Genomic DNA, 190207 nt, shown 5'->3' with positions numbered 1-190207 from the left:
AACAAGCTGAAAAACAGCCGCCGGCTGGCAAACCGCTACGACAAAACTGCAGACAGTTTCCTCGGCTTCGTAGACGTCGCCTGCATCAGGCTATGGCTCCGCCATTCGTCAACATGACCTAATTGTGTGTCTCACACATTCAGTGAGAATTAACAATTACTATAGCAACTTAAAAATCTAGACTGGCCCTCGCTCACCGGCGCACCAAAAAATGATAATAGTCCAACATACTTGTGAAAACGCCTTCAATAAATACCATATATCACCTAAGAAATAGCATTCCCATGACGGCGTCCCCATTCTTCATGGTCTTTTTGCAACTTCGAAATCTTCTTAATTGCCTGCTCGAGATAGGACTTTAGCTTTCTATCCTCTTCGGGATACATCTGACGCGCAATCGCATTGGCGTCCTTCAAATATTCCATAAAGTCGGGCAAAGACATTCGCTCTTCCAGTTCAAAATCAGTATCAAAATCAAGCCAGAATGAGACATAACCATACGCCTCAACCGGCGTTTCAAAGTCATCATAAAGATATGGAAGATCCGCTCCTAAAGAAAAATGCGGACTGTTACTTCCGGTACCCTGCCCATCTGCTACTGCATCCCAGAAATTCTTCCAATTACTATCATGGCAAAAATATTCGAAAATATTTGCAGCCAATGAAGAGTATTTCTGGACGGCATAGAGACGCGCATCACCGCTGTTGCGGAACAACATAATAAAAACTCCTGATAGTGTATTGGCTATTTCCATGTCCTGTGATATGAAAATCTACTCTTATGCCAGTTTTTGTGTGCCCAGTAACGCTATTGCTAGATGCATTGGGCTTGAAAGACGGTCGCATCATGGCGTTCTTAAGTGCCTCACGCATATCCCGCAACACCTCTCTGGCTGGCCGTTGCGAAAGATCAACGATAGTCTTGGTTTCGCGCTTTGCATACTGTCCTCCGGCTGCTCGCGGCGGCTGACCTGGCATACTCCCTGATTGCCTTCTAGGTTGATAGCTTTGTTCGATAATCCCTTTTCCATATTTCCCATCTGGATGGGCTCTTGAACTCAAGTAACGGCCGCCGCTAACCTGAAGGTCTCGCATGAAGGTCTGGGACGTATGCCCGCCGTTGAACTGCCCGTTCGTCCTGACCCCGTCACCGTCGAAAAAGTGCCTGATGGAATGGCGCAGATTGAACTTCGCCCCGTTGAATGTATGCGCCTTTCCAGACTTCGACGGTCTCCGGCTGGCCGCTTGTGTGTGTGCAACATATCCATTTCGGCTTGCCGCTGATGCCCGCTTGTTACTTCCGTTCCCGCGTTTCGGAAAGCGCCCCGTTCCAGTGCCGCGCATGGAGGTGCCGCGACCCCGCCCGCCGCCGCCACGTTGCTCGGCGTGGGCGGGCGACGCAATCAGGCTGCCCGCATACGACCACAGACCTTCAAAGGTCTCGGCAGCGCGATTCAGAAAGTCATCGACATCAGCATCGATCTGGGCATTCGAGATGGTTCCCTCGAAAAGCTCCAACATCATTGCGACAGCTTTCCACATGCGAAATATCTGCCAATCGCCTGCGGAGGTTTCACTATGTGAGCTTACGTAATCATCGCGGTAAGAAACACCGTCCGGACCTACAAAAATAGAACCCGCAATCGCACCCATTCCAGTTGAAAACACCTCTTCAACGGGTTCGAAAATCTGCCGGGCGCCAGATGCTTTGTGAGCGTTCGGCGGCACACCCTGCATCGCCATCAATAGATAGCCCTCGGCGGCGTTGCGGGCCGTCAGGGACAAGTCACCATATATGCCAAGCCCCGAACGATACGCTGTGTCGACCTCTGCCATCATATCTAGAATGGCCTCATAGGGGACACCTGCTTTTGCCGAATTGGTCACCTCCAACCAATAGTTATAGCTAGCGGCACTGACCGACCGGACATCCCCAGATACCTGCAATGGACCATCGTAGGTCAGCGGTGTATCGACAAGATAAAGCTGTTCATCGTAGGGCTCGAACTCTCCGAACCGTTCGTCGGTTAAATTCAGTGATACAGTCGTCTTGGCTCCATAGGCAACGTCCACCACGTCAGCGCCAAGTCTCAGGTTCAGGCGTGCGGGCGTCGTTCGTCCGGCGCCGTCGGTAAAGGGCCCTGAAGCTGGAGAAGGCGAGGCGATCGCACTGCCGTCGGTTGCTTCCGTGAGGACGAAATATGGCTCTCCGGTAATCGGTCTGCCGTCGAAATCCTCTAATATCAACTCTATCCAGTCATCGGGGCAGACCTCGCATTCATCCTTCTCGCGCTCTTCGAGGATCTGGATATACCAATCGGGCAGGTTTCCGAGATATTCGGACAAATCATCAATCAAAAGTGGCGAAGCCATCGTTACGATCTCATGTCTAATAGGTAATCAAAATGGCGGCGATAGCGGCCGTATTGAGAGCCTCCGCCGGTCATCAGCTCCGTTCGATCTACTGCCGCGAGATTGTGAAGGGATCGCCCGCTCACATAAAGGATTCCCAGGGCCAAGCCGGTGGCCGGTGCGGTTTTCAGATCGAATGCGCGGAACTCGGAAATATGGGCGCGCGCCAGAGCAAGCAGTTTATCCCTCGAAACGCTGATCGAGGGCTGAGCATATGAAAGAAGATGACCAACGGATCTGTGAAGAAAGGAAACGGTATATCTGCCGTCCACCACATCGACCGCTTCATCAGTGACGTGATCTGCCGTCCGTGACCGGACCACAGCCCGGCCAGCTTCTGCGTCAATCGCAATCAACGTATCCAGGATAGTGCCTCTGAACATGCTGCTTGCTGGGTCCGAGCCGCTGTCCGGAATATTCAACCCGGAGCCCCTGCGTCCCAGAAGCGGTTGTAAAACCATTTTCCCTGCCGGTTCTGGGTTCGAGTGAACTTTCTGAAATGCCGCCAGACCTCATCCAGACCATGGCGTGACCGCAGAAAGATGCCCGGCTCCACGCTCCACAGGTGCCATGACGCCTTGGACTGCGTGAACAGACTGCGAGTGAAATGGCTTTCCTCTTCCAGACGCACGATCCACGGAGCGACGTTTTTGAGCGTTTCGTAAGCATCGCCTTTGAACAGGCAGCGATGCTCCAAACCGCTATCTTCCAGAAGCTCCGGCAGGTTGGCCACCTTCGCGGCATCAAGAACGGCGTAGGTTTGCAAAGGTGGTGCGGTCTGGGTTTCGCTATCCCGTCTGGAGGAATCGCCAGCAACCATCATGTCCTGTTGACCAAACAGAACCTCTCTCAGGGCCTCTGGGATCGTCCGCTTGGGAAAAACGCCGATTTGCGTGCCCAAAGGTTCAACGCCATCAATGACGTGGATCTTCGCCGTCGATGAACAGGCCGAGCGACTGACATCAGGCATCATCTCAGGCTCATGTGAGACCTGCCATGGATCAAATAAATTCGAAGTCATTAAAATGTCGTTCCGGTCTAAATGGCGCGATACTGCCCACGATCTGTCATCATCACAACCCATCTTTGTATCGCTGACAGCACTCAGGCGAATTCGCGCGCTTCCTCATCCTGGGACCAAAAGGACTTGAGTGATGCTGAATCGGTTTGGGCGGATTGCGCCATAACCTTTATCGGCAAGCACAAGCTCTCACGGAGATCAGCCCCTGCCATTGTGTCCACAAGACCGGCGCACGACCAGTTCTGGCCGTAGCCGTCGCGCCTCCAACGGCACATCTTTCATCGCGACCCGGCGACGGATCATATCGGCTGCCGTTCGACCGATTGCCGAGCAAGGCTGGCGCACCACGGTCAGGCGTGGCTCGAAACTTTCGGCCCATTCGAAATCGTCGATCCCGGCAAGCGCGATGTCGCCGGGCACTTTCAGTCCCCGCCGCGAGATTTCGTGCATCGCGCCCAAGGTGCAAAGGTTGTTGCCTGCCAGCACGACATCAGGAGCGCCACCGGAAGCATCCAGAAGCCACGACATGTTGGCGGCGGCCTCTTCCATGCGGTTGGCTGGGGATGTGATCAGGCGTTCGTCCAGCATACCGTAGGCGTGCAAGGCCTCGCGGAATGCGTCGATGCGCTCCATCGTCGTGGTGTAGGTGCCGTGACCGGGGATCATCGCGATGCGTCGGTGGCCAAGCCCGATCAGATGGTCGGTCAACAGCCGGACCGCCTCGCGGTTGTCCAACCCGACCTGATCGAAACGCGGGTCCGCCAGACGGTCAACCAGAACCGCCGGAACCGCCTGTTCATGCAGGTAGTCAAGCGCCGCGCTGTCCGGTCCGGCCGAGGGGGCCAGAATGATCCCGTCCACACGCCGTTGATGCAGGTCGCGGACGATGCGGTATTCCTTGGCCGGGTCGTCATTGCTGTCGAACAACAGAACCGACAGGCCGACGCGGCGGCACTCTTTCTCGATCGCCGAAATGATGTCGAGGAAGAAGGCGTTGACCGTCAGCGAAAAGACCAGCCCGATGGTCGAGGTGGAATTGCGCGCCAGATCGCGGGCGATGGTGTTCGGCACATAACCGATCTCTTCCACCGCGCGCTGAACCAGCGCGGTCGTTTCCGCGCTGACATAGCGGGTACCGTTCAGGACATGGCTGACGGTGGCAAGCGATACACCCGCCCGCTGCGCCACCGTCTGCATGGTTTTTCTGCCGCTATTTTCCATCGCACGCCATATGGCCGGATTGTCGTCGCCCGAAGCGGTTCACAGGCTCAGGCCGCTTCGATCCGCTGGCCGTCATCGGTGCTGAACAGATGCGCCGCGTTCATGTCGAACTCGAACTGACGCACCTGCCCCGGCTCTGCCTGAGCTAGCGCGTCGGCCCGGACGATCGCCCGGAACGGACCCGACACCACATCCAGCAATGTCTCGTTCCCAAGCCGCTGAACGACATCGACGGTCATGCTGACGACGTTGCGGCTCTCGGCCCCCGGCAGTTTGTCGAGCAGGCGGATATGTTCAGGACGCAGCCCGACCGTGACCTTGCCGCGTGCCGTCCCCATGCGGTCCAGCCGCACCCGGCCGTGATCGTCGCCCAAGCCGTCCGGGGTCGCGACGAGATCAAAGAAGTTCATCGCGGGCGAGCCGATGAAGCCTGCGACGAAACGGGTTTTCGGGTGGTTGTAAACGGTCAGCGGCGGGTCGGCCTGTTCGATCCGTCCGTCCTTCATCACCACGATGCGCGCACCCATGGTCATTGCTTCGGACTGATCATGCGTCACATAAATCGTCGTAATGCCCAGATCGCGATGCATCCGCGCCAGCAGGCTGCGCGCCTCGATCCGCAGCTTGGCGTCAAGGTTCGACAATGGCTCGTCCATCAGGAATACGCCCGGATGCCTGACCAGCGAACGTGCCAGCGCCACCCGCTGCCGCTGCCCGCCGGACAGCGCCTTGGGCAACCGGTCCAGATAGCCGTCGATCTGCAGCATCGCCGCGATTTCGCGCACGGTCTGGGCGATCTTGCCTTTCGGCTCGCCTCGCAGCTTCGGGCCGAAGGCGATGTTCTGTTCCACCGTCATATGCGGAAACAGCGCGTAGGATTGAAACACCATCGAGATGTCGCGATCCTTGGGCGGTGCATAGGTGACGTCGCGCCCGCCGATCAGGATCCGCCCCGACGTGACCGTATCCAGCCCCGCGACCAGTTGCAGCGTGGTCGATTTGCCGCAACCGGACGGGCCGACCAGCACCACGAATTCGCCATCCTCGATGGTCAGGTTCAGGTTCGGGAGGACGGTATGCCCGCCATAGGTCTTTTCGATATTTTCAAGGATGACGTCTGCCATTTCTCTCTCCTTCCGCCTATGGCTCAGCCCTTGACCGCACCCGCGAACTGCCCCGAGGACAGCTTGCGATAGGTCAGGATGAACACGATCACGATCGGGATCTGCGAGATCACCAGCCCGGCGGCGGGCATGTTGAAGACCGACATGTAGCGGTCAGAGTTGAGTTTCAGCATCCCCACGGTCAGCGGGAAATTGGATTCCGAGTTCAGGAAGACGAGGCCAAAGATGAACTCTTTCCAGATGGCGATGAAGTTCAGCGTATAGCCGACGATGATGCCGGGCAGCGCCAGCGGCAGGATCACCTTGCTGAAGATCTGGAAATCCGACGCGCCTTCCAGATAGGCGGCCTTGTCCAGCTCTTTCGGGATGCCGGTCATGAAACCGCGCAGGATCAGGACTTGCGAGGGCATGCCGTAAGCTGCGTGGACGATGATCAGCCCCAGCTTGGTGTCCAGCAGGCTAAGCTGCCGCAGGGTGTCGTAAAGCGGGATCAGAACCGTCTGCTGCGGGATCATCAGCCCGGTCAGCAAAAGCGCGAAGATGATCTTCTGGCCGGGGATGTTTTTCCGCGCCAAAGCATAGGCCGGGACCAGCGCCAGGATCACCGCCAAGGCCGATCCAAGCGTGGCATAGATCACGCTGTTGATCATCAGGGTCGAAAAGCCAAGCGCTTCCCACACCGTCTTGTAGGGCGCGAAGGTCAGCGCCGATGGCAGCGAGAAGGGACCGGCCAGAAAGTCGGCATTCGACTTGACCGAGGTGATCAGCACCAGAAGGATCGGCGCCATCCAGAGGATCAGGAACAGGCCCAGACAAAACAGGCCGGGCGCGCGCATGACCCATTTCAATGCGCCGGTCGTCGGACGGGACACGTTGGTCCGGGTCACGGGATTTGCAGCGTCAGCCATCGAACGCCCCTTTCATCAACCGGCTCAGCACCAGCGCGGCAAGCCCCGCCGACAGCACGAGGATCAGCGTCGAAATCGCCGCGCCATAGCCCACGCGAGAGTTCCAGAAACTTTCCAGATAGACCTGATAGCCAAGCACCGTGGTCGAACCGAAGGGCGCGCCCTTGGTCATCACCGCCACAAGATCGAACGCACGCATGGATTCGAAGATGGTCAGCATCACGACAACTGCCGTCACTGGCCGCAATTGCGGCAGCGCGATGCGCGTGGCGATGCGGAAATGCCCTGCGCCTTCTAGCCGGGCGGCGTCCAGCGTCTCTTTCGGCACATCGCCCAAACCGGCGAAATAGAAGATCATCGGCATGCCGGTGAAGGCCCAGCCCGAGACGAAGGCCAGCGTGTAGATTGCAATGCGGTGATCGCCGAACCATTCGCGAATCAGGAAACCAAGCCCAAGGCTTTCCAACGCCACGTTCAGCGCGCCGAACATCGGGTTCAGGATCAGCAGGAACATCAGCCCGACCGCGATCAGCGACATGGTGACCGGGAAGAAGATGACCGTGCGGACCAGCGCCGGGAACGGCACCAGTCTGGCGCGCAGCACATAGGCGATGGAATAGCCCGCGACGACCGGAAAGATCAGCGTCACGACCAGCCAGCGGAAGTTGTTCTTCAGCGCCGTCCACACATAGCTGTCGTTCCACATATCCGTGTAGTTCTGCAGCCCGATGAAGGTCTTGGCACCATCCGCGCCGTTCCATGAAAAGAACGACAGATAGACCGTGTAGAGGATCGGATAACCGACGAAGAGCAGAAAGATGATCGTGGGCACGGCCATGCCGAAGACAGCCACGAAGGCGTTCTGCCGCAGCCAGTCAAGGCCGAGCATGTTCGAGATTTGCATTGGGTTGTTCCCGACTTCGATCTGCGGGACCGCGCGAGTGCCCGCGCGGTCCCTGATGAAGCTCAGTTCTGGGCCTGTGCCAGAACCTCACCGCGAACGCGGATCGCAGCTTCCTCGGTCATCTTCATCGCATCCTCGGGCGAGATCGCCCCGGCCAGCGCACCCTGCACCGCGTCAAGGAAACGGTCCGAGATCGCAGGCGAGACCGCGTGGTCCACATGCATGAAGGTAAAGGCACCCGCACCGGCGATGGCCTTGCCCAGATCCTGCTCCATCTGCGACAGGCTGGTCAGGTCGGCATCGATCCGCGACGGGAAGGGTTTGTCGATGGCCAGCTTCTCGGTCATCGCCTGCTGGCTGACGATCCAGTCGAGGAACTCTGCCGCTTCATCCTTGTGCGGGCTTTTCGCGTGGATCATCAGCGTATCTTCGGCGAAGACCGACATCACCGGATCATGATCCGGGAAGGCGGGCATCGGGAAGAAGCTCATCGGCGCGGTGCAGCACTTCTCGGATTCACCGCGGAATGCGCCAAGGTTGAACGAACCCTGATACCACATCGCTACCTTGCCCTGATCCCACGGAACGAAGGCGGGGGCGAGATCGACCGAGTTGAAGCTGTCCTCGAACATATCGTTCTGGGCCAGATCGACCATCATCTGCGTCACATCAACGGCGCGCGGATCGGTCCACGGAATGGTGTTGTTGACCAGCCCGTCATAGGTTTCCAGCCCGTATTTATTGACCAGAATGGCCGACCACATGAACTGCGCGGGCCATTTCTTCTGGTTGGCAAGGTTGAACGGGGTGATCCCGGCTTCCTTGATCTTCTCGGCATTGGCCATCAACTCGTCCCAGGTGGTGGGCACGGACAGACCAAGCTGTTCGTAGATATCGGTGCGATACCAGACGACCGAGGCGCCGATTTCAGTCGGCAGGAAATATTGCTTGTCGTCGAAAGTCGCCAGCGACACCGAAGCGGGCACCAGCGCGTCCTTCCACCCATATTGTTCGTAATAGGGGGTCAGATCGGCGGCAAAGCCGTTGGCGATCACCTCTGCCGCGCGGCCACCTTCCCATGAATAGAAGATGTCGGGCGGGCTGGACGAGGCAAGCTCGATCGCCTGCTTGGTCTTGTAGGTCTCGCCATCGACGCTGGCGCCGGTGACGTGGATGCGGTCGCCGTTCTTGGCGTTCCACTGATCGATCAGCCAGTTCGCATAGACCTCTGACGACGGCCATGGCGCGCGGTAGAAGTAGCGCAGTTCAACCGGATCAGCCTGAGCGCTGCCGGCAACCGCCGACATGCAAAGCGCCGAAGCGGCCATAAGGCGGAACACCGTCCGGCGTCCGATGCCATTCGAGATATTGAACACAGTGACATCCTCCCAAATGTCGTACCCATGAAAGAAGGCAGGCCGGTATCCTCCGCCCCGAAGCGGTCCTCGCCGGATCTATCGTTGGAACCCTGACCTCTCTCCGCGTCACATCCTGTTCCGCGGCCTCCCTCCATAGGGATAGCAACAAGAAAAGCGCTTACGCAAGCGCTTTCTTATCAAAATGCCATGTCTGTCAGATTGCTGCGGAATTTGGGTGGATGTTGGGGCGAAGCTGAAAATACCAAGCAGGTCAGTTGGCATCCACCGCTGCCCTCGCAAGCAGTTTTCACGAATCGTTGGTTCAGCAGGTACGGATCAAGGCTGGCCTTGACTGCGCAGTCTGCACCAGCAGACTTTCTTCCGACGGCACCCAGAACCGGCGAACCGCATACCCTTGAAGCTACGCAGCCACTACCTTTGCCTGTGGGGGAAACGATGACCCAGACCAAGTTTGACGAATCCGGGATGGCTGCGACCCTCGACCGACAGCGTGCCGCGCATCTGGATGCAGGACCGCCCGATCTGGCACAGCGCAAGGACCGGCTGGCACGGCTGCGCGCAGTCACTCTGGCCCATCGCGACGAACTGGTCCATGCGATCAGCCAGGACTTCGGTCACCGCTCGCGGCACGAGACCGACCTGCTGGAGCTGATGGTCGTCATTCAGGCGATAGACTACTATCGCCATAAACTGCACCGCTTCATGCGGCCCGAGCGGCGGCATGTCGAACCGCTTTATCAAGGTGGCAAGGCGTGGGTCGCGTATCAGCCGAAGGGCGTGATCGGCATCATGGGCCCGTGGAATTATCCGATCTCGCTGCTGCTGATCCCGCTGGCGACCGCGATTGCTGCGGGAAACAGGGCGATGCTCAAGCCTTCGGAGTTGACGCCCCGGACCAGCGCAGTTCTGCAAAAGATGCTTGCCAAGGTCTTTGGCGAAGATGAGATCGCGGTGATCCTTGGCGGGCCAGAGGTCGGCGCGGCGTTCAGCCGCCTGCCCTTCGATCACCTGTTCTTCACCGGCAGCACATCTGTCGGGCGCAAGGTGATGGCAGCGGCCAGCGCCAATCTGGTGCCGCTGACGCTGGAGCTTGGCGGCAAAAGCCCGGCAGTGGTGGCCCGGGGTCAGGTGAACGCGCGGACCTTGAACGCACTGGTCTTTGGCAAGCTGTCGAATGCTGGCCAGACCTGTGTTGCCCCGGATTATGCGCTGGTACACGAGGACGATCTTGACCACTTCGTCGCGGATTATGCGGCGACCGTTCAGCGCTCCTACCCCTCCGGCCCGAACAGCAACGATTACACCGCGATCATTAGCGATCATCATTTTGCCCGCCTGAACGGCTTGCTGGAAGATGCCCGTGTTGGCGGCGTAAAGGTGATTCAGGTCGGCGTCGATCCCGGCAGCGCTATGGCTCGCCCCCGCACGCTGGCCCCGGCGCTTGTTATCCAGCCAGCAGACGACAGCGCAGTCATGCGGGACGAGATTTTCGGGCCGATCCTGCCGATCCGCACCTACACGACGATGGACGAGGTCATTGGTTACCTGAACGCGCGCCCTCAGCCTCTGGCGCTTTACTATTTCGGCGAGAGGGATGCCGACTGCGAGAAGCTGTTGCAGCACACCAGTTCGGGCAATGTCGGTATCAACAACACGCTTTTACATGTGGCCCAGGACGATCTGCCCTTTGGAGGCATCGGTCAAAGCGGCATGGGTGCTTATCACGGGATTGAGGGTTTTCGCGCGATGAGCCATGCGAAGGGGATTTTCGCGCAAAGTCGCTGGAACCTTGCGGGCATGGCGCGAGCCCCTTTTGGCAAGCTGGCCGATCTGGCGATCTGGTTCAATCTGCTGCGAAAGCGGTGAGGCTCACCATATCAATCAAATTATCCCTTTTTGCTGCGAAATGTGGGAACCTGTCCGTCAGGACGGCATCCAACCAGCCAGAAAAAGGGAGAGTAGCGTGATGTTGTCTCTTGATACCGCCACTGGCCAGATGCCTGCCGAAGCCGATCTGATCCAACGCGCCGCCGCCCGCGACAAAGCAGCGATCCGGCTGATCATCCAGATCCACAACCAACGGCTCTATCGGCTGGTCCGCGCCATCACGCTGAACGACGCCGATGCCGAGGATGTGCTGCAAGAGGCCTATCTGCGCGCCTTTCGCAATCTTGACAGCTTCCACGGCGATTCATCGCTGGCAACATGGCTGTCACGGATCGCCATCAACACTGCATTGATGCGGCGTCGGGCCGAACGGCGGCAGAAGCGTCGCGCCCCCGATGCCGCGGCGGTGCAGGCCGATATCATCCCCTTCCCCTCGCCCCCCACACCCGCCGATCCGGAGCGCGTCATGGCACAGCGTCAGATTCTCAATTTCGTCGAACGTGCGGCTGACGCCCTGCCTGATCCGTTCCGCCTGGTCTTCATGGCCCGCGTGATTGAGGGGCTGAATCAGGCGGAAACGGCAGACATGTTGGGTCTGCCCGAGGCCACGGTGAAAACACGTCTGCACCGCGCCCGGAGGATGATCCGCGACCGCGTCGAACAGCAGATCGGACCGGTCATGCTGGAGGCGTTTCCTTTCGCCGGTGCGCGCTGCGCGCGGCTGACCGATGCGGTGATTGCGCGTCTTGATCTTGGCGAATGATCCTGCCGGGTCGGGAACCCCGCCGCTACGACGGCATCCAATCCTGTGCTGACGATATCAGGACGATACCGTCCGAACGCATGGGAGATTGCGATGAAGATGCTTTTTGCCGCCCTTGGCGCTGCCTGCCTGTCCCTTTCTGCCGGTCTGGCGCTGGCCGATGACCGCCCGACCGATCCGCAGATCGCGCATATCGCCTATACGGCGGGGGTGATCGACATTGCCGCCGCCGAACTGGCCCTGTCGAAGACCGCCGATGATGATGTCCGCGCCTTCGCGCAATCGATGCTGGACGACCACAAGGCCGTCAACGATCAGGCGCTGGAACTGGTCGGCAAGCTAGGCGTCACGCCCGAGGATAACCCGACCAGTCAGGCACTGGTGGCCGCAGCGGATGCGAAGCGGGCAGAGCTTGCTGCGCTGGACGGTACCGCCTTCGACGCCGCCTATATCAACAATGAAGTGGATTATCACGCTCAGGTGCTGGCCGCGTTGGACGGATTGCTGATCCCATCAGCCCAGAATGCTGAGCTGAAAAGCCTGCTTGAAACCGGCTACAAGCTGTTTCAGGGCCACCAGCAGCATGCGGAGCATGTGGTGGAGGCATTGAAATGACCTTGCGCCATATGAACCGGCGTGAGGTGATCGCGGCGGGTGTGCTGCTTGTCGCAAGTGCAGACGCGGTGAGGGCGCATAACGGCACCATCCATGTGAAGATCAAGGATCTGGCCTTCTCACCGCAAGAGATCGAGGCAAGGCCGGGCGAGATCATCGAATGGAGCAATGAGGATCGCATGGCCCATACCGCAACGGTGCGCGGCGGGTGGGAGGTGATGATCCCGGTCGGCGCCAAAGCCACGCATGTGGTTCAGGCAGGCGATAATGTGGACTATTATTGCCGTCTGCATCCGAACATGACCGGGCGGATCAAGGTGATCGGTTAGACGCCGTCTGGGCATATAAGGAGTTATCACCCCGCCGCTTTGCGCGGCGGGGTGCTGAGTTCCCCGCGTGCACCCGGCGACAGTTGATTGTGGTGACTTGCAGGGGCCAATCTGGCGGAAATCCAGACCTTTTTATTTGGGAGCGATGCCTGCCCACCGTCCTTCCCCAACCCCCTCCTGCGTCCTTGGACCGATCGGGATTGCGGCATTCAGATCAGGGCTCGCAACGTCATAGCCACGCTGCAAATCCTCGACATACTGCGCCCTCAACCGTTCTTCACATATCCTCGCACCATATCGGTGATGATCCCGCGCATCCTGTCGAAATCCGAGCCCGGTGCCATCAGCGGCAGCATGGTGGCGATGTTCAGCACCGCGACCAGCACCAGACTGGCATTTTCCACATCCAGCGCAGCATCGGCGCGGCCATCCGCCTGCGCCTCGCGCAATATCTGGATGATCAGAAAGCGGATCGATTCCGTGTCCTTGACCAGTATCTTCTGGACGGCCTCGTTCCGGCCCGCCTCGGCCAGAAGTTCGAACAGAAAGCGGCTGTCGGTCAGATCGTCCCAATCCTTTTTAGCCCATAGCTCCGACAACAAAGTGGTCGCCAGATCGGTGCCTTGCGGAGCCTTGGCGATGTGGCTGTGCAGATCGGCCAGATAGCCCTCGCCCATCTGTTCGATGATCTCATCCTTGCTGCGGAAATAGTAATAAAGATGGCCCGGACTGATCTTCGCCTCTTTGCAGATCAGCGCGATAGAGGTGCCCCGCATCCCGTTGCGCAGAAAGCAGCGACGGGCCGCTGTCAGGATTTCCTGTTTCCGGTCATCGCGGCGTTCCGGGTCGATCTTGCCTGCCATCGCAGCATTCTCCATTCCTAGATCAATCGCTCTAAACTTCTTGACGAATCGTCAGATAAAGATTAGAGTGATTGCTCTAAGATATGGTTCAGTGCATCGATTGTCCAGCCCTGCTTGGTGGATTGGCGCGCTGTTCGGACAGTTGCTGTGTGCGCTTTGCGGCACGCTTGCCTGCTTCAAATATCAGGACGAACCGCCCCGCCTTAGCCAAGGCGCGGGAGAATTTACGTTGGATAAACGAAAGATGGATAATCATGGCTGGAATGATTGAGACCGGCAATTCGGCCGGTGGCTACGCTGATGCGGGCAAAGCTCAGGGATCGTGGCGCGATCTGCTGGCGGCGCCGCATCTGGCGGTGGTGACGGTGCTTTCCGGGGGAGTGCTGCTTTATGCGATGAACCTCTATTTCACCGCGGCACTGATGCCGACCATCGTGTCGGATATCGGGGGGCAGGAATATTACGCTTGGGTGACGACAGCCTTTGTCGTCGCGGCGATTGCGGCATCGCTTTTCGTCAGCCGGATGTTGCAACGGCTTGGCACGGCCAAGACCTATATTCTGGCCTCGGTGATCTTCGCCATTGGCGCGCTGGCCAGCGCCTTCAGCACCAAGATGGAGTTTCTGGTGCTGGTGCGGATCGTTCAGGGGATTGGCGGCGGGCTTCTGGCCGGGCTGGCCTATGCGGTCATTCGCAGCATGCTGCCCAGCCCTCTCTGGGCGCTGGCGACGGGAACGGTTTCGGCGATGTGGGGAATCGGCACGCTGCTTGGGCCGGTTCTGGGCGGTCTTTTTGCCGAGTTCCAGTTGTGGCGCGCGGCCTATGCCAGCCTTGCGGTGGCCTCGGTCGTGCTGGCGGTAATCGCCTATCGCGCGCTGAAGGATGATGCCGGGACGGTCGCTGACAGCCCCCTGCCCTTTGGTTCGCTGATCATCGTTTTTGCGGCGATTCTGGCGATCAGTCTGGGCTCGGTGCTGCCGATGGGCTGGCCGATCATTGCGACGTTGCTGGTGGGGCTTGGCCTGTTCTGGGTCTTCATCGCCATCGAGCGCAAAAGCGACAACACCATTCTGCCGGGGATCACCTATCAGAAAGGCAACAAGCTGAAATGGATCTACCTTACCATCGCCGCGCTGAGCGCCGGGGTCATGGTTGAAAACTTCATCCCGTTGTTCGGTCAGAAATTGGCCGGGTTGTCGCCGCTTTGGGCTGGTCTTTTGGGCACGGTTTTGTCCTTCGCCTGGGTGGTGGCGCAGTTCTTCACGCTGTCGATCCAGTCCGAGGCGAAACGGGCGCGGGTCATCCGCACGGGTCCGGTGATCCTGACCGCAGGGCTGATCGCCTACGGGCTGACCCAGCATGCGGATGCCGGGCCGATTGTCATCGCCATCTGGGTCGCAGCGCTGGCGCTGGCCGGAGCGGGGATCGGCATGGCATGGCCGCTGCTGGGCGTCGCGGTGATGAACAGCACCGATGATCCGAAGGAAGGTGGCCGGGCGGCTGCGGCGATCTCTACCATCCAGTTGCTGGCGTTTTCCTTCGCCTCGGCGATCAGCGGCACCCTGATGGCGACCGGAGGATCGTCGCTGGAACGGTCGGCGGCCTATGTCATTCTGGGGACCGCAGCGATGACAGCAATCGGGCTGTTCTCGGCCGTCTCTGCCACCCGGAAAAGCTGAGATCATTCAGCGCTGCCGGTAGCCGATGCTTATCGGCTACCGGCATTTTCATAGCTTCTGCCAGCTTCCCCCACTCGCAGATCGAAAACCTGATCGCTTGGGAAAACCTATCCGCGACATTACCCAAGAAAAACGCCCCGCAGATCATCTGCGGGGCGTTGAAACAGTTTCTTTGTTAGCGCTAAAATCAGGCGCGTTCGCTGTATTCGAACACTTCAGTGTTGACGATGATGTCCTCGCCTTCGCCAACGAAGGGCGGGATCATGATGCGAACGCCGTTGTCGAGAATCGCCGGTTTATAGCTGTTCGCAGCGGTCTGACCCTTCACCACCGGCTCGGTCTCGGCGACCTTGCAGGTGACTTTCTGCGGGATCGACACCGACAGAGCCTCTTCACCGTAATATTCGATGGTCGCGGTCATGCCGTCCTGCAGGAACGGGCGGCGATCACCCAGCAGATCGGCGTCAAGCTCGGTCTGCTCAAAGGTTTCGCTGTCCATGAAGACCAGCTTGCCATCGGTTTCATACAGGAATTGCTGGTCTTTCTGGTCCAGACGGACGCGCTCGACCTTGTCTTCGCTGCGGAAACGCTCGTTCAGCTTGCGACCGTCGCGGAGGTTCTTCAGCTCGACCTGAGCGAAGGCGCCGCCCTTGCCGGGCTTGACGTGGTTGACCTTTACGGCTGCCCACAGGCCTCCGTCATGCTCCAGCACGTTGCCGGGGCGGATTTCATTGCCATTGATCTTCGGCATTCAGGGACTCTTTGCGAGAAATGTGGAATTTCTGCCGTTCGGGCGTTGAACGGCTTTGTCGCGCCCCTATATCGACACCGGCGATGGTAGGCAACCAAATCGCTTTTCGCGTGTTGTCAAGCGGCAGGGGTGGCAAAAAGCCGCCGAAACCAGTCAGGTGATACGCATTTTTCATGCTTTTTGCATGCTATGCAGAATAAGCATGGCAGACATGCGAGTGAAGGAATATCGAATCGCCGATGTTATCGTCTATCAGACGGTCACCGTCGGAGAAACGGACGTAAAAACAAGGGAAGCCGCTCAAGGTCTTCCCAAGGCAGCGGCGTCGTTCGCGGCCAACAAGAATGGACGAAAGATATGCGCGATTTTGTTGACGGTTCGGCTTTCAATTTTGAACAGGGTCAGCGGGCACGTAAACTTTTCGCGGCCGTGGTGCTGGCTGCGCTGGATGATGCCATCGCAGATGACAAGAAATACGGTAACGGCCCCGAACAGATCGCCCGCTGGGCGCGTTCGCGCGATGGCCGCGACGTGCTGTCCTGCGCCGGGATCGACCCGAACGAGCGTGTCGTGAAGGGTCTGATGGAATTCGTGTCGAAGGGTGTACGCACCTCGGTCGCGCTGTCGCGCGAGGAAAGCGAACGCCGCATGGCCGCAGAGGCCGACGAAGCCGAAGCCGCCTGAAAAGGCTGAACCACCGAATGATCAAGGCCGTCCCTCGGGGCGGCCTCTTTTATTTTGGAACGCGGCACAAGCCCTGCCAGGGCAATACAAGGTCACGAATTCTTCGCCTGAGAATGCGATAGCGTAGAGTCTGCGCTGACCGCTAATCCGCACTCGTCAAAAGTGCATCACGCAGGCGACGAACCTCTTTATTAAGGGTGATCATCTCTTCCACGGTCATGCCGGCTTTCGCGAAAAGCGCCTCTCCCAGACATCGGCTTTGCGAGCTCAGCGCTTTGCCCTGATCGGTCAGGCTGACCCAGACCCTGCGTTCATCCTCGGCGCTGCGACTGCGACCGACAAGCGAAGCGGCCTCTAATCTTTTGATCAGCGGCGTGATGGTGCTTGGCTCAAGGTCCAGTCGCGCGGCGATTTCACCGATACTTAACCCGTCTTTCTCCCAAAGAACGCTGAGCACAAGATATTGCGGATAGGTAATTCCAAGCCCGTCAAGCAGCGGCTTGTAAAGGCGGTTGATCGTTATGGAGGTCGCGTAGAGCGAGAAGCAAAGCTGATCTTCAAGCGGGATGAGTTGGGTCATGCGGTTACATATCACAAAACTGTTTATCGCGATATATGAAATCTGGACAAGATCGACAAGGCAAGCTATCAACTATATATCGCGATAATCAATGTTGCGATATGCATTAAGCAAACGCAACCGATCGCGCACCAAGGCACATGCCCTGCGACGAACAGGAAAGGATTTGATATGTTCGGCATCACTCCGCTTGGCTGGCTGCACACCCTTGGCAGCCTTCCCGCTATTCCCGCCGCCATTTACATGCTTGCCCGTCATGGCCGCATTGTGCCCCGGTCTCCTGCCGGACAGCTTTACTTCATCTGTATGGTAATCGGCGCGCTCACCGTATTTCTGGTGGCAAAGGCCCCGGTCAGCCCTATCGTCGCCGCCGTGACGCTGATTGTGCTTTTTGCCGGTTACGGCGTTGGCAGAATCCCGTTTCTGGGGCGCGCCGCGGTCTATCTCGAAACATTTCTGCTGACCCTGACCGTCTTCCTGCTGATGGTACCCACGGTGTCCGAGACTTTGCGCCGCGTGCCCGACGGAAATCCGATTGCTTCCGATCCGAATTCGCCCATCCTGAAAGCCGCGCTTGCGTCACTTGCGGCGATGCTGGTTTTGGGTCTTGCGGCGCAGTTCATCCATCTGATCAGAACAGGCGGTGAAAAAGAGCGGGCGGATACCGTCAACTAAAGCCGTGTCACCACCCGCGCCTTGTAAAATGCCTCGACCTGCTCTGCCCGGCACAACTCGGTCGCGGGCGTCATCACCGCTGCCGAAGCCGCCGCCGCACCCAGGGCCAGCGCATCCTCGACCGGCCAGTCGCGGGCGATGGCCAGCACGAAACCGGCAAGGAAGCTGTCGCCCGCACCGACCGAACTGACCACGTTCACGCGCGCTGCCTCGGCATGCCATGCGCCGTCGGGACCAGCGATGACCGAGCCGTCATCGCCCCGCGCCACGATGACCGCTTTCGCCGCGCCGTCCTTGACCAGTCCCGCCGCGAAGGCCGCACTGTCGCTGCGCAGCGGCAACGGGCGGCCCGCCAACGCTTCTGCCTCAAGGCTGTCCATCCGCATCACATCAACCGGCGTCGATGAGCCTGCCAAAGCCGTCAGCACCTCGCCCGAGGCATCGACCAGCAGCTTCGCCCGGCTGTCGCGCAGGCGCACGACCAGCATCTGTTCAAACCCCGCCGCAACCCCCGGCGGGTTCGAGCCGGTCACCACCACCCATCCTCCGGCACGGGCGGCCTCTGCAATCGCTGACATCATGTCGGCGATATGGGCGCGGTGCCATTCCGGCCCCGGCATGACGAAGCGATAGGGTGCGCCGGTGCGCCGGTCCATCACCGCCAGCGATTGCCGCGTCTCGCCCGGCGCGGTCAGCTTGACCACCGACAGACCGTCGGATTTCAGCATCTCGGCGATCCGCATCCCGGTCGCGCCGCCAAGCGCCACCATTGCCGTCGATTGCCCGCCCAATATCTTGATCGCCCGGCTGACATTGATACCGCCACCGCCCGGCACCGCCACCGGCTTGTCACAGCGCAGCCGCAATTCGGGCCGGATCTCGTCCGTCGCCGTTGACAGATCCAGCGCCGGGTTCAGCGTGACCGTCAGGATCGGCGACTGATCGATCATTCCCACCACCGATCGATCCGGGCGATATCCTCGTCCGACCAGCCGAAATGATGCGCCAGTTCATGCACCACCACATGCGCGACCAAATCGCCCAGCGTCACATTCCCGCGCGTCGCCCATTCATCAAGGATCGGGCGACGGAACAGCCAGACGATATCGGGCTGACCGGGCTGATCGGCAAAGGATTTCTCGGTCACCGGGATGCCGTCATAAAGCCCGGTCAGTTCGAACGGATCATCGATCTGCAATTCGTCCAGCATATCCTCGGCCGCGAAATCGGCGACGCGGATCGCCACATCGGCGGCGCGGGACGCGAATTCCTCGGGCAAAAGCGCCAAAGCCGAGCGGGCCATCGCTTCGATCTCGGCCTCGTCCGGGGCCGTCATCTCGTTCCAGTCCGTCATCCGCACCTCCTGCATGTCGCCCCTGATATGGACAAAAAACGCCGTCTGTGAAAGAGCAGGCGGAACAGGAGACGCCCATGACCATCACCCGCTTCGCCCCTTCGCCCACCGGCCATATCCATGTCGGCAACCTGCGCACCGCGCTGATGAACTATCTGATCGCACGCAAGGCGGGCGGCAGCTTCATCCTGCGGCTGGACGATACCGATCAGGAACGCTCGAAGCAGGAATATGTCGATGGGATCAAGCGCGATCTGGAATGGCTGGGCCTGACCTGGGACCGCGAGGAACGCCAGTCGCTGCGCCTTGACCGATATGCCGAAGCCGCGGACCAACTGCGCGCCGCGGGCCGGCTTTACGAGGTGTTCGAGACCCCGACCGAGCTGGATCTGAAGCGCAAGAAGCAACTGAACATGGGCAAGCCGCCGGTTTATGACCGCAGCGGGCTGAACCTGTCGGATGCCGACAAGGACAAGCTGCGGGCCGAGGGGCGCGAGGGCTATTGGCGCTTCCGGCTGGATCACGAACGGATCGAATGGGCCGATGGCATCCTTGGCGATATCTCGATCGATGCCGCCTCTGTCAGCGACCCGGTGCTGATCCGCGCCGATGGGCAGGTGCTTTACACCTTCGCCTCGTCTGTCGATGACCGCGACATGGAAGTGACCAATATCGTGCGCGGCGCCGACCACGTGACCAATACCGCCACCCAGATCCAGATCATCAAGGCCATTGGCGGCACGCCCCCGGCCTTTGCCCATCACAGCCTGCTGACCGGCGCGCAGGGCGAGGAGCTGTCCAAGCGCATCGGCGCGCTGTCGATCCGCGATCTGCGCGAATCCGGCGTCGCCCCCGAGGCGCTGCTGTCGATGATGGCGCGTCTTGGCTCCAGCCAGCCGGTCGAGTTGCGGATGTCGCTGGACGAGATCGCCGAGGGGTTCGATCTGTCGCAATTCGGTGCCTCGCCCACGAAATTCGACCCCGAGGATCTGTGGCCGCTGACCCGCGAACGCAATCACGCGCTGCCCTATGAGGCGGTGAAGGATCGTATCACGGCGCTTGGCGTGCCTGCGGAACTGGGCGAGCGTTTCTGGCGCGTGGCGTCGCAGAACATCACCCGTCTGGACGATCTGGGCGCGTGGTGGGCGATCTTCCACGACGGCGCCGAGCCGCAGATCGATGCCGAGGATGCCGATTTCGTGGCAGAGGCGATGACGATGCTGCCGCCGCCGCCCTATACCGACGCCACCTGGGGCGAATGGACGGCGCAGGTGAAAGAGGCGACGGGCCGCAAGGGCAAGGGCCTGTTCATGCCGCTGCGCAAGGCGCTGACCGGGCAGGCCCATGGGCCGGACATGTCCGACGTGATGCCGCTGTTGCAGGTGGTGCGGGCGCGCGGCTAAGGCCTTTATCCGGGGTCGATGCCGGGACGGCGAGGTGTCGCGGAAAAGCTGCCGAAAATCTTCGGATTACGCTTGACGCCCCCCGCGCCCTCCCTTACATCGCCCCCACCCGTGGCGGAGTAGCTCAGTTGGTTAGAGCAGAGGAATCATAATCCTTGTGTCGGGGGTTCAAATCCCTCCTCCGCTACCATTTTCCCTGAAATATCCGGTGCATCCGGCACCGTCGCCCAAGGCGACCGGGGATTTCGGCGGGACGATCTCTATCTTGCGATGAGAGGCCGGAAATGACTGCACATCACCCAACCGCAGCAGAGCTGACCCGCGCCCTGCCCCATATCCTCGCCGCGCCCAAGGACCATGCGCGGGTCGAGCAATTGTGCTTTCGCCCCGGTTATGGTCAGCGCGAGTTTCCCGAGCGGCTGGAACTGACGCGGGCGCATGGGATACCGGGCGAGCGCTGGTTGACCGCGCCGTGGCTGAAGCTGGCCGATGGATCGCCCGATCCGCGCATTCAGGTGTCGATCCTGCCGCTGAGGGTCCGCGATCTGGTCTGGCGCGACCCGGATGCAGCACCACATCCCGGCGATCCGATCATCTGCGATCTGGACACCAGCGAGGCCAATCTGCCAACCGGCAGCCTGCTGCGCGTGGGGACGGCGGTGCTGCGGGTATCGGATGTGTTCAACGATGCCTGCGTGAAGTGGAAGGTTCGCTATGGTCAGGCCGCGAAGGATTGGGTTGTGGCGGAAGGCCATCCGCCGCTGCGCCTGCGCGGCATCCTCTGCTCGATTGAAGAGGATGGCGAGGTGCGGCTGGGCGATGTCGTGCAGAAGATCGCGGTGTAGAGGGCGTCGTGCTTCCCTGGATTTTCGCGCAGGCAGAGGTCCGAAAGGGAAATGTCCAGTGGACATTTTCTCGGACCGATTTCCCGAAGGCGCAAGCCGTAGGGAAAGGGGTGTGCCACCAGTCCGAACAGCAGCAATCCGGGCGCGGCTGACTGGGCTGGCGCGGTAACGCGCCTGCCAAAGGGCAGGCAGGCGCGGCCGGATTTGTCGCGGGACAAATCCAGCGAAGCGTTTCCATCAATCGAACAGGTCCAGTTGCCCGTCGTCATAGGGCTCGTCATGGTCAAAGCCTGACAGCGTGACCCCCAACAACCGCGCGCCACGTGGATCGGGCAGCACCGTCTCGGTCAGTTCGCAGGCGATGGCCAGCAATTCCGCCTCGGATTGCACGGCGCGGCCAAGGGTGCGGGCGCGGGTGACCTGTTGGAAATCAGCGTATTTCACCTTCAGCGTCACCGTGCGGCCCTGCAATTCGTTGCGGATGACATGGCGCCAGACCTTCTCGGCCAGGGGGGCTAGCTCTTGCTGCGCCTCGTCCAGCGTCATCAGGTCGGTGAAATAGGTGTTCTCGGCCCCCACCGATTTGCGGATACGATCCGGGCTGACGCGCCGGTGATCGATCCCGCGCGAGATGTTCCAATAATATTGCCCCGACTTGCCAAAGCGGCGCTTGAGGAAATCAAGCTCCTGCGCCCGCAGATCGGCGCCGGTCTGAATGCCCATCGCGTTCAGCTTGCGCGCCGTGGCCGGGCCGATGCCGTGGAATTTGCCGACCGGCAGGGTCAGCACGAATTCCGGCCCGCGTTCGGGGGTAATGACGCACAAACCGTCCGGCTTGTTCTGATCCGAGGCCAGCTTCGCCAGAAATTTGTTGTAGCTGACCCCGGCGCTGGCCGTCAGCCCGGTCGTCTGGCGGATCATGGCGCGGATCTCGCGCGCCACCTGCGTCGCCGTCTGGCCAGATGCAAGATAATCGGTCACGTCCAGATAGGCCTCGTCCAGCGACAGCGGCTCGATCAGCGGGGTGTAATCGGCGAAGATGTCACGGATCTGGGCGCTGACGGCGCGATAGACATCGAAGCGGTGCTTCACGAAGATCAGATCGGGACAGAGCCGCTTCGCCGTGACCGAGGGCATGGCCGAGCGGACACCAAAAACCCGCGCCTCATAGCTGGCCGCCGCCACCACGCCGCGCAGGCTGGAGCCGCCGACCGCGACCGGCTTGCCGCGCAATTCGGGATGGTCGCGCTGTTCGACCGAGGCGTAGAAGGCATCCATGTCGATATGGATGATCTTGCGCAGAGGCGCGTCAGCGGGGGGCGTATCCGCCCCGGCGCTCATTCGGCGGTGATGCGGGCCTCACCCGCCTGCATCCCCTCGCCCAGCCGGTCGAAGCGGACATAGGCAATGGCGCGGTTGCCCGAGCGGGTGAAGACCGTCCCGACCTCGCGCCCGTCGCGGGTGATCGGCGTGCCGGGAGCGGCCTCGCCGTCGATACCGACGCGGGCCAGACCCTTGCGAAGCTCGGTCTTGTGCTTCATCCGGGCGGTGACCTCTTGCCCGACATAGCAGCCCTTGCGGAAATCGACGCCGTGCAGCCGCTCGAAACCGGCTTCCAGAATATAGGTGTCGTTCGGGATCAGCTCGATCAGCGTTTCGGGGATCTGATGCTCCACCCGGATCGCGTCCCAGTCGCTGCCGTCATCGCCCGCCTTGCCATAAAGCCGCCAGCCAAGCGCCTCGTGCCGGGGATCGGCGATCGCCCCTTCCGGCGCAGGCCCGGTGCCGCGCGCGACCTCCATCGTCAGAGGCTCAAGCATTACCTTCGAGCGCAGCTTGTACATGGTCAGCCGCCGCGCAAGATCATCGGCCAGACGCGCATCGACATCGATCAGCAGGCTGTCACCATCCGGCACGATCAGAAAATCGGCCAGATATTTCCCCTGCGGCGTCAGGATCGCCGCCCAGCAGGGCGCGCGTTTCACGTCATTGGTGACCAGCCCTTGCAGGAATGCCACCCGATCCTCGCCCGAGACACGGATGATCTGACGGGTCATGATTTCTCTCCGAACTGCATCGCGACAAGACGGGCATAGGTGCCGCCTTTTTCCATCAACTGGTCATGATCACCCTCTTCCACAACCCTGCCGCCCTCGATCACCACGATCTTGTCGGCATTGCGGATGGTGGACAGCCGATGAGCGATGACCAGCGTGGTGCGCCCCTGCGAAAGATTGTCCAGCGCCTCCTGCACCAGCCGTTCGCTGGCCGTGTCCAGCGCGCTGGTCGCCTCGTCCAACAGCAGAACCGGGGCGTCGCGCAGCACGGCGCGGGCAATGGCGATCCGCTGACGCTGCCCGCCGGACAGCGATGAACCACGCGGCCCGGCGGCACTGTCGAGGCTGCGGGTGGTGGCGTCGATGAAATTGGTGACATTCGCCACCTCCATCGCGCGCTGCAACGCCTGCTCATCCGCCGAAGGGCGGCCCATCAGGATATTGTCGCGCAGGCTTTCATCGAAAAGCGCCGATTCCTGCGCCACGGTCGAGAACTGATCGCGCAGAACGCCCAGATCGTAATCCGCGACCGGCACACCGCCCAGCAGCACCTGCCCCCGGTCGGGATCGACCATGCGGGTCAGCAGGTTGAAGATCGTCGATTTGCCCGCACCCGAAGGCCCGACCAAAGCCGTCGTCTGTCCGGCCTCGGCAGTAAAGCTCAGCCCGTTCAGCACCAGTTGATCATCATAGGACAGCCAGACATCGTCCAGCCGGATCGCGGTATCGACCGGCGGCTCTGTCCGGTTGCCCGACAGGATCGTCGGCTTGGTATCGATCACCTGATAAATCCGCTCAAGACTGGCGGCGGCGGTCTGCCAGCTTCCGGCCAGCGTGCCAAGGCGGCGCATCGGCTGGAAGGCCAGCGCAAGGGCGGTGAAGAAGGACATGAAGTCGCCAACGCTGCGTTCGCCCTCCATCACCTGCCTGCCGCCAAGTGCAAGGACGGCGATAAAGCCGATGCCGGTGACGATATCGGTCAGCGCCGGAATGACGCTGGAGGTGGCGGCGACCTTCACCTCGGCCTGCCGAATTTTCGCGACGATCTTGGCGAAACGGTGGGTCTGGTCGGCCTCGGCTCGGTTCAGGCGGATCGAGGTGATGCCATGCATCACCTCATCCAGCCTTGTGGCCCGGGCGCTGGCATTTGCCCGGTTCTGGCGCACCTTGCGGCGGATATAGCGCTGCACCATCGAGGCGGGCAGGATCAGGATCGGCGCCCCGATCAGCGCGGCGGCGGTCCAGATCGGATCGACCATCACCGCGACGGCGAACAGCATCACCAGCGAGATCGCATCGCGCGTGGCCCCGGTGATCAGCGTGGCCCAGACCCCCTGCACGGCGATGGTGTCGCCTTGTATCCGCTCGATCATCGCGCCGGGCGGGTTGTCGCGGAAGAACTTGCCGTCCAGCGTCATGATATGCGCCAGCAGATCGGTCTGCATCGCGGTCGAGACGCCCAGCGAAATCCGGCTGAGCAGCGAGCGGCTGGCGATCAACGTGACGGCGCGCAGCAGGAAGACCCCGAAAATCGCGCCCCCGACCCACCAGATCGCGCCTTCCTGCTTGCCGATGAAAACCTGATCGAACAGCGGCTTCAGCATCCAGGAAATCAACGCCAGCGTCGATCCCTCCAGCGTCATCAGGACGAACGCGCCCAGCATGCTGCCCCGGTGCATCCGAAGGTAGTCGTTCCAGAAACGGCGGAACAGCGGGGCGGGCGGGATGGTCTGGCTCACGCTCGGGGTGATCCTTCGTGGCGGCAATCTTGAAAGACAGCCTTAGCGCGGACCGGCACGGGGCGGCAAGGCATGGCGGCGCAGGTTTTCCGCGCCTCGGCAATCGCTTGGCGGGAATGGGCTGGCCGTCGCTGTCGGCAGTTCAGCTTAAAGCAGAGGGTTTTGCGTCGGCGGTTGGGCACGCAGAGGCCTTGCCCAAGAGCGACGCGATTCCGGGCGGACGCGCTGCCATAGGCGGGGCGAGGGAATTGCGGCAACTTTATTTCCTTAGGCGTCCTTACGCACTTGATCTGTCTCGCTCTTTCGAAAGAATATCAAACCGTCCGTGCGTCGAGCCCGATTGGTGCCACTGACCCAAGGGCATCCACATATTTGACGGCTGCGTGGTTTCCGGCACTCGACACCCGCGTTTCGGGCTATAAACTGCGCCACATACGGATCGGGGCGATCGTTCAGGGCGAGGGCCCAGCCCGGTCTGAGGGAGGAATATATATGAACGAATCCAAAAAACTGGGACGGCGGGACTTTCTAAGCCGCGCGTCGGTCGGCGGTGTTGCCGCAGCAGCCGGGGCGACGCTTGCCGCGCCGGCCATCGCGCAAGAGGCGCCGACGATCAACTGGCGGCTTGCCTCGTCCTTCCCGAAATCGCTGGACACGATCTATGGCGGGGCCGACGAGCTTTCGCGTCGTCTGCGCGAGGCAACTGACGGCAAGTTCAACATTCAGGTCTTTGCCGCGGGCGAGATCGTTCCGGGCCTTGATGCGATCAACGCCGCCACTGACGGCACCGTCGAATCGGCGCATTCGGTCGGCTATTACAACTGGGGCAAGGACCCGGCTTTCGCCTGCGGTGCCGACCTGCCCTTCACCTTCTCGGCACGCGCCAAGGCCGCCTATAACTATTACGGCGGCGGGATCGAGAACTATAACGAGTTCCTCGACAAATACACGCTGGTCAGCTTCCCCGGCGGCAATACCGGCGTGCAGATGGGCGGCTGGTATCGGCGCGAGATCAACACCGCAGCCGATCTTCAGGGCCTGAAGATGCGTATTTCGGGTCTGGCCGGGCGCATCCTGCAAAAGCTGGGCGTGGTGCCGCAGCAGCTTGCCGGTGGCGACATCTATCCCTCGCTGGAACGCGGCACGATCGATGCGGCGGAATGGGTCGGCCCCTATGACGACAACAAGCTGGGCTTCCAGAAGGTCGCGCCCTATTACTACTATCCCGGTTTCTGGGAAGGTGGTCCAACGGTCAGCTTCTTCTTCAACAAGCCGAAATTCGAGGGTCTGCCCGAGAATTACAAATCCCTGCTGCGCACCTGCTGTCAGGCGGTGGATCAAAGCATGCTGGCCAATTACGACACCAAGAACCCGACCGCGCTGAAAGAGCTGGTCGGTTCCGGCGCGCAATTGCGGTCGTTCAGCGAAGACATTCTGAACGCCTCCTTTGCCGCCTCGAACGAGGTCTATGCCGAGCTGATGACCGAAAACGAGTCGTTCAAGAAGCAATACGAGGCGATGCTGCAATACCGTGACGACTGGTATCTCTATGCGCAGACCGCCGAATATACCTTCGACACCTTCATGATGATCCAGCAGCGCAACGGCAAGCTGCGTCCGGGCGGCGCTCAGTAACACCTCCCAGACCAAGATCAGAAACCGCCGCGATCCGTCGCGGCGGTTTTTTCATGTCTGGCCGGGTTGTGGGGTGAAAGCCTGAACCAAAGAAAAAGGCCGGGCGTTTTGCCCGGCCTTTTGACGCTGTGATATTGGGCGTCAGTTGCTGCCGCCAAGACCCGGCGGCGGGCTGCTGCCCAGCCCAAGACCGCCACCATTCGCCTCTGGCTCGGGGGTGGCTTCCGGGGTTGCCGGTTGCGGGGCGGGCTGTTCGCCGGGCGTGCCGAAATTCGGCGGTCCGCCAAGATCGCCGAAACCACCTGACGTGCCCTCGGTCGCAGGGGTCTCGGTCCCGCCTGCGGGTGCTTGCCCGAAGGGTGAACCGCCCAAGCCGCCCAGCGTGCCGAAGCCGCTGCCCGAACCCGATCCGCCAAGCCCGGATTCGGGGATCTGGATCTGCACGTTCGACGTGTCCACCGGCGCCCCTTTGTAGTGCATGACCAGGTTCGGGAAGGCGATGACGACACCGACCATTACGATCTGGATCAACACATAAGGCACCGCGCCCCAGTAGATCTGGGATGAGCGGACAGGCTCCATCGTCTTGCCGGTCACCTTGTCGCGATAGGGCAGCTTTGGCGCGACCGATCGCAGGTAGAACAAGGCGAAACCGAAGGGTGGATGCATGAAGCTGGTCTGCATATTGACCCCAAGGATCACCCCGAACCAGATCAGATCGATGCCAAGGCTTTCGGCGGCAGGCGCCAGCAGCGGCACGATAATGAAGGCCAGTTCGAAGAAATCGAGGAAGAAGGCCAGCAGGAAGACCAGCACCGACACCGCAATCAGGAAGCCATATTCGCCGCCCGGAAGCGAGGTCAGCAGATGCTCGACCCAGACATGCCCGTTCACCCCGTAGAAGGTCAGCGAAAAGACCCGCGCCCCGATCAGGATGAACATGACGAAGGCCGACAACCGGGTGGTCGCAGCCAGCGCCTGGGAGATCACCTCATAGTTCAGGCGCTTCTTGAACCCGGCAAGGATCAGCGATCCGACCGCGCCCATCGCGCCGCCCTCGGTCGGGGTGGCGATGCCAAGGAAGATGGTGCCCAGAACCAGAAAGATCAGCGCCAGCGGCGGGATCAGCACGATGATGACCTGCTGCGCAAGGCGGCTGGTCAGCCCAAGGCTATGTTCCGGCTGGTAGGTGAAATCGATCACCGTTGCCACGACCTTGAAGATCAGCGCAAAGGCGATGATCCCGACAATGGCCGAGCAGATCAGACTGAAGATCAGCGCGCCCATGCCTTCGACCGACAGGATCGCCGTCGCGATATGTCCAAAGACATGCGAGACGAAGACCCCGTAGAAGATGGCGCAGGCAAGTCCGGCAATCGCCAGTTTGACCAGAAAGCGCCAGCCTTCCTTGTCCAGCAGTGCGATGAAATAGGCGACCAGAACGCCCACCGTCCCCGCATAGATATCGGCGTTCACGCCCATCTTCGGATGCAGGTAATGGAAGGTCAGATAGCCCGCCAGACCGGCGATCAGCAGCACCGCCAGCAGCGACTTGACCCCGGAGCCCAGTTTCCGCGCCTCGGGCGGAAGGGCGGGAACCTTGTGCGGCTGAAAGATCGAGGTGACGAAGATATAGACCATGTAAAGCCCGGTCAGGACCAGACCGGGGATCAGCGCGCCTTTATACATGTCGCCGACCGACCGACCCAACTGGTCGGCCAGAACGATCAGCACCAGACTGGGCGGGATGATCTGCGCCAGCGTCCCCGAGGCCGCGATGGTCCCCGAGGCCAGCTTCCGGTCATAACCATAGCGCAGCATGATCGGCAGCGAGATCAGGCCCATCGCAATCACCGAGGCCGCGACAACGCCGGTCGTGGCCGCCAGAAGCGCGCCGACGATGATCACCGCATAGGCAAGGCCACCACGAACGGGGCCGAAAAGCTGGCCGATCGTGTCCAGCAAATCCTCGGCCATGCCGGATTTCTCCAGCACGATGCCCATGAAGGTGAAGAATGGCACCGCAAGCAGCACCTCGTTGGCGACGACCCCTCCGAAGAATCGGTCGGGGATGGCCCGCAGCAATTCCCAACTAAGGTTGATATTGCCGTTTGACAGCGGTGCAAGCTCGACACCGACGATGAAGAACAAAAGCCCGTTTGCCGCCAGTGCGAAAGCCACCGGATAGCCGAACAGCAAAAACAGGATCAGCGAAACGAACATGATCGGCGCCATGTTCTGCGCGATAAGTTCCAAAATCATGCGCGGTCATCCTTGCCCGGCTCGGCCTTGGGCCGTGCATCTTCAAAACCGGCCTGCTTCAGCAAATCCTCGTCCAGTTCCAGCGGCGCGTGCTGGCTGAAGGCGGGTTGCGGATCATCGATGATGCCGCGCATGACGGCGATCTTCTTGATGATCTCGGATATGCCCTGAAAGAACAGCAGCAGGAAGCCAAGGAACAGCATCGCCCGCGCCGGCCACAGCAACAGCCCACCCGAGTTCATCGAGCGCATGTTGACCTGATAGCTTTGCACCAGCCACGGCCAGACCAGCCACAGCGTCAGAATGACCAGCGGCATCAGGAAAAACACATGGCCGATCAGGTCGATCCAGTGCTGCGTCTTGCGCGACCATGCCCCATAGACGATGTCGATGCGGATATGTTCGTTCTCAAGCAGCGTATAGGCCGCCGCCAGCAGGAACGCGGCACCATAAAGATACCACTGCAGTTCCAGCCAGGCATTCGACGACGTGTTGAAGACTTTGCGGATGACTGCATTGGTCGCACTGACAAAGATCGCCAGCAGGATCAGCCATGACACGTTTTTACCGATAAAAGTATTGGCGCGGTCGATGCCGCGCGAAAGGGCCAGAAGACCGCCCATTATGATATCCTCCCTCGAAGCGTGATCGCGAAGTGTTCGGCGATCAGGTCAGCTTGTATTACCGACTTTCACTCTGTTCCGGGTATGCGCGAAGGCTGACAGCCGGTCAAGTTTTTCACGAAGCTGTCACCTCGCGGAATAGCGCAAAGACGACCAGAACCGCCGTTTCTGCGACCAGCGACATGGTGCCCAGAACATCCCCGGTTTGACCTCCAAGCCATTGTTTTGCCTTGAAGATAACCCACGCACCCACGATGGCTGCAACGCCTGCGGCGGCGAATGCGGGCAGGCCGGCGGGTAGCAAAAACAGCGCAGCAATCAGCGCCGAAACCGCCAATCCGCCAAGGCCCGGACGGCCCGCAGCCCGCCCCAGACCATCGCTGCGCGCAGGTGGTAGCGCGACCATCGCAAAAACGATCGCCGCCCGCCCGGTCGATGCCGCCGCAATCAACGCCAGCGGCCCCAAAACACCAAGCGCCGCGATCCGCAACAGGGTCGAGACGATCAGCGCCATCACCCCGTAGCTGCCGATCCGGGAATCGCGCATGATCCGCAGCCGGTCCTCGGGCGTGTTGCCGCCAGCGGCATCGGCGAAATCGGCCAGCGCATCCTCGTGCAGCGCGCCGGTCAGCCAGACGGCCAGTGCGACGGAGAGCGTGGCCGTCAGCAACGGCGGGCCGGGCAGCAGCAGTGGCAGCGAGGCGATTGCGCCGATGATCGCGCCCACGAGCGGAAAGGCCCATGCGCTTTCGGCAAGCGGCAGCACGCGCGGCGGCAGCAACCGGCCCAGCGGCAGGCGGGTCAGAAAGACCAGCGCCAACAGGAATTGCTGTGCCCTAACGCGGATCGACATGCCATGCGCCGTCTTGACAGTTAAGATAAAGCGCCCGCCCGGAAGCAAGGCGCGGAACGCGCCGCTGGGCAGTGCACAGCCGCCCCCCGGCTGGGCACTTTGGTGATGTCCCGCGCAACCGATAAGGCGGGGGAGACGGCACCATAAAGCGTCCAGCACAATCGTAGCTGTGCCCAACCGCGGCTGTGCCCGGCCCTCTGCACATGACCCTAGCCAATGACGGCCTCGGCAAATGTCGCCATGCCGTCATGGCAGGCCAGCGCGCTGCGCAGCACCATCAGCGCCACAGCCGCGCCTGATCCCTCGCCCAGCCGCATCTCCAGCGACAGGATCGGCGGGATCGGCAGGGCCAATGCCTCGATCAGTCGGCGATGCCCCGGTTCGGCGCTTTCATGGCCGATCAGGCAATGAGCCAGTGCAGCAGGATCATCGCGGGTCAGCACCGCAGCGGCGGCAGTGCAGATGAAGCCGTCGAGCAGCACCGGAATACCCAAATCCCGCGCCCGCATCACGGCACCACAAATCGCCGCCTGCTCTCGCCCGCCAAAGGCCGCCAGTGTCCCGCGCGTGTCAGAGGGCGCATGCAAGGCCAGCCCGCGCGAAACGGCATCCGCCTTACGCGCCATGATCTCGGCAGAGGCGCCGGTGCCAGGACCAATCCAGTCGCCCGCCTGTCCGCCAAAGGTCGCCGCCGCTAAGGCCGCAGCTACCGTCGAATTGCCGATCCCCATTTCGCCCAGCAGCAGCACATCCGCATCGGGATCGACCGCATCGGCACCGCTTTGCATCGCGGAAACCACCTCTTCGGCACTCATTGCCGGGCCTGTGGTGAAATCCGCAGTCGGGCGGTCCAGATCCAGCGGCACCACCCGCAGGTCCGCATCGGCGACACGGCAAAGCTGGTTGATCGCGGCGCCTCCGGCGGCAAAATTCTGCGCCATCAGCGCGGTCACCTCGGCCGGGAACGGGTTCACGCCCTGCGCCACCACGCCATGATTTCCCGCAAAGACCAGCGCCTGCGCGCGATCGATCCGGGGTCGTTCGCGGCCCTGCCAGCCCGCCATGAAAACCGCCAGATCCTCTAGCCTGCCCAGCGATCCGGCGGGCTTGGTCAGTACCGCCTGCCGCGCCCGCGCGGCCTGAGCCGCAGCCTCGTCAAACCGGCTCATCAAGGCTCACCAATGCAGGTTTCAGACGCAGGGGCTGGCCCGATACCGCCATCCAGACCTCATCGGCGACCGCTGCGACGGCCTGATTCATCCAGCCATGCTGATCTCGGAACCGCCGCGCCAGCGTATTGCCCGGCACGATCCCCTGCCCCAGTTCATTCGTCACCAACACGACCGGAGATCGTTGCTGACGCAACGTTATTTCCAATGCCCCTATATCCGCCGATCCCTCGCAGTTCGACAGCCACAGCGTCAGGCAATCGACCAGCCGCGCGCCCCGCCCGTCGGTCCGCATCAAAGCACCAGCAAGATCAACGGGTTCTTCGACCGTGATCCAGCCGCTTCCGCGACGTCTTTGATGTTCCGAGATTCTTTCGGACATTTCGCCGTCGCGCGGCTCGGCGGTCGCGATATAGACCGGCTGCGGCCCGTGGCGCAGCACCAAACGTTCGGCCAAAGCCGACTTCCCGGAACGCGCCCCTCCGGTGACAAGCGTAATTCGGCCAGTCGCCTTCATAACGCCTCTGTTCCACAGGATGAAACGCATGAAAAGCCCGAATGCCACTTTACCTTAACGTGCGTTGGCGTAGTTTCGGCGCATTACGGTGCACATAAGTCACCGACAACCAACACAGGAGGAGTCGCCATGACGAAGCTTTTCGCGACCACGGCGCTTGTCGCCACACTTGCCCTTCCCGCCTATGCCGCCCAGCCCGCAGAGGGCGAGACCCTTTCGGATAATCAGTCGCTTAGCTTCTGGATCCTCGACGCTTTCAAATCCCTTGATCCGCAATTGACCTCGTCCAGAACAGACTCGGACATGATCCGGCAATTGTTCGAGGGCCTGATGAACGAGGATGCAACCGGGGCAATGATCCCCGGTGTCGCCGAAAGCTACGAGATGAGCGATGACGGCATGACCTACACGTTCAAATTGCGTGACTCCAACTGGTCGAATGGCGATCCGGTCACCGCGAATGACTTTGTCTATGCATGGCGCCGCGCCGTCGATCCGGCGACCGCGTCGGAATATGCGTGGTTCATGGAGCTGATGAACATCGTCAGCGCCTCGGAAATCGTGAAGGGCGAGGCTGCCCCCGATACGCTGGGCGTGACCGCAGTTGACGATCACACGCTGGAAGTGAAGCTGACCAAGCCGACCCCCTATTTCCTGAAGACGCTGTCGCATGCCACCACCTATCCCACCCCGCAAAAGGTGATCGAGGCCGAGGGTGACGCATGGACCCAACCCGGCAAGATGGTCAGCAATGGCGCCTATAAGCTGGAAAGCCACGATCTGGGCGTCGAGGGCGTCGCTGTCCGCAACGAGAATTACTGGAACAATGACGAGACGATCATCGACACCGTCCGCTTTGTCACCGTCAACGACCAGAATATCGGCCTGACCCGCTATTTGGCGGGCGAGATCGACTGGATGAACACCCTGCCCGCCGGTCGCTTCCCGCAATTGCTGGAAGAATACCCGGATGAGGCGGTTTCGGCGCCGTGGTCCTGTTCCTACGCCTATCTCTTCAACCTCTCGGACAAGGGCCCCGAGGCGCTGAAGGATCTGCGCGTCCGGCAGGCCTTGGCCTATGGTATCGACCGCGACATCATCGTGGACCGCGTGCTGCAAGGCGGCCAACGTCCGGCCTATTACTGGACCCATTGGGCGACCGAAGGCTATGAGGCCCCCGAGATCGAGATGTCGGAATGGACCCAGGCCGAGCGGATCGAGAAGGCCAAGGCACTGCTGGAAGAGGCGGGCTATGGCCCCGACAATCCGCTGAGCCTGTCGATCCAGTACAATACGTCGGAAGATCACCGGAAGCTGGCGATTGCCGTGCAGCAGTTCTGGAAGGCAATCGGCGTCAACGCGACGCTGAACAACTATGAATGGAAGGTCCATATCGACCGCCTGAACAATCAGGATTTCGAGGTGGCCCGCTATGCGTGGTGCGCCGATTATAACGAAGCGTCGAGCTTCCTCGATTACTTCCGCACCGGCGGCTATAACCAAGGCAAGTGGTCGAACGCGGAATATGACCAGCTTCTGGCGGATGCCGCCACCGCTGAAAACCCGAACGATCTTTACAAACAGGCCGAGGCGATCCTGATTCAGGATATGGCTCTGGCGCCGACCTATCACTACGCCATGGCGCAGATGATCAAGCCCGATATCCGTGGGGTCCCGCTCGAGAACGTGATGAGCAGCTGGTACGCCAAGGACATGTATCGGGTCGCCGAGTAATTCCGACAAAACCGTGCTATACCGGAAGGGGAACACCCCCTTCCGGTTCAAACGCATAGACGCTGACGACCCCTTGCAGGGAGGCTGCACCGATGTTCGCATATGTGATGCGACGGCTGGCGGTGGCGATACCTACGCTACTTCTGCTGATCGTCTTTTCCTTTCTACTGATGCACCTTGCACCGGGGGGACCGTTCTCGCAGGAACGGGAACTGCCTGCGCAGGTGCTGGCAAATCTTAACGAGAAATACGGGCTGGATCAGCCGCTATGGCGGCAGATCATTAGCTATGTCTGGGGCATCATCGCCCATTTCGATTTCGGTCCCAGCTTCGTCTATCCCGACCGGACCGTGAACCAGTTGATCGCCGCCGGTTTCCCGGTGACGCTGACCTATGGCACGCTGGCTTTCGTGGCCGCCGTCGTCACCGGCGTCGCCTTGGGCGTGGTCGCGGCCATCTGGCACAATAGCTGGGTGGATTATCTGGCCGTCGGCATCTCGATCGGCGCGCAGGTGCTGCCGAATTTCGTCATGGCGCCGATCCTCGTTCTGGTGTTCACCCTCTGGTATCGGATGCTGCCCGGCGGTGGCTGGAGCTTCAACGACCCCAGCTTCTGGGTCATGCCGGTCATCGCGCTTTCGACCAGCTACATGGCCTCGATCGCGCGGATCACCCGGTCGTCGATGCTGGAGGTGCTGGGCTCGAACCATATCCGCACCGCCCGCGCCAAGGGCATGCCGGAACATCGGGTGATCATCCGCCATGCGCTGAAACCGGCGATGCTGCCGGTGATCAGCTATCTTGGCCCGGTTTTCGTGTCGATGATCACCGGATCGGTGGTGATCGATATCTACTTCTCGACCGGCGGGATCGGGAAGGCGTTCGTCGATAGCGCGCTGAACCGCGATTATGCCGTGATGATGGGCGTGACCATTCTGGTCGGCGCGCTGACCATCCTCTTCAACCTTGTCGTCGATATCCTCTATGCGTGGATCGACCCGAAGATCAGGTATTGAGCCATGATCATCGAGCAAAGCAAGATGCAATCCCTCGCCGCCCGCATGTCCAAGGACGAGGTCAAGGGCCGCAGCCCATGGGCCGATGCGCGCAAGCGTTTCTTCCGCAACAAGGCCGCAATGGCCGGGCTGATCATCCTGATCCTTGTCGGGCTGTTCGCGATCTTCGGCAATTCCTTCGCCGTCTGGTCGAACGAAGAGCTTGATTTCAACGTCATGGGTCAGGTCACCACGATGGGCATGCCCTCGCTGGAGAACGGGCATTACTTCGGCACCGACGATCTGGGGCGCGACCTTTATTCGCGCACCGTTCAGGGCACGCAGATCTCGCTGATGGTGGGCATCGTCGGCGCGGCCATCGCGGTGATCGTCGGCACGCTATACGGCGCAACGGCGGGCTATTTCGGCGGGCGCACCGATCAGTTGATGATGCGCGCCGTCGATATCCTGATGTCGATCCCCTATATGTTCGTGCTGATCCTGCTGTTGGTGATGTTCGGGCGGTCGATGTCGATGCTGTTTCTTGGCATCGGCCTGATCTCGTGGCTGGATATGAGCCGGATCGTCCGCGGCCAGACCCTGAGCCTGAAGAACCGAGAGTTCATCGAGGCGGCCCGTGCCACCGGCGTTCCCGGCTGGAAGATCATCATTCGCCATATCGTCCCGAACCTTCTGGGCGTGGTGGCGGTCTATGCGACGCTTCTGGTGCCGCTGATGATCCTGACCGAAAGCTTCATCAGCTTCCTTGGCCTTGGCGTTCAGGAACCGCTGACCTCATGGGGCGCGCTGATCTCGGAAGGGGCTGGCACGATCAACTACGGCACTCTGTGGCAACTGGCCTTCCCGCTGTTCTTCTTCTGCATCACCCTCTTCGGCTTCTTCTTCGTCGGAGACGGGCTTCGTGATGCACTTGACCCGAAGGAGCGCTGACATGGCTTTGCTTGAACTCAGGGATCTGTCGGTCCGCTTCCGCACCAATGATGGCGAGGTTCATGCCGTCAATCAGGTCAATCTGGACGTGGATGCCGGTGAGACCGTCGGCATCGTCGGCGAATCCGGCAGCGGCAAATCGCAACTCTCCTTTGCCATCATGGGGCTTCTGGCGCGAAACGGCACGGCCTCTGGCATGGTCACTTTCGACGGGCAGCAGATCCTGAACACGCCGCCGAAGGTGATCAACAAGATCCGCGCCGAAAAGATTGCCATGATCTTTCAGGACCCGATGACCTCGCTGAACCCCTATATGCGGGTCGCCGATCAGATGGCCGAGGTGCTGACCCTGCACAAGGGCATGTCGAAAAAGGCCGCCGTGGCGGAATCCGCCCGGATGCTGGACGCGGTGCGTATCCCCGATGCACGAGCGCGGGTGAACCTTTATCCGCACGAATTTTCGGGCGGGATGCGGCAGCGGGTGATGATCGCGATGGCGCTGCTCTGCCGTCCGAAACTGTTGATCGCGGATGAGCCGACAACGGCGCTGGACGTGACGGTGCAGGCGCAGATCATGGCGCTTCTGGCGGAATTGCAGACCGAATTCGGCATGGCGATGATCCTGATCACCCATGATCTTGGCGTCGTCGCGGGGTCATGCGAGCGGGTGGCGGTCATGTATGGCGGCCGCATCCGCGAGACCGGCCCGGTCGGCCCGCTTTTCACCGATCCGGCCCATCCCTATACGCAGGGGCTGCTGGCGGCGATCCCCCGCATCGATCACGGCGATGAGGAATTGGCAGCCATCCCCGGCTCGCCCCCGAATATGAGCCGCCCGCCCGAGGGCTGCGCCTTTGAGCCACGCTGTTCCTACCGTCGCGAGGAATGCGCCCATCTGGCCCCGCCGCTGGAAGACTTTGCCAAGGGCCGCGCCCGCGCCTGTTTCGCGCCGCTGAACGATGTGCGCGGCGGTCGCGCCACGGTGCATCTTTCCGAGGTCGAGCCGCCGGCGGGCGATATCGACGATGACGACATTACCCCCGCGCCAATTGCCGATGCGATCATCGGCGGCGCGGGCGTTGCCGGAACCTCAAGCAAGGTGGATCAGCCATGACCAGACCCCTGCTAGACGTGCGCGACCTGCGGGTCACCTTCCAGATCCAGTCCTCGGGCGCGATGCCGTGGCACAAGCCAAAGCAGTTGCGCGCCGTTGGTGGCGTGGATTTCACCCTGAATCCCGGCGAGACGCTGGGCATCGTCGGCGAATCCGGTTGCGGAAAATCGACCCTGGCCCGCGCCCTGATCGGTCTGGTCCCGGCGACGGGAAAGGCCGAATGGATCGACGGCAAGGATCTGATCTCACTCTCTCCCCGGCAGATGATGAAATATCGCAGCGATATCCAGATGGTGTTTCAGGATCCGCTGGCCTCGCTGAACCCGCGGATGACCGTGGGCCAGATCATCGCCGAGCCGCTGACCACCCACCACCCGAACCTGAAACGCGCCGAGGTGAAAGAGCGGGTGAAGGCGATGATGGAAAAGGTCGGGCTGCTGCCGAACCAGATCAACCGCTACCCGCACGAGTTCAGCGGTGGGCAATGCCAGCGCATCGGCATCGCCCGCGCGCTGATCGTCGAGCCGAAGCTGATTATCTGTGACGAACCCGTCTCGGCGCTGGACGTGTCGATTCAGGCGCAGGTGATCAACCTGCTGATCCGGCTGCAAAAGGAACTGGGCCTGTCGCTGGTCTTCATCGCCCACGATCTTTCGGTGGTGAAACATATCAGCGACCGGGTGATGGTCCTCTATCTGGGCAAGGTGATGGAGATCGCCTCTTCCGACGATCTCTACGCCCACCCGCAGCACCCCTATACGCAGGCACTGCTATCGGCGGTGCCGGTCCCCGACCCGGATTACGATCCGGTGGCCAGCGTGGTGCCGCTGAAAGGCGACCTGCCCTCGCCCTTGAACCCGCCTTCGGGCTGCGTCTTCCGCACCCGCTGCCCGCGGGCCGAGGCCCGCTGCGCGACCGAGGCCCCTGCCCTCAGCCTTGGCGATCATCAGGTCGCCTGCCACTTCCCCGGCCCGCTGACCGAAACCGAAATCGCCCGCGCCCGCCGCACCGAGGCTGCCTGACCAAAAACGGCCCGACGCGAAAACGCCGGGCCGCTTCTTCGTTGTCCAAATACCGTAGCGACCGCGATCTTAGCGCAGGACCAGCCGCCCCGCGCCTTCCGCCACCTGCCCGATCACCGCGACCTCATCAAAGCCGTGATCGTGGAAAATCGCCAACACCTCAGCCGCGCTCGCCTCATCACAGGCGACCAGCAAACCGCCGCTGGTCTGCGGATCGCTGAGAAGCGCGCGGTCGATTTCGGCAAACCCCTCGGGCAGAACCACATCGGCGCCGTAGCTAGCCCAGTTGCGCCCCGACGCGCCGGTGACATAACCCGCCTGCGCCAGATCCCGCGCGCCTTGAAGCAGAGGCACGGCAGCCCAGTCCAGCCGCAATTCGCAACCCGATCCGCGCGCCATTTCCAGCGCATGACCGGCCAGCCCGAAGCCGGTCACATCGGTCATCGCATGAACCCCCGGCAGCTTCGCAAGATCCGGCCCGGCCTTGTTCAACCGCGTCGTCGCCGCGATCATCCGGGCATAACCATCCGCGCCCAGCTTTTCCTTCTTCAGCGCCGCCGACATGATGCCGACGCCAATCGGCTTACCCAGAACCAGAACATCGCCGGGCCTTGCGCCGGAATTGCGCTTCACCTCGGCCGGATCGACGATCCCCATGGCGACCAGCCCATAAATCGCCTCGACCGAGTCGATGGTATGGCCGCCGCCGATCGGTATCCCCGCATCGCGACAAGCCATCGCCCCACCCTCAAGGATTTTCGAGATCGTCTCGCCCGACAGCGTGTTGATCGGCATGCCGACCAGCGACAAGGCCATGATCGGCGTCGCGCCCATCGCATAGACATCGCTGATCGCATTGGTCGCCGCAATCCGTCCGAAATCCAGCGGATCATCGACAATCGGCATAAAGAAATCCGTCGTCGCCACCAGCGCCTGCCGGTCGTTCAGCCGGTAAACCGCCGCATCGTCCGAGGTCTCGATCCCGACCATCAGCGCCTCGGGCACCGGCAGCATCGCGGTCCCGCGCAACAGCCCGGTCAGCACGCCCGGCGCGATCTTGCAGCCGCAGCCGCCGCCATGCGACAGCGAGGTCAGCCGGGGTTCGGTCGCGTGAAGATCTTCCATGATACCAGCCTTTCGTGTCGAAACACCCTTCCGCCCCATTCTTGACCTGCAGCACGCGGACGCAAGGCGTTTTTGTCGATTCCGGCCATCGGCTTGGAATCGCCTGCTGTCTTCTATCAAATTGACATGAGGCGCCGCGACCGGCCCAATCGGAACCTAACGGAGAAGGAGGCAATCATGGCGCGGATCGAAGGGAATGCTGCGGCGAATTCTCTCAACGGCACATATTTTTCCGACAGCATCTACGGATATGGCGGCAACGACACGCTGCGGGGTCGTTTCGATACCGACTGGCTTTATGGCGGCATCGGCAATGACATTCTGTATGGCGGCCATCAGGGCGACTACCTCTACGGCGAGGGCGGAAACGATACGCTTTATGGCGAAGATGGCGACGATTATCTGAACGGTGGCGCAGGCGCCGACCTGCTGCTGGGCGGCGCCGGAAACGACATTTTCGACGCCACCGCCCTGAGCGAGGTGCCCGGCGACACGATCCGTGGCGGGCACGGCATCGATCTGTTGCGTCTGGATTTCGACCTGCTGTCCGGCCCGATCAATTTCGGCATCAAAGATCCGACGATCACCGTCAATATCCGCTTTGGCGACAGCCGGGCCTTTTCCTTCCGCGAGATTGAGGCCTTCGACATCGTCGGCACCCGCTATGCCGACCGTCTGATCGGCTGGATCAATGATGACACGCTTGAAGGCGGCAATGGCAACGACACGCTGCGCGGCGGGATGGGCCGGGACGAGTTGTCGGGCGACGCCGGCAATGACGTGCTGGAGGGCGGCGGCGACGGCGACTACCTTTATGGCGATGACGGCAATGACCGGCTTTTCGGTGAAACCGGGAACGACCGGCTGGAAGGCGGCACCGGCAATGACCTGTTGAACGGCGATTCCGGGAATGACACGCTGGAAGGCGGCTCGGGCAGCGATACGCTGAACGGAGGTCTGGGCAACGACACCCTTTACAGCCACCTTTCCTATTCAGACAGCGATTCCGCCCGCGATCATCTGTTCGGCCATGCTGGCAATGACACCATCTCGATGGGCATGAACGACCGCGCCGATGGCGGCATCGGTATCGACAAGGTGTTCGTCGATTTCAGCGAAACCAGCGTCGAGATCCGCTGGAACTTTTCGCCTGCCGCGAAGGAATTCGCCAACGGCACCCGGATCGCGAATATGGAGGTGCTGGACTATGATGGCGGCAGCGGCCGCGACATCATCACCGGCTGGAACCGCGCCGACCGGCTAGAGGGCAATGACGGCCATGACCAGCTTAAAGGCGGCGGCGGCAACGACACGCTTGATGGCGGGCGCGGCAATGACCGGCTGGAGGGCGGCACCGGCAACGACTATCTCTATCACGATTCGGGCAATGACACGCTGTTGGGCAATCAGGGCAATGACACCTTCCAGATCGGCTTTGACGGCAATGCGAACACCCCCTATCGCGCGCTGATCGACGGGGGTTTGGGCAAGGATACGGTGCAATTCAACAGCTCCGATATCGGTGCCATCGTCGATCTGGCCAGTCAGTCGCTGAACGACGGGCTGGCCCTGAACAAGACCCTTCGCCATGTCGAAGTGCTGAGGGGCACCAGAGAGGATGACCGCTTCTCGGGCACCAATGGTCGGGACATATTCCACGGAGAAAGTGGCAGCGATCACCTGAACGGACGTGGCGGCAACGATTTTCTGGTCGGCGGCGGCGGCGCGGATGTGCTGACCGGCGGTGCCGGAAGCGACATTTTCGATTTCATCGATTTTTCGGGCTATGACTGGGAAGGCGATGTCATCACCGATTTCCGCAGGGGTGAGGACAAGATCCGCCTCGATCGGTCGGATTTCGGCGACAACCTGCGGCTGGTCAATGCCGACGATCCGCGTGCCCCGAACGGCGCGGCATCGCTGATCTTCGAAAAGGACGCGAAACGGCTGTGGTATGATGCCGACGGCAACGGCACCGAGGACAGCCCGATCCTGATCGCGACGTTGAACGGCGTCGGGCAAATGGCACTGACGGATTTCATCTTCGTCTGACAACGGGGACCGGCGCGCCACTGTCGCCGCCGGTCATCCCGCGCGAGGGACCGCGCGCATATCGGATGTCATTGATCGGAGAGCCTTGGTACCCGAGGTCGGACTCGAACCGACATGCCTTGCGGCGGCGGATTTTGAATCCGCTGCGTCTACCATTCCGCCACTCGGGCTCTGTCCTCCGCCTAAGGCGATGGCGGGGAATTTGCAAGGGTGTCCATGCGCCCGAAACGCGCTTTTATGCGCGTCCCAGTTTCTCCATCCGCGCCGCCCGAAGTCGCGCGAAATCATCGCCTGCGTGATAGGACGACCGGGTCAGCGGCGTCGCCGACACCATCAGGAAACCCTTGCCGAAAGCGGCCTTTTCGTAGCCCGCGAATTCCTCGGGGGTGACAAAGCGGTCGACGCGGTGATGTTTGGGCGTCGGTTGCAGATATTGGCCGATAGTCATGAAGTCGATATCGGCGGCGCGCATGTCGTCCATGACCTGCAACACGCCCTGACGATCCTCGCCCAAACCGACCATGATCCCCGATTTGGTGAACATCGACGGGTCCAGTTCCTTCACCCGCTGCAACAGCCGCAGGCTGTGGAAATAACGCGCGCCGGGGCGCACCGACGGATAGAGGCCCGGCACGGTTTCAAGATTGTGGTTGAACACATCCGGCCGCGCCTCGACCACGGCTTCCAGCGAACCGGGCTTCGATTTCAGGAAATCCGGCGTCAGCACTTCGATGGTCGAATTGGGCGAGCGGTGGCGGATCGCGCGGATCGTCTGGGCGAAATGTTCTGCCCCGCCATCGTCCAGATCGTCGCGATCGACCGAGGTGATCACCACGTGGTTCAGATCCAGCTTCTGCACGGCATGGGCGACGCGGCCCGGTTCGAACACGTCCAGCGCGTTCGGGCGGCCGGTTGAAATATTGCAGAAGGAACAGCCACGGGTGCAGATCTCGCCCATGATCATCATCGTCGCATGGCCCTGCGACCAGCATTCGCCGACATTCGGACAACCCGCCTCTTCGCAGACCGTCGTCAGGCGGTTTTCCTTCATGATGTCGCGCGTGCGCTTGTACCCTTCCGAGACCGGCGCCTTCACCCGGATCCAGTCAGGCTTCTTGGGCTGGACCTGATCGGGGCGGTGGGCCTTCTCGGGGTGGCGAAGACGCGGTGGCTGCGGCGCTGTGGCTTCGGTCATGGCGAACCCTTTGATGGATTTCCCCATACCTAACGTCAAACCGGGGGTTGAACAAGCATGCTGACCATGTTGCAAGGGTGCCATGCAATGCTGCATTGCGGCATCGCTGCGGGGAGGGGAAGAACCGCTAAGGCAAGGAATTTACGGATGAAAATCGGCGACAAGCTTCCTCAGGTGACTTTCAAGACCCGTGTTCGCGACGAATCGATTGGCGGCCCCAATCCGTTCCGTTGGCAGGACGTGACCACGGCGGATTATTTTGCCGGCAAGCGTGTGGTTCTGTTCTCGCTGCCGGGGGCCTTCACGCCCACCTGCTCGACCTATCAGCTTCCGGGTTTCGAGAAGGGTTTCGACCAGATGCAGGATCTGGGGATCGACGCGACCTACTGCATGTCGGTGAATGACAGCTTCGTCATGAACAAATGGGCGCAGGCGCAGGAATTGCAGAACGTGACGGTGATCCCCGACGGTTCGGGCGAGTTCACCGAGAAAGCCGGGATGCTGGTCCGCAAGGACAATCTGGGCTTCGGCGCACGCTCGTGGCGCTACGCGGCCATCGTCAATGACGGCGTGATTGAGGCATGGTTCGAAGAGCCGGGCCGCGAGGATAACTGCGAAGACGACCCTTACGGCGCCACCTCGCCCGAGAGCGTTCTGGAATGGCTGCGCACGGCGCATGTCGTGGCAGAGCCCGCGTAAACAGATCGACTTCGAAGATGCAGAAGGCCGTCCCGCCGGGGCGGCCTTTTTCTATGCGATAGGACGGCCGTAAACAGCCTGCCTGAAACCGCGCATACGGCAACCTTCATTGCTGTGATCAATCCGAGTCACCGCGGATTGACGCGCGCGTCATATTTCCAAGCAACAGCAATAAGTTAGGATTGATGGCGGAGACGAAGGGATTCGAACCCTCGAGGCGGTTTCCCGCCTGCACCCTTAGCAGGGGTGTGCCTTCGACCACTCGGCCACGTCTCCGCCGAGCGGTATATGGGGCAACGCCAAGGGAAACAAGGGCTTTTTCGCGATGAGAATGCGCGGAGCATAAATCTCTGTTTTACCGCGTTTTCGTGGAACTTATCGGGAACTGCACGTGATCCGCCTGCAAAATCCGTGCAGGCGGTTCCGCAATTGTTCGGCGTCCACGCAATCATGCGGAGGGCGTTATCATGAACTGTCCCTCCCTCGTCTGGCGGAACCACGACGACCAGATGCACATTTCTGGCCGCTACAAAATCCACGGCTCTGAGGGTCGGCACCCCACGTCCGCCATGGTCTATGTGGACGGCGAGCAGGTGAAGGAGTTCGGCAGCGTCAAGGCAGCGAAACGCTGGTGCGAGCGCCAGGATAACCCGCGCCGTCGCTGGTGGCCTCTCGCCGTCCTCATCGCCATCGCGGTGATTGCGTGGGGGTGGGCCAATGGCTGATAGGAAACAATGGACCAATAATCTATGGCCGGGTACTCGCTGCGGCACGGATGGTCGTCAATTCTCTTCCAACTATTGCCATATCCACAACTGCTGCAGCATTGCTAGGTTTCCTGCCGCTGCTTTGTTGTGCTGTGACATACCTTGCACAAGCATTGCAGGTTGTTCACGTTCCAGAAGCGCGCCTCGTCGCCCCTGTGCGGGATGATGTGGTCGACCTCTGCTGCTCGTGGGTTCTTGCGTCCTGTTGTGGTTCGGCATCCGCACATCTGACAGACCGCGCTGTCTCGGGCGATGATCCTGATACGGAGTCGCTGCCATCTCTTGGTCTTATGCCATGCATCAGATGGCTTACCGCTTGGAAAGCGCGGCATCCAGCACTCCCACATTTTCGTTGACGAAACCGCCCGCCCCGATAGCGTGGTCTGTACCGCACCGAGGGAGATGAGCATGAAGCCGTATCTTGTTGCCGCCGTTCTGATTGCATCAGCATGCACGACGATGGATCAGTATTTCGACGGCAAGGTCGTTACCGTTGATGGTGCGGAATACCTCGTCCGAGAAACAAGGCCGGGAACGTATCAGGCGATGCCCAATGATCCGAAGATCACATGGAACCTAGATGCATCGGTATGGCCGAAGAACGTCAGAGCTATTGAGATTGCTACAGGGTGTAAGGTTAACCCTGCAGCGGTGAAGAACGGCGATCAGAACACAATCGCTACTGTGGATTGTTGATGAGAAACACGCCGACGAAAGGAACGCGATGCCAAGAACATTAACTGATGCTCAGACCGGAAAACGCTTCAGCATCCCATTATCGGCAGCGCACATTAAGAGGGAGGCTAACATTGAACTGGGCGGATCGACAGTATGCCTAGATTACTTAGAGGATGGCCTTCGAATGCTGTTCGTCAAAGAAGACATTGACGAAGTTGACGACATACTTGGTCCACCAGTCGTTGAAGCTGATTAAGAGAGGGTTCGCGCCGCTCTCCTATTCCCCGCCTGTTCACATTCCGGCCTATGAGCATGTGATGGGCGCAGCCGGTTGACTTGCGCATGATGGTTCTGACGACCGACGGGGGGGCCGTGGAAGGAAGCGCCCGATTTTATTAGCTGCGACGTATAAACGCCTCGAAGTTCTGCCCGCCAATTCGAGGTGTCCACACGGGGAACCTCTTATCGTGGATGAGTTGACATGCGGACCAGCCGTCGGTTCCAGCGTCCTGAGACAAGGAAGATACGCCGTTGAAGCAGACGCCAAGGTCCGCATAGGCTCCATGGGTTTTCTCGATGAATGACGGCAGAGTGATGCTCATGATACGTCCCTCGGCAGCGCCCGTTTAGTTAATGCTATAGATACCAGCCACGCCGCCGCAGTTCTTCGTCAGCCAAAGTCAGACCTTGCGCCATTAGAGGCAGGTTTGACGGCTCGGTGTTCGAAAACCAGCAAGCGCGCACACCATCGAAGGTGGTGCCGTGGATCGGCACCTCTTCCACCGGGACGCTATCAATCAGCGATATAACCTCCCGCTGCGGTTGTTCTCGCGAAAAAAGGAAAATATGATCGACAAACAGCATCAGAATAGAAAGCTATTCCACCGCAGAATGGGCTCGGACGGGGCCGATGAGAGATTTCAGGCCTTGCGCGCAGCACAAGACCGCCAGACGCGACATTCGACGACGAAGGACGACAGCATGCACCTCATACTCCATCTTGGACCTTCCAAAACAGGGTCTTCGGCGATCCAGGCCGCATTGCAGAAGAATGAAGAGCAACTGAGGCGGAACGGAGTTCATCAGACGGAAACCAACGGCCACGATCTTTGCTTCAGATACCGCTATGACAAGAGACTACCGCCGAATATGGAGCGCAGGTTCGGGTCTTTGGAAAACATGCAGGCGAAAGCCGAGGAGAGTTGGGAGAAATTCGAAACCGAAATCCGGACGAATGATTATCAGACCGTGATCGTCTCTAGCGAAGATATTCCGGCCGCCCGATTGCGCGATGAGATGATGGAGCGGTTCAAGAAGAGTTTCGACAAGATCACCGGGATATTCTACTTCCGTGATCCGGTTGATCTATATGTCTCTGATCTCAATCAGCGAATCCGGCACGGTTTGCGGTTGCGCCATTCGCCGACGCCGCTTGATTATGACTATCGGCATCTTGAATTTGCGGACTGGTTTTCTGCGCATGTTGGAACGGATTCGCTTATCAGTCGGAATTTCGACCGCAGCAATCTGGTCGATGGCAATGCGGTGGCTGATTTCTTCGACATTATCACCCGGCTTTGCGGGCTGAATGAACAGTTCGACCTACCTTCGGCTCCTGTTAACCAAAGCCTCCCGGGCGTGGCGACGGTTTGGCTTTATACCTTCAATGAAATTCTCGACCGCAGGATCAGAAACATAAGTGCCAATATCCTTGAGCGGCGTTCGGAAATCGTCCGTCAGCTTCGGCAATCGCAGATCGTGAATGAGCATGAAAATCTGTCGCTGAAAGACCCGCAACTGCAATCTCTCATCCGGCAGCGGGCGGCGGAAGATCTGAAGACGATCAATGAGAAATATCTGGTCGGGCAGGTTCCTCTGGCAACGGATGACAACCCGCCCGTCACCATGACCAATGAGCAGGCGCGCGAGCGGATGCGGGAATGGTTTCTGGGCTATATGCAGCCCGACGCCGTCTCGGCGATCTCCAGAGAGTTGCTGGGCTAGCGCGAACGGATCAGCGTCCCGGCGCTGATCCGCCCGAACCAGACCGCTTTTCGCCTCAGCGGTGGATATGCTCCATCCAGTCCTCGGGGACAGCACCTGCTGGGCCGGGGACGGGTTGGTCGTCGGGATGCCAGCGTGGCGCGGCAAGTTCGGGGCCGGGAAAGGCGCGGCCGGTTTTGTAGTCGAAGAACCACTCTTCCCCCGGCTCGAAACTGGCGATGATGTGGTGGCCGGTCTCTTCGAAATGCCGCGTGGCGTGCTGCGAGGGTGAGGTGTCGCAGCAGCCGATATGACCGCATTCGGCGCAGCGGCGCAGATGCACCCACCAGCCGCCGTTAGCCAGACATTCCTTGCAGCCGGTGCCGCTGGGCGGCACCTCTGGATTGAGCCCCTCACGCATTCTCGGTTCCTCCCCTTTCTGAATATTGACCGATGATGACATCGCTGGCCCGCTCGCTGATCATATAGACCGCGCTGGCGATGAAGATGCCCGGTATTCGCGGAAACACGCTGGCATCGACCACGCGTAGCCCGTCGATGCCGCGCAGCCGGAAATCGCCGTCCAGCACGGCCATCGGATCGTCCTCGGCTCCGATTGCACAGGTGCAAGACGCGTGATGCCCCCAGGCCTCGTCGCGGACGAACTGGCGAAGCGCCTCGGGGTCGTCTGCCTTCGGGCCGGGGATGATTTCTTCGGCAATCATTCCGTCCAGCCGGGCGGCGATGCGCCGGGCGATGCCGATCCCCTCGACGACCGCTTGCAGATCGTCGTCGCCACCCTCGCTGCCTTCATCGAAATAGGCAAAGCGGATTTGCGGCGGATCGCGCGGATCGGTTGAGTTCAGCGTCACCGTTCCCGCCCGGTTCCGGGTATGCGCCTTCAGGACAACAAAGGTCAGTTGGTCATGCTTCAGCGCGCTTTCGGCGGAATAGCCGGGGAAATAGCCGTGGAAATCGACCGGCAACGCAAAGACGATCAGGTCCGGCTCTGCCCCCGCAACCGAGGATCGCGCGATGAACGAGGCCAGCGAGCCATTGGTGCTGTAGGGACCGCCGCGATCGGCGGCCCATTCGGAATAAAGCGGATCGCCGATCCCGTCGCGGCCGGGCACATCCAGAACCGCGCCCTCGAAAACAGGGTAGTCGTGGACGGTGCGATGGACCACGCCGATCTCGTAGCGGTCCTGCAGGTTCGCGCCGACGCCGGGACGATCCAGCAAAACCGGGATGCCAAGGTTCTCCAACTCTTGCCGTGGCCCGATGCCCGACAGTTTCAGAAGCTGCGGCGTGTTATAGGCGCCGCCTGCAAGGATCACCTCGCGCCGGCAGCGGAATTCCAGCGGCGCACCGGGGCCGTGGGCGTGGTTCGCGCCCGGATCGGCGCCGTAAAGATGGGCGCCATCCAGACAGGCGACGCCGACCGCCCTGCCCTTTTCGATGATCACGCGGCTGACCAGCGCGTCATAGCGGATGCGCAGCCGGTCGGGATGGGCGCGCTGTGCCGCAAGGATGCGTTCGCGCGCGCCGTTCCTGCGCCCGTCATCGACCGAGACCGGAATGAAGGCCATGCCCTCTCGCCGTTCACTGACGAAGCGCCAGTCGTTTGGATCATTAGGCAAGACCACCTCGTCGGGGGTGCCGTAGGTCGCGCGGCTTTCGGCCTCGATGGCGTTGATCACGTCCAGAAACCACGGCTCGCGCGAGGCAAGCGCGGGATTGGCCCGCGTCACCTTGAGCCAGCCGTCAAAGCCGTGACGCGAAGCATCGCCGGGACGGGCCGGATGGTCGGGATCGGGGTCACGACCGCGCCACGCCTCGACCCGCTGGAAACGGGCGCGCATCGCGTCGGCCGACCAGTCGGGATTGCCGGTCAGGGCAGCAAGATCATCCCAGTCGGAATTATGCGGATAGATCGTCACCAAGGCGCTGATCGCGGTCGAGCCGCCCAGCGTCGCTCCACGCGGATACAGCACGCCATCCCGATCCGGCACGAATTTGCTGTCACGCCTCTGCCGGGCATCGTCGGCATAATGGCGCACGAAGAAATCCCACCGCATGTCGGGATCTTCGCTGGCCCGCGCCTGCATGATCGGAACATCGTAATAGGGGCAGCGGTGGTCCGAGCCTGCCTCGATCAGAAGGACGCTGAACCCCGCCTCGGCCAGATTGGCTGCCAGAGGGCCGCCACCCGCGCCCGATCCAACCACGATGAAATCAGGAAGATCGTCGGAATCTGTCATGGTCGGCAACCTTCACCTTCGGAACACAACCTGCCAGCCCCGCACCAGAAGGCGCGTAAGACATTTGCAGAGAATGCACTCTAAAGACGAATTGCGCAAATGGCGCAGGAACCGGCTTGCCGGTCAGACCGTCACAGCACCGTTCCGACGATGGGGGTCACGCCCTGAGGCGCGACCTTGGGTCAGGAGCTGAACAGGAAATGCAGAACGTCGCCGTCCTTGACCTCATAGGTCTTGCCCTCGACGCGCAGTTTGCCCGCCTCGCGCGCGCCCGCCTCGCCATTGCCCGAGATGTAATCGGTATAGCCGATGGTCTCGGCGCGGATGAAGCCCTTCTCGAAATCGCCGTGGATTTCGCCCGCAGCTTGCGGGGCCAGCGTGCCCTTGCGAATGGTCCAGGCGCGCGCCTCTTTCGGGCCGATGGTGAAATAGGTCTGCAATCCCAACAGGTCGTAACCCGCGCGGATCAGCCGGTCGAGACCCGCCTCATCCAGCCCCATTTCGGCCAGAAACATTTGCTGTTCCTCGGCATCAAGCTGGCTGATCTCTTCCTCGATCCGGGCCGAGATCACCACATGACCCGCGCCCTGCGCCTCGGCCATTTCGGCGACCTTCGCCGACCAGTCATTGCCGGTCGCGGCTTCATCCTCGGCGACGTTGCAGACGAAGAGAACCGGCTTCGAGGTCAACAATTGCAGCATGTTCCATGCCTTCACCTCGTCCTCGGCGATCTGAACGGTGCGCGCCGGTTGACCGGCCTCAAGCACCGCCAGCGCCTTTTTCAACAAGGCATCCTGCAAGACCGCCTCTTTGTCGCCGCCTTTCAGCTTGCGCTGAAGGTTCGCCAGACGACGTTCAATCGATTCCATGTCGGCGATCATCAATTCGGTCTCGATCACCTCGGCATCGGCAATCGGATCGACGCGGCCTTCGACATGGGTGACATCGCCATCCTCGAAACAGCGCAGGACATGGGCAATGGCGTCCACCTCGCGGATATTGGCCAGAAACTGGTTGCCCAGCCCCTCGCCTTTCGAGGCACCCTTCACCAGACCGGCGATATCGACAAAGGTGATCCGGGTCGGGATGATCTGCTTGGACTGCGCGATTGCGGCCAGCTTTTCCAGCCGGGGATCGGGCACGGCGACCTCGCCCACATTCGGCTCGATAGTGCAGAAGGGGAAATTCGCGGCCTGCGCAGCGGCGGTTTTGGTCAGCGCGTTGAACAGCGTGGACTTGCCCACATTCGGCAGCCCGACGATTCCCATGCGAAAGCCCATGACGCATCCCTTTCGAAAATTCATCCGCCTTCTAGGCAAGCCGCGCCCGCTTCGCAAGGCCGCGCGGGCGAGCATGGACGGGCCGAACTTATATGCGGAAATCCCCTTATTCCGGAATGGCGATTGCCGTGATCCGCAGCACGCGGGGCGAAGCGATCGGGCGGCAAGACCGGCGCCTATTTCATCGCCTGCGGTGGCTCTGTCGCTGCTGGTTGCATTGGCAGGATTGCGCATCGCCGCGAAGCGGAACGGGAATCGGACGAAAGTTTGACCCGGCTTGATTGACAGACTGCCTTTCGCGCTGCACTTAGTCATCGCCAGAGGAGTAGATGATGACCCGTATCGACGACACTTTCGCGCGCCTTCGGGCGCAGGGCCGCAAGGCCTTCGTGACCTATATCATGGCGTCCGATCCGGACGAGGCCACCACGCTAGAGATCATGCGCGGTCTGCCTGCAGCCGGTGTCGATATCATCGAACTGGGCATGCCCTTCACCGATCCTATGGCCGACGGGCCGACGATTCAGGCCGCCGGACAACGCGCGCTTGCCGCAGGCGGCAGCGTGACCCAAACGCTGAATATCCTCCGCGAATTCCGCAAAACCGATGACAGCACCCCGGTTGTGCTGATGGGCTATTACAACCCGATCTATGCGCGTCAGGGTGGCGTGGATCAGTTTCTGACCGATGCGAAAGAGGCGGGCGTGGACGGGCTGATCGTCGTCGATCTGCCGCCCGAGGAAGATGCCGAACTGTGCCTGCCCGCGCAGGCCGCCGGGCTGAACTTCATCCGTCTGGCGACGCCCACCACCGATGACCGCCGCCTGCCCGCCGTCGTCAAGAATACCAGCGGCTTCGTCTATTACGTCAGCGTCACCGGCATCACCGGCGGTCCCGCCGCCAATGCAGCCGAGGTCGCCCCGGAAGTTGCGCGGATCGCGAAAGCCTCGAACCTGCCGGTCGTGGTGGGCTTTGGCATCTCGACCCCCGAGGCCGCCGAACAGGTCGCCCGCGTCGCCGATGGCGCGGTTGTTGGCAGCGCCATCGTCAAGCTGATCGGCGAAGGGCGTCCGGTCCCCGAGATCCTCTCTTTCGTCGCCGATCTCGCCGCAGGGGCGCATCGGGGCTGATATGGGCACAGGGGCGTTCGATCACGTCGTCATCGCGGCGCGCAGTCTGGAAGAAGGCGCGGAATGGCTGCGTGACCGGCTGGACCTGATCCCCGAACCCGGCGGCAGGCACCCGTTGATGGGCACGCATAACATGCTGCTGTCGCTGGGCCCGCATGAATATCTGGAACTGATCGCCATCGACCCCGACGCCCCCGCGCCGCGCCATCCGCGTTGGTATGGGCTGGACGATTTCGATGACGAGCCGCGCATCGCAGGCTGGGTCGTTCGCCAGAACCCGCTGGTCGCGCCACTAGGCACGACCATCCGCGAGGCGAGCCGGGGCGATCTGCGCTGGCGGATCGCCATTCCCGACAGCGGCCAGACGCCCCAAGACGGTGCCGAACCACTGTTCATCGACTGGGGCGACGGCGCCCATCCCGCGTTTCAACTGCCCGATCACGGGCTGCGGATGATCGCGCTGTCGCTGCCGCTGCAAGAGGCGCCGATCCCCGACCCGCGTCTGCGGCTGGGCCATGGTTTCAGCGTCACCCTGTCCATTCTCGACCGAAAGATCGCCCTGTGACTTCGCCTTTGGTCTTGCGCCCGGCCACGCCTGCGGATGCCGCCGCCGTCGCTGCGATATGGAACCCGATCATCCGCGACAGCGCCGTGACCTTCTGGCCGACCGAACGGACCGAGGATGAAATCGCCGCGGTCATCACCGACCGACTGGCGCAGCACACCTTCATCCTTGCCAGTATCGACGACCGGATCATCGGCTTCGCCACCTACAAGCAGTTTCGCGACGGCGGCGGCTATGCCCGCAGCATGGAGCATACCGTCTATATCGCCCCCGAGGCGAAGGGCATGGGTGCGGGGCGCAGCTTGCTCAGCGCGGTCGAAGATCATGCCCGCAGCGCCGGGCACCGGCTGATGATCGGCGCGATCACCGGCTCGAACCAGGATTCGATCCGCTTCCACGCCCGCATGGGCTATGCCGATTGCGGCAGGATTCCCAATGCTGGCTGGAAATTCGGCATCTATCACGATCTCGTGCTGATGAGCAAAGATCTGACAGAATAGTCATCTTTCTGACCTCACGTTTCCCTATCGTTTACCGTCTTTCGCGTTTAACCTAGACGCATGAACATGTGCGCGCCCCATCCGACCTGTCCGGACCTGCCGAAGCCCCGCAGCTTCTGGCAGCGGATCGCGGACAGGCTGAAGGCCTTTGTCGGTTGCACACGCGCGGCCACGCCGCCCGAACGCTCGGTTGCATTCACCATTGCGGTGATCGCCCTGGGCGCGAAACTGGCCAAGGCCGATGGCGCCGTCGCCCGGTCCGAGGTCTCGGCCTTCCGCCGCGTCTTCATCATTCCAAGATCCGAAGAAAAGAACGCCGCGCGGGTCTTCGATCTGGCCCGGCAGGATGTCGCGGGCTTCGATTCATGGGCACGTCGCATCGCCGCCATGTTCCCGCCCGCCGATCCGGTTCTTGCCGACGTGGTCGAGGGGCTGGTGATCATCGCGCTGTCCGATGGCGACATGCATCAGGCCGAGATCGACTTTATCGACGAGGTTGGCCGCATCTTTGGCCTGACGCCCGCCAAGATCGCCGCCATCCGCATGCGCCATGATCGCAAGACCGATTGTGCGCCCTGCGATATTCTGGGGATCCCGTTGGAAACCCCGCTGCCCGATGCCCGCAAACGCTGGCGCTCGTTGGTGCTTGAATCGCATCCCGACCGCGCCATCGCCCGTGGCCTGCCGCCCGAGGCGATCCGCCTTGCCGAAGCCCGCACCCGCCGTCTGAACGAGGCATGGGACAGGTTCCGGGCGATGCATGCCACTCCGGCAATGTAATTCATCAAATCCTTATTCGGATATTCAGATGAGAAGTGCCGACTGATTCTTGCTGTCGGCACTTTTTCTAAAATCGGACCGGGTCATAAAACCACCCGTGATTGACTGAAAAAACGAATATTCAATTTATCATCGCAATCACTTTCATTCACGGATGCGTTATCAATCTGGAATTGCAGACGCTCCGCCGCATTCAATCAATTTCCACTAACATCATCGTATTAATAAATTTTAATTGGCTTATCATTCCTCCGTCGGCCTTGCGGGGCCGGGATCATGATCACGAGTTCGGAGGGTTCTATGAGAAACTTTTTCATGTCGGCGGTCGCTGCCTGCGTCATGGCAGCCGCGCCGTTCACGGCGGCGAATGCGGCAACGATCGACGTCGATGTTGAACTGCAATTGCTGGTCGATGTTTCGGGCAGCGTCGATAGCAGTGAATTCGCGCTGCAGCGCGACGGTTATGTCGATGCGTTCCGCAGCTCGACCATTCAGAATGCCATCCTCAGCACCGCTGACGGGCGACTGGGCAAGATCGCGGTAGAGTTCATCTACTGGTCAGGTCAGGCGCAGCAGCAGGTCAGCGTCGGCTGGGCCCTGCTGGACAGCGTGCCGGCAATCAACGCCTTCGCCGATGCAATCGAGGCGGCTGCACGTCCGTTCAGCGGCCAGACCGCCGTCGGCAGCGCCATCAACTTCGGCTATCAGCGCTTTGCCACCAACGACTATAACGGCACCACCAACGTGATCGACGTGTCGGGCGATGGCGCCGACAATCAGGGCACCAATGCCGCCTCCGCGCGCGATGCCGCGCTGGCAGCCGGGATCGACCGTATCAACGGCCTGCCCATCGGCGGCAGCTCGTCGGTCGAATCCTTCTACGCAAATAACGTGATCGGTGGCAGCGGCTCGTTCCTGCTTGCCGCATCGGATTTCAACGACTTCTCAAGCGCTGTCGCGAAGAAGCTGGAATACGAGATCACCGGCGAAAATCCCAATGTCATCCCGCTGCCCGCCGCCGGTTGGCTGCTGATCGCGGGTCTGGGCGGTCTGGGCCTGATGCGCCGTCGCACCACCGTCTGATTGCCTCAGGATGAAACGGGAAAGGCGCCGGGCGATCCGGCGCCTTTCGCATTTGCCGCTTTCTGGTCTCAGCGGCTTGCCCGCCGCCCTGCTCCGCACTAGGTTCGGTGAAGCAATCAGACGGACGCCTTGATGACCTCCAGCGACGATCCCATCCAGACCGGAACCGGCCCCGCCTATCAGGTTCTGGCCCGGAAATACCGGCCCGAAACCTTCGCCGATCTGGTCGGGCAGGATGCGATGGTGCGCACGCTGAAAAACGCCTTCGCCGCAGACCGGATCGCGCAGGCCTTCATCATGACCGGCATTCGCGGCACCGGCAAAACCACCACCGCCCGGATCATCGCCAAGGGCATGAACTGCATCGGCCCCGATGGCACCGGCGGCCCCACGACCGAGCCTTGCGGGGTTTGCGAACATTGCGTGGCGATCAGCGAAGGCCGCCATGTCGATGTGCTGGAAATGGACGCAGCCTCGCGCACCGGCGTCGGCGACATCCGCGAAATCATTGAATCGGTTCACTATCGCGCGGCGTCCGCCCGCTACAAGATCTACATTATCGACGAAGTCCACATGCTCTCGACCAGCGCCTTCAACGCGCTGCTGAAGACGCTTGAGGAACCGCCCCCACATGTGAAATTCATCTTCGCCACCACGGAAATCCGCAAGGTGCCGGTCACCGTCCTGTCGCGCTGCCAGCGTTTCGATCTGCGCCGGATCGAGCCAGAGGTGATGATCGCCCTGCTGCGCAAGATCGCCGCTTCCGAGACCGCCCAGATCACCGATGACGCGCTGGCGCTGATTACGCGGGCGGCGGAAGGCTCGGCCCGCGATGCGACCAGCCTGCTCGATCAGGCGATCAGCCACGGCGCGGGCGAGACCAGTGCAGATCAGGTCCGCGCCATGTTGGGCCTCGCCGACCGTGGCCGGGTGATCGACCTGTTCGAGATGATCCTGCGCGGCGATGCCGCCAGCGCCCTGACAGAGCTTCAGGCGCAATATGCCGACGGAGCCGACCCGATCGCGGTCCTGCGCGATCTGGCCGAGATTACCCACTGGATCTCGGTGGTCAAAATCACCCCGACCGCCAGCGAGGATCCGACCATCGCCCCCGATGAACGGGTGCGCGGTGCCGAGCTTGCGGGCAAGCTGGCGATGCGGGTGCTGACCCGGCTGTGGCAGATGCTGCTGAAGGCGCTGGAAGAGGTCTCGGTCGCGCCGAATGCGATGATGGCCGCCGAAATGGCGATCATCCGGCTGACCCATGTGGCCGACCTGCCCGACCCCGAGGCGCTGATCCGCAAGGTGCAGCAATCGCAGGCCGCTGGCGATTTCGCCCGTCAAAGCGCCCCGAACGGCACCGCTTCGCAGGCCCCGCGTGCGGCGCGGGCGGCCCCGGTCGTCGCGGTGCAACGCTCTGGCGCGGCGGTGGCGCTGGCGGTCAGCCCGGATGCTTTCGCGGCCTATCCCGACTTCGCCTCGGTGATCGAGCTGATCCGCCGCATGGGCGATATGCTGTTGCTGGTGCAGGTGGAAAAACACGTCGCACTGGTCCGCTATAGCCCCGGCCGGATCGAGTTCGAACCGCGCGGCAATGCCCCCGCCGATCTGGCGCAGAAACTGGCCGAACGGCTGCGCGGCTGGTCGGGCGGGCAGCGTTGGGCGGTCTCGGTCACCAATACCGGCGGCCAGCCGACCATCGCAGAAACCCGCGAGGCCGAAGATCGCGCCGCCCGCGCCCGCGCGCTGGAACTGCCAATCGTTCAGCAGGTGATGGCGTCCTTTCCGGGCGCGCAGTTGAAATCCGTGACCCGCGCGGCCCCGCAGCCGGATGAGATCGACGAGATCGCCGCCGAGGGCGCGGCGAACCCGCATGACACACAAGGGCCCGTTGCCGAAGTCGAGGAATGGGATCCGTTCGAGGATGAGGATTAAGCGATGATCAAGGGATTGGGCGGTCTTGGCGATATGGCCAAAATGATGAAGGCGGCCAAGGACATGCAAGGCAAGATGCAGAAAATGCAGGAGGATCTGGAGCGGGTCACCGTCACCGGCGAATCCGGCGCGGGTCTGGTCAAGGCCACCTGCACCGCCAAGGGCGAGTTGACGGCGCTGGACATCGATCCGTCGATCTTCCAGCCCACCGAAAAGGAAGTGGTCGAGGATCTGATCCTTGCCGCGATCAAGGACGCCCAGCGGCGCGCGCAGGACAAGATGCAATCGGAAATGTCGCGGGTCACCTCGGAACTGGGGTTGCCTGCCGATATGAAGCTGCCGTTCTAGGCCGGGCCGAATGCGCATCCGTCGCCCATCAAAGCAGAGGGCAGCGCCCGTCCGCCGGATGGGCACAGCGACAGGCGAATTTGACACTTTATCGCGCCGCCCCGCCGTCCATCTCTGTTGCGCGGAACCTCACCAAAGTGCCCGTCCGGTGGGGCGGACGGACACTGCCCGGCGGTGCGTTTCACGCACCTTTGTTCCGGGCGGGCACTCCAACTTCATCACACCGACAAGCGTGTCCCCATGACCGAAGGTAGCGACGACATTCAGGCCCTTGTCGCCCTGATGGCCCGCCTTCCGGGGCTTGGCCCCCGCTCGGCCCGACGGATCGTCCTGCACCTGATCCGCAAACGGACCGGGCAAATGTCAGAGCTTGCCAAACTGCTCGACTCGGTCGCGGTCAATTCCCGCGAATGCCTGACCTGCGGCAATGTCACCGACCGTGACGAATGCCTGATCTGTACCGATCCCGCCCGCGCCAATGGCGAGATTTGCGTGGTCGAGGATGTGGCCGATCTTTGGGCGCTGGAACGCGGCCGCGCCTTCGCCGGACGCTACCACGTCCTCGGCGGCACCCTGTCGGCGCTGGACGAGATCGGCCCCGACGACCTCGGAATCCCCGCACTGATCGACCGCGTCTCGCGTAAAGGCATCCGCGAAGTGATCCTTGCGCTGAACGCCACCGTCGATGGCCAGACCACCGCCCATTACATCGCCGAAGCACTGGAAGGCACCGACATCACAGTCACCGGCCTTGCCCAAGGCGTCCCCATTGGCGGCGAACTGGACTATCTCGACGACGGCACCATCAGCGCGGCGCTCAGGGCGCGGCGGCGGATCTGAAGAAAGCGCGAATGCAATCTGATGATGCATATTCCGACAGGCAGCGCGTGTGGGCTGTCAATCTGTCGGCACTGCTCGGATGGGCGATCATCTCAACCCCTGTCGTCATTGGTCTGGGCATTGGCATCCTACCTTTTGCTGCCATTATCGGCCTGCCTGTTGCCTTCACAGTTTGCTGGACCGCAGTCGCTCCGCTGCTTTGGTATGTCACCCGGAAGAACGTGACATGGCGCCGTGCACTTGGCTGGGGCATTGTGACGGCGACCATGCTGACGCTGGCCTTTATCGCATTGACCCGGTTCATGGGCTGGCTCGAATACATGGATCCCAGCAGATCCTCGCAGATCGGAGGCGGAGATCAGGTCGTTTCGGTTGACGGTATACTTACGCCTTACGGATGGCTTCAGCTGGCAAAAAACTCGACCATCTTCATTCTGGTGGCGACCTGCGCCGCACTCATCATCAGGTGGATCATCGGACCGGGCAAACACTTGCCCTGCGAAGACATGACGTCCGATCAGCAAAGTCGCTGAAACAGCGTCGTCCGTCCCTGTCAGATTTCAGCCGTCATCGGTGCGGCGCGATCCCATTCCCATTCCCATGCCACCGCCCATTCCACCACCCATGCCTCCACCAGCGCCGCCGCCCCCTGACCGGCCGCCCCCGCCCCCTTCCGAACCGCGACCCTTGCCCGATCCGCCCTGCACCCGGCTTGGCCCCTGATTAGGGATCACGACACCCTTTGGCACCGGCGCAAGATCAAGCGCGGATCGGATGAAATCGCGCAGCGAGATCGCCAGTTCGGCCGTCTGGATCGGTCGCCCCTCCGCCATATCCGTCGCGGCCTTTGCCGCGAGTCTGACCTGATCTTCGGTGCCCAGAAGAATGATATCGGACAAAGCCGCCTCGACAGCATCGCGCACCCGACGGCGGCGGTCCGATCCAGAGGCCGGATCGCTGCTTTCCCCCTCGACCACCTGCCCGGGGTCGCGGCGCAGATCGCGCAGATGCGCGGGATCGACGTTCAGATCGCCGGTGAAAGAGCCGCCCAGCACCTTGTAAGCGGCAATCAGCGTCCGCAGACGTTCATTGATCTGCCGGTTCACCCGTTGCTGACGCTGCTGAATGGTCAGCATCATCAGCACCCGAACCCCGACACCGACCAGCATGAACAGGGCCAGGCCGATCAGACTGGTCAAAACCGCCTGCCACGAGCTGAAATCCAGAAACCGCATCTGCGCCGCCCTTTCCTAACCCAACCCCGTCTCGCGCAGATAATACCGCACCGCATCCGCCACATGACGAAACCTGTCGCCGCCCAGATGCTTGCCGCCATACCACCGCGTCACCACCACCACATGATCGCCTACCCCGGCCCGCTCCAGCATCTGCAGGATCAGCGCCCCCGCCCCGCTTTCGCCATCATCGTCCTTCACCGGCTCACCCGCCAGAACAGCCGCCCAGGTATTATGCGTCGCCTTCGCGAAGCGCTTGTTCCGCTTCAACTCGGCCAGCAGCGCCGCCACCTCGTCCCGGCTCGCCGCCGCCCCGCCCGAGACGGCATAACGCGACCCGCGATCCGAGATGATCTTGTCGAAAACCTGCATCCTGCATTGGTCCTGAAATATCCCGGGGTGAGCCCCGCAGGGGCGAGGGGCAGCGCCCCTATTTCTCCTTCACCCGCCGCACATAAAGCTCCAGCCGGTGATGGACGATCTCATAGCCCAGTTCCTGCGCAATCTCGGCCTGCAAACGCTCGATCCGCTGATTGGTGAATTCGATCACCTCGCCGGTCTCGACATCGATGATATGGTCGTGATGCGATTGATCCGCCGCTTCCCAACGGGCCGGTTCGCCGCGAAATTCCAGCTTGTCGATCACGCCCTGCGCCTGAAGCGTGGTCAGCGTCCGATAGACGGTGGCCAGCGACACCCCGGCCCCCGCCGCCTCGGCCCGCGCATGCAGTTCCGCCGCGTCGGGGTGATCGTCGCTTGATGCGATCACCCGCAGCAACGCCGCCCGCTGCCGCGTCACCCGAACCCCGGCATTGCGCAGGGCATCCTCTAGCTGTCTGGCTCTTTCCTCGGTCATGATATTCTGATGCCCGATCCCGCAGCCAGTTGCAACTGTGTCGCAGCCCCTGCCGGTTGCGCGCCACAGCGTCAGCCTGTATCTGCAAGCGGCAATCAGCAGCGGAAGGCCGGCATGATCATCATCGCAGCAGTCATCATCGGCGCGCTTCTGGGCTGGTTCAGGGCGGGCCGACATGGCGGCAACAAGCGCGACCGCCTGCAATATGCGGTCGCTTTCGCCATCGCCTTTGCTATCATTGCCCTGTTCGCCACCGTCATCATAGACCGGATGATCTGATGTTCCTGCCCTTCCTCGACAGCCTGCGCCGGCAAGGAGTGCCGGTGTCGCTGCGGGAATGGCTGGACCTGATGGGCGCGATGCAGGCCGGGATCGCGGGCTGGCAGGTGGATGATTTCTACCACCTCGCCCGGCTGGTCCTGATCAAGGACGAACGACACATCGACCGCTTCGACCGCGCCTTCGCCGAGACCTTTTCGGGCCTTGAAACCATCCCGATCAAGGCGCTGGTCACGGAACAGACCATCCCCCGCGAATGGCTGCAAAAACTGGCCGAGAAACTGCTGACCGATGAAGAAAAAGCCGCCATCGATGGCAGCGGCAGCTTTGAAGAGCTGATGCGCAAGCTAAGGGAACGGCTTCAGGAACAGCAGGGCCGCCATCAGGGCGGCAATAAATGGGTCGGCACGGCGGGCACGTCACCTTTTGGCGCTTACGGCTATAACCCCGAAGGCGTCCGTATCGGGCAGGACGAAAGCCGCCACCGCCGCGCGGTGAAGGTCTGGGACAAGCGCGAATTTCGCGATTTCGACGACGGGGTCGAGCTTGGCACCCGCAATATCAAGGTGGCGCTGAAACGCCTGCGGCAATGGGCGCGGCATGGCGCGGCTGATGAACTTGACCTGCCCGCGACCATCCGCGCCACCGCCGATCACGGCTATATCGATGTCCAGACCCGACCCGAACGTCGCAATGCGGTCAAGGTGCTGCTGTTTCTGGATGTCGGCGGCAGCATGGACGACCATACCCGACTGGTGGATGAACTGTTCTCGGCCGCGCGTGCCGAATTCAAGCACATGGAGCATTTCTATTTCCACAACTGCCTTTACGAGGCGGTGTGGAAGGACAATCGCCGCCGCTGGAACGAACAGACGCCGACCTGGGACATTCTGCACCGCTATGGCCGCGATTATAAATGCATCTTCGTCGGCGATGCCTCGATGTCGCCCTATGAGGTGCTGGCGCCCGGCGGGGCGAATGAACACTGGAACCCGGAACCCGGCGCGCTGTGGCTGCAACGCGCCTGCGAGACATGGCCGGATCATATCTGGCTGAACCCGGTGCCCGAAGCGCATTGGCGCTATACCCAGTCGATCGACCTGATCGGCAAGATATTCGAGAACCGGATGAAGCCGCTGACCCTTCAGGGGCTGACCGAGGCGATGCGGGTTCTTGGATGAGCCATGACCTGCTGGCGCTACTGCCGCAATGGGGGCCGTGGTTGCTGGCGGTCTCGGCGTTTCTGTCCTGCATGATGGTGCCGGTGCCGACCTCGGCGCTGCTTCTGACGGCGGGCGCGCTCAGCGGGACCGGGCATCTGCATCTGCCGTGGCTGATTCTTGCGGCGGTCGCGGGGGCATCTTTGGGCGATCTGACGGCATTCTCGGTGGCGCGCAGGCTGGGGCCGTGGCTGAACCGGGCGGGGACCAAGCGCGCGGTTTTGATGGCGCGGGCGCATGACTTCATCCGCAAACGCGGGCTGATGGCGGTGTTCCTGTCGCGCTGGCTGATCACGCCCCTTGGGCCTGCGATCAACTATGTCTCGGGCGCGGCGGGAATGGCCCTGCCCCGCTTTGCACTGGCCTCGGTCAGCGGCGAGGTTTTGTGGGCGGTGATCCACCTGACATTGGGCCATCTGGTCGCCCGCAACTTCCGCCATGACGAAGCGGCGGCGATGAAGGCACTGGCCGTCGGGCTGGTGCTGGCCGCGATCCTTTATGCCGCGCGAAAATTCTGGCGCGGGCGGCGCGGGGACACCATATAGGCACCATGCTGAAGCTGACGCCCCTTCTTCTGATCATCGCCTATATGGCCGCCATGTGGTTCTTTTCCCTGTGGCGGCTGAAGCGCGAGCTGAACCAGAAATCGACGCCCCTGACGCATCCCCGGCTGGTGCCGATGCTGGAACGGCTGGGCCACGCGATGGAGCTGCCCCCGGTCAAGGCGCATGTCTATGAGATCGAGCCGGTAAACGGCCTCGCCGCCCCCGATGGCCGCATTTTCCTGACCCGAGGTTTCCTGCGCAAACTGGACTCTGACGAGGTCACGCCCGAAGAACTGGCCAGCGTCATCGCGCATGAACTGGGCCATGTCGCCCACGGCCATACCCGCCGCCGGATGATCGATTTCGCCGGGCAAAACGCCATCCGCCTGACGCTGGGCGGCATTCTGGGGCGGTTCTTGCCGGGGATTGGCATGTGGATTGCCAGTATGATCGCCAATGCCATCGCCGCCCGCCTGTCGCGTCAGGACGAATTCGAGGCGGATGAATTTGCCAGCGCCCTGATGGTCAAGGCAGGCATGGGCACCGCGCCGCAGATTTCGCTGTTCAGGAAGCTGGAGCGTCTGACCGGCAGCGGCGGCAGCCAGCCCCCCGCATGGTTCCTGTCGCATCCGCCCGCCGCGAAACGCATTGCCGCGATCGAGGCCAATGCGAAGCGTTGGAACGACAGCTAACGCAGTGGCTCAGATGCCGGGATGCAATTCGGTCGCGGTAAGCAGAACCGGGCTCCGGTCGCCCGCCGCGTAACGCCGAAGAACCGCTGGATAAAGCCTGTGTTCCTGCACCAGAACCCGCGCGGCCAAGGCCTCGGACGTATCGCCGGGCAGGACCGGCACCCGCACCTGCCCCAGCATCGGTCCGGAATCCAGATCGGGCGTGACCTCGTGAACCGTGGCCCCGGCCTCGGCATCGCCCGCTTCGATGGCGCGGGCATGGGTGTGCAGGCCCGGATATTTCGGCAGCAGCGAAGGGTGGATATTAATCATCCGGCCCGCGAAACGCTGCACAAAGCCGGGCGTCAGAATCCGCATGAACCCGGCAAGGCAGATGATATCAGGCCGGGCATCAAGCAGCGGTTGCAGCAACGCCGCCTCGAACCCCTCACGGTCGCCCTTGAAGGCGCGATGATCGACCGAAGCCGTCGGCACGCCCATCGCCGCAGCTTTACCAAGACCGGCAGCGGCGGGATCGTTCGAGGCGACCAGCACCGCACGCCCCGGATGATCGCCCTGCATATCCTCGACCAGACGGATCATGTTCGACCCGCCGCCCGAGATCAGAATGGCAACGCGTTTCACGCAAGCGTCCCGCTGTAGCGGACGCCCTGCCCTTCGGTGACGGTGCCGATGCGGAACACGGTCTCGCCTTCGGCTTCCAGCAGAGCCGCCAGCATATCGGCACGGTCGGCCGCGACCGACAGGATCAGCCCGATGCCGCTGTTGAAGGTCTTCAGCATCTCGGCCTGCGAGACGCCACCCGCCTCGGCCAGCCAGCGGAAGACCGGCGGCAGCGACCATGCGCCCAGATCGATATCGGCCCCAAGCTCTTTCGGCAGGACGCGCGGCAGGTTCTCGGTCACGCCGCCGCCGGTGATATGGGCCAGCGCATGCACGCCCCCTGCACGGATCGCCGTCAGCGCCGGTTTCACGTAAAGCCGCGTCGGCACCAGCAGCGCCTCGCCCAGCGAACTGTCCGCAAAGGGTGCCGCGTCGTCCCAGCCAAGACCGGCATGTTCCGCCACCTTGCGGACCAGCGAATAGCCATTCGAATGCACCCCGTCCGAGGCAAGGCCCAGCAGCACATCACCCGCCACCACGCCCGCAGGCAGCGCCGTTCCGCGCTGCATCGCGCCGACCGCAAACCCCGCCAGATCGAAATCGCCGTCGTGATACATGCCCGGCATCTCGGCCGTCTCGCCGCCAATCAGCGCACAACCGGCCGCCTTGCAGCCGCGCGCGATCCCTTCGACAACGCGGGCGCCTTCGTCAACCGAAAGCTTGCCGGTCGCGAAATAATCAAGGAAGAACAGCGGCTCGGCCCCTTGGCAGACCAGATCATTGACGCACATGGCGACCAGATCCTGCCCGATGCCGTCCAGATGGCCGGTATCAATGGCGATCCGCAGCTTGGTGCCGACACCATCGGTCGCAGCAACCAGCACCGGATCGTCATAGCCCGCAGCCTTCGGATCAAACAGCGCGCCGAAACCGCCAAGCGCATCCATCACGCCGGGCCGCGTGGTCGAGGCGGCGGCGGGCTTGATCCGTTCGACCAGAGCATTCCCGGCATCGATATCCACGCCCGCATCGGCATAGGACAGGCTGTTCTTACGCTCGGTCATGGGGGAATCCTTCGCTGGCCGGAATGATGCGCCCCCGATAGCGCAACCCCCGCGGGCTGGCAATGTCGGCAAGCGGTTTCAGTCGCGCGAGGCTTTCCTTTTCGCGGTCTTTTCCTGCAGCTTCTGCCCCTGCTTCGCGCCCGCGGCGAAAGTGAACCGGCAACCGAGCAGCAGAAGCAGCCACAGGAACGCCGTCACGCCGAGGATGATTGGCGGGCTTCCCGGTTCTGCCAGAAGCGCATCAATCTCTGGACGGAGGCCAAGCAGGTACATCACCGCGATCAGGACGAATGACAGAACCACGCTGGTCGTCGCAAAGCTGAGGGCAGCCTTCCACGAAAAGGACGGCGTCGGACGTTGTCCGGTCCGGTTGAAATAGATCGTGCCAATCTGCATCGCGACGATGATCGGGATGATCAGGCCCATCACGTTATTTTCCATGGTGAAGCCCAGAAACACTTCAAGCGCGACCAGAAGCGCGATGAGCACCGCGGTGAAAAGAATGAACAGCCCGGCGAAATGAAGGGTCAGGCTTTTCAGGGAAGCGTCAGCTTTGGTCATGATATGTCTCATGTCAATGAATTCGCGCAGACAATCCCATGCGGGAAGCCCTTGCGCAAGCCTGCCGGGCAAAGCGAATGCTTGACCACCTCCTGCGGTCTGACTAGTCAGTGTCAGACCTTGACGGGGGCGCGTAGCTCAATGGTCAGAGCAGGGCGCTCATAACGCCTTGGTTGGGGGTTCAAGTCCCTCCGCGCCTACCAACATGCCATTTAACTATGCCGTATGCGACGAGACACAGCACAGCGCGGCGCTGTTGCAACCTTTTCGCCAGCATCAGACACGAAAATGCCCGCCGGGATTACCGACGGGCATGGTCAATTCCGAAGGCTCAGCTTCAGGAGTCGAGTTTCTCGACCTTGGGGGCGGCCTTTGCGATCTCGATCTGGCGGGGCTTCAGAGCCTCGGGGATCTCGCGGACCAGATCGATATGTAGCATGCCGTCGGCATGGCTGGCGCCATCGACGCGGACGTGATCGGCAAGGGTGAACTTGCGCTCGAACGCGCGGGTCGCGATGCCGCGGTGCAGATAGCTGCGCTTGCTGTCATCATCCTCGGATTTCCGGGCGGCCACGATGACGGCACCATCGCGCACCTCGACATTCAACTGCTCAGCCGAGAAACCGGCTACGGCAATCGAGATGCGATAGGAATTTTCGCCAGTCTTTTCGATGTTATACGGAGGATAGCTGGAAGCGGTCACATCCGCGGACAGGGCGCGGTCAACGACATCAGCCAGACGGTCAAAGCCGACCGAGGCACGATAAAGCGGGGTCAGGTCAAAATTTCGCATAGGGTACATCCTTCCTGAAGCGATGCAGATCAATGCCCCCCGATAATCGGGCAGGCCATAACCGCCGCCATCTGGCCGACGGTGATCTTCATTTAGGAACCCGCCGCGCGGCTTCAAGACCTCTGCCATCCACAGGCTGCGAGGGTCTTTGCAACTTGCGCGATCCATGCGACATCTTCTGCATGAACCTTCAGCTTTATCTGCCAGAAACCATACACTTCCTTGACCTGACAGCGGTCATCCTGCTGTTCGTCGGCTGGTTCACCATCGGGCGCCTGACCGAGCGGCCGCCGAAGGGACGACCCTCGGTCTCGATCCTGATGAAACAGTATCGCCGCGAATGGATGACCGAGATGATCACGCGCGAGCCGCGGATCTTCGACAGCAACATCCTTGCCAGCCTGCGCGAGGGCACGTCCTTCTTCGCCTCGGCCTGCATGATTGCGACGGGCGGAATTCTGGCGCTGATCAGCAATGCCGACCGGCTGCGCGGAATTGCGCAGGGCTTTGAACTGGCCAAGGTCGATGATGTGCAGATGGAGCTGAAGCTGCTGGTGACGATGTTCTTCGTCGTCAACGCCTTCCTCAAGTTCGTCTGGTCGCACCGGCTTTTCGGCTATTGCGCAATCATGATGGGTGCGGTCCCGAACAAGCCCGACGATCCGATGACCTATACCCGCGCGATGCAGGCCGCCGATCTGAACATCACCGCCGCCCGCAGCTTCAATGCCGGGCTGCGCAGCGTCTATTTCGCGCTCGGCTCACTCGGCTGGCTGGTCGGCAGTTGGGGCCTGCTGCTGGCAACTTCGGTCGTGCTGTTCGTCACCTGGCGGCGTGAATTTCACTCGACCTCGCGGCGGGTCATCCAGCGTTCTCTGCGACCGGACGGGTCTTTGGCTCATTCATCAGCGCAAGGGTCAGAACCACCGCCCCCGCTGCCGTAAGCGCGATCCCGACAATGCCGTTCGAGGCGTAGCCATAGCCCGCGCTCAGCGCCAGACCGGCAAGGAACGGCCCGATTGCATTGGCAAAGTTGAACGAAGCGTGGTTCATCGCCGCCGCCATGTTTTGCGCGCTGCCCGCCACATCCATCAGCCGGGTCTGCAATGGAATCACCAGCCCGGAACCCGCCGCCAGCAGGAACGAGGACAGAATCATCATCGGCCAGTTTCCGACGGCGAAGGCGGCAAAGGCTTGCGTCACCGCCATCGCGGCCAGCGCCAGATAGGCGGCACGGATCTGTCCGACCTTCTCGGTCACGCGCCCGGCGCCCCAGGTGCCCAGCGTGCCGCCGATGCCGAACACGGCCAGCGCCGCCGGAACCGCCCATGATGGTGCATCGGTCGTGGCGATGATCGCAGCGGTCAGATAGGCATAAACGGCGAAAAGTCCGCCAAAGCCGATCGCGCCAACCGCAAGAATCCACAAGACGCGCGGATTGCGCAACGCCTCCAACTCATCCAGCGGACGGGCATCGGGATTGCCGCCGACGCGCGGCGCAAAGCGCAGAATCGACCAGGCCGAGATCAGTGCGATCACGCCCGGCAAGGCAAAGCCCCACCGCCAGCCGATCGATTGACCCAGCCAACCGGCCAGCGGCACGCCGACGATATTGGCGACGGTCAGGCCCAGCAGAACCTGCGCTGCGCCCCGTGCCCGCTGCTCGCGCGGCAGGGCATCGGCAGCGTAAAGCATGCCCACACCCAGAAATCCGCCATGCGGCAGTCCGGCCAGAAAACGCATCGCGGTCAGCGAACTCAGCCCCGGCAGTACCGCCGCCAGCAGGTTCATCACCGCGTAAAAGGCCATCAGCGCCGCCAGATAGCGCCTGCGCGGCAGCTTTGCCCCCAGAATCGAGGTCAGCGGCGCGCCGATCACCACGCCAAGCGCATAGGCGCTGATGACGTGACCGGCCTGCGGCTCGGTGATACCCAGATCGGCGGAGAAGAAGGGCAAAAGCCCCATTGCCGCGAATTCCGAAGTGCCGATGGCAAATGCGCCAAGGGCAAGGGCAAGGATGGCGCGACGAAAATCACGGGTCTGGGTCATGGCGATGTCCTGGAAAGGTTGCGCTACCAATGACGAAAGCGCGCAGCATTGGCAAGCGAATCCGGCTGATATCAGCCTTGCATTACGTGCAATGCGATAATGGAATTACACAAATCCGCGTTTGACCAGAATCCAGACCACGACCGCCGTCAGAACCAGCGCTCCGAACGCGATCGAGGCGGCGAAACTGATCGCGCGACCCTGCCAGCGACTGATCTCGCCCAAAGGCTGAAGATAGTGAATCAGCGCGGAATGGGCCTTTTCCAGCGTCGCCATATCCTGCTGGCGGGCGATTTTCGGCTGCGGCGCGTGCCGATCCGCAGTGGCCAGTTGCACCGCCTGTCGCCGCAGCTTGCGCGGCAAGGCGCCGCCACGACGCCGCAACATCACCTGAAGCGGCGGACGCTCACCCCGTTTTGCCCCGCCGAAACGCGCGGCGATCAGGCGCGACACCTCGTCCGCCATGGTCCCGATATCGTCGAATGTCTTTGCCTCGCGTGCCATGGCGCGACCTTAAACGGGATGGAAGCCCTGCGCCAGTCGCACTAGGATCATCGGCATGAAGCTGAATCACACCATTACCGGCGATGCGCCGGGCGTGCCCATCCTGTTGATCCACGGGCTGTTCGGGCAGGGTCGCAATCTTGGTGCGCTGGCCCGCAGGCTGGCGCAGACACGGCGCGTCGTCACCGTCGATCTTCGCAATCACGGCGAAAGCCCGTGGGACGAGGATCACCGCTACCCGGCGCTCGCCGCGGATATCGCCGCGCTGATCGAGGATCTGGGCGCGCCAGCCGACATCACCGGGCATTCCATGGGCGGCAAGACCGCAATGGCCGTGGCGCTGACCCGACCGGAACTGGTCCGCAAGCTGGCGGTGATGGACATCGCGCCGGTCGACTATACCCATACGCAAATGAAATATATCGACGCGATGGAGGCGCTGGATCTCTCGGCCATCGACCGTCGCAGCGCCGCCGACCGCGCCCTTGCCGAACATATCGATGAGCCGGGCATCCGCGCCTTCCTGCTGCAATCGCTGGATCTGAAGGCCAATCCCCCCGCTTGGCGCCTGAACCTGCCCGTTCTGCGGGCGAGGATGGGTGATCTTGTCGGCTGGCCCGATGGTCTACCGGAAGCCACATTCGACGGCCCAGCGGTCGAGTTGATGGGCGATCAGTCGAAATACGTGACCAGCGATGGCGAGGCCGCCCTGCGTCGCTACTTCCCGCAGATCCGCATCGTCAGGGTGAAGAATGCGGGCCATTGGCTGCATGCCGACGCACCCGAGATTGTGGCCGAGGCACTGGCAAGTTTCTTCGGCGACGGCTGAGATCCCAACAGATATCTGCCAACGCCACGTTAGATTGAAAGCCGTGATACAAACTGTGATCAAACAGACTTGAGCGCCTCATACAGCGCCTTGAGATATTGTCGCCCTCGGCTGAACCGGCGATGAGGCAAGGTTCTTCCCATTCGTCCTGAAAAGTGAAAGAGCAGCCACCGAACCGATATTCAGCGCAGGTGGTATGCTGGCGCTTATCCGGCACGCCATAGCTCTTGCGAATTGAGGCAGCGACCGATGACATATCCGCCAGATCAAATTCCAGTGAATAGTGCCCATTTGACAGAGAGATTAATGTGACCGCCATCCGGCATAGATGCTGCGGCACGGGTGGGAGATCAATCCCAACATTAATGGCGCGGCAGGTTGAGTTGAACGCTGCTCGCCATTGAGGCCAGAGCCGATGGTGCCTCTCTGGCTATGGCCAGCCGCTTGAGTGAAAGGCCCGTGATGGGGGGTGGCTCTGTTCTGTAGAATGCGCGTTGTCAAACGATAGGATCGAAATCTAACAACCCAGATCGAATCGCGCCACGCCGGTATCGCCGGGAAGTCTGGTGGTCATACTGTCCACGATCACCCGGCACCCCGAGGCCTGTTCCGCCGCAATCGCCATCAGTCGCGGCACGCCCTGCCGCTCGTGTCGTCGAAGATAGCCCATGCGGATCACCTCAGCCTCGTTGAGATCGTGGAACACGACGAAGTTTATGCCCTCAACCTCGACCTCCTTTCGCAATGTGCCCATCATATCGGGCGATGAGGTGGCGCAGCCCGCAAGCAGCAGGCAGGGAAGGATCAGCAGGGTGAAAAGAATCTGGCGCATGAGCCGAAACTGACAGCGACAGATTAACAGCCGATTAACCGCAGCCAACAAAATCCTGAGAATTTGAACGATGCCCTCTTCCGACCTGATCATCCGCCCCGCCACATCGGCAGATGCCGCCCTGTTGCCGCAGGTCGAGCGGCGCGCGGGCGAAAACTTCCGGCAATGGCCGGGTCTGGAATGGATCGCCGAGGACGAGGTGACCTCTGAAACCCGTCATCTGGAGATGATCGCAGGCGGGCTGGTTCTGCTCAGCACGCAATCTGACGGGCAGATCAGCGGCTTTGCCAGCACCGAAATGCTGGGAAATGCGATGCATCTGTGGCAGATCGCGGTCGAGCCGGACCATCAGGGTCAGGGGATCGGCAGCGCCCTGATCGCCCGTTGCCGGACCGAGGCCATGGCGCGATCGGCAAAGGCCCTCACATTGACGACCTTTCGCGATGTGCCATGGAACGGGCCGTGGTATCGCCGTCTGGGCTTTGCAATTCTGGCCACGAGTGACCTGACGCCCGAACTTCGCAAGATCCTTGAGCAAGAGGCAGAGGCCGGTTTGACCGACCGCTGCGCAATGTCGCTGCGGCTTTAAGGCTCAGCTGTTCTGCTCTTCCAGACGCTCGGCCAGCGATTCGGCGCGCGCGGCCAGTTCCGCCATCGCCTCTTTCAGATCCGAGGGAATCACCGGCACTTCGACCCGCTGCGGATTGGTCTGCAGCCGGTTCGCCAGCCGCTCGGCCTTTTCGGCACGCTCTTCCATGGTGGCAAAGCGATCCGCCAGCATCAGCCCCGCCAGAAGCAGCAAGCGCGGCTCGGGGACGCGGCCCGCCTGTTCAAGGATTTGCTGCGCCTCTGCATCCAGAACCTGCGCTGCCCGCTGCAACAGACGCTCTTCGCCGTCCTGCGCGCTCAGACGATATTCTTTGTGTCCGATGGTGAATACGACCTCGGCCATCTACCTGTCCTCGCTCTGCAAATCGTCGTTATCGGCGGCTTCCGACAGATCCGGGACGCCACCGGAATCTGCTGCAGCCTCGGCCGTAGCATCGCCCGCCGCCTGCCCTTCGCCTTCGCCGGCCAACAGTCGCTCCAGCTCGACCATGATATCTCCAAGCTGAGCAATCTCTGCAGCACGGGCGGCACGAAGCGCCTCGATTTCGGCTTCCAGCGCGACACTGACCGCCTCGGCCAGATCGCCCTGCCCCGATGCCGCCTCGATCAGCACGCGGTTCGCCGCCGCCAGATCGTCATTCGCCGCCGCCAGCCGCGCTGCCTGTTCACTGGCGCTGGCCAGTCGGTCGCCACCCTCATCGGAAACCGTATCCCGCGCCGCCAGTTCGTCCTGCAAGCGCCTGTTTTCGGCCAGCGCAGCGTCCAGACGGGTCTGCAGCCCGATATCGGCTGACGGGGCCGCGCGATCCGTTCGGGCTGCGGGACCGGCCTCGAGAAACTGATCGATGCGGTCAAGCGCGGCGCTGAGGCGGCGTTCGCTGACGGAAATGTCTGTCATCAGGTCGGTCCTATACTGGCGTCAGCACCCGTTTTTGCACCCCAGAGGCAATAAAACAAGAACGGGCAGGAAATCCTGCCCGTTCTGACGGATAAGTTTACTGTCTCAGGCAAGTTCTCGCCTCTCCTGCAGCAATCCGACGACCAGCGCCCAGCACGCGCCCAGAAGCACCAGCGTGAAGGGGAACCCGGTCGAAACCGCCATCGCCTGCAACGCCATCAGACCGCCGCCCAGCAGCAGCGCAATGGCGACCAGCCCCTCCAGACAGCACCAGAACAGCCGCTGCGGCACCGGCGAGTCGGTCTTGCCACCCGCCGCGATCGTGTCGATCACCAGCGATCCCGAATCCGACGAGGTGACGAAGAACACGATCACCAGAATGATGCCGATAAAGCTGGTGATCTGCGCCAGCGGCAATTGCCCCAGCATCTGAAACAGTTGCAGTTCCAGCGCCGCCTCGCGGATGCCGTTATAGCCGCCCAACGTCAGGCTGATGGCGGTGCCACCCAGCGAGGTCATCCACAGGACCGAGATCAAAGATGGCACGATCAGCACCGCGATCAGGAATTCGCGCACCGTCCGCCCCCGCGACACCCGCGCGATGAACATGCCGACGAAGGGCGACCAACTGATCCACCAAGCCCAGTAGAAGGCCGTCCAGCCTTGGCGGAAATTGTCATCCTCGCGACCGAAGGGATTGGAAAGCGACAGGATTTCCCCTGCATAGGCCTTTAGATTGCCGAAGAAGCCGGTGAAGATTTGCCATGTCGGGCCCATCGCGATCACGAAGACCAGCAGCACGATGGCAAGGATCATGTTGAATTCGGACAGCTTCTTCACTCCCTTCTCGACCCCCAGCATGACCGAGGTGGTCGCGACCATGGTGATAACGATGATCAGAACGATCTTCGACATGTCCGATTCCGGCAGGCCAAACAGCATGGTGATCCCGGCGGATGCCTGATCCGCGCCGATGCCCAGCGATGTCGCCAGCCCGAACAGGGTCGCCAGCACCGCCAGAATGTCGATGACATGCCCCGGCCAGCCCCAGACCCTTTCGCCGAAGATCGGATAGAAGACCGAGCGCAGCGTCAGCGGCAGCCCCTTGTTGAACGCAAACAACGCCAAAGCCAGCGCGACCACCGCATAAATCGCCCAAGGGTGCAGCCCCCAGTGAAAGATGGTCGAGGCCATGGCAAGCCGCCGCGCCGCCATCTCATCCCCCTCGGCCCCGCCAAGGGGGGCCCAGTCGGTCCGCGCGCCACCATCGGCAGCGACGCCGCCAAGCGCCGCATCGAAATGGCCAAGCGGCTCGCTGACGCCGTAATACATCAGCCCGATGCCCATACCGGCGGCAAACAGCATCGCGAACCAGCCCAGCAGGCTGAAATCAGGCCGCGCCTCTGGTCCGCCAAGCCGGACCTTGCCCAGAGGCGACAGGATCAGACCGATGCAGAGGATCAGGAAGACATTCCCCGACAGGATGAAAAACCACGCCAGATTCTGCGTCAGCATCTCGCGCATGCCGATGAACAGCGGCTCCATCTGGACCGGGAAGATCATGGTGATGGCGGTGAAAAGGACGATCCCTACAGCAGAGATCATGAAGACCGGGTTATGGATTTCATAGGCGAAGGGCATGTTGCCTTCGATATTGTGCTGACCAAGCTCGTAATTGGTGTCGATCACCGCAGTCGCCCCCTGCGGCGCACGCATCCCCGCCGTCGGGTCCGAGCCTGTGGGTGGCGGCTGGGCAATCTCGTAATCCCCGCTCAGCACCCTGCGTTCTTCCTGCTCATCGCCCGGATGACCCTTTGGATCGGTTCTAGGTGTCTTTCCCATACTCCCCCCTTTTGATTTTCGTCCGTCATGGTGATGGTTTCAGGGTTCCGCCGAAGCCCGAAATCCATGTTTCCCCCTGCGACCTCTCGGGTTCGTTAACGACATATTGCGCAAATTCGGTCGTTTTCCTCACCCTCGGCTTGCCAATCGGCAGGACGGCTGGCCCAAAAGCCGCAACACCGGCGCAGAGGACGGCGCCTTGTCAGCTTCCGCTTGGCGGGGCGCTATGCGGGCCGTATAAGGCGCGGGCGATGAAAGGAAATGCGATGCGCGAAGCTACCATCACCCGCAAAACCGCCGAAACGCAGATCGAGGTGACGCTGAACCTCGACGGTACCGGCACCTATGACAATCAGACGGGCGTGGGCTTCTTCGATCACATGCTGGACCAGTTGTCCCGCCATTCGCTGATCGACCTGACCATCCGCGCCACCGGCGACCTGCACGTCGATGACCACCACACGGTCGAGGATACCGGCATCGCCATCGGTCAGGCTTTGGTTGCGGCGCTTGGCGACAAGAAGGGCATCCGCCGTTATGGCAGCTTCCATCTGGCGATGGATGACGCGCAGATCCGCGCGGCACTGGATCTGTCGGCGCGGCCCTATCTGGTCTGGAACGTCGATTTCCCGACCGCCAAGATCGGCACTTTCGACACCGAACTGGTCCGCGAATTCTTCCAGGCGCTGTCCACCCATGGCGGCATCACCCTGCATGTGGACCGCCTGCACGGGATCAATTCCCACCACATCGCCGAGGCCGCCTTCAAGGCCGTCGCCCGCGCGCTGCGCGAAGCGGTCGAGCCTGATCCGCGTATGTCGGGCGTCCTTCCCTCGACCAAGGGGGCGCTTTGATGCGGGTGGCGCTGATCGATTACGACAGCGGCAACCTGCATTCGGCGGAAAAGGCGTTTCAGAAAATGGGCCGCGAGATCGGGGCCGAGGTGATCGTCACCTCTGACCCCGACACCGCCGCGAAAGCCGACCGGATCGTGCTGCCGGGCGACGGCGCCTTCCCCGCCTGCCGCGCAGCATTGGGTGAAGTAAACGGCATGGCCGAAGCGATCACCGAAGCGGTCCTCAGCCGCGGCGTGCCGTTCATGGGCATCTGCGTCGGCATGCAGATGCTGGCGACGGTGGGGCATGAATATCGCGAAACCCTCGGTCTCGACTGGATCGGCGGCGAGGTGGTGGCCATCGACGCCCCCGGCCTCAAGGTGCCGCATATGGGCTGGAACGATCTGATCATCGACCAGCCGCACCCGATTCTTGACGGCATCACGACCGGCGATCACGCCTATTTCGTCCACGGCTGGCACCTGCGCGTCACCGACCCGGCCCACCGCCTTGCCCATGTCGATTACGGCCATGACGTGACCGCCATCGTCGGACGCGACAATATCGTCGGCACCCAGTTCCACCCGGAAAAATCCCAGGCCATCGGCCTGCGCCTGATCGGCAATTTCCTGCGCTGGACCCCCTGAAGCCTCTTCTTCACTCAAATATCCTCGGGGGTGAGTCCGCCTGCGGCCGAGGGGGCAGAAAGCCCCCTACCCCCGCGCCTCTTCCAACGCAGCGGCAATCGCCCGCGTGAAGATGCCGCCATCCGTGGACAGCGACCCGAAATCAAAGCCCTGCGCCTGCACCGCGCGCACCCGCGCGCCATTGCCGCAATGGATCCCCGCCAGAAGCCCCGCCTGCCGCGCCGAGGCGAGCACCTGCGCAATCGCCTCCAGCACCGCAGGTTCTTCCGGCAGCAGCGTCGGCTGATACCCCATCGACAGCCCCAGATCCGCAGGGCCGACATAGACCCCGCTTAACCCCTCGACCGCCATGATCTCATCACGCTGCGCCAACGCTTCCGCCGTCTCGATCATCGCAAAGACCTGCACCAGATCGCCCGAGCGCGCCACGTAATCCTGATGCAGCATCGCCGCCCTGACCGGCCCGTAACTGCGCGTCCCGACCGGCGCATAACGCGCCGCCGCGACCAGCGCGCGGGCATCGGCAGCGGAATTGACCATCGGACAGATCACCCCGTCCGCGCCCGCATCCAGCACCTTCATGATGATCCCCGGCTCGTTCCACGGCACCCGGACCAGCTTCGGCGCGTCGCTTGCCTGCATCGCCTGCAACATCGACAGGACAGACTGATAATCGACCAGCCCGTGCTGCATATCGATCGTCAGCATGTCGAAACCCGCACGCGCCACGATCTCTGCCGTCACCGTCGAGGGGATGCCGCACCATGCATTCACCGCCTGCCCCCCGGACCGGAAATGATCCCCGAAATTTTCCGCTGTCAGTTTCATCACCGCCCCCTCATCCCATTGCCGCAAAGCCAAGCACGCCACGTTCCGGCAGGCAAGACCGCCCGCCCCTCTGGACGCCCGCCTGCGCATCGGCTTCTGTGGGTCAAAGCAAAGGGGAACGACATGGCCGGACTGGAACAGCGGATTGCACAGGCGAGGGGCGATGAGCCCGCCGATCTGGTCCTGCGCGGTGGCCGTGTCTTCGACCTGATCACCGGCAGCATGATGACGGGCGATGTCGCCATCTGCGGCGACCGCATTGTCGGCATCGCTGCCAGCTATGACGCAAGCCGGATCATCGACGTGACCGGCCTGACGCTGGTGCCCGGTTTCATCGACACCCATCTGCATGTCGAAAGCAGCCTGCTGACTCCGTTCGAATTCGACCGCTGCGTCACCCCGCGCGGCATCACCACCGCCATCTGCGACCCGCATGAGATCGCCAATGTCATCGGCCTTGACGGCATCCGCTATTTCCAGCGCGCCTCGGAACACCTGCTGATGGATCTGCGGGTGCAACTGTCGTCCTGCGTGCCTGCGACCGAGATGGAAACCTCGGGCGCACGAATCGAGGCTGCCGATCTGCAAGAGGTCATGGGCCACCGATCAAACATAGGGCTGGCCGAATTCATGAACTATCCGGGCGTGATCCACCGCGACCCCGCTGCCATGGCCAAGCTGCACCTCTTTGAGGGCGGTCATATCGACGGCCATTGCCCGCAGCTTTCGGGCCGCGACCTGAACGCCTATATCGCCGCCGGTATCCGCACAGAACACGAAGCGACGACCGCCGAGGAAGCGCTGGAAAAGTTACGCAAGGGCATGCGGGTGCTGATCCGCGAAGGCTCGGTCAGCAAGGATCTTGAGGCATTGCAGCCGGTCCTCACCGACATCACCGCGCCCTATCTGTGCCTTTGCACCGATGACCGGAACCCGCTGGACATCGCCGATCACGGCCATCTGGACTACATGATCCGCACCCTGATCGCCAAGGGCTGTCCGCCGCTGGCGGTCTATCGCGCCGCGTCCCTGTCCGCTGCCGAGGCCTTCGGTCTGAAAGATCGCGGATTGATAGCACCGGGCCTGCGCGCCGATATCGTGGCGCTGGACAGTCTCGAAGGCTGCCACGCGCAACTGGTCCTCAGCGCCGGTCGCGTGGTGGACGATGCGGCTTTCGCGACGCGCGGCCATGTGGAACCTGTCGGACGCAAATCGGTGAAAGCGCCTCGGGTGGTGGCCCAGAACTTTCGCTGCTCCGGCAACCGGACCACGACCGACGTGATCGGCATCATCCCCGGCAAGATCATCACCGAACATCTGCACGAGGATATTGAGCCGGAAGATGGCGACAAACGCCCCGATCCTGCCCGCGACCTGATGCGGATCGCGGTGATCGAGCGGCACGGCAAGAACGGCAACATCGCCACCGGCTTCGTGCGCGGCTTTGGTATCAAACGCGGCGCCATCGCCTCGACAGTCTGCCACGACCACCACAATATCGCCGTGGTCGGCGCGGATTACGATGACATGGCGCTGGCCGCCAACCGTCTGTCCGAGATCGAGGGCGGTTTCGTGGTGGCCGAGGGTGGGCGCATCCTTGCGGAATTGCCGCTGCCGGTCGCCGGGCTGATGAGCCTTGAGCGTTATGAGGTGATCCGCGACAAGCTGGCAGCGATGCGCGATGCGGCCTACAGCCTTGGGGTGGCGCTTGAAGAGCCGTTCCTGCAACTGACCTTCACCGCCCTGCCGGTGATCCCGGCGCTGAAGATCACCGACCGGGGGATGGTCGATGTGGTGAAGTTCGAGATCATCCCCGGCTGAGGATGAAGCGCCCGCCCGGAATCAAGTCGCCCTTGGGCGACGCCGGGTAGTGCCCGACCGCCCGGACGGGCGGGCACTGCCCTACGCTTAATTGGCGGGCCGCTGCTTCAGTCGTGCTTAATCACCATGGTCCGGGTCGCCGCAAATTCATAAAGCGCATCGAAACCCTTCTCGCGGCCATGACCGGATTTCTTCATCCCGCCAAAGGGCAGCTCGATCCCACCGCCCGCGCCATAGGCGTTGACGAAGACTTGGCCCACCTTGATCTGCCGGGCCACCCGGATCGCGCGGCTGCCATTCTGCGACCAGACCCCCGCGACGAGGCCGTAATCGGTGGCATTGGCAAGGGCGATCGCGTCGGCCTCGTCCGTGAAGGTCATCAGCGACAGGACCGGGCCGAACACCTCTTGCTGCGCCAGCGCATGATCGCGCGGGACCGGGCCATAGGCGCGGGGCGCGACGAAATGACCGTCGGGTGAGGCTGCGGGGTCGATCCGGCCTTCGGCGATCAGCGGGATGCCGTCGGCATCGGCGATTTCGCAGAAGCGTTGAACCCGGCCCTGCTGCTTCAGACTGATCAGCGGACCAAGATCGCGGTCGGCATCCTGCGCCCCCGCCGTCAGCTTCGGGAAATCCTGTTGCAAGCGGCGGGTGACCTCTGCCGCGATGCTGTCCTGCACCAGAAGCCGCGCGCCAGCCGAGCAGGTCTGACCCGCATTCTGCGTGATCGCCTTCATCACGATCGGCATCGCCAGATCCAGATCGGCGTCGTCGAACAGGATTTGCGGTGACTTGCCGCCCAGCTCCAGCGTGCAGCCGATATGATGCTGCGCCGCCGCCGTCTGGATGGCCGCGCCCACCTCGGGACTGCCGGTGAAGCTGAGGAAATCGACGCCGCGATGCGCGGCAAGCGCCGCACCCGCCTCACCGCCGCGACCGGGGACGCAGTTCAGCGCACCCGCAGGCAGACCGGCATCGCGCAGGATCTCGGTCAGGCGAAGGGGGGTCAGGCAGGCATCCTCGGCCGGTTTCAGCACGCAGGCATTGCCCATCGCCAAGGCGGCGGCAATCGTGCGACCGAACATCTGCGCGGGATAGTTCCACGGGATGATATGGCCGGTGACGCCATGCGGGACATGCTCGGTCAGGGCGAAATGGCCCGGCAGAAACGGGATCGTATCGCCATGCACCTTGTCGGCAGCGCCGCCATAGAATTCCAGATAGCGCGCCGTGGCAGTGATATCCGCCCGCGCCTGCGAGATCGGCTTGCCGGTATCGCGCGCCTCCAGCGCCGCCAGTTCGTCAGCCGCCTCCTGCACCAGGGCCGAGGCGCGGCTGAGAATCCGTCCCCGCTCGGTCGCGGTCAGACGGCCCCATTCACCGTCCAGCGCCCGACGCGCCGCGGCAACGGCGGCATCGATATCCTGCGCATTGCCCGCGGCGATCCGCGCAAAGACCTGTCCGGTCGCCGGATCGATGACGTCCAGCCGGTCACCGCTGGCGGGCGAGCGCCATTCATTGTCGATAAAAACCCCGTCTGGCGGGAAAACGGGCTGGTGGTCGCTGCGGCTTGGGGCATTCATCGGACATCCTCCTAGACCACAGCTTTGCCGATTGCGCCGGTCAGGACAAGGCGCCCGACCGCACCCTTTCCACCTCGGCCACGGCCACCGCGATGGCCTGATCGATGTCGAGCGTGCTGGTATCGATCAACACCGCATCATCAGCCGGTTTCAGCGGCGCGGTCGCACGCTCGCTGTCGCGGCGGTCGCGTTCCTGCAACTGGGCCAGCATCTCGACCGGATCGGCGCCCAGCTCTGCCGCGCGCCGTTCGGCCCGCACCTGATCCGAGGCCACGACATACAGTTTCACCGGCGCATCCGGGCAGATCACCGTGCCGATATCGCGCCCGTCCAGCACCGCACCCGGTTCCTGCGCGGCAAATCGCCGCTGAAAATCGAGCAGAGCCTGCCGCACCTCGGGGATAGCCGCAATCTGGCTGGCGGCCTGTCCGGCCTCGGCGCTGCGCAGATCGGGACGGGCCAGATCGCCAATTTCCAGCGTCGCGGCGGCGCTGATCGGATCGCCGCCCTTGGCGCCGGTTGCGCGATATAACAACCCGGTATCAAGGTGATGAAACCCGAAGCGGGCAGCAAGAGCGCGGGCGATGGTGCCCTTGCCCGAGGCGGCGGGTCCATCGATGGCGATAACGAATGGCATAGAGAAGCCCTGCAGAGAAAATTGTCTGCGGCCAGCCATCGCATGGTCGATACCCGGAGATCCAGCCGAAACCTGCCCAAAGTTGGGTATTGGCAAATCACTGCGTTCGGATACTTATCGCCCGGTATGTGCTATTTGTTTGTGCTGTATCCCTGTGATGTTGACCCATTTCATTGAGCGATTGATCGACGCCTCCTCGGTGGGCGATATCCGCCACCATTTCTGCGAAGCCATGTCGCATTTCGGCTTCGATAACACGCTCTATGCAGCGCGTTTTCTGTCGCTGCCGGAAACGGTCCTGCATGAAGAAATCGAGATTTTCAGTAATTATCCCAAAGAGTTCACCGATGCGCTGTCAACCCGGCGTCTGCTGACCGACTCGCAGCTTTCGGCGTGGACGGTGCGCAATGCGGGCAGCATCGCCCTGCAGGATCTGGTCGAAAGAAGCCCCGACGACCCGGTCGCGGTTCTGATCAGGGGCCACCGGATGCAGGCCGGGCGGGTGATCAGCCTGAAGGACAAGGTTCTGCGCAGCCATGGCGCGATCATGCTGAACCCTTTTGCGGATGCCACGTCTGAGGAGGCGGAATTCCGCTGGTTGAGGTCGCATCACGAGATCGGCGTGCTCAGTTGGGTCATGCATATGCGCATGGCCACGATCCTGCGGCGGCGGTCGAATAATCTTTTGACCAACCGTCAGCGCGAGGTGCTGGAATGGAGCTCGGCTGGCAAGACCGTGGCTGAAATCGCCACGATTCTTGGTGTGACACCCGCCACCATCGAAAAGCATCTGCGGCTTGCCCGTGACGCGCTGGATGCGGGCAATACCGCGCAGGCGATCCTGAAAGCCCACCTGACCCACCAATTGTTTCCCGAGCCGCGCACGGAAAATGACCTAGGGTAAGGATTACCTGACTTTCATTCGGCACGAGTAATTAGTTTTATCATTCTGTTCCGTGAGTGGTGACACAGAGACGTGTCAGGAACATGCGTCACTGTTCAAGTTGCCTGAACAGACGCGGCCCGGTCCGATCCGGGCAGGCTTGCCGGTGGCGTCAGACGCTGCCGGCAAGTCTTACCCTACCAGTTCGTCTCTGTATTTTAATGGTTTCAAAGAACGAACGCCGGCCCTGATGGGCCGGCGTTGCAAAATCTTAGCGATGGAATGGACTCAGTTACCGGCGAGGGTCTTGGCGACCTCTGCGGCGAAATCCTCTTCCTTCTTGTCAACGCCTTCGCCAACGGCGACGCGGGCGAAGCCGGTCACTTCAACGCCTGCATCTTTTGCGGCCTCAGCCACGGTGATGTCGGGGTTGATGACGAATTTCTGACCCAGCAGGGTCACTTCTTCGAAGAATTTCGCCATGCGGCCAACGATCATCTTCTCGATCACGGCGTCCGGCTTGCCGGATTCGCGGGCTTGCTCGGTCAGGACCGATTTTTCACGCTCGACCAGTGCCGGATCAAGATCAGCTTCCGACAGCGAGGCCGGGTTGGTCGCGGCGATGTGCATCGCGATCTGCTTGCCGATTTCCTGAGCCTTGCCCTCGGGGCCGTTCAGCGCGACCAGCACACCGATTTTGCCCATGCCTTCCGCCGCAGCGTTGTGGACATAGGACACGATGGTATCGCCTTCCAGAACGTGCAGGCGGCGCAGCGTCATGTTCTCGCCGATGCGCGCGATGGCGTCGGTCAGGACATCAGCGACCGGGCGGCCGTTCAGATGCGTCTGGCGCAGAACTTCGACATCGTTTTCGACGGTCAGGGCAACGTCAGCGATTTCGCGGACCAGTTGCTGGAAGTCGGCGTTCTTGGCAACGAAGTCGGTTTCCGAGTTCAGCTCGATCGCGACGCCTTTGCCGTCATGGACGGAGACGCCCACCAGACCCTCGGCAGCGATGCGGCCCGATTTCTTCGCGGCTTTCGCCAGACCCTTGGTGCGCAGCCAGTCAACGGCGGCTTCCATGTCGCCGTCGGTTTCGGTCAGCGCCTTCTTGGCGTCCATCATTCCTGCGCCGGTGGTCTCGCGCAGCTCTTTCACCATCTGGGCGGTGATAGCCATGACTCGTCTCCTTTGTTCAACGCGTCAGGCGGGGCATATCCCCGCCTGACGACAATTCCGTGAAACCGTAAAGAACCTTCGCCGATCAGGCGTCGGCAGTTGCTTGTTCGTCGGCAGCCGCTTCGGCTTCGCCTTCGTCCAGCAGTTCTTCCGGGGCATCCGACAGCGCGCCGACATCCACACCGGCAGCGCCCATTTGCGCCGACATCCCGTCAAGCGCGGCGCGGCTGGCCAGATCGCAATACAGCGCGATGGCACGGGCGGCGTCGTCGTTGCCCGGAATGATGTAATCCACGCCATCGGGCGAGCAGTTGGTATCGACCACGGCCACAACCGGGATACCCAGTTTCTTGGCTTCCAGGATCGCCAGGTCTTCCTTGTTCACGTCAACGACGAACAGCAGGTCCGGCAGGCCGCCCATATCGCGGATACCGCCCAGCGAGGCTTGCAGTTTCGACTGCTCGCGCTCAAGGCCCAGACGCTCTTTCTTGGTCATGCCTTCGGCACCACCGGCCATCGTCTCGTCAATCGCCTTCAGGCGGTTGATCGACTGCGACACGGTTTTCCAGTTGGTCAGCGTGCCGCCCAGCCAGCGGTGGTTCATGTAGAACTGTGCCGAACGCTCTGCCGCATCCGCGATCGGCTTTTGGGCCTGACGCTTGGTGCCGACGAACAGGACGCGACCGCCCTTGGCAACGGTATCGCGCACGACTTGCAGAGCCGCGTCCAGCAGTTGGACGGTCTGGGTCAGGTCGATGATGTGGATGCCGTTGCGATCGCCGTAGATATATTCGGCCATACGCGGGTTCCAGCGCTGAGTCTGGTGACCATAGTGAACGCCAGCTTCAAGAAGCTGACGCAGAGAAAAATCAGGAAGCGCCATTCCATGTCCTTTCCGGTTTGCGCCTGGGCAGGGGTTTTGAAGGCAGATGCCTCAACCGGTGGACCTTTTGCGGATTTCTCCCGCAAGGGCCCTCCCCTACCTGTGAAGTGAGGCGCAGATAGACGTTCGGTCCCGGATTTGCAAGGGGGTAAGGCAGATGCCGCCGCAGAATGCCCAACGGGGTTCCACCACGCTTTCGTGTGCCATTCGCGCGCCCACCTGACGATTCGTTCAATTGTGTCCGGGGCCGGTTTGGCGCATCCTGTAGGCAAGCAATCCCCACACCCGAACGCATATCCAAGACGACATGGACCCGCAATTCCGCTTTGGCCGCAGCTATGATTTCAACGAGATCCTCGCAGATGGTATCGTCCACGGGATCGGCGTCGCGCTGGCTCTGATCGGGGCCACTGCGCTGATCTTCTATGCGACGATGTGGGCGGGGCGACCCGAACAAGTGGCGGCGTGGATCTATTGCATCGGGCTGGTCACCGCTCTGGCGATTTCCTTCACCTATAATATGCTGCCGGTATCGCGATTCAAATGGCACATGCGGCGGCTGGATCATTCCGCGATCTTCATCCTGATCGCGGCCACCTACACGCCCTTCCTGCAACGCGGCTCCGACGATCCGGTCATCTTCGCGCTGCTGATCGGCATCTGGGTCATGGCCGCCATGGGCATCACCATCAAATGCCTGTTTCCGGGGCGATATGACCGGCTGGCGATCCTGCTTTACCTGATGATGGGGTGGAGCGGCCTGCTTGCCTTCCGCTCGATCGCGACGGTGCTGCCATTCGCCTCGATGATGCTTCTGCTGATCGGCGGAGTGATCTATTCGGTCGGCGTCATCTTTCACGTCTGGGAAAAGCTGCGCTTTCAGAACGCGATCTGGCACGGCTTCGTGGTGACCGCAGCGGCAATGCATTACTCGGCGGTGCTGATGTCCTTTCACATGGACGGATCATAGCCCCAAAAAGACAGGGCCGCCCGAAGGCGACCCATTCCTGCCACGCAGCGCCTGCAACGCAGACAGCGTTACTCTGCCGAAACCAGCTCTCCGGCCAGCGCTTTCTCGATCAGCGCCCGGGTCTCGTCGATGCCGTAAAGCGCGATGAACCCGCCGAAGCGCGGCCCCTGATCGGCACCCAGCAACACCTGATACAGTGCGCTGAACCAGTCCCGCAGCGGCTCGAACCCGTGATCCTTGCCGATGGCGAAGACCATGGATTGCAGCGCCTCGGGGTCGGCAGGCTGGTCCCATGCGGCCAGACGCCCGGCCAGATCCTCCATCGCCCGCCGCTCGATCTCGGTCGGTTCGCGGAAACGCCGGTTCGGAGCCTCGAAATCGTTGAAATAGCGCACGGCAAAGCCCGCCGCCTGATCCACACCGGGATGCGTTTCGGGGCTGGCCTCGGGCGCATAGCGCTGAATGAAGCCCCAAAGCCCGTCCTTGTCCTTGGCCCCCGCGACCGAGGCAAGGTTCAGCAGCATCTGGAACGGCACCACCATGTCCGAGGCAGGGACGTTGTCGCCATGGATATGACGCACCGGATTTGCCAGCTTCTGATCGACCGTCTGATCGGCATAGGCCCGCAACTGCTGATGATATTCATCCACCGCCTTCGGGATGACATCGAAATACATCCGCTTCGCCGTCTTCGGCTTCTGATACATGAAATAGGACAGGCTCTCGGTCGAGGCATAGGTCAGCCATTCGTCGATGGAAAGCCCGTTACCCTTTGATTTACTGATTTTTTGACCATTCTGATCAAGGAACAGCTCATAGGTGAAATGTTCGGGCTTCTTGCCGCCAAGGATCTCGCAGATGCCGTCATAGATCGGCGTATTGGTGCTGTGATCCTTGCCATACATCTCGAAATCGACATCCAGCGCCGCCCAGCGGGCGCCGAAATCCGGCTTCCATTGCAGCTTCACCTGACCGCCGGTGACCGGCATCACGGTTTCCACCCCGTCCTCATCGTCAAAGGTGATGGTGCCGTTCTTCGCATCGACATGCTTGATCGGCACATACAGCACCCGCCCGGTCTTCTGGCTGATCGGCAGGAAGCAGGAATAGGTCTGCTGCCGCTCTTCCCGAAGCGAGGCCAGCATCACATTCATGATCGCGTCATAGCGTTCCGCCGCCAGCAGCAGCGTGTCATCAAACCGGCCCGATTTGTAGAATTCGGTCGCGCTGATGAATTCGTATTCAAAGCCGAACGTATCCAGAAACCGCCGCAGCATCGCGTTGTTATGCGCGCCGAAGCTGTCATATTCGCCGAACGGGTCCGGCACCGTCGTCAGCGGTTCTTGCAGATGCTGGTGCAGCATGTCCTGCTGCGGCACGTTTTCCGGCACTTTCCGCATCCCGTCCATATCGTCCGAGAAACAGATCAGCTTGGTCGGAATGTCGCTGATGATCTCAAAAGCGCGGCGGATCATCGTGGTCCGCGCCACCTCTCCGAAGGTGCCGATATGCGGCAGACCCGAGGGGCCATAGCCGGTCTCGAACAGCACGAAGCCCTTTTCAGGGTCCTTCTTCTCATAGCGCTTCAGCACCCGGCGAGCCTCTTCGAAAGGCCAGGCCTTCGATTGCATGGCGGCGTCGCGCAAGGTGGTCATCGCAATTCTCCTGTGTGTAAGCCCTGCCGGGCCAAGACCGCTTATTGAAAGCCGCAAGAATCGTCAATAATTTGACCGGGCACTGACGGAGTTAACATCATGACGATCGACCTGCCCTCGCTGTCGCCCTGTGACGCCCTTGTCGCGGTGATGGTCGCGGTATCCGCCTCGGACCAGACCTTCCGCACGGCCGAACTGGTGGCGATTCAGCGCAATGTCGATCATGCGCCGATCTTCGCGGATTACGACGCCGACCGCATCCGCGCGATCAGCCAGACGGTGATGACGCTCTTCGAGGAAGAGGACGGGCTGGACGCCCTTTTCGGTCTCGTCCGCGACGCGCTGCCGGAACGCCTGAACGAAACCGCCTATGCGCTGGCTTGCGATGTCGGGGCCGCCGATGGCCGCCTCTATGAAGGCGAAATCGCCATGCTGGCCGAGATCAGGCATCAGTTGAACATCTCGCGCCTGCACGCCGCCGCGATCGAGCTTTCGGCCCAGGTCCGCCACCGCGTCCTCTGATAACGCAACACCCACCGTGCGATAGCGGTGTACAGCCTGTGCATATCCGGTGCATGGGCCGTGCACGCCCTGTGCGCCGAAAACCCCTGCATTTGCTGGCTCACGCCGCTTACGGCTTCTTCGTTGCACAAATACCGATTGCAACGCCCGCAAGTGTTGCTCAGGCCCGCCCCCAAGAGTTCAGGATCACCCGCTGCAACCGCTTCGCATCGCGGGTCCAGCCCAACACCCCGGACGGCAGCTCTTGCCCCGAGGTCGCCTGATGCCGGGGCGGGTCCATGCACAGCACCGCAAAGCTGCGTTGCACCCCGTTACGGCCCCGCACATATCCCGCAAGGTTCGAGACGAAATTCAACGTCCCGGTCTTCGCCGCCACCTGCCCCGCGCTTGAGGGATCCGTGCCCAGATCCTCATCCAGCGGATTTTGCTTCAGAATTCCCGGCAGCCCCGCCGCCAATCCCGGCCCGGCCAACAACCGCGCCATCCCCCGCGCGGTCACCCGACTATCCGGCGACAGGCCCGAATGATCGGCCAGAGTGAACCCAATCCCCTGCCCTTGCACCACCAGCCATGCCTGCATCCGCCGCGCCGACTGCGCCAGATCCGGCGCGCCGCTGGCATGCAGCCCAACCAGTTCCGCCGTCAGATTGGTCGAATATTTCAGCAATCCCCGCAAAATCTCGACCAGCGGCTTGCTGTCCAACCCTGCCAGTTCAACACCCTCGGGCAGCGTCTCGATCACTTCCGGCGTGGGCAGAACCAGCCCCCGCGCCCGGCACAGCGTCTGAAACACATCGCCCGCATAAAGCTCTGGCTTGCGGATCGGAAGCCAGCGACTGCCCGCCCCGCCCGCCGCCCGTCGCGACATGGTCCAGCTTTCCCGGTCACCCTCATCGCGATAGGCGAACAGATCGGCCTGATCCGTGGCCGCCGCCGTCACCGAATAGGCGCGGGGCGAGTTCCGCGCCGCCCGCGCCTCCAGCGACATCTGCACCGCACCGTTGGCCCGCCGCCAACCCAGATGCACCCGGTTGAAGTTCAGAACCATCCCCGACAGCGCCGGATTATAGGCCAGATGATCCGCCTGCCCCGGCGCGATTTCCTCGATCCGCGGCAGAGCCCCACCCCAGACGGCAAAGCGCGCCGGGCTGGTCACACCGGCGGCCACCAGATCATCGGCCAACGTCGCCAGATCGTCAGTGCTCAGTTCGGGATCGCCGCCCCCGGCCAGCACGATCATATCGCCCGCCCGGATCACCCGCGTCCGAAACCTGTGCCCCGCCCCAAGATGCGACAACGCATAAAGCGCCGTCACCGCCTTCAGCGTGCTGGCAGGTGGCACCGGCTCATCCGCGCGACCGCCCTGCAACAGATGCCCGTCGCTGGTATCCGTCAGCGCATAGGCCACATCGCCCGGCAGCCCCGCCGCACCGATCAGCCGCGCCGCATCCAGCGCGGGCTTGCCCGGCGGCCTCCGGTCCAGCCCCTGTGCCAACACCTGCGAGGGAACCAACCCCGCCAGCGCCAGCCCGGTCAAAAATCCCCGGCGATCAATCCGGCTCATCGTCTTTCTCCCTTAGCCCGGCGCAACGCGGTCGAGGACAGCTTCGACATCGGCAGGTTCACCTGCACCCATGCAGGCGTCGGACTATCGGCCAGCAATCCCGCCTTCTCGACCGGCAACCGCCACCGGCGCAACACCTGCGCGGCCACGGCATTCCGCGCCGCCAGACGAGTTCCCGGCCGCGCCAGAACCCCGATCGGCACCATATCGGCGATCTCGCGCCAGCGATCCCAGTGATGAAACTGCACCAGATTATCCGACCCCATCAGCCAGACGAAATGCACACCCGGATAAAGATGCTTTAACGCCGAAATCGTGTCGGCGGTCATGCGGGTCTGCAACCGGGCCTCGATATCGGTGACCACCACATGCGGATCGACCAGCAGCTTTTGCGCCCTTGCGATCCGCTCGCGAAGCGGGGCCGGGCCATGCGCCTTCAACGGATTTCCCGGCGTGACCAGCCACCAGACCCGGTCCAGCCGAAAGCGCTGCAACGCGGCTTCGGTGATGTTCACATGCCCTTCATGGGCGGGATCGAAGGATCCGCCCAGCAGGCCGATACGCATTCCGGGCAAAGCCACAGGCAAACCGCTTCTCATCCATCCGCTTTAGAGGATCGCCCGCGCCAAGCCAACAAGCGCCCGCAAGCTCTTGCCGATCTTCATCAAACCAATGGCTTCTGCAGGATCGTCGCCCGCCGCCGCCCGGCATTTTTCGAGCGGTAGAGCGCGGTATCGGCATCCCGCAGCATCTGTTCTGGGGTCAGGCCGCGATAACCATCCGACAGCACGATCCCGATACTGGCCGAGACGGCAGAGCCGCCATCCGCCGTAACCCTGACAGCCTCGATCCCGTCGATGATCCGGCGAGACAGCTTTTCAAGCGTCGGCGCGGATTGCAGCCCCGGCAGGATCAGCACGAATTCGTCGCCCCCGATGCGTGCGGCGACATCATGGCTGCGGGTGGTCTCGCGCAGGACGCAGCCCACATCGCAAAGCACGCGATCCCCCGCCTCATGGCCCAGCGTGTCGTTCACCTGCTTGAACTTGTCCAGATCCAGATGGACCAGCGCGAACGCCTTGCGGTCATCGGCATTCTGCGGATCGAAGGCCGCGTGAAAGGCAAGGCTCAGCGCGATATCCAGACCACGCCGGTTCGACAGCCCGGTCAGCGGATCGGTATGTGCCTTCACCTCGGCTGCGCGGCGCGCCTCTTCAAGCTGATGGTTGAACGAGGACAGTTCGCCCAGCACCGCCCGGTTCGCCTCGTAGAGAAACAGCAACTCCATCGCCAGTTCCGGCGGCGCGAAATCGCTGTCGGTCAGCCCCGCCGCGTTCACCGCGTCGATCAGCGCAATCCCGAATCCCAGATCGACCAGCAGAGAGCCGTCCGCCGTCTCGACCGCATGGCCGCGCAGGCTAAGCATCGGCGGGTCGATCATGCGCAGGAACAACCGCTCACCCTGCCCCGCCGCGCGCCGGATCGTCGCCGACAGTTCCTCTGTCACCCCCGGCCTGGCATCGCGGAACAGCGCCTCGACCGGCCCTGTCGCCGCGCCAATCATCTTGCGCAATGTCGGCCCGATGCCGATCACCGTTCCGTCCGCTGCCAGATGCAGATGCATCGGCAACAATTGTTCGATCACCGCGCGGTCAGCGATACGGATATCCGTCGTGCCATCCATCCTCATACCCCTCTGCCACGCGCAGCGAAGGCCGCACCAAGCTGAAAATCGCGCCCCTGAGCGAATTCGGCATCGGGGATCAGCACCCCGATCTGACTGCCCTCGACCGAGATCAGACCAAGCGCGCCATAATCATCGGCCATGACCCGAAGCATCCCGGCCAGAAGCGCCGTCCAGCCGGTCTCACGCTCCGGCAGGATCACCCGCAAATCGCCAAGGCTGCATTCGGTGACGGTGATCGCGGGCATGCAGATATCCGGCAGAATCATATGCGCGCGCCCCGGAAGCTCATCCAGCCGGATCACGAATTCCGCAAACTCGCGCCCCGAAAAACGCAGCAGCCGCCGGATCGCCTCTTGCCGCGCAAGCCATGCGCCCAAATCCTCGAACAACTCATCGGCAGGCTTCGCCAGCCTGCGCGCCGCGACATGGATGCGGCTATTGTCATGCAGTCCCTCCTCTGCCGGAAGATCTGCGGCGCGGCCCATCATCTGCTGAACCGCACCAAGCAGCGCGTCCCCATAGGTATCGCGCAGAAATTCCTCGATCGCTCTGTCTATCAGCCTGTGCATCGCTCACCTCGCATGAGGACAAGCTATAGGCGGCAAAGGTGAAAAAACCGGAAACGGCGGAAAATCAGTCCGCGTCCCAGCCATAGCTGCCCGGACCGGACAGAACCGTGCGGGCCGAGATCAGCTCGGTCGGTGACACCTGAAGCATCGCCGCCGCGTCCAGCACCCGCGAATCATCCTCAAGCAGATAATCCAGCACATGCACCGCCAGTTCGGGCCGCCCGATCATGCCGCGCAACTCTGCGGCCTCGATGCCGGTCGTGCCCAGAAAACCCGCCGCAAGCTCTGGCTGCTGCAGCAGATAAAGCAGCGCCGATTGCGCCAGTTCCTGTGCCGATTCGCGTGAATAGGCCATCCGCCCCTCCTGTTGCCGCCTCATTGGGCAGAATCCTGCAGAGCGCATGCTTGGCAACCCTTTCTTAAGGTTTCCGTGCCAGTTTCGCCCTATCGCAACCAGCATCGGGGGCCTGCGACATGACGGCACGAATCCTTGTGGCAGACGGGGTCGCCACCTCACGCATCATGCTGAAGGTGCGTCTGACCTCTGCCTGCTACGAGGTGGAGGCGGTGTCGTCTTGCACGCAGTTGGTCGCCTCGGTGGAAAGTAACAGGCCCGATCTGATCCTGTTGGGATCCGGCCTCGACGACCGTGATCTGGTGACGCTCTGCCGCGCCATCGCGCAGGAATGGCCGCAGATGACGGTGCTTGCGCTGGCCGATGGCGAGACGCGGATTCAGGCGTTGCAGGCGGGCGCCACGGCGACGCTGCCGCCCTCGGTCGATGAGCCGATGTTGCTGGCACGTATCCGCTGCCTGCTGCGCGATGCCGAGACCGGGCAGGCAACCGGGCTGGCCATGGCCGAGATGGCCGCCCCCTTCGACAATGCCCCCGGGGGCGAGGTGACGCTGGTCGCCGACAGTCCCGCGCGGGCAATGCGCTGGCGGCATCTGTTACAGGGGCGGCTGGGCTGCAGCTTCGCGATCCGCAACCCGGAAGAGGCGCTAAGTGCTGCGGCATCGGGCCTGCCCTCGGACCTTTATGTGATCGCAGCAGATATCGGCGGGCGTGGCGACGGGCTGCGGCTTTTGTCGGAACTGCGCTCACGCAGCGGATCGCGCGATGCGGCCTTCGTCGTCGCGACCGAGCCGCATCGCGATGAAATGGCCGCCATCGCCTTGGATCTGGGCGCGGGCGAGGTGCTACCAATCGATCTGTCAGAGCTTGGCAATGTCGAAATGGCGGCGCTGACCTTGCGCAATCAACTGGCCCGCAAACGCCGATCCGACCATCGCCGGGCCGAGGCGCAGCGGACATTGATCTGGGCGATGACCGATCCGCTGACCGGCCTCTTCAACCGCCGTTACGCCCTGCCGCGTATCGCCGAAATCGCCGCCGAAGCCATGCGGCAGGATCATCTGTTTGCGGTTCTGGCGCTTGATCTGGACCATTTCAAGGCGGTGAACGACCGTCACGGCCATGCCGCAGGCGATGCGGTGCTGTGTGATATCGCCCGGCGTCTGGAAACCGTGGTCGCGGATCGCGGCCTGACGGCGCGGCTGGGCGGTGAAGAGTTTCTGGTCATCCTGCCCCGCACCGGCGAGCATGAAGCCTATCGCATGGCCGAGGAAATCCGCCGCGCGGTCGAGATGCGCAGCACGCTTCTGCCGCGCCTTTCGGGCGGTGGCATGGTGTCGGTGACGCTGTCGGTCGGGCTTGCGGTCTCGGATCCCGGACTTCATGTCGGGTCCCCGGAAAGTCTGGCCGATATCTCGCTGGAACGCGCCGACCGGGCGCTGATCGCGGCCAAGACGCGCGGACGGAACCGGGTGATGCTGGCGGCATTTCAGGCGACACATTGAAAGCGAACGGACGCGCGGCGATGCGACATTTCGCCCGAGGCACCGCTTCCCGGCGATGAGATGTCGCCTGACGCTGGCGAAACCGGCACCGATCCCCTAGATTGCGTCAGGAAAATCCCGACCCGCCCGGAGATCGCCGCCATGACCCAGATAACCGCCGCCGTTGCAGGCCAAGAAGAGCGTCCGACGAAACAGGCGATGATCCGCGGCGCGCTTGGCCGCTGCCCCTCCTGCGGCGAGGGCAAGCTGTTCACGCGCTATCTGAAGATCGCCGATGAATGCCCGCATTGCGGTGAGGTGCTGCACCACCAACGCGCCGATGACGGACCGGCTTATCTGACCGTCCTGATCGTCTCGCATGTCGCCGCGCCGCTGCTGTTGGCCTGTTACATGGCATGGCGGCTGTCGCCGATGGCGATGATCGCGATTTTCGGGTTCGGCTCGATCGCCGCATCCCTGGTGCTGTTGCCACGGATCAAGGGGGCGATGGTCGGCATGCAATGGGCGCGGCGGATGCATGGTTTCGGCATCATCGAGGCGCGCAGGTCGTGAGCGGCGCGGACATCCCGATCCGCGATGCCGCCACCACAATCGTGCTGCGGCGTGGCGCGACCGGCACTCGCGTCCTGATGGGGATGCGCGGTGAACAGGCGGTGTTCATGCCGTCGAAATATGTCTTTCCGGGCGGCGCGGTCGATGCCGCCGATGCCTTAGCGCCGCTTTCGCGCCCCTTGGCGCAGTTGCATATCGACCGGCTGACGGCCGAGCCACGCCATGGCGCGGCCTCGCCCCATGCAATCGCCGCCGCAGCGCTGCGCGAACTGGCCGAGGAAACCGGGCAGTTGATCGGACAGGCTGACGGCCCGGTCAGTGACTGGCCCGGCTATGCCGAAACCCGGCTCAGCCCCGATGCCTCGGCGCTGACCTATATCTTTCGCGCGATCACCCCGCCGGGCCGCCCGCGCCGCTTCGACGCGCATTTCTTTGCCGTCGATGCGGCGGCTTTGTCGAGCGATCCCGACGATTTCAGCCGCGCCTGTGACGAGCTTTCGCATCTCCACTGGGTGCCCCTGCCCGAGGTCCGCGCCCTGAACCTGCCCTTCATCACCGAGGTGGTTCTGGCCGAATTGGCGGAACTGGCGGGCAGCGTCACCTATGATACGCCGCTGCCGGTGCCGGATACGGTGCCCTTCTTCGACAATCGCGGTCACGCGCCACGATTTTCGCAGATCATTTAGAGTAAACTGCGGCCACCGCCGAGAGCAGAGGGCAATGCCCGAACCTTACCGTCCGGTGAACACAGCCTTCCGCTTCTCCAGAAAGGCCGTCACGCCTTCGACAAAATCGGCGCTGCGCCCGGCCTGCCCCTGCATCTTCGCTTCCAGCGCCAGTTGGGCATCCATGTCATTCTGTGTCGAGGCCGCGACCAGTTGCCGGATCGACAGATAGGCCGCGGTCGGCCCGTCGGCCAGCTTGCGCGCCCGCGCCGCCACACCCTCGGCGAAATCGGCATCGGGCAAAGCCTCCCAGATCATGCCCCAATCGGCGGCCTGACGGGCGCTGACCGGCTCGGCGAAAAGCATCATCCCCATGGCCCGCGCCGCCCCGACCGAGCGTGGAATGGCAAAAGTACCACCCGCATCCGGCACCAGCCCGATCCGCGTGAAGGCCTGAATGAAGCTCGCGCTTTCCGCTGCGATCACCACATCCGCGACCAGCGCCAGATTGGCCCCTGCACCCGCCGCGACCCCGTTAACCGCCGCAATTACCGGCGCGCGGCAGCCTGTGACGGCGCGCAACATCGGCTCGTATTCTTTGCGCAGCGTGCCCTCAAGATCGGCGGCCGCCGCCCGGTCGGTCAGATCCTGCCCCGAACAGAAGGCCCGCCCCGATCCGGTCATGACCACGCAACGCACCTCTTCCGGCAGGGTGGTCAACGCCTCGGTGACCTCGGCCCGCATCTTGCTGTTCAGTGCGTTCATCACATCGGGTCGGTTGAGGATCAGCGTCGCGATGCCGTCTCGGATGCCGAACTGGATGGTTTCGTAGCTCATGAATGTCCCCCCTGAAGTCGCCGCCATCATGCCGGAAATGCGCGCCCCGAAAAGGAAGACCCTGCGTCAGTCGCGCATGATCCGGTCAAGCCGGGCCTTTTCGTCATCGCTCAACGCCTCGACCGGCATCTGCGCCACGCGCCTGCCGCGCAGGAACAGCGCCGCCGCAATCAGCCCGATCAGCGCCATCGCCGGACCCGCCAGCCACAGGACCAGATTGCCGCCTTCGGCCCGAGGCTCGAACAGCACGAATTCACCGAAACGGTCGGTCACCGCGTCGATGACCTGATCGTTGCTGTCACCGCCGACCAGCCGCTCGCGCACATAAAGCCGCAGATCGCGACTGATCGGCGCATTCGATTCGTCGATATTCTCGCCCTGACAGACCGGACAACGCAGCTTTTGCGAGATCTCGCGCGCCCGCGCCTCAAGCGCCGGATCGTCCAAAACCTCATCGGGCTGCACCGCCAGCGCCGCCATCGGCAGCGCCAACATCAGCGCAAGGATCAGCCGCCTCATTCCGCAGGCACCGCGCCGGGGACAACTCGTCTTGCCCCCGCCGCCACCCGGTAGCGCCGGTCGGTCAGGCTGATCACCCCGCCAAGCGCCATCAGGATCGAACCAGCCCAGATCCAGTTGGCGAAGGGCTTGATATAGCTGCGCACGGCCCAGCCGCCGCCGGGCTGCAGATCGCCAAGAACCACATAAATGTCGCGGAAGATGCCGTTATCGATGGCGGCTTCGGTGGTCGGCATCGCCTGCACCGGATAGACCCGCTTTTCGGGATGCAGCGTGGCAATGCGGCGACCATCCTGCGCCACATCGATCGTCGCCATGGCCGAGACGTAATTCGGCCCCTCGACCTGATCCACCTTCAGCAAGGTGAACTCATATCCGCCAAGCTGGAAAGGTTCGTTGAACTCGGCCACGCGAATATCCTCGACCTGCCACGCGGTCAAAAGGCCCACGCCGATGAAGGTCACACCCAACCCGGCATGGGCAACTGCCTTGCCCCAATCGGCACGCGGCAGACGCAGCAGTCGCGACAGGCCGGAATTGCCGGTCCGGTGGATCAACTCCGCGGCCGCGCCTGCGACCAGCCACGCGCCAAGCCCCGCGCCGATCACCGCAATGGCCGATTTGCCGGTCGAGACGGCAAAGACCAGCACCATTACCGCCACCGCAAAGATCAACGCACCGGCCAGCGGTCGCAGCACCCGCGACAACGTCGCCCGTTTCCACGGGATGATCGCGCCCAGAGGCAGCGCAAGCGCCAGCACGATCATGAACGGCGTAAACGCCTGATTAAAGAAAGGCGGGCCGACCGACAGTTTGCGATCCCACAGCATCTCGGCGATCAGCGGCCAGACCGTGCCGATGAAGACCACGAAAGCCGAGACCGCCAGCAACAGATTGTTCAGCACCAACGCGCCTTCGCGAGAGACCGGCTGAAAGACGCCCTTCGCGACCATGCCCTGCGCCCGCACCGCATAAAGCGTCAATGCGCCGCCGGTGAAGCCCGCCAGAATCGCAAGGATGAACACGCCCCGCGCCGGATCGCTGGCGAAGCTGTGGACCGAGGTGATGATCCCGGACCGCACGATGAAGGTGCCGATCATCGAAAAGCCGAAGGCCATGATCGCCAGCAGGATCGTCCAGCTTTTCAGCGCCTCGCGTTTCTCGACGACGATGGCGGAATGCAGCAGCGCGGCGGAGAGAAGCCATGGCATGAAGCTGGCATTCTCGACCGGGTCCCAGAACCAGAAACCGCCCCAGCCAAGCTCGTAATAGGCCCACCACGATCCAAGCGCGATGCCGATGGTCAGAAACATCCACGCGGCCAGCGTCCATGGCCGCACCCAACGGGCCCATGCGGCATCAACGCGCCCCTCGATCAGCGCAGCGACGGCAAAGCTGAACGCCATCGAAAGCCCGACATAGCCGAGATAGAGAAACGGAGGATGAAACGCCAAGCCCGGATCCTGCAGAAGCGGGTTCAGATCGCGCCCGTCGAATGGCGGATTTTCTAGCCGCCAGAAGGGGTTAGAGGTAAAAATGATGAAGGCGATAAACGCCGCCCCGATCGAGGATTGCACGGCCAGCACCCGCGCCCGCAGCCGTGGCGGAAGGTTGCCCCCAAAGAACGCCGCCGCCGCGCCGAACAGCGCGAGGATCAGCACCCAAAGCAGCATCGAGCCCTCGTGGTTCCCCCAGACCCCGCTGATTTTGTAAAGCATGGGTTTGGCGGTATGCGAGTTCTCATAAACCAGCCTGACCGAAAAATCCGAGGTTACGAAGGCAATGGTCAACGCCGCGAATGACAGCCCGATCAGCAGGAATTGGGCGATGGCTGCCGGGCGCGCGGCCTCCATCCAGCCGTTCCATCCCTTTGACGCGCCGATCATCGGCACGGTCATCTGGAAGATCGACACCGCAAAGGCAAGGATCAGGGCGAAATGGCCGAATTCAGCTGTCATGGCGTTTCCTTGGTCGCCTGCCAGCATAGGCGCAGGAAAAAGGGGGGAAAAGTCCCCCCTTCGTCTCATTCGTGCAATGTGAACATCGCGACTGCGACCAATCCGCGCGGATCAGCCCTGCTGCCAGTCGCGCAAGGCGGCATTGTCGGAAAAATCACCCTCGGGACGGGGTGCCGCGGTCTCGGTTTTCGGCGTAGGCCAGACGCGATTGCGCAGATAATGCGCCTCTCGCGCGCCGAAATAGAAGCCGACAATGGCGCCCAGAAGCCACCAAAGCGGTTCCGGCACCTGCTGCAATCCCTGCATGCGCAGTCCGAACCCGGTCGGCTCGGCCATGGCATAGATGAACAAAGCCATCGTTCCCAAGGCCAGCAGAGGTCGAGGAAGCCTGTTCAACCCGTTGACCAGACTGTCAAACCAGCTGACCGGAGCAAGCTGGAACTCCTGCCCCAACTGTCCGATGGCGCGGGCATAGGCTTCCTCATCCAGCTCCATCCGCCGGGTGGCATTCTGGGTGAACACCTCGGCCACACCCGATGCGGCGCTGCCAAGCGCGGTCACGGCAGGCGCGATGCCCAGAACTCTGTCGATCACGCCCATTTTGCGGTCCTTTCACGATGCTGAGCCTCGGTCAGGCGATAGCGGGGCGAGATGAACTCTTCCGCCCGGACGATCCAGCCGCCTTTCCCGCCCGCCCTGGTCCGCGCATATTTGCGGCTGGCCGGGCGCTGATCTGCCAAGGCGTAGTAATAGTTGCGCCGGGCGATTCCATAAGCATCGGCCAGATGCGCAGGCGCGGCCCCTGCCGCAGCCTTCACCGCCGCGACCGTCTTAGGCCCGATCACACCGTCATCGATCGCCGCGAACCCCATTCGGCTGACCAGACGCTGCAGGATTTTCACGGCATTGGTTCCGGCGTTTACATACATGTCGAAAACGCTGGCCTGCACCGCCTCGGGCAATTCCCCCAGCTTTGGCCGCCTGAAGTAATGCTCGACGAAGATCCGCTGCGCCTGATCGCGGGTCAGCGCCCGCACATCGGCCAGATCGACACGGCCATCCCGGTTCAGATCCATTGCAAGGCTGCGCATCGTGTCGATGGTCACCCCGTATTTCGTGGCCCCGCCCGGATCGTCCGGATCGTTCACAAAGCCCCCTTCCCGCGCAACGATTTCGCGCGCGACATCATCCACACTCAGCATGATACCCCCGTTTGCCGGTGAAAATGCCGACAAGGGTCCGTGCAGGAGCTTAATGTAAGGCTAATGGGCCGCGCGTTGCGCGAATGTCGAGCGAGCGCAGAAGCCGGGCAGGTTCACTGCAACCCACCCGGCCGATGCATCGATTATCCGTCGCCCTGAACCGGGCTGTCGGCCGGCTCACCCCGTTGCCGCTCGATCTCGCGCCAGCGTGCCACGGCTGCGTTATGTTCTTCCAGATTGCGCGAGAAGGCGTGGCCCCCGGTGCCATCCGCGACAAAGAACAGATAATCCGTCTCATCGGGATGCAAAGCCGCACGGATCGCAGCGCGGCCCGGATTGGCGATCGGCGTCGGCGGCAAACCGTCCACCCGATAGGTGTTGTAGGGCGTGACCCGGTTAAGCTCGGACCGGCGCAAACCACGATCCAGAACTCCCTCGCCGCCGGTGACGCCATAGATCACCGTCGGATCGGTCTCCAGCCGCATGCCCTGACGCAGCCGGTTGACGAAAACGCTGGCCACCTGCGGACGCTCGGCCGCGACGCCAGTTTCCTTTTCAACGATCGAGGCCATGATCAGTGCCTCTTCCGGCGTCTCATAGGGAAGGCCGAAATCGCGATCCTCCCATTCCGTCGCAAGAATTGTCTGCTGACGTTGCGCCATATTGGCAAGCAATGTCGCGCGATCCGCCCCGCTTTCGACCTCATAGCTGTCCGGCGCAAGCGAGCCTTCTGCCGGAACCTCGGCGACCTCGCCCGACAGGAAGCCTGCGGCTTTCAGACCTTCGACTACCTGCCAGCTTGTCACCCCTTCGGCCATGGTGATCCGCAGACGCGCATCGGGCTTTTGCGCGGCGGCGGTGATCGCTTCGGGCTGTTCCTCATTGGCGGGGTTGAACCGCGCCATTTCCTCGAACGCGCCGGTATCGGGGTTCATGTCGCGCAGCAGGATCGCATTGCCGCGCACACCGACCAGAAGCTGCACCTCGGTCCCGCAGGACGAGGGACCGCCCGCAGTGATTGCGTTCACGATATCCTGCATGCTGGCTTTCGGCGGCACCAGATAGCTGCCGAATTTCAGATCGCGCGACTTGTCCATGTAATCGGCACCAGCGCGGAAGATGTAACCGCTGGAGACGGCCCCCTGCTCGGCCAACTGCTTGCTGACCGCGTTCAGGCTGGCCCCCGGCGCCACGCGGACACATTGCGCGACCTCGCTGTGACCCGGCCCGGTGAATTCATGCCGGGCCCATGCGATAGCCGCCGCCGCGCCGATCAGCACGACGATCATCAGCGTCAGAAAGTTCGAGGCGATGTTGCGCCACATGATCAGTCAACCCGGCCAAGGATCAGGCTGGCATTGGTGCCGCCAAAGCCGAAGCTGTTCGACAGGGCGACATCGACCTTGCGCCGGACGGCAGCATTGGCGGCTAGATCCAGCTTGGGCGTCACCGCCGGATTGTCCAGATTGATCGTCGGCGGGCAAATCTGGTCGCGCAAGGCCAGCACGCAGAAGATCGCCTCAACCGCACCCGCCGCGCCAAGCAAATGCCCGATGCTGGATTTGGTCGAGGACATCACCACGTTGGCCGCATGATCGCCCATCAGCCGCTCGACCGCGCCAAGCTCGATCGTGTCGGCCATGGTGCTGGTGCCGTGGGCATTGATATAGTCGATCCGGTCCGGCGTCAGACCCGCCGATTTCAGCGCGTTCTGCATCGCCCGGAAGCCGCCATCGCCATCCTCGCTGGGCGCGGTGATGTGATAGGCGTCGCCCGACAGGCCATAGCCCAGCACTTCGGCGTAAATCTTGGCCCCACGCGCCTTGGCGTGTTCGTATTCCTCCAGCACGACGACGCCCGCGCCCTCGCCCATAACGAAACCGTCGCGATCTTCGTCATAGGGACGGCTGGCGGCCTGCGGATCATCGGCGCGTTTGGTGGACAGCGCCTTGCAGGCGTTGAAGCCCGCGATCCCGATTTCGCTGATCGGAGATTCCGCACCGCCTGCCACCATCACATCCGCATCGCCCAGCATGATCAGCCGCGCCGCATCGCCAATGGCGTGCGCCCCGGTGGAACAGGCGGTAACGACCGCATGGTTCGGCCCCTTGAAGCCAAACCGGATCGAGACCTGACCCGAGATCAGGTTGATCAGCGCGCCCGGAATAAAGAACGGGCTGACCCGCTTCGGCCCGCGTTCCTTGATCAACACAGCGGTTTCGGCAATCGAGGTCAGCCCGCCGATGCCAGAACCGATCATCACGCCGGTGCGGATACGATCTTCCTCATCCTCGGGTTTCCAGCCGGCATCCTCAACCGCCTGAACGGCGGCGGCCATGCCGTAAAGGATGAAGTCATCGATCTTGCGGCGATCTTTCGGCTCCATCCAGTCATCGGGGTTGAAGCTGCCGTCGCTGCCATCACCAAAGGGGATCTCGCAGGCGTATTTCGTCACCACGTCCTTCGGATCAAACCGGGTGATCGGACCCGCGCCCGATTGCCCGGCAAGGATACGTTCCCACGTCGCCTCGACACCCGAAGCCAGTGGCGTGACCATTCCCAACCCGGTGACAACAACCCTCCGCATCGGCGACTTTCCTTTACGCTGCCTGTTCGTTCCCGCCCTGATACACGCCGGATTCTGGCCGCGCAACGCCGCGCTGGCGGAACCCGCCGATGGACAAGGGCGCGAAGCCGCAGGCAAACACCGCCAAAAGCAAGAGGATCGGGCGACATCGCCACCGGAGGCACAATGCAGCGCATACCCGGCCGGCGGGCGTCACTAGCTTTACGAAGGGCGTTTTATGGGACCGCTTTGGAGTGGGCATTCATTGCTGCGCCCGTCTCCGAGTGGCGCGTCCTACGATCGTGACAGGCATCGTGAGGAACCGCACAAGCGCGACTTGTTTCCCGGCGCGCGATCTACCTTCAACGATGAAATCGCAGAAAAATTAGCTTATTCCGATCAGGCACGCGATGAACCTCCGGGCTGGTTGATCGCTGCCACATAGACCGGGCGCCCCTTGTTCAGATGCCGCTCGGCCAGTTGTCGTCCGCGACGCCCATTGAGCAGCATCCGCGCCGGGACCGGCAATGCATTGGTCGCTGCCAGTTCCGGGAACAGGGACATGATCTCGTCCCGCGCGGCTTCCGGGACGGATTTCATCGCTTCAGGGCCAGTAAACAGCGATTCCGTTGGCGCACCGTTCGAGAAAACAATCTCGTGACGATCAAAAAGGATATGCAGATAGGTCACCGAATCCGCGACCCGATCCACCTCGATCCCCGGCAGCCCGACCAGATGCTTGGCGGCGACCAGCACCTCTTCAGCGCCGAACATCCGCCGTGCGATGGCGGATCTCACCAGCACCCGATGTTGCGGCGAGACCCGCAGATCAGCCACAGGCAAACCCTCACCCAAAGCGCCCGCCGCGATCAGGATCGGCCGAAGATGATCATTGCCTGCGTGAAGCTCCATCGGCCGACCACCTGTCCAACGCAGGATCTGCACACCGTTGTCGCGGGTCAGAACCGCATCGCCCGCCTTCAGATCCTCGACCAGACGTGGCCCGTCATGCGTGTCGATCAATGTGCCGGGCGTGAAGCAGGCGATGAAATTATCGCAAACCCGGTTGACCGATAAATTGCCGATATGGCCCGCATTAAAGGTGGTGAAAACGGACTGAATCGCCTTGGCCGCCAGCGCCTTGCCAGCGGCGTCCATCGTTTCCGAGGGCGCAAGAAAGAGGTTGCCTTCCGTATCCTGAAAAATCCGGGCCTCTATGCTGGCCTTGGTCCCGTCGGTATAGGTGACCTGCATCCCGCATTTCGTCTGCCCGTCAAACACCGTCGTGACCTTCCCCGAGCCCAGATTGAAACTGATCTGGTCATAGCTCTTGGCGGTATTATAGGTGTCCAGCGCATTTTTGGCCCCGACCCTGTCGATCGTGGTAATCCCGACGACATGGCGAAACAGAGGATCGCTGGCGCTGCCGTAATTCTTTCCCAGAAAAGAGCCGATCCCTTCAGACATCTGCGGATTGACGCTGTTTTCAATCGAATCAAGCTGTTGGGTGAACTTTCCAAGATAGATGGCATTCCAGGTAGGCATGGCAACCCCGCACTCGCGACACTCAACATCGCCACCTGACCGATGAAGGAACCCGTAATCGTCGGTGACAAATGCAGGTTACAACAGATCATCTACCTATCAACCTTCTGAATAAAAACGATTTTACGTAATGTTTCGACAATTCTCCTATAACCCGACAACCCAACCCATGCTATTCGGGCAAACGAAAACCCGCCCTGTCGGCAGACAGAACGGGTTTGAAATGATAGCTGCCGATCCTGTTCAGAGCGCCGTCTGATAAATCGGTTGCCGATTGTTGCGATGACGCTCTGCCAGTTGCCGACCGCGCCGACCGGGGACAAGCAGCCGGATGGGTTCGCGCGCCTCCATCTCTTCGCCGATCTCGATCAGTTCGGGGAACAGTTCGAATATCTCGGCCCGCGCCGCTTCAGAGACCGATTTCAGCGCCATCGGACCGGTGAACAGCGACTCCGTCGGCGCACCATTCGAAAAGACGATCTCATGCCGATCCAGCAGCAGGTGGACATAAACGATCCTCCGCGACGTCTGATCCACCGAAATTCCCGGCAGACCGACCAGATGCTTTGCGGCAACAAGGACCTCTTCCGTCCCAAACATCCGCCGCGCCACAGCCGAGCGGACCAGCACCCGATGCTGGGGCGAAACCCGCAGATCGGCCTGCGGAAGCTCTTCTCCCAACGCACCGGCAGAAATCAGGATGGGGCGCAGATGGTCGTTGAGATCCGTCAGTTCGATCCGTTGCGATCCGGTCCAGCGGAGCGGCTGCGGACCATGATCCTGCGTCAGCAGCCTGTCACCGACCCGCAACGCCTCGACCCGACGCAAACCGGCGGTCGTCTCGATCATCGTGCCCTCGGCGAAACAGGCGATCAGGATGTCGTTCAGCCTGTCAATCGGCAGGTCCCAGATATGGCTGGTCCTGCTGTCCCCCGGAACAGCGGCTTCAGGCGCGACAAAGACAGAGCGGATCGGTTTGGCCATTGAACTGGCGTCATCATCCACCGGGGTCGCCATGAACAAATTCCCGTCCGCATCCTGAAATAGAGTTCCTTCAACCAGAGCACTGGTGCCGTCACCATATGTCAGCGTCATATTCGTCAATATGCTCGGATCGAATGTCATCTGATTAAATTTGGCGCCCGGCATATCGTCGGGTGATAAATCGCTGATCGCTGTGCTCGGGATCGCGTGGCCGAACAAGGGTTCCGCCTCGCTGCCATAGGATCGCCCATAGAACGCATTGGCGGATATGGCGGGGTTCATCGGGCTTTCCGTCGCATCACGCTGCGCCAGAAAATTCCCAAGAAAAATTGCCGTCCAGGTCGCCATAATACGCTCCAATCGAGTTATTCACCCGCTTTGGTCGGAAATATTCTGCAAATTGCGACAGCGCTCTGACGAGCGCCCGGATCACGATGAACCATCGCATCGTCCCGGATCGCGTACCTGATACTTTCAAACAGGATGCTTCGTCGAAAATCGCCGGTCAACCTGTTGGTTTAGTTTAATTGAAAGAAGAATTTATGGCGAGCAAAGGTTAACATTTTGATCGACTTATAAACGGCGCGATTTTCCCGAAAAGCCGGGGCGCAAAGCGCTCCGGCCCAGCCGACAGAACGAATCACCTGTCAAAGACAGGGCAGACAACAGGAATCTTCGATCAGATCAGGCCTTCGGCACGAAAATCTTCGCGCAAATCACGTTCGGGACGCGGGCCGACATGGCTGATCACTTCGGCTGCCGCGATGCAGCCCATCCGTCCGGCCGCCTGCAGCGGCGCCCCGGTCGCCAGACCGTAAATCAACCCCGCGGCAAACTGATCGCCCGCCCCCGTCGCATCCACCGGCACGACCCGGTGGACCGGCGCCGTCACCCGCTCGCCCTCGCGGATCAGGATCGCGTCGTCGCCAGAGCGCGTGCAGATCACCGTTCCGCAAACCGCCACCGCCTGCGCCAGCGCGGCTTCCAGATCGGTGGTCTGATAAAGCGAGGTCCATTCGTGGACATTGCCGATCACATAATCCATCGGGCCTGCGACCAGCTTGCGGAAATCCTCGCGGTGACGATCGACGCAGAACGGATCGGACAGTGCAATCCCGGCCTGTCCGCCTGCCTCATGACAGGATTTCGCAGCCTTCAGAAACGCCTCTTTCCCCTTCGGCTTGTCGAAGAGATAGCCTTCCAGAAACAGCCAGCCCGCACCCTGAAACACCGCCGGGTTGACATCATCCGGACCCAGTTCAGCCGAGATGCCCAGATAGGTGTTCATCGACCGCTCGCCATCAGGCGTCACCATGATGATGCTGCGCGAGGTCGGCAATTGATCGCCACCAATCGGTGGATTGACGAAAACCGTGCCCGCGGCCTCGGTCTGGGTGGCATAGGACTGCCCAAGCGCATCATTCGCCACGCGACCGATAAACGCCGTCTTCAGACCCATGCTGCCGATCCCGGCCAGCGTATTCGCGACCGAGCCGCCCGGCACCAGACGCGCCTGTGACCGCCCCGGCCCGTGATCGTCGGCCTGCGCGGCCATCAGATATTCCGACCGTTCTCGCTCGATCAGTTGCATGATGCCCTTCTGTACCCCAAGCGCCTCAAGCCGCGCATCGTCGGTGGGTGCAATCACGTCCATGACAGCATTGCCGATGCCGATCACATAGGGGGTGGTCATATGGTCTTCTCCTCATAGGGGCACAGGTCGCTGATGATGCAGACTGCGCAGCGCGGGCGTCGCGCCTGACAAATATAGCGGCCGTGCAGGATCAGCCAATGATGGGCATCCTGCTGGTAGCGGACGGGAACGTTGTTTTCGATCGCGCGCTCAACCTCATCGACATCGCGACCGGGGGCGATATGAGTGCGGTTTCCGACACGAAAGATATGCGTGTCAACGGCTTGCGATGGAAAGTTGAAAGCGCTGTTCAATACCACATTGGCGGTCTTGCGACCCACGCCGGGCAACGAGGTCAGCGCGGCGCGGCTGTCGGGCACCTCGCCGCCGAACTCATCCACCAGAATGCGCGACAGGGCGATGACGTTCTTGGCCTTCTGCCGGAAAAGGCCAATGGTCTTGATATGCTCGGTCACGCCTTCGACGCCCAGTGCCAGCATCGCCTGCGGCGTGTCGGCGATGGCGAAAAGACCCTTGGTCGCCTTGTTCACCCCCACATCGGTCGCCTGCGCCGACAAAGCCACAGCCACCACCAGCGTATAGGGATTGGTGAAATTCAGCTCGGTCTCGGGCTTCGGATTCGACTCTGCCAGCCGCGAAAAGATCGCGACCTGCTGGGAAAACGGCAAGGGAGGTGGCAAGCGCCGGGTCTGAGCCATGACCCGCCGGTTTTCGCCCCAGTGACGCCTTAATGCAAGCCCGACCCGACGCGGGCGAAAGATCGCCGACGCGATCTTGCCGATCACCGGCTTATCGCTCCTTTGTGACGGAAAACCAGAGGGTTCCACGACAGCGTGACTTCCCTTTCCATCGGAACTGCGACAGCTTGACGCGCGTTAGAAAACGGCGTCGGAATCGGCGCCACAGGAATTGAACGGGGCCGACAGGGCCCGAAAGCGTGAACAGGAAAGGCTGATCCCATGAGTTTCCGCGTCCCAACCATCCTTGCCGCCTCTGGCCTCATGGTCCTTGGAGCCTGCACCGACCCGTCGATGAACGGCGGCACCGGCACCGGAACCGGCATGAGCCGCACCCAACAGGGCGCGCTGGCCGGTGCTGCTCTTGGCGCGCTTTACGGCGTTAGCCGCGACAGCGACAGCAATAATGAAGGCCGTGACGCCGCGCGCGGTGCGATCCTTGGCGCCGCTGCGGGTGCGGTTGCGGGCAATATCCTCGACCGTCAGGCACGCTCGTTGCAGCAATCGCTGTCCAACCCGAACATTCAGGTCGTGAACCACGGCTCTTATCTGCAAGTGGTCCTGCCCGAAGGCATCCTCTTCGCAACCGACTCGGCCGCCGTGTCGGGCGTCGCGCAGAACGACCTTTATGCGGTCGCGCGCAACCTGAACCAATATCCGAACAGCCGTGTCGAAGTGGTTGGCCATACCGACAATACCGGCTCGGCAGCCCACAACCAGGATCTGTCGCAGCGCCGCGCACAATCGGTCGCGAATATCCTTGCAGCCGCTGGCGTTCAGTCGGGTCGTCTTGCAGCCACGGGCCGTGGCTTCAACCAGCCGATCGCCTCGAACGACACCGCATCGGGCCGCGCGCAGAACCGCCGCGTCGAAATCCTGATCCGCCCGACCAACTAAGCCGGATCGTCACAACGCAGAAAGGGCCGGTTTCCACCGGCCCTTTTTCATTGCCGATCACACAACTCCGCCCGATTTCTTCGTTGCACAAATACCGTTCTTTTGACCTGCCCGAACCCGCACGACCCAAAGAAAAACCTCCGGCCCATCGGACCGGAGGTTTATAAGATCACTGTCCTGTTGATCTCTTGAGCGTCAGTTCAACCGGCGCGCCACGTCTTCGATGGCGTCGTCGATCCCGGCCGAGCGTTGCCCGCCCTTCACTTGCGCTTCCAGCAGTTCCGAAGCAGCGGCAACCGCCGTCTGCACCGCACGGTCGCGAACAGCGCGAACCGCATCGCCTTCGGCGCTGGCGATTTGCTCTTCAGCGGCTTTCAGGCGACGCTCGATCGAGTTTTTCAGGTCATCCTGCGCCTTGGCAGCCTGAGCCTGCGCCTCGCGCTTGGCGTTGGCGACGATCTGGTCAGCCTGACCGGCCACTTCGCGCTGACGACGCTCGTAGCTGGCATAGATTTCCTGCGCTTCTTCGCGCAGCTTCCGGGCCTCGTCCAGATCCTTGCGGATGTTATCGGCGCGACCGTCCAGCAGACGCCCGATCACTTGCGGGATCTTGAAATAGACGATGATGCCGACGAAGACGAGGAACGACACCAAGACGATGAAGTCGGTATTGGCGAGCCGGAAGAACGGGCCGGAAGCAGCAGCAGCCGGGCCCGCGCTCAGCGCGACGGCGGCGATGGCAGCAAGCTTTTTCATTGCAGGCCCCCCTTCATGCGATTGTCCACGGCCTGATCGACGGCGGCCTGATCGACATTGCCCCCGAAGCTGCGGACCAGTTCGGCGGTGACATCGCGGGCAACCTCGCGCGCATCGGCGGTGGCCGAGTCGCGGATTTCGCGGATGCGTTTCTCCGATTCCGCGGTGCGGGCGGCGATTTCGGCATCGGCATGGGCGATGGCGGCGTCCAGTTCCTTCTGGATCTCGGCGCGGTTGGCGGCGACGATCTTCTGGGCTTCCGAACGGGCATCGGCCAGCGCCTTGTCATAGGCGGCCTCGGCCTCTTTCGATTTCTGCTTGAATTCCTCGGCAGCCATCAGATCGCCGGTGATGGCGCCCTGACGATCCGAGATGACGGATGCGATCCGGGGCAGCGCGATCTTCGACAGCACCCAGTAAAGCACCACCAACGTGATCACGAGCCAGAAGATCTGGTTCGGGAAGGCGTCGATGTTCAATTGCGGCAGACCACCAGAGCTGGCAGCTTCTGCGCCATGCGCTGCGGCATCGCCCGCGTCTTGAATATGTTCGGCCGCGTGGGTTGCGGCGTCTTGCAACAGGCTGATCATGTCCTAACCCCTTGGCCTCTCAGGTCACGAAGGGATGGAGCCTTGGCCCCATCCCGCCGCAAGGATGGCGTGGGATCAGACTGCGAACATCAGCAGAAGCGCGACGAGGAACGAGAAGATCCCCAGTGCTTCAGCGAAGGCCATGCCGATGAACAGCGTGGCGGTCTGACCGGCCGCAGCCGAAGGATTGCGCAGAGCGCCTGCCAGGAAGTTGCCGGCAACGTTGCCCACACCGATAGCAGCCCCGCCCATGCCGATGGCGGTCAGGCCGACGCCGATGTACTGGCCCAGTTCTCCGATATTGCCTTCCATGATAATACTCCTTGCGGTTGGAAGTGGTAGATAGGGTTGAAGCGGTGGCGCAACATGCGCCACCCGATCTGCAGGCCGTCAGTGCGACGGGTGCAGCGCGTCTTTCAGGTAAACGCAGGTCAGGATGGTGAACACGTAAGCCTGAATGCCGGCGACCAGCACCTCAAAGGCATACATGCCGACCACTGCGATGATGGAAACGGGTGCAACGGCGGCGATGCCTGCGAAGGCTGCGAACACCTTGATCACGGCGTGGCCTGCGATCATGTTGCCGGCAAGACGAATGGAATGGCTGACCGGGCGGACGAAGTAGCTGATCACCTCGATCACCGCCAGAACCGGACGGATCGCCAGCGGAGCTGAGCGGACCCAGAACAGGTCAAGGAAATGCACGCCATTCTTGATGAAGCCGATTGCGGTCACGGTGAAGAACACCGCGAAAGCCAGCACGGCGGTCACTGCGATATGCGAGGTGACAGTGAAGGCCATCGGCAGCAGGCCAAGGAAGTTGGCCAGCAGCACGAATATGAACAGCGTCATGATATAGGGGAAGTATTTCAGCGCCTCTTTCCCGGCGATATCCTCGACCATCTTGTGGACGACGCCATAGGTCAGTTCGGCGATGGATTGCGACCGATTGGGAACGATGGCGCGGCCACGGGTGCCGACGACCAGCATCGCCACGGTGGAGACGACGATCAGGAACAGCCACAGCGTCACATTGGTCGGCGTGTAGAACGAAATCTCTCCGGCGCCAAACAGCGGTTTGACATCGAATTGGGAAAGAACTGAATCGAAATGCAAGCCTTCGCCATCCGTCGCCACGATCAATCCCTCTCATCGGTGCCCGGCGCATTCTCGCCCGGCGTTCGGTTAAGTTCGCTCGCGGTGCGCATCATCGTCTTGATACCGGCCGCGAGGCCAAGAAAGATGAACAGGATCATCATCACCGGCATGGTGCCGAGAAAGTAATCCAGTCCGTATCCGATCCCACAGCCAAGCCCGATGCCGGCAACAAGTTCGGTCAACATCCTCCAGGCGACATGCGCCTGATCGTATTGCGCCATCGGTCCCTTGACCTCTGGCTTGGGCTGAAGCTGTGACAGCCGTTCCTCCAGAACACGCAACCGGGCCGCATCTTGGTCCCTGTCATCGCCGTTCCGGGGCCCTTCGGCCATCTTTCACGCCCCCGTTATCCGTTGCGGGGTGTCTAGGGTGGATAAGGCCCCGAGTCAAGCAATGCAGGACGACACACAAGCCATTGAAATTCATATGTTTTGAAACGCGCGTCTTTTCACCGCATGGCTTGCAATCCGCCAAGGCTCCCGACATTATTCAACCGCAAAGTTGAGCATTCTGCCCCTGAAACCACACCGGACCCCACATGACCGCGCCCGCCGCCAACCGTCTCGACCTGATTTTCGCCGCTCTGGCCGATCCGACGCGGCGGCGGGTGCTGTCGATGCTGCTGGAAGACGACATGGCCGTCAGCGACGTTGCGTCACCCTTCGAGATGAGCCTTGCGGCGATCTCGAAGCATCTGTCGGTGCTTGCGACCGCCGGTCTGATCCGGCAGGAAAGGCGCGGTCGGATCACATGGTGCATGCTTGACCCTGAAGGGATGCGCGCGGCTTCGGTCTGGATGCAGGGGTTCGGGCAGTTCGATCCGGTCGATCTGGACGATTTCGAGCGGTTTCTGGAAGCGCAGATCAGCGAATGGAACGAGGAATGAGCGGACAGCCCGATATTCTCTGCATCGGCGCGATGCTGTGGGACGTGATTGGCCGCGCGCCCCGGCGAATGGCCCCCGGCGCCGATGTGCCGGGCCGGATCCGGCATATTCCGGGCGGTGTGGCGCTGAACGTCGCGGTCGCCCTGTCCCGGTGGGGTCTGGTGCCTGCGGTCCTCTCTGCCGTAGGTCGCGACCCCGAGGGTGAGGCGCTGGTGGCCGAGGCCCGGCGCTTGGGCGTTCTGACCCAATGGCTGGCCCGCGATACCGGGTTGCCGACCGATTGCTATATGGGGATCGAGGATAGCGAAGGGCTGATTGCCGCCGTTGCCGACGCCCATTCGCTTGAAGAAGCGGGGGACCGTATTCTTCAGCCGCTGGCGGATGAGCTGGCCGGATGGACCGCGCCGGTGGTTCTGGACGGCAACCTGACCGAGGATTTGCTGGCCCGCATCGCCCGCGATCCGCGCCTTGCGGTGGCCGATCTGCGCGTCGTGCCCGCCAGCCCCGGCAAAGCCGAGCGGCTCGAGCCGCTGATCGCCGCCCGGCGCGGCTGTTTCTATCTGAACCGTCTGGAAGCCGAGATCCTTGCGGGCGATGCCTGCCCCGATGCCGCCAGCGCGGCGGCAGCGGTGGTCCGTCGCGGTGCGGCGCGGGTTCTGGTGACCGACGGTCCCTACCCCGCCGCCGACGCCATCGCCAACGGCCCGACCCTGACCCTTACCCCGCCTGCGGTCACGGTCGCGCGGGTGACCGGCGCAGGCGATTGCTTTCTGGCCGCCCATCTGGCCGCCGAGTTGAAAGGCAACGCCCGTGAGGCCGCCCTGCGGCAAGCGGTCGAGGCCTCTGCGGCGCATGTTTCGGGGAAGGATGTGCCGTGAAACTGTCCGCCAACCAAAGCAGAGGGCAGTGCCCGACCGTGGGTGGGTACCTGCAACAGTCGTTCTTCGCACTTTATCGTGCCGCCCCGCCCAACATCGATTTTGCGCGAAACATCACCGAAGTGCCCGCCCGTCCGGGCGGTCGGGCACTGCCCGGCGGTGCCTGTGGCACCTTGATTCCGGGCGAGATCTGACCATCACCGTAGGGTGCGTGCTCCGCACGCACCAAGCTCCCGACACCAAAAACACGAGACATGCCATGACCGCCCCCCTGACCTACTCAACCGAAACCGCCGAGGCCTTGGCCGCGAACCGTCCCGTGGTGGCACTGGAATCCACCATCATCACCCACGGTATGCCCTATCCGCAGAACCTCGAAATGGCGCGCAAGGTCGAGCAGGTGATCCGCGACAATGGCGCCACCCCGGCGACGATTGCGGTGATGGACGGCCAGATTCATATCGGCCTTGACGATGCCGCGCTTGAGAAGCTGGCCCAGACCCCGCCCAGCGAGGCGATGAAGCTGAGCCGCGCCGATCTGGCCGTCTGCCTGACCACCGGGCGCACTGGCGCAACCACGGTGGCGGCCACGATGATCTGCGCCCATCTGGCGGGCATCCGCACCTTTGCGACCGGCGGCATCGGCGGCGTTCATCGTGGCGCGGAAAACAGCTTCGACATTTCCGCCGATCTTCAGGAACTGGCGCAGACCCCAGTAACAGTGGTGGCGGCGGGGGCGAAGGCGATCCTTGATTTGCCGAAGACATGGGAAGTGCTGGAAACGCTGGGCGTGCCGGTTATCGCCTATGGTCAGGACGAAATCCCCGCCTTCTGGTCGCGCGACAGCGGCCTCCGCGCGCCTTTGCGCATGGACGACCCCGCCCAGATCGCAGCAGCGGCGGATATGCGTGCCCGCCTTGGCCTGAAAGGCGGCCAGCTTGTCGCCAACCCGATCCCGCCCGAGGCCGAGATCACCCGCGACATCATCACCCCGGTAATCGAGCAAGCTCTCTCTGAAGCAGAAGCGCAGAAGATCGCAGCGAAGGAAGTCACGCCGTTCCTGCTGCAACGCATCTTCGAGTTGACCGAGGGCAAATCGCTGGAATCCAACATTGCGCTGGTCCTGAACAACGCCCGACTGGCGGCGAAGATCGCGATCGAGATGGCAAAAAGCTAAGGCAACTGACCAAGGGACGGTAGGTCAGTCTTTCTCGTCCGGCTCGGGCAGCAACGGCTTCACCACGACGCGGATCATCCAAAGCGTGATCAGCGCAAGCCCGGTGCCCAGCACGGCCAGAACCCCGTCACCCGTCCCGCAGGCCAGCCCGATGGCACCTGCAAGCCACATCGACGCACCCGTCGTCAACCCGCGCACATTGCCGCCGCTGGTGATAATCGAGCCAGCGGCAAGGAAGGCCACGCCCGCCGTGACCGCCTCGATCAGCCGCAACGGATCGACGCGCAAGGTCGTCTCGGTGGTGCCGGGGAAGATCGTCAGCTCCATCGCGACGATGGTGAACATGGCCGCCGCCATCGCGATCAGCATATGGGTGCGCAGCCCGGCAGCGCGTGATTTCACCTCGCGCTCCCATCCGATCAGCGCGCCCAACAGCAGCGCCAGAAACAACCGCGCGGCGACGGTCACGATGGGGATCGCCTCGGCAGGGGTGAACAGGTCGAGGATGGCGTCGGTAAGGGCGGTCATGGTGGCTCCCTGCACAGCTTTGCAGCCGCAACGCCCCGCAGTGTCAAAGAGTTGCGACGATCAGCGTGCCGCCACCGCCCCCTCACCGCTGCAAATAGAAGTCAGCGCTGTTTCGTAAGGCGCCGCAACGCGCATTTGGCCGGTCTGGGCAGACCTTGTGCGCAAATGCTCTTCTTCGCAGATCATTTTCGCGTTCAGGTTCCGCTCGATCCCGCAGAAACTGCTTTGGCCCAGATACCAACTGACGGTGAAGTTCAGATCCTTCAGTGGCAGTTCATACATCGCCACGGCATCCAGCCGACCCCGCCAGCCGCTGAACGCCCGGTTCCACGACAGACCCTGACGCGCCTGCCATGCCCCGAAGAAGGTCGCGACTGGCGCGCCGACCAATCCCTGCGTCGTCACCGGCGGATCATCCTTTGGCGGGGTCAGATCATCCGCACAAGCACCCGAAGACGGGGCATGCCGCGTTTCCTCATCAAGGGTTCTGAGCGCGATCAGACGGATGTCATTCACCACGGCTTTTTCCGGCAGGCGGTTCAGAATGTCATGCAGGGTCTCGATCCCCGAATTGTCGAAATATCCGCCATCGACATATTGGTGAACGCCTTCATCGTAAGGCACGCCTCCCTCGATATTGCCGGGCTTCTTGTCGTTCAGAATCCGCGCAGGCGCGGTGACCAACGGAAAACGGGCCGAGATAAAGGCCGCCGTCGCAACCGGAATATCGCCCGCGGTTTCCAGAGCCAGCGGCAGATTGTTTCGCCCGACCTGCCCCGCCGATGAAAACGGCGACAGCACCACCCGATCTCCTGTCTCGACATGCGTGGTGTTCAAAAGCAGCGCCGGAACCTGCCGCTCGGGCGACCACGACTTCGCCAGATCAAGCAGCAGCGGGTTTTCCCCATCGGTGAGGCCAGCGGCATTTCGGATCAGCGACAGTTCCAACTGCCTGCCACGCTCTAGCCGCAGGGATTCATCAAGCGAGGACAGCGGGACGATTGTATCCACCGTATCCCATGTGAACATCCGCGCCATGACCGGGCTCAGATAATCCTGCGCCAGAATCTCGCGCACCTTCTGCTGATGGCAATCGGGGGCAGCGTCGGGCGCATCGCAGACCCCTGACTGCCGGATCGCCCAATAAGTCGCGGCACCAATCGAGCCACCCGAGACGCCGCTGATCGCAAAGATCGAGCGGGCATATTCATCGCCATAAAGATCAGTGTTCTTGGCCAGATACATGGCGGTGAAATAGGCCGCGAAAAGGCCGCCCCCCTCTGCCGCGATCAGTCGCACCGGCTCGCCCGCATCCTCTGCCGGGCGGGCCAGCCGCCATGCGGCCAGAGCATCGCCGATCTCGCTCCGCTGACCGTCGAAGGTCGAGCCAAGGATCAGGTTGCATCCGGCCAAAGCAGGACACAGCCGTCGGTTTGCCTCTCCCCAGGCAAAGGTCAGCGTGGCCAGAACCGTCAGCGCCACCGCTACCACCCGCTCTTTCCGCGAGGTTTTGCCGGGATAGAAAAAGACGGTGAAGCAGTAGATTGCCATCAGGATCAGGAACAATCGCGCCCCTTCCCGGCCAGACGCAGCCGCGATCAGTCCCAGAACCGCAAAGATCAGCGGGATTTGTCCATAGCTGAGAACCGAAGAAAGCCGCGTCAGCCCGGCCAGCGCGAAAGCCGCGACCGAGACGAAACTCAGCGTCACCGCAATCGGACCAAGCCAGACCGAGGCCGCAGGAAAGATCGCGACCAGAAGCAAAAGAAGCGCCGAAACCCAGGTTGCGGGCTTGCGATAGCGCAGGCCCAGCCGGATCGGTCGATCTACGACACGCTTGGTCGCATCGAAGATCTTGCGCAGCAAACCCTTTTTCTGCGGGTCGGAGGATGGGGGAGGCAGGAAGATGTTAAGCCCCGACAGCACCGCCAGCGAAAGAAAGATCACCGTCGGGATCAGCAGCAGTTGGGCGAACAAGGTGACATGATCTTCGCCCAAAAGGATCCGCATCATCGCAATGACCACGGCAGCCAAGGGCAGACGCCCGACCCATGTCAGCAGGATCGTTTCGATATTCGGGTTATGCGCACCGAAATGCCGGTCGGTATCCAGCGCATATTGGGTGGCCTGATAAAGCGTCGGCGGCAGAAACAGAAAGCCCAGCAGGGTCGCGACCCCGGCTACGATGCCGGAAATCCCCTGATTGCGGATATTTTCGACCACGCCCAGAAGCGCCTCGTGCGAGGGATCGAAGACGGCGAGAACAAAGGAGAACACCACCGCGACAAGGATCGGCCCCCATGCATATTCAAGCGCATTGCCGAATTCTTCGCTGAAAGACGGCGCCTCGCGCGGCTTTTTGGGCGGATTGTTCGGCCCGGTGTTGTGTTTGGCAGGATCGTCATCGGCAATATGGGACATCGCGAAAAACCTCTCACCATAAAATAGATCTAATATGTCTTATTTTTCTTCTTTACTGAACTTATAATTTCACCCGACCTCGTCTCCTGATCGATTTCGGCTATCCTCAAAAGGCGGCAACCCTTGTTCAGACGCCCATCGCAGGCTATCTGTCCCGTCTGAGAATTCACGAGGATCCGCCCCATGCGCGCCGAGACGCAGTCCACCATCGAAGCCATCCGCAAATCGCTGACCCTGCTGGGCCAGCGGATGGATTGGCAGACCGCGCCGCATCGCCTTGAGGAAATGAACGCGATGATCGAAGCGGGCGATCTGTGGTCCGATCCGGCCCGCGCGCAGAAACTGATGCGCGAACGGCAGGCTTTGTCCGACGCGATCGAGACCTATAAGCGGATCGACACCACCCTTTCCGCCAATGCCGAGATGGTCGAACTGGCCGAGGATGAAGGCGATGCCGAACTGGTGGCCGAGGCAGAGGCGAACCTGAAGGAACTGGCCCAGCTTGCCGCGCAGAAAGAGCTTGAGGCGCTGCTCAATGGCGAGGCGGATGCCAACGACACCTTCCTTGAAATCAACGCCGGTGCGGGTGGGACGGAAAGCTGCGACTGGGCCTCGATGCTGGCGCGGATGTATGTCCGCTGGGCCGAGAAGAAGGGCTATGAGGTCGAATTGCTGTCCGAGACGGCAGGCGACGAAGCGGGCATTCGCAGCGCCGCCTATAAGATCACCGGACATAATGCCTATGGCTGGCTGAAATCGGAATCGGGCGTGCATCGTCTGGTCCGCATCAGCCCCTATGACAGCGCGGCACGGCGGCATACCTCGTTCAGCTCGATCTGGGTCTATCCGGTCGTGGACGACAATATCGAGATCGAAGTGCCGGATCGCGACATCCGCATCGACACCTATCGTTCGTCTGGCGCGGGCGGTCAGCACGTCAACACCACCGACTCGGCGGTGCGGATCACCCACCTTCCGACCAATATCGTCGTCACCAGTTCCGAGAAGTCGCAGCACCAGAACCGCGCCAACGCCATGGCGGCACTGAAGGCGCGGCTTTATCAGATGGAACTGGACAAACGGAACGCCGAGATCAACGCCCAGCATGCGGCGAAGGGTGAGGCAGGCTGGGGCAACCAGATCCGCTCTTACGTGCTGCATCCCTATCAGATGGTGAAGGATCTGCGCACCAGCGAAGAGACCAGCGACACGCAGGGCGTTCTGGACGGCGATCTGGACAACTTCATGGCCGCGACGCTGGCGCTTGATGTCGCTGGCAAAAGCCGGGCCGAGGCGCAGTCGGACGACTGATCCCGTAACGGACCGACAGGTTAGCGTCCCGCTCGCCTTATGCGAGATGGGTTGGATTTTTCGATCACCCCATGAGTGCGAATTTACGCAAATTTGCGTAAAGGTTGCATCTTCCTGCAACACTGAGCGGCGCGTGCGATTCAAGTGATGTTGGGCACTTGACAGTCAGGTCAGGTTCTCGCGAAAACTATCAAATGTTTATCCGTTCATGATCCGGTTCCTTGTATTTTTGAAACCCGGGTCGGAGTTGCTTTTTTACAGGATGTTGCAATGCAGAAACGGCAGTTGGGTCGTGACGGACCATTCGTTGGGGCAGTCGCACTTGGGACGATGAACTTCGTCGATACCTATGGACCAGCCGAAGACAAGGAAAGTCTGCGCTGTATGTCCGAATCCCTTGAAATGGGGGTCAACCATCTGGACACGTCGAACGTGTATGGGATGGGCCGGGCCGAAGACCTGCTGGCGCAGTTTCTGAAGAAGAACCGCGACCGGGTGGTTCTGTCCAGCAAAGCCGGGATCACCCGCAATCCGGACCACCCTTTCGACAATTCGCCCGAATTTCTGCAGAAGGCTCTGGAAGGATCACTGCGGCGTCTTGGGACCGATCACATCGATCTCTACTATCTCCACCGGCGCGAGGCTGCACGGCCGATTGAAACGGTGATGCATACGCTGCTGCGTTTCCAGCAAGAGGGGAAAATCGGCGCCATCGGCCTGTCCGAGATTGCCCCCTCGACACTGGAACGCGCCCGCTCGGTCGCGCCGGTGGCGGCTGTGCAGTCGGAATACTCGCTATGGACGCGCCTGCCGGAACTGGGAATGCTGCAGGCGACCCAGCAGGCGGGCACGGCCTTCGTCGCCTTTTCGCCCATCGGTCGCGGTGTCTTTACCACCCTGCCCCCCGATCCCGCGCAGTTCGACAAGCATGACTTCCGCAGGATCATGCCGCGTTTCGATCAGCGCAACTGGCCCTACAATCTGGCGCGGCTGAAACATTTCGCCGACTATGCCCGCGATCATGGTGAAACGCCCGCCGCGCTTGCCATTGCCTGGGTGCTGGCCCGCGCACCGCATGTGATCGCCCTGCCCGGCACAAGGCGGATCGAGCATATGAGCGAGAATGTCCGCGGCGCCTCAATCACCCTCTCGCCCGAACAGCTTGCCGAGATCGAGGCGATCCTGCCCCTCGGTTGGGCGCATGGTGAGCGTTATGGCGAGGCCATGCATCGAGGGCCGGAACAATATTGCTGACCGGGAACGGTTCTAGCGCTTGGATTCTGTCAGCATTCTGACCGCCAAAGCGGCCAGAACCCCGCCCATCAGCCAACGCTGCACGCGCGCCCAGCCCGGGCGGCGTGCCAGAAACAGCGCGATGGAGCCAGCCGCAAGAACGATCAGCGTGTTGACCATGATGCTGACGGCGATCTGCGTCGTGCCCAGCATCAGCGACTGCGCCAAAATACCGCCATGCCCCGGCTGAATGAATTGCGGCAGCAGCGACAAATACAGGATCGCGATCTTCGGGTTCAGCAGATTGGTCAGGAAGCCCATCAGGAACAGCTTGCGCGGACTGTCAGGCGGCAGATCGGCCACCTCAAAGGCACTGCGCGCACCGGGTCGCAGCGCCTGCCACGCCAGATACAGCAGATAAAGCGCCCCCGCGATGCGCAACGCATCATAGGCGAAGGGCACGGCCAGCACGATTGCGGTAATCCCGAAAGCCGCGCAGAGCATGTAAAAGACAAAGCCAAGCGCCACCCCGCCCAGCGAGATCATCCCGGCCCGCCGACCCTGACAGATACTGCGCGAGATCAGGTAGATCATGTTCGGCCCCGGCGTCAGAACCATGCCAAGCGCGACAAGCGCGAAGGCCAGATGTGCAGTCGGATCGGGCATAGGGGCGACCTTTATGTGAAGGGATCACGTCACTTAGCAATGCGCGCGGGGGATTGGTCAAGGGTCCGGAACGCGACGGAAAGGCGGGAATAAGCTCTGGCGCGACCCGTTCTGCGGGTGTTAGCCTCAATGCTGCAAGTGCGAAATAACGATTGGGCCGAAGATGGACGAGAGAAGCATCAATCTGGCGCTGCAGGGTGGCGGCGCGCATGGCGCCTTTGCCTGGGGCGTGCTGGACCGGCTGCTGGATGAAAAATGGCTGACCATCGCCTCGATCAGCGGCACCTCGGCCGGGGCGCTGAACGGCGCTGCGCTGAAGGCCGGATTGTCACGCTTTCCGGGGATCAGGGGACGGATGGCCGCGCGCGAAAATCTGGACGATCTGTGGTCCCATGTCGGCAAGATGAGCGACAATCGCATCATCCAGTGGATGCGATCGCTGATCCCGATGCCGCCCGATCTGGGCCGCCTGACCGAGCTTTTCTCGCCCGCCGCATGGATGGAGGGGCTGACCCGCATCTTCAGCCCCTATGATTACGGCCCGTTCTACGTGAATCCGCTGGCGATGGTGCTGCGCGGTCTGCCGTATCCGAACTTCAGCAATCATACCGGGCCAGAGCTGTTCGTCACCGCAACCAATGTCCGTACCGGTCGGATTCGCGTCTTCACCGGGCTGGCCGCCACCCCCGATGCGGTGATGGCCTCGGCCTGCCTGCCGAACCTGTTCCGCGCGGTCGAGATCCACGACCCCGATACCGGCAGGATGGAGGCATTCTGGGACGGCGGTTATACCGGCAATCCGGCGCTGTTTCCGCTGTATCGCGGCGGCCTGCCCCGCGACATCGTCATCGTGAATATCAACCCGCTGATCCGCGACGGCATCCCGAAAACGCCGATCGAGATCGCGGACCGGGTGAACGAGGTCAGCTTCAACGCCTCGCTGATGGCGGAACTGCGGTCGATCAACTTCGTCAAGAAACTGCATGATGAGGGGCGGCTGACCAACCGGCCGATGAAGAACCCGCTGATCCACATGATCCTTGACGACAACCTGATGAACGACCTGAATGCGAGGTCTAAGCTGATGCCGGCTCCGGGTCTGCTGCAGCGGATGAAAGAGGCGGGACAGACGGCAGCGGACAGTTTCCTGCATGAACACGGCTCGTCCATCGGCAAGAAAGATACTGCCGATCTGCAAGCACTGTTCGAAGGCTCCGGCGTTATCGGGCTGGAGTAACCCAGACATGAAAAAGGGCCGCAATTGCTTGCGGCCCCGACTATACCCGTGAGTGGGTTTCAGCTTTTGCGATTGCGGCGACGGCTGGCCATGGCCAGACCGCCCATCCCCGCCATCAGCATCCAGGCGGCTGCAGGAAGCGGGATCGGTGCCGGCTGAATGTTCTCTTCATAGGTGAACCGCGCCTTGATGGTCGCCTGGTTCGTCTGGTTCTCAACGGTCCAGAACTCATCCCCGATGTCGAAGCCGTTCACCGCGAAGACGTATTTGCGGGTGATGTTGCCATCGACAATCTCGAAGCTGTCGGTCGAATTCGGGTTGGTCACGGCAGTGACCTGATCGGCGCAGCCATTGATGTTGACGCCCGAACCTTCGGTGCCACCATCTGCACAGGGGTTATCAGAGTTGCCGGTTTCCCAGTGATTGAACACGAATTGTGAGGTCCGGGTATAGATCGTGCTGCTATCCGAACCCAGATAGAATTTGAACGTCACGTCCAGGCTGGCCGAGCTGATCCCCGTGCCGGCGGTGATCGGAAAGTTGTGATGGGTGAAAGTGCCAAGCGTGAAATCGACATCCTGCGCGGCATCCAGCGGCGTGCCTTCGGGCGTGAAATCATAGCCGCTTTGCGCATTGGTCGGCGTGCCCCACCGAACCGTCGAGGTTGCGCCGTTGTTGATATTCACCTGCTGGCCGCCGACGACATTGCTCCATGCGCCGCTGATATCGGTGACGGTCAGCGTCGCCGCCTGTGCACCAATCGCGGTCAACGCGATGATCGAGGCGCCGCACAGTGCGGACTTAAACATATTCATATTCGTTACTCCTCCCTGCCGGGAAGCGGTCCGCGCAAGCAATTGGCGGATCCCGCTGGCTACTGATATGATCCTGTAGGTTGGATCGTGCTAATTAACGAAGGTTAACATAGCACCTATCCTCCGTAAGTCGATGAAACTTATGATAAATACCACCGAAGGTTGAATCTTCCTCTAGGCGAAATCTCGCGCAAGGCGAATTAACGTCGGCACATAATCGCTATTATCCATCCCCGGTTGAAAACCACCTGCCAAATAACCTTCACCTAAACGAATCACTGTTTTCCTGCGCACATCAGGCCGGGCACGACTGCGTGTCCGCTGTCATCGATTGGCGTTTCATCGGTTGCAAAACCGTCGATGCTGCAGGCATGCTGCGTGACGAACAAACCTGCACCGACAGCAACGGCAGAAGAAGAAAAACGGAGACCACGGCCATGAGCATCTTCGACATTCTCGGCGGCGAATTCATCGAGATCATCGAGTGGACCGACGACAGCCGCGACACGATGGTTTACCGCTTCCCCACCGTCGGCAAGGCGATCAAATACGGCGCCAAGCTGACCGTCCGCGAGGGGCAGGCAGCCGTGTTCATCCATGAGGGCCAGCTTGCCGATGTCTTCGGGCCGGGGCTTTACCTTTTGGAAACGAACAACATCCCGATCATGACCCGGCTTCAGCACTGGGATCACGGCTTCCGCAGCCCGTTCAAATCCGAGGTTTATTTCGTCAACACCACCCGTTTCAACGACCTGAAATGGGGCACCAAGAACCCGATCATCGCCCGCGATCCCGAATTCGGCCCGGTCCGTTTGCGCGCCTTTGGCACCTATTCGATGCGCGTCACCGATCCCGCGAAATTCATGTCCGAGATTGTCGGCACCGATGGCGAATTCACCCGCGACGAGATCGCCTTCCAGATCCGCAATATCATCGTGCAGGAATTTTCGCGGATGATCGCGGGCTCGGGAATTCCGGTGCTGGATATGGCCGCGAATACCGGCGATCTGGGCAATCTGGTTGCCAAGGCGATCAGCCCGACCATCGCCGAATACGGCATCACGTTGCCGGAATTTTATATTGAAAACATCAGCCTGCCGCAGGAAGTCGAGAAGATGCTGGATAAGCGCACCTCGATGGGAATCGTCGGCGATCTGGATCGCTTCGGCCAATATGCGGCAAGCGAAGCGATGCTGAATGCATCCCAGAATACCGGCGGTGCCGGGGCTGGTATGGGGGCTGCGATGGGCGCGGCGATGGGCATGGGAATGGCGCAGCAGCGGGCGACGGGTCCATGGGGTCCGGTGCCGCAGGCGGGCGCAGGCACGCCGCCGCCCTTGCCGGGCAACAATGCCGAAACCGTCTGGCATGTGGCGCTGAACGGCGCCGCTCAGGGGCCTTACGGGCGCGCGCATCTGGGTCGTCTGGTCAGTGAGGGCAGCTTTACCCGCGAAACGCTCGTTTGGTCACCGGGTCTTGATGGTTGGAAGGCCGCCGAGGATGTGCCGGATCTGGCGCAGTTGTTCACCACGCAGCCGCCGCCGCTTCCGGGGGCGTCCTGATCGCCTGACCGATGCCGACGCCCCAGACCGAACACCGCTATCCCTGCGAGAATTGCGGGGCCTCGCTGCGCTTTCAGCCGGGGCAGCAGATGCTGGTCTGCGATTATTGCGGCCATCAGCAGAAGATCGGCGACGGCGCGGGTCGTGCGCCCGCCCGCCAGCCGCAGGACCGGGGCGAGACGGCGGTTCTGACCGATCCCGAAACGGGTCGCGCGCTGCAATGGGATGCCGGTCACAAATCCCCGGAACTGGTTGAAATCCCGCTGCAAAAGGGTCTGCGGCTTGATCAGAACCTTGATATCGCGCTGGATATCCGCACGCTCTCTTGCCCGAACTGCGGCGCACAGATCGAGATCGAGGGCGCGGGCCATTCCACCGAATGCCCCTTTTGCGCCACGCCTGTCGTCACCGACACCGGCACCGCCCGCAAGATCAAGCCGCAGGGCGTGCTGCCGTTTCGCCTGACCGAGGAACAGGCCCACAAGGCGATGGAGGACTGGCTGGGCAATCTGTGGTTCGCGCCGTCGGGTCTGACCGCCTATGCCCGGCGCGGTCGCAAGATGCGCGGCATCTATTCGCCCTACTGGACCTTCGACGCCCGAACCCGGTCCGAATATTCCGGCCAGCGCGGCGATTATTATTATGAGACGGTCTATGTCACCCAGAACGTCAACGGTCGCAGTCAGCGTGTCGCGCAGCAGGTGCGGCGGGTGCGCTGGCGCAGCGCCTCGGGCCGGGTAGCGCGGGATTTCAACGATGTGCTGGTGCTGGCCTCGGCCTCGCTACCGCGTCGTTTCGTCGATGCGCTGACACCGTGGGATCTGTCGCATCTGCGCGACTATCAACCGGCCTTTCTGGCCGGGCTGGAGGCCGAGGGCTATACGATCCCCCTCGCTGACGGCCACGGCATCGCGCGGCAGGAAATGGCAGGCGTGATCCTGAACGACGCGCGCCGTGATATCGGCGGCGACGAACAGCGCGTGACCCATATTGCCACCGATTATGCGGACGAGACCTTCAAGCATGTCCTGCTGCCGGTCTGGACCGCCGCCTATCGCTATAACGGCAAAAGTTTCCGCTTCGTCGTCAACGGCCAGTCTGGCCGGGTCATGGGCGAACGTCCGTGGTCGGTCTGGAAAATCGCCGCCGCAGTAATTGCTGCACTGTTGGCGCTAGCAGTTTTCCTTTTCTTTGCCGAAGGAGGAGGTTACATCGACATTGGCTCCGCCATTTCATCGGCGGATTACGTGATTCAAGGTTACTGACGCGGGAGAGAAGAATGATCCTTTGCACGGGCGAGTCGCTGATCGACATGGTGCCGGAAAACGGCGCTTATCGCCCCCTTGCGGGTGGTGCGGTCTATAATACGACCGTGGCGCTTGGCCGTCTGGGCGAGGAAACCGGCTATCTCTGGCCGCTGAGCCGCGATCCCTTTGGCGAGCAGTTGATCGCCCCTCTGGCCGAGGCCGGGGTGAATATCGATCTTTGCCCGCGGACCGACCGGCTGACGACGCTGGCTATGGTGACGCTGGAAAACGGCCATGCAAAATATTTCTTCTATGACGAAGGCTCGGCAGGCCGGATGTTCGCGGAAGACGACATCGCCGCCCTGCCCGCCAATGTGACGGCGCTTTTCGCGGGCGGCATCAGTCTTGTCCCCGATCCCTGCGGCGCGACGGTCGAGAAACTGATCGCCGACAACCATGACCGCATCCCGGTGATTCTTGATCCGAATATCCGGCCCTTCTTCATTTCGGACGCAGATGCCTATCACGCCCGCCTGAAACGCCTGCTGGCGATGTCGGACATCGTGAAACTGTCCTCGGACGATATCGACTGGCTCTATCCGGGCCTTTCGACTGCCGCGGCGGCACAGGAAGTGCTGAATAGCGGCGCAAAGATCGTTCTGCACACCTCGGGCGAGGAAGGCGCGACTGCCTATTGGTCGGGCGAGCCGGTCAGTGTTGCGGCCAACCGTGCAACCGTGGTGGATACGATTGGCGCAGGCGACACGTTCAATGCCGGTGTCATGGCCAGTCTGCGCCAGCAAGGCGTGCTGACCAAGGACGGCCTTGCCGCCCTGACGCCCGAACAGTTACGTGAAGCGCTGGCTTATGGTGCGAAGGTTGCGGCCATTGTCGTTGCCCGTGCGGGCGCGAACCCGCCTTGGGCGCGCGAACTGGTCTGATCGACAGAGCGAAGGGCAGTGCTCAGCCGCGGTTGGGCACCTGCAACGGCTGTGCTAAACACTTTATGGTGCCGCGCGCCCTGCCATATCTGTAGCGCGTGACCTCACCAAAGTGCCCAGCCGGGGGCGGCTGAGCAATGCCCGGCGGTGCCTTTCAGGCACCTTGATTCCGGGCGGGCGCTTTACCTTCATCGTGGAAAGAAGGGCCTGCTTACTCCGCGTCCAGCGCCTCGAAACCGGCTTTCTGGCGCTCGGTCCAGCGCAGGTGCAGGACCAGACCGTCCGTGCCCGATTCCTCGCGCTCAACCACGCCTGCATCATGCAGCCAAGCGCGCCGACGCCCGTCCGAGAAGGCCAGCGTGACCACCGCAGGGCTGCGCGGCTCGTCCAGCACCTCGGACAATTGGGCGTCAATGGCGGCGATCAGATCGTCCAGCCCCTCGCCGGTCAGCGCGCTGACAGCCTGTACGCCTTCGGTCCGGGCATCGGTGCGGCGCAGCGCGGCACGGGTATCGGCGCCAAGCGCATCGATCTTGTTCCAGACCTCGATCAGCGCCACATCTTCATCGACCCCCAAGCCATCAAGGATTTCAGCCACATCGGCAGCCTGCTCCTCGGTTTCGGGGTGGCTGATGTCGCGGACATGCAGAATCAGATCGGCCTCTAGCACCTCTTCCAAGGTGGCGCGGAAGGCGGCGATCAACTCGGTCGGCAGGTCGCTGATGAAGCCCACCGTATCCGACAGGATGATCCTGCGACCGCCCTTCCCGCCCTTGGCGTCCGGCAGTCGCACCGCCCGCATCGTCGGGTCCAGCGTGGCGAACAGCATGTCCTTGGCCAGAACCTCGGCCCCGGTCAAGCGGTTGAACAGCGTCGATTTTCCGGCATTGGTATAGCCGACCAAAGCCACAATCGGATAAGGCACCTTTGCCCGCGCAGCGCGATGCAGCGTGCGGGTTTTCACCACCCGCTCCAATTGCCGCCGCAGCCGGGTCATCTGTTCGTCGATAGCGCGGCGGTCGGCCTCGATCTGCGTCTCGCCGGGACCGCCGACAAAGCCAAGCCCGCCCCGCTGACGCTCAAGGTGGGTCCACGCCCGGACCAGCCGGGTCCGCTGATAGCTGAGCGCGGCCAGTTCGACCTGCAGCACACCTTCTCGGGTCCGCGCACGGTCGGCGAAGATTTCAAGGATCAGCCCGGTCCGGTCCAGAAGTTTGACGTCCCAGTCCTTTTCAAGATTGCGCTGCTGCACCGGCGACACCGCACCGTCAATCAGCACAAGTTCGGCCTCGACCTCCTCCAGCCGCGATCTGATCTCGGCCAGTTTGCCCTTGCCGAACAGTCGGCCCGGATCGGGCTTGCGCAGCTTGGCGACCTCTGATCCGACGATCTCGATCCCCGGCAGCGCATGGGCCAAGGCCACAGCCTCGGCCAGCGCATGTTCGGGTTCACGCCGCTGCGTGCGGGTGTTGCCCAGGTCGGGATGGATCACATAGGCGCGGGTCGGCCTGGCCTCGGTCGAGGTGGGTTCAGCCAATCAATCCTCGCCTTCGTAAAGCGAGATCGGCTGGCCCGGCATGATCGTGCTGATCGCGTGCTTATAGACAAGCTGCGACTGTCCGTCGCGGCGCAAAAGCACACAGAAATTGTCAAACCACGTGATGACGCCCTGCAACTTGACGCCGTTGATCAGAAAGATCGTGACCGGCACCTTGGCCTTGCGGACATGGTTCAGGAAAGCGTCCTGAAGATTTTGCTTGTCGCCAGCCATCGTTCGTCCCCGGTCCTGTTTTTATGTTTACACCAAAGATATCTAGGGCAGCGAAGCCGCCCATGCAAGTTGATGTAGAAACCACAGTTCACCCAACCTCAAACCGATTCCTGAAAGGTAACAGAATGCCGCTTTTGCGCAGATTGGCATGGTTCACGGCCTTCGGAGCCGTCATCCTTGCCGCATTTCTTTCGGTTTTCATCGGTTGGCGAATGATGACCGCGGTTCAGCCGCCCCCGGATGAGGGGCCTGTCGGCGCCGACGGTCAGCCTCTGCCCGGTCCGGGCTGCAGGAATCAGCCCTTTGTCGAAGGCAGCCTGAACGATGAGCTGCGCAGCAGGTTAAGCGAAGATCCCGATGCGCTGGCGCTGATCATCGATGACATCAATTGCGATGATGGGGGACGGGACGTGCTGGCCTATGGCCTGTTCAAGGCCAGTCCGGCGCTAGACATTGTCACCAGCGAAGCCCGAGAAGAACCTTTGGACGACGCAACCCTTGTCGCGCTTTATCCCAAGGCGCTTGAACTGGGTCAGCCGGTCATGGTCTCGGGTCTGGGCAAGCAAGGCGCATTCGAAGCCTTCTTTTACACCGACCCGGGTACCGGCCGCACATTCTTCCGCTTCATGAGCTTCTAGGATCATTTCCGCCAGAATTCGGGCGAGAACAGCGCCAGAATCGCCAGCGTCTCCAACCGGCCCAGCACCATCGCCCCGGCCAGCACCGATTTGGTGAAGACCGGCAGGCCCGACCAGCCCTCCCACGGGGCAGAGGCAATGCCCGCCGTTCCCTCGAAAGTCGGGGTTAGCGGGATCGCCCCGGCCAGCGGCCCGGTATTGGTCAGCGCGGCGATTGACAGGATCGTCGCGGTCTCGAACTGGATCGGCTGGATCGAGACAAGCGTGATCGTCACCGCAATCGAGACGGCGAAAAGCATGAAAAAGATGAAGGCCAGATAGGCCCCCTCGCGCCGCAGCCGCCGCGCCATCACCCCGCCACCGGCGACCGAGTTCGGGTGAATGATCCGCTCCATCTCGCGCTCGCCGTGCCGCGCCAGGGCATAGACGCGCATCAGCTTGACCCCGCCCGCCGTCGTCGCCACCCCGCCGCCCATCATCGCCAGCCCAGCAAGGATCAACCCCGGCGTGGTCAGGCCGGACCATGTCCGCGCCCCCTGCCAATCGACCGAATTCCAGCCGGTCGTGGTCAAATAGCTCATCGCGTTGAACAACCCGCCCCAAAAGGCAGCCAGCGCGTGATACAGATCCATCGCCATCTGCGGCGCCTCACCCGCGCCGGTCTGGGTCTCAATCGCGCCGATGAAGTGCCGCAGGAACAGCATCAGCGCCACCAGCGTCACCAGCGCCGTCGCCAGTTTCAGTTCGGGATCGTCGCGCAGCCGGTCGGTCACCCGCAATTCCTCGCCCCCCGGCCAGAAGCGGCGGGACAAAGCCGGGATCAGGAAGATCACCACGACCATCTCACCCGGCACCCCTGATGCCTCGCCCGCATGGCCAAGGACCGGGGAGATGCCACTGGTCGAAAGCGTGCCCATCGCCCGGCACAAAGCCACCAGCGAGGCATCGCCCAGCATCAACAGAAGCACCCACAGGATCAGCGTCAGCACCGCATAGACCGGAAACACCTTCACCGAGGCGCGGATCAGCCGATAGGTCGGATCGCTGACATAAGTGGCAAAGCCCGGCGATGACAGATGTGGCTGTCGGACGCGCTGCACATCCGACTGCGGCAGACGCTCGAAATATTCGCGGCGGCCATAGGGGGACGAGGTCAGTTCAAACCCGCCAACCCGCAGTGGCGCAAGGATCGCGACCGCCGTGACCAGAACGAAGAACCCGCCCATCCAGCCGACCAGCGCGCGCCAAAGGTGCAGCGGCTCGGGCAGCAGATCGGCGGAATAAAGTGACGCGCCGGTGGTGGTCAGCGACGACAGCATCTCCCACCAGGCATTGAAGAAGCCGGTATCGGGCAGGCTTTCCGCAAAGGGGATCGCCATGATCAGCGGCAGGCAGGTGAAAACGATCACCAGATTGAGCAACGCCTCGGGCGCATTGCGGCGGCGCTTGCGCGACCATGTGGCCAGCCCGATCATCCCCGAAACGATCAGCACCAGTAGGCAGCAGTAGAAGAAGTTCCGCGCGATTTCCTCGTGATTGGTGATCGAGGCGAAGGCGGCGGGGATCAGCATCGACAGTGCCGTGATGATGCTGACCAGCACCAGAAGCGGAAGGCGGAGAAGAACGGTCACGGCCCGCGCCTCAGAAGAAGTCGATCGAGACCTGCAACAGGCGCTCGACCTCGGGGACATCTTCGGTCATCGCGAAGATCAGCACCACATCGCCTTCCTCGATCCGGGTATCCGGCGTGGGCTTGACCACCTTGTCGCCCTTTTGCACCGCGCCGATCAGCGCGCCTTCGGGAAACTCGATATCGCGGATCATGCGGCCCGACATCGGTGAGGTGGACAGAACCTGCGCCTCCATCACCTCGGCCTCGGCGTCACCGACCGAATAGATGTCACGCACCCGGCCGTGACGAATATGGCGCAAAATGGTCGAAACGGTGGTGGCGCGCGGGTTGATATAAGCGTCAATATCCAGCGCGGCCATCAAGGGCACCAATGTCGGGTCGTTGATCAACGAGATCGCCATCTTGGCGCCCTCTTGCTTGGCGCGGACGGCGGCAAGGATATTGGTCTTGTCATCCGCCGTCACCGCCAACACCGCATCGGCACTGGCGACGGCAGCCTCATCCAGAAGTTCCGCCGACAGGCCGTCACCGCTCAGCACGATGGTCCGTTCCAACTGATCGGCGGCAAATTCGGCGCGTTCCCGGTCACGCTCGATCAGCTTGACGCGAACCCGCTCGGCCCGGCCTTCAAGGGTCTGCGCAACCACAAGCCCGACATTGCCCGCACCGATAATGACCAGCTTTTCCTGCTTCTGCGGCGGCTTCCCAAAGATTTCCAGCGTTCGCGGCACGTCGTCGATATGGCTGAAGATATACATCTGATCGCCCGCGAAAAGCTGATCTCCGGCTTCGGGTGCGAACAGACGCCCCTCGCGGCGGATGCCGACGACGATGGCGCGGAGGCTGGAGAACAGCTCGTTCAACTGCCACAAGGGCGTGTTCAGCGCCGGGCAATCCTCTTCGAGGACGATGCCCAGCATCTGGACCTTGCCCTTCATGAAGGTCTCGACATCGAAGGTCGAAGGCGCGGACAGCCGTTGCAGCGCGGCCTTGGCGACCTCTCGTTCCGGGCTGATGACCACGTCGATGGGTAGGTGTGAGGTGCTGTAAAGGTCGGAATAGATCGCATCCAGATAGGCGCTGCTGCGCAGCCGGGCGATCTTGCGGGGCACCTGAAAGACCGAATGGGCGACCTGACAGGTGACCATGTTCACCTCGTCCGAATGGGTGGCGGCGATGATCAGATCGGCATCGCGCGCGCCTGCCCGGTCCAGCACGTCGGGATGGCTGGCAAAGCCGATGACGCCCTGCACGTCCAGCGCCTCGGTGGCGCGGCGGATCAATTCGCCATTATTGTCGATCACGGTCACGTCGTTGCGTTCGCCCGACAGGTGCCGCGCGATCTGCCAGCCCACCTGACCCGCGCCGCAAATGATGATCTTCATGCCGGTCCTCTTGTCCCGCTGCGATGACGCATCGCTACTGCGTATGCCTGTGCAGGTTGCGGCGCAACCGGCGATGTTTGGATGGAGTTGATGATGCGGCGAACGGGTCACGCACAGTGGACACAACGTCCGTCAGCGAGAGCTGAGGGCATTGCCCGGCCGTGGGTGGGCACCGCGACGGTCGTTCAGGGCACTTTATGGTGCCACCCCGTCGTCGCTATATGAGGCGCGCAGCATCACCGAAGTGCCCGCCCGTCCGGGCGGTCGGGCACTGCCCGGCGTCGCCCAAGGGCGACTTGATTCCGGGCAGGCGCTTCTTCTTCACCAAAGTGAACTGCGCTTAACCCATCTTTAACCCGCTTGCATTAACCCATCCCTTAACGGGATTCGGGGAAGCAATGGTCGCCATAGCCTATTCGGTGGCCTTCGAGGGGATCGAGGCGAAACTGGTCGAGGTGCAATGCTCGGTCGCGGCGGGGCTGCCCGGCTTTGCCATTGTCGGTCTGCCCGACAAGGCGGTCAGCGAGGCAAAGGAACGTGTCCGTTCGGCCTTCGGCGCGATGTCGGTGGCGATGCCCAACCGCAGGCTGACGGTGAACCTCTCCCCCGCCGACATGCCGAAAGAGGGTTCGCATTTCGACCTGCCCATCGCTTTGGCCGTGCTGGCAGCGCTGGAGATCATCCCCGCCGACGAACTCGCCCGCTGCATCTGCCTTGGCGAACTGGCGCTGGACGGGCGGCTGGTCCCGGTCGCAGGCTCGCTGCCCGCCGCGATGGCCGCAGCCGAGGATGACCGTGCCCTGATCTGCCCCGATGCCAGCGGAGCTGAGGCCGCGTGGGTCGATGCGGTCCCGGTCCTTGCCCCCCGCAACCTGCGCGAAGTCGTCGATCACCTGACCGACCGTGCGCCGATCGCCCGCGCCCGCCCCGGCCAGATCACCGAGACGGTCGCCAAAGGCTGTCTCTCGGAAGTCAAAGGTCAGGAACGCGCCAAACGCGCGCTGGAGATCGCCGCAGCGGGACGGCATCACCTGCTGATGGTCGGCCCGCCCGGCGCGGGCAAATCCATGCTCGCCGCCCGCCTGCCCGGCCTGATGCCGCCGCTGACCCCGGCCGAGGCGCTTGAAACCTCGATGATCCATTCGCTTGCGGGAACGCTTGATCACGGCGGCATCCTGCGCCGCCCGCCCTTTTGCGAGCCGCATCACACCGCCTCGATGCCCGCCATTGTCGGCGGCGGGCGGACGGCGAAGCCCGGTCAGATCAGCCTTGCCCATAACGGCGTCCTGTTCATGGACGAATTTCCCGAATTTCCCCGGCAGGTGCTGGAGACCCTTCGCCAGCCGATCGAGACGGGCGAGGTCGTCGTCGCCCGCGCCAATGCCCATGTCCGCTATCCCTGCCGCTTCCTGCTGGTCGCCGCCGCCAATCCCTGCCGCTGCGGCCATCTGGCCGATGCCACGCAAAGCTGTTCCCGCGCGCCGGTTTGTGGGGGCGATTATCTCGGGCGTATCTCCGGCCCGCTGATGGATCGTTTCGATCTGCGGTTAGAGGTGCCCGCCGTCAGCTTCATGGATCTGGACCTGCCTTCTGCCAGCGAAACCTCGGCTCAGGTCGCGGCGCGGGTGGCCGGCGCCCGCCTGGCGCAGCAGAAACGCTTCGCCGCCTATCAGGGTGTCCGGGTCAATGCCGATGCCTCTGGCAGTCTGCTGGACCAGATCGCCGCGCCGGATGAGGCGGGTCGGGCGCTGATTCAGAAAGCGTCAGAGCGGCTTGGCCTGACGGCACGCGGATATCACCGCATTCTGCGCACGGCGCGGACCATCGCCGATCTTGATGGCAGCGACAAAGTCCATGCGGGTCATCTGTCGGAGGCGATCAGCTATCGTCTACCCTTTGTCGCCGGGGGCTGAACGGCTTTGCCGGATCACGGGTTTACGCAGGGATATAGGCAATCACACCGATTGGTTCAGGCGGGAATCACTGTTAGTCTTCAATCAGAACCTGCTTGTACGGCCCCTTTCGGGGAAGCAGGGCCGAGGACCGGCTCCGCACTGGCAAGGCGCGGAGCCGGTCTGATTTCAGACCGTTCCCACACGCATTCCCTGATTTGATATCTGGTACGGGCGGCGAGACTCGAACTCGCAAGCCGTGAGGCACTGGAACCTAAATCCAGCGTGTCTACCAATTCCACCACGCCCGCATCCACCCGATCAGGTCATCGGGTCAGAACCGCTAGATAGAGACGTTGTCGCAGCGGGTCAACGGCTGGATCGCGCCCACATCCGTTCCCATACATACCCTCAAAAACACACAAATTTTCCAAGCGTTTTCCGTGTTCTTGCGCAGTTAACAAATAGATCATCCGCCCCCGCCGTGCTTGACTTAGTTAACGGGTCGCCGCACCATGACCCTGTACCTATCGATCAGACAGGCAAAATGGAGGGTCCCATGAATATCGACCTTTCGCGACGCGGCTTCTTACGGCTGGCGGGTGCGGGGGTTGCGGCGACCTCGCTTGGAGCTATGGGCTTCGGTGAGGCAGAGGCGGCGGAAGCGGCGCATGTGCGTGCCTTCAAGCTGTTCACCACAACCGAAACCCGAAACACCTGCCCCTATTGCTCGGTCGCCTGTGGCGTCATCATGTATTCGCGCGGCGATGTGAAGGTCGGCGAAACCGCCGAACTGATCCATCTGGAAGGCGATGCGGACCACCCGACCAACCGCGGCACGCTTTGCCCCAAAGGCGCGGCGCTGAAGGATTTCGTCAAGGCTCCGACCCGGCTGACCATGCCGCGCCATCGCGCCCCCGGCGCCTCGGGCTTTACCGAGATCACCTGGGACGAGGCGCTGGACAAGATCGCCCGTGCGCTGAAGGACGACCGCGACCAAAACATGATCCTGACCAACGAGGATGGCGTTCCCGTCAACCGTTGGACCACGACCGGGTTTCTGGCAGCCTCTGCCACCACGAATGAGACCGCATGGCTGACCTACAAGGCGGTCAGGTCGATGGGGATCGTCGGATTCGATAACCAGGCGCGCGTTTGACACGGCCCCACGGTGTCCAGTTTGGGCCCGACATTTGGCCGTGGAGCGATGACCAACTCCTGGACCGACATCAAGAATACCGACCTTGTCATCGTCATGGGTGGCAACGCCGCTGAAGCGCATCCCTGCGGCTTCAAATGGGTGACAGAGGCCAAGGCGCATCGCGGCGCCAAGCTGATCGTGGTCGATCCGCGCTATAACCGCACGGCATCCGTGTCCGATTTCTATGCCCCGATCCGTCCGGGCAGTGACATCGCCTTCCTGATGGGGGTGATCCGCTGGTGCATCGAAAACGACAAGGTGCAGTGGGATTATGTGAAGAACTTCACCAACGCCTCGTATCTCATCAAGGATGAGTTCGGCTGGAGCGACGGGCTCTTCACCGGCTATGACGAGGAAAAGCGCGACTACGACAAGGCAAGCTGGGACTACAAGATCGGCGATGACGGCTTTGCGCAGGTTGATACGACGCTGCAAGACCCTCGCTGCGTCTGGAACCTGCTGAAAGCCCATGTCGATGTCTATACGCCCGAATTCGTCGAGCGGATCTGTGGCACGCCCAAGGACAAGTTCCTGCATATCTGCGAGATGATCGGCGAATGCTCGACGCCGACCAAGACCATGACTTCGATGTATGCGCTTGGCTGGACCCAGCATTCCAAGGGCTCGCAGAACATTCGCGGCATGGCGATGTTGCAGTTGATCCTTGGCAATATCGGTGTTCGGGGCGGCGGGATGAACGCGCTGCGGGGGCATTCGAACATTCAGGGCCTGACCGATATCGGGCTGATGTCGAACCTGATCCCCGGCTATCTGAACATCCCGACCGAGAAGGAAACGGACTGGGAAACCTATCTTTCCACCCGCACCTTCAAGCCGCTCAGGCCGAACCAGACAAGCTACTGGCAGAACTATCCGAACTTCATGGTCAGCTTCATGAAGGCGATGTGGGGCGATACGGCCACCGAAGAGAACGACTGGGCCTATCACTATCTGCCCAAGCTGGATGTCCCGAACTACGACATCCTGCGCATGTTCGAGCTGATGAAGCACGGCCAGATCAACTACTACTTCTGTCAGGGCTTCAACCCGCTGCTGTCCTTCCCCAACCGGGGCAAGGTCACTGATGCGCTGTCGAAGCTGAAGATGCTGGTCGTCATGGATCCGCTGGAGACGGAAACCGCGCATTTCTGGGAAAACCACGGCATTCATAACGACGTGGACACCGCCTCGATCCAGACCGAGGTGCTGGAACTGCCAACGACCTGCTTTGCCGAGGATGAAGGCGCGCTGGTCAATTCCGGGCGCTGGCTGCAATGGCACTGGCCGGGCGCGACGCCTCCGGGAGAAGCGAAACACGACACCTGGATCATGGCGCAGATCTGGACGCGGGTGCGGCAGTTGTATCTGGATGAAGGCGGCGTCTTCCCCGATCCGATCGTCAATCTTAACTGGGAATATGCCGATCCCGGCGATCCCAAGGCCGACGAGCTGGCGCGCGAAATGAATGGCCGCGCGCTTGGCACCGTTTACGATCCCGCCGATCCGACCAAGGTTCTGGCCGATCCGGGCAAGCAATTGTCCAGCTTCGGGCAGTTGCGCGCCGATGGTTCGACCATGGCAGGCTGCTGGATCTATACCGGAAGCTGGACCGAGGACGGCAATATGATGGCGCGTCGGGACAATAACGATCCCGACAGTACCGGCGCCTATCAGAACTGGGCGTTCTCTTGGCCTGCGAACCGTCGGATCCTCTATAACCGCGCCTCTTGCGATCTTCAGGGCAAGCCTTGGGATCCGTCGCGGAAGCTGATCGAATGGACCGGCGAGAAATGGGAAGGCTACGATGTCCCCGACATCGCGCCGACCGCCAAGCCCGAGGATGTCGGCCCGTTCATCATGAACCCGGAAGGGGCGTCACGCCTGTTCACCCGGGGGATGATGCGCGACGGTCCCTTCCCGATCCATATGGAGCCGTTTGAATCGCCCATCGCCAATGTCTTCAACCCGAAGATCAAGGGCAATCCGGTGGCGCGCGTCTTTGCCGACGATGCCGAAGATTTCGCCACCAGCGAGGAATTCCCGCTGGTCGCGACCTCTTACCGGCTGACCGAGCATTTCCACTACTGGACCAAGCACAACCCGGTGAATGCCACCCTTCAGCCGCAATTCTTCGTCGAGATCAGCGAAGAACTGGCGGCGGAACGCGGCATCTCTTTGGGCGGTCGGGTCCGGGTGTGGAGCAAGCGCGGCGAGGTCTGGGCCAAGGCCGTGGTGACCAAGCGGATCCGGCCGCTGACCGTGGACGGCAAGACCGTCCATGTCGTCGGCATCCCGCTGCATTGGGGCTTCATGGGGGCTGCGAAGAAGGGTTTCGGGCCGAACAGCCTGACCCCCTTCGTCGGCGACGCCAATGTGGAAACACCTGAATTCAAGGCGTTTCTGGTCAATATCGAACCCGCAGCAGAGGAGCCGGTGGCATGACCGAGACCGCACCTCAACCCAAGACCGCGGCGGCCAATCCGCCGGTGCAGGCGCTGGATCTGGGCTTTGATGCGCGCGATGTCGTGCGCATCTCGGCCACGCCTGATGTGCCGCAACCCACCAGACAGTTGGACAAGGTCGCCAAGCTGATCGATGTCAGCAAATGCATCGGCTGCAAGGCCTGCCAATCCGCCTGTATCGAATGGAACGACACCAAACCGGCGGTCGAAGACAATGTCGGCACCTATGAGAACCCGCATGATCTGACGCCCGAGATGTTCACGCTCATGCGCTTCAGTGAATGGGTGAACCCGGAAACCGACAATCTGGAATGGCTGATCCGCAAGGATGGCTGCATGCATTGCGAGGATCCGGGCTGCCTCAAGGCCTGCCCTGCCCCCGGTGCCATCGTGCAATATTCGAACGGCATCGTCGATTTCATCCACGAGAACTGCATCGGCTGCGGCTATTGCGTGACCGGCTGTCCCTTCGACATTCCCCGGATCAGCAAGGTCGATCACCGCAGCTACAAATGCACGCTCTGTTCCGACCGGGTGGCGGTGGGCCAAGGTCCGGCCTGCGCCAAGGCCTGCCCGACGCAGGCCATCGTCTTTGGCACCAAGGACGACATGATCGCCCATGCCAACAGCCGGGTCGAGGATCTGAAATCGCGCGGCTACGATCAGGCGGGTATCTATGACCCGCCCGGCGTCGGCGGCACGCATGTCTTTTACGTGCTGCACCATGCCGACAAGCCGTCGATCTACAGCAACCTGCCCGACAATCCCCGCATCTCGCCCATCGTCGAGGGCTGGAAGGGCGTCACCAAGACCGCCGGCATGGCCGTCATGGGGATCGCGGCGGCGGGGGCGGCCTTGGCCGGGTTCTTCATGCGCCCGAACCGGGTGGACGAACATGACGAGGTCGAGGCCGAAGAACTGGTCGAGGCCGAGGATCACAGCCGGAGGGAAAGCTGATGCCACGTCCCCTCTATTCCGAAAAGGGCGACCATATCGAAAGCAAGGCCCCGGTCCGGGTCAGCCGCTATCGCGGCATCACCCGGCTGAACCACTGGGTCACCGCCTGCTCGCTGATCCTGCTGCTGCTGTCGGGTCTGGCGCTGTTTCACCCGTCGCTGTTCTTCCTGACCGGGCTGTTCGGCGGCGGGCAAACCACACGCTGGCTGCATCCGTTCATCGGCATCCTGTTGTTCTTCAGCTTCCTGCTGCTGTTCCTGCAACTGTGGCGGCTGAACCTGCCAAAGCCCGAGGATGCCACCTGGGTCGCCAATATCGACGAGATGGTGAAGGGGAACGAAGAAAAACTGCCCGAGCTTGGCAAATACAATGCCGGTCAGAAATTCATCTTCTGGGCCATGTCGGGGCTGATCGTCGTGCTGATCGTCTCGGGCGTCATGATCTGGGAACAGTTTTTCGACGGCCTCGTCTCGATTCAAACGCGGCGGGTGGCGGTGCTGGTTCATGCGCTGGCGGCGGTGTCGATCATCCTTGTCTTCATCCTGCATGTCTTTGCGGCGATCTGGACCCGCGGCACGATCAGCGCCATGACCCGTGGCTCGGTGACAGGCGGCTGGGCGTGGAAGCACCACCGCAAATGGCTGCGCGAGGTGGCCGAGCGTCAGAAGCCCGCCCCTTCGGGCACTGGACCATCGGGGAAGGAACCGGCAGAGTAGCCCTGTCCCAAGCACCAGCGGCCCACCCTGCCCGGAGGCAAGATGACGACGAATCTGAAGCCCGATCCCGCGATGATCGGCGGCGTCCCGCAGGCGCCTCTGGCCTTTTTGCCGGACCCGGCGAAGCTCTTCGACAAACGCGCGAAACGCTTTGCCTTTCTGGCCGAACATGGCGGCAATCTGGAGCCCTATCTGCGCTTTCTGGGCGATCTGACCGCGTTACAGGCAAGGCTCGCGGCAGAGCTTCCGCCCCTGCCCGCCCTGCCCGCTGACCGGATCGAGCTTGCCCGCGCCAGCCGCATGCCCCCCATCGACCGCGCCGCCTTGGCTGCGGATCAGGCGATGCATGAAACACTGGCCCGTCTTGTCACCGGCGCCGAGGCACTGAACATGCCTGACGCCGCCCGCCTGGCGCTTCAGGCGGTGGCCGCTGCGGGGATCGCCGACCGGCACTGGCTGCTGACCAATGTGCTGTCCGACAGCATCCCCGAAGACAGCGTCGCCCCGCATCTTTTCGCGGCGGCGGCGGTGCAATTGCATCTTGCCCGCCTTGCCGCGCCGCTAGACGCGGCGAAACTGGTCCCGATCAGGATCGGCACCTGTCCCACTTGCGGCGGCAGGCCGGTCAGTTCCAGCGTCATGGGCGCGGCGGGGATCGAAAACGTCCGCTACGCCGCCTGCGGTTCCTGCGCGACGCAATGGAACGAGGTCCGGATCAAATGCCTGTGCTGCGGATCGAACAAGTCGATCAGCTACCGCTCGGTAGAAACCGATGAGGCGACGGTGAAAGCCGAACTGTGCAGCGAATGCCATTCATGGGTAAAGATCCTCTATCAGGTCAAAAACCACTCGCTGGAGCCTGTCGCCGATGACGTGGCAAGCCTTGGTCTCGACCTCTTGATGAAGGAAACCGAGTTCCGGCGCGGCGGCTTCAACCCCTATCTGGCGGGCTATTGATGGACGGGCTGAGGCTGCTGCCCTCGGTCGATCTGTTCCTGAAATCCGATCCCGGCAAGGAACTCATCGCCCGCCATGGCCGCCAGATGGTGGCCGAGGCTTTGCGCACCCGGCTGGATCAGGCCCGCGCCGCGATCCGTCAGGGCGCGGACCCGCAACGCATCACGGAGGCCTTGGCCGCCGATCTGGCGGATGATCTGGCAGCGGGGGCGCAATCGAACCTGCGCCCGCTGCTGAACCTGACCGGCACAGTCCTGCACACCAATCTGGGCCGCGCGATCCTTGCCGAAGAGGCGATCCGGGCAGCGCAGGCCGCGATGGCCTCGGCCCTTGCGCTGGAATTCGACCTTGGCGGCGGCGCGCGCGGGCAGCGGGACGATCACCTGCGCGGCCTTCTGTGCGACCTGACCGGGGCCGAGGATGCAACCGTCGTCAACAACAACGCCGCCGCCGTCCTGATCGCGCTGAACACATTTGCCAACGGGCGTGACGCCGTGGTCTCTCGCGGCGAGCTGATCGAGATTGGCGGCGCCTTTCGCATGCCCGACATCATGGCCCGCGCCGGGGCAAAGCTGGTCGAAATCGGCACCACCAACCGCACCCACCCCCGCGATTATGAAAACGCCATCACCGCCGATACCGGCCTGCTGATGAAGGTCCATACCTCGAACTACCGGATCGAGGGGTTCACCGCAGAGGTTCCCGCCGCTGATCTGGCAAAGATCGCGGCGCGGGCGGCTGTGCCGCTTTTGAACGATCTTGGCTCCGGCTCGCTGGTCGATCTGGCGCATTTCGGGCTGCGGCGAGAGCCTACGGTGGCCGAGGCGGTGGCGGAAGGCGCCGATCTCATCACCTTCTCGGGCGACAAGCTGCTGGGCGGGCCGCAGGCGGGTTTCATCATCGGTCGCCGCGATCTGATCGAGGCAATCAACCGCAACCCGCTGAAACGCGCTTTGCGTCTGGACAAGATCCGCATCGCCGCGTTGGAGGCGACCTTGCGCCTTTACCGCGACCCCGACCGGCTGACCGAACGCCTGCCGACGCTGCGCCACCTGTCCCGCAAACGGCCCGAAATCATGGAACAGGCGCAGCGCCTTACCCCGAAGGTCGCAGCGCTTCTGTCTCCGCTGGGCTTTACCACCCGCGCGGCGGATTGCGAAAGTCAGGTCGGGTCGGGCGCGCTGCCAACCGATACGCTGCCCTCGGCTGGTCTGCACCTGACCGGAGAGGGCGGCGACGCCCCCGACCGCATCTCGGCCCGTCTGCGCGCCCTGCCTTGCCCGGTCGTCGGCCATATCGCCGATGGCGCGCTGATCCTTGATCTGCGTTGCCTTGATCGCGACGGCGACCTGCTGGACGCCTTGGCCGCGCTATGATCATTGGCACGGCGGGCCATATCGACCACGGCAAAACGGCGCTGGTCAAGGCGCTGACCGGCACCGATACCGACCGTCTGGCCGAGGAAAAGGCCCGCGGCATCACCATCGATCTGGGCTTCGCCTATGCCGATCTGGGCGGCAACAATCCGATTGGCACGATCACCGGCTTTGTCGATGTGCCGGGGCACGAGCGGCTGATCCACACCATGTTGGCAGGCGCGGGCGGGATCGATCTGGCGCTGCTGGTCGTTGCCGCCGATGACGGCGTGATGCCGCAGACGCTGGAGCATCTGGCGATCCTGAACCTGCTGGGCCTGACGCGCGGCATCGTCGCACTGACCAAAGCCGACCTTGCCGATCCTGCTCGCCGCGAGGCGGTCACCCGCCAGATCCGCGAAACGCTGGCGGGCACCGGGCTTGCCGATGCGCCGATCCACCCGGTCTCGTCGCTGACCGGCGAAGGCATCGATGCCCTTCGCGCTGCGCTGATCGAGGCCGAAACGCAAACCCGCGCCCGCCATGCTGACGGCCCCTTCCGACTGGCCGTGGATCGCAGCTTCACCCTGCAAGGCGCGGGCACCGTCGTCACCGGCACTGTCATCACCGGCGCGGCCCGCGTGGGCGACCGGGTGATCGTCAGCCCCTCGGGCCTGCCCGCCCGCATCCGCAGCATCCATGCCCAGAACCAGCCCGCCCAGCAGGGCATCGCCGGGCAACGCTGCGCCCTGAACCTTGCCGGCGACGGCACCCATAAAGAGGCGATCCATCGCGGCGATGTCATCCTGTCGCCCGGTCTTCACGCCCCGACCGGCCGCATCGACGCCATCCTGACCGCCCTGCCCACCGAGCCGAAACCCATCGGCACATGGTTCCCGGCGCGCCTGCACAGCCACTCGGTCGAGGCGGGCGCGCGGATCGTGCCGCTGTCCGATCCAATCGCCCCCGGTCGGTCCGGCCCGGTCCAGATCGTGCTGGACCGTCCGATTGCCGCCGCCATCGGCGACCGCTTCATCCTGCGCGATGTCTCGGCCAGCCGCACCATCGGCGGCGGGCGTTTCCTTGACCTGCGCGCCCCTGCCCGCAAGCGCCGCGGCCCCGAGCGTCTGGCCCTGATCGCCGCCGCCGATACTGACGACCCGGCCAAGGCGCTGACCGCAATGACCCGCGTGGCCCCGGTGGATCTGGCAACCTTCGCCCGCGACCGCAGCCTGTCGCCCGAAGCGATCCCGGCGATTGTCGAGACGGCGGGCACCGCGCGGATCGGCGATCTTGCCATTGCCCCCAAGGCGCTGGACACGCTCCGCCACCAGACCGCCGAGGTGTTGGAGCAGTTCCACGGCGACAATCCCGACCTGTCGGGCCTTGGTCGCGAAAAGCTGCGCCTGACGCTGCAACCGCGCCTGCCCAAGGACATCTTCCTGACCTTCCTGCATGCCGAGACCGCAGCCGGTCACCTTGTCCTAGACGGCGCGTTCATCCGCCTGCCGGGTCACGAGGTCCGCCTGTCGCCCGAGGATCAGGCGCTATGGGACCGCATCGCCCCGGCGCTTCAGGGCGACGACCGCTTCCGTCCGCCCCGCGTCCGCGACTTCGCCACCGAATACGAAATCGACGAGCGCGAGGTGCGCCGGGTGCTGAAGCTGACCCAGAAGCTGGGCCGGACCGATCAGATCGCACGGGATCATTTCTTCGCCCGCGAGGTCGTGGCCGAGATGGTGGCGATCATCTGCGACGTTGCGGATCGGACGGAAGACGGGTGGTTTACCGCGCCCGCGTTTCGTGATCGGGTGCAGAACGGGCGCAAAGTGGCGATCGAGATCCTCGATTTCTTCGACCGCCTTGGCGTCACATTGCGGCGCGGCGATCTGCGCCGCATCAACCCGCATCGCGTCGATCTTTTCGGCGATAACGGAAGGGAATCGTCCCCGGTGGGGCGGCCGGTCTTCAAAACCGGTTGGGGCAGCGAGCCTGTCCCGGGTGGGTTCGACTCCCATTCCCTTCCGCCAGATTTTCAGCAGAATTAGCTGAACTGTTCGGATTTGCATGCTTGCGGCAGCGCTCGGAGCGGCCTTCACCTCGGACATAGGCCGGAAACATACGGGGGACGCCTCCATCACTCGCCCGTAGGTCAGGTAGCGGTTTCGCGCTGTCCGGCAGACGCACCGACCCAATCGTGACGGCGAAACCCTGTTCAAATCTTTCCAGTCGTGCTAGGAAGCGCTGGTGATGCCTTTTATCTGCGCTGTCTCCTACGGGCCTCAGTCTGCTTTTGATCGACTGATCCGTCCCACCGCAATCCCGCGGGTGGTCAAAATGGAGAATAACACGATGGCTAATGGCACCGTGAAATGGTTTAATTCCGACAAAGGCTTTGGCTTCATTGCTCCGGAAAACGGTGGAAAAGACGTGTTCCTGCACATCTCCGCTGTTGAGCGCGCCGGTCTTACCCGCCTCAACGACGGTCAGGCAGTGACCTATGACGTTCAGGCTGGCCGCGATGGCCGCGAAAGCGCCGAGAACCTCGCGCTTGCATAAGCAAGAATTTGTCTGACCGCTTCCGGTCAGATCGAAAGGGCCGCCAATCTCTGGCGGCCCTTTTTGATTCAGGTGGCCCTTCGCCGGACCAGACCGACGACACGTCTGGAAAAACAGCGAACAGAACCCTTGCCCAGAGCGGCTGGTCTTATATCTTTTCGCTCACCTGCGCGTCCCTGAGATAACCCCCGTCAAAACGCCGTCCAAAGCAAGTGTGAAGGCCCAATGAACGACACCGATTTCGACGACTGGCTGCGCGCCACCTATGCCGAGACGGACGGCTTTACCCTGCTGATCGTGCTGATCGGCATTGGGGATGGTCGGGTGGATCTGCTGCGCTCGACCCATCTGCATGTGATCGGGGATGAGATCACATGGCCCGACATGGCAGCGCATTTCGATGCTGCAGGCGTGTCGTGGAACGCGGTCGCCATGTTCCTTGCGGATCGCGACGGTCTGGTTGAGGACGCACTTGCCCGCGACAGGCTGGATGCGCTGGTCCGGGCGCTGAATGGCGACCGGACCCTGATCCGCGAGGGGGCGTTCTTCAACCGCGACGGGCTGCACCTTCGGCTTGACGATGCAGAACCGCAGGTGCCGATCCTGAACTAGACCGGCCTTACCTGTCGCGCGTATTGACCGGATAGGCGGTGGTGAACCGCAACCGCTCCATCGAGAAATGCGAGGTGACGTTCTTGATCGGCAGCGCGTTGGTCAGGCGACGGTAGAAATCGTCGAACGCCGCCATGTCCGGGACCGAGACCCGCAACAGATAATCCATCTCGCCCGCCATGCGATAGGCTTCCATCACCTCGGGCAGGCTGTCGATCGCGGCCATGAAACTGTCGCGCCATTCGGCGCTATGGTCGGCCGCCTCGATCCCCACGAAAACGCTGAGGCCGAAGCCCAGCTTCCCCGGATCGGCCAGCGCCACACGCCCGGTCAGAACGCCCATCGCTTCAAGCTTCTGGATACGTTTCCAGCACGGCGTCTGCGACAAGCCTACACGATCCGCGATCTGCGCAATCGGCAGTGTCGCGTCTTCCATCAGGGCGGCAACGATCTTTCGGTCGATCAGGTCTAGTTGTGTCATCAGTCGATTCCTTCGGCGCGCTTCAGCATGCCGACGAATGAGAAAATGTCTACTGTCTTTATCGAGTTTTTCTTTCGCCCTGCCCTGGCGCAGAAAACTGTGCTGTTTCATCCACTCAGACGGTGTGTCATGTGGTCGAAATTCAATCTCGACATTGATTCTCGATATTGCGCAACCTAGTCTCGGATCATGATCACTCAGAAGATGAAATACGCCCTCAAGGCCCTGTTGGTGCTGGGCGATGAGGCCGCGAAACAGCAGCCCGACCCGCTTACGATCGAGACGATCGCGCGACGCTCGGGCACGCCGAAGCGTTTCCTTGAACAGATTCTGCTGGAGATCAGGAATGCCGGGGTCGTCGGCTCGATCCGGGGGCGTTCGGGCGGCTATGTGCTGATCAAGAAACCCGCCGATATCTCGATCTCGGAAATGCTGCGGCTGATCGACGGACCTATCGCGCCGCTGCCCTGCCTGTCCCGCCGCGCCTATCAGCGTTGCGAGGATTGCAAGGACGAGGCGACCTGCCGCATCCGCAAGGTCTTTGCCGAGGTGTTCTGGTCCTATCTGATCCTGATCGAGTCGCTGTCGCTGGAAGACATGCTTCGTTCGGAACTGATCGCGGATCAGGTAGTCGGCGCGTAACGCCCGCAATTCAGGCCTGCTTTACGACTTGCGGACCGGCTTGCGCCTGCGCCGTCCAAGCGCATCAAGTTCGGTCACGCGGTGGGCCGGAATACCGCTATAATCGGTTTCCGTCACCTTTCCCCGGCTATCCTCGACAACCAGCGTGATCCCGTGATCCACCCGCCGGTAATAGAAATACGCCATTGCGCGCCGACAATCAGCTTTTGAGGCACCCCTCGCCCGGCAAAGACGGTCGAATTCCGCCGGGATACGGGCCACAGCGTCGATCAGTGCCCGCGACGGCTGCCCATTGACCACCTTGCCGCACAAAAGATCGACGGTCAGCATCCCACCCTCGGAACGCGCCGCGTCGTCAAAGATGGTAAGATCATAGGCTCCCGTCATCAGGCTGACCCCGCTTGCCAGTGAATCTGCAATGTCATGGGCAACGGATCTCAGATCGCCGTGTTTCATGCTCTCGCCACTGATTTTTGCAGGTCTGCCCGGATGAACGCCATCCGACAATATTCACAGAGGCCCGGCATCGTTCAAGCCAGCCCCTGCGTACCGAAGCATACAGCCCCTGTCCGACGCTGATAGCGCCTAAGCCGCGATTGCCGCCAAATGGCCGCGAATCGACTCGGACGATCATCATTTCATTCTCTGAACACGCTCATAGGAAATATTATTCCCCTTCACGCCCCAATTTTGCAGATTCTTTTCCGTTGCAATAGACGACTTTCCCTGTCGTTATTTGTGCCAATGAGATCCCATGCAAGGAAAGGGTGTGACAGAGATGACAATCGGTCTTCGAACGCTCCGCCGGTTTCGTAATCGGCTGAACCCGGATCAGGACATCTGGATGTTCAATCTCCGCGCCGGACTTGATTTCTGCGCCGAGCCGGTGACCGCCGCCGCGCAGTCACAGTCGATGCGTGCGGGTCTCAATGCCTGTCGAACCGGCAGTATTCGCGACAGCTACACCGACATATCGCCCCGCTCGCACCGCTTCTGAACAGCACTGATGCAGGGCACGAAGATCTTGATGGAGAAGACAATGCCGAAGACCCATGCCAACAATGGCTACCCGACCACATCCCGCCCGCTTGCCCGGCTGTTGCAGAACAGCCTTCCGGCTGTCGCAATCGCCTTGGCGGCGATCACCGCAGCGCCCGCCGTCGCGACTGCTGAAAGCCTGCTGAATGTCAGCTATGACCCGACGCGCGAGCTTTACCGTGACGTGAACGCCGCCTTCGCCGAGAAATGGGCCGCCGACGGCAACGAAGCCCCGCAGATCGAGACCAGCCATGGCGGCTCGGGTTCTCAGGCGCGCTCGGTCATCGACGGGCTGAATGCGCAGGTGGTGACGCTGGCGCTGGCCTCGGATATCGACAAGATCGCCGAAGCAGGCAAGCTGCCCGAGGACTGGCAGACCAAGTTGCCGCACAATTCCAGCCCCTATACCTCGACCATCGTGTTCCTCGTCCGCGAGGGTAACCCGAAGGGCATTCAGGACTGGGGCGATCTGGTCAATGAGGGCGTCGAGGTGATCACGCCGAATCCGAAAACCTCGGGCGGGGCGCGCTGGAACTATCTGGCGGCATGGGCCTGGGCCGAAAAGAACGACCGCGATCCCAAGGAATTCGTGGGCGAGTTGTTCACCCATGTCCCGGTGCTGGATACCGGCGCGCGCGGTTCGACCACGACCTTCGCTCAGCGCGGCATCGGTGATGTCCTGTTGGCATGGGAGAACGAGGCCTATCTGGCACTTGCAGAGCTGGGCGACGATCAGTTCGACATCGTCGTCCCCTCGGTCTCGGTTCTGGCCGAGCCGCCGGTGGCGCTGGTCGAAAGCAATATCGCCAATGACGCGCAGCGTGAACTGGCAACGGCCTATCTGGACTTCCTCTACACGCCCGAAGGTCAGGCGCTGGCCTTCAAGCACTACTACCGCGCATGGGACGACAGCGCCGCCAATGCCGAGGATGTCGCCCGCTTCCCCGAGCTTGACCTGATCTCGATCGACGATCTGGGCGGTTGGAAGAAAATCCAGCCGGAACATTTCGGTGACGGCGGCATCTTCGACCAAATCTATACGGCGAAGTGATCCCTATGGCGCGCCCTCTGGTTCAGCGCAGCGCAATCCCTGGTCTCGGCCTCTCGGCCGGGATCACCCTTGCGATGGTGTCTATCGTGGTGCTGCTGCCGATTGGCGCGCTGCTTGTGCAGGGCGCCAATTTCGGCATCGCCAACAACTGGGCGGTGGTGAACCGCGAGCGGGTCTGGGCGGCTTTGTTCCTGTCGTTCCGGCTGTCGTTTTACGCCGCCCTCTTCAACCTGATCTTCGGCGTGCTGCTGGCATGGGTGCTCGTGCGCTATCGCTTCCCCGGCAAGCGCCTGATCGATGCCGCGGTCGATCTGCCCTTCGCTTTGCCGACGGCAGTCGCAGGCATCGCGCTGACCGCACTATACGCGCCGAACGGCGTGCTTGGCGGGCTGGCGCAGGATATCGGCTGGAAGATCGCCTATACCCAATGGGGTATTTTCCTTGCGCTGGTCTTCGTGGGCCTACCCTTCGTGACCCGCACCGTCCAGCCGGTCGTGGAAGAAATCGAAACCGAGGTCGAGGAAGCCAGCGCCACACTGGGCGCATCGCGCCTGCACACGCTGCGCCATGTGATCCTGCCGATGCTGGCCCCGGCGGCGCTGACCGGCTTTGCACTGGCTCTGGCCCGCGCGGTCGGCGAATACGGCTCGGTCATCTTCATCGCCGGCAATATCCCCCTCAAGACCGAGATCGCCCCGCTGCTGATCGTGATCCAGCTTGAGGAATTCAACTACGACGCGGCGGGCGCCATCGGTATCGCCATGCTGGTGATCTCTTTCGCCATGCTGCTGTCGATCAACCTGATCCAGATCTGGAGCCGCCGGAGAATTGGCCATGTCTGACGCCACCATCCCCCAGCAAGGCGCCCGCGCGAACAATCCCGCCCGGTTCCGCCGCGCCAATGATGAATCGCCGCTGGCCCGCGCCATCCTGATCCTGCTCGCGGTGGGCGGGCTTGGCATTCTGGTCTTCGCGCCGCTTGCCGCCGTCTTTACCGAGGCGCTGAAACAGGGCTGGGCGGCCGCCGTCGCCAGCCTTGGCAGCCGCGACGCGCAATCGGCGATCCGGCTGACGCTGACCATCACCGCCATCGCCGTGCCGCTGAACGCAGCCTTCGGCATCGCCGCCGCATGGTTCATCACCAAGTTCGACTTTCGCGGCAAGGCGTTCCTGATCACCCTGATCGACCTGCCCTTCTCGGTCTCGCCGGTGGTTGCGGGCCTGTGCATCGTGCTGCTGTTCGGGGCCAATTCCGCACTTGGCGGCTGGCTGGTCGCATCGGGCTATCCGATCGTCTTCGCCATCCCCGGCATCGTCCTTGCCACGGTCTTCGTGACCTTCCCCTTCGTCGCCCGCGAACTGATCCCGGTGATGATCGAGCAGGGCCGGGCCGAGGAAGAAGCCGCCCTGACCCTTGGCGCATCGGGCTGGCGCACCTTCCTGACGGTGACCCTGCCGAATATCCGCTGGGCGCTGCTTTACGGCACGCTGCTCTGCACCGCCCGCGCCATGGGCGAATTCGGCGCGGTCGCGGTCGTCTCGGGCAAAATCCGCGGCCAGACCGCAACCATGCCGATCACCATCGAGATGCTCTACAACGAATATCTCTCGGTCGCAGCCTTCTCGATGGCGGCGCTGCTGACCGGCTTCGCGCTGATCACCCTGACCCTGAAAACCGCGCTGGAACTGCGTCATGCCGACCAGCTTGCCGCAACCAGACGCCACTGAGGCCAGCCATGCATATCGATATCGATGACATCTCCAAGGAATTCGGCACCACGGCGGCACTGACCCCGGTGTCGCTGTCGATCCCCTCGGGCGCGCTTGTGGCGCTGCTCGGGCCGTCAGGTTCGGGCAAGACCACACTTCTACGCATCCTGGGCGGGCTGGAATTTCCGACCTCGGGCCGCGTCCTCTTCAACGGGCAGGACGCAACCGGCCTGACGGTTCAGCAACGCCGCGCCGGTTTCGTCTTCCAAAGCTACGCGCTGTTCCGGCACATGACGGTGTTCGACAACATCGCCTATGGCCTCCGCGCCCGCCCGCGCAAGGAACGCCCGCCGAAGGCCGAGATCGCCCGCCGCGTCAACAAATTGCTGGAGCTGATCCAGCTTCCCCAGATCGGCGACCGCTATCCCAGCCAGCTATCGGGCGGCCAGCGCCAGCGCGTCGCCCTTGCCCGCGCCTTGGCGATCGAGCCACGGATGATGCTGCTGGACGAACCCTTCGGCGCGCTGGATGCCAAGGTCCGCAAGGAATTACGACAGGGGCTGCGCGACATCCATGACGAAACCGGCCTGACCACCATTTTCGTGACCCACGATCAGGAAGAAGCGATGGAGCTTGCCGATCTGGTGGTGGTCATGTCGATGGGCCGGATCGAACAGATCGGCCGCCCGCAGGACATCCGCGAGAAACCCGCCACCGAATTCGTCCGCGATTTCATTACTACCTGACGCGGCCCCTGCCCTGCAGCGGTCCCTAAATATCCTGCGGGGGTCCGGGGGTGCAAAACCCCCGGCCTTCCCGATCCCCGAAAAACCTCCATAGGACAAAAGAAAAGGCGGGGGTTGATCCCCCGCCTTTTCCGTCCCTCGTCTGACTTCGTGCCGTGCCCGATCAGCCCTGCTGGCCGGGTGTGCAATAGCTTTGCTGACTGGTCCATTCGGCGATATCGGCGCGCTTGCTGGAATTGCGCATCGGCGCCCAGTCGCGGGCCACGCCGCGCCAGCCGTCGCCGTCATGGGCAACCGCATTGTCCCGCTCGACCTGCCGCGACATGATCCGCACGGCGCAGGCCATATTGTCGCCGCCATTCTTGATATTGCCGTTGCAGTCATAGTTCCGCCACGTCGCCGGCGCGATCTGCATCAGCCCCAGCCAACGCCCGCCACCACCGCTGGCCGACGGGTTATAGGTGCTTTCATGCTTGGCCACCGCCGACAGCAGTCCCGCCCAAAAGGCGCGCCGCCCGGTATGATTCAACTCGGCATAGTTCGGGCAGAAGGCGTTGATGTCTTCCGGCACCCGCGACATGATGGTGACGCCCTCGCGGTCCAGCGCCGCCAGCGTCGCCCGCGTCCATTCCGTCGATCCGCTCGACCCCCACCGCATCGGCGGGGTCTGTGCCAGCGCCATCTGTTGCGCCTTGGCTTCTGCCGTATCTTTCTGATCTTCACCCGTCATCTGACAGGCGGCAAGCATCGCAACGGCGGCCAATGGCAACAGGGCTTTCAGCATGGGGTTCTCGTCGGGTTGTTTCGTCATCCAAGGCCATTAGACCGATCCCGAAATCCCGCAAGCCATGTGGATATCTGTCGGCAGGATCACGCCGCCGACCATCGTGCCCATGCTCGGAAATCCGCCGAAAACCGCCCGGCCCCGGCCAGATCCCTGCCCGACCACTCACCTTTGCGCCATCAGCGCGCTGTATTGCCCCAAAGCTGCGCTTCCGAAGAACAGGCGAGCAACCTACCCGATTCCACCACCGCCGATGGTTTCAGGCGCACCGCAGGGCAGGATCGCCACCACAGGATCGTGACCTCCGATCACTCACCGCCAGCTTTCCGGCGAAGTTCCTCGACCGAAAAATCCTGCCATTCGTCGCCGCCCTCGCGCCGCGTGCGAACCAGCGGCTGCCCGCCTTCACCTTTTCGTTCTGAAATATCGGAGAATTCTTCCGGCAGAAGCTGCAAGCCGTCATAGGACCACAGCCCGACACTCTCCGACGACGAACCAGCTTCGAACGCTTCGATTTCCGGCAGATCCCAGGTATAGCCAAACTCGCGATCAATCAGCCGCTCGCCTTCCGAATCCAGCACCACTTTCTCTTCACCATTATCCTCGGTGAGAACCTGATAAAGGCCCGAGCCAAAATCGCTGGCGATCCAGTAACGGCGCATGTCCCGAACGACCCAATCCGGCTGTTCCGCAACATCGGGCACTGGCAAAGTCATTGCGATCTGCTCAGCCGCGCGAACGCCCAGAGCGTTTTCCCCGGCCAGACGGCAGACCTGCCGGAACTGACCAACCGGACGGGCGAGATAAAGGTAGTAAAGCGGCCCCTCGCTGCCGACAGTTCGCATCGGCCCGTCCTCGAACCATTGCGCTTCGCTACGCGGTATCTTGGGAAAGAGTGCCATAGTACCCTGATCACCCGTCAGAAATGCGCCCGAGCGAACAAATTCCGCATGCTCTTCAGTAAAACCGGCAGCGTCGGGTGTCTGCGCGTCATCGCGCATGAACGCCTCGTGCAAGGTCGATAGCGGTGCATCGTCATCTGCTGCAACGGTGCAGATCAGGTCCGACAGGCCCCAGAGATCGAACACGTCTCCTGTTCCTTCGTCCAACCTGTGCTTGGTAAACTGATGCAGACGCGAGATGAGAGCGTCAGCGGCAAACTGCTTTGCCACCGCCTCGGCAAAGCGATCCTGAAACTCTTCGGAGACTTCCAGCAAGGTTCCGCGCTCGCGAATGCGACCCAATGCGTCAAAGTCCGATGACAGCGCCGCATTCATTGCAAGCGGCGCGTCCGACAGCGATTCCGCGACGGCCCAGACCTCGCGGATCATCGTCAGATCGGGCGTCCTAACGAAAATGATATAGTCGATCCCCTCAACAGCGGTCAGGAAGACCCCGGTATAGGGCGCGTCGATCCGGGCGGCGATCGTCGCATCTGGCTGATCAAGCAAAACCTCGACACCGTCGCGGGACGGCGCAAGCATCTGCTCGCGCTCTGCCGCGAAAATTTCCTGCCCATTGCCGGGCATCGCCGCGTAGGTAATGAACTTGCGCTGCTCATCCACCGGGTCCAGAAACTCTGTGCGGGGAAAGTCGGGGCTGTAGCCGAAGCTGGCCCAGTCCGGCAGCAGGACCGTCGCCCGCCATCCCGGCAATACGTGGCGCCAGCGATCCCCGCTTGTTTCCGGACCCGCCGCGATCTGTGCCCGGACCCTGACCAGTTCGTCCTGCCATGCCGCGATCCGTGCCGCATGCTCTTCGGCAAGCGCGCTCTGCCGCGCCATCTGCGTCGAAACATCGGCTGCGGGCACGAAATCCATCGAGATGACAAGACCATCGCCAATCCCGTCGAAATCAGACTCGATAATCGCGCCCGCGCCATTCCGACTAATCCGCGTCGGCGGTACGCCAAGCGCTGTCACATCAAAATCCACAAACCCTTCGACAGGCGGAAACGGCGCAGTCGCCTCGACGCCGGAAAGATGCAACGTCACCACGCCCTTGTCGGGGTCGGCCAGCAGATAACCCTCAGCCCCCGCATCCGCCACCGCGCGTTGCATTTCGTAGAGGACATCAAGCAAGAAGCCGAATTCCTCTTCCAGATCGGTCGGCACGCTGCGATCCTCGGCCCGCAAAATCTGCGCGTGCTTGAAGACGAAGGCTTGCGGCGCATTCATTGCGTTCCACGGATCGCGCAACTGCCAATAGGCAAGCCCGGCAAGGGCGATGGCGAGACAAAGGCCGATGACGGCGTGAATGGGTTTCATGGGATCAATCCGAACTCAAAATATTTGCGGCGACGAATGGGGTCCGGCTTAAAGACCCCCGACCCGGTCCGCAAGATCACCGGCCCGTGATTGACCTGTGCCGCGTTCGCGGCTAACAAAAACCCGATTTCAGCTTCTTCGGTGATTTTGATGCCGTTTCTGATCGGAATTTTGGGCCTTCTGGCCGCTGCAGGTTTCTGGGCCTGGCGCATCCGCAACGCCGCGCACGTCAGCCGCGATCTGGCCGATATGGCGGGCGATGTGGTCTCTGCCGCGCGCCGCCTTGGCTTTCGCCGTCGTGCCAATATCCACCCCGTCGAAAGCGTCGAAGAGCCCGAACTTGCCATCGCCGCCCTTGGCGTCGCCTTCATGGAGCTTTCGGCCCTGCCCAATCAGGAACAGCATCAGGCGCTGTCCCGGTCGCTTCAGCAGAATTGCGATGTCTCGGCCACCCGCGCGGATGAGCTGATGATCGTCGGTCGCTGGCTGGTCAGTGAATGCAAAGGCCCGCAAAGCGCCATCCCGCGCCTGACGAAGCGGCTTTACCGGCTGGATCAGACCGGGTTTCAGACGCTTCTGGCCGTTCTGAACGATGTCGGGCAAAGCGCGACCGGCCAAAGCGCCGACGGCCTTTCCCCGCGCCAACGCGACGCGCTGGAAGAGATCGCCCGGATCATGCGGATCTGACCGGCCCCTGCCCTTGCCCGGACCGGCGCAAGCGCCTAGAAGGCAGGGCACTCATGTTCGGGGAATTGCCATGCTTGACCATCTGACCTTCACCTCGCCCGAGCCCAAAGTCATTCAGGGCGCGAAACAGGACTGGGAACTGGTCATCGGGCTAGAGGTCCATGCTCAGGTCGCCTCGAACGCGAAACTCTTTTCGGGCGCGTCCACCACCTTCGGGGCCGAGCCCAATTCCAACGTCGCTTTCGTCGATGCCGCCATGCCCGGCATGCTGCCCGTCATCAACGAATTCTGCGTCGCGCAGGCCGTCCGCACCGGCCTTGGCATCAATGCCGCAATCAACCTGCGCTCGGCCTTCGACCGGAAGAACTATTTCTACCCGGACCTGCCGCAGGGATATCAGATCAGCCAGCTTTACCACCCCATCGTCGGCGAGGGTGAGGTGATCGTGGATATGGGCCCCGGCATCGCCCGCCGCGTCAGGATCGAGCGTATTCACCTTGAACAGGACGCCGGCAAATCGATCCACGACATGGACCCGAATATGTCCTTCGTGGACCTGAACCGCACCGGCGTCGCCCTGATGGAGATCGTCAGCCGCCCCGACATTCGCGGCCCCGAAGAAGCCGCCGCCTATGTCTCGAAGCTGCGCCAGATCATGCGCTATCTGGGCACCTGCGACGGCAATATGCAAAACGGCAACCTGCGCGCCGATGTGAATGTCAGCATCTGCGCGCCCGGCGCTTACGAGCGTTATCAGGAAACCGGCGATTTCAGCCATCTCGGCACCCGCTGCGAGATCAAGAACATGAACTCGCTGCGCTTCATTCAGGCCGCCATCGATTACGAGGCCCGCCGCCAGATCGCCATCGTCGAGGATGGCGGCAAGGTCGTGCAGGAAACCCGTCTCTACGACGCCGACAAGGGCGAGACTCGCTCGATGCGGTCCAAGGAAGAGGCGCATGATTATCGCTACTTCCCCGATCCCGACCTGCTGCCGCTGGAGATCGAGCAGGCCTGGGTGGACGACATCGCCGCCGATATGCCGGAACTGCCGGACGCCAAGAAGGCGCGTTTCGTGAAGGATATGGGGCTGTCTGAATATGACGCGGGCGTGCTGACCGCCGAGGTCGAGAATGCCGACTATTTCGAGGCCGTGTCGCAGGGCCGCGACGGCAAGCAGGCGGCCAACTGGGTCATCAACGAATTGTTCGGGCGTCTGAACAAAGAGGGGCTGACGGTCGAAACCTCGCCCGTCTCTGCCACGCAACTGGGCGGCGTGATCGACCTGATCGCCAAAGGCGACATCTCGGGCAAGATCGCCAAGGACCTGTTCGAGATCCTGTGGACCGAAGGCGGCGACCCCGCCGAGATCGTGGACTCGCGCGGCATGAAACAGGTCACCGACCTTGGCGCGATCGAGGCCGCTGTGGACGACATCATCGCCGCCAACCCCGCACAGGTGGAAAAGGCCAAGGCCAATCCGAAACTTGCGGGCTGGTTCGTGGGGCAGGTTCTGAAAGCCACCGGCGGCAAGGCCAATCCGGCCGCGGTGAACGAGTTGGTGGCGCAGAAGCTGGGACTGTGACATGGCGCGAAGACCGATTGTCACTCTGGTCTTCGCCTTTGTTTTTCTTGGCTATTGCCTGATCTTCCTGTTCGCAGGGCTTTGGCCCAATATCCTGAGCATCGTCCCTGCGATCCTCATTCCGGCACTGATCTGCGGTATCATCTACAGTCAGCAGGTGCGGATAACCCTGCCAATCCGACAGCATGCAAAGATCGCATTCTGGATGGCATTCGGCTTTGCCGTTCCTGCGGCGCTTGGATTTCTGCTGCTCGTCGGGATCGTCGGCTCCACTTATTCAGGCGAGAGCTTCTCCGAAAGCCTTGTCAGCTTGTTGTTCGGCGACATCCGAAAGACAGGCGCCTTTCTGATCATCGGCCTCGCGCAGTTCCTCGGCCTGTGGCTGGCCAGCATGTTCGGGCTGGTGGTCGGGCAGCATATCGCCCAGCCCAGCGTCAAAACGCCAGAAGCCGTTTCAACAGGCGGGCTTTCACCCGTCGCCAACGAAGAACCGCCTGCCCTCCTCAGCAACATCCGGCAGGATGACGAACCGTCCGACGGCGTGGGACGCGCGCCCGGCACTGTCCGACTGGTCACTCTGCTGACGCTCATCAGCCTCGCGCTCTTGTTCCTCTTCGCATACGCCGCTGGCCGACCCATTGGCTTCAGCGGTCCGGTCGAGCTGATCTTCCCGCTCTTCGTCGCAACGGCGCTTGGCGCGTGGTGGGCAACGGCAATCCGGTCTCAGCCGGATCGACAGCAACGCGCACGTGTCGCGATCTGGTCCACCATCCTCGGCTGGCTGGTGATCGCAGCATATTGGGTCTTTCTGGTCATCACCGTTATCGGCCTGTCCAACCTCAACGAGATGCAGGGCCTCGAGCTGGACGTCACCGCAGTTTCGCTGATGATAATGACCACCACCACGCTGATCACGCTTGCCATCACCTATGCGATTCTGGAGTTCGGTCTATGGCTGGGCGCATGGCTGGCCCGACGCCGCTAAATCCGGCCCTGAAGGTCAACTGACCTTTATTAACGGAACGGTTCACCGCCCCGCTCGCGTTCCCTTGTTGTAGGAACAGGAGGAGACGTCATGGATCATTCCGAACATATCCGTCTGAACGAGGACGAGTTGACCGATGCGGTGCTGACCGGCGCCACGGTTTACGGCCCCGGCGATGAGACGATCGGCACCGTGTCCCATGTCCATGGACAGGGCGCGGGCGCGCAGGTCATCATCGATGTCGGCGGTTTCCTTGGCATCGGCGCCAAGCCGGTCGCGGTGCCTGCCGCCAATCTTGACCTGATGCGCGACGTTGATGGCAGCGTGCATGGCGTGACCAACTGGACCAAGGATCAGTTGAAAGACATGCCCGAACATCACGAATCGTAATAGCTTCCTGAACCGGAAGCTGCCGGGCAGCAAGGCGCAAGCCCCTGCCCGGCAGCAGCAACCTCAGCGTTGGCTTCCCGCCCCCCGCGCAACACCACCGTTCGCAAGCTGTGTACGCCCTGTGCACGCGCTGTGCATCAGCGGTGCACGCCTTGTGCGGCCAGATTCCCAGCATTTGCTGACAATTCCGCGCCCGCCCCTTCGGCAGGTCACAGCGCAACACCCGGCTCACCGAAACGCAACACTTTCATCACTCGTTCATCTGTCCTATCAGATGTTCAGCCCGAGCCTGAGGATATTCCATGCGCTACGAATACACCGCCATCGCCGCCCCGAACCGTGGTGAGAAGGCCAAGGACGCCAAGACGCCGACCGACCGTTACGCCCTGTCGCTGACGGCGGAACTGAACCGCATGGCCGCCGATGGCTGGGAATATGTCCGCGCCGATGTCCTGCCCAGCGAAGAGCGCAGCGGCCTGACCAGCCGCACCACCGTCTATCATAACCTGTTGGTTTTCCGTCGCGAATTGGCAGCTGCGACGCTGACCGCACCCGCGCCGCAACCCGAATATCCGGTCGCGGCCTCGCCCGCCCGCGCGCCCGAGCCAAGCCCGGCGACACCGGCGGCTGCGGCACCGCAAAAGGCCGAAGATCCCGCGATCAATGCTGCGCGCCCGCAACCGGAATCGCAGGGCGAAGCAACCCCGCCCGCACCGCGCGTCCCACCGTCAAACGATTGATCTGATAGCCTATTCTGACGCCGCGCCCGCGCTCAGGCGGCGCGTGCGTCCGCATGTGGCGCAAAGGCTTCGGTCACCAAATCCCGACCTTCGAAGATGCAGAAACTGCCCTGCGGCACCTCTTGCCAATCTTCCTCATCGGTCTCCAACGGTTCCGACACCAGCGCCCGCCCGTTCCGGCTTTCCGACCAGCGGTGATACAGGCTCGGCGCCTGATCGTCGCTGGCATGGCGCACCGCATAAAGCCGCTCCCCATCGGAAAAGGCACAGGCGATCCGCACATGCGGCGCAGTGCCCCGGCGCACCGACAACTCGGTCAGCCGCGCCACCGCCCGCTCCATCGCGCCCTTCGGATCACGCTCCAACCCCTCGCCAAGCGCGATCAGGAACAGTGCCTCACTATCGGTCGCGCCTTTGCGATGTGGGTAGAATTCATCCGGGATCATGAAATCCGCATCCCGGCGAAAGGCATCATAGCCGCCGAACTGCCCGTTATGCATGAAGCTCCACCGCCCGACGACAAAGGGGTGGCAATTGTTCCGGCTGGTCGCCGTCCCGGTCGAGGCGCGGACATGCGCCAGAAACAGGCCAGAGCGTACCTGATTGACAAGATTATGCAAATTCGGGTCGGACCATGCGGGCATCACATCGCGGTAAAGCCCCGGCTCGGGTCGTTCACCATACCATGCGATGCCAAAACCGTCCGCATTCACCGGCGTCATGCATCGCTGAGCGCGCTGACTTTGCCGGATCAGCGAATGCGCCGGACGGCTGACGATATCTTCCAGAAAGATCGGCTGGCCCAGATAGGCGGCCCAACGACACATGCCCTGCCCCGTTTTATTGTTCTGTTTCACACAGAACTAGCACGAGTCGTTAAGGATTTCACCTTATTCCGCAGGCGGAGGCGTCTCTTCCACGATCACGAGATCGCGCTCGGACGCGCCACGGGCATGATCCAGCGCCGCCTGATATTCGCTGCTGTTATAACAGGCAACCGCAGCCTCGAAACTGGGAAAGCGGGCGACGACATTCCGCGCCCGGTCATTGCCTTCCATCTGCTGATACCGACCGCCGCGCGCCAGAAAAACCCCGCCATGCGCTGCAATCGCGGGGCCGGCCTCTTTGGCGTAACGGCCATAGGCATCGGCATCCGTCACCGTCACATGGGCGATCCAAAGGGCAGTCATGCGCTTTCTCCGATCAGTTTTTCAACATCCGCAAAGGCAGCATCCGCCGCCGCCACACTGGGCGCGCCGCCCTGCGCGCGATCCGGGCGGCCACCGCCACCCTTGCCGCCAAGCGCCGCCGTCGCCGCCTGCACCAGCGCCACCGCACTGATCCGGTCGGTCAGATCATTGGTCACGCCAGCGGCAACGGTTGCTTTACCGTCAGCTTCCGCAAGCAGCAGCACCGCCCCCGAGCCAAGCTGCGCCTTCATCTCATCGACCAGCGCCCCAAGCTCCTTGCCGGAAACGCCATCGACCTTGCGCCCGATGAATTTTACGCCGCCGATCTCTTTCGCCTCGGCATCGCCGCCGCTGCCCATGGCAAGCTGCCGCTTCAACTGCGCGACCTCATTGACCAGCGCCTTCCGCTCATCGGCCAAAGCGCGAACCTTGCCCACGACATCCCCGGCCTGCGCCTTCAGAATGCCTGCAATTTCAGACAGTTCCAGATCGACGCGACGCAGTTCGGCCATCGCCGCCTGCCCGGTCAACGCCTCGATCCGCCGGATACCGGCCGCCGAAGCCGTCTCGGCGGTCAAGGCAAACATCCCGATATCGCCGGTGCGGCCGACATGGGTGCCGCCGCAAAGCTCCAGCGAATAGGTCTTGCCATTCGCGCCCTTGCCCGAGCCGGGCTGCTCACCCATCGAAACGACGCGAACCTCATCCCCGTATTTTTCGCCAAACAGCGCCTGCGCGCCCAGACCGCGCGCATCGTCAGGCGTCATGATCCGCGTCTCGACCGGGGTGTTTTGGCGAATATACTCGTTCACCTCTTGCTCGACCTGCGCGATTTCATCCTGCGTCAACGCCTTGGAATGGCTGAAATCGAAGCGCAGACGGTCGGGCGCATTCAGGCTGCCCCGCTGCGCGACGTGATCGCCAAGCGCGCGGCGCAACGCCTCGTGCAGCAGATGCGTGGCGGAATGGTTCGCGCGGATCGCGCTGCGGCGATCATGATCGACCGACAGGGTCGCACCCTGCCCGCGCTGGATCGAGCCCAACGTCACCTCGGCCACATGCACGAACACGCCCGCAACCTTCTTGGTATCGGTGACCCGCGCCGCGCCGGTCTCGGTCTTGATCAACCCGGTATCGCCAACCTGCCCGCCCGATTCCGCGTAGAACGGCGACTGGTTGACGACAATCTGAACCGTCTCACCCTCTTTCGCCTCATCCTTCTGCGCGCCATCGGCGATCAACGCCAAAACCTGCCCCTCGGCCTCTTCGGTGTCATAGCCCAGGAATTCGGTGGTGCCGTGCTGCTCGGCAATGTCATACCAGACCGAGGCATCCTGCGTGTCACCCGACCCCGACCATGCCGCCCGCGCCTTGGCCTTCTGCTCTGCCATCGCGCTATCAAAGCCCGACACATCGACCGACCGGCCCTGCTCGCGCAGCGCGTCCTGGGTCAGATCCAGCGGGAAGCCATAGGTGTCATACAGCTTGAACGCCGCCTCGCCCGGCAGATTGGCACCTTCCGGCAGCCGCGAAACCTCATCATCCAGCAGTCGCAAACCACGGTCCAGCGTCTGCCGGAAACGGCTTTCCTCGCTTTTCAGCGTCTCTTCGATCAGCGCCTGAGCCCGGTTCAATTCGGGATAGGCCGCACCCATCTGCTGAACCAGTGCCGGAACCAGCCGATACATGACCGGGTCTTTCGCGCCCAGCATATGCGCATGCCGCATCGCCCGGCGCATGATCCGCCGCAGCACATAGCCGCGCCCCTCATTCGAGGGCATCACCCCGTCCGCGATCAGGAAACTGGTGGACCGCAGATGGTCGGCGATGACGCGGTGATGCACCTTGCCCGGTCCGTCAGGGTCGCTGCTGGTGGCATGAGCACTAGCCTCGATCAGGCTGCGCATCAGGTCGGTGTCATAATTGTCGTGCTTGCCTTGCAGCAGCGCGCCGATCCGCTCCAGCCCCATGCCGGTATCGATGGACTGCATGTCCAACTCGCGCATCGAGCCATCCTCGAACAGCTCGTTCTGCATGAAAACAAGGTTCCAGATCTCGATGAAACGGTCGCCATCCTCATCGGCGCTGCCCGGAGGGCCGCCCCAGATATGATCGCCGTGATCGTAGAAAATCTCGGTGCAGGGGCCGCAAGGCCCGGTCGGCCCCATCTGCCAGAAATTGTCGCTGGTGGCGATACGGATGATGCGATCATCCGACAGACCCGCGACCTTCTTCCAGATATTCGCCGCCTCTTCATCGGTATGGTAAACCGTGACCAGCAGCTTGTCCTTCGGAATGCCGAATTCCTTGGTCAAAAGCTCCCACGCATAGGGGATCGCGTTTTCCTTGAAGTAATCGCCGAAGCTGAAATTGCCCAGCATTTCAAAGAAAGTGTGGTGCCGCGCGGTATAGCCGACATTGTCCAGATCGTTATGCTTGCCACCTGCCCGCACGCATTTCTGCGCGGTGGTGGCGCGCTGATAATCCCGCTTCTCGACCCCGGTGAACAGGTTCTTGAACTGCACCATCCCCGAATTGGTGAACATCAGGGTCGGATCGTTTCTCGGCACCAGAGGGCTGGATTCCACGACGCGATGGCCGTTCTTCCCGTAGTAGTTGAGAAAGGTGGATCGGATGTCGTTCAGACTGGGCATGGCGGGCCTTCATCGCAAAGCGGTCGCAAGGATTTCCGGCATCCGCCGGGCTGAGGCCGGTCTAGCCGCAGGCAGCCCCACTGTCCAGCAATGACAGGCCAAAGGCACTCGCCACCCAGTCTCCTTCTTCTTCATCTAAATATCCCGGGGGTCCGGGGGCGGCGCCCCCGACTTGCTTCCCCGGATAATGAAAAAGCGCGAGGTCATCCCCCGCGCTTCTCACAAAAACAGGCTCTCTACCGAAGTCACTCTTCGGTCAGCGCCTCATCATCGCCGGAATCCGCAAAGTCCAACCCGTGGCTCGCCCGGATCTTGTCCTCGATCGCCAGCGCAATATCGGGATTGTCGCGCAGGAATTGCTTGGCATTCTCACGCCCCTGCCCGATCCGTTCGTCGCCATGCGAATACCAGGCGCCCGATTTCTCGACCACGCCGGCCTTCACGCCAAGATCGATCAATTCGCCGACCTTGCTGATGCCTTCGCCATACATGATGTCGAATTCCACCTGCCGGAAGGGCGGCGCGACCTTGTTCTTCACCACTTTCACCCGGGTCGCGTTGCCGATCACCTCATCACGATCCTTGATCGCGCCGGTGCGGCGGATGTCCAGACGGACCGAGGCGTAGAATTTCAGCGCATTGCCGCCCGTCGTCGTTTCCGGGTTACCGAACATCACGCCGATCTTCATGCGGATCTGGTTGATGAAGATCACCATACAGTTCGACCGCCCGATCGAGGCGGTCAGCTTGCGCATCGCCTGGCTCATCAGACGGGCCTGCGACCCCATCTGCATATCGCCCATATCGCCTTCAATTTCCGATTTCGGCGTCAGCGCCGCGACCGAATCGACCACGACCAGATTGACCGCGCCGGACCGCACCAGCGTATCCACGATCTCCAGCGCCTGTTCGCCGGTATCGGGCTGGCTGATCAGCAATTCGTCCAGATCGACGCCCAGTTTGCGGGCATATTGCGGGTCCAGCGCGTGTTCCGCGTCCACGAAGGCGCAGACCCCGCCTTTCTTCTGTTCCTCGGCCACCACATGCAGCGTCAGCGTGGTCTTGCCCGAGCTTTCCGGCCCGAAAATCTCGATGATACGGCCTTTCGGCAGACCGCCGATGCCAAGGGCGATGTCCAGCCCCAATGAGCCGGTCGAGGTCGCCTCGATCTCGGCCACCGGGCTGTCCTTGCCCAGTTTCATGATCGAACCCTTGCCGAATTGCCGCTCGATCTGTGCCAAGGCGCTGTCCAGAGCCTTCTGCTTGTCAGCGCTGCGCTTGTCATTCATGTCGAAGATGCTCGCCTGTGCCTGTGCCATGTCGTCCTCACCGTTATTTCACAGCCTCCGGGCCGGGGCAATCTACCCGGGCAAGGCCAATGTTCACTTCTTGTTCTCATTCTCATTTGCGCGATTCCGGCGTGGATTTCAAGCGTTAACTGCAATCCACAGCGCCGCCAGACGCCTTTTCTGCGCATTTGGTCAGTGGATTTTGTTCTCGCCGGGCGTATCAAGCTGTTGCTGGACGATCTGTGTCAGTTCGGTCAGCGTGAACGGCTTGGCAAGGAAAGCCGAACCGGGAACCGGCGGGCGACCCTCGGCGAAGATGTCGTCGGTATAGCCCGACATGAAGACCACCCGCGTCTGCGGTCGGTCCACCAGCGCCGTGCGGACCCAGCTTGGCCCGTCCATCCCCGGCATGACCACATCGGTCACGAAGACATCGACACGCAAACGATCATCCGACAAAAGCTGCAAGGCCGCCTCGGCGCTGTCGGCCTCATGCACCTCGTAACCTTTCAGACGCAGCGCCCGGACGGCGAAGGCGCGGACCGGGGCCTCATCCTCGACCAGAAGCACGGTCGCGCCTTGTTCCGGGCGCAGATCGCCGGTCACCGGCTCGGGCACGGGCCTGGCCTGCGGCACCTGGGACAGCGCCGCATGCGGATGGGCGGGAAAATAGATCGAGAAGCACGTCCCGGTATCTGGCGCGCTATCGCAGAAGATATAGCCACCCATCTGCTTGACGATGCCGTAGGCGGTGGAAAGGCCAAGGCCGGTCCCCTCGCCCGTGCGTTTGGTGGTGAAGAAAGGCTCGAAAATCTTGTCCATCAGTTCGGGGCTGATGCCGTGACCTTCGTCGCAGACGCGGATGCGGACATATTCGCCTTTGGGCAAGGCAACCCGTCCGCGGGACAGCGGATTGTCCAGATGCTGGTTGTCGGTCAGCACCTCGATATCGCCACCCTCTGGCATAGCATCGCGCGCATTCACCACCAGATTCATGATCACCTGCTCAAGCTGCCGCTTATCGGCGCGGATCGGGCGCAGGGCGCTGTCATTGCGGATCGTCAGCCCGACCCGCTCACCCACCAGCCGGTTCAGAAGATGCGTCAGATCGGCCAGCGTGTCGCGCAGATCCAACATTTCCAGTTTCAGGTTCTGCTTGCGCGAGAAGGCCAGAAGCTGCCCGACCAAAGCAGCGGCGCGGTTGGTGTTCTGGCTGATCTGATCGAGATCCGAGAAATCGGGATCGCCCTTGTCATGGCGCAGCATCAGCAGGTCGCAATGGCCACGAATGGCGGTCAGCAGGTTGTTGAAATCATGCGCCACGCCACCCGCAAGCTGGCCAATCGCCTGCATCTTCTGACTTTGCACAAACTGCGCCTCAAGCGTCTTCAGCGCGCTTGCATCATTCAGCACCGCGATCAGCCCCGGCGCCTCGGTCGGGTCGGGCGAGAGCGTGACCTGCACATGGCGTTCAGCCCCGGCTTCCGTTCGCTGATCTCCTCCACGCTGGCGCAGCATCTCGCTGCGCGGCTCGACCAGCCCGGTGGCAGCCTCGGCGATCCATTCGCCTGCAGGACGGCCCGGCCCCTCCAGTAACGCCGAAATATGCAGCGGCTCGTCGGTGTCAGACAAAGGCGGCATCGACAGCAGATTCCGCGCGGCGCTGTTGGCGCGGCGGATAATGCCGTCCGGGCCGATCTTCAGCAGGGCCACGGCAATCGCCTCGAACAGATCGGCATCCTTCGGCGACAGCATCTCGTCCGCGCCGACAGCAGGCAAATGCTGGCCCGCAGCGTGGAAGGACCAGACCTGCAATACCGGATGCGGCGCAGCGCTGAGCGCGATCACGTCGCCCGAGGCAAGCTGCATTTCGACACTGGCGGCGTAGGCGACGCGACGGGTCATCTCGGCGATTTCGGCATCGGCATCGGCACGAAAGCGCGACACCAGCGCAAGGATCGGCTGGCCAGTCAGATCGCCAAAGGTCGCAACGGCGGGATTGTTCTGGAACAGAACCCGTCCTTCCGTATCGCAGATCCAGATCGGCTCGGGCGCCGCCCGCGCCTCGCTGCGGACCACGATCAAGGCACGCCGCGCCGCAATCCGCCGGACCAGATGCGCCAGCGAGATCGCCCCGCCAAGAAAATACCAGCCAAGCGCCACGCTGGTGAAGATGATGGCCGCCGTGCCGCCTCGCAAATCCGGCCATATCAGCAGCAGCAAAGCCGTGACCGCCATCGGCAACAGCAACAGCGGCAGAATCGCCAGACTGCCCGGAGGAATACCGCTTTGTTGATCCCAATGTGCCATCCGACGAGCCTTTCTTCGACCATCTGATGGTGTGGATAGCGACAGATCGCTTAAAATAGCGTTAACGCGCCTCAGATGGCGCGACATCAGCCGTCTCGCCGCGAGAGCGACAGGAAAAAGCCGTCGCTGGCGTCAATTGGCGTCCAGCGCTGGCGCAGCGTTTCCGTGAAACCGGATTGCTGCAGAAAGCGGTCGATCTGCGCGCCATTCTCTTCCTCGAAAACCGAGCAGGTCATATAGGCCAGATGCCCGCCGGGGCGGACATGCGGCGCTGCCTTGCGCAGGATGTCCGCCTGCACCGCGATAACCTCATCCAGCTTTGCCCGTGTCAGACGCCATTTCTGATCGGGGGTCCGCCGCCATGTCCCGGAACCGGAACAGGGAACGTCGGTCACAACCAGATCGAACGCGCCGGTCACGCCCGTCGCGACCTCGATCTTCACCCCGGCCCGTTTGGCGCGCGCAGGCAGATCGGCCATCCGCGCGGGATCGGCATCATGGGCGGTCATCCGCAAAGGCTGCATCCGCGAGGCCAGCGCCAGCGCCTTGCCGCCGCCGCCCGCGCAGTAATCCAGCACCCGTTGACCCGGCGACAGCGGCAGCGCCGCGCAGGCCAGTTGCGGCGACAGATCCTGCAATTCCACCAGACCATCGCGATAAGCGGTGGATTGCGACAGCCGACGCTCATTCGCGGTGACTTTCAGCGCGGTTTGCAGACGATCATCCGCCACTGCGTCGATCCCGTCCGCAGCCAAAGACGCAATCGCCTGCTGCCGGTCGCCGCGCCGGGGATTGACCCGGAGCCAGACCGGCGCGCGTTCCGTCATCATCTGCGCCATGAGATCCGCATCATCCCCAAGCGCCCCCCGCCACAAAGGCAAAAGCCAGTGGGGCAGATCGACCGCAGCGGTATCGTCAGCGCCAACCGCCTCGGCCTCGGTCAGCGGTGCGGGGGCGTGGCCTTGTCCGGTGAAGACCTGCGCCGGATCGCGACCATCCAGACGGATCAGGCCAATCATCAGGCCGCGCCCGGTCAGCGCCCCTCCGGCGGCAGCCAGTGAATTGCGCCGCCGCAAGGCGTCGAAAACCAGATCGCGAACCGCTGCGCGATCACCCGAGCCGGCAAAACGACTGGCGCGAGACCAACGCAGCAGGGATTGTTCGGCGGGCTGACCCTCCAGCACCCGGTCCAGCACCTCGATCGCGGCGGATATGCGGGCCTCGGGCGTCACTTTGGCTCAGATGTCCCGTTGCAGCAGATCGCGGGTGAAGACCTTGTCGGCGACATCCTCGATTTCTGCATTCAGCCGGTTGGCGATGATCACGTCCGCTTGCTGCTTGAACGTCTCCAGATCGCGGATCACCGGCGAGCGGAAGAAATCATCGGCAGGAAGCGCCGGTTCATAAACGATACAGGGAATGCCCTTGGCCTTGACCCGTTTCATGATGCCCTGAATGGCGCTGTCGCGGAAATTGTCCGAGCCTTCCTTCATCACCAGCCGGTAAACGCCGACGACCTTCGGGTTTCTCGCCACGATCTGTTCGGCAATGAAATCCTTGCGAGTGCGGTTCGATTCCACGATGGCCGCGATCAGGTTCTGCGGCACTTCCGAGTAGTTGGCCAGCAATTGCTTGGTATCCTTGGGCAGGCAGTAACCGCCATAGCCGAAGGAGGGGTTGTTGTAGAAATCCCCGACGCGCGGGTCCAGACTGACGCCCGCGATGATCGCATGCGGATCAAGGCCATGGGTCAGCGCATAGCTGTCCAATTCGTTGAAATAGGCCACGCGCATCGCAAGATAGGTGTTCGAAAACAGCTTGATCGCCTCGGCCTCGGTCGAGTCGGTGAACAGCACCGGCACATCCGCGGACACCGCGCCTTTGACCAGCAGATCGGCGAATTGCCGGGCTTTGTCGCCACGGTCGCCGACGACGATCCGGCTGGGATGCAGGTTGTCGTAAAGCGCCTTCCCCTCGCGCAGAAACTCGGGAGAGAAAATGATGCCATCATGGCCGGTCCGGGCGCGAAGACGGGCGGTGAAGCCGACCGGGACCGTCGATTTCACGATGATCGGCGCATCGGGGGCGTGCTGCAGCGCGGTGGCGATCACCGCTTCAACCGATGAGGTGTCAAAGCCGTTCGTCGCAGGATCGTAATTCGTGGGTGTGGCGACGATAACGAAATCGGCGTCGGCAAAGGCCTCTGCCGGATCGGTCGTGGCTGTCAGGTCCAGATCGCGCGTGGCAAAGAACTGCGCGATCTCGGCATCCTCAATCGGGCTCTGCCGCGCATTGACCGCCGCAACCCGGCTTGCATCGATATCCAGTGCCAGCACTTTTTCATGCTGCGCCAACAAAACGGCATTCGAAAGGCCGACATAGCCCAGACCTGCAACCGCAATCTTCATACAATGCTCCACCCGCAATCGCTTCATTCCATAGCCGCAGTGCGGTTCAAAGTCCACGCGCACGGTGCCATGCCACCGCCTGTCCGCTGCGCCTGCAACAGACAGGCGATGCCAAAAGCGCTATGACTTTTCGGACAATCTCAAGGCGTTGCGTGCGACAAGGTTTCGCGGATCAAAGATAGTTCCGCGCCACCGCCAAGGCCACCGCCTGCGTGCGCGTCTTGGCGCCCAGCTTGTTGCAGGCCTTGATCGCGCGCTGCTTGACCGTCGATTCCGCGATGCCCAGATGCTCGGCCGTGTCGGCCTGCCCCATCCCGTCGCGGAAACAGCGCAGCACGTCAAGCTCTGCCTGGGTCAGCGCGGCGCGGTTCAGGACCAGATCGGTCCACAGCGTGAACTTGGTCTGCGCCATCAGGATTTCGGGGTCGGTAAACTCTCGCGTGGGGTGCGACAACGTCAGGAAAGATCGCTTTCCCGCAACCTTACGCGAAATCGCCACGCCATAGTTCAGCTTGTAACGTCTCGCATGGCTCATCACACCGCGCACATCGGGGATCTTCACCTCGGACCAGCGCACAGCGCCGTCATGGGTGATGGTCCAGACCGCAATCGGGTCGCCGAAGAAGTAGTTCTTTTCCTCATAGACCGCGCGCCATGCCTCGGGATAGGCGTTGAACAGATGCTCGGGGCCCCGATAGGTCAGGTTGAATCCCATGATCCAGCCAGAAGGGGCAATCTCGTAGAGCGCTGCGATCTCTTCATCGAAGTTCGGTATCAAATCTTTCAGCACCGTATTCTCATCAAACTCATCAACTGCAGCGAACGATATGCCTTTTCGGACATCCTGGAAAGGCAGTTTTACAAAATTGTCAAAGACAAATGGCCGCGCACAGGGCTTATTAACCATATTGAAAGAAGGAGTGCCAAAACATGGTTGGTGGAATCAGAGAAGCCCGGCTGGCGACGGCCGAGTTCAGTAAGGACATGGTCGAGACCATGCTGACTTACTTTGACCAATATGCCGAAGACGGGGTGCTGACGATCGAAGTGACCCAATGGGGTCTGTGGTTGCCGCATCCCGAAACGAAAAGCCGTCAATTTCTGGGGCTGGCGAAACTGCCTGATTACTTGAAACAATAACAATTTTTTAAGGTGTTTTCATGAATGACTTTTCACACGACGGCATCTCCGTCGAAGTGCTGGTCTTGCCGCGCGACATGCATCGGTTCGACCTGATCGCATCCTTCCTGCGCTTTCGCAAGCAGATCTTCGTGGACCGCATGGCTTGGCCGCTGCACCACGCCGAAGGGATCGAGTTCGAGCAATACGACACCTTCGACACTGCCTATGTCGTCGCCCATCGTGGCGGCGAAGTGGTGGGCGGCGCGCGACTGAAGCGCACCGACAAAAGCTATGGCAACGGGGTCGTCGTCTATTCCTACATGATCCGGGACGCGCATCTTGGGCTTCTGCCGGGCATGCCGACCGATCTTTGCGACGACACGCCCCCGGTCGATGAGCATAGCTGGGAGCTGACCCGCTTCGCGGCCCTGCCCGTCCCCGGTCTGGCCGAGCGTATTCTTGAAACCGCGAACGCCTATCTGTTCACGGTCGATGCGACGCAATGCCTGTTCCTTGGACCGCCCGCCTTCTTACGAATGGCGTTAAAACTGGGCTGGCATCCCGAACCGATGGGCGCCGTGGTACGAAACGACGACGGACGATTCCTCGCCTTTTCCTGCGAAGTGCTGCCGCCTGACGCAAGACCTGCTGCGCACTGATCGGCTCAAACAACGCCCTCTGCCTGCAAAAGGCAGGGGGCACCGTCGTCGTCACCCCGTTTCGGGGCGACGCCTCAGCCGAACCGTAGGGTGCGTGCTCTGCACGCACCTAACCGCCCCTATTCAGACGAACTGCTCGCGCAGCAACCGCTCTTCAAGCCCATGACCGCTGTCGAACAGCAGCCGGTGACGAATATCTGTGGCCGAACGGATTTCGACGCTGACCACATGCCGGACCGAGCGGCTGTCCGCATCCGCCATGACCGGACGACGCTCGGGGTTCATCACCTCGATCACGACATGCGCGTCTTTCGGCAACAGCGCCCCCCGCCAGCGGCGTGGCCGGAACGGCGCGATCGCGGTCAGCGCCAGCACCTCGGAATTGATCGGCAGGATCGGGCCATGGGCGGAATAATTATAGGCCGTGGACCCCGCAGGCGTCGCCACCAGCGCGCCATCGCAGACGAGTTCCTCCATCCGCAGCTTGCCGTCCACATGAACGCGCAGCTTCGCCGCCTGTGGGCCTTCGCGCAGCAGGCTGACCTCATTAATGGCAAGCGCCTCTTGCACGCTGCCATCGGCGCATCGGGCCTGCATCCAAAGTGGGTTGATCACCGTCTCCTCTGCCGCGGCCAGACGCTCGGGCAGGGTTTCCTCGTGATAATGGTTCATCAGAAAGCCGACGGTGCCGCGGTTCATGCCATAGACCGGCAGATCGCGGCCATGCATCGCGTGCAGCGTCTGCAGCATGAACCCGTCGCCACCAAGCGCCACCACACGCTCGGCCTGATCCAGCGAGGATTGCCCATAGCGGCGGGTCAGCGCGGCCAACGCATCCTGCGCAAGTTTCGACTCGCTGGCGGTGAAATGTAGCTTCGGCATCATGCTGTCCCGCCCCCCTTGGCCTGCGCAGCATCGGTTGCGCCACCCCGGAAGGCAAGTCCCGTCGCGCCCTGCCCGAACGGGTCGCTTTTGACACTTTCGGCAACCATGTCCTTGCGCTAAGAGATGCCATCCCATCCGCACCTGCCCCAGAAGAAGGACGCGCGACAGATGAACGCCCACACCAAGGACACCGGCTATTTCACCGACGATCTGGCCACCCGCGATGCCGATATCGCCAATGCGATCCGGCAGGAACTGGGCCGTCAGCGCGACGAGATCGAGCTGATCGCATCGGAAAACATCGTCTCCAAGGCGGTGCTGGAGGCGCAGGGCTCGGTCCTGACCAACAAATATGCCGAAGGCTATCCGGGCAAGCGCTATTACGGCGGCTGCCAATATGTCGATATCGTCGAGGATCTGGCGATCGAACGCGCCAAGGAACTGTTCGGCGCAGGCTTTGCCAACGTCCAGCCGAATTCGGGCTCGCAGATGAACCAGGCGGTGTTTCTGGCGCTGCTGCAGCCGGGCGACACCTTCATGGGCCTTGACCTGAACTCGGGCGGTCACCTGACCCACGGCTCGCCGGTCAACATGTCGGGCAAATGGTTCAACGTCATCAGCTACGGCGTCCGTCAGCAGGACCAGTTGCTGGATATGGACGATGTCCGCAAAAAGGCGCTGGAGCATAAGCCGAAGCTGATCCTTGCCGGCGGCACCGCCTATAGCCGGGTTTGGGACTGGGCCGAATTCCGCAAGATCGCCGACGAAATCGGCGCCTATCTGATGGTGGACATGGCCCATATCGCCGGTCTGGTCGCAGGCGGTCAGCACCCCTCGCCGGTGCCGCATGCCCATGTCGTCACCACCACCACCCACAAATCGCTGCGCGGCCCGCGTGGCGGCATCGTGCTGACCAACGACGCGGACATCGCCAAGAAGATCAACAGCGCCGTCTTCCCCGGCCTGCAAGGCGGCCCGCTGATGCATGTGATCGCCGCGAAAGCCGTGGCGTTCAAGGAAGCGCTGGACCCCTCGTTCAAGGACTACGCCGCTCAGGTCGTCGCCAATGCGCGGGCGATGGCGGATGAGCTGATGAAGGGCGGCATCGACATCGTCTCGGGCGGCACCGACAACCACCTGTGTCTGGCCGACCTGCGCCCGAAAGGCGTGACCGGCAAGGCCGCCGAAGCAGCCCTTGGCCGCGCCCATATCACCGCCAACAAGAACGGCGTGCCGTTCGACCCGGAAAAACCCTTCGTCACCTCGGGCATCCGTCTGGGCGCACCGGCAGGCACCACCCGTGGCTTTGGTGAGAAAGAGTTCCGTCAGATCGCCCGCTGGATCGTCGAAGTCGTCGATGGACTTGCCGCCAATGGCGAAGACGGCAATGCCGAGGTCGAGGAAAAGGTGAAGGCCGAAGTGGCCGAGCTTTGCGCCCGCTTCCCGCTTTACGCCGGGATGTGAGACGGCCGAATTGGAATAAAAAAGCCCCGCAAGATGCGGGGCTTTTTCTTGTCTGGTTCTGCACCTGAATGATGCAGGGTAAGCGGCATCAAACAAGCCATGGGCACTGAGCCTAGCTGATACCATCACCGTATACACTTTGCAGTTTTGCAATTCGCACGATTGTCGCAGCGAATGTTTTGCAAATTTTCTGCATTCTGCTTTGCTCGGCCCGTCACTCGCATTAACCTTCCGCAAGGTTCGCCGGGAGGAGTTTGCCGTGAAAGACATTTTGCAAGAGCTTGAGCGCCGTCGTGATCAGGCCCGTCTGGGCGGGGGACAGAGGCGGATCGATGCGCAGCATGCGCGGGGCAAACTGACAGCGCGCGAACGGATTGATCTGCTGCTGGACGAAGGCAGCTTTGAAGAATTCGATATGTTCGTGGCCCATCGCTCGACCGATTTCGGGATGGAAGCCGATCGGCCTTATGGTGACGGCGTCGTCACCGGCTGGGGCACGATCAACGGCCGTATCGTCTATGTCTTCAGCCAGGATTTCACGGTCTTCGGCGGTTCTCTTTCGGAAACCCACGCTCAGAAAATCTGCAAGATCATGGATATGGCCGTGCAGAACGGCGCGCCGGTGATTGGGCTGAACGATTCCGGGGGGGCGCGGATTCAGGAAGGCGTCGCCTCGCTTGCAGGCTATGCCGAGGTGTTCAAGCGTAATACGCTGGCCTCGGGCGTGATCCCGCAGATCAGTGTCATCATGGGGCCTTGCGCGGGCGGCGCGGTCTATTCGCCCGCCATGACCGACTTCATCTTCATGGTGAAGGATACCAGCTATATGTTCGTGACCGGCCCGGATGTGGTGAAAACGGTGACGAATGAGGTCGTCACCGCCGAGCAGCTTGGCGGCGCTTCGACCCATACCCGCAAAAGCTCGGTCGCGGATGGCGCGTTCGAGGATGATGTCGAAGCCCTGTCCGAGATTCGCCGCCTGTTCGACTTCCTGCCGCTGAACAATCGCGACGGCGTGCCGGTCAGGCCATTTTTTGACAGCCCCGACCGGATCGAGGAAAGCCTTGATACGCTGATCCCCGACAACCCGAACCAGCCCTATGACATGAAAGAGCTGATCGTGAAGGTCGCGGATGAGGGCGATTTCTACGAGATTCAGAAGGATTTCGCCGCCAACATTATTACAGGCTTTGTTCGCATCGAAGGCCGCACGATTGGCGTCGTCGCCAATCAGCCGATGGTTCTGGCGGGGTGTCTGGATATCGACAGCAGCCGTAAGGCCGCGCGTTTCGTGCGCTTCTGCGATGCCTTCGAAATTCCGATCCTGACGCTGGTTGATGTACCGGGCTTCCTGCCGGGGACGGGTCAGGAATATGGCGGGGTCATCAAGCACGGGGCGAAGCTGCTGTTCGCCTATGGCGAGGCGACGGTGCCGAAAGTGACCGTGATCACCCGCAAGGCCTATGGCGGGGCATATGATGTCATGTCCTCGAAACATCTGCGCGGCGACATGAATTACGCCTGGCCCACCGCGGAAATCGCAGTGATGGGGGCGAAGGGCGCGGTCGAGATTCTCTATCGCAGCGAACTCGGCGATGCCGAAAAGATCGCCGGGCGGACCAAGGATTACGAGGATCGTTTCGCCAACCCCTTCATCGCCGCCGAGAAAGGTTTCATCGACGAGGTGATCCAGCCGCATTCGACCCGTCGCCGGGTCGCGCGTGCCTTTGCGTCCTTGCGCGGAAAGAAGCTGACGAATCCGTGGAAGAAACACGACAACATTCCCCTGTAACCGACGGGAATTTCAACGTGATGCACAAACCCGTGAATGATGCAGCGCAGCCACAGGCAAGCGGAGTTCTGCGCCCCACAGGCCGCCCGGATTGTCCGCGCGCCGGGGCGGACGCTATGATGAGCTCTGGTTCGGCCCACAAAGAAGCCGGCCTCAATCAGAGCAGTCGGGCGCCGATGCGTCCGCGTTACAGGAGCGAGAATTCATGTCGAAGAAAATCATCCTTGGCCTCGTGCTGGTCTCGGCTTTCGCAGCATGCCAACGTCAGGAGCCTGACGTTTACGTGCCGACCCCGACCCCGGCCCCGGTCACTCAAGAGCCCGTTTTCCAAGGCAAATACGGCTCCTGAGTTCGGCCAGACGGCTTTCACGCGCGGGCGGCCGGACCGCCCGCGCCACCCGCGCCCTACCTGTTTTGAAAGGGGCGCAACATGCTGAAGCATCGCGGCTTTCCGGGCCGCCTTCCCGGCACCGATTTCCAGTTCGTCATCCGTCGCGAGAACCGCAAGAAAGGCGCCACGCCGATCACGCGGCGCGAACGCTTTCGCGACCGCAAACACGCCGACCGCAAGGCCGATGCCGGATTTCTGGCGGCGCTGATCACACATTTCGGCGACGAGCCCTTTGAGCGCGGCAATCTTGATGCCGGTCGCCTCGGCTGGCTGATCGGGCGTGAGGTCAAACCCGTGGGCGAGTTCGACCCGGCCGATTACGAACAGTTGCTGCAGGTCGATCTGGCCGCTGCAGAAGCCTCGTTCCCCGAAATCTTCGCCAAGGACAATCCGCCCGATTTCGGCTGGGATGATGACGGTGAAAACGATTGGGAAGACGACGACGAGGACGGCCGATAATGCGCGATATGCCGCCTAGCCCGTTGAAGTCACAGGCATGTCAGTTTGACGCCGCCCTTCACTGTGCGATAGTCGGCACCGACCCACAACCGGCCCGACAGTGGCCCCTCAATACAGGCAAAACAACATGCAAATCTCGCTCATTTCCCGCGTTTCGGCTGGCGCTGCCCTTCTTCTGGCTCTGGCGGCCTGCGATCAGGGTTACGGCACCGCAACCGGCCTGTCGCCCGACGCGCAGCGCGCGGCTGGTGGTGCAGTCGCCGGTGCCGTCATCGCCAAAGCGCTTGACGAAGACCTCGCAACCGGCGCGGCTATCGGTGCTGTCGGCGGCGCGCTGTGCGACGACGCAGGCGTCTGCCAGCGTCGCTACTGATTTCGGTCGATTTGAACCGAACCGGCGGAACCGGCGTTCTGGTTCCGCCACGTCAACGACAGGATTAACGACATGTCCAAGATTTTTGCCCTTACAGCCATCGTCGGCGTCACCGCGCTGGCAGGCTGTACCCAGGGGATCAACCCGACCGACACTGACCGCGCCCTTATCGGTGCCGGTGTCGGCGCGACCATCGCCCATGTCGGCGGCCACAATGTCGTCAAGGGTGCCGCAATCGGCGGTGCCGCAGGCGCCTTGTGCAACGACGCCCGCCTCTGCGAATGATCGTCTGAGTTTCGCCGTCCCCGCTTGCGGGGCGCGACAGTATCAGCCGTCCGTGGCCCTTGCGCCGCGGGCGGTTTTTTCATGCCTTTCAGCCAGAAGCGGGTGAGCCGATGTTCAAGAAAATCCTGATCGCCAACCGTGGCGAAATCGCCTGCCGCGTCATCAAGACCGCGCGCAAGATGGGCATCAAGACCGTCGCCGTCTATTCCGACGCAGACCGCAATGCATTGCATGTGAAGATGGCTGACGAGGCTGTCCATATCGGCCCGCCCCCCGCGAACCAGTCCTATATCGTGATCGACAAGATCATGGAGGCGATCCGCCAGACCGGGGCCGAGGCCGTCCATCCCGGCTATGGATTCCTGAGCGAGAACATGAGATTCGCCGAGGCGCTGGAGGCCGAAGGCGTCGCCTTCATCGGCCCGCCCGCCACCGCCATCGAGGCGATGGGCGACAAGATCACCTCGAAGAAGATCGCGCAGGAAGCCGGGGTTTCGACGGTGCCGGGCTATATGGGCCTGATCGCCGATGCCGAGGAAGCGGTGACGATCTCGAACCAGATCGGCTATCCGGTGATGATCAAGGCCAGCGCCGGCGGCGGCGGCAAGGGCATGCGGATCGCCTGGACCGATCAGGAGGCGCGCGAGGGTTTTGAATCCTCGAAGAACGAGGCCGCCAACAGCTTTGGCGACGACCGCATCTTCATCGAAAAATTCGTCACGCAGCCTCGCCATATCGAAATTCAGGTGCTGGCCGACAAGCATGGCAATGCGGTCTATCTGCATGAACGCGAATGCTCGATCCAGCGGCGAAACCAGAAGGTGATCGAAGAGGCACCCTCTCCGTTTCTGGATGAGACGACCCGCAAGGCGATGGGCGAGCAGGCCGTGGCGCTGGCCAAGGCGGTCGGCTATTCCAGCGCCGGGACGGTCGAATTCATCGTCGATGGCAACCGCAATTTCTACTTCCTCGAAATGAATACCCGGCTGCAGGTCGAGCATCCGGTGACCGAGCTGATCACCGGCGTTGATCTGGTCGAACAGATGATCCGCGTGGCCGATGGCGCGACCCTGCCCTTCGCCCAGTCCGATCTGAAGATCAACGGCTGGGCCATGGAAAGCCGCCTTTATGCCGAAGACCCCTACCGCAACTTCCTGCCCTCGATCGGGCGTCTGTCGCGCTACCGCCCGCCTGCCGAGGTGGCGGCGGGGCCGCTGAAGGACAGCGGCAACTGGGTCAATGACAGCGACGGGCGCGACAGCCCGGTCGCCGTGAGAAACGATACCGGCGTCTATGAGGGCGGCGAGATCAGCATGTTCTATGACCCGATGATCGCCAAACTTTGCACATGGGCGCCGACGCGCGGTGAGGCGATCGAGGCGATGCGGGTGGCGCTTGACGAATTCGAGGTCGAGGGGATCGGGCATAACCTGCCATTCCTGTCGGCGGTGATGGACCACCCGAAATTCATCGCGGGCGACATGACCACCGCCTTCATCGCCGAGGAATATCCCGATGGTTTCCAAGGGGCAGAGCCGGATCAGGATCAGCTTTCCCGAGTGGCCGCTGCGGCGGCGGCGATGCACCGGGTGGCCGAGATCCGGCGTGCGCGCATTTCGGGGCGGCTCGACAATCACGAACGCAAGGTGGGCCGCGATTGGGTGGTGGCGGTAGGCAAGACCGACATTCCGGTGCTGATCGACGCCGACCGCCAAGGCGCGACGGTGACGGTCGATGGCCGGGCGCTGCGGGTCGAAAGCAACTGGAAACCGGGGCAGACCCTTGCGCGGCTGACCGTCGATGGCACGCCGTTGGTGATGAAGGCCGACAAGATCCCGGCAGGCGTCCGTCTGCGCACGCGCGGTGCGGATCTGAAGGTCCATGTCCGCCGTCCGCGCACCGCCGAGCTTGCCCGGCTGATGCCCGAAAAGCTGCCGCCCGATACCTCGAAATTCCTGCTGTGCCCGATGCCGGGCCTGCTGGTTAAGGTGAATGTCTCCGCAGGCGACGAGGTGCAGGAGGGTCAGGCGCTGGCCACGGTCGAGGCGATGAAAATGGAGAATATCCTGCGCGCCGAGCGAAAGGGCGTGGTGAAATCCGTCAATGCCACGCCGGGCGAAAGCCTGAAGGTTGACGACGTCATCATGGAGTTCGAGTGAGACAACACTGGGCATATCGCCTGCTGATCATCCTTGCCGCACTGACGGCGGGATATGTCGCCTATATTGCGGCGACCTTGCTATGGCTGGCTTCCTGGACGGGCCGGATCCAGGTGCTGGACCAGCCGCTGATCTTTGGCATGCCGGTATTCGGCGGCGCCCCGCTGTGGATCCATATCGCGAACCATGCGTGGTGGGGCATCCCCGCCGCGTTCGGCTATACCATCGTCCTGCGACTCGGGCTGGGCGGTCCGATCCGCTGGAGACGGCTGCTGTTCCTCTACGTTGCAATGGTGCTGGTCGGGATCGTGATCGCCTATGGCGGAATGGCTCGCGGCGTCTCGGCCTTCACGCTGCTGAATGCGGCCCATCTCATCTGGTTTCTGACCGGCCTTTTCATCGTCCGTGACTGGGTCGTCCGCCCGGTGCATAAACCTGTGAGATCACTGGCAGGAGCGGCGGCATGAACGGTTTGCAGACGATTTTCTGGAACGAGCGGGTCATTGCGGCCTTCGTCACCGCGCTTCTGGGCGGTGGCGTCGTCGCGGCGGGCTGGTTCTGGACCCACGCCCTGTCCCGCTATCGCGACCGCAAGCTGCGTGAGGAGCAGGTAAAGGATGTGCAACGCGCCTTGCTGGCCGAGATCCGCGCCCATGTCGCCGCGTTAGAGCAGCAGCAGGCTCAGGAACCTGCCGCCGTTGCATTGGCGTTGCGGCAGCGTCTCTTGGCCGATGAGCATGTGCCGATCCTGCCGCACGACGCCAATGACCGCATCTTCCGCGCCATCGTCGAACAGGTCCATATCCTGCCCGAGCATGTCATTGATCCGGTGGTCCGCTATTACCGGCTGATCGCCGTTCGCGTCGCGCTGGCGCAGGATATCCGCAGCAGTGCCGACAATCATCCTGACCGCGCCGCCGAGATGCTGGACGACTACCTGAGCCTCACCTCGGAGACGCTGGTCGAGGGGAATGCGGCGATGCTCTTTCTCAGCGCCAGCCTGAAGGGCGGGCCGGGCGCGGTCCGGGCGCTGATGAAGGCACTGGAGGCGAAAGAGCGGGAAGAGGAAAAGCAAAAAGCGGGCAACGATCTGATTGCCCGCAACGTGTCGATGGATGATGACGCCCCCGCAGTCGGGGATGGCGTCAGTAGAACAGTTTCGGACCGGAGAGACCCTTGATGGGAGGCAGCCCGATCACCGCCGCGATCTCGTTCGAGTTGCTGGCGCGCAGCAAACGCCGCACAAGCTCTTCAGCTTCGGGCGTCGAACGCGGTGCGGGCTCGACCGGCTCGTTGTCGGTCTTGCGCAGGGCGGATTGGTTGGCCATCGCTTCACCTCATCACGTCAACGGACACAGGAACTGCGTCCATGCCCTAAAGATAGGGGTTCACACCGGCTTTCGCAACAAAAACCGCTGCGACGCCCCGCCGCCCCCGGATCAGCGCTGCAGCACCCCTGCCCGCCCGATCTCTTGCCGACGCAGCGGAAAGCGGTCGATGGCGCGACCGATCTCTCGCACGTCCCAGGGGAAGGGCTTGCGCTGCTTGACCTGCCCGTCCTTGTCCATGATCACCAGCGAAAACCCACGCGGATGCAATTGCCGCCGCCAGGCGCTGTTCGCCGCCGGATCCGCATCGGTGATGACGACCACGTCACGCTCGATCAGGGCATCTGCCCCGGCCTCCAGCATCCGCATCTGTTCGCGGAAGGCCGGATCTCCGGGCGTATCGGCAAAGACGATCACCGGGCGCATTTCCCACATGAACGCCCCCGGCTCGGCCTCGGACGCATCGAGGATTTGCAACTCGGGCCGCTCAACCTCGGGCGCGGTGGCGCCGGGCACCTCTTCCGGGCTCATCGGTTGCGCCTCTTCCTGCGTGGCGCTGGCGATGCTGTCCGCATCAGGCGGCGGCGCGTCCCGCGAGGGGCCCATCGCCGCCAGAGCCATCACGAATATCAGCAATTTCAATTTCATCGGCACCTCGCTTCCATCTGAATATAGGGGGAACGCAGCCGGGGGGAAGGACGAAGCATGACGAAACCGACATTGGATCAGTGGCGGACGCTGGCCGAGAAGGAATTGAAGGGCCGCAATCCCGACGACCTGACATGGCAGACGCTGGAGGGGATTCCGGTCAAGCCGCTTTACACCGAGGCCGATACCGACGGGCTGGAACACCTTGGCAGCCTGCCCGGCATCGCCCCCTTCACCCGAGGCCCGCGCGCGACGATGTATGCAGGCCGCCCGTGGACGATCCGCCAATATGCAGGCTTCTCGACCGCCGAAGAATCCAACGCTTTCTACCGCAAGGCGTTGGATGCCGGGCAGCAGGGCGTGTCGGTGGCTTTCGATCTGGCAACGCACCGGGGCTATGACAGCGATCACCCGCGCGTCGTGGGTGACGTGGGCAAGGCGGGCGTCGCCATCGATTCCGTCGAGGATATGAAAATCCTCTTTGACGGCATCCCGCTGGACAAGGTGTCGGTGTCGATGACGATGAACGGCGCGGTGATCCCGATTCTGGCGAATTTCATCGTCACGGGCGAGGAACAGGGGCATGACCGCTCGGTCCTGTCGGGGACCATTCAGAACGACATTCTGAAAGAGTTCATGGTCCGCAACACCTATATCTACCCGCCCGAGCCGTCGATGCGGATCATCGCGGACATTATCGAATACACCTCGAACGAGATGCCGAAGTTCAACTCGATCTCGATTTCCGGCTATCACATGCAGGAAGCCGGGGCGAACCTTGTGCAAGAGCTGGCCTATACGCTGGCCGACGGGCGCGAATATGTGCGCGCGGCTTTGTCGGCGGGGATGGATGTGGACCAGTTCGCCGGGCGGCTGTCGTTCTTCTTTGCCATCGGCATGAATTTCTTCATGGAAATCGCCAAGCTGCGCGCCGCGCGCCTGCTGTGGCACCGCATCATGTCCGAGTTCAATCCGAAAAAGGCAGGCAGCCTGATGCTGCGGACCCATTGCCAGACTTCGGGCGTGTCATTGCAGGAACAAGACCCCTACAACAACGTCATCCGCACCGCTTATGAGGCGATGTCGGCAGCGCTTGGCGGCACGCAGTCGCTGCACACCAACGCGCTGGACGAGGCGATTGCCCTGCCGACCGAATTCAGCGCCCGGATCGCCCGGAACACCCAGCTTATCCTGCAGGAAGAAACCGGCATCACCCATGTCGCCGACCCTCTGGCGGGCAGCTATTACATCGAAAGCCTGACCGCTCAGTTGGCCAGTGAGGCATGGAAGCTGATCGAGGAAGTCGAGGAAATGGGCGGCATGACCAAGGCCGTCGCGTCCGGCATGCCGAAGATGCGCATCGAAGAAACGGCGGCGCGGCGTCAGGCGATGATCGATCGGGGCGAGGAAGTGATCGTCGGCGTCAACAAGTATCGCAAGGCCAAGGAGGACCCGATCGACATTCTGGACATCGACAATATGAAGGTCCGCGATGCGCAGATCGCCCGGCTTGGGCGTATCCGCGCCAGCCGCGACGAGACCGCGACGCAGGCCGCCCTTGGGGAAGTCGCCCGCCGCGCGCGTGAGGGTGGCAACCTTCTGGAAGCCGCGGTCGAGGCCGCCCGCGCCCGCGCATCGGTAGGAGAGATCAGCATGGCAATGGAGAACGAATTTGGCCGCCACCGGGCCGAGGTGAAGACGCTGGCCGGGGTCTATGGCGCGGCCTATGAGGGCGACGAGGGATTCGCGAAAATCCAGCGCGATGTCGAGGCTTTCGCGGAAGAGGAAGGCCGTCGTCCCCGGATGCTAGTGGTGAAGATGGGTCAGGACGGGCATGATCGCGGCGCGAAGGTCATCGCCACCGCTTTCGCCGATATCGGCTTCGATGTGGATGTCGGCCCGCTGTTCCAGACCCCCGAGGAAGCCGCGCAGGATGCCGTGGACAATGATGTGCATGTCGTGGGCATCTCATCGCAGGCGGCGGGGCATAAGACGCTTGCGCCGAAGCTGATCGAGGCGCTGAAGGCACAGGGCGCCGAAGATATTCTGGTCATCTGCGGCGGCGTGATTCCACAACAGGATTACGATTATCTGCGTCAGGCAGGCGTCAAGGCAATCTTCGGGCCGGGCACGAATATTCCTTCGGCTGCGGCGGATATCCTGAACCTGATCCGCGAAGCGCGGTCGTAGAAACGGATGGGTCGGGTGGTGCGTGCAAAGCACGCACCCTACTGCCGTATCGGGTGGGTGCTGGTCTGTAGGTGCGATGTTCGACGATACAGCAAGCGCCAATTTTCGCGGCACTGGTCCTTTCAAGCCGATCTGCCAGCTTGAAATCGTCACTCTGACACATCACATCTGCCTCAACCGCCGGAAAAACGGGGCAGCAAGTCGAAAAAGCACTTGATGCCAGCCGCAATCCACCAAATCTTAACTGTATCGTGACAGTCTGGGCAGGTGGGCCGCTAGATATGCCCATACCGCCAGTCGACTGACAGGAGACGACCCGTGCCGAGCTTCTCGACTTCCCTGGAACAGGCCATTCATCAAGCGCTTGCGCTGGCGAATGAACATAGACATGAACTGGCGACCCTGGAACATCTGTTGCTGGCGCTGACTGACGAACCGGATGCGGTCAAGGTCATGCGTGCCTGCAACGTGGACCTGGAAGAGCTGCGCAAGCTGCTGATCGATTTTATCGAGGATGACCTGTCCACCCTCATCACCGACGTCGAAGGCTCGGAAGCGGTGCCTACGGCGGCCTTCCAGCGCGTGATTCAGCGCGCGGCGATCCATGTCCAAAGCTCGGGCCGTCAGGAAGTGACCGGCGCCAACGTGCTGGTCGCGATCTTTGCCGAACGCGAATCGAACGCGGCGTTCTTCCTGCAGGAAATGGACATGACCCGTTACGACGCGGTCAACTTCATCGCGCATGGCGTGGCGAAGAACCCGTCCTTCAATGAATCGCGCAAGGTCGTGGGTTCGGACGAACCCGAAACCCGCGGGGCCGAAACCGCGCAGGAGGCCAAGGACGAAAGCGCCCTTGCCAAATACTGCGTCGATCTGAACGCGAAATCCAAGAAGGGCGACGTGGACCCGCTGATCGGTCGCGAACTCGAGGTGGAGCGCGCCATTCAGGTGCTGTGCCGCCGCCGCAAGAACAACCCGCTTCTGGTGGGTGATCCCGGCGTGGGTAAGACCGCCATTGCCGAAGGTCTGGCCAAGAAGATCGTCGAGGGTGACACCCCCGACGTGCTGTCCGGTGCCACGATCTTTTCGCTGGATATGGGCGCGCTTCTGGCCGGCACCCGGTATCGTGGCGATTTCGAAGAGCGGCTGAAAGCTGTCGTGAAGGAGCTTGAAAACCATCCCGACGCGATCCTGTTCATCGACGAAATCCATACGGTGATCGGCGCCGGCGCGACCTCTGGCGGGGCGATGGACGCCTCGAACCTGCTGAAACCCGCGCTTGCGGGCGGTAAGCTGCGCTGTATGGGCTCGACCACCTACAAGGAATATCGCCAGCATTTCGAAAAGGACCGTGCGCTGAGCCGTCGGTTCCAGAAGATCGATGTGAACGAGCCTTCGGTGCCCGACACCATCAAGATTCTGATGGGGTTGAAGCCGCATTTCGAAAAGCACCACGATCTGCGCTATACGCTCGAGGCGATCCGCACGGCTGTTGAACTGGCCTCGCGCTATATCAACGACCGCAAGCTGCCCGACAGCGCCATCGACGTGATCGATGAGGCTGGCGCGGCGCAGCATCTGCTGTCGGAAAGCAAACGGCGCAAGACCATCAGCCCGCGCGAGATCGAGGCCGTGGTGGCCAAGATCGCCCGGATCCCGCCGAAGAACGTCAGCAAGGACGACACGCAATTGCTGCGCGATCTTGAACCGACCCTGAAACGGGTAGTCTTTGGTCAGGACAGCGCCATCGAGGCCTTGTCCTCGGCGATCAAACTGGCGCGGGCAGGTCTGCGCGAGCCTGAAAAGCCGATCGGCAACTACCTGTTCGCGGGCCCGACCGGCGTTGGCAAGACCGAGGTGGCCAAGCAGCTTGCCTCGACCCTCGGGGTGGAACTGCTGCGTTTCGACATGTCGGAATATATGGAGAAACACGCGGTTTCCCGTCTGATCGGCGCGCCTCCGGGCTATGTCGGGTTTGATCAGGGCGGACTTCTGACCGATGGCGTGGACCAGCATCCGCATTGTGTGCTGCTCTTGGACGAGATCGAGAAAGCGCACCCGGATGTGTTCAACATCCTGTTGCAGGTGATGGATCATGGCAAGCTGACCGACCATAACGGTCGTCAGGTGGATTTCCGCAATGTGATCCTGATCATGACCTCGAACGCCGGGGCCTCGGACATGCAGAAGGCTGCCATCGGCTTTGGCCGCGAGCGGCGCGAGGGTGAGGATACGGCCGCGATCGAGCGGACCTTCACGCCCGAATTCCGCAACCGTCTGGACGCGGTCATCAGCTTCGCGCCGCTGTCGCGCGATGTGGTGATCCATGTGGTCGAGAAATTCGTGCTGCAACTGGAAGCGCAACTGATGGACCGCAATGTCCATATCGATCTGACCCCGGAAGCCGCCGACTGGTTGGCGGAAAAGGGTTACGACGACAAGATGGGCGCGCGTCCTTTGGGCCGGGTCATTCAGGAGAGCATCAAGAAACCTCTGGCCGAGGAATTGCTGTTCGGTCGCCTGACCAAAGGTGGCGTGGTCCGCGTGAAGGTCGAGGACGACAAGCTCGCCTTCGACATCACCGGCCCGGATGCCCCGCGCATCACGAAGAAACAGACGCCGCTGCTGACGGCGGAATAAGCTGTCGTGACAAAAACACCCCGCTGCGCGAAGGCGCGGCGGGGTTTTTCTATGGCTTCACGGTCGATGCCGGTTATCGCGACGGCATCAGAGTAATTGAGCCGGGATCAACCCGCGCAACGCATTCCCCAACAGCAACTCGCCATCCGAAAGATCGTCAGGTCGCAGCACCGCCTCCTCTGCCTCTCCTCTTGCCAGCAGCGATGCCCGCAAAACGCCGGGCAACAGGCCGCATTGCAAAGCCGGGGTCAACAGCCGCCCGTCTCGCCGCAGGAACAGGTTTGTAATCGTGCCCTCGCAGACCTCGTCGCGCTGGTTCAGCAGGATCGCCTCATCCACTCCCTCGGCCAGCGCCTCCCGCGCGGTGTCATAGGCCGGGCGATGCGTGGTCTTGATCCGCAGCCAAGGGTCATCGCTATCCAAACGAACCGTCGAGATCTGCACCCGCCAGAACGGCGGGTTGGGCGGCAATGGGGCATGGGTCAACCCGATCCCGCTAAGGGCATCCACCGTCAGCCGCAACCGCGTCGGCCCGGCGAAGGACAGCCCTGACAGCGTATCCGCCACCCGATCCTCATCCAGCGGAAAGCCCACCGCCGCGCAATCGCGCCGCAGCCGCGCCAGATGCCCGGACCATAGCGCGATCCGGCCATCGGCCTCGGCGCGCATGGTTTCGATGACCTTCAGCCCCTCGGGGACGGGTTCAGGAATGCGGCTTTGCACAGGGCTTCCTCCCATTCAGAGCCTGTCTCGCTGTCATGGACGATGCCGCCTCCGACCTGAAGCTGCAAGCGGTCGGGCGCGGCCAGCACCGGAGAGCGGATGGCGACGCTGAAGCGCATCGGGCCAGCCGGGTCGATCCAGCCAATCGCGCCGCAATAGATGTCGCGCGCGCGGGTTTCCAGTTCGGCGATGATCTCCATCGCGCGGATTTTCGGCGCCCCTGTGATCGAGCCACAAGGGAACAGCGCCCGCAGGATCGCCGACAATCCGACCCCGTCCTGCAAGCTGCCGGTAACGGTCGAGGTCATCTGGAAGATCGTCTCGTAAGGCTCGATCTGGAACAGATGCGGGACGCGGACGGTGCCGGGATGGCAGATGCGGCTGATGTCGTTGCGCAGCAAATCCACGATCATCAGATTCTCGGCCCGGTTCTTCTCGGACGCGGCCAGCGCCTTTGCATTTCGGCGGTCCTCATCTGGCGAGCCGCCGCGCGGCATGGTGCCTTTCATCGGGCGGGTCAGGATCTGCCGGTCGGCATCGACGGCGAAGAACAGTTCGGGGCTGCGGGACAGCACCACCGGGCCGCCCAGATCGACAAAGGCCCCCTCGCCCACCTGCTGCCGCCCGGCCAGCGCCGCATAGATCGCCAGCGGATCGCCGGTGACCGTCACCTCCATCGGGAAGGTCAGGTTGATCTGATAGCAATCGCCCGCCTCGATATAGCGGTGAACGGCGGCGATGGCGCGGTCATAGCGGGCGCGCGACCACAGCGGTTGCGCCTCGCTGATCGTCACGCCTTCGGTGCCGGGAAGGTCAGACGCAGGCTGCGGGGCATCGAAAACCCCCATCAGGATCAACGGCATGGCCCGATCCTGCGGCAACAGCCCGGCCAGCTTGCGGGTCAGAACATGGCCCAGCTCGTAAGAGAAATATCCGGCCAGCCAGCGGCCATCGGCCTGTGCCGCCTCGATCCGGGCAAGGGCTGCCGGAACCTCGTCCGGCGTATAGGCGCGGATCAGATCCAGCGGGTCGGCAAACAATGTGCCGCCCGCAATCGGGCCGTTGTCGAAACGGACCTGCGCGGTCATTTCGCAGCCTTCGCCTTGGCGGCAAGATCGCGGGCCACGCCAAAGGCCCCCTTGATACGCTCGGCGTCAGAGGTCCAGTCGCGCCGGACCACGATCTTGTTGTCGGTGACCTTGGCCTGCCCGCGCTGGTCATTGATGAATTCGACCAGACCGACCGGGTTCGGGAATTTGTCGCCGTGAAACTGGATGGTGACGCCCTTCGGCCCGGCATCGAGCCGCGAGATATTCGCCCGCTTCGCCATCGCCTTGATGCGGATCACCAGAAGAAGCGTGTTCACCTCGCGCGGGAGGGTGCCGAATCGGTCGATCAACTCGGCGGCAAAGCCCTCCAGCTCGACCTTGGTGGTCAGTTCGGCCAGACGGCGATAAAGGCCCAGCCGCACGTCCAGATCGGGGATATAGCTGTCAGGAATGGTCACCGGAACGCCAAGGTTCAACTGAGGTGCCCATTCATCCTCGGGCGTGCCCTCGATCTCGCCGGATTTCAGCTTGGCAATCGTCTCCTCCAGCATTTGCTGATAAAGCTCGAAGCCGACTTCCTTGATATGGCCGGATTGTTCCTCGCCCAGCAGGTTCCCCGCTCCGCGCAGATCCAGATCCTGCGAGGCAAGGTTGAAGCCCGCGCCCAGCCCGTCGATCGAGCCCAGAAACTTCAGCCGCCGGATCGCCTGCGGGGTCAGCGCCACACCGGGCTTGGTGGTCAGGTAACAATAGGCCCGCGCTTTCGAGCGTCCGACCCTGCCCCGGATCTGGTAAAGCTGGGCCAGGCCGAACATGTCCGCCCGCCAGACGATCATCGTATTCGCCGTCGGAATATCCAGACCGGATTCGACGATGGATGTCGCCAGCAGCACGTCATGGCTGCCATCGTAGAAGGCGTTCATCCGCTGATCCAGATCGCCCGCCGCCAATTGCCCATGCGCGACGATATAACTGACCTCGGGGACGTTTTCCTTGAACCAATGTTCGACATCCGGCAGGTCCGACAGGCGCGGCACCACGAAGAAGCTTTGCCCGCCGCGATATTTCTCGCGCAGCAGCGCCTCGCGCACGGTGACGCTGTCGAATTCCGAGGCATAGGTGCGGATCGCCAGACGGTCCACCGGCGGCGTGCCGATGACCGACAGATCGCGGACCCCGGTCAGCGACATTTGCAGCGTGCGCGGGATCGGCGTGGCGGTCAGGGTCAAGACGTGGATATCGCTGCGCAATTCCTTCAGGCGTTCCTTGTGCGCGACGCCGAAATGCTGTTCCTCATCGATGATCAGCAGGCCAAGGTTCTTGAACCGCACGCCCTTGGCCAGCACCGCATGCGTGCCCACCACGATATCGATACTGCCATCGGCCAGCCCCTCGCGGGTCTTGGTGGCATCCTTGGCGGAAACGAAACGGGACAGCGGCCGGACATTGATGGCGGTGCCGCGGAAACGGTCGCCGAAGGTCTTGAAATGCTGCCGCGCCAGCAGCGTCGTCGGCGCGACCACCGCTACCTGCATCCCTTGCGAGGCCGCCACAAAGGCCGCGCGCATCGCCACCTCGGTCTTGCCAAAGCCCACATCGCCGACGACCAGCCGGTCCATCGGACGACCCGCCGCCAGATCCTCCAGCACATCGTCAATGGCTGACGCCTGATCGTCGGTCTCGCTATAGGGGAAACGCGCAGCGAAGCTTTGCCAGTCGTGGTCTTCCGGCTCCAGCACCGGGGCGGGACGCAAAAGACGCTCCGCCGCAATCCGCATCAGCTTGTCCGCGATCAGCTTGATGCGTTCCTTCAGGCGGGCCTTCCGCGCCTGCCACGCACCGCCGCCCAGCTTGTCCAGCAAGCCTTCCTCATGGCCGTAGCGGCTGAGCAGCTCGATATTCTCGACCGGCAGGAACAGCCGATCACCGCCCGCATATTCCAGCGCCACGCAATCATGCGGCACGCCCGCCGCGGTGATCGTCTCCAGCCCGGTATAGCGCCCGATGCCATGTTCGACATGGACCACCAGATCGCCGGTGCTGAGCGTCGTGGTATCTTTCAGGAAGTTCTCGGCCCGGCGGCGCTTTCTGGCGCCCCGGATCAGCCGGTCGCCCAACACATCCTGTTCCGATACGACCGCCAGCCGCCCAAGCGCCTGCCCATCGGCCACGAAGCCTTCCTCCAGCGGCCAGACGGCAAGCCCGATCGACCCCGGCGTATCGGGCAGATCGCGCAGATCGGCAATCGGCTTCAGCCCGGTCAGACCCTCATCGGCCAGAAGCCCCGACAGCCGCTCGCGCGCGCCGTCCGAGAAGCTGGCAAGGATGACCCGGTGATCCTTCGACAGCGCCTTCACATGACCGGCCAAAGCGTTGAACAGGTTCACCGTTTCCGCCTGCCGCTCTGGCGCGAAATTGCGGCCCGCGCGCCCGCCCGCATCCAGCACCCCCGGTCCCGGCGGCTGCGGCAGCACCGAGAGCCGCAGCGACCTATGCGCCGCCAGCCACGCGGTCCATTCCTCGGGCGTTGGGAACATCAGATCGGGTGGCACTGGCTTATAAACGGTATCGCTGCGCGCCTTTGACGCCAGCGCCGCCTTGCGCGCCTCGAACTGTTCGCGGATCGTGTCGCGGCGGGCATCGATCACCTGCGCCATATGGTCGTCCAGCACGACCGAGGCCCCCGGCAGATAGTCGAAGATGCTTTCCATCCGCTCGTGGAACCACGGCAGCCAATGTTCGACCCCGGCCATCTTGCGCCCCGCGCTGACGCCCTCATACAGCGGGTCATTGCTGCCGCCGCCATATTCGGTGCGATAGCTTTGCCGGAAACGGGTGATCGAGGGTTCGTCCAGAATCACCTCGGACATCGGCGCAAGCTCGACCCGCGACAGCTTTTCGGTGGTGCGCTGCGTTTCGGCGTCAAAGCGGCGGGCACCGTCCAACACATCGCCGAACAGATCCAGCCGCACCGGACCGGATTCGCCGGGCGGGAAAATGTCGATGATGCCGCCGCGCACCGCATAATCGCCGGGCTCGGTCACCGTCGGCGATTGCACGAAACCCATGCGGACAAGAAAATCCCGCAACGCGCCCTCATTGATCCGGTCGCCGACCCGCGCGGTAAAGCTGGCCTGCGATACCAGATCGCGCGCAGGCAGCCGTTGCAGCACCGCATTCAGCGTGGTCAGCAGCACGAAAGGCGGCTTCAGCGCGCCCTGCGCCAGCCCGGCCAAGGTAGCCATCCGCGCCGCCTGAATATCGGGCGACGGCGAGACGCGGTCATAGGGCGTCGTGTCCCAGGCCGGAAAATCCAGCACTGCAAGGCCCGGCGCCAGAAAGGCCAGCGCCGCCCGCATCGCAGCCATCCGGCGGTCGTCGCGGGCGATATGGATAACAGGGGCACCACGCGCGGCCTCGCGCGCGATCAGCGCGGCGTCATAGCCTTCGGGCGCGCCAGAGAGGATCAGATGGTCGGACATGATCGGTGACGTAAAGCTGCAGCAGGTGGTGTCAAGATGGGCATGGCTTAGAAACCGAACGGATGGTTAAGAACCCAGATGGTGCCGCTGATCGCCGCCGCGATGACCGCACCCATCGACAGAAGCGTCTGGAACCGGCGATGCCAGATCATCTGGTTCACCGCCTCTGCCGCGATCTGGTCGAGCGGGCGCTGCCCCGTCTCGGCCTCGGTCAGCAAGGGCGTCAGGCGGCGGGCCAGACGGATCCGCATCCAGAACAGGATCAGGAACGGCAGCAGCAGCACGGTCAGCGCCTGCGCCATCTCCAGCCCATAGGCAAAGCCCAGAATGCCAAGCGTCGAGAGGCCAAAGGCCACCAGCGCGGTGAAGACCGCGCCTTCGCGCAGACCAAGCCGCCAGCGCGGCAGGGTCAGCGACAGCCAGTCCATCAGGTGCAGCGCCTCGCCGGAATCCGGCTCTTGCTGGCGCAGCGCGGCGCGGGCGCGGTTGATCACATCCATCGGCACGCCCAGCACGCCGCGGCCCGCGACCGACCACATGCCCAGCAGGACCAGCCAGAACCACACGGTGCCGAAAGAGCGGCTGTCCAGAAAACCCAGCAGGCTGTTCAAAAGTGGCACTCGGGCTTCCTTGTCCTTACGCGGGCGTGACCTTAAAACGGGTGCGGGTTGAAGGAAAGCCACCCTTCCCCGGAATGAGGAGCCTGCCATGTCCGCAAACCCGATCATTGCCCCGTTTCCCGCGACGCGCCTGCGCCGTCTGCGACAGAATGCGAATATCCGCGCCATGGTGACCGAGACGGACCTGTCCGCCCATAACCTGATCTGGCCGATCTTCGTGACCGAGGTTACCGGGGCCGAGGGCGAGATCGCCTCGATGCCGGGGGTCGAGCGGCTGACGCTGGACGGTGCGAAACGTGCGGCAGAGCGGGCGGCGGAACTGGGCATCCCGTCAATCTGCATCTTCCCCCATTCCGATCAGGATCTGCGGACCGAAGGCTGCGAACGGGCGTGGGACCCGGACAATATCGGCAACCTCGCCATCCGCGCGATCAAGGAAACCGTGCCGGAACTGGTGGTGATGACCGATATCGCGCTGGACCCGTATAACGCCAACGGCCATGACGGGCTGGTCCGCGACGGGGTGATCCTGAACGATGAAAGCGTCGAGGCGCTGGTGCGCATGGCATTGGTGCAGGCCGAATGCGGCGCCGATCTGCTGGGCCCCTCTGACATGATGGACGGCCGGATCGGCGCCCTGCGCACGGCGCTTGAGGCGAACAGCCACAAGGATGTGGCGATCCTGTCCTATGCGGCAAAATTCGCCAGCGGCTTCTATGGCCCGTTCCGCGACGCCGTCGGCGCGTCGGGCCGCCTTGTCGGCGACAAGAAGACCTATCAGGTCAACCCCGCCAACCGCGAAGAGGCCCTGCGCTGCGTCGCCCGCGATCTGTCCGAGGGTGCGGATATGGTGATGGTCAAGCCCGGCCTGCCCTATCTCGACATCTGCCGCGAGGTGAAGGACCGCTTCGGCGCCCCGACCTTCGCCTATCAGGTCAGCGGCGAATACGCGATGCTGGAGGGCGCGATCCGCGCGGGCTGGCTGTCGCGCGACACGGTGGCCGAAAGCCTGCTCTGCTTCCGCCGCGCCGGCTGCGACGGCATCCTGACCTATTTCGCCCCCGAGGTGGCCGAGGCTCTGGCCCACAAGTAAGCCACGCAACACCCCACCGCACGCAAGCGGTGTACACGCTGTGTACAGGCTGTGCCTCGTCGGTGCATGCCTTGTGCAACCAAATCCCCAGCATTTGCTGATCCGCGGCACCGCTGCGGTTTCTCCGTTGCGCAAATACCGAATGCAACGCCCGCACCCGTTGCACCTCGCTGCCCGGCTCAACAACGCACACAACCGGCCACCCGATGTAACTCCCCGCGACTCCACACGTTTTCTTGTCCGCGAACCACGGCAAGCCACCGCCTGCGACCGGATCATGCGGGTGACAGGCGGGCGGTTTTGCCCTAACCTGCGCGGCAACGGGCAAATAATGCCGCTCAAGCGACGGATGGGACAGGATGATCAGGAAAATTCAGGCAGGAATGAACCGCAGAACGCTGCTAAAGGGCGCCGCCGGAACCGTGGCACTGGCCGCACTTTCCGCATGCAGCAACGCCGTCGGCACCAACGCCACCGCCGCACTGGACGCCCGCGTCGATGCGACGCATCAGTTTCTGATCCAGAACTATCCGTCCTCGGCTAGTCTGGTCCAGAACGCCAAGGCGGTCCTCTACATGCCGCTGATGACCGAGGCCGCGCTTGGCGTCGGCGGTGCCTATGGTCAGGGCGCGCTGCGCATCGGCGGGGCGACGGTTGATTATTACTCGGCCACGCAAGCCAGCGTCGGTTTTCAGGCGGGTGCCCAGCAATATGCCCATGTGCTGATCTTCCAGACCGATCAGGCGCTTGCGGCTTTCCGCGCGGCCCCCGGCTGGGTCGCAGGCGCCGATGCCTATTACGCCATCCCCGCAGGCGGCATGGCGATGGGCGCCGATACGATCACCGCGCAACATCCGGTCGTGGCGATCATCTTCGGCCAGTCCGGGCTGATGGCCGGTGCCTCGATCGAGGGCACCAAATACAACCGCATCATCCCCTCGGCGATCCCGATTCTCAGCATGCCGGGCCGCACCCCGATGTAAGCGAAAGGCCGCGCCGCATCGGTGGCGCGGCGCCTTCAGGTGCTGGTCAGGTGACGCAGCCCATGGGTCACATCGGCCCGCACCGCAAGCCGCAAGGCAGGCTCATCCCCCGCCCGCAGCGCCGCCAGAATCATCCGGTGATGCCGCGGCGGCTCATTCCGCTTCACCCGCCCGTAAAGCGCCCGCATGGTCGGGCCAAGCTGCAGCCAGATCGTCTCCAGCATGGCCAGCATCGCCGGCGCCTGCGCCCGCAGATACAGCATCCGGTGAAAATCCAGATTGCAGCGGATATAGCCGACCGCATCATGCCGCTCGACCGCGTCGGCGATGCGGGCATTCATCTGCGCCAGCCGGTCGATCAGCGCGAAATGCGCCCGAGGCAGCGCCCGCGCCGCCAGTTCCGGCTCGATCAGGGCGCGCAGGGCGGCCAGTTCCTCGATCCGCTCATCCGACAAGGCAGGCGTGGTCACACGCCCCGAGGCGGAGAGCGTCAACGCCCCCTCGGCCACCAGCCGCCGCACCGCCTCTCGGGCGGGTGTCATCGACAGGTGATACTCGCGCGCGATCCCCCGCAGGGTCAGCGCCTTGCCGGGGGGCAACTCGCCCAGCATGATCCGGCTGCGCAGGCTGCGATACAGCCGCTCATGCGCGGCGGGATCATTTGGCCGCGGCAGATTGGGATCGGGTGTCGGAAGCGAAGAGCGGGTCACGGTCATAGAATGGATGTGATCACAAACCATGCCGGGGTCAATCCCCCATGGGCGATACCGCCCCGATCCTGTCAGTCACGACCCGGATTGCGCCGGCGCTCAGGCGTCCCGAAACCGCCAGGCCATCAGATCAGAGCCATTCTTGCGCAACCAGCCGCGATGGCGTTCGTATTCAGGCATCAATCGCCCGACCGTCGCCCAGAATCGCGGTGAGTGGTCCATCTGCGCCAAATGCGCGACCTCATGTGCCGCAACGTAATCCAGCACCTCGGGTGGGGCCATTGCCAGCCGCCACGAGAACATCAGCCGCCCGTCATGGCTGCAGCTTCCCCATCGTGACCTTGTATCGCGCAGCACCAGCGCCCGATACGGCAGCCGCAGCGAACCGGCATGAGTGTCACAGGCCAGCGTCAGCCGCTGATGCGCCAGATGTTTCAGAAACGCCTGTACCACAGGCCCGCTTGGGCGAGAGGCGGGCAGCAGCAGCCGGTCCCCTTCGACCGAGACGACACGCACCGCCGCAGGCGTCAAGATCAGCCCCCGCCCCTCGACCGGCAGGGTCACACCGTGGGCGGCGACCAACGGCTGCGGGACACGCTCTGCGGCGCTGCGCAGCCACCCTGCCTTGGATTCGGCAAAGGCCCTGCCCTCGGCCAGGGCCGCCGATCTGGGCAGCGTCAGCACCGCCATGCCGCCGTCTCTGGGCACCCGCAATGTCATCCTGCGCGCCCTGCCTGATCGCCGCACCAGCAGCCTCAATCCATCGCTGAGAACGATCTCTCCGGTCATTGCCCCTGTCGCTTTGCCGATCACTTCCTATATTGTCGCGCGAGCCATTCCAGAAAAGGCTTTGACACCCCTGCATCGCTGTGGCAGGGGGTCCACCGGTTTCCCTAAACGCGGCGGAAGGAGAATGCCATGCCCAAAGAGGAATGGGGTACAAAGCGCCTGTGCCCGCACTGCGCGACGCGCTTCTATGACCTGAGGAACGACCCGACGACCTGCCCCGCTTGCGGCAACACCTTCACGATCGAAAGCATCACCGAAGGTCGCGGCAAGGCATTGGTCAGCGAGAAGGCCTCGGCGACGGATGACGACGAAGATCTGGTCGAAGACAACGATCTCGACGACGATAGCGGCGATCTGGACGATGATCTGCTGGAAGAGGACGATGACGACGGCGACGTGTCGCTGGACGACATCGCCGATGTGGCAGAAGACGACGAAGATTGATCGCCAGGGCGGCTGACCGCCCCGGCATCGATTACGTAGAACGGAGCCTCGCGGCTCCGTTTTTCGTTTTAATCCATAGAGATAGTTGTCGTGAATTCGGGTTTTCGTCTTTTCGGAAAAATCGGCGAATTTTCGACTTGCACCCTGTCGCGGCTGCCCCTATACGCCTCCCACGCAAGGCGCTCTGGTGCCTGCGGACCTCCGGTGGGGCCATAGCTCAGTTGGTAGAGCGCTTGAATGGCATTCAAGAGGTCAGGGGTTCGACTCCCCTTGGCTCCACCAATTCAAACAATGACTTATCTTCATAATCTCTCGGCGGATACAGCGGAAAACCCCTCTCTGGGGAACGCTATTGCTTAGCTAAAAGTGCAGTATTGTCAGTAGCTTCACCCACCCCATGTCTGGATTTCAACATGTGGAGTGAGGAATGCCCAGAATGTTAAATGCTGATGATCAACTTGATCTTCTGACAGTGCTA

Annotated in this window: 192 protein-coding genes, 7 tRNA genes and 2 pseudogenes (1 of these 201 cut by a window edge); 99 read left to right on the top strand and 102 right to left on the bottom strand. The window is 62.3% G+C overall.

The window, feature by feature from the left end; all coding sequences use genetic code 11:
• Nucleotides 1–117, top strand: a pseudogene (locus tag JJJ17_RS06710) (IS5/IS1182 family transposase); the annotation flags it as partial.
• 149 nt (nt 118–266) lie between these two features.
• Here the strand turns inward: JJJ17_RS06710 and JJJ17_RS06705 are convergent.
• From JJJ17_RS06705 to JJJ17_RS06665, 9 genes are all read right to left on the bottom strand, one after another.
• Complete coding sequence (locus JJJ17_RS06705) at nt 267–719, bottom strand: hypothetical protein (protein ID WP_200684678.1); 453 nt, start codon at nt 717–719, stop codon at nt 267–269.
• A complete protein-coding gene (locus JJJ17_RS06700) occupies nt 697–2373 on the bottom strand; it encodes a hypothetical protein (protein WP_200684677.1) in 1677 nt (558 codons plus the stop codon). The genes JJJ17_RS06705 and JJJ17_RS06700 overlap by 23 nt, the downstream gene beginning before the upstream one ends.
• A 2-nt stretch (nt 2374–2375) precedes the next feature.
• Nucleotides 2376–2834 (bottom strand): hypothetical protein, encoded by a 459-nt coding sequence (locus JJJ17_RS06695; RefSeq protein WP_200684675.1) that lies wholly within the window; start codon nt 2832–2834, stop codon nt 2376–2378.
• Nucleotides 2831–3385, bottom strand: coding sequence for a DUF4123 domain-containing protein (locus tag JJJ17_RS06690; RefSeq protein WP_200684673.1), 555 nt, complete (start codon nt 3383–3385; stop codon nt 2831–2833). Before JJJ17_RS06690 ends, JJJ17_RS06695 begins: the two co-directional genes overlap by 4 nt.
• Nucleotides 3386–3631: 246 nt before the next feature.
• Nucleotides 3632–4630, bottom strand: a complete 999-nt coding sequence (locus JJJ17_RS06685) for a LacI family DNA-binding transcriptional regulator (protein ID WP_200684671.1) — start codon at nt 4628–4630, stop codon at nt 3632–3634.
• A gap of 71 nt (nt 4631–4701) precedes the next feature.
• Nucleotides 4702–5778, bottom strand: coding sequence for an ABC transporter ATP-binding protein (locus tag JJJ17_RS06680; RefSeq protein ID WP_200684669.1), 1077 nt, complete (start codon nt 5776–5778; stop codon nt 4702–4704).
• Nucleotides 5779–5801: 23 nt separating this feature from the next.
• Nucleotides 5802–6686, bottom strand: a complete 885-nt coding sequence (locus tag JJJ17_RS06675) for a carbohydrate ABC transporter permease (RefSeq protein WP_200684667.1) — start codon at nt 6684–6686, stop codon at nt 5802–5804.
• Nucleotides 6679–7590 (bottom strand): carbohydrate ABC transporter permease, encoded by a 912-nt coding sequence (locus JJJ17_RS06670; RefSeq protein ID WP_200684665.1) that lies wholly within the window; start codon nt 7588–7590, stop codon nt 6679–6681. The genes JJJ17_RS06675 and JJJ17_RS06670 overlap by 8 nt, the downstream gene beginning before the upstream one ends.
• 62 nt (nt 7591–7652) lie before the next feature.
• Nucleotides 7653–8966, bottom strand: coding sequence for an ABC transporter substrate-binding protein (locus JJJ17_RS06665; protein WP_200684663.1), 1314 nt, complete (start codon nt 8964–8966; stop codon nt 7653–7655).
• Between the two features lie 438 nt (nt 8967–9404).
• Between JJJ17_RS06665 and JJJ17_RS06660 the strand changes: the two genes are divergently transcribed.
• From JJJ17_RS06660 to JJJ17_RS06645, 4 genes are all read left to right on the top strand, one after another.
• Nucleotides 9405–10835: a coniferyl aldehyde dehydrogenase gene (locus JJJ17_RS06660; protein WP_200684661.1), complete on the top strand. Its 1431-nt coding sequence runs from the start codon at nt 9405–9407 to the stop codon at nt 10833–10835.
• A gap of 100 nt (nt 10836–10935) precedes the next feature.
• Nucleotides 10936–11619, top strand: coding sequence for an RNA polymerase sigma factor (locus JJJ17_RS06655; protein ID WP_200684659.1), 684 nt, complete (start codon nt 10936–10938; stop codon nt 11617–11619).
• A gap of 93 nt (nt 11620–11712) precedes the next feature.
• Nucleotides 11713–12234 (top strand): DUF4142 domain-containing protein, encoded by a 522-nt coding sequence (locus JJJ17_RS06650; RefSeq protein ID WP_200684657.1) that lies wholly within the window; start codon nt 11713–11715, stop codon nt 12232–12234.
• A complete protein-coding gene (locus tag JJJ17_RS06645) occupies nt 12231–12563 on the top strand; it encodes a cupredoxin domain-containing protein (protein ID WP_200684656.1) in 333 nt (110 codons plus the stop codon). Before JJJ17_RS06650 ends, JJJ17_RS06645 begins: the two co-directional genes overlap by 4 nt.
• A 266-nt stretch (nt 12564–12829) precedes the next feature.
• On the opposite strand, the gene JJJ17_RS06640 is transcribed toward JJJ17_RS06645, so the two are convergent.
• Complete coding sequence (locus JJJ17_RS06640) at nt 12830–13426, bottom strand: TetR/AcrR family transcriptional regulator (RefSeq protein WP_200684655.1); 597 nt, start codon at nt 13424–13426, stop codon at nt 12830–12832.
• Nucleotides 13427–13680: 254 nt separating this feature from the next.
• Here JJJ17_RS06640 and JJJ17_RS06635 point away from each other — a divergent pair, with 254 nt between their 5' ends.
• Nucleotides 13681–15105: an MFS transporter gene (locus JJJ17_RS06635; protein ID WP_200684654.1), complete on the top strand. Its 1425-nt coding sequence runs from the start codon at nt 13681–13683 to the stop codon at nt 15103–15105.
• Nucleotides 15106–15292: 187 nt separating this feature from the next.
• Here JJJ17_RS06635 and efp read toward each other — a convergent pair whose 3' ends face one another.
• Complete coding sequence (gene efp, locus JJJ17_RS06630) at nt 15293–15856, bottom strand: elongation factor P (RefSeq protein ID WP_200684653.1); 564 nt, start codon at nt 15854–15856, stop codon at nt 15293–15295.
• Nucleotides 15834–16031, bottom strand: coding sequence for a hypothetical protein (locus tag JJJ17_RS06625; RefSeq protein WP_200684652.1), 198 nt, complete (start codon nt 16029–16031; stop codon nt 15834–15836). The genes efp and JJJ17_RS06625 overlap by 23 nt, the downstream gene beginning before the upstream one ends.
• A 182-nt stretch (nt 16032–16213) precedes the next feature.
• Between JJJ17_RS06625 and JJJ17_RS06620 the strand changes: the two genes are divergently transcribed.
• Nucleotides 16214–16540 (top strand): DUF6280 family protein, encoded by a 327-nt coding sequence (locus JJJ17_RS06620; protein ID WP_200684651.1) that lies wholly within the window; start codon nt 16214–16216, stop codon nt 16538–16540.
• A gap of 142 nt (nt 16541–16682) precedes the next feature.
• On the opposite strand, the gene JJJ17_RS06615 is transcribed toward JJJ17_RS06620, so the two are convergent.
• Entirely contained in the window at nt 16683–17120 is a 438-nt protein-coding gene (locus JJJ17_RS06615) for a MarR family winged helix-turn-helix transcriptional regulator (RefSeq protein ID WP_200684650.1), read from the bottom strand.
• A 171-nt stretch (nt 17121–17291) separates the two neighbouring features.
• Here JJJ17_RS06615 and JJJ17_RS06610 point away from each other — a divergent pair, with 171 nt between their 5' ends.
• Nucleotides 17292–17795, top strand: a complete 504-nt coding sequence (locus JJJ17_RS06610; RefSeq protein ID WP_200684648.1) for a hypothetical protein — start codon at nt 17292–17294, stop codon at nt 17793–17795.
• Here JJJ17_RS06610 and JJJ17_RS06605 read toward each other — a convergent pair.
• Both JJJ17_RS06605 and JJJ17_RS06600 read right to left on the bottom strand, forming a co-directional pair.
• Nucleotides 17792–18745 (bottom strand): 1-phosphofructokinase family hexose kinase, encoded by a 954-nt coding sequence (locus tag JJJ17_RS06605; RefSeq protein ID WP_200684646.1) that lies wholly within the window; start codon nt 18743–18745, stop codon nt 17792–17794. The genes JJJ17_RS06610 and JJJ17_RS06605 overlap by 4 nt on opposite strands.
• Nucleotides 18742–19149: a metallopeptidase family protein gene (locus JJJ17_RS06600; RefSeq protein WP_200684644.1), complete on the bottom strand. Its 408-nt coding sequence runs from the start codon at nt 19147–19149 to the stop codon at nt 18742–18744. The genes JJJ17_RS06605 and JJJ17_RS06600 overlap by 4 nt, the downstream gene beginning before the upstream one ends.
• Nucleotides 19150–19226: 77 nt before the next feature.
• Here JJJ17_RS06600 and gltX point away from each other — a divergent pair, with 77 nt between their 5' ends.
• The 3 genes from gltX to JJJ17_RS06585 all read left to right on the top strand — a co-directional run bounded on the left by gltX (nt 19227) and on the right by JJJ17_RS06585 (nt 21397).
• On the top strand, nt 19227–20552 hold the full coding sequence (gene gltX / locus JJJ17_RS06595; protein WP_200684642.1) for a glutamate--tRNA ligase: 1326 nt from the start codon (nt 19227–19229) through the stop codon (nt 20550–20552).
• A 113-nt stretch (nt 20553–20665) separates the two neighbouring features.
• A tRNA-Met gene (locus tag JJJ17_RS06590) sits at nt 20666–20742 on the top strand.
• A 94-nt stretch (nt 20743–20836) separates the two neighbouring features.
• A complete protein-coding gene (locus JJJ17_RS06585) occupies nt 20837–21397 on the top strand; it encodes an MOSC domain-containing protein (protein WP_200684640.1) in 561 nt (186 codons plus the stop codon).
• Between the two features lie 237 nt (nt 21398–21634).
• On the opposite strand, the gene dinB is transcribed toward JJJ17_RS06585, so the two are convergent.
• The 3 genes from dinB to JJJ17_RS06570 are packed head-to-tail and all read right to left on the bottom strand — an operon-like array spanning nt 21635 to nt 25118.
• On the bottom strand, nt 21635–22738 hold the full coding sequence (dinB, locus tag JJJ17_RS06580; RefSeq protein WP_200684638.1) for a DNA polymerase IV: 1104 nt from the start codon (nt 22736–22738) through the stop codon (nt 21635–21637).
• Nucleotides 22735–23454 carry a CAF17-like 4Fe-4S cluster assembly/insertion protein YgfZ gene (gene ygfZ, locus JJJ17_RS06575; RefSeq protein ID WP_200684636.1) on the bottom strand — a complete coding sequence of 240 codons (720 nt, stop codon included), beginning with the start codon at nt 23452–23454 and terminating at the stop codon, nt 22735–22737. Before ygfZ ends, dinB begins: the two co-directional genes overlap by 4 nt.
• Nucleotides 23451–25118, bottom strand: a complete 1668-nt coding sequence (locus JJJ17_RS06570) for an ABC transporter ATP-binding protein (RefSeq protein ID WP_200684858.1) — start codon at nt 25116–25118, stop codon at nt 23451–23453. The genes ygfZ and JJJ17_RS06570 overlap by 4 nt, the downstream gene beginning before the upstream one ends.
• Before the next feature lie 585 nt (nt 25119–25703).
• On the opposite strand from JJJ17_RS06570, the gene JJJ17_RS06565 reads away from it, so the two are divergent.
• Entirely contained in the window at nt 25704–26828 is a 1125-nt protein-coding gene (locus JJJ17_RS06565; RefSeq protein ID WP_200684857.1) for a TRAP transporter substrate-binding protein, read from the top strand.
• A gap of 141 nt (nt 26829–26969) precedes the next feature.
• Here JJJ17_RS06565 and JJJ17_RS06560 read toward each other — a convergent pair whose 3' ends face one another.
• From JJJ17_RS06560 to cobU, 5 genes are all read right to left on the bottom strand, one after another.
• A complete protein-coding gene (locus tag JJJ17_RS06560; protein WP_325168778.1) occupies nt 26970–29087 on the bottom strand; it encodes a TRAP transporter large permease in 2118 nt (705 codons plus the stop codon).
• Nucleotides 29087–29713 carry a TRAP transporter small permease subunit gene (locus JJJ17_RS06555; RefSeq protein WP_200684633.1) on the bottom strand — a complete coding sequence of 209 codons (627 nt, stop codon included), beginning with the start codon at nt 29711–29713 and terminating at the stop codon, nt 29087–29089. The genes JJJ17_RS06560 and JJJ17_RS06555 overlap by 1 nt, the downstream gene beginning before the upstream one ends.
• A gap of 115 nt (nt 29714–29828) precedes the next feature.
• Nucleotides 29829–30566, bottom strand: coding sequence for an adenosylcobinamide-GDP ribazoletransferase (gene cobS / locus JJJ17_RS06550; RefSeq protein ID WP_200684632.1), 738 nt, complete (start codon nt 30564–30566; stop codon nt 29829–29831).
• 209 nt (nt 30567–30775) lie between these two features.
• The gene (gene cobT, locus JJJ17_RS06545; protein ID WP_200684631.1) at nt 30776–31735 is read right to left on the bottom strand and encodes a nicotinate-nucleotide--dimethylbenzimidazole phosphoribosyltransferase; all 960 of its coding nucleotides are present in this window, start codon (nt 31733–31735) and stop codon (nt 30776–30778) included.
• Nucleotides 31722–32252, bottom strand: a complete 531-nt coding sequence (gene cobU / locus JJJ17_RS06540) for a bifunctional adenosylcobinamide kinase/adenosylcobinamide-phosphate guanylyltransferase (RefSeq protein ID WP_200684630.1) — start codon at nt 32250–32252, stop codon at nt 31722–31724. The genes cobT and cobU overlap by 14 nt, the downstream gene beginning before the upstream one ends.
• Before the next feature lie 129 nt (nt 32253–32381).
• Between cobU and JJJ17_RS06535 the strand changes: the two genes are divergently transcribed.
• From JJJ17_RS06535 to JJJ17_RS06515, 5 genes are all read left to right on the top strand, one after another.
• On the top strand, nt 32382–33986 hold the full coding sequence (locus JJJ17_RS06535; protein ID WP_200684629.1) for a peptide ABC transporter substrate-binding protein: 1605 nt from the start codon (nt 32382–32384) through the stop codon (nt 33984–33986).
• 92 nt (nt 33987–34078) lie between these two features.
• The gene (gene oppB / locus JJJ17_RS06530; RefSeq protein WP_200684628.1) at nt 34079–35002 is read left to right on the top strand and encodes an oligopeptide ABC transporter permease OppB; all 924 of its coding nucleotides are present in this window, start codon (nt 34079–34081) and stop codon (nt 35000–35002) included.
• A 3-nt stretch (nt 35003–35005) separates the two neighbouring features.
• A complete protein-coding gene (locus JJJ17_RS06525; RefSeq protein WP_200684626.1) occupies nt 35006–35932 on the top strand; it encodes an ABC transporter permease subunit in 927 nt (308 codons plus the stop codon).
• Nucleotide 35933: 1 nt separating this feature from the next.
• Nucleotides 35934–37046, top strand: a complete 1113-nt coding sequence (locus JJJ17_RS06520; RefSeq protein ID WP_200684625.1) for an oligopeptide/dipeptide ABC transporter ATP-binding protein — start codon at nt 35934–35936, stop codon at nt 37044–37046.
• Nucleotides 37043–38068 carry an oligopeptide/dipeptide ABC transporter ATP-binding protein gene (locus tag JJJ17_RS06515; protein WP_200684624.1) on the top strand — a complete coding sequence of 342 codons (1026 nt, stop codon included), beginning with the start codon at nt 37043–37045 and terminating at the stop codon, nt 38066–38068. Before JJJ17_RS06520 ends, JJJ17_RS06515 begins: the two co-directional genes overlap by 4 nt.
• A gap of 69 nt (nt 38069–38137) precedes the next feature.
• Here JJJ17_RS06515 and selD read toward each other — a convergent pair whose 3' ends face one another.
• Nucleotides 38138–39193 (bottom strand): selenide, water dikinase SelD, encoded by a 1056-nt coding sequence (gene selD / locus JJJ17_RS06510; protein WP_200684623.1) that lies wholly within the window; start codon nt 39191–39193, stop codon nt 38138–38140.
• A 177-nt stretch (nt 39194–39370) separates the two neighbouring features.
• Between selD and JJJ17_RS06505 the strand changes: the two genes are divergently transcribed.
• Entirely contained in the window at nt 39371–41245 is a 1875-nt protein-coding gene (locus JJJ17_RS06505) for a calcium-binding protein (RefSeq protein ID WP_200684622.1), read from the top strand.
• 86 nt (nt 41246–41331) lie between these two features.
• Here the strand turns inward: JJJ17_RS06505 and JJJ17_RS06500 are convergent.
• Nucleotides 41332–41415: transfer RNA gene (locus JJJ17_RS06500), tRNA-Leu, on the bottom strand.
• Between the two features lie 65 nt (nt 41416–41480).
• Nucleotides 41481–42440 carry a lipoyl synthase gene (gene lipA / locus JJJ17_RS06495; RefSeq protein WP_200684621.1) on the bottom strand — a complete coding sequence of 320 codons (960 nt, stop codon included), beginning with the start codon at nt 42438–42440 and terminating at the stop codon, nt 41481–41483.
• Nucleotides 42441–42587: 147 nt separating this feature from the next.
• On the opposite strand from lipA, the gene JJJ17_RS06490 reads away from it, so the two are divergent.
• A complete protein-coding gene (locus JJJ17_RS06490; protein WP_200684620.1) occupies nt 42588–43139 on the top strand; it encodes a peroxiredoxin in 552 nt (183 codons plus the stop codon).
• 186 nt (nt 43140–43325) lie between these two features.
• Here the strand turns inward: JJJ17_RS06490 and JJJ17_RS06485 are convergent.
• A tRNA-Ser gene (locus JJJ17_RS06485) sits at nt 43326–43415 on the bottom strand.
• Nucleotides 43416–43606: 191 nt separating this feature from the next.
• Between JJJ17_RS06485 and JJJ17_RS06480 the strand changes: the two genes are divergently transcribed.
• A complete protein-coding gene (locus JJJ17_RS06480; protein WP_200684618.1) occupies nt 43607–43864 on the top strand; it encodes a hypothetical protein in 258 nt (85 codons plus the stop codon).
• A 104-nt stretch (nt 43865–43968) separates the two neighbouring features.
• Here JJJ17_RS06480 and JJJ17_RS20330 read toward each other — a convergent pair whose 3' ends face one another.
• Entirely contained in the window at nt 43969–44133 is a 165-nt protein-coding gene (locus JJJ17_RS20330) for an HNH endonuclease signature motif containing protein (RefSeq protein ID WP_234463967.1), read from the bottom strand.
• 181 nt (nt 44134–44314) lie between these two features.
• Between JJJ17_RS20330 and JJJ17_RS06470 the strand changes: the two genes are divergently transcribed.
• Nucleotides 44315–44602, top strand: coding sequence for a hypothetical protein (locus JJJ17_RS06470; RefSeq protein WP_200684616.1), 288 nt, complete (start codon nt 44315–44317; stop codon nt 44600–44602).
• A gap of 618 nt (nt 44603–45220) precedes the next feature.
• Here the strand turns inward: JJJ17_RS06470 and JJJ17_RS06465 are convergent.
• Nucleotides 45221–45448 carry a hypothetical protein gene (locus tag JJJ17_RS06465; RefSeq protein ID WP_200684614.1) on the bottom strand — a complete coding sequence of 76 codons (228 nt, stop codon included), beginning with the start codon at nt 45446–45448 and terminating at the stop codon, nt 45221–45223.
• A gap of 315 nt (nt 45449–45763) precedes the next feature.
• Between JJJ17_RS06465 and JJJ17_RS06460 the strand changes: the two genes are divergently transcribed.
• A complete protein-coding gene (locus JJJ17_RS06460; RefSeq protein WP_200684612.1) occupies nt 45764–46588 on the top strand; it encodes a hypothetical protein in 825 nt (274 codons plus the stop codon).
• Nucleotides 46589–46643: 55 nt separating this feature from the next.
• Here JJJ17_RS06460 and JJJ17_RS06455 read toward each other — a convergent pair whose 3' ends face one another.
• The 3 genes from JJJ17_RS06455 to ychF form a co-directional block, all read right to left on the bottom strand.
• A complete protein-coding gene (locus JJJ17_RS06455; protein ID WP_200684610.1) occupies nt 46644–46988 on the bottom strand; it encodes a UBP-type zinc finger domain-containing protein in 345 nt (114 codons plus the stop codon).
• Nucleotides 46981–48828 carry a GMC family oxidoreductase gene (locus JJJ17_RS06450; protein ID WP_200684608.1) on the bottom strand — a complete coding sequence of 616 codons (1848 nt, stop codon included), beginning with the start codon at nt 48826–48828 and terminating at the stop codon, nt 46981–46983. Before JJJ17_RS06450 ends, JJJ17_RS06455 begins: the two co-directional genes overlap by 8 nt.
• Before the next feature lie 182 nt (nt 48829–49010).
• Nucleotides 49011–50108, bottom strand: a complete 1098-nt coding sequence (gene ychF / locus JJJ17_RS06445; RefSeq protein ID WP_200684606.1) for a redox-regulated ATPase YchF — start codon at nt 50106–50108, stop codon at nt 49011–49013.
• Between the two features lie 332 nt (nt 50109–50440).
• Between ychF and trpA the strand changes: the two genes are divergently transcribed.
• The 9 genes from trpA (at nt 50441) to JJJ17_RS06400 (ending at nt 57822) form a co-directional block, all read left to right on the top strand.
• Nucleotides 50441–51238, top strand: a complete 798-nt coding sequence (gene trpA / locus JJJ17_RS06440; protein ID WP_200684604.1) for a tryptophan synthase subunit alpha — start codon at nt 50441–50443, stop codon at nt 51236–51238.
• 1 nt (nt 51239) lies between these two features.
• Nucleotides 51240–51803: a VOC family protein gene (locus JJJ17_RS06435; RefSeq protein WP_200684602.1), complete on the top strand. Its 564-nt coding sequence runs from the start codon at nt 51240–51242 to the stop codon at nt 51801–51803.
• Nucleotides 51800–52303 (top strand): GNAT family N-acetyltransferase, encoded by a 504-nt coding sequence (locus JJJ17_RS06430; RefSeq protein ID WP_200684600.1) that lies wholly within the window; start codon nt 51800–51802, stop codon nt 52301–52303. Before JJJ17_RS06435 ends, JJJ17_RS06430 begins: the two co-directional genes overlap by 4 nt.
• A 66-nt stretch (nt 52304–52369) precedes the next feature.
• On the top strand, nt 52370–53083 hold the full coding sequence (locus JJJ17_RS06425; protein ID WP_234463892.1) for a molecular chaperone DjiA: 714 nt from the start codon (nt 52370–52372) through the stop codon (nt 53081–53083).
• Between the two features lie 300 nt (nt 53084–53383).
• Nucleotides 53384–54166: a DUF1194 domain-containing protein gene (locus tag JJJ17_RS06420; RefSeq protein ID WP_200684596.1), complete on the top strand. Its 783-nt coding sequence runs from the start codon at nt 53384–53386 to the stop codon at nt 54164–54166.
• Between the two features lie 132 nt (nt 54167–54298).
• Entirely contained in the window at nt 54299–56101 is a 1803-nt protein-coding gene (locus JJJ17_RS06415; protein ID WP_200684594.1) for a DNA polymerase III subunit gamma/tau, read from the top strand.
• A 3-nt stretch (nt 56102–56104) separates the two neighbouring features.
• Nucleotides 56105–56449, top strand: a complete 345-nt coding sequence (locus tag JJJ17_RS06410; protein WP_200684592.1) for a YbaB/EbfC family nucleoid-associated protein — start codon at nt 56105–56107, stop codon at nt 56447–56449.
• Nucleotides 56450–56689: 240 nt separating this feature from the next.
• Nucleotides 56690–57289, top strand: coding sequence for a recombination mediator RecR (gene recR, locus JJJ17_RS06405; RefSeq protein ID WP_200684590.1), 600 nt, complete (start codon nt 56690–56692; stop codon nt 57287–57289).
• Nucleotides 57290–57300: 11 nt separating this feature from the next.
• Nucleotides 57301–57822 (top strand): hypothetical protein, encoded by a 522-nt coding sequence (locus JJJ17_RS06400; protein WP_200684588.1) that lies wholly within the window; start codon nt 57301–57303, stop codon nt 57820–57822.
• A 27-nt stretch (nt 57823–57849) separates the two neighbouring features.
• Here JJJ17_RS06400 and JJJ17_RS06395 read toward each other — a convergent pair whose 3' ends face one another.
• From JJJ17_RS06395 to JJJ17_RS06385, 3 genes are read right to left on the bottom strand one after another with little or no spacing between them, the layout of a single operon-like run.
• Complete coding sequence (locus JJJ17_RS06395) at nt 57850–58524, bottom strand: hypothetical protein (protein WP_200684586.1); 675 nt, start codon at nt 58522–58524, stop codon at nt 57850–57852.
• A gap of 15 nt (nt 58525–58539) precedes the next feature.
• The gene (locus JJJ17_RS06390; protein ID WP_200684584.1) at nt 58540–58896 is read right to left on the bottom strand and encodes a YigZ family protein; all 357 of its coding nucleotides are present in this window, start codon (nt 58894–58896) and stop codon (nt 58540–58542) included.
• Nucleotides 58897–58954: 58 nt separating this feature from the next.
• On the bottom strand, nt 58955–59383 hold the full coding sequence (locus tag JJJ17_RS06385; RefSeq protein WP_200684855.1) for a Fur family transcriptional regulator: 429 nt from the start codon (nt 59381–59383) through the stop codon (nt 58955–58957).
• Between the two features lie 111 nt (nt 59384–59494).
• Between JJJ17_RS06385 and JJJ17_RS06380 the strand changes: the two genes are divergently transcribed.
• The 4 genes from JJJ17_RS06380 to JJJ17_RS06365 are packed head-to-tail and all read left to right on the top strand — an operon-like array spanning nt 59495 to nt 62116.
• Nucleotides 59495–59659: a hypothetical protein gene (locus tag JJJ17_RS06380; protein WP_200684582.1), complete on the top strand. Its 165-nt coding sequence runs from the start codon at nt 59495–59497 to the stop codon at nt 59657–59659.
• Nucleotides 59659–60840: a vWA domain-containing protein gene (locus JJJ17_RS06375; protein ID WP_200684580.1), complete on the top strand. Its 1182-nt coding sequence runs from the start codon at nt 59659–59661 to the stop codon at nt 60838–60840. The genes JJJ17_RS06380 and JJJ17_RS06375 overlap by 1 nt, the downstream gene beginning before the upstream one ends.
• Entirely contained in the window at nt 60837–61424 is a 588-nt protein-coding gene (locus JJJ17_RS06370) for a DedA family protein (RefSeq protein ID WP_200684578.1), read from the top strand. Before JJJ17_RS06375 ends, JJJ17_RS06370 begins: the two co-directional genes overlap by 4 nt.
• 5 nt (nt 61425–61429) lie before the next feature.
• Nucleotides 61430–62116, top strand: coding sequence for a M48 family metallopeptidase (locus JJJ17_RS06365; protein ID WP_200684576.1), 687 nt, complete (start codon nt 61430–61432; stop codon nt 62114–62116).
• 9 nt (nt 62117–62125) lie between these two features.
• Here the strand turns inward: JJJ17_RS06365 and purN are convergent, their stop codons facing one another.
• The 3 genes from purN to JJJ17_RS06350 form a co-directional block, all read right to left on the bottom strand.
• Nucleotides 62126–62740, bottom strand: coding sequence for a phosphoribosylglycinamide formyltransferase (purN, locus tag JJJ17_RS06360; protein WP_200684574.1), 615 nt, complete (start codon nt 62738–62740; stop codon nt 62126–62128).
• The gene (gene purM, locus JJJ17_RS06355) at nt 62737–63783 is read right to left on the bottom strand and encodes a phosphoribosylformylglycinamidine cyclo-ligase (protein WP_200684571.1); all 1047 of its coding nucleotides are present in this window, start codon (nt 63781–63783) and stop codon (nt 62737–62739) included. Before purM ends, purN begins: the two co-directional genes overlap by 4 nt.
• 78 nt (nt 63784–63861) lie before the next feature.
• Nucleotides 63862–64344 carry an ABZJ_00895 family protein gene (locus tag JJJ17_RS06350; protein ID WP_200684569.1) on the bottom strand — a complete coding sequence of 161 codons (483 nt, stop codon included), beginning with the start codon at nt 64342–64344 and terminating at the stop codon, nt 63862–63864.
• A 127-nt stretch (nt 64345–64471) separates the two neighbouring features.
• Here JJJ17_RS06350 and JJJ17_RS06345 point away from each other — a divergent pair.
• Nucleotides 64472–64547: transfer RNA gene (locus tag JJJ17_RS06345), tRNA-Ile, on the top strand.
• 134 nt (nt 64548–64681) lie between these two features.
• Here the strand turns inward: JJJ17_RS06345 and JJJ17_RS06340 are convergent.
• Nucleotides 64682–65137, bottom strand: coding sequence for an Hsp20 family protein (locus JJJ17_RS06340; RefSeq protein WP_200684567.1), 456 nt, complete (start codon nt 65135–65137; stop codon nt 64682–64684).
• 182 nt (nt 65138–65319) lie between these two features.
• On the opposite strand from JJJ17_RS06340, the gene JJJ17_RS06335 reads away from it, so the two are divergent.
• Nucleotides 65320–66081, top strand: a complete 762-nt coding sequence (locus tag JJJ17_RS06335; protein WP_200684854.1) for a DUF599 domain-containing protein — start codon at nt 65320–65322, stop codon at nt 66079–66081.
• On the opposite strand, the gene JJJ17_RS06330 is transcribed toward JJJ17_RS06335, so the two are convergent.
• Nucleotides 65999–67186 (bottom strand): MFS transporter, encoded by a 1188-nt coding sequence (locus JJJ17_RS06330; protein WP_200684565.1) that lies wholly within the window; start codon nt 67184–67186, stop codon nt 65999–66001. The two genes, JJJ17_RS06335 and JJJ17_RS06330, sit on opposite strands and share 83 nt — an antisense overlap.
• Before the next feature lie 105 nt (nt 67187–67291).
• A complete protein-coding gene (locus JJJ17_RS06325; RefSeq protein ID WP_200684563.1) occupies nt 67292–67690 on the bottom strand; it encodes a hypothetical protein in 399 nt (132 codons plus the stop codon).
• A gap of 55 nt (nt 67691–67745) precedes the next feature.
• On the opposite strand from JJJ17_RS06325, the gene JJJ17_RS06320 reads away from it, so the two are divergent.
• Complete coding sequence (locus JJJ17_RS06320) at nt 67746–68519, top strand: alpha/beta fold hydrolase (RefSeq protein WP_200684561.1); 774 nt, start codon at nt 67746–67748, stop codon at nt 68517–68519.
• A 517-nt stretch (nt 68520–69036) separates the two neighbouring features.
• Here JJJ17_RS06320 and JJJ17_RS06315 read toward each other — a convergent pair.
• Nucleotides 69037–69351 (bottom strand): hypothetical protein, encoded by a 315-nt coding sequence (locus JJJ17_RS06315; RefSeq protein WP_200684559.1) that lies wholly within the window; start codon nt 69349–69351, stop codon nt 69037–69039.
• A 70-nt stretch (nt 69352–69421) separates the two neighbouring features.
• Between JJJ17_RS06315 and JJJ17_RS06310 the strand changes: the two genes are divergently transcribed.
• Nucleotides 69422–69940, top strand: a complete 519-nt coding sequence (locus JJJ17_RS06310; protein WP_200684558.1) for a GNAT family N-acetyltransferase — start codon at nt 69422–69424, stop codon at nt 69938–69940.
• 3 nt (nt 69941–69943) lie between these two features.
• Here JJJ17_RS06310 and zapA read toward each other — a convergent pair whose 3' ends face one another.
• The 3 genes from zapA to JJJ17_RS06295 form a co-directional block, all read right to left on the bottom strand.
• Complete coding sequence (zapA, locus tag JJJ17_RS06305; protein WP_200684557.1) at nt 69944–70303, bottom strand: cell division protein ZapA; 360 nt, start codon at nt 70301–70303, stop codon at nt 69944–69946.
• Nucleotides 70304–70858 (bottom strand): hypothetical protein, encoded by a 555-nt coding sequence (locus JJJ17_RS06300; protein WP_200684556.1) that lies wholly within the window; start codon nt 70856–70858, stop codon nt 70304–70306.
• A 105-nt stretch (nt 70859–70963) separates the two neighbouring features.
• Nucleotides 70964–72574, bottom strand: coding sequence for a BCCT family transporter (locus JJJ17_RS06295; protein ID WP_200684853.1), 1611 nt, complete (start codon nt 72572–72574; stop codon nt 70964–70966).
• Nucleotides 72575–72966: 392 nt separating this feature from the next.
• On the opposite strand from JJJ17_RS06295, the gene hisB reads away from it, so the two are divergent.
• Nucleotides 72967–73554 carry an imidazoleglycerol-phosphate dehydratase HisB gene (gene hisB, locus JJJ17_RS06290; protein WP_200684555.1) on the top strand — a complete coding sequence of 196 codons (588 nt, stop codon included), beginning with the start codon at nt 72967–72969 and terminating at the stop codon, nt 73552–73554.
• A complete protein-coding gene (hisH, locus tag JJJ17_RS06285) occupies nt 73554–74183 on the top strand; it encodes an imidazole glycerol phosphate synthase subunit HisH (protein WP_200684554.1) in 630 nt (209 codons plus the stop codon). Before hisB ends, hisH begins: the two co-directional genes overlap by 1 nt.
• 66 nt (nt 74184–74249) lie before the next feature.
• Here the strand turns inward: hisH and JJJ17_RS06280 are convergent, their stop codons facing one another.
• A complete protein-coding gene (locus JJJ17_RS06280; RefSeq protein WP_200684553.1) occupies nt 74250–75011 on the bottom strand; it encodes an HpcH/HpaI aldolase family protein in 762 nt (253 codons plus the stop codon).
• A gap of 123 nt (nt 75012–75134) precedes the next feature.
• On the opposite strand from JJJ17_RS06280, the gene ade reads away from it, so the two are divergent.
• Nucleotides 75135–76832, top strand: coding sequence for an adenine deaminase (gene ade, locus JJJ17_RS06275; RefSeq protein ID WP_200684552.1), 1698 nt, complete (start codon nt 75135–75137; stop codon nt 76830–76832).
• A gap of 107 nt (nt 76833–76939) precedes the next feature.
• On the opposite strand, the gene JJJ17_RS06270 is transcribed toward ade, so the two are convergent.
• Nucleotides 76940–78415: an aldehyde dehydrogenase family protein gene (locus JJJ17_RS06270; protein WP_200684550.1), complete on the bottom strand. Its 1476-nt coding sequence runs from the start codon at nt 78413–78415 to the stop codon at nt 76940–76942.
• A gap of 40 nt (nt 78416–78455) precedes the next feature.
• Nucleotides 78456–79052 (bottom strand): (d)CMP kinase, encoded by a 597-nt coding sequence (locus JJJ17_RS06265; protein ID WP_200684549.1) that lies wholly within the window; start codon nt 79050–79052, stop codon nt 78456–78458.
• A 181-nt stretch (nt 79053–79233) separates the two neighbouring features.
• Here JJJ17_RS06265 and JJJ17_RS06260 point away from each other — a divergent pair, with 181 nt between their 5' ends.
• Entirely contained in the window at nt 79234–79956 is a 723-nt protein-coding gene (locus JJJ17_RS06260; protein ID WP_200684548.1) for a helix-turn-helix transcriptional regulator, read from the top strand.
• A 267-nt stretch (nt 79957–80223) separates the two neighbouring features.
• Here the strand turns inward: JJJ17_RS06260 and tsf are convergent, their stop codons facing one another.
• Nucleotides 80224–81114, bottom strand: a complete 891-nt coding sequence (gene tsf / locus JJJ17_RS06255) for a translation elongation factor Ts (protein ID WP_200684547.1) — start codon at nt 81112–81114, stop codon at nt 80224–80226.
• 85 nt (nt 81115–81199) lie between these two features.
• Nucleotides 81200–81997 (bottom strand): 30S ribosomal protein S2, encoded by a 798-nt coding sequence (gene rpsB, locus JJJ17_RS06250; RefSeq protein ID WP_200684546.1) that lies wholly within the window; start codon nt 81995–81997, stop codon nt 81200–81202.
• Nucleotides 81998–82304: 307 nt separating this feature from the next.
• On the opposite strand from rpsB, the gene trhA reads away from it, so the two are divergent.
• Nucleotides 82305–82967, top strand: a complete 663-nt coding sequence (gene trhA, locus JJJ17_RS06245) for a PAQR family membrane homeostasis protein TrhA (RefSeq protein WP_200684545.1) — start codon at nt 82305–82307, stop codon at nt 82965–82967.
• 68 nt (nt 82968–83035) lie between these two features.
• On the opposite strand, the gene JJJ17_RS06240 is transcribed toward trhA, so the two are convergent.
• The gene (locus JJJ17_RS06240) at nt 83036–84622 is read right to left on the bottom strand and encodes a lysine--tRNA ligase (RefSeq protein ID WP_200684544.1); all 1587 of its coding nucleotides are present in this window, start codon (nt 84620–84622) and stop codon (nt 83036–83038) included.
• 99 nt (nt 84623–84721) lie between these two features.
• On the opposite strand from JJJ17_RS06240, the gene JJJ17_RS06235 reads away from it, so the two are divergent.
• A complete protein-coding gene (locus JJJ17_RS06235; protein ID WP_200684542.1) occupies nt 84722–85144 on the top strand; it encodes a tellurite resistance TerB family protein in 423 nt (140 codons plus the stop codon).
• Between the two features lie 160 nt (nt 85145–85304).
• Here the strand turns inward: JJJ17_RS06235 and JJJ17_RS06230 are convergent, their stop codons facing one another.
• The 5 genes from JJJ17_RS06230 to JJJ17_RS06210 all read right to left on the bottom strand — a co-directional run bounded on the left by JJJ17_RS06230 (nt 85305) and on the right by JJJ17_RS06210 (nt 89343).
• A complete protein-coding gene (locus JJJ17_RS06230) occupies nt 85305–86708 on the bottom strand; it encodes a D-alanyl-D-alanine carboxypeptidase (RefSeq protein ID WP_200684540.1) in 1404 nt (467 codons plus the stop codon).
• A complete protein-coding gene (locus tag JJJ17_RS06225) occupies nt 86705–87307 on the bottom strand; it encodes a nicotinate-nucleotide adenylyltransferase (RefSeq protein ID WP_200684539.1) in 603 nt (200 codons plus the stop codon). The genes JJJ17_RS06230 and JJJ17_RS06225 overlap by 4 nt, the downstream gene beginning before the upstream one ends.
• Nucleotides 87308–87372: 65 nt before the next feature.
• Entirely contained in the window at nt 87373–88392 is a 1020-nt protein-coding gene (locus JJJ17_RS06220) for a GGDEF domain-containing protein (protein WP_200684538.1), read from the bottom strand.
• Between the two features lie 2 nt (nt 88393–88394).
• Nucleotides 88395–88964: a heme NO-binding protein gene (locus JJJ17_RS06215; protein ID WP_200684537.1), complete on the bottom strand. Its 570-nt coding sequence runs from the start codon at nt 88962–88964 to the stop codon at nt 88395–88397.
• Nucleotides 88965–89028: 64 nt separating this feature from the next.
• Nucleotides 89029–89343: a DUF3572 domain-containing protein gene (locus JJJ17_RS06210; RefSeq protein WP_200684536.1), complete on the bottom strand. Its 315-nt coding sequence runs from the start codon at nt 89341–89343 to the stop codon at nt 89029–89031.
• Nucleotides 89344–89438: 95 nt separating this feature from the next.
• Here JJJ17_RS06210 and JJJ17_RS06205 point away from each other — a divergent pair, with 95 nt between their 5' ends.
• From JJJ17_RS06205 to JJJ17_RS06195, 3 genes are all read left to right on the top strand, one after another.
• On the top strand, nt 89439–90824 hold the full coding sequence (locus tag JJJ17_RS06205; RefSeq protein WP_200684535.1) for a diguanylate cyclase: 1386 nt from the start codon (nt 89439–89441) through the stop codon (nt 90822–90824).
• A gap of 141 nt (nt 90825–90965) precedes the next feature.
• On the top strand, nt 90966–91376 hold the full coding sequence (locus tag JJJ17_RS06200) for a DUF983 domain-containing protein (RefSeq protein WP_200684534.1): 411 nt from the start codon (nt 90966–90968) through the stop codon (nt 91374–91376).
• A complete protein-coding gene (locus JJJ17_RS06195) occupies nt 91373–92062 on the top strand; it encodes an NUDIX hydrolase (protein ID WP_200684532.1) in 690 nt (229 codons plus the stop codon). Before JJJ17_RS06200 ends, JJJ17_RS06195 begins: the two co-directional genes overlap by 4 nt.
• A 45-nt stretch (nt 92063–92107) precedes the next feature.
• On the opposite strand, the gene JJJ17_RS06190 is transcribed toward JJJ17_RS06195, so the two are convergent.
• The 11 genes from JJJ17_RS06190 to nth form a co-directional block, all read right to left on the bottom strand.
• Nucleotides 92108–92878 carry an enoyl-CoA hydratase-related protein gene (locus tag JJJ17_RS06190; RefSeq protein WP_200684530.1) on the bottom strand — a complete coding sequence of 257 codons (771 nt, stop codon included), beginning with the start codon at nt 92876–92878 and terminating at the stop codon, nt 92108–92110.
• A 66-nt stretch (nt 92879–92944) separates the two neighbouring features.
• On the bottom strand, nt 92945–93397 hold the full coding sequence (locus JJJ17_RS06185; RefSeq protein ID WP_200684528.1) for a cytochrome c-type biogenesis protein: 453 nt from the start codon (nt 93395–93397) through the stop codon (nt 92945–92947).
• Nucleotides 93394–95355, bottom strand: a complete 1962-nt coding sequence (locus JJJ17_RS06180; protein WP_200684526.1) for a heme lyase CcmF/NrfE family subunit — start codon at nt 95353–95355, stop codon at nt 93394–93396. Before JJJ17_RS06180 ends, JJJ17_RS06185 begins: the two co-directional genes overlap by 4 nt.
• Before the next feature lie 111 nt (nt 95356–95466).
• On the bottom strand, nt 95467–95955 hold the full coding sequence (locus JJJ17_RS06175; protein ID WP_200684524.1) for a holin family protein: 489 nt from the start codon (nt 95953–95955) through the stop codon (nt 95467–95469).
• A complete protein-coding gene (locus JJJ17_RS06170) occupies nt 95946–96557 on the bottom strand; it encodes a holin-associated N-acetylmuramidase (RefSeq protein ID WP_200684522.1) in 612 nt (203 codons plus the stop codon). Before JJJ17_RS06170 ends, JJJ17_RS06175 begins: the two co-directional genes overlap by 10 nt.
• A 143-nt stretch (nt 96558–96700) precedes the next feature.
• Entirely contained in the window at nt 96701–97882 is a 1182-nt protein-coding gene (mltG, locus tag JJJ17_RS06165) for an endolytic transglycosylase MltG (protein ID WP_200684520.1), read from the bottom strand.
• 2 nt (nt 97883–97884) lie between these two features.
• Nucleotides 97885–99144, bottom strand: coding sequence for a beta-ketoacyl-ACP synthase II (fabF, locus tag JJJ17_RS06160; RefSeq protein ID WP_200684518.1), 1260 nt, complete (start codon nt 99142–99144; stop codon nt 97885–97887).
• A gap of 378 nt (nt 99145–99522) precedes the next feature.
• Nucleotides 99523–100668 (bottom strand): Hint domain-containing protein, encoded by a 1146-nt coding sequence (locus tag JJJ17_RS06155; RefSeq protein ID WP_200684516.1) that lies wholly within the window; start codon nt 100666–100668, stop codon nt 99523–99525.
• 243 nt (nt 100669–100911) lie between these two features.
• Complete coding sequence (locus tag JJJ17_RS06150) at nt 100912–101763, bottom strand: Hint domain-containing protein (RefSeq protein ID WP_234463889.1); 852 nt, start codon at nt 101761–101763, stop codon at nt 100912–100914.
• A 568-nt stretch (nt 101764–102331) separates the two neighbouring features.
• Nucleotides 102332–103345, bottom strand: coding sequence for an adenosine kinase (locus JJJ17_RS06145; protein ID WP_200684515.1), 1014 nt, complete (start codon nt 103343–103345; stop codon nt 102332–102334).
• Complete coding sequence (gene nth, locus JJJ17_RS06140; protein WP_200684849.1) at nt 103342–104004, bottom strand: endonuclease III; 663 nt, start codon at nt 104002–104004, stop codon at nt 103342–103344. The genes JJJ17_RS06145 and nth overlap by 4 nt, the downstream gene beginning before the upstream one ends.
• A gap of 261 nt (nt 104005–104265) precedes the next feature.
• On the opposite strand from nth, the gene JJJ17_RS06135 reads away from it, so the two are divergent.
• Nucleotides 104266–104940, top strand: coding sequence for an OmpA family protein (locus JJJ17_RS06135; protein WP_200684514.1), 675 nt, complete (start codon nt 104266–104268; stop codon nt 104938–104940).
• A 195-nt stretch (nt 104941–105135) separates the two neighbouring features.
• Here the strand turns inward: JJJ17_RS06135 and JJJ17_RS06130 are convergent, their stop codons facing one another.
• The 5 genes from JJJ17_RS06130 to JJJ17_RS06110 all read right to left on the bottom strand — a co-directional run bounded on the left by JJJ17_RS06130 (nt 105136) and on the right by JJJ17_RS06110 (nt 107776).
• Nucleotides 105136–105696 carry a F0F1 ATP synthase subunit B gene (locus JJJ17_RS06130; RefSeq protein ID WP_200684513.1) on the bottom strand — a complete coding sequence of 187 codons (561 nt, stop codon included), beginning with the start codon at nt 105694–105696 and terminating at the stop codon, nt 105136–105138.
• The gene (locus tag JJJ17_RS06125; protein WP_200684512.1) at nt 105693–106286 is read right to left on the bottom strand and encodes a F0F1 ATP synthase subunit B'; all 594 of its coding nucleotides are present in this window, start codon (nt 106284–106286) and stop codon (nt 105693–105695) included. Before JJJ17_RS06125 ends, JJJ17_RS06130 begins: the two co-directional genes overlap by 4 nt.
• A 75-nt stretch (nt 106287–106361) precedes the next feature.
• Nucleotides 106362–106598, bottom strand: a complete 237-nt coding sequence (locus tag JJJ17_RS06120) for a F0F1 ATP synthase subunit C (protein WP_090611015.1) — start codon at nt 106596–106598, stop codon at nt 106362–106364.
• Nucleotides 106599–106676: 78 nt separating this feature from the next.
• Nucleotides 106677–107426, bottom strand: a complete 750-nt coding sequence (locus JJJ17_RS06115; protein ID WP_200684847.1) for a F0F1 ATP synthase subunit A — start codon at nt 107424–107426, stop codon at nt 106677–106679.
• On the bottom strand, nt 107426–107776 hold the full coding sequence (locus JJJ17_RS06110) for an AtpZ/AtpI family protein (RefSeq protein ID WP_200684511.1): 351 nt from the start codon (nt 107774–107776) through the stop codon (nt 107426–107428). The genes JJJ17_RS06115 and JJJ17_RS06110 overlap by 1 nt, the downstream gene beginning before the upstream one ends.
• A gap of 206 nt (nt 107777–107982) precedes the next feature.
• Between JJJ17_RS06110 and JJJ17_RS06105 the strand changes: the two genes are divergently transcribed.
• The 4 genes from JJJ17_RS06105 to JJJ17_RS06090 all read left to right on the top strand — a co-directional run bounded on the left by JJJ17_RS06105 (nt 107983) and on the right by JJJ17_RS06090 (nt 110385).
• Nucleotides 107983–108330, top strand: a complete 348-nt coding sequence (locus JJJ17_RS06105) for an ArsR/SmtB family transcription factor (protein WP_200684510.1) — start codon at nt 107983–107985, stop codon at nt 108328–108330.
• Nucleotides 108327–109208, top strand: coding sequence for a PfkB family carbohydrate kinase (locus JJJ17_RS06100; RefSeq protein WP_200684508.1), 882 nt, complete (start codon nt 108327–108329; stop codon nt 109206–109208). Before JJJ17_RS06105 ends, JJJ17_RS06100 begins: the two co-directional genes overlap by 4 nt.
• On the top strand, nt 109205–109402 hold the full coding sequence (locus tag JJJ17_RS06095) for a hypothetical protein (protein ID WP_200684506.1): 198 nt from the start codon (nt 109205–109207) through the stop codon (nt 109400–109402). The genes JJJ17_RS06100 and JJJ17_RS06095 overlap by 4 nt, the downstream gene beginning before the upstream one ends.
• Nucleotides 109403–109467: 65 nt before the next feature.
• On the top strand, nt 109468–110385 hold the full coding sequence (locus JJJ17_RS06090; RefSeq protein ID WP_200684504.1) for a pseudouridine-5'-phosphate glycosidase: 918 nt from the start codon (nt 109468–109470) through the stop codon (nt 110383–110385).
• Between the two features lie 24 nt (nt 110386–110409).
• Here JJJ17_RS06090 and JJJ17_RS06085 read toward each other — a convergent pair whose 3' ends face one another.
• Together JJJ17_RS06085 and JJJ17_RS06080 are read right to left on the bottom strand one after the other, a co-directional pair.
• Complete coding sequence (locus tag JJJ17_RS06085; RefSeq protein WP_200684502.1) at nt 110410–110913, bottom strand: MgtC/SapB family protein; 504 nt, start codon at nt 110911–110913, stop codon at nt 110410–110412.
• Between the two features lie 60 nt (nt 110914–110973).
• A complete protein-coding gene (locus JJJ17_RS06080; protein ID WP_200684500.1) occupies nt 110974–113334 on the bottom strand; it encodes a hypothetical protein in 2361 nt (786 codons plus the stop codon).
• A gap of 183 nt (nt 113335–113517) precedes the next feature.
• Between JJJ17_RS06080 and prfB the strand changes: the two genes are divergently transcribed.
• The gene (gene prfB / locus JJJ17_RS06075) at nt 113518–114645 is read left to right on the top strand and encodes a peptide chain release factor 2 (protein ID WP_200684497.1); all 1128 of its coding nucleotides are present in this window, start codon (nt 113518–113520) and stop codon (nt 114643–114645) included.
• Nucleotides 114646–114915: 270 nt separating this feature from the next.
• Nucleotides 114916–115899: an aldo/keto reductase gene (locus JJJ17_RS06070; protein WP_200684496.1), complete on the top strand. Its 984-nt coding sequence runs from the start codon at nt 114916–114918 to the stop codon at nt 115897–115899.
• Between the two features lie 12 nt (nt 115900–115911).
• Here the strand turns inward: JJJ17_RS06070 and JJJ17_RS06065 are convergent, their stop codons facing one another.
• Entirely contained in the window at nt 115912–116544 is a 633-nt protein-coding gene (locus JJJ17_RS06065) for a LysE family translocator (protein ID WP_200684495.1), read from the bottom strand.
• Between the two features lie 163 nt (nt 116545–116707).
• Between JJJ17_RS06065 and JJJ17_RS06060 the strand changes: the two genes are divergently transcribed.
• Nucleotides 116708–117781: a patatin-like phospholipase family protein gene (locus JJJ17_RS06060; protein WP_200684494.1), complete on the top strand. Its 1074-nt coding sequence runs from the start codon at nt 116708–116710 to the stop codon at nt 117779–117781.
• Nucleotides 117782–117840: 59 nt separating this feature from the next.
• Here JJJ17_RS06060 and JJJ17_RS06055 read toward each other — a convergent pair whose 3' ends face one another.
• Nucleotides 117841–118596: a THxN family PEP-CTERM protein gene (locus JJJ17_RS06055; protein ID WP_200684493.1), complete on the bottom strand. Its 756-nt coding sequence runs from the start codon at nt 118594–118596 to the stop codon at nt 117841–117843.
• A 437-nt stretch (nt 118597–119033) separates the two neighbouring features.
• Here JJJ17_RS06055 and JJJ17_RS06050 point away from each other — a divergent pair, with 437 nt between their 5' ends.
• The 3 genes from JJJ17_RS06050 to JJJ17_RS06040 are packed head-to-tail and all read left to right on the top strand — an operon-like array spanning nt 119034 to nt 122346.
• On the top strand, nt 119034–120158 hold the full coding sequence (locus JJJ17_RS06050) for an SPFH domain-containing protein (protein WP_200684492.1): 1125 nt from the start codon (nt 119034–119036) through the stop codon (nt 120156–120158).
• Between the two features lie 11 nt (nt 120159–120169).
• On the top strand, nt 120170–121423 hold the full coding sequence (locus JJJ17_RS06045; RefSeq protein ID WP_200684491.1) for a zinc ribbon domain-containing protein: 1254 nt from the start codon (nt 120170–120172) through the stop codon (nt 121421–121423).
• Nucleotides 121424–121437: 14 nt separating this feature from the next.
• The gene (locus JJJ17_RS06040) at nt 121438–122346 is read left to right on the top strand and encodes a carbohydrate kinase family protein (protein ID WP_200684489.1); all 909 of its coding nucleotides are present in this window, start codon (nt 121438–121440) and stop codon (nt 122344–122346) included.
• Nucleotides 122347–122557: 211 nt separating this feature from the next.
• Here the strand turns inward: JJJ17_RS06040 and hflX are convergent, their stop codons facing one another.
• Both hflX and hfq read right to left on the bottom strand, forming a co-directional pair.
• Nucleotides 122558–123883 carry a GTPase HflX gene (gene hflX / locus JJJ17_RS06035; RefSeq protein WP_200684487.1) on the bottom strand — a complete coding sequence of 442 codons (1326 nt, stop codon included), beginning with the start codon at nt 123881–123883 and terminating at the stop codon, nt 122558–122560.
• Nucleotides 123884–124117 carry an RNA chaperone Hfq gene (gene hfq / locus JJJ17_RS06030; protein WP_020949330.1) on the bottom strand — a complete coding sequence of 78 codons (234 nt, stop codon included), beginning with the start codon at nt 124115–124117 and terminating at the stop codon, nt 123884–123886.
• Between the two features lie 125 nt (nt 124118–124242).
• On the opposite strand from hfq, the gene JJJ17_RS06025 reads away from it, so the two are divergent.
• Entirely contained in the window at nt 124243–124755 is a 513-nt protein-coding gene (locus tag JJJ17_RS06025) for a hypothetical protein (protein ID WP_200684485.1), read from the top strand.
• Between the two features lie 2 nt (nt 124756–124757).
• Here JJJ17_RS06025 and JJJ17_RS06020 read toward each other — a convergent pair whose 3' ends face one another.
• Complete coding sequence (locus JJJ17_RS06020; RefSeq protein ID WP_325168769.1) at nt 124758–126386, bottom strand: TrkH family potassium uptake protein; 1629 nt, start codon at nt 126384–126386, stop codon at nt 124758–124760.
• Between the two features lie 10 nt (nt 126387–126396).
• Entirely contained in the window at nt 126397–127773 is a 1377-nt protein-coding gene (trkA, locus tag JJJ17_RS06015) for a Trk system potassium transporter TrkA (protein WP_200684481.1), read from the bottom strand.
• A gap of 398 nt (nt 127774–128171) precedes the next feature.
• Here trkA and JJJ17_RS06010 point away from each other — a divergent pair, with 398 nt between their 5' ends.
• The gene (locus JJJ17_RS06010; RefSeq protein ID WP_200684479.1) at nt 128172–129686 is read left to right on the top strand and encodes a YifB family Mg chelatase-like AAA ATPase; all 1515 of its coding nucleotides are present in this window, start codon (nt 128172–128174) and stop codon (nt 129684–129686) included.
• Between the two features lie 205 nt (nt 129687–129891).
• Here the strand turns inward: JJJ17_RS06010 and JJJ17_RS06005 are convergent.
• A tRNA-Leu gene (locus tag JJJ17_RS06005) sits at nt 129892–129976 on the bottom strand.
• A 248-nt stretch (nt 129977–130224) separates the two neighbouring features.
• Between JJJ17_RS06005 and fdnG the strand changes: the two genes are divergently transcribed.
• The 9 genes and pseudogenes from fdnG to JJJ17_RS05955 all read left to right on the top strand — a co-directional run bounded on the left by fdnG (nt 130225) and on the right by JJJ17_RS05955 (nt 140484).
• The gene (gene fdnG, locus JJJ17_RS05995) at nt 130225–133308 is read left to right on the top strand and encodes a formate dehydrogenase-N subunit alpha (protein ID WP_267911089.1); all 3084 of its coding nucleotides are present in this window, start codon (nt 130225–130227) and stop codon (nt 133306–133308) included.
• Nucleotides 133305–134285, top strand: coding sequence for a formate dehydrogenase subunit beta (gene fdxH / locus JJJ17_RS05990; RefSeq protein ID WP_325168768.1), 981 nt, complete (start codon nt 133305–133307; stop codon nt 134283–134285). Before fdnG ends, fdxH begins: the two co-directional genes overlap by 4 nt.
• Nucleotides 134285–135001: a formate dehydrogenase subunit gamma gene (locus tag JJJ17_RS05985; protein WP_200684473.1), complete on the top strand. Its 717-nt coding sequence runs from the start codon at nt 134285–134287 to the stop codon at nt 134999–135001. Before fdxH ends, JJJ17_RS05985 begins: the two co-directional genes overlap by 1 nt.
• A gap of 42 nt (nt 135002–135043) precedes the next feature.
• On the top strand, nt 135044–135958 hold the full coding sequence (gene fdhE / locus JJJ17_RS05980; protein WP_200684471.1) for a formate dehydrogenase accessory protein FdhE: 915 nt from the start codon (nt 135044–135046) through the stop codon (nt 135956–135958).
• Nucleotides 135958–137334, top strand: a complete 1377-nt coding sequence (selA, locus tag JJJ17_RS05975; protein ID WP_200684469.1) for an L-seryl-tRNA(Sec) selenium transferase — start codon at nt 135958–135960, stop codon at nt 137332–137334. Before fdhE ends, selA begins: the two co-directional genes overlap by 1 nt.
• Nucleotides 137331–139151 (top strand): annotated as a pseudogene (selB, locus tag JJJ17_RS05970) (selenocysteine-specific translation elongation factor); the annotation flags it as partial. The gene selA and the pseudogene selB, both read left to right, overlap by 4 nt.
• A 96-nt stretch (nt 139152–139247) precedes the next feature.
• Nucleotides 139248–139343, top strand: a tRNA-Sec gene (locus JJJ17_RS05965).
• A gap of 322 nt (nt 139344–139665) precedes the next feature.
• Nucleotides 139666–139872: a cold-shock protein gene (locus JJJ17_RS05960; protein WP_200684845.1), complete on the top strand. Its 207-nt coding sequence runs from the start codon at nt 139666–139668 to the stop codon at nt 139870–139872.
• Nucleotides 139873–140097: 225 nt separating this feature from the next.
• Entirely contained in the window at nt 140098–140484 is a 387-nt protein-coding gene (locus JJJ17_RS05955) for a hypothetical protein (protein WP_200684467.1), read from the top strand.
• Between the two features lie 7 nt (nt 140485–140491).
• On the opposite strand, the gene JJJ17_RS05950 is transcribed toward JJJ17_RS05955, so the two are convergent.
• On the bottom strand, nt 140492–140965 hold the full coding sequence (locus JJJ17_RS05950) for an Lrp/AsnC family transcriptional regulator (RefSeq protein WP_200684465.1): 474 nt from the start codon (nt 140963–140965) through the stop codon (nt 140492–140494).
• Between the two features lie 189 nt (nt 140966–141154).
• On the opposite strand from JJJ17_RS05950, the gene JJJ17_RS05945 reads away from it, so the two are divergent.
• Entirely contained in the window at nt 141155–141607 is a 453-nt protein-coding gene (locus JJJ17_RS05945; protein WP_200684463.1) for an Rrf2 family transcriptional regulator, read from the top strand.
• A gap of 21 nt (nt 141608–141628) precedes the next feature.
• Here JJJ17_RS05945 and JJJ17_RS05940 read toward each other — a convergent pair whose 3' ends face one another.
• The gene (locus tag JJJ17_RS05940) at nt 141629–142063 is read right to left on the bottom strand and encodes a hypothetical protein (RefSeq protein WP_200684462.1); all 435 of its coding nucleotides are present in this window, start codon (nt 142061–142063) and stop codon (nt 141629–141631) included.
• Nucleotides 142064–142376: 313 nt separating this feature from the next.
• Here JJJ17_RS05940 and JJJ17_RS05935 point away from each other — a divergent pair, with 313 nt between their 5' ends.
• From JJJ17_RS05935 to JJJ17_RS05915, 5 genes are read left to right on the top strand one after another with little or no spacing between them, the layout of a single operon-like run.
• On the top strand, nt 142377–142604 hold the full coding sequence (locus JJJ17_RS05935; RefSeq protein WP_200684461.1) for a hypothetical protein: 228 nt from the start codon (nt 142377–142379) through the stop codon (nt 142602–142604).
• Between the two features lie 42 nt (nt 142605–142646).
• Entirely contained in the window at nt 142647–143696 is a 1050-nt protein-coding gene (locus tag JJJ17_RS05930) for a sulfate ABC transporter substrate-binding protein (RefSeq protein ID WP_200684460.1), read from the top strand.
• Nucleotides 143697–143701: 5 nt separating this feature from the next.
• Nucleotides 143702–144538, top strand: coding sequence for a sulfate ABC transporter permease subunit CysT (gene cysT / locus JJJ17_RS05925; protein ID WP_200684459.1), 837 nt, complete (start codon nt 143702–143704; stop codon nt 144536–144538).
• Nucleotides 144531–145424, top strand: a complete 894-nt coding sequence (cysW, locus tag JJJ17_RS05920) for a sulfate ABC transporter permease subunit CysW (protein ID WP_200684458.1) — start codon at nt 144531–144533, stop codon at nt 145422–145424. Before cysT ends, cysW begins: the two co-directional genes overlap by 8 nt.
• Nucleotides 145425–145432: 8 nt before the next feature.
• Nucleotides 145433–146152: a sulfate/molybdate ABC transporter ATP-binding protein gene (locus tag JJJ17_RS05915; protein ID WP_200684457.1), complete on the top strand. Its 720-nt coding sequence runs from the start codon at nt 145433–145435 to the stop codon at nt 146150–146152.
• A gap of 163 nt (nt 146153–146315) precedes the next feature.
• Here the strand turns inward: JJJ17_RS05915 and JJJ17_RS05910 are convergent, their stop codons facing one another.
• Nucleotides 146316–146963, bottom strand: coding sequence for a transglycosylase SLT domain-containing protein (locus JJJ17_RS05910; protein ID WP_234463886.1), 648 nt, complete (start codon nt 146961–146963; stop codon nt 146316–146318).
• Nucleotides 146964–147244: 281 nt separating this feature from the next.
• Entirely contained in the window at nt 147245–149203 is a 1959-nt protein-coding gene (locus JJJ17_RS05905; RefSeq protein ID WP_200684456.1) for a hypothetical protein, read from the bottom strand.
• Nucleotides 149204–149353: 150 nt separating this feature from the next.
• Here JJJ17_RS05905 and JJJ17_RS05900 point away from each other — a divergent pair, with 150 nt between their 5' ends.
• The 5 genes from JJJ17_RS05900 to JJJ17_RS05880 all read left to right on the top strand — a co-directional run bounded on the left by JJJ17_RS05900 (nt 149354) and on the right by JJJ17_RS05880 (nt 153590).
• Nucleotides 149354–149890 carry a hypothetical protein gene (locus JJJ17_RS05900; protein WP_200684454.1) on the top strand — a complete coding sequence of 179 codons (537 nt, stop codon included), beginning with the start codon at nt 149354–149356 and terminating at the stop codon, nt 149888–149890.
• Between the two features lie 70 nt (nt 149891–149960).
• Complete coding sequence (gene gatB / locus JJJ17_RS05895) at nt 149961–151475, top strand: Asp-tRNA(Asn)/Glu-tRNA(Gln) amidotransferase subunit GatB (RefSeq protein WP_200684452.1); 1515 nt, start codon at nt 149961–149963, stop codon at nt 151473–151475.
• 205 nt (nt 151476–151680) lie between these two features.
• Nucleotides 151681–152460: a hypothetical protein gene (locus tag JJJ17_RS05890; protein ID WP_200684450.1), complete on the top strand. Its 780-nt coding sequence runs from the start codon at nt 151681–151683 to the stop codon at nt 152458–152460.
• Between the two features lie 90 nt (nt 152461–152550).
• Nucleotides 152551–152850: a PRC-barrel domain-containing protein gene (locus JJJ17_RS05885; protein WP_200684448.1), complete on the top strand. Its 300-nt coding sequence runs from the start codon at nt 152551–152553 to the stop codon at nt 152848–152850.
• A 302-nt stretch (nt 152851–153152) separates the two neighbouring features.
• The gene (locus JJJ17_RS05880) at nt 153153–153590 is read left to right on the top strand and encodes a DUF4177 domain-containing protein (protein ID WP_200684446.1); all 438 of its coding nucleotides are present in this window, start codon (nt 153153–153155) and stop codon (nt 153588–153590) included.
• 32 nt (nt 153591–153622) lie between these two features.
• Here the strand turns inward: JJJ17_RS05880 and JJJ17_RS05875 are convergent, their stop codons facing one another.
• From JJJ17_RS05875 to JJJ17_RS05840, 8 genes are all read right to left on the bottom strand, one after another.
• Nucleotides 153623–154417, bottom strand: a complete 795-nt coding sequence (locus JJJ17_RS05875; protein WP_200684445.1) for a class II glutamine amidotransferase — start codon at nt 154415–154417, stop codon at nt 153623–153625.
• 63 nt (nt 154418–154480) lie between these two features.
• On the bottom strand, nt 154481–154780 hold the full coding sequence (locus JJJ17_RS05870; protein WP_200684444.1) for a DUF1330 domain-containing protein: 300 nt from the start codon (nt 154778–154780) through the stop codon (nt 154481–154483).
• Complete coding sequence (gene alaS, locus JJJ17_RS05865) at nt 154777–157434, bottom strand: alanine--tRNA ligase (protein WP_200684443.1); 2658 nt, start codon at nt 157432–157434, stop codon at nt 154777–154779. The genes JJJ17_RS05870 and alaS overlap by 4 nt, the downstream gene beginning before the upstream one ends.
• A 245-nt stretch (nt 157435–157679) precedes the next feature.
• Nucleotides 157680–158723 carry a recombinase RecA gene (recA, locus tag JJJ17_RS05860; protein ID WP_407673337.1) on the bottom strand — a complete coding sequence of 348 codons (1044 nt, stop codon included), beginning with the start codon at nt 158721–158723 and terminating at the stop codon, nt 157680–157682.
• Between the two features lie 192 nt (nt 158724–158915).
• A complete protein-coding gene (locus JJJ17_RS05855) occupies nt 158916–161033 on the bottom strand; it encodes an ATP-binding protein (protein WP_234463885.1) in 2118 nt (705 codons plus the stop codon).
• Between the two features lie 86 nt (nt 161034–161119).
• Nucleotides 161120–162265, bottom strand: coding sequence for an RsmB/NOP family class I SAM-dependent RNA methyltransferase (locus JJJ17_RS05850; protein ID WP_200684440.1), 1146 nt, complete (start codon nt 162263–162265; stop codon nt 161120–161122).
• A gap of 6 nt (nt 162266–162271) precedes the next feature.
• A complete protein-coding gene (locus tag JJJ17_RS05845) occupies nt 162272–163441 on the bottom strand; it encodes a nucleotide sugar dehydrogenase (RefSeq protein ID WP_200684438.1) in 1170 nt (389 codons plus the stop codon).
• A 172-nt stretch (nt 163442–163613) separates the two neighbouring features.
• Complete coding sequence (locus JJJ17_RS05840; protein ID WP_200684431.1) at nt 163614–164231, bottom strand: helix-turn-helix transcriptional regulator; 618 nt, start codon at nt 164229–164231, stop codon at nt 163614–163616.
• 140 nt (nt 164232–164371) lie between these two features.
• Here JJJ17_RS05840 and JJJ17_RS05835 point away from each other — a divergent pair, with 140 nt between their 5' ends.
• Both JJJ17_RS05835 and JJJ17_RS05830 read left to right on the top strand, forming a co-directional pair.
• Entirely contained in the window at nt 164372–164581 is a 210-nt protein-coding gene (locus JJJ17_RS05835) for a hypothetical protein (RefSeq protein WP_200684429.1), read from the top strand.
• Between the two features lie 20 nt (nt 164582–164601).
• A complete protein-coding gene (locus tag JJJ17_RS05830) occupies nt 164602–165222 on the top strand; it encodes an acyl-homoserine-lactone synthase (RefSeq protein ID WP_200684427.1) in 621 nt (206 codons plus the stop codon).
• Between the two features lie 123 nt (nt 165223–165345).
• Here the strand turns inward: JJJ17_RS05830 and JJJ17_RS05825 are convergent, their stop codons facing one another.
• Nucleotides 165346–166107 (bottom strand): NAD kinase, encoded by a 762-nt coding sequence (locus JJJ17_RS05825; protein ID WP_200684425.1) that lies wholly within the window; start codon nt 166105–166107, stop codon nt 165346–165348.
• 168 nt (nt 166108–166275) lie between these two features.
• Here JJJ17_RS05825 and glyA point away from each other — a divergent pair, with 168 nt between their 5' ends.
• From glyA to JJJ17_RS05780, 9 genes are all read left to right on the top strand, one after another.
• Nucleotides 166276–167571, top strand: coding sequence for a serine hydroxymethyltransferase (gene glyA, locus JJJ17_RS05820; RefSeq protein WP_200684423.1), 1296 nt, complete (start codon nt 166276–166278; stop codon nt 167569–167571).
• Between the two features lie 259 nt (nt 167572–167830).
• Entirely contained in the window at nt 167831–169363 is a 1533-nt protein-coding gene (locus JJJ17_RS05815) for an acyl-CoA carboxylase subunit beta (protein WP_200684421.1), read from the top strand.
• 205 nt (nt 169364–169568) lie between these two features.
• The gene (locus JJJ17_RS05810; RefSeq protein WP_200684420.1) at nt 169569–169712 is read left to right on the top strand and encodes a hypothetical protein; all 144 of its coding nucleotides are present in this window, start codon (nt 169569–169571) and stop codon (nt 169710–169712) included.
• A gap of 81 nt (nt 169713–169793) precedes the next feature.
• Entirely contained in the window at nt 169794–170213 is a 420-nt protein-coding gene (locus tag JJJ17_RS05805; protein WP_200684419.1) for a hypothetical protein, read from the top strand.
• A 127-nt stretch (nt 170214–170340) separates the two neighbouring features.
• Nucleotides 170341–170586, top strand: coding sequence for a hypothetical protein (locus JJJ17_RS05800; protein WP_200684418.1), 246 nt, complete (start codon nt 170341–170343; stop codon nt 170584–170586).
• Between the two features lie 72 nt (nt 170587–170658).
• Nucleotides 170659–170871, top strand: a complete 213-nt coding sequence (locus tag JJJ17_RS05795) for a hypothetical protein (RefSeq protein ID WP_200684417.1) — start codon at nt 170659–170661, stop codon at nt 170869–170871.
• Nucleotides 170872–170981: 110 nt separating this feature from the next.
• Nucleotides 170982–173030: an acetyl-CoA carboxylase biotin carboxylase subunit gene (locus JJJ17_RS05790; RefSeq protein WP_200684416.1), complete on the top strand. Its 2049-nt coding sequence runs from the start codon at nt 170982–170984 to the stop codon at nt 173028–173030.
• Nucleotides 173027–173497 carry a hypothetical protein gene (locus JJJ17_RS05785; RefSeq protein ID WP_200684415.1) on the top strand — a complete coding sequence of 157 codons (471 nt, stop codon included), beginning with the start codon at nt 173027–173029 and terminating at the stop codon, nt 173495–173497. The genes JJJ17_RS05790 and JJJ17_RS05785 overlap by 4 nt, the downstream gene beginning before the upstream one ends.
• Nucleotides 173494–174210, top strand: coding sequence for a hypothetical protein (locus tag JJJ17_RS05780; RefSeq protein ID WP_200684414.1), 717 nt, complete (start codon nt 173494–173496; stop codon nt 174208–174210). The genes JJJ17_RS05785 and JJJ17_RS05780 overlap by 4 nt, the downstream gene beginning before the upstream one ends.
• Here the strand turns inward: JJJ17_RS05780 and JJJ17_RS05775 are convergent.
• Both JJJ17_RS05775 and JJJ17_RS05770 read right to left on the bottom strand, forming a co-directional pair.
• On the bottom strand, nt 174176–174358 hold the full coding sequence (locus JJJ17_RS05775; RefSeq protein ID WP_200684412.1) for a hypothetical protein: 183 nt from the start codon (nt 174356–174358) through the stop codon (nt 174176–174178). The two genes, JJJ17_RS05780 and JJJ17_RS05775, sit on opposite strands and share 35 nt — an antisense overlap.
• A 111-nt stretch (nt 174359–174469) precedes the next feature.
• On the bottom strand, nt 174470–175006 hold the full coding sequence (locus tag JJJ17_RS05770) for a DUF4174 domain-containing protein (RefSeq protein ID WP_200684410.1): 537 nt from the start codon (nt 175004–175006) through the stop codon (nt 174470–174472).
• Nucleotides 175007–175063: 57 nt separating this feature from the next.
• Here JJJ17_RS05770 and scpA point away from each other — a divergent pair, with 57 nt between their 5' ends.
• A complete protein-coding gene (gene scpA, locus JJJ17_RS05765; protein ID WP_200684408.1) occupies nt 175064–177196 on the top strand; it encodes a methylmalonyl-CoA mutase in 2133 nt (710 codons plus the stop codon).
• A 318-nt stretch (nt 177197–177514) separates the two neighbouring features.
• The gene (clpA, locus tag JJJ17_RS05760) at nt 177515–179836 is read left to right on the top strand and encodes an ATP-dependent Clp protease ATP-binding subunit ClpA (RefSeq protein ID WP_200684406.1); all 2322 of its coding nucleotides are present in this window, start codon (nt 177515–177517) and stop codon (nt 179834–179836) included.
• A gap of 87 nt (nt 179837–179923) precedes the next feature.
• On the opposite strand, the gene JJJ17_RS05755 is transcribed toward clpA, so the two are convergent.
• From JJJ17_RS05755 to JJJ17_RS05740, 4 genes are read right to left on the bottom strand one after another with little or no spacing between them, the layout of a single operon-like run.
• Nucleotides 179924–180559, bottom strand: coding sequence for an aminotransferase class IV family protein (locus JJJ17_RS05755; protein WP_325168767.1), 636 nt, complete (start codon nt 180557–180559; stop codon nt 179924–179926).
• On the bottom strand, nt 180520–181647 hold the full coding sequence (locus tag JJJ17_RS05750; RefSeq protein ID WP_200684404.1) for an aminodeoxychorismate synthase component I: 1128 nt from the start codon (nt 181645–181647) through the stop codon (nt 180520–180522). The genes JJJ17_RS05755 and JJJ17_RS05750 overlap by 40 nt, the downstream gene beginning before the upstream one ends.
• Nucleotides 181644–185090 (bottom strand): transcription-repair coupling factor, encoded by a 3447-nt coding sequence (gene mfd, locus JJJ17_RS05745; protein WP_200684402.1) that lies wholly within the window; start codon nt 185088–185090, stop codon nt 181644–181646. The genes JJJ17_RS05750 and mfd overlap by 4 nt, the downstream gene beginning before the upstream one ends.
• Before the next feature lie 47 nt (nt 185091–185137).
• Entirely contained in the window at nt 185138–185710 is a 573-nt protein-coding gene (locus JJJ17_RS05740; RefSeq protein ID WP_200684401.1) for a hypothetical protein, read from the bottom strand.
• 88 nt (nt 185711–185798) lie between these two features.
• On the opposite strand from JJJ17_RS05740, the gene hemB reads away from it, so the two are divergent.
• Nucleotides 185799–186803, top strand: a complete 1005-nt coding sequence (gene hemB / locus JJJ17_RS05735) for a porphobilinogen synthase (RefSeq protein WP_200684400.1) — start codon at nt 185799–185801, stop codon at nt 186801–186803.
• A gap of 383 nt (nt 186804–187186) precedes the next feature.
• The gene (locus tag JJJ17_RS05730; RefSeq protein ID WP_200684399.1) at nt 187187–187786 is read left to right on the top strand and encodes a lipid-binding SYLF domain-containing protein; all 600 of its coding nucleotides are present in this window, start codon (nt 187187–187189) and stop codon (nt 187784–187786) included.
• Between the two features lie 35 nt (nt 187787–187821).
• Here JJJ17_RS05730 and JJJ17_RS05725 read toward each other — a convergent pair whose 3' ends face one another.
• Together JJJ17_RS05725 and JJJ17_RS05720 are read right to left on the bottom strand one after the other, a co-directional pair.
• The gene (locus JJJ17_RS05725) at nt 187822–188502 is read right to left on the bottom strand and encodes a GntR family transcriptional regulator (protein WP_200684398.1); all 681 of its coding nucleotides are present in this window, start codon (nt 188500–188502) and stop codon (nt 187822–187824) included.
• A gap of 93 nt (nt 188503–188595) precedes the next feature.
• Nucleotides 188596–189285 carry a M48 family metallopeptidase gene (locus JJJ17_RS05720; protein WP_200684397.1) on the bottom strand — a complete coding sequence of 230 codons (690 nt, stop codon included), beginning with the start codon at nt 189283–189285 and terminating at the stop codon, nt 188596–188598.
• A gap of 129 nt (nt 189286–189414) precedes the next feature.
• Here JJJ17_RS05720 and JJJ17_RS05715 point away from each other — a divergent pair, with 129 nt between their 5' ends.
• The 3 genes from JJJ17_RS05715 to JJJ17_RS05705 all read left to right on the top strand — a co-directional run.
• Complete coding sequence (locus JJJ17_RS05715; protein ID WP_200684396.1) at nt 189415–189729, top strand: FYDLN acid domain-containing protein; 315 nt, start codon at nt 189415–189417, stop codon at nt 189727–189729.
• Between the two features lie 206 nt (nt 189730–189935).
• A tRNA-Ala gene (locus JJJ17_RS05710) sits at nt 189936–190011 on the top strand.
• A 154-nt stretch (nt 190012–190165) separates the two neighbouring features.
• On the top strand, nt 190166–190207 hold the beginning of the coding sequence (locus JJJ17_RS05705) for a hypothetical protein (RefSeq protein ID WP_200684394.1). Its footprint extends 213 nt past the window's final position; the window shows 42 of its 255 coding nt (coding positions 1–42); its start codon is at nt 190166–190168; the stop codon falls past the right edge of the window.

The organism is Paracoccus caeni (assembly GCF_016629665.1).
In the GTDB taxonomy this organism is placed as follows: domain Bacteria; phylum Pseudomonadota; class Alphaproteobacteria; order Rhodobacterales; family Rhodobacteraceae; genus Paracoccus; species Paracoccus caeni.
This window is presented reverse-complemented; position numbering and strand designations above follow the sequence as displayed.

Excerpts from the sequence above, each read along its gene's own strand:
- JJJ17_RS06705 (WP_200684678.1), bottom strand. The coding sequence starts at position 719 with ATGTTGTTCCGCAACAGCGGTGATGCGCGTCTCTATGCCGTCCAGAAA.
- JJJ17_RS06700 (WP_200684677.1), bottom strand. The coding sequence starts at position 2,373 with ATGGCTTCGCCACTTTTGATTGATGATTTGTCCGAATATCTCGGAAAC.
- JJJ17_RS06690 (WP_200684673.1), bottom strand. The coding sequence starts at position 3,385 with ATGATGCCTGATGTCAGTCGCTCGGCCTGTTCATCGACGGCGAAGATC.
- JJJ17_RS06685 (WP_200684671.1), bottom strand. The coding sequence starts at position 4,630 with ATGCAGACGGTGGCGCAGCGGGCGGGTGTATCGCTTGCCACCGTCAGC.
- JJJ17_RS06680 (WP_200684669.1), bottom strand. The coding sequence starts at position 5,778 with ATGGCAGACGTCATCCTTGAAAATATCGAAAAGACCTATGGCGGGCAT.
- JJJ17_RS06675 (WP_200684667.1), bottom strand. The coding sequence starts at position 6,686 with ATGGCTGACGCTGCAAATCCCGTGACCCGGACCAACGTGTCCCGTCCG.
- JJJ17_RS06670 (WP_200684665.1), bottom strand. The coding sequence starts at position 7,590 with ATGCAAATCTCGAACATGCTCGGCCTTGACTGGCTGCGGCAGAACGCC.
- JJJ17_RS06660 (WP_200684661.1), top strand. The coding sequence starts at position 9,405 with ATGACCCAGACCAAGTTTGACGAATCCGGGATGGCTGCGACCCTCGAC.
- JJJ17_RS06655 (WP_200684659.1), top strand. The coding sequence starts at position 10,936 with ATGTTGTCTCTTGATACCGCCACTGGCCAGATGCCTGCCGAAGCCGAT.
- JJJ17_RS06650 (WP_200684657.1), top strand. The coding sequence starts at position 11,713 with ATGAAGATGCTTTTTGCCGCCCTTGGCGCTGCCTGCCTGTCCCTTTCT.
- JJJ17_RS06645 (WP_200684656.1), top strand. The coding sequence starts at position 12,231 with ATGACCTTGCGCCATATGAACCGGCGTGAGGTGATCGCGGCGGGTGTG.
- JJJ17_RS06640 (WP_200684655.1), bottom strand. The coding sequence starts at position 13,426 with ATGGCAGGCAAGATCGACCCGGAACGCCGCGATGACCGGAAACAGGAA.
- JJJ17_RS06635 (WP_200684654.1), top strand. The coding sequence starts at position 13,681 with ATGGCTGGAATGATTGAGACCGGCAATTCGGCCGGTGGCTACGCTGAT.
- efp (WP_200684653.1), bottom strand. The coding sequence starts at position 15,856 with ATGCCGAAGATCAATGGCAATGAAATCCGCCCCGGCAACGTGCTGGAG.
- JJJ17_RS06625 (WP_200684652.1), bottom strand. The coding sequence starts at position 16,031 with ATGAAAAATGCGTATCACCTGACTGGTTTCGGCGGCTTTTTGCCACCC.
- JJJ17_RS06620 (WP_200684651.1), top strand. The coding sequence starts at position 16,214 with ATGCGCGATTTTGTTGACGGTTCGGCTTTCAATTTTGAACAGGGTCAG.
- JJJ17_RS06615 (WP_200684650.1), bottom strand. The coding sequence starts at position 17,120 with ATGACCCAACTCATCCCGCTTGAAGATCAGCTTTGCTTCTCGCTCTAC.
- JJJ17_RS06610 (WP_200684648.1), top strand. The coding sequence starts at position 17,292 with ATGTTCGGCATCACTCCGCTTGGCTGGCTGCACACCCTTGGCAGCCTT.
- JJJ17_RS06605 (WP_200684646.1), bottom strand. The coding sequence starts at position 18,745 with ATGATCGATCAGTCGCCGATCCTGACGGTCACGCTGAACCCGGCGCTG.
- JJJ17_RS06600 (WP_200684644.1), bottom strand. The coding sequence starts at position 19,149 with ATGACGGACTGGAACGAGATGACGGCCCCGGACGAGGCCGAGATCGAA.
- gltX (WP_200684642.1), top strand. The coding sequence starts at position 19,227 with ATGACCATCACCCGCTTCGCCCCTTCGCCCACCGGCCATATCCATGTC.
- JJJ17_RS06585 (WP_200684640.1), top strand. The coding sequence starts at position 20,837 with ATGACTGCACATCACCCAACCGCAGCAGAGCTGACCCGCGCCCTGCCC.
- dinB (WP_200684638.1), bottom strand. The coding sequence starts at position 22,738 with ATGAGCGCCGGGGCGGATACGCCCCCCGCTGACGCGCCTCTGCGCAAG.
- ygfZ (WP_200684636.1), bottom strand. The coding sequence starts at position 23,454 with ATGACCCGTCAGATCATCCGTGTCTCGGGCGAGGATCGGGTGGCATTC.
- JJJ17_RS06570 (WP_200684858.1), bottom strand. The coding sequence starts at position 25,118 with ATGCTGGGCGCGTTCGTCCTGATGACGCTGGAGGGATCGACGCTGGCG.
- JJJ17_RS06555 (WP_200684633.1), bottom strand. The coding sequence starts at position 29,713 with ATGGGCGGTCTTCTGGCCCTTTCGCGCGGCATCGACCGCGCCAATACT.
- cobS (WP_200684632.1), bottom strand. The coding sequence starts at position 30,566 with ATGTCGATCCGCGTTAGGGCACAGCAATTCCTGTTGGCGCTGGTCTTT.
- cobT (WP_200684631.1), bottom strand. The coding sequence starts at position 31,735 with ATGAGCCGGTTTGACGAGGCTGCGGCTCAGGCCGCGCGGGCGCGGCAG.
- cobU (WP_200684630.1), bottom strand. The coding sequence starts at position 32,252 with ATGAAGGCGACTGGCCGAATTACGCTTGTCACCGGAGGGGCGCGTTCC.
- JJJ17_RS06535 (WP_200684629.1), top strand. The coding sequence starts at position 32,382 with ATGACGAAGCTTTTCGCGACCACGGCGCTTGTCGCCACACTTGCCCTT.
- oppB (WP_200684628.1), top strand. The coding sequence starts at position 34,079 with ATGTTCGCATATGTGATGCGACGGCTGGCGGTGGCGATACCTACGCTA.
- JJJ17_RS06525 (WP_200684626.1), top strand. The coding sequence starts at position 35,006 with ATGATCATCGAGCAAAGCAAGATGCAATCCCTCGCCGCCCGCATGTCC.
- JJJ17_RS06520 (WP_200684625.1), top strand. The coding sequence starts at position 35,934 with ATGGCTTTGCTTGAACTCAGGGATCTGTCGGTCCGCTTCCGCACCAAT.
- JJJ17_RS06515 (WP_200684624.1), top strand. The coding sequence starts at position 37,043 with ATGACCAGACCCCTGCTAGACGTGCGCGACCTGCGGGTCACCTTCCAG.
- selD (WP_200684623.1), bottom strand. The coding sequence starts at position 39,193 with ATGGAAGATCTTCACGCGACCGAACCCCGGCTGACCTCGCTGTCGCAT.
- JJJ17_RS06505 (WP_200684622.1), top strand. The coding sequence starts at position 39,371 with ATGGCGCGGATCGAAGGGAATGCTGCGGCGAATTCTCTCAACGGCACA.
- lipA (WP_200684621.1), bottom strand. The coding sequence starts at position 42,440 with ATGACCGAAGCCACAGCGCCGCAGCCACCGCGTCTTCGCCACCCCGAG.
- JJJ17_RS06490 (WP_200684620.1), top strand. The coding sequence starts at position 42,588 with ATGAAAATCGGCGACAAGCTTCCTCAGGTGACTTTCAAGACCCGTGTT.
- JJJ17_RS06480 (WP_200684618.1), top strand. The coding sequence starts at position 43,607 with ATGAACTGTCCCTCCCTCGTCTGGCGGAACCACGACGACCAGATGCAC.
- JJJ17_RS20330 (WP_234463967.1), bottom strand. The coding sequence starts at position 44,133 with ATGTGCGGATGCCGAACCACAACAGGACGCAAGAACCCACGAGCAGCA.
- JJJ17_RS06470 (WP_200684616.1), top strand. The coding sequence starts at position 44,315 with ATGAAGCCGTATCTTGTTGCCGCCGTTCTGATTGCATCAGCATGCACG.
- JJJ17_RS06465 (WP_200684614.1), bottom strand. The coding sequence starts at position 45,448 with ATGCTGTTTGTCGATCATATTTTCCTTTTTTCGCGAGAACAACCGCAG.
- JJJ17_RS06460 (WP_200684612.1), top strand. The coding sequence starts at position 45,764 with ATGCAGGCGAAAGCCGAGGAGAGTTGGGAGAAATTCGAAACCGAAATC.
- JJJ17_RS06455 (WP_200684610.1), bottom strand. The coding sequence starts at position 46,988 with ATGCGTGAGGGGCTCAATCCAGAGGTGCCGCCCAGCGGCACCGGCTGC.
- JJJ17_RS06450 (WP_200684608.1), bottom strand. The coding sequence starts at position 48,828 with ATGACAGATTCCGACGATCTTCCTGATTTCATCGTGGTTGGATCGGGC.
- ychF (WP_200684606.1), bottom strand. The coding sequence starts at position 50,108 with ATGGGCTTTCGCATGGGAATCGTCGGGCTGCCGAATGTGGGCAAGTCC.
- trpA (WP_200684604.1), top strand. The coding sequence starts at position 50,441 with ATGACCCGTATCGACGACACTTTCGCGCGCCTTCGGGCGCAGGGCCGC.
- JJJ17_RS06435 (WP_200684602.1), top strand. The coding sequence starts at position 51,240 with ATGGGCACAGGGGCGTTCGATCACGTCGTCATCGCGGCGCGCAGTCTG.
- JJJ17_RS06425 (WP_234463892.1), top strand. The coding sequence starts at position 52,370 with ATGTGCGCGCCCCATCCGACCTGTCCGGACCTGCCGAAGCCCCGCAGC.
- JJJ17_RS06420 (WP_200684596.1), top strand. The coding sequence starts at position 53,384 with ATGAGAAACTTTTTCATGTCGGCGGTCGCTGCCTGCGTCATGGCAGCC.
- JJJ17_RS06415 (WP_200684594.1), top strand. The coding sequence starts at position 54,299 with ATGACCTCCAGCGACGATCCCATCCAGACCGGAACCGGCCCCGCCTAT.
- JJJ17_RS06410 (WP_200684592.1), top strand. The coding sequence starts at position 56,105 with ATGATCAAGGGATTGGGCGGTCTTGGCGATATGGCCAAAATGATGAAG.
- recR (WP_200684590.1), top strand. The coding sequence starts at position 56,690 with ATGACCGAAGGTAGCGACGACATTCAGGCCCTTGTCGCCCTGATGGCC.
- JJJ17_RS06400 (WP_200684588.1), top strand. The coding sequence starts at position 57,301 with ATGCAATCTGATGATGCATATTCCGACAGGCAGCGCGTGTGGGCTGTC.
- JJJ17_RS06395 (WP_200684586.1), bottom strand. The coding sequence starts at position 58,524 with ATGCGGTTTCTGGATTTCAGCTCGTGGCAGGCGGTTTTGACCAGTCTG.
- JJJ17_RS06390 (WP_200684584.1), bottom strand. The coding sequence starts at position 58,896 with ATGCAGGTTTTCGACAAGATCATCTCGGATCGCGGGTCGCGTTATGCC.
- JJJ17_RS06380 (WP_200684582.1), top strand. The coding sequence starts at position 59,495 with ATGATCATCATCGCAGCAGTCATCATCGGCGCGCTTCTGGGCTGGTTC.
- JJJ17_RS06375 (WP_200684580.1), top strand. The coding sequence starts at position 59,659 with ATGTTCCTGCCCTTCCTCGACAGCCTGCGCCGGCAAGGAGTGCCGGTG.
- JJJ17_RS06370 (WP_200684578.1), top strand. The coding sequence starts at position 60,837 with ATGAGCCATGACCTGCTGGCGCTACTGCCGCAATGGGGGCCGTGGTTG.
- JJJ17_RS06365 (WP_200684576.1), top strand. The coding sequence starts at position 61,430 with ATGCTGAAGCTGACGCCCCTTCTTCTGATCATCGCCTATATGGCCGCC.
- purM (WP_200684571.1), bottom strand. The coding sequence starts at position 63,783 with ATGACCGAGCGTAAGAACAGCCTGTCCTATGCCGATGCGGGCGTGGAT.
- JJJ17_RS06350 (WP_200684569.1), bottom strand. The coding sequence starts at position 64,344 with ATGACCAAAGCTGACGCTTCCCTGAAAAGCCTGACCCTTCATTTCGCC.
- JJJ17_RS06340 (WP_200684567.1), bottom strand. The coding sequence starts at position 65,137 with ATGCGAAATTTTGACCTGACCCCGCTTTATCGTGCCTCGGTCGGCTTT.
- JJJ17_RS06335 (WP_200684854.1), top strand. The coding sequence starts at position 65,320 with ATGAACCTTCAGCTTTATCTGCCAGAAACCATACACTTCCTTGACCTG.
- JJJ17_RS06330 (WP_200684565.1), bottom strand. The coding sequence starts at position 67,186 with ATGACCCAGACCCGTGATTTTCGTCGCGCCATCCTTGCCCTTGCCCTT.
- JJJ17_RS06325 (WP_200684563.1), bottom strand. The coding sequence starts at position 67,690 with ATGGCACGCGAGGCAAAGACATTCGACGATATCGGGACCATGGCGGAC.
- JJJ17_RS06320 (WP_200684561.1), top strand. The coding sequence starts at position 67,746 with ATGAAGCTGAATCACACCATTACCGGCGATGCGCCGGGCGTGCCCATC.
- JJJ17_RS06315 (WP_200684559.1), bottom strand. The coding sequence starts at position 69,351 with ATGCGCCAGATTCTTTTCACCCTGCTGATCCTTCCCTGCCTGCTGCTT.
- JJJ17_RS06310 (WP_200684558.1), top strand. The coding sequence starts at position 69,422 with ATGCCCTCTTCCGACCTGATCATCCGCCCCGCCACATCGGCAGATGCC.
- zapA (WP_200684557.1), bottom strand. The coding sequence starts at position 70,303 with ATGGCCGAGGTCGTATTCACCATCGGACACAAAGAATATCGTCTGAGC.
- JJJ17_RS06300 (WP_200684556.1), bottom strand. The coding sequence starts at position 70,858 with ATGACAGACATTTCCGTCAGCGAACGCCGCCTCAGCGCCGCGCTTGAC.
- JJJ17_RS06295 (WP_200684853.1), bottom strand. The coding sequence starts at position 72,574 with ATGCGTGCGCCGCAGGGGGCGACTGCGGTGATCGACACCAATTACGAG.
- hisB (WP_200684555.1), top strand. The coding sequence starts at position 72,967 with ATGCGCGAAGCTACCATCACCCGCAAAACCGCCGAAACGCAGATCGAG.
- hisH (WP_200684554.1), top strand. The coding sequence starts at position 73,554 with ATGCGGGTGGCGCTGATCGATTACGACAGCGGCAACCTGCATTCGGCG.
- JJJ17_RS06280 (WP_200684553.1), bottom strand. The coding sequence starts at position 75,011 with ATGAAACTGACAGCGGAAAATTTCGGGGATCATTTCCGGTCCGGGGGG.
- ade (WP_200684552.1), top strand. The coding sequence starts at position 75,135 with ATGGCCGGACTGGAACAGCGGATTGCACAGGCGAGGGGCGATGAGCCC.
- JJJ17_RS06270 (WP_200684550.1), bottom strand. The coding sequence starts at position 78,415 with ATGAATGCCCCAAGCCGCAGCGACCACCAGCCCGTTTTCCCGCCAGAC.
- JJJ17_RS06265 (WP_200684549.1), bottom strand. The coding sequence starts at position 79,052 with ATGCCATTCGTTATCGCCATCGATGGACCCGCCGCCTCGGGCAAGGGC.
- tsf (WP_200684547.1), bottom strand. The coding sequence starts at position 81,114 with ATGGCTATCACCGCCCAGATGGTGAAAGAGCTGCGCGAGACCACCGGC.
- rpsB (WP_200684546.1), bottom strand. The coding sequence starts at position 81,997 with ATGGCGCTTCCTGATTTTTCTCTGCGTCAGCTTCTTGAAGCTGGCGTT.
- trhA (WP_200684545.1), top strand. The coding sequence starts at position 82,305 with ATGGACCCGCAATTCCGCTTTGGCCGCAGCTATGATTTCAACGAGATC.
- JJJ17_RS06240 (WP_200684544.1), bottom strand. The coding sequence starts at position 84,622 with ATGACCACCTTGCGCGACGCCGCCATGCAATCGAAGGCCTGGCCTTTC.
- JJJ17_RS06235 (WP_200684542.1), top strand. The coding sequence starts at position 84,722 with ATGACGATCGACCTGCCCTCGCTGTCGCCCTGTGACGCCCTTGTCGCG.
- JJJ17_RS06230 (WP_200684540.1), bottom strand. The coding sequence starts at position 86,708 with ATGAGCCGGATTGATCGCCGGGGATTTTTGACCGGGCTGGCGCTGGCG.
- JJJ17_RS06225 (WP_200684539.1), bottom strand. The coding sequence starts at position 87,307 with ATGAGAAGCGGTTTGCCTGTGGCTTTGCCCGGAATGCGTATCGGCCTG.
- JJJ17_RS06220 (WP_200684538.1), bottom strand. The coding sequence starts at position 88,392 with ATGGATGGCACGACGGATATCCGTATCGCTGACCGCGCGGTGATCGAA.
- JJJ17_RS06215 (WP_200684537.1), bottom strand. The coding sequence starts at position 88,964 with ATGCACAGGCTGATAGACAGAGCGATCGAGGAATTTCTGCGCGATACC.
- JJJ17_RS06210 (WP_200684536.1), bottom strand. The coding sequence starts at position 89,343 with ATGAGGCGGCAACAGGAGGGGCGGATGGCCTATTCACGCGAATCGGCA.
- JJJ17_RS06205 (WP_200684535.1), top strand. The coding sequence starts at position 89,439 with ATGACGGCACGAATCCTTGTGGCAGACGGGGTCGCCACCTCACGCATC.
- JJJ17_RS06200 (WP_200684534.1), top strand. The coding sequence starts at position 90,966 with ATGACCCAGATAACCGCCGCCGTTGCAGGCCAAGAAGAGCGTCCGACG.
- JJJ17_RS06190 (WP_200684530.1), bottom strand. The coding sequence starts at position 92,878 with ATGAGCTACGAAACCATCCAGTTCGGCATCCGAGACGGCATCGCGACG.
- JJJ17_RS06185 (WP_200684528.1), bottom strand. The coding sequence starts at position 93,397 with ATGAGGCGGCTGATCCTTGCGCTGATGTTGGCGCTGCCGATGGCGGCG.
- JJJ17_RS06180 (WP_200684526.1), bottom strand. The coding sequence starts at position 95,355 with ATGACAGCTGAATTCGGCCATTTCGCCCTGATCCTTGCCTTTGCGGTG.
- JJJ17_RS06175 (WP_200684524.1), bottom strand. The coding sequence starts at position 95,955 with ATGGGCGTGATCGACAGAGTTCTGGGCATCGCGCCTGCCGTGACCGCG.
- JJJ17_RS06170 (WP_200684522.1), bottom strand. The coding sequence starts at position 96,557 with ATGCTGAGTGTGGATGATGTCGCGCGCGAAATCGTTGCGCGGGAAGGG.
- mltG (WP_200684520.1), bottom strand. The coding sequence starts at position 97,882 with ATGTGGCGCAACATCGCCTCGAACTTTCTGACGCTGATGATCGTCGTG.
- fabF (WP_200684518.1), bottom strand. The coding sequence starts at position 99,144 with ATGCGGAGGGTTGTTGTCACCGGGTTGGGAATGGTCACGCCACTGGCT.
- JJJ17_RS06155 (WP_200684516.1), bottom strand. The coding sequence starts at position 100,668 with ATGCCTACCTGGAATGCCATCTATCTTGGAAAGTTCACCCAACAGCTT.
- JJJ17_RS06150 (WP_234463889.1), bottom strand. The coding sequence starts at position 101,763 with ATGACGCTGACATATGGTGACGGCACCAGTGCTCTGGTTGAAGGAACT.
- JJJ17_RS06145 (WP_200684515.1), bottom strand. The coding sequence starts at position 103,345 with ATGACCACCCCCTATGTGATCGGCATCGGCAATGCTGTCATGGACGTG.
- nth (WP_200684849.1), bottom strand. The coding sequence starts at position 104,004 with ATGGCTCAGACCCGGCGCTTGCCACCTCCCTTGCCGTTTTCCCAGCAG.
- JJJ17_RS06135 (WP_200684514.1), top strand. The coding sequence starts at position 104,266 with ATGAGTTTCCGCGTCCCAACCATCCTTGCCGCCTCTGGCCTCATGGTC.
- JJJ17_RS06130 (WP_200684513.1), bottom strand. The coding sequence starts at position 105,696 with ATGAAAAAGCTTGCTGCCATCGCCGCCGTCGCGCTGAGCGCGGGCCCG.
- JJJ17_RS06125 (WP_200684512.1), bottom strand. The coding sequence starts at position 106,286 with ATGATCAGCCTGTTGCAAGACGCCGCAACCCACGCGGCCGAACATATT.
- JJJ17_RS06120 (WP_090611015.1), bottom strand. The coding sequence starts at position 106,598 with ATGGAAGGCAATATCGGAGAACTGGGCCAGTACATCGGCGTCGGCCTG.
- JJJ17_RS06110 (WP_200684511.1), bottom strand. The coding sequence starts at position 107,776 with ATGGCCGAAGGGCCCCGGAACGGCGATGACAGGGACCAAGATGCGGCC.
- JJJ17_RS06105 (WP_200684510.1), top strand. The coding sequence starts at position 107,983 with ATGACCGCGCCCGCCGCCAACCGTCTCGACCTGATTTTCGCCGCTCTG.
- JJJ17_RS06100 (WP_200684508.1), top strand. The coding sequence starts at position 108,327 with ATGAGCGGACAGCCCGATATTCTCTGCATCGGCGCGATGCTGTGGGAC.
- JJJ17_RS06090 (WP_200684504.1), top strand. The coding sequence starts at position 109,468 with ATGACCGCCCCCCTGACCTACTCAACCGAAACCGCCGAGGCCTTGGCC.
- JJJ17_RS06085 (WP_200684502.1), bottom strand. The coding sequence starts at position 110,913 with ATGACCGCCCTTACCGACGCCATCCTCGACCTGTTCACCCCTGCCGAG.
- JJJ17_RS06080 (WP_200684500.1), bottom strand. The coding sequence starts at position 113,334 with ATGTCCCATATTGCCGATGACGATCCTGCCAAACACAACACCGGGCCG.
- prfB (WP_200684497.1), top strand. The coding sequence starts at position 113,518 with ATGCGCGCCGAGACGCAGTCCACCATCGAAGCCATCCGCAAATCGCTG.
- JJJ17_RS06070 (WP_200684496.1), top strand. The coding sequence starts at position 114,916 with ATGCAGAAACGGCAGTTGGGTCGTGACGGACCATTCGTTGGGGCAGTC.
- JJJ17_RS06065 (WP_200684495.1), bottom strand. The coding sequence starts at position 116,544 with ATGCCCGATCCGACTGCACATCTGGCCTTCGCGCTTGTCGCGCTTGGC.
- JJJ17_RS06060 (WP_200684494.1), top strand. The coding sequence starts at position 116,708 with ATGGACGAGAGAAGCATCAATCTGGCGCTGCAGGGTGGCGGCGCGCAT.
- JJJ17_RS06055 (WP_200684493.1), bottom strand. The coding sequence starts at position 118,596 with ATGAATATGTTTAAGTCCGCACTGTGCGGCGCCTCGATCATCGCGTTG.
- JJJ17_RS06050 (WP_200684492.1), top strand. The coding sequence starts at position 119,034 with ATGAGCATCTTCGACATTCTCGGCGGCGAATTCATCGAGATCATCGAG.
- JJJ17_RS06045 (WP_200684491.1), top strand. The coding sequence starts at position 120,170 with ATGCCGACGCCCCAGACCGAACACCGCTATCCCTGCGAGAATTGCGGG.
- JJJ17_RS06040 (WP_200684489.1), top strand. The coding sequence starts at position 121,438 with ATGATCCTTTGCACGGGCGAGTCGCTGATCGACATGGTGCCGGAAAAC.
- hfq (WP_020949330.1), bottom strand. The coding sequence starts at position 124,117 with ATGGCTGGCGACAAGCAAAATCTTCAGGACGCTTTCCTGAACCATGTC.
- JJJ17_RS06025 (WP_200684485.1), top strand. The coding sequence starts at position 124,243 with ATGCCGCTTTTGCGCAGATTGGCATGGTTCACGGCCTTCGGAGCCGTC.
- trkA (WP_200684481.1), bottom strand. The coding sequence starts at position 127,773 with ATGAAGATCATCATTTGCGGCGCGGGTCAGGTGGGCTGGCAGATCGCG.
- JJJ17_RS06010 (WP_200684479.1), top strand. The coding sequence starts at position 128,172 with ATGGTCGCCATAGCCTATTCGGTGGCCTTCGAGGGGATCGAGGCGAAA.
- fdxH (WP_325168768.1), top strand. The coding sequence starts at position 133,305 with ATGACCGAGACCGCACCTCAACCCAAGACCGCGGCGGCCAATCCGCCG.
- JJJ17_RS05985 (WP_200684473.1), top strand. The coding sequence starts at position 134,285 with ATGCCACGTCCCCTCTATTCCGAAAAGGGCGACCATATCGAAAGCAAG.
- fdhE (WP_200684471.1), top strand. The coding sequence starts at position 135,044 with ATGACGACGAATCTGAAGCCCGATCCCGCGATGATCGGCGGCGTCCCG.
- selA (WP_200684469.1), top strand. The coding sequence starts at position 135,958 with ATGGACGGGCTGAGGCTGCTGCCCTCGGTCGATCTGTTCCTGAAATCC.
- JJJ17_RS05960 (WP_200684845.1), top strand. The coding sequence starts at position 139,666 with ATGGCTAATGGCACCGTGAAATGGTTTAATTCCGACAAAGGCTTTGGC.
- JJJ17_RS05955 (WP_200684467.1), top strand. The coding sequence starts at position 140,098 with ATGAACGACACCGATTTCGACGACTGGCTGCGCGCCACCTATGCCGAG.
- JJJ17_RS05950 (WP_200684465.1), bottom strand. The coding sequence starts at position 140,965 with ATGACACAACTAGACCTGATCGACCGAAAGATCGTTGCCGCCCTGATG.
- JJJ17_RS05945 (WP_200684463.1), top strand. The coding sequence starts at position 141,155 with ATGATCACTCAGAAGATGAAATACGCCCTCAAGGCCCTGTTGGTGCTG.
- JJJ17_RS05940 (WP_200684462.1), bottom strand. The coding sequence starts at position 142,063 with ATGAAACACGGCGATCTGAGATCCGTTGCCCATGACATTGCAGATTCA.
- JJJ17_RS05930 (WP_200684460.1), top strand. The coding sequence starts at position 142,647 with ATGCCGAAGACCCATGCCAACAATGGCTACCCGACCACATCCCGCCCG.
- cysT (WP_200684459.1), top strand. The coding sequence starts at position 143,702 with ATGGCGCGCCCTCTGGTTCAGCGCAGCGCAATCCCTGGTCTCGGCCTC.
- cysW (WP_200684458.1), top strand. The coding sequence starts at position 144,531 with ATGTCTGACGCCACCATCCCCCAGCAAGGCGCCCGCGCGAACAATCCC.
- JJJ17_RS05915 (WP_200684457.1), top strand. The coding sequence starts at position 145,433 with ATGCATATCGATATCGATGACATCTCCAAGGAATTCGGCACCACGGCG.
- JJJ17_RS05910 (WP_234463886.1), bottom strand. The coding sequence starts at position 146,963 with ATGACGAAACAACCCGACGAGAACCCCATGCTGAAAGCCCTGTTGCCA.
- JJJ17_RS05905 (WP_200684456.1), bottom strand. The coding sequence starts at position 149,203 with ATGAAACCCATTCACGCCGTCATCGGCCTTTGTCTCGCCATCGCCCTT.
- JJJ17_RS05900 (WP_200684454.1), top strand. The coding sequence starts at position 149,354 with ATGCCGTTTCTGATCGGAATTTTGGGCCTTCTGGCCGCTGCAGGTTTC.
- gatB (WP_200684452.1), top strand. The coding sequence starts at position 149,961 with ATGCTTGACCATCTGACCTTCACCTCGCCCGAGCCCAAAGTCATTCAG.
- JJJ17_RS05890 (WP_200684450.1), top strand. The coding sequence starts at position 151,681 with ATGGCATTCGGCTTTGCCGTTCCTGCGGCGCTTGGATTTCTGCTGCTC.
- JJJ17_RS05885 (WP_200684448.1), top strand. The coding sequence starts at position 152,551 with ATGGATCATTCCGAACATATCCGTCTGAACGAGGACGAGTTGACCGAT.
- JJJ17_RS05880 (WP_200684446.1), top strand. The coding sequence starts at position 153,153 with ATGCGCTACGAATACACCGCCATCGCCGCCCCGAACCGTGGTGAGAAG.
- JJJ17_RS05875 (WP_200684445.1), bottom strand. The coding sequence starts at position 154,417 with ATGTGTCGTTGGGCCGCCTATCTGGGCCAGCCGATCTTTCTGGAAGAT.
- JJJ17_RS05870 (WP_200684444.1), bottom strand. The coding sequence starts at position 154,780 with ATGACTGCCCTTTGGATCGCCCATGTGACGGTGACGGATGCCGATGCC.
- alaS (WP_200684443.1), bottom strand. The coding sequence starts at position 157,434 with ATGCCCAGTCTGAACGACATCCGATCCACCTTTCTCAACTACTACGGG.
- recA (WP_407673337.1), bottom strand. The coding sequence starts at position 158,723 with ATGAATGACAAGCGCAGCGCTGACAAGCAGAAGGCTCTGGACAGCGCC.
- JJJ17_RS05855 (WP_234463885.1), bottom strand. The coding sequence starts at position 161,033 with ATGGCACATTGGGATCAACAAAGCGGTATTCCTCCGGGCAGTCTGGCG.
- JJJ17_RS05845 (WP_200684438.1), bottom strand. The coding sequence starts at position 163,441 with ATGAAGATTGCGGTTGCAGGTCTGGGCTATGTCGGCCTTTCGAATGCC.
- JJJ17_RS05835 (WP_200684429.1), top strand. The coding sequence starts at position 164,372 with ATGGTTGGTGGAATCAGAGAAGCCCGGCTGGCGACGGCCGAGTTCAGT.
- JJJ17_RS05830 (WP_200684427.1), top strand. The coding sequence starts at position 164,602 with ATGAATGACTTTTCACACGACGGCATCTCCGTCGAAGTGCTGGTCTTG.
- JJJ17_RS05825 (WP_200684425.1), bottom strand. The coding sequence starts at position 166,107 with ATGATGCCGAAGCTACATTTCACCGCCAGCGAGTCGAAACTTGCGCAG.
- glyA (WP_200684423.1), top strand. The coding sequence starts at position 166,276 with ATGAACGCCCACACCAAGGACACCGGCTATTTCACCGACGATCTGGCC.
- JJJ17_RS05810 (WP_200684420.1), top strand. The coding sequence starts at position 169,569 with ATGTCGAAGAAAATCATCCTTGGCCTCGTGCTGGTCTCGGCTTTCGCA.
- JJJ17_RS05805 (WP_200684419.1), top strand. The coding sequence starts at position 169,794 with ATGCTGAAGCATCGCGGCTTTCCGGGCCGCCTTCCCGGCACCGATTTC.
- JJJ17_RS05800 (WP_200684418.1), top strand. The coding sequence starts at position 170,341 with ATGCAAATCTCGCTCATTTCCCGCGTTTCGGCTGGCGCTGCCCTTCTT.
- JJJ17_RS05795 (WP_200684417.1), top strand. The coding sequence starts at position 170,659 with ATGTCCAAGATTTTTGCCCTTACAGCCATCGTCGGCGTCACCGCGCTG.
- JJJ17_RS05790 (WP_200684416.1), top strand. The coding sequence starts at position 170,982 with ATGTTCAAGAAAATCCTGATCGCCAACCGTGGCGAAATCGCCTGCCGC.
- JJJ17_RS05780 (WP_200684414.1), top strand. The coding sequence starts at position 173,494 with ATGAACGGTTTGCAGACGATTTTCTGGAACGAGCGGGTCATTGCGGCC.
- JJJ17_RS05775 (WP_200684412.1), bottom strand. The coding sequence starts at position 174,358 with ATGGCCAACCAATCCGCCCTGCGCAAGACCGACAACGAGCCGGTCGAG.
- JJJ17_RS05770 (WP_200684410.1), bottom strand. The coding sequence starts at position 175,006 with ATGAAATTGAAATTGCTGATATTCGTGATGGCTCTGGCGGCGATGGGC.
- scpA (WP_200684408.1), top strand. The coding sequence starts at position 175,064 with ATGACGAAACCGACATTGGATCAGTGGCGGACGCTGGCCGAGAAGGAA.
- JJJ17_RS05750 (WP_200684404.1), bottom strand. The coding sequence starts at position 181,647 with ATGACCGCGCAGGTCCGTTTCGACAACGGCCCGATTGCGGGCGGCACA.
- mfd (WP_200684402.1), bottom strand. The coding sequence starts at position 185,090 with ATGTCCGACCATCTGATCCTCTCTGGCGCGCCCGAAGGCTATGACGCC.
- hemB (WP_200684400.1), top strand. The coding sequence starts at position 185,799 with ATGTCCGCAAACCCGATCATTGCCCCGTTTCCCGCGACGCGCCTGCGC.
- JJJ17_RS05730 (WP_200684399.1), top strand. The coding sequence starts at position 187,187 with ATGAACCGCAGAACGCTGCTAAAGGGCGCCGCCGGAACCGTGGCACTG.
- JJJ17_RS05725 (WP_200684398.1), bottom strand. The coding sequence starts at position 188,502 with ATGACCGTGACCCGCTCTTCGCTTCCGACACCCGATCCCAATCTGCCG.
- JJJ17_RS05720 (WP_200684397.1), bottom strand. The coding sequence starts at position 189,285 with ATGACCGGAGAGATCGTTCTCAGCGATGGATTGAGGCTGCTGGTGCGG.
- JJJ17_RS05715 (WP_200684396.1), top strand. The coding sequence starts at position 189,415 with ATGCCCAAAGAGGAATGGGGTACAAAGCGCCTGTGCCCGCACTGCGCG.